The organism is Streptomyces sp. NPDC028305 (assembly GCF_055569495.1).
Window position 1 is genome coordinate 803,731 of the sequence record NZ_JBVHTN010000002.1, and the last position, 230,686, is coordinate 1,034,416.

Annotated in this window: 122 protein-coding genes and 4 pseudogenes (2 of these 126 running past the window's edge); 66 read left to right on the plus strand and 60 right to left on the minus strand. The window is 73.4% G+C overall.

All coding sequences use genetic code 11. The features are described from left to right. From ACZ4WQ_RS10045 to ACZ4WQ_RS10055, 3 genes are all read right to left on the minus strand, one after another. On the minus strand, positions 1 to 2,593 hold the 5' portion of the coding sequence (locus ACZ4WQ_RS10045) for an amino acid adenylation domain-containing protein (RefSeq protein ID WP_468022139.1). The gene continues 3,779 nt to the left of window position 1, outside the view; the window shows 2,593 of its 6,372 coding nt (coding positions 1-2,593); its start codon is at positions 2,591 to 2,593; its stop codon lies beyond the left edge, outside the window. Between the two features lie 239 nt (positions 2,594 to 2,832). After that, positions 2,833 to 3,792, minus strand: a complete 960-nt coding sequence (locus ACZ4WQ_RS10050) for a TauD/TfdA family dioxygenase (RefSeq protein WP_398375292.1) — start codon at positions 3,790 to 3,792, stop codon at positions 2,833 to 2,835. 65 nt (positions 3,793 to 3,857) lie between these two features. After that, positions 3,858 to 4,646: a thioesterase II family protein gene (locus ACZ4WQ_RS10055; RefSeq protein ID WP_398375294.1), complete on the minus strand. Its 789-nt coding sequence runs from the start codon at positions 4,644 to 4,646 to the stop codon at positions 3,858 to 3,860. Positions 4,647 to 4,850: 204 nt separating this feature from the next. Here ACZ4WQ_RS10055 and ACZ4WQ_RS10060 point away from each other — a divergent pair, with 204 nt between their 5' ends. Then, complete coding sequence (locus tag ACZ4WQ_RS10060) at positions 4,851 to 5,867, plus strand: ferritin-like domain-containing protein (RefSeq protein WP_311723192.1); 1,017 nt, start codon at positions 4,851 to 4,853, stop codon at positions 5,865 to 5,867. Between the two features lie 70 nt (positions 5,868 to 5,937). Here ACZ4WQ_RS10060 and ACZ4WQ_RS10065 read toward each other — a convergent pair whose 3' ends face one another. Continuing rightward, the gene (locus ACZ4WQ_RS10065) at positions 5,938 to 7,578 is read right to left on the minus strand and encodes an AMP-binding protein (protein ID WP_398375295.1); all 1,641 of its coding nucleotides are present in this window, start codon (positions 7,576 to 7,578) and stop codon (positions 5,938 to 5,940) included. Positions 7,579 to 7,855: 277 nt separating this feature from the next. Between ACZ4WQ_RS10065 and ACZ4WQ_RS10070 the strand changes: the two genes are divergently transcribed. The 6 genes from ACZ4WQ_RS10070 to ACZ4WQ_RS10095 all read left to right on the plus strand — a co-directional run bounded on the left by ACZ4WQ_RS10070 (position 7,856) and on the right by ACZ4WQ_RS10095 (position 23,210). Beyond that, positions 7,856 to 11,119: an amino acid adenylation domain-containing protein gene (locus tag ACZ4WQ_RS10070; protein WP_398375297.1), complete on the plus strand. Its 3,264-nt coding sequence runs from the start codon at positions 7,856 to 7,858 to the stop codon at positions 11,117 to 11,119. Then, entirely contained in the window at positions 11,116 to 17,646 is a 6,531-nt protein-coding gene (locus tag ACZ4WQ_RS10075) for an amino acid adenylation domain-containing protein (RefSeq protein ID WP_398375298.1), read from the plus strand. Before ACZ4WQ_RS10070 ends, ACZ4WQ_RS10075 begins: the two co-directional genes overlap by 4 nt. Before the next feature lie 200 nt (positions 17,647 to 17,846). Further along, positions 17,847 to 18,926: a guanitoxin biosynthesis L-enduracididine beta-hydroxylase GntD gene (gene gntD, locus ACZ4WQ_RS10080; RefSeq protein WP_385345020.1), complete on the plus strand. Its 1,080-nt coding sequence runs from the start codon at positions 17,847 to 17,849 to the stop codon at positions 18,924 to 18,926. Positions 18,927 to 18,977: 51 nt separating this feature from the next. Then, entirely contained in the window at positions 18,978 to 19,748 is a 771-nt protein-coding gene (locus ACZ4WQ_RS10085) for an SDR family NAD(P)-dependent oxidoreductase (RefSeq protein WP_385345023.1), read from the plus strand. 76 nt (positions 19,749 to 19,824) lie between these two features. Further along, on the plus strand, positions 19,825 to 21,465 hold the full coding sequence (locus ACZ4WQ_RS10090; RefSeq protein WP_398375301.1) for a cytochrome P450: 1,641 nt from the start codon (positions 19,825 to 19,827) through the stop codon (positions 21,463 to 21,465). Next, positions 21,462 to 23,210: an acyl-CoA dehydrogenase family protein gene (locus tag ACZ4WQ_RS10095; RefSeq protein ID WP_398375302.1), complete on the plus strand. Its 1,749-nt coding sequence runs from the start codon at positions 21,462 to 21,464 to the stop codon at positions 23,208 to 23,210. Before ACZ4WQ_RS10090 ends, ACZ4WQ_RS10095 begins: the two co-directional genes overlap by 4 nt. Before the next feature lie 20 nt (positions 23,211 to 23,230). Here ACZ4WQ_RS10095 and ACZ4WQ_RS10100 read toward each other — a convergent pair whose 3' ends face one another. Then, entirely contained in the window at positions 23,231 to 24,631 is a 1,401-nt protein-coding gene (locus tag ACZ4WQ_RS10100) for a helix-turn-helix domain-containing protein (RefSeq protein ID WP_398375304.1), read from the minus strand. A 544-nt stretch (positions 24,632 to 25,175) separates the two neighbouring features. Between ACZ4WQ_RS10100 and ACZ4WQ_RS10105 the strand changes: the two genes are divergently transcribed. From ACZ4WQ_RS10105 to ACZ4WQ_RS10120, 4 genes are read left to right on the plus strand one after another with little or no spacing between them, the layout of a single operon-like run. Continuing rightward, the gene (locus tag ACZ4WQ_RS10105) at positions 25,176 to 26,552 is read left to right on the plus strand and encodes an MFS transporter (RefSeq protein ID WP_311723182.1); all 1,377 of its coding nucleotides are present in this window, start codon (positions 25,176 to 25,178) and stop codon (positions 26,550 to 26,552) included. Positions 26,553 to 26,583: 31 nt separating this feature from the next. Then, positions 26,584 to 27,612, plus strand: coding sequence for a 3-oxoacyl-ACP synthase III family protein (locus ACZ4WQ_RS10110; RefSeq protein ID WP_398375305.1), 1,029 nt, complete (start codon positions 26,584 to 26,586; stop codon positions 27,610 to 27,612). Positions 27,613 to 27,643: 31 nt separating this feature from the next. Beyond that, on the plus strand, positions 27,644 to 27,946 hold the full coding sequence (locus tag ACZ4WQ_RS10115; protein WP_311723180.1) for a phosphopantetheine-binding protein: 303 nt from the start codon (positions 27,644 to 27,646) through the stop codon (positions 27,944 to 27,946). Beyond that, positions 27,943 to 29,439: an AMP-binding protein gene (locus ACZ4WQ_RS10120; RefSeq protein ID WP_385345037.1), complete on the plus strand. Its 1,497-nt coding sequence runs from the start codon at positions 27,943 to 27,945 to the stop codon at positions 29,437 to 29,439. Before ACZ4WQ_RS10115 ends, ACZ4WQ_RS10120 begins: the two co-directional genes overlap by 4 nt. A 7-nt stretch (positions 29,440 to 29,446) precedes the next feature. On the opposite strand, the gene ACZ4WQ_RS10125 is transcribed toward ACZ4WQ_RS10120, so the two are convergent. From ACZ4WQ_RS10125 to ACZ4WQ_RS10135, 3 genes are read right to left on the minus strand one after another with little or no spacing between them, the layout of a single operon-like run. Continuing rightward, the gene (locus tag ACZ4WQ_RS10125) at positions 29,447 to 30,397 is read right to left on the minus strand and encodes an HAAS signaling domain-containing protein (protein ID WP_398375307.1); all 951 of its coding nucleotides are present in this window, start codon (positions 30,395 to 30,397) and stop codon (positions 29,447 to 29,449) included. Next, the gene (locus tag ACZ4WQ_RS10130) at positions 30,394 to 30,732 is read right to left on the minus strand and encodes a PadR family transcriptional regulator (RefSeq protein WP_311723177.1); all 339 of its coding nucleotides are present in this window, start codon (positions 30,730 to 30,732) and stop codon (positions 30,394 to 30,396) included. The genes ACZ4WQ_RS10125 and ACZ4WQ_RS10130 overlap by 4 nt, the downstream gene beginning before the upstream one ends. A 33-nt stretch (positions 30,733 to 30,765) precedes the next feature. Continuing rightward, positions 30,766 to 33,048 carry a sensor histidine kinase gene (locus tag ACZ4WQ_RS10135; RefSeq protein ID WP_398375310.1) on the minus strand — a complete coding sequence of 761 codons (2,283 nt, stop codon included), beginning with the start codon at positions 33,046 to 33,048 and terminating at the stop codon, positions 30,766 to 30,768. 303 nt (positions 33,049 to 33,351) lie between these two features. On the opposite strand from ACZ4WQ_RS10135, the gene kdpF reads away from it, so the two are divergent. Genes kdpF through kdpC form a run of 4 tightly spaced genes read left to right on the plus strand, consistent with a single transcriptional unit; the run spans position 33,352 to position 37,844 of the window. Next, entirely contained in the window at positions 33,352 to 33,444 is a 93-nt protein-coding gene (gene kdpF / locus ACZ4WQ_RS10140) for a K(+)-transporting ATPase subunit F (protein ID WP_398375313.1), read from the plus strand. Continuing rightward, entirely contained in the window at positions 33,441 to 35,105 is a 1,665-nt protein-coding gene (gene kdpA / locus ACZ4WQ_RS10145; RefSeq protein WP_398375314.1) for a potassium-transporting ATPase subunit KdpA, read from the plus strand. Before kdpF ends, kdpA begins: the two co-directional genes overlap by 4 nt. Next, positions 35,105 to 37,192, plus strand: a complete 2,088-nt coding sequence (gene kdpB, locus ACZ4WQ_RS10150; protein ID WP_311723173.1) for a potassium-transporting ATPase subunit KdpB — start codon at positions 35,105 to 35,107, stop codon at positions 37,190 to 37,192. Before kdpA ends, kdpB begins: the two co-directional genes overlap by 1 nt. Positions 37,193 to 37,241: 49 nt before the next feature. Continuing rightward, positions 37,242 to 37,844, plus strand: a complete 603-nt coding sequence (gene kdpC, locus ACZ4WQ_RS10155; protein WP_358844986.1) for a potassium-transporting ATPase subunit KdpC — start codon at positions 37,242 to 37,244, stop codon at positions 37,842 to 37,844. Between the two features lie 8 nt (positions 37,845 to 37,852). On the opposite strand, the gene ACZ4WQ_RS10160 is transcribed toward kdpC, so the two are convergent. The 11 genes from ACZ4WQ_RS10160 to ACZ4WQ_RS10210 all read right to left on the minus strand — a co-directional run bounded on the left by ACZ4WQ_RS10160 (position 37,853) and on the right by ACZ4WQ_RS10210 (position 55,683). After that, entirely contained in the window at positions 37,853 to 39,823 is a 1,971-nt protein-coding gene (locus ACZ4WQ_RS10160) for an amino acid transporter (RefSeq protein ID WP_398375316.1), read from the minus strand. Between the two features lie 154 nt (positions 39,824 to 39,977). Beyond that, positions 39,978 to 44,486: a Tat pathway signal protein gene (locus tag ACZ4WQ_RS10165; protein ID WP_398375318.1), complete on the minus strand. Its 4,509-nt coding sequence runs from the start codon at positions 44,484 to 44,486 to the stop codon at positions 39,978 to 39,980. 92 nt (positions 44,487 to 44,578) lie between these two features. Next, the gene (locus tag ACZ4WQ_RS10170; protein WP_311723169.1) at positions 44,579 to 45,496 is read right to left on the minus strand and encodes a carbohydrate ABC transporter permease; all 918 of its coding nucleotides are present in this window, start codon (positions 45,494 to 45,496) and stop codon (positions 44,579 to 44,581) included. Next, positions 45,493 to 46,464, minus strand: coding sequence for a carbohydrate ABC transporter permease (locus ACZ4WQ_RS10175; protein ID WP_311723168.1), 972 nt, complete (start codon positions 46,462 to 46,464; stop codon positions 45,493 to 45,495). Before ACZ4WQ_RS10175 ends, ACZ4WQ_RS10170 begins: the two co-directional genes overlap by 4 nt. After that, the gene (locus ACZ4WQ_RS10180) at positions 46,457 to 47,794 is read right to left on the minus strand and encodes an ABC transporter substrate-binding protein (RefSeq protein ID WP_311723167.1); all 1,338 of its coding nucleotides are present in this window, start codon (positions 47,792 to 47,794) and stop codon (positions 46,457 to 46,459) included. Before ACZ4WQ_RS10180 ends, ACZ4WQ_RS10175 begins: the two co-directional genes overlap by 8 nt. A 224-nt stretch (positions 47,795 to 48,018) precedes the next feature. After that, positions 48,019 to 49,026 carry a hydroxyacid dehydrogenase gene (locus ACZ4WQ_RS10185; protein WP_398375320.1) on the minus strand — a complete coding sequence of 336 codons (1,008 nt, stop codon included), beginning with the start codon at positions 49,024 to 49,026 and terminating at the stop codon, positions 48,019 to 48,021. 239 nt (positions 49,027 to 49,265) lie between these two features. After that, the gene (locus ACZ4WQ_RS10190; protein ID WP_361190911.1) at positions 49,266 to 50,816 is read right to left on the minus strand and encodes a Rieske 2Fe-2S domain-containing protein; all 1,551 of its coding nucleotides are present in this window, start codon (positions 50,814 to 50,816) and stop codon (positions 49,266 to 49,268) included. A gap of 218 nt (positions 50,817 to 51,034) precedes the next feature. Beyond that, on the minus strand, positions 51,035 to 52,288 hold the full coding sequence (locus tag ACZ4WQ_RS10195; protein WP_385345066.1) for a glycosyltransferase: 1,254 nt from the start codon (positions 52,286 to 52,288) through the stop codon (positions 51,035 to 51,037). A 48-nt stretch (positions 52,289 to 52,336) separates the two neighbouring features. Next, complete coding sequence (locus ACZ4WQ_RS10200) at positions 52,337 to 53,074, minus strand: NAD-dependent epimerase/dehydratase family protein (RefSeq protein ID WP_398375323.1); 738 nt, start codon at positions 53,072 to 53,074, stop codon at positions 52,337 to 52,339. Further along, positions 53,074 to 54,099: a Gfo/Idh/MocA family protein gene (locus ACZ4WQ_RS10205; protein ID WP_358844978.1), complete on the minus strand. Its 1,026-nt coding sequence runs from the start codon at positions 54,097 to 54,099 to the stop codon at positions 53,074 to 53,076. Before ACZ4WQ_RS10205 ends, ACZ4WQ_RS10200 begins: the two co-directional genes overlap by 1 nt. Before the next feature lie 3 nt (positions 54,100 to 54,102). Further along, positions 54,103 to 55,683 carry an NDP-hexose 2,3-dehydratase family protein gene (locus ACZ4WQ_RS10210; RefSeq protein ID WP_398375326.1) on the minus strand — a complete coding sequence of 527 codons (1,581 nt, stop codon included), beginning with the start codon at positions 55,681 to 55,683 and terminating at the stop codon, positions 54,103 to 54,105. 410 nt (positions 55,684 to 56,093) lie between these two features. Here ACZ4WQ_RS10210 and ACZ4WQ_RS10215 point away from each other — a divergent pair, with 410 nt between their 5' ends. From ACZ4WQ_RS10215 to ACZ4WQ_RS10255, 9 genes and pseudogenes are all read left to right on the plus strand, one after another. After that, the gene (locus ACZ4WQ_RS10215) at positions 56,094 to 66,995 is read left to right on the plus strand and encodes a type I polyketide synthase (RefSeq protein WP_468022140.1); all 10,902 of its coding nucleotides are present in this window, start codon (positions 56,094 to 56,096) and stop codon (positions 66,993 to 66,995) included. Between the two features lie 71 nt (positions 66,996 to 67,066). Then, positions 67,067 to 78,229 (plus strand): type I polyketide synthase, encoded by an 11,163-nt coding sequence (locus ACZ4WQ_RS10220; protein ID WP_398375330.1) that lies wholly within the window; start codon positions 67,067 to 67,069, stop codon positions 78,227 to 78,229. Positions 78,230 to 78,289: 60 nt separating this feature from the next. After that, positions 78,290 to 94,705, plus strand: coding sequence for a type I polyketide synthase (locus tag ACZ4WQ_RS10225; RefSeq protein ID WP_398375332.1), 16,416 nt, complete (start codon positions 78,290 to 78,292; stop codon positions 94,703 to 94,705). 58 nt (positions 94,706 to 94,763) lie between these two features. After that, complete coding sequence (locus ACZ4WQ_RS10230) at positions 94,764 to 101,285, plus strand: SDR family NAD(P)-dependent oxidoreductase (RefSeq protein WP_468022141.1); 6,522 nt, start codon at positions 94,764 to 94,766, stop codon at positions 101,283 to 101,285. Positions 101,286 to 101,439: 154 nt separating this feature from the next. After that, positions 101,440 to 112,125: a type I polyketide synthase gene (locus ACZ4WQ_RS10235; protein ID WP_468022179.1), complete on the plus strand. Its 10,686-nt coding sequence runs from the start codon at positions 101,440 to 101,442 to the stop codon at positions 112,123 to 112,125. Positions 112,126 to 112,233: 108 nt separating this feature from the next. Continuing rightward, positions 112,234 to 122,163 (plus strand): annotated as a pseudogene (locus ACZ4WQ_RS10240) (SDR family NAD(P)-dependent oxidoreductase); the annotation flags it as partial. A 112-nt stretch (positions 122,164 to 122,275) separates the two neighbouring features. Then, the gene (locus ACZ4WQ_RS10245; protein ID WP_385351417.1) at positions 122,276 to 124,069 is read left to right on the plus strand and encodes a carbamoyltransferase family protein; all 1,794 of its coding nucleotides are present in this window, start codon (positions 122,276 to 122,278) and stop codon (positions 124,067 to 124,069) included. Between the two features lie 39 nt (positions 124,070 to 124,108). Next, positions 124,109 to 125,821 carry a hypothetical protein gene (locus ACZ4WQ_RS10250; protein ID WP_398375336.1) on the plus strand — a complete coding sequence of 571 codons (1,713 nt, stop codon included), beginning with the start codon at positions 124,109 to 124,111 and terminating at the stop codon, positions 125,819 to 125,821. Then, positions 125,818 to 127,281, plus strand: coding sequence for a hypothetical protein (locus ACZ4WQ_RS10255; RefSeq protein WP_398375338.1), 1,464 nt, complete (start codon positions 125,818 to 125,820; stop codon positions 127,279 to 127,281). Before ACZ4WQ_RS10250 ends, ACZ4WQ_RS10255 begins: the two co-directional genes overlap by 4 nt. 97 nt (positions 127,282 to 127,378) lie before the next feature. Here ACZ4WQ_RS10255 and rfbB read toward each other — a convergent pair whose 3' ends face one another. Both rfbB and rfbA read right to left on the minus strand, forming a co-directional pair. Beyond that, positions 127,379 to 128,356 (minus strand): dTDP-glucose 4,6-dehydratase, encoded by a 978-nt coding sequence (gene rfbB / locus ACZ4WQ_RS10260; protein ID WP_398375340.1) that lies wholly within the window; start codon positions 128,354 to 128,356, stop codon positions 127,379 to 127,381. Between the two features lie 10 nt (positions 128,357 to 128,366). Beyond that, entirely contained in the window at positions 128,367 to 129,236 is an 870-nt protein-coding gene (rfbA, locus tag ACZ4WQ_RS10265; RefSeq protein WP_398375342.1) for a glucose-1-phosphate thymidylyltransferase RfbA, read from the minus strand. Positions 129,237 to 129,688: 452 nt separating this feature from the next. On the opposite strand from rfbA, the gene ACZ4WQ_RS10270 reads away from it, so the two are divergent. Both ACZ4WQ_RS10270 and ACZ4WQ_RS10275 read left to right on the plus strand, forming a co-directional pair. Beyond that, a complete protein-coding gene (locus ACZ4WQ_RS10270; protein WP_398375344.1) occupies positions 129,689 to 130,990 on the plus strand; it encodes a sensor histidine kinase in 1,302 nt (433 codons plus the stop codon). A gap of 23 nt (positions 130,991 to 131,013) precedes the next feature. Beyond that, positions 131,014 to 131,679, plus strand: coding sequence for a response regulator transcription factor (locus ACZ4WQ_RS10275; protein ID WP_311723357.1), 666 nt, complete (start codon positions 131,014 to 131,016; stop codon positions 131,677 to 131,679). A gap of 28 nt (positions 131,680 to 131,707) precedes the next feature. Here ACZ4WQ_RS10275 and ACZ4WQ_RS10280 read toward each other — a convergent pair whose 3' ends face one another. The 4 genes from ACZ4WQ_RS10280 to ACZ4WQ_RS10295 all read right to left on the minus strand — a co-directional run bounded on the left by ACZ4WQ_RS10280 (position 131,708) and on the right by ACZ4WQ_RS10295 (position 135,102). Continuing rightward, positions 131,708 to 132,649, minus strand: coding sequence for a DUF2797 domain-containing protein (locus ACZ4WQ_RS10280; RefSeq protein ID WP_398375347.1), 942 nt, complete (start codon positions 132,647 to 132,649; stop codon positions 131,708 to 131,710). Positions 132,650 to 132,676: 27 nt separating this feature from the next. Beyond that, positions 132,677 to 132,922, minus strand: a complete 246-nt coding sequence (locus tag ACZ4WQ_RS10285; RefSeq protein WP_361188893.1) for a DUF6332 family protein — start codon at positions 132,920 to 132,922, stop codon at positions 132,677 to 132,679. Positions 132,923 to 133,070: 148 nt separating this feature from the next. Continuing rightward, positions 133,071 to 133,808: a maleylpyruvate isomerase family mycothiol-dependent enzyme gene (locus tag ACZ4WQ_RS10290; RefSeq protein WP_385351434.1), complete on the minus strand. Its 738-nt coding sequence runs from the start codon at positions 133,806 to 133,808 to the stop codon at positions 133,071 to 133,073. A 55-nt stretch (positions 133,809 to 133,863) separates the two neighbouring features. Beyond that, positions 133,864 to 135,102, minus strand: a complete 1,239-nt coding sequence (locus ACZ4WQ_RS10295) for an MFS transporter (protein WP_311723145.1) — start codon at positions 135,100 to 135,102, stop codon at positions 133,864 to 133,866. A 41-nt stretch (positions 135,103 to 135,143) separates the two neighbouring features. Between ACZ4WQ_RS10295 and ACZ4WQ_RS10300 the strand changes: the two genes are divergently transcribed. Beyond that, positions 135,144 to 136,370, plus strand: coding sequence for an ROK family protein (locus ACZ4WQ_RS10300; RefSeq protein WP_358843574.1), 1,227 nt, complete (start codon positions 135,144 to 135,146; stop codon positions 136,368 to 136,370). 364 nt (positions 136,371 to 136,734) lie between these two features. Here ACZ4WQ_RS10300 and ACZ4WQ_RS10305 read toward each other — a convergent pair whose 3' ends face one another. The 5 genes from ACZ4WQ_RS10305 to ACZ4WQ_RS10325 all read right to left on the minus strand — a co-directional run bounded on the left by ACZ4WQ_RS10305 (position 136,735) and on the right by ACZ4WQ_RS10325 (position 140,134). Continuing rightward, positions 136,735 to 137,673 carry a phosphotriesterase gene (locus tag ACZ4WQ_RS10305; protein WP_398375351.1) on the minus strand — a complete coding sequence of 313 codons (939 nt, stop codon included), beginning with the start codon at positions 137,671 to 137,673 and terminating at the stop codon, positions 136,735 to 136,737. Then, positions 137,670 to 138,272 carry a DUF4865 family protein gene (locus ACZ4WQ_RS10310; protein WP_398375353.1) on the minus strand — a complete coding sequence of 201 codons (603 nt, stop codon included), beginning with the start codon at positions 138,270 to 138,272 and terminating at the stop codon, positions 137,670 to 137,672. The genes ACZ4WQ_RS10305 and ACZ4WQ_RS10310 overlap by 4 nt, the downstream gene beginning before the upstream one ends. 79 nt (positions 138,273 to 138,351) lie before the next feature. Beyond that, positions 138,352 to 138,936, minus strand: a complete 585-nt coding sequence (locus tag ACZ4WQ_RS10315; RefSeq protein WP_311723141.1) for a TetR/AcrR family transcriptional regulator — start codon at positions 138,934 to 138,936, stop codon at positions 138,352 to 138,354. A gap of 101 nt (positions 138,937 to 139,037) precedes the next feature. Beyond that, complete coding sequence (locus tag ACZ4WQ_RS10320) at positions 139,038 to 139,580, minus strand: ATP-binding protein (RefSeq protein WP_398375357.1); 543 nt, start codon at positions 139,578 to 139,580, stop codon at positions 139,038 to 139,040. A gap of 224 nt (positions 139,581 to 139,804) precedes the next feature. Further along, positions 139,805 to 140,134, minus strand: coding sequence for a hypothetical protein (locus ACZ4WQ_RS10325; RefSeq protein WP_311723356.1), 330 nt, complete (start codon positions 140,132 to 140,134; stop codon positions 139,805 to 139,807). A gap of 235 nt (positions 140,135 to 140,369) precedes the next feature. Between ACZ4WQ_RS10325 and cds1 the strand changes: the two genes are divergently transcribed. Continuing rightward, positions 140,370 to 141,515, plus strand: coding sequence for an L-cysteine desulfhydrase Cds1 (cds1, locus tag ACZ4WQ_RS10330; protein WP_385343616.1), 1,146 nt, complete (start codon positions 140,370 to 140,372; stop codon positions 141,513 to 141,515). A 21-nt stretch (positions 141,516 to 141,536) separates the two neighbouring features. Here cds1 and ACZ4WQ_RS10335 read toward each other — a convergent pair whose 3' ends face one another. Both ACZ4WQ_RS10335 and ACZ4WQ_RS10340 read right to left on the minus strand, forming a co-directional pair. Beyond that, complete coding sequence (locus tag ACZ4WQ_RS10335; RefSeq protein WP_311723139.1) at positions 141,537 to 142,022, minus strand: SRPBCC family protein; 486 nt, start codon at positions 142,020 to 142,022, stop codon at positions 141,537 to 141,539. A 201-nt stretch (positions 142,023 to 142,223) separates the two neighbouring features. Beyond that, the gene (locus ACZ4WQ_RS10340; protein WP_311723138.1) at positions 142,224 to 143,060 is read right to left on the minus strand and encodes a DeoR/GlpR family DNA-binding transcription regulator; all 837 of its coding nucleotides are present in this window, start codon (positions 143,058 to 143,060) and stop codon (positions 142,224 to 142,226) included. Positions 143,061 to 143,259: 199 nt separating this feature from the next. Here ACZ4WQ_RS10340 and ACZ4WQ_RS10345 point away from each other — a divergent pair, with 199 nt between their 5' ends. Further along, positions 143,260 to 145,608, plus strand: a complete 2,349-nt coding sequence (locus tag ACZ4WQ_RS10345) for a hypothetical protein (RefSeq protein WP_398375358.1) — start codon at positions 143,260 to 143,262, stop codon at positions 145,606 to 145,608. Here the strand turns inward: ACZ4WQ_RS10345 and ACZ4WQ_RS10350 are convergent. The 6 genes from ACZ4WQ_RS10350 to ACZ4WQ_RS10375 form a co-directional block, all read right to left on the minus strand. After that, positions 145,578 to 148,019 (minus strand): right-handed parallel beta-helix repeat-containing protein, encoded by a 2,442-nt coding sequence (locus tag ACZ4WQ_RS10350; protein ID WP_385343432.1) that lies wholly within the window; start codon positions 148,017 to 148,019, stop codon positions 145,578 to 145,580. The genes ACZ4WQ_RS10345 and ACZ4WQ_RS10350 overlap by 31 nt on opposite strands. A 173-nt stretch (positions 148,020 to 148,192) precedes the next feature. Further along, positions 148,193 to 148,795 carry an Rv1733c family protein gene (locus ACZ4WQ_RS10355; RefSeq protein ID WP_311723136.1) on the minus strand — a complete coding sequence of 201 codons (603 nt, stop codon included), beginning with the start codon at positions 148,793 to 148,795 and terminating at the stop codon, positions 148,193 to 148,195. Between the two features lie 109 nt (positions 148,796 to 148,904). Continuing rightward, positions 148,905 to 150,623 carry a GAF domain-containing sensor histidine kinase gene (locus ACZ4WQ_RS10360; protein ID WP_385343436.1) on the minus strand — a complete coding sequence of 573 codons (1,719 nt, stop codon included), beginning with the start codon at positions 150,621 to 150,623 and terminating at the stop codon, positions 148,905 to 148,907. Between the two features lie 81 nt (positions 150,624 to 150,704). Further along, complete coding sequence (locus tag ACZ4WQ_RS10365; protein ID WP_385343439.1) at positions 150,705 to 151,601, minus strand: universal stress protein; 897 nt, start codon at positions 151,599 to 151,601, stop codon at positions 150,705 to 150,707. Between the two features lie 130 nt (positions 151,602 to 151,731). Next, positions 151,732 to 152,118, minus strand: a complete 387-nt coding sequence (locus ACZ4WQ_RS10370) for an ATP-binding protein (protein WP_311723353.1) — start codon at positions 152,116 to 152,118, stop codon at positions 151,732 to 151,734. 212 nt (positions 152,119 to 152,330) lie between these two features. Continuing rightward, complete coding sequence (locus ACZ4WQ_RS10375) at positions 152,331 to 154,712, minus strand: phosphoketolase (RefSeq protein ID WP_398375361.1); 2,382 nt, start codon at positions 154,710 to 154,712, stop codon at positions 152,331 to 152,333. A 171-nt stretch (positions 154,713 to 154,883) separates the two neighbouring features. Here ACZ4WQ_RS10375 and ACZ4WQ_RS10380 point away from each other — a divergent pair, with 171 nt between their 5' ends. The 3 genes from ACZ4WQ_RS10380 (at position 154,884) to ACZ4WQ_RS10390 (ending at position 156,823) form a co-directional block, all read left to right on the plus strand. After that, positions 154,884 to 155,333, plus strand: coding sequence for a Crp/Fnr family transcriptional regulator (locus ACZ4WQ_RS10380; protein WP_311723132.1), 450 nt, complete (start codon positions 154,884 to 154,886; stop codon positions 155,331 to 155,333). Positions 155,334 to 155,387: 54 nt separating this feature from the next. Further along, positions 155,388 to 155,984: a TlpA family protein disulfide reductase gene (locus tag ACZ4WQ_RS10385; RefSeq protein WP_468022142.1), complete on the plus strand. Its 597-nt coding sequence runs from the start codon at positions 155,388 to 155,390 to the stop codon at positions 155,982 to 155,984. Between the two features lie 137 nt (positions 155,985 to 156,121). After that, positions 156,122 to 156,823 carry a response regulator transcription factor gene (locus tag ACZ4WQ_RS10390; RefSeq protein WP_311723130.1) on the plus strand — a complete coding sequence of 234 codons (702 nt, stop codon included), beginning with the start codon at positions 156,122 to 156,124 and terminating at the stop codon, positions 156,821 to 156,823. 219 nt (positions 156,824 to 157,042) lie between these two features. On the opposite strand, the gene ACZ4WQ_RS10395 is transcribed toward ACZ4WQ_RS10390, so the two are convergent. Continuing rightward, positions 157,043 to 157,924 carry an MOSC domain-containing protein gene (locus ACZ4WQ_RS10395; protein ID WP_468022143.1) on the minus strand — a complete coding sequence of 294 codons (882 nt, stop codon included), beginning with the start codon at positions 157,922 to 157,924 and terminating at the stop codon, positions 157,043 to 157,045. 99 nt (positions 157,925 to 158,023) lie between these two features. Beyond that, positions 158,024 to 158,524 (minus strand): DUF6643 family protein, encoded by a 501-nt coding sequence (locus tag ACZ4WQ_RS10400; protein ID WP_358843584.1) that lies wholly within the window; start codon positions 158,522 to 158,524, stop codon positions 158,024 to 158,026. Between the two features lie 255 nt (positions 158,525 to 158,779). On the opposite strand from ACZ4WQ_RS10400, the gene ACZ4WQ_RS10405 reads away from it, so the two are divergent. Then, a complete protein-coding gene (locus ACZ4WQ_RS10405; protein ID WP_358843677.1) occupies positions 158,780 to 160,099 on the plus strand; it encodes a TerD family protein in 1,320 nt (439 codons plus the stop codon). Positions 160,100 to 160,116: 17 nt separating this feature from the next. Here the strand turns inward: ACZ4WQ_RS10405 and ACZ4WQ_RS10410 are convergent, their stop codons facing one another. Next, positions 160,117 to 161,319 carry a glycosyltransferase gene (locus ACZ4WQ_RS10410; RefSeq protein ID WP_394816723.1) on the minus strand — a complete coding sequence of 401 codons (1,203 nt, stop codon included), beginning with the start codon at positions 161,317 to 161,319 and terminating at the stop codon, positions 160,117 to 160,119. A 76-nt stretch (positions 161,320 to 161,395) separates the two neighbouring features. Between ACZ4WQ_RS10410 and ACZ4WQ_RS10415 the strand changes: the two genes are divergently transcribed. Continuing rightward, complete coding sequence (locus ACZ4WQ_RS10415; protein WP_468022144.1) at positions 161,396 to 162,202, plus strand: glutamate racemase; 807 nt, start codon at positions 161,396 to 161,398, stop codon at positions 162,200 to 162,202. Between the two features lie 89 nt (positions 162,203 to 162,291). After that, positions 162,292 to 162,861, plus strand: a complete 570-nt coding sequence (locus ACZ4WQ_RS10420; protein ID WP_311723124.1) for an NfeD family protein — start codon at positions 162,292 to 162,294, stop codon at positions 162,859 to 162,861. A 136-nt stretch (positions 162,862 to 162,997) separates the two neighbouring features. On the opposite strand, the gene ACZ4WQ_RS10425 is transcribed toward ACZ4WQ_RS10420, so the two are convergent. Then, on the minus strand, positions 162,998 to 164,050 hold the full coding sequence (locus ACZ4WQ_RS10425; RefSeq protein WP_398375371.1) for an O-antigen ligase family protein: 1,053 nt from the start codon (positions 164,048 to 164,050) through the stop codon (positions 162,998 to 163,000). A gap of 252 nt (positions 164,051 to 164,302) precedes the next feature. Between ACZ4WQ_RS10425 and ACZ4WQ_RS10430 the strand changes: the two genes are divergently transcribed. The 3 genes from ACZ4WQ_RS10430 to ACZ4WQ_RS10440 all read left to right on the plus strand — a co-directional run bounded on the left by ACZ4WQ_RS10430 (position 164,303) and on the right by ACZ4WQ_RS10440 (position 167,707). Continuing rightward, positions 164,303 to 164,782: an NUDIX hydrolase gene (locus ACZ4WQ_RS10430; protein ID WP_311723122.1), complete on the plus strand. Its 480-nt coding sequence runs from the start codon at positions 164,303 to 164,305 to the stop codon at positions 164,780 to 164,782. A gap of 55 nt (positions 164,783 to 164,837) precedes the next feature. Continuing rightward, positions 164,838 to 165,659 (plus strand): 3-hydroxybutyrate dehydrogenase, encoded by an 822-nt coding sequence (locus ACZ4WQ_RS10435; RefSeq protein WP_311723121.1) that lies wholly within the window; start codon positions 164,838 to 164,840, stop codon positions 165,657 to 165,659. A 143-nt stretch (positions 165,660 to 165,802) separates the two neighbouring features. Beyond that, a complete protein-coding gene (locus ACZ4WQ_RS10440; RefSeq protein WP_311723120.1) occupies positions 165,803 to 167,707 on the plus strand; it encodes a helix-turn-helix domain-containing protein in 1,905 nt (634 codons plus the stop codon). A gap of 86 nt (positions 167,708 to 167,793) precedes the next feature. Here the strand turns inward: ACZ4WQ_RS10440 and ACZ4WQ_RS10445 are convergent, their stop codons facing one another. The 10 genes from ACZ4WQ_RS10445 to dhaK form a co-directional block, all read right to left on the minus strand. Further along, positions 167,794 to 169,224 carry an MFS transporter gene (locus ACZ4WQ_RS10445; protein WP_311723119.1) on the minus strand — a complete coding sequence of 477 codons (1,431 nt, stop codon included), beginning with the start codon at positions 169,222 to 169,224 and terminating at the stop codon, positions 167,794 to 167,796. A gap of 201 nt (positions 169,225 to 169,425) precedes the next feature. Next, positions 169,426 to 170,406, minus strand: coding sequence for a 2,3-diaminopropionate biosynthesis protein SbnA (gene sbnA / locus ACZ4WQ_RS10450; RefSeq protein WP_398375378.1), 981 nt, complete (start codon positions 170,404 to 170,406; stop codon positions 169,426 to 169,428). 37 nt (positions 170,407 to 170,443) lie between these two features. Next, positions 170,444 to 171,502, minus strand: a complete 1,059-nt coding sequence (gene sbnB / locus ACZ4WQ_RS10455) for a 2,3-diaminopropionate biosynthesis protein SbnB (protein WP_385343471.1) — start codon at positions 171,500 to 171,502, stop codon at positions 170,444 to 170,446. Beyond that, entirely contained in the window at positions 171,499 to 172,503 is a 1,005-nt protein-coding gene (locus tag ACZ4WQ_RS10460; RefSeq protein ID WP_468022145.1) for a TauD/TfdA family dioxygenase, read from the minus strand. The genes sbnB and ACZ4WQ_RS10460 overlap by 4 nt, the downstream gene beginning before the upstream one ends. Before the next feature lie 44 nt (positions 172,504 to 172,547). Further along, positions 172,548 to 175,832 carry a non-ribosomal peptide synthetase gene (locus ACZ4WQ_RS10465; RefSeq protein WP_468022146.1) on the minus strand — a complete coding sequence of 1,095 codons (3,285 nt, stop codon included), beginning with the start codon at positions 175,830 to 175,832 and terminating at the stop codon, positions 172,548 to 172,550. Positions 175,833 to 175,847: 15 nt separating this feature from the next. Further along, positions 175,848 to 178,451 carry a Pls/PosA family non-ribosomal peptide synthetase gene (locus ACZ4WQ_RS10470; protein ID WP_468022147.1) on the minus strand — a complete coding sequence of 868 codons (2,604 nt, stop codon included), beginning with the start codon at positions 178,449 to 178,451 and terminating at the stop codon, positions 175,848 to 175,850. Between the two features lie 181 nt (positions 178,452 to 178,632). After that, positions 178,633 to 181,191, minus strand: a complete 2,559-nt coding sequence (locus tag ACZ4WQ_RS10475) for a polysaccharide lyase family 8 super-sandwich domain-containing protein (RefSeq protein WP_468022148.1) — start codon at positions 181,189 to 181,191, stop codon at positions 178,633 to 178,635. Between the two features lie 96 nt (positions 181,192 to 181,287). Beyond that, on the minus strand, positions 181,288 to 181,707 hold the full coding sequence (locus ACZ4WQ_RS10480; protein ID WP_468022149.1) for a PTS-dependent dihydroxyacetone kinase phosphotransferase subunit DhaM: 420 nt from the start codon (positions 181,705 to 181,707) through the stop codon (positions 181,288 to 181,290). Between the two features lie 235 nt (positions 181,708 to 181,942). Next, a complete protein-coding gene (gene dhaL / locus ACZ4WQ_RS10485) occupies positions 181,943 to 182,590 on the minus strand; it encodes a dihydroxyacetone kinase subunit DhaL (protein WP_468022150.1) in 648 nt (215 codons plus the stop codon). A 63-nt stretch (positions 182,591 to 182,653) separates the two neighbouring features. Then, positions 182,654 to 183,646 carry a dihydroxyacetone kinase subunit DhaK gene (gene dhaK / locus ACZ4WQ_RS10490; RefSeq protein WP_468022151.1) on the minus strand — a complete coding sequence of 331 codons (993 nt, stop codon included), beginning with the start codon at positions 183,644 to 183,646 and terminating at the stop codon, positions 182,654 to 182,656. A 143-nt stretch (positions 183,647 to 183,789) separates the two neighbouring features. Between dhaK and ACZ4WQ_RS10495 the strand changes: the two genes are divergently transcribed. The 13 genes and pseudogenes from ACZ4WQ_RS10495 to aroQ all read left to right on the plus strand — a co-directional run bounded on the left by ACZ4WQ_RS10495 (position 183,790) and on the right by aroQ (position 200,092). Further along, entirely contained in the window at positions 183,790 to 185,889 is a 2,100-nt protein-coding gene (locus tag ACZ4WQ_RS10495) for a pyridoxamine 5'-phosphate oxidase family protein (protein ID WP_468022152.1), read from the plus strand. 231 nt (positions 185,890 to 186,120) lie between these two features. Beyond that, the gene (locus tag ACZ4WQ_RS10500; RefSeq protein ID WP_311723108.1) at positions 186,121 to 187,035 is read left to right on the plus strand and encodes a carbohydrate ABC transporter permease; all 915 of its coding nucleotides are present in this window, start codon (positions 186,121 to 186,123) and stop codon (positions 187,033 to 187,035) included. Then, the gene (locus ACZ4WQ_RS10505; RefSeq protein ID WP_468022153.1) at positions 187,032 to 187,889 is read left to right on the plus strand and encodes a carbohydrate ABC transporter permease; all 858 of its coding nucleotides are present in this window, start codon (positions 187,032 to 187,034) and stop codon (positions 187,887 to 187,889) included. Before ACZ4WQ_RS10500 ends, ACZ4WQ_RS10505 begins: the two co-directional genes overlap by 4 nt. Further along, positions 187,886 to 189,232 (plus strand): ABC transporter substrate-binding protein, encoded by a 1,347-nt coding sequence (locus ACZ4WQ_RS10510; RefSeq protein WP_468022154.1) that lies wholly within the window; start codon positions 187,886 to 187,888, stop codon positions 189,230 to 189,232. Before ACZ4WQ_RS10505 ends, ACZ4WQ_RS10510 begins: the two co-directional genes overlap by 4 nt. Next, positions 189,229 to 189,939, plus strand: coding sequence for a glycerophosphodiester phosphodiesterase (locus tag ACZ4WQ_RS10515; protein ID WP_311723105.1), 711 nt, complete (start codon positions 189,229 to 189,231; stop codon positions 189,937 to 189,939). The genes ACZ4WQ_RS10510 and ACZ4WQ_RS10515 overlap by 4 nt, the downstream gene beginning before the upstream one ends. A 327-nt stretch (positions 189,940 to 190,266) precedes the next feature. Continuing rightward, positions 190,267 to 191,457, plus strand: coding sequence for an acyl-CoA dehydrogenase family protein (locus ACZ4WQ_RS10520; RefSeq protein WP_311723104.1), 1,191 nt, complete (start codon positions 190,267 to 190,269; stop codon positions 191,455 to 191,457). 210 nt (positions 191,458 to 191,667) lie between these two features. Then, positions 191,668 to 192,026: pseudogene (locus ACZ4WQ_RS10525) on the plus strand (hypothetical protein); the annotation flags it as partial. Continuing rightward, the gene (locus ACZ4WQ_RS10530; RefSeq protein WP_468022155.1) at positions 192,008 to 194,299 is read left to right on the plus strand and encodes a serine/threonine-protein kinase; all 2,292 of its coding nucleotides are present in this window, start codon (positions 192,008 to 192,010) and stop codon (positions 194,297 to 194,299) included. The pseudogene ACZ4WQ_RS10525 and the gene ACZ4WQ_RS10530, both read left to right, overlap by 19 nt. A 53-nt stretch (positions 194,300 to 194,352) precedes the next feature. After that, the gene (locus ACZ4WQ_RS10535; RefSeq protein ID WP_311723102.1) at positions 194,353 to 195,906 is read left to right on the plus strand and encodes a phytoene desaturase family protein; all 1,554 of its coding nucleotides are present in this window, start codon (positions 194,353 to 194,355) and stop codon (positions 195,904 to 195,906) included. Between the two features lie 94 nt (positions 195,907 to 196,000). Continuing rightward, positions 196,001 to 197,104 carry an NAD(P)H-dependent flavin oxidoreductase gene (locus ACZ4WQ_RS10540; RefSeq protein WP_358843603.1) on the plus strand — a complete coding sequence of 368 codons (1,104 nt, stop codon included), beginning with the start codon at positions 196,001 to 196,003 and terminating at the stop codon, positions 197,102 to 197,104. A gap of 60 nt (positions 197,105 to 197,164) precedes the next feature. Further along, a complete protein-coding gene (locus ACZ4WQ_RS10545) occupies positions 197,165 to 198,724 on the plus strand; it encodes an acyl-CoA synthetase (RefSeq protein WP_311723100.1) in 1,560 nt (519 codons plus the stop codon). Between the two features lie 19 nt (positions 198,725 to 198,743). Then, entirely contained in the window at positions 198,744 to 199,439 is a 696-nt protein-coding gene (locus ACZ4WQ_RS10550; RefSeq protein ID WP_468022156.1) for an alpha/beta fold hydrolase, read from the plus strand. Next, complete coding sequence (gene aroQ, locus ACZ4WQ_RS10555; protein ID WP_398375396.1) at positions 199,436 to 200,092, plus strand: gamma subclass chorismate mutase AroQ; 657 nt, start codon at positions 199,436 to 199,438, stop codon at positions 200,090 to 200,092. The genes ACZ4WQ_RS10550 and aroQ overlap by 4 nt, the downstream gene beginning before the upstream one ends. 130 nt (positions 200,093 to 200,222) lie before the next feature. Here aroQ and ACZ4WQ_RS10560 read toward each other — a convergent pair whose 3' ends face one another. After that, on the minus strand, positions 200,223 to 201,866 hold the full coding sequence (locus tag ACZ4WQ_RS10560; RefSeq protein ID WP_468022157.1) for an acyl-CoA synthetase: 1,644 nt from the start codon (positions 201,864 to 201,866) through the stop codon (positions 200,223 to 200,225). Between the two features lie 162 nt (positions 201,867 to 202,028). On the opposite strand from ACZ4WQ_RS10560, the gene ACZ4WQ_RS10565 reads away from it, so the two are divergent. The 5 genes from ACZ4WQ_RS10565 to ACZ4WQ_RS10585 all read left to right on the plus strand — a co-directional run bounded on the left by ACZ4WQ_RS10565 (position 202,029) and on the right by ACZ4WQ_RS10585 (position 206,586). Then, entirely contained in the window at positions 202,029 to 202,835 is an 807-nt protein-coding gene (locus tag ACZ4WQ_RS10565; RefSeq protein WP_468022158.1) for a crotonase/enoyl-CoA hydratase family protein, read from the plus strand. A 174-nt stretch (positions 202,836 to 203,009) separates the two neighbouring features. Continuing rightward, a complete protein-coding gene (locus ACZ4WQ_RS10570; protein WP_468022180.1) occupies positions 203,010 to 203,954 on the plus strand; it encodes a Zn-ribbon domain-containing OB-fold protein in 945 nt (314 codons plus the stop codon). Continuing rightward, positions 203,951 to 205,054, plus strand: a complete 1,104-nt coding sequence (locus ACZ4WQ_RS10575) for a thiolase domain-containing protein (protein WP_385343507.1) — start codon at positions 203,951 to 203,953, stop codon at positions 205,052 to 205,054. Before ACZ4WQ_RS10570 ends, ACZ4WQ_RS10575 begins: the two co-directional genes overlap by 4 nt. Beyond that, positions 205,051 to 206,217 (plus strand): thiolase domain-containing protein, encoded by a 1,167-nt coding sequence (locus tag ACZ4WQ_RS10580; RefSeq protein ID WP_311723094.1) that lies wholly within the window; start codon positions 205,051 to 205,053, stop codon positions 206,215 to 206,217. Before ACZ4WQ_RS10575 ends, ACZ4WQ_RS10580 begins: the two co-directional genes overlap by 4 nt. A gap of 126 nt (positions 206,218 to 206,343) precedes the next feature. After that, a complete protein-coding gene (locus ACZ4WQ_RS10585; protein WP_468022159.1) occupies positions 206,344 to 206,586 on the plus strand; it encodes a DUF397 domain-containing protein in 243 nt (80 codons plus the stop codon). A 3-nt stretch (positions 206,587 to 206,589) separates the two neighbouring features. On the opposite strand, the gene ACZ4WQ_RS10590 is transcribed toward ACZ4WQ_RS10585, so the two are convergent. After that, complete coding sequence (locus ACZ4WQ_RS10590) at positions 206,590 to 209,343, minus strand: ABC transporter substrate-binding protein (RefSeq protein WP_398375404.1); 2,754 nt, start codon at positions 209,341 to 209,343, stop codon at positions 206,590 to 206,592. 148 nt (positions 209,344 to 209,491) lie between these two features. Next, a complete protein-coding gene (locus ACZ4WQ_RS10595; protein ID WP_398375406.1) occupies positions 209,492 to 210,220 on the minus strand; it encodes a leucine-rich repeat domain-containing protein in 729 nt (242 codons plus the stop codon). Positions 210,221 to 210,439: 219 nt separating this feature from the next. On the opposite strand from ACZ4WQ_RS10595, the pseudogene ACZ4WQ_RS10600 reads away from it, so the two are divergent. Further along, positions 210,440 to 210,493, plus strand: a pseudogene (locus tag ACZ4WQ_RS10600) (hypothetical protein); the annotation flags it as partial. A gap of 47 nt (positions 210,494 to 210,540) precedes the next feature. Here the strand turns inward: ACZ4WQ_RS10600 and ACZ4WQ_RS10605 are convergent. Beyond that, entirely contained in the window at positions 210,541 to 210,810 is a 270-nt protein-coding gene (locus ACZ4WQ_RS10605) for a hypothetical protein (RefSeq protein ID WP_398375408.1), read from the minus strand. 44 nt (positions 210,811 to 210,854) lie between these two features. Between ACZ4WQ_RS10605 and ACZ4WQ_RS10610 the strand changes: the two genes are divergently transcribed. Both ACZ4WQ_RS10610 and ACZ4WQ_RS10615 read left to right on the plus strand, forming a co-directional pair. After that, a complete protein-coding gene (locus tag ACZ4WQ_RS10610; protein WP_398375410.1) occupies positions 210,855 to 211,718 on the plus strand; it encodes an RNA-guided endonuclease InsQ/TnpB family protein in 864 nt (287 codons plus the stop codon). Between the two features lie 3 nt (positions 211,719 to 211,721). Then, positions 211,722 to 211,817: pseudogene (locus tag ACZ4WQ_RS10615) on the plus strand (CGNR zinc finger domain-containing protein); the annotation flags it as partial. A gap of 43 nt (positions 211,818 to 211,860) precedes the next feature. Here ACZ4WQ_RS10615 and ACZ4WQ_RS10620 read toward each other — a convergent pair. Beyond that, positions 211,861 to 212,931 carry an isoafricanol synthase gene (locus ACZ4WQ_RS10620; RefSeq protein ID WP_398375412.1) on the minus strand — a complete coding sequence of 357 codons (1,071 nt, stop codon included), beginning with the start codon at positions 212,929 to 212,931 and terminating at the stop codon, positions 211,861 to 211,863. A 247-nt stretch (positions 212,932 to 213,178) separates the two neighbouring features. On the opposite strand from ACZ4WQ_RS10620, the gene ACZ4WQ_RS10625 reads away from it, so the two are divergent. From ACZ4WQ_RS10625 to ACZ4WQ_RS10635, 3 genes are all read left to right on the plus strand, one after another. Continuing rightward, a complete protein-coding gene (locus ACZ4WQ_RS10625; protein WP_398375426.1) occupies positions 213,179 to 216,127 on the plus strand; it encodes an ATP-binding protein in 2,949 nt (982 codons plus the stop codon). A 97-nt stretch (positions 216,128 to 216,224) separates the two neighbouring features. Continuing rightward, the gene (locus tag ACZ4WQ_RS10630; protein ID WP_311723086.1) at positions 216,225 to 216,725 is read left to right on the plus strand and encodes a hypothetical protein; all 501 of its coding nucleotides are present in this window, start codon (positions 216,225 to 216,227) and stop codon (positions 216,723 to 216,725) included. Between the two features lie 103 nt (positions 216,726 to 216,828). After that, on the plus strand, positions 216,829 to 219,156 hold the full coding sequence (locus tag ACZ4WQ_RS10635) for a glycoside hydrolase family 95 protein (protein ID WP_398375415.1): 2,328 nt from the start codon (positions 216,829 to 216,831) through the stop codon (positions 219,154 to 219,156). Positions 219,157 to 219,175: 19 nt separating this feature from the next. Here the strand turns inward: ACZ4WQ_RS10635 and ACZ4WQ_RS10640 are convergent, their stop codons facing one another. Continuing rightward, positions 219,176 to 221,185, minus strand: a complete 2,010-nt coding sequence (locus tag ACZ4WQ_RS10640; RefSeq protein WP_311723084.1) for an N-acetylmuramoyl-L-alanine amidase — start codon at positions 221,183 to 221,185, stop codon at positions 219,176 to 219,178. Between the two features lie 244 nt (positions 221,186 to 221,429). Beyond that, positions 221,430 to 222,521, minus strand: coding sequence for an aminoglycoside phosphotransferase family protein (locus ACZ4WQ_RS10645; protein WP_311723083.1), 1,092 nt, complete (start codon positions 222,519 to 222,521; stop codon positions 221,430 to 221,432). A gap of 392 nt (positions 222,522 to 222,913) precedes the next feature. Between ACZ4WQ_RS10645 and ACZ4WQ_RS10650 the strand changes: the two genes are divergently transcribed. Continuing rightward, on the plus strand, positions 222,914 to 224,434 hold the full coding sequence (locus ACZ4WQ_RS10650) for a DNA-binding protein NsdB (protein WP_311723082.1): 1,521 nt from the start codon (positions 222,914 to 222,916) through the stop codon (positions 224,432 to 224,434). Between the two features lie 49 nt (positions 224,435 to 224,483). Here ACZ4WQ_RS10650 and ACZ4WQ_RS10655 read toward each other — a convergent pair whose 3' ends face one another. Then, positions 224,484 to 226,052: a PP2C family protein-serine/threonine phosphatase gene (locus ACZ4WQ_RS10655; RefSeq protein ID WP_398375418.1), complete on the minus strand. Its 1,569-nt coding sequence runs from the start codon at positions 226,050 to 226,052 to the stop codon at positions 224,484 to 224,486. 331 nt (positions 226,053 to 226,383) lie between these two features. On the opposite strand from ACZ4WQ_RS10655, the gene ACZ4WQ_RS10660 reads away from it, so the two are divergent. The 3 genes from ACZ4WQ_RS10660 to ACZ4WQ_RS10670 form a co-directional block, all read left to right on the plus strand. Further along, on the plus strand, positions 226,384 to 227,805 hold the full coding sequence (locus ACZ4WQ_RS10660) for a HEAT repeat domain-containing protein (protein WP_358843614.1): 1,422 nt from the start codon (positions 226,384 to 226,386) through the stop codon (positions 227,803 to 227,805). 621 nt (positions 227,806 to 228,426) lie between these two features. Next, positions 228,427 to 229,557, plus strand: a complete 1,131-nt coding sequence (locus tag ACZ4WQ_RS10665) for a glycosyltransferase family 4 protein (protein WP_311723078.1) — start codon at positions 228,427 to 228,429, stop codon at positions 229,555 to 229,557. Between the two features lie 286 nt (positions 229,558 to 229,843). Then, positions 229,844 to 230,686 carry the 5' portion of a glycosyltransferase gene (locus ACZ4WQ_RS10670; RefSeq protein WP_358843681.1) on the plus strand. The gene runs 432 nt beyond the window's last position, so only the first 843 of its 1,275 coding nucleotides appear in the window; the start codon lies at positions 229,844 to 229,846; its stop codon lies beyond the right edge, outside the window.

The window sequence follows — 230,686 nt, forward strand, 5'->3', positions numbered from 1 at the left end:
GCCCCGGCCGCCCGACGTAGCCGCGGGCGAGCACCTCCCCGCCGATGTACAGCTCGCCGGGGACGCCCGCCGGGACCGGGCGCAGAGACGGGTCCAGGACATAGATCCGGGCACCGGGGACGGGCCGGCCGATCGGCACCGCGCCTTGCGGCAGCGGATCCCCGGGCTCCAGGCGGTGTTCCACACAGCCCACGGTCGCCTCGGTGGGGCCGTACTCGTTCACGACCGTCACTCCGGGGTGGCGGGCCCGCCACGCGGCCAGCGCCTCCCCGGTCAACTGCTCGCCACCCAGGACGAGTTCGCCCGTCGGCGAGTACTGCCCGTCGGAGGCGACCAGCAGCGGCAGATGGCTGGGCGTGGCCTTGACGAACGCGGGCGCCACGCCCGCGGGCCCCGGTGGCGCGTCGAAGTCGTCCAGGTCGACGACGCGCACCAGTCCGCCCGAGGTCAGCGGGCCGAAGATGCCGGTGACGGTGAGGTCGAAGGAGGGCGGCGAGTGCACCAGCGCCTGCTCGGCCAGGCCCGGGTAGGCCGCGCGGGCGAACGCCAGGTAGTTGTCGACCGTGCGGTGTTCCACCGCCACGCCCTTGGGGCGGCCGGTCGACCCCGAGGTGTAGATGACATAGGCGCGGTCGGCGGGGCGGATCGGGGCGCCGCGCTCGGCGTCGTCCACCCCGTGCCTGGGGAGCGCCGCCAGCTCCGCCCGCACCGCGGGGTCGCCGAGCGGCACCGCCGACGGGTGTGCGGCGAGAGCGGGGTGGCCGGTGTCCGCGCAGACGACGGCGGACGGGGCGGCGTCGGCGAGCAGATACGTGACGCGCTCCGGCGGATATCCGGGGTCGACCGGCACATACCCGGCCCCCGCCTTCAGCGCGCCCAACAGCGCCACGATCAGATCGGTGCCGCGCGGCAGCGCCACCGCGACCAGGTCTCCCGGCCGCACGCCCCGCTTCAGCAGCAGCCGGGCCATCCGGTTGGCGGCCTCGTCGAGCCGGCGGTAGGTGAGCGTCCCCGCCGCGTCGGCCACGGCCGGGGCCTCGGGGGTGCGGCGCGCCTGGGCCTCGAAGCGCTGGGGGAGCGTCGCCCGGGTGCGCTCGTACGCCTCGGCCGGGCGCGCCCCGGGGCGGTGGGCCCACTCGCCCAGCACCCGCGCGCGCTCCTCGCCGGTGAGCCAGGGGAGGCGCGCGACGGGGGTGGCGGGGGAGTGGACGAAGGTGTCGAGCAGCAGCCGCAGCCGGGTGCGGATCAGCTCCAGACGGGTGGCGTCGAACAGGCCCCGGCGGTAGCTGATGTGCAGGCTCAGCTGAGCGCCGGGCACGGCGACCACGCTGAGCGGGTAGTGGGTGGCGCCGGTGATCTCCTGCTGACCGTTCGCCTGCCCGTCCGCGCCGTCCGCGCCGTCCGCGCCGTCCGCGCCGTCCGCATCGTCCGCGGTGTCTTCGGCGAGTGGGGTGATCCGCAGGCCCGGCACGCTGTCCCGCACCGAGGCCCAGTCGAAGGGCACGTCGCCGAAGCCGGTCGAGGTGTCGTAGAGCGTGTCAAGACCGGACAGCCGCCGCACCTCGGTCAGTCCGAGGTGGTGGTGCGGGGCCAGCGCGAGCTGCTCGTCCTGGATCCGCGCGAACAGGGCGGCCATCGGCTCCGCGGGGTCGATCCGCACCCGGACCGGGACGGCGTTCATGAGCAGGCCCACCACCGAGTCGACGCCCGGCAACTGCGGCGGCCGGCCGTGCACGGTCTGGCCGAACACCACGTCGTCACGCCCGGTCAGCAACGACAGCAGCAGCGACCAGACGCCCTGCACCACCGTGTTGAGGGTCAGCCCGTGGCCGCGTGCGGTCGCCGACAGCGCCTCGGTGGCGTCCCGGGGAAGCGTGATGTGCAGCAGCCCCGGCATCTCCCCGTCACCCGCCGCCGGGGCCCCGGCGGCGACGAGCGTCGGCTCGGAGAGGCCCTCGAGGGCCGACCGCCACGCCTCCTGGGCGGCGGCGCGGTCCTGCCGGGACAGCCACCGCAGGAAGTCGGAGAACGGCGTCACCGGGGGCAGCCCGCCGTCGCCCGCACCGGGGCCGTCCCCCTCGGCCTTCTGGTGGTAGAGCGTGAACAGGTCCGCCAGCACCTGCGGCAGGGACCAGCCGTCGAGCAGGATGTGGTGGTACGTCATGACGAACGCGTACTGGCGCTCGGCGAGGCGGACCAGCGCGAACCGCATCAGCGGCGGAGCCGTCATGTCGAAGCGGCGCGACCGCTCCTCCTCGAGGAAGGACAGCAGCTTCTTCCGGCGTACGGACTCGGGATCCGCGGAGAGGTCGAGCTCGGTCCACGGCGTCCGCACGGTCCGCCGGATCAGCTGCACCGCCTGCCCGTTGCCCCGCTGGCGGAAGCCGGCCCGCAGCACGGTGTGGCGGGCGAGCGTGGCGGCGCAGGCCGCGCGCAGCGCTTTCGGCGAGACGTCTCCGAGCAGCTCGAACGGGGCCTGGATGGTGTAGACGTCCGCAGCCTCGGAGTCGTACAGAGCGTGGAAGAGCATGCCCTCCTGGAGCGGCGTGAGGGGCAGCACGGACTCGATCGGCGACTGGGACACTTCGTTCACTGTCGGTTCCCCGGAAGCGGTCGGCGGCGCGCGCCGAAGCGAGCGGCAGGTCATAGGAAGGGGCAAGAGGTAAGCCGGGCAAGGGCTAGTGACCGATTTCGGCCATCTGCCACGATGATTTCGCGCGGCCGTGGCGCGGGCCAGGCAGCCGACCGGCAGCTTCCCTGCCCGCCGACGTCCCTGCGGGCGGGCGGCGTTGCCGGTGCGCGCGGTCCAACACCGTGTTCAACCGTGCAGGTTCAGCCGCGCAGGGCGGGCTCCGGCCGGTCGGCCCTCGTGATCAGGTCCGACATGGAGACCAGCACCCGGCGCTCCCCGGTGAACGCCTCCCGGCCGTGCGACCAGCGCATGTTGTCGATCACCAGCAGGTCGTGGCGCCGCCAGCCGAAGCGCCGCGCACGGCGCTCGAAGGCCGCGCGGACCGCGGCGACCATCTCGTCCGGGATCCGGCCCCCGTCGCCGAACAGCACGTCATTGGGCAGCCCGTCCTCCCCGAACAGCGCCACCAGGTCGGCCCGCAACCCCTCCGGCAGCGAGGACTGATGGAACAGCACCAGGTGGTTGAACCACACCCGGTGCCCGGTGCGGGGGTGTACGAGGGTCGCCGGGGCCCGGCGCACCGTGCGCAACCGGTCCTCCTCCGGCCACTCCCACTCCAGCCCGCCCGCCGAGCAGAACCGGGCCACCTCGTCGCGGCTGTCGGTCTGGAACGCCTCGCGCCAGTCGAGGCCCACGCCGCTGCCGTAGTTCCGGACATAGCGCAGCCCCCGCGCCTCCAGGGTGCGCAGCGCCTCGGCGGGGATGTCCTCCAGCACCCGCGCGACATCCGTGATCGGGGTGGCGCCGCCGGTGGCCGCCGGGGTGGCGCAGTAGAAGGCCAGTCGGCCCGGCCAGGCACCGGCGTACGACGACTCGCAGTGCTGCGGGATCACCTCGCGCGCCGGGTACTCGGTGGAGGTGAACACCCCGTCGCCCACCTCGCTGCGCGGCGTGGAGCGCTCCGTGTACTCCAGCGGCCGGAACCCGAGCCCGTTCAGGGCCTGCTGGAAGTCCCCGACGCCCTCGGCGTCCGCCCCTCGGATCAGCGCCACGCCGGTCTCGGCGACGGCCCGGTCGATCGCCGGGAGATGCCGGCGCACAAAGGGCCCCAGCCGCTCGCCGTCGGCCCGCAACACGGTGATGCCGGTCAGCTCGTCCACTCGTCACAACTCCCTGGAGAAGGGGCCCGGTGCCGGTGCCCCGGAATCGGTGAGAACGCCACCGGTCAGCCGAGCACCGCGGCGACGGCGCCGAGCACGGCCGGAGCGTCGGTGAAGAGGTAGTCGTGCCCGCCGGGCAGCAGTTGGAGCGTGAACCCGCCCGAGGCACACGCGCGCCAGCGCTCCAACTGGGCCCGGCCCACCAACGGGTCCTCGGCACCGCCGAGGACATGCAGCGGACAGCCCACCGGCACCGGCCCGACGCTCCGGTACGCCTCGGTGAGGGCCAGGTCGCGGCGGACCGTACGCAGCGCGTAGCTCAGATACGACGGGTACTCCCGAAGGCCGGGAGGGAAGCCGCCGAACCCCTCCAGCCAGGCCAGCAGCCCCTGGTCGTCCCGGTCCGAGATCCGCTTGGGCACCGCGGCGTGCGGCGCCCGGCACGCGGAGACCAGCAGCGCGCGGGGCGCGCGCAGGCCGCGCCGGGCGGCACGGACGGTGAGTTCGTAGCCGAGGAGCGCGCCGAAGCTGTGGCCGAAGAGCGCGTACGGCAGGTCGAGCTCGTCCGAGATGCCGTCGAGCACGGCGTCGGCCAGCTCCTCCAGGGTGCCCGGCACCGGCTCCGCGCTGCGCACCCCGCGGCCGGGCAGCTCCACCGTCGCCAGCTCGATGCCGTCGGGCGGGGTGAGCCGCCAGGGGGCGAACGACCCGGCGCTGCCGCCCGCCTGGGGCAGACAGAACAGCCGCAGCCGGGGACTGGGCGCGGTCACCCGGCCGACGATCCACGGAGTGTCCGCCCCGTGCGCCGGTGTGCTCGCGGGGTGGGAGGCTCGTTCGGCGGCATGGGTTCGCATCCCGCTCCTTTCGTCGCCCGGCACTCACTCGGGGCGGTGGCCCCGGCGGGCCATCCTGGGGCGCCGGGGGCGGCCTGGCCAGGCACGGGGACCGGCAACCGGTCTGCCGCCCAATTGCCCCGAGCCTGCCTGGCCGGTGGGCCTCCCGCGCGATGAGGATCGTGCCGACCATCCCGCCCTTGTGCCCGAGGGGATCGCACTTCCATGACCGCTGTTCCTGACGAGGCAGCCGACTCGCCGCTCTTTGTCCTGGACGCCGTGAAGGCGGACCTGATGAAGGTCGAGTCCCTCACCCAGGCGTGTCTGAACTGGGACTACGGGAAGCGTGACAGCCGTGTCTGGAGCCTCTACGAGAAGAACAAGGCCGCTCAGTGGAACGCCTCGACCGACATCGACTGGGACTACGACGTCCAGTTCGGTGCCGAGCTGACGGAGGAGAACGGCGCCCGGCTGGCCGGCTTCGTCGTCGGCGAGGGCAGCCCGGTGCCGCGCGAGCTGCTCACCCGGTTCCGCTGGGAGTACCAGGCGTGGATGTGCAGCCAGTTCCTCCACGGCGAGCAGGGCGCGCTGGTGACCACCGCCCGGCTGGTGGAGACCGTGCCCGACATGGACGCCAAGACCTACGCCGCCTCCCAGGTCGCCGACGAGGCGCGCCACGTCGAGGCCTTCGCGCGCTACATGGACGAGAAGCTGGGCACCGTCTACCCGGTCAACCCCGGGCTCGGGACGCTGCTCCACGATGTGCTGTCGGAGTCCCGGTGGGACATCGTCTACCTCGGCATGCAGGTGGTCATGGAGGGCCTGGCGATCACCGGGCTCAGGCTCGCCAGCAGCGGCTTCGGCGATCCGCTGATCCGGCAGATCACCAAGATGGTCGCGAGCGACGAGGCCCGGCACATCGCCTTCGGCGTCACCTCGCTCACCGGCATGTACGAGCAGGCGACCACGGCGGAGATCCGTGAGCGCGAGGACTTCCTGCTGGAGTCCATCCGGCTGATGTCCCGCCGCTTCATGCTCCGTGAGGTGTGGGAGCGCATGGACCTCGACGTGGACAAGGGGCTGCGCTTCGCACGGACCAACCCGATGATGGCCACCTATCGGCAGCTGCTGTTCCAGCAGGTGATCCATGTGCTCCGGCAGCTGGGCCTGCTGTCGGAGCGGGTGAAGGAACTGCTGCTCGCGGAGAATCTGGTCCGCCCCGAGGTGATGACGAGCCGCTGACCCGGGCCGTCGACAACGCCCCGCTGCCCGGCGCACACCGTGCGCCGGGCAGCGGGGCGTTCGCGCGGGGTCAGTCCGCGGTCAGCGGCCGGGTCTGCGCGCCGTGCGCGCCGGCGCACAGCGCCTGCCAGATGACGCGGCGCCGCGGCTTTCCGCTGGAGGTGACCGCGATGCCGCCCTGGGGCACCTCGACGGACAGCAGCTCCGCGTCGCCGAGCCACGCGGACAGCACCTCGTGGGCGATCCGCCGCCACTCGGGCCGGACCCCCGCGAACACGGCCGCCCCCGTGGGCGTGCCGTCGCGGACCCCGAGAAGGACGGCGACCCGGCGCTCGGGCACACCCCGCTGGTGCAGCAGGGTCTCCAGGCTCTCCGCGAAGACCATCTTCCCGCTGACCTTGAGCCCGTCGCCCAGCCGGCCGATCACGAACAGCTGTCCGTCGCGCAGGAACCCCGCATCGCCGGTCCGCAGCCCCTGGCCGCCGAGGCTGGTGCCGGAGGCGGAACCGGCGTCGCCGAGATAGCCGTCGGCGATCGACACCCCGCTGACGACGATCTCGCCGACCTGCCCGTCCGGGAGTTCGGCGCCGTCCTCGGACACGATGGTCACCGTCCTGTCCGGCAGCGGACGCCCGCAGCCGACCACCGCCGTCCCGGCCAGGGACGCGGCGTCGCCGTCGTCAGCGCTGCCGGGGTGTCCCGTCGTCCAGCCCTCGCCCGGGGGCAGACCGGTCACCGCCAGGGTCGCCTCCGCGCTCCCGTACGCGGGGACCAGCGCCCCGCGGTCGAGGCCGTACGGCCCCAGCAGCGCGTGGAAGTCGCCCAGCACCCGCGGGTCGACCCGCTCCGCGCCGATGATCACGGCCCGCAGGGCGTCGAACCGCAGCCCCTCCAGATCGGCGGGGCGCACCCGGCGCAGGATGTACGACAGGCCGAAGTTGGGCATGGCCGTCAGGACGATGCGCCGGTCGCTGAGGCAGCGCAGATACCGCAGCGGCGAGCGGATGAAGTCGTCCGGCTGGAGCATCCACCCGTCGAAGCCGGTGACGACGACGTTCAGCAGAAAGCCGACGAGGCCCATGTCGTGGTGGACCGGCAGCCAGCTGGCCGCGGGGTACTGCGGGGCGCAGCCCAGCCAGACGCCCATCCCGCCGATGTTGGTCCGCAGGGCCTCGGCGGAGATCCGCACCCCGCGCGAGAAGCCGCTCGACCCCGAGGTGAACTGGAGCAGAGCCGTCTTCGGGAGCGGCAGCGGCCGCTCCAGCGGCTCGGCGTCCGTGACGAGCCGGTCGAAGACCACCGGCTCGCCGAGGCCCACTTCGGCGGCGACCTTGCGGATGCGCTCCAGCGACTCGTCGTCGCAGACGACGGCGGCGGGCCGCACGGTCTCCAGCAGCTGGGCGGCGTGCCTCTCGTACTCGTCGGCCCGCTGATAGGCGAACGGCGGGGCGAGGGAGCACGGTGTCGCGCCGGCGGCCAGGGCGCCGAAGAACGTGGCGACGAAGCCCGGGCTGGAGCGCTGCACCAGCGCCACCACATCGCCCGGCCGGACGCCGTCCGCCCGCAGCGCGGCGGCCGTGGTGAGCACCAGCCGGCCCAGGTCGCGATAGGACCAGAAGTCCCAGCCGTCCTCGTGGTTCGCGTAGTACAGGCCACGCTCGGCGGACGCCTCGTCCAGCCAGTCGAGCAGGCCTCGGTCCGGGTTTCCCAACGTCCCCGTCCTTTCCAAGTGGCCACGCCGGGTGCGTCCCGGGGCCGCTTGGACCCCGTGCCCGGCTGCCGCACAGCTTCGCCACGGGGCCCCGCGGTCACCAGGCAAGGGGCCGGTAACTCGCCCGCGGCCGGGCGGCATTTCGACCAGCAACCGCGATTGCCGGTCGATTGCCTGGTGAGTGGCCGCGCGGCCGGTGCAGCATTCGACCGAGATTCGAGCCCTTGGTCCGTCGGAGCGGTCCGTCGGAGCGCAGGAGAGAGCGGTTACGAACCTGATGACTTCACGCGACACCGAGCCCGGCCTGCTTCCGCTCACGGCCGCCCAGCGGGGCGTGTTCCACGCGCAGCGCCTCCAGCCCGACAACCCGGCCTACAACACGGTCGCCGTCATGGAGCTTCGGGGACCGGTGGACGGGGAGCTCCTGCGACGGGCGATCCGCCGCGCGGAGGGGGAGAGCGGCAGCTGGGACGTCGAGCTGGTGGAGCGGCCGGACGGCCTGTACCAGCGGCCGACCGCGCCCGGCCGCTCGACATGGCGGGAGCTCGACCTCGGCGGGGAGCCGGATCCCCTCGCGACGGCCCGGGCGCTGGTCGACCGCGACCGCGCCACCCCGCGCGACCTGTTCGAGGACGCGCTGTCCGGGCATGTGCTCATGCGGATCGGCGCCGACCACCATCTGTGGTACCAGCGCAGCCACCACATCCTGTCCGACGCCTTCGGCTCGGTGCTGCACTCGCGCAGGATCGCCGCCGTCTACGAGGCCCTGGCCGCCGGGACGGAGCCGGCCGGCGAGCCGCTGGGCCGGCTGCGGGACCTCCTGGCCGAGGAGGCGGAGTACGGCGCGTCCCAGGACCACGCCACGGATCGGGAGTACTGGACGGGGACCTTCGCCGACCGGCCCGAGACCGTCTCGCTCGCCCCGGGGGTGCCGACGGGCGCCGCCGGGCGCGCGCTCTCGGCGACCACGACCCTGTCCCCGGACGAGCTGCGGGCACTGCGGGACGCCGGGCGGGACGCCCGCGCCCCGTGGACGGTGCCGATGCTGGCGGCGGTCGCCGGCTATCTCCAGGGCATGACGGGGGCCGAGGACCTCACCATCGGCGTCCCGGTCACCGCGCGCGCCGGCGCCCGGTCGCGGAACGTGCCCGGCATGCTGTCCAACACCCTTCCGCTGCGGCTCGCCGTCAGCCCGGCGGAGGGCCGGGCGGCGCTGGTCCGGCAGGTCGCGCGGCGGCTCGGCGACCTCCTCACGCACCAGCGCTACCCGTACGACGAACTCCGCCGCGACCTGCGCCTCCTCGGTACCGACGAGCAGCTCTTCGGCGTGCTGGTGAACATCGTTCCGGCGGGCTCCGAGACCGCGTTCACCGGACTGGAGGCGCGCCTGACCGCGCTGTCCGGTGGCCCGGTCACCGATCTCAACATCACCTGCCACCCCGGACCCGACGGCCAGGGCGCGCGCGTGGAGTTCGAGGCGAACCCCGACCGCTACACCGCCGCCGAACTGACCGCGCACCAGGCCAGGTTCGGCGAGTTCCTGCCCCGGTTCCTGGCCGCCCCGCCGGACCTCCCGCTCGCCCGGGTGGACGTCCTGACGGCGGCCGAACGCGGCCGGGCGCTCGCCGTCGGCCGACCCCCGGGGCCGGCGCTCCACATCGCGCCGCGGACCTTCCCGGACCTGTTCGAAGAGCAGGTCCGCCGCACCCCGCACGCCCCCGCGGTCATCTCCGCCGCGGGTTCGCTCGACTACGCCGGCCTGAACTCCCGCGCCAACCGTGTCGCCAAGGCCCTGGTCGAGCGGGGCGCCGGACCCGAGCGCCTGGTGGCCGTCGCCCTGCCGCGCGGGATCGCCGCGCTGACGGCCGTGATCGCCGTCATGAAGGCGGGCGCCGCGTATCTCCCGGTCGACCTCGACTATCCGCGGGCGCGGGTGGCCGCCATGCTCGACGACACCGAGCCGCTGCTCCTGCTGACCACCCGCGCGGCCGACGACGGTACGCGGGCCCCGGGCGTGCCCCGGCTGTATCTGGATCCGGATCCGGACGACGCCGACGCGCCCACCGACACCGTCGCCGACGCCGACCTCGGTGACCGCGACCGCCGGGCGCCGCTGCGGCCGGAACACCCGGCGTATGTCATCTACACCTCCGGCTCGACCGGCCGCCCCAAGGGCGTCGTCGTCACCCACACGGGCCTGGCCGCCCTGCTGCGACACCAGAAGGACCTGCTCCGGCTGACCCCGGACACCCGGGTGCTCCAGTTCGCGTCGCCGAGCTTCGACGCCTCGGTGTGGGAGCTGTGCGTGGCGCTGCTCACCGGCGCCGCCGCGGTGGTCGCCCCGTCCGAACGGCTGGTGCCCGGGCCACCGCTGGCCGGCCTCGTGGCCGAACTGGGGGTCGACTGCCTGCTGCTCGCCCCCTCCGCGCTCTCCGCCATGCCACCCGACAGCCTGCCCCAGGGCGTCAATCTGGTCGTCGGCGCCGAGGCGTGCCCGCCCGAACTCGTCGCCCGCTGGTCCCCGGGGCGGCACATGGTCAACGCCTACGGCCCCACCGAGGCCACGGTCATCGCCACCCAGACCGGGCCGCTGTCCGGCCGGACCGTCCCGCCCATGGGCCACTCGGTCCCCGGCGGCCGGCTCCGGGTGCTCGACTCCGCGCTGCGGCCGGTGCCGCCCGGGGTGGCGGGCGAGGTGTATCTGAGCGGCGACGGGCTCGCCCGCGGCTACCTCGGCCGCCCCCGGGTCACCGCGGAGCGGTTCGTCGCCGACCCGTTCGGCGCGCCCGGCGCCCGGATGTACCGGACGGGCGACCTGGCCCGGTGGACGGCGGACGGCGGGCTGACGTATCTGGGCCGCGCCGACGGCCAGGTCAAACTGCGCGGCCACCGCATCGAACTGGGCGAGGTCGAGGCCGTCCTCGGCCAGGCGCCCGGTGTCGGCGGGGCCGTCGCGGCCGTCCGCGAGGACCGGCCGGGGATCAGACACCTGGTCGGCTACGCGGTCGCCGCGGCGGACACCGACCCGGCCGCGCCCACCCGGCTCGACGCGGCCGCGCTGCGCGAGTTCATGGCGGGGCGGCTGCCCGCGTACATGGTCCCGGCGGTGGTCGTGGTGGTGGACGCGGTGCCGCTCACACCGAGCGGCAAGGTGGACCGGGCGGCGCTGCCCGCGCCGAGTTTCGAGGCCGCGAACGAGTACCGGGCGCCCTCCTCCGGGCGGGAGCGGGTCCTCCAGGAGGTGTTCTGCGAGGTGCTCGGCCGTCCCCGGATCGGCGTGGACGACAGCTTCTTCGACCTCGGCGGCGACTCGGTCGTCGCCATGCGGCTCGCGGCCCGCGCCCACGCGGCGGGCCTCGCCGTCACCAGCAACGACATCTTCCGCCACAAGACCATCGCCCAGCTCGCCGAAGTGGCCCAGGACACCTGGCCGGAGGCCGCGACACCCGGGAACGCCGAGAGTTTGGTGCGCATCGACGCCGAGGAACTCGACGCGGAGGAACTCGACGAGCTCGAAGCCCAGTGGGAGACAACACGGTGAAACAGACATCCCTGGAAACGGTGCTGCCGCTCTCGCCGTTGCAGCAGGGCATCCTCTTCCACGCCCTCTTCGACGAGGGGGAAACCGAAGGCGGCGGCCCCAGCGGTCCCGGCGGCCCTGTCGATTTCTACACCGTGCAGACCCCCCTGGAGCTGACCGGCCCGCTCGACACCGAGGTGCTGCGCCGCTCCTGCCTCACCCTGCCGGCCCGCCACGCGAGCCTGCGCGCCGGGTTTCTGCGGCGCCGCTCGGGCGAGGCCGTCCAGGCCGTCGCCCGCGCGGTCGAGCCGCCGTGGGAGGAGGCCGACCTCTCCGGCTGCGACCCCGACGAGGTCCGGGCGCGGCTCGCCCGGCTGCTGGCCGAAGACCGCTCCCGGCGCTTCGAGATGACCAGGCCGCCACTGCTGCGGTTCACCCTGGTGCGGCTGGCGCCCGAGCGGCACGTCCTCGTGCTCACCAACCACCACATCCTGCTGGACGGCTGGTCGCTGCCCCTGGTCCTCGCCGACCTGTTCCGCATCTACCGGGACGGCGGCACCGCCGAACGGCTGGAGCCCGCCCCCTCGTTCGGCGAATACCTCGGCTGGCTCTCCGCACAGGACCACGCCGAGGCCGAGCGCGCCTGGCGGAGCGCGCTGGCCGGGCTCGACGGCGCGACGCTGGTGGCGGGCGGGTCGGGCACCGGCACCTCCGACCGCGGCCAGCAGCGCGTCGTCGCCGAGCTGACCGAGGCCGAGACGGCACGGCTCACCGCCGCCGCCCGGTCGCGGGAGCTCACCACCAACACCGTGGTCCAGGGCGCCTGGGCGCTGCTGCTGACGCTGCTCACCGGACGGCGGGACGTCGTCTACGGCAACACCGTCGCCGGGCGCCCGCCCCAGCTCCCGGGCAGCGAGCGCATGGTGGGGCTGATGATGAACACGGTGCCCGCCCGGGTCCGGGTGGACCCGGCCGAGCCCGTGGCGGACCTGCTGGCCCGCATCCAGCGCGAGCAGGCGGCCCTGACCGCGCACGAGTATCTGGGCCTCGCCGACATTCACCGAGCCGTCGGCGCCACCGAACTCTTCGACACCACCGTCGCCTTCGAGAACGTCCCCGTCGAACAGGCCGTCCAGGGCTCCTCGGTCGAGGGGCTCGCGGTGACCCTGCTGCGCGACGCCGTCGAGGACGCGTTCGAGGGCACCCACTACCCGCTGAGCCTGGCCGTCCACCCCGGCGCCCGGCTCCGCTTCGAACTCAACTACCGCGACGACGTCTGCACCGGCGAGGCGGCGGCCGAGGTGCTGCGCCGACTGTGCGCCCTGATGCGGGACATCGCCGACCGGCCCGAGCTGCCCGCCGGGCGGCTGCCGCTGTGCTCCGACGCCGAGCGGTGGACCGTCCTGCGGGCGTCGAGCGGCCGGAGCGTGGCGCACCCGGACCGGACCCTGCCCGAGCTGTTCGAGGAGCAGGCGCGCGCGACACCCGACGCGGTGGCCGTCACCGACGGCGCCACCACCCTGACCTTCGAGCGGCTCAACGCCGACGCCGACCGGCTGGCCCGGCTGCTGGTCGCCCACGGCGCGGGCCCGGACCGGCTCGTCGGCGTCGCCCTGCCCCGTACCGCGGCCGCGGTGACGGCGATCTGGGCGGTCTGGAAGTCGGGCGCCGGCTATCTGCCCCTCGACACCGAGCACCCGCTGGAGCGGATCGCGGCCATCTGCGCGGAGGCCGCACCGGCCCTCGTCCTGGCCACCGCCGCCACCGCGCACACGGTGCCCGAAGGGGTGCCCGTGCTCCGGGTCGACGAGGCGGAACCGCTCGACGAGGCCACGGACCCGGGCGCCGGAGAACGCCCCGACGCGCCGCTGCCCGGCCACCTGGCGTATGTGATCTACACCTCCGGCTCCACCGGCCGCCCCAAGGGGGTCGCGGTCGAGCACCGCAACCTGGCCAACATGTTCCACAGCCACCGGGCGAACTTCTTCGCACCGGAGCGCGCCCGGGCGGGCGGCCGGCCGCTGCGGGCGGCGCTCACCAACTCGCTGGGTTTCGACGCCTCGTTCAGCCAGTTGCTGTGGATGGTCGCCGGGAACGCGCTGCACATCGTCGACGACACCGTGCGCAGGGACGCCCTGGCCCTGGTCGACCACGCGATGGCGGCGGCGGTCGACGTGCTCGACACCACGCCGTCCGTCGCCCGCCAGATGCTGGCCGCGGGCATGTTCGAGGCGTCGGGGGAGCGGCATCGGATCGGTGTGCTGGCGCTCGGCGGCGAGGAGGTCGGCGACGACCTGTGGACCGAACTGCGGGGCGTGCCCGGCCTGTCGGTGTACAACCTCTACGGCCCCGCCGAGTGCACGGTCGACGCGATGCTGTGGCACGGCGACGGCGACGGCGATTGCGGGCCCGCCATCGGCCGGCCCGCCGACAACGCCCGGGTCTATGTGCTGGACGGGTTTCTGCGGCCGGTGCCGGACGGGGTGGTCGGCGAGCTGTACATCGCGGGCGACGGGGTCGCCCGCGGCTACCTGGGCCGCCCGGACCTGACGGCCGAGCGTTTCGTGGCCGATGTGTTCGGCCCGGCGGGCGCCCGCATGTATCGCACCGGAGACCTCGGACGCCGCCGTCCGGACGGGGTCGTGGAGTACCGCGGGCGCGCGGACTCCCAGGTCAAGATACGCGGCCACCGCATCGAACCGGGCGAGATCGAGGCCGCGCTGGCGGCGGCGCCCTCGGTGGCGCAGGCGGTGGCGGCGGTGTCCGCCGACCCGTCGGGCGCGCGGCGCGTCGTGGGGTACGTACGCCCCGCGCCCGGCGCCCGCCCCGACCCGGCCGCGCTGCGCGAGTTCACGGCGCGCCGACTGCCCGCGTACATGGTCCCGGCGGTCGTCATGGTCGTCGACGCGGTGCCGCTCACACCGAACGGCAAGGTGGACCGGGCGGCGCTGCCCACCCCCGGTTTCGAGGCCGCGAACGAGTACCGGGCGCCCTCCTCCGAGCGGGAGCGGGTGCTGCACGAGGTGTTCTGCGAGGTGCTCGGCCGTCCCCAAATCGGGGTGGACGACAGCTTCTTCGACCTCGGCGGCGACTCGATCGTCGCCATGCAGCTCGCGGCCCGCGCCCACCGGGCCCAACTGGCCGTCAGCACCAAGGACATCTTCCTCCACCCGACCATCGCCGGGCTCGCCGAGGTGGCCCGGGACACCGGCCCGCGCGGCGAGGCGCGGGGCCGGGACACCGCACCCGCGGCGCCGCTGGTCCCGCTCAGCGACGCCGAGCGGGCGGAGCTGGCCGAGGACGGCCGGCGGATCGCCGATGTGCTGCCGCTGACCCCCCTCCAGCAGGGCATGCACTTCCACGCCCTGCTGGCCGCCGACGGCGTCGACGTCTACACCGCCCAGGCGCCCGTACGGCTCGAGGGCCCGCTCTCGCCCGCCGCGCTGCGCGAGGCCGTCGGGGCGCTGGCCGCCCGCCACGGCGCCCTGCGGGTCTCCTTCACCCTCCTGAGCTCGGGCCGTCTGGTCCAGGCGGTGCACGAGGAGGTGAGCGTGGGGTGGCGGGAGGCCGACCTCTCGGACCTCGGCGAGGACGAGCGCCACCGCCGCCTCGCCGAGCTGATCGACGAGGACCGGCTCCGGCGCTTCGACCTCGCGAAGCCGCCGCTGCTGCGGGTCACCCTGGTCCGGCTCGCCGCCGACGACCATCTGCTGCTGGTGTCCTACCACCACGGGCTGCTGGACGGCTGGTCGCTGCCGCTGTTCTTCCGCGACCTGTTCGCCCTCTACGCGAGCGGTGGCGAGGCCGGTGGCCCGGTGCCGGTGCAGTTCGCCGACTATCTGCGCTGGCTCGACGGCCAGGACGGGGAACGGGCGGCGCGGGCCTGGACCGAGGCGCTGGCCGGACTGGACGAGCCCACGCTCGTCGCTCCCGACGCCGAGGCCGCCGCCGCGACCGTGCCCCACCTGGCGACCGAACTCCTCGACCCCGAGCGGACCACCGCGCTGACCACCGCGGCACGCGCCGCCGGCCTGACTCTCAACACCGTGATCCAGGGCGCCTGGGCGGTGGCGCTGGGCCAGCTGCTGGGCCGCGACGACATCGTGTTCGGCGCCACCTGCGCCGGACGCCCGCCGGAGCTGCCGGGCTCCGAGGACATCGTCGGCCTGCTGATGAACACCGTGGCGGTGCGGGTGCGGCTCGACCCGGCGCGCCCGCTCGTCCGGATCCTGGCCGACCTCCAGCGCCAACAGGCCGAGCTGGGCCCGTACCAGCACCTGGGCCTCGCCGACCTCCAGCGGGCCCTGGGCCTCGGCGAACTCTTCGACACCGTCGTCGGGTTCGAGAACACCCCCGTTGATGGTGAAGCTGTGCAGAAGCACGTCCCCGGCCTGCGGATCTCCGTGGACGACCGGCCCGTGCCCGGCGCCACCCACTATCCGCTCAGCCTGGTCGTGGTGCCGGGCGAGCGGCTGAGTCTCGAACTCAGCTACCGCGCCGACCTCTTCACCGCCGAGGCGAGCCAGGCCCTCCTCACCCGGGTGAGCAAGGTCCTCGACGGCTTCGTCGCCGACCCGGCCGCGCCGCTGGGCCGGATCGACCTGCTCACGGCGCAGGAGCACAAGCTGTTCCGCGCCACGGCCGACGGCCCCTCGCACACCGCCGCCCCGGCCACCTTCCCCGAGCTCTTCGAGGAGCGGGTACGGGCGCTGCCCGAGGCCGTCGCGGTGTACGACGGGCCGCTGGCCATCGGCTACGCCGACCTCAACGCGCGGGCCAACCGGCTGGCCCGGGCGCTGGTGGCCCGCGGTGTCGGCCCCGAGGACGTCGTGGCGGTCGCGATCCCCAAGTCGGCCCGCTCGCTCCTCGCCGTCCTGGCCGTCCTCAAGGCCGGCGCCGCCTATCTGCCGCTGGACCTCGGATACCCGCTGGAGCGGCTGCGCCAGGTCGTCGAAGACGCCGCGCCCGCCCTCGTGCTGACCACCGCCGACGCGGTCGGCCTGGTGGCCGAGGCGGGCGCCGGCCGGACCCTGTGCCTGGACGGGCCCGACGATCCGGCCGACCCGCGGGCCGTCGAGCGGGCCGACGCGCTGACCGACGGCTTGTCGGAGGCGAACCTGACCGACGCCGACCGGGTGGCGCCGCTGCGGCCCGACAACACCGCGTACCTCATCTACACCTCCGGGTCCACCGGCCGCCCCAAGGGCGTGCTGGTGCCCCACCGCGGCATCGCCGCCCTGGTCGCCCAGCAGCGCACGGGCCTGGCGCTGCGCACGGACGAGCGGGTGCTGCTGTTCGCCTCGCCGAGCTTCGACGCCTCCGTATGGGAGCTCGCCACCGCCCTGCTGACCGGGGCGAGCGCGGTCGTCGCGCCCGCCGACGCACTGCTGCCGGGGCAGGCCCTGGCGGCCACCGTGGCCCGGCACGGCGTGACCGCGCTGCTGCTGCCGCCGTCCTCGCTGGCCGTGCTGCCCGAGGGCGCCCTGCCGCCCGGGGTCACCCTGGTCGTGGGCGGTGAGGCGTGCCCGCCCGAGCTGGTCGAACGCTGGTCGTCCGGCCGCCGCATGGTCAACGCCTACGGCCCGACCGAGGCAACCGTCATGGCGACGATGAGCCGCCCTCTGACGGGCCGGACCAGACCGCCGCTCGGCGACCCGGTCACGGGCGCGCGCGTCCATCTGCTGGACGGCGCGCTGCGGCCGGTGCCAGTGGGCGCGCCCGGTGAGCTGTATCTGGCGGGCGAGGGGCTGGCGCGCGGCTATCTGCGCCGGGCCCCGCTCACCGCGGAGCGCTTCGTGGCCGATCCGTTCGGCCCCGCCGGGTCGCGGATGTACCGCACCGGCGACCTGGCGCGCCGCACGCCGGACGGCGCGCTGGAGTATCTGGGCCGGGCGGACCAGCAGGTCAAGGTGCGCGGCTTCAGGATCGAGCCCGGCGAGATCGAGACGGTGCTGGCCGACGACCCGTCGGTCGCCCAGGCGGCCGTGGTCGTCCACGAGGACCCCGCCGGCCGGCGCCTGGTGGCGTACGCCGCCCCGGCTGCCGGCGCCCGGCCGGACCCCGCGGCCCTGCGTCGGCGGGTCGCGGCCGCCCTGCCCGACCACATGGTGCCCGCGGCCGTGGTCGTCCTCGACCGGCTGCCGGTCACGCCCAGCGGCAAGCTCGACCGGGGCGCCCTGCCCGCCCCCGACTTCTCCGGCACCCCCGCCGGCCGGGCCCCCCGCACCGCCCGTGAGGAGCGGCTGTGCGCGCTGTTCGCACAGGCCCTCCGGGTGGAGCGGGTCGGCATCGACGACAGCTTCTTCGACCTCGGCGGCGACTCGATCAGCTCCGTCAAGCTCGTCACCCTGGCCCACGCCGACGGCCTGGACATGGCGCCGCGCGATGTGTTCACCCACAAGACCGTGGCGGCGCTCGCCGAGGCGGTGAAGGAACTCGCCCCGGAAGCGGACATGGCCACGGACGCGGCCGACCCGGACGAGCCGCTGGTCACCCTGGACCAGCACGAACTCGACGCCTTCGCCGAGGACTGGCAGGAGCCCGTCTGAGCCACCGGCCACCGCCGGGGGAGCCCCCTTTCGGCGGTGGCCGGACACCACGATCGCACGACCACTGGGCCAACACGGCCGGGACCCTGCTCGGTCGGCCCCGTGAGGCACCACCACGCGGCCCGGCAGCGGTGCGCGGGCCGCACAGGACCGAACGACGGACGACCCGAGCGGTCACGACCCGGTGGAGGACCATCGACATGACAAGCACCTATTCAGCCGTTGCCGCCCTCCGCCAGGCGGCGGCCGACCCGGTCCCCGACAGCCCGGACACCCCGCTCGAATATCACCTCGACGCCGAGGAAGCGGCCCAGCTGCGGGCCGCCGCGGCTCGGCTCGCGGACACCCACGGGGCGCCGGACCGGCCGGAGTTCTACGACGGCGGCCACGCGGCCGAGGAGCTGCTGCCCGCGGGGCTGCGCGGCTTCCTGCTCTCCTACCGCCGCACCGAGAGCACGGCCGCGTGCCTGGTGCACGGCTTCCCGGTGGACGACGCCCGCATCGGCCCCACCCCCGGCCACTGGGGCGAGGCCATCGAAGGCGAGGCGGCCAGGGAGCAGGAGCTGTGGCTGGCGATGTGCGGGCTGGCGCTGGGCGACCCGTTCGGCTGGGCGACCCTCCAGGAGGGCCGCATCATCCAGAACATCCTGCCCATCCGCGGCGACGAGCGGCGCCAGAGCGGCTACGGCAGCGAGAGCCTGCTGGAGTTCCACACCGAGGACGGCTTCCACCCCAACCGCTGCGACTATCTGCTGCTGCTGGGCCTGCGCAACCCGGACCTGGTGCCGACCGTCGTGGCGTCCGTCCGCGATGTCCGGCTGAGCGAACACGACCGCACGGTGCTCGCCGAGGAGCGCTTCCACATCCTGCCGGACACCGAACACATCCGGCAGCTGGAGGACTCCGCGCCCCGCCACCCCGCGCTGGCCAGGCTGCGTGAGATGACGGACCGGCCCGTGCCCACCGCCGTGCTGTTCGGTGACCGGCTCGACCCGTATCTGCGCATCGACCGGCCCTTCATGCGCGTGGCCTCCGAGGACTCCGAGGCCGCGGCCGCCCTCGACCGGCTCATGGACGAACTGCGGCGGGTGCAGCGGGAGATCGCGGTGGGCCCCGGCTCGCTGCTGGTCGTGGACAACTACCGCGCCGTGCACGGCCGCCGCCCCTTCACTCCGCGGTACGACGGGACCGACCGCTGGCTCAAGAAGCTCACCGTCAGCCGCAATCTGCGGCGCAACCTCAGCGGATACGCCCTGGAACACCCCCGTGTCATCGTCTGAAACCGGTCCCGGCACCGCCCCGCGGCCCCCACGGAAAGGCAGCCACACCCCATGCGCACCGTCATCGTGTCCGGCGCGTCCAGCGGCATCGGCCACGCCACCGCCGAGCGGTTCGCCCGCTCCGGCGACTATGTGGTCAACCTCGACCTCCAGCCGCCCGCCCCGGGCACGGCGGACGGCCCCCGCGACGGCGGCGGCCAAGTCCGCTGGATCGAGCTGGACGTCGCCGACTGGTCGGGCGTCCGCGCCGCCGTCGACCAGGTGCACGCCGAGCGCGGCGCCGTCGACGTCGTCATCGCCAACGCGGGCATCAGTGTCCGGCACGGCATCCTCGACCTCACCGAGGACGACGCCCGGCGCACCCTGGACGTCAACCTGATGGGCGTCCTCGCCCTGTGGCGCCACGCCGTCCCGCACATGCTGCGCCGCGGCGAGGGCGTGCTGCTCGCGACGGCTTCGGTCAACGGCTCCCGCGGCTATCCGCTCTACGCGGACTACAACGCCAGCAAGGCGGGGGTGGCCTCGCTGTGCCAGACCTTCGCCGTCGAGCTGGCCCCGCTGATCAGGACCGCCTGTGTGGCGCCCGGCGCGGTGCTGACACCCATGCAGCGCGCCGAGTACACCGACGCCATGCTCGACGAGGTCAACGAGCGCATCCCGGCCCGCCGCCACGCCCTCCCCGAGGAGATCGCGGACGTGTTCCACTTCCTGGCCTCCCCGCAGGCGTCGTTCGTCTCGGGTCAGCAGTTCGTGGTGGACGGTGCCGAGACCGCCGGGGCGACCACCGCGTTCTTCCCCGGCCCGACCAAGCCGCTGGGCTGAGCGCGCCCCCACCCCGTACCCCCGCGCCCCGCCGCCCCAGCCTTCCGCCTCCCGCCGCCGAGCCGAGGACATCGCCATGGACACCCGCCGGGCTCCCGCCCCACAACCGCCCGACCAGCTGGATCTCGCCGACCCCCTGCTGCACGCCCACCACGACCTGGGGCCGCTGTGGCGCCGGCTGCGTACCGAGGCCCCCGTCCACTGGCAGCCCGAGACCGCGCGCGGCCCGGGGTTCTGGGTGGTGAGCCGCTACGCCGATGTCGTCTCGGTGCTCAACGACAGCGAGACCTTCACCTCCGAGCGCGGCAATGTGCTCGACACCCTGCTGGCGGGCGGCGACTCGGCGGCCGGGAAGATGCTCGCCGTCACCGACGGCAGGCCGCACCAGGCGCTCCGCAGCGCCCTGCTGAAGCCGTTCTCGCCGCGCTCCCTGGAGGTGGTGGTCGACAGCGTCCGGCGTGGCACCCACGCGCTGGTCGAGGAGGCGGTGGAGCGGGGCGAGGTGGACTTCGCCGCCGAGGTGGCCGCGCACATCCCGCTCGCCGCCATCTGCGACCTGCTCGGCGTCCCGGCCTCCGAACGGCGGCACATCATCGACCTCACCTCCGGCGCGCTGTCGTCCGCGGACGGCGCGCCCACCGAGGAGGCGACCTGGGCGTCCCGGAACGGCCTGCTGCTCTACTTCTCGGAACTGGCCGCGCAGCGCCGCGCCAAACCGTACGACGACGTGGTCAGCCTCCTGGTGACCCGGGAGATCGACGGCAGGCCGCTGACGCACGAGGAGATCGTCTTCAACTGCTACAGCATCATCATGGGCGGACACGAGACGACCCGCTTCGCGATGGTCGGCGGGCTGCACGCGCTGATGGAGCGCGAGGACCAGTGGCGGGCGCTGTCCGACGGCCGGGCCGAGATCGCCCCGGCCGTCGAGGAGGTGCTGCGCTGGACCACCCCGGCGCTGCACAGCGGCCGGACCGCGACCCGGGACGTCCTCCTGGACGACCGGTTCGTCGAGGAGGGCGACATCGTGGTCACCTGGTTGGCCTCCGCCAACCGCGACGAGCGGGTCTTCGACCGGCCGGACGACTTCGACCTGTCCCGCACCCCCAACAAACACCTGTCGTTCGCCCATGGCTCGCACTTCTGCCTCGGCGCGTTCCTGGCCCGCGCCGAGCTGACGGCCCTGCTGGAGAGTCTGCGGCAACTCGTCGCCAAGGCCGAGCCGGCGGGCCCGCCCCGGTATGTGTACTCCAACTTCCTGAGCGGCATGTCGGCTCTGCCGGTCGCCCTCACGCCGAGTTGCCGAGTGCTTGCCGGGCCCGTTGCCTGGGAGGCGTCCTCGGCCGCGCTTACCGTCGGAAACATGACTCACACTCCTGCCGCCGTCGGCGCCGAAGCGGTCTCCCCCGTGGTGTGCGGCATGGTCCGCCTGGTCGCCCCGCGCAAGCTCGACCAGGTCGAGCTCGACCACCGGCTCGTCGGCGACCTCGGTTTCCACTCCCTCGTGCTCGCGGAACTCGGCTACAACCTGGAGGACCTGTACGGCCTCCGGACGCTGACCCCCGAGGAGACCATGAAACTGGAGCGCGTCCGGGACGTGATCGAGTTCGTCTCCACCGAGGTGGCCGGCGGCCGGGCCCAACTGCCCCCCGACGACGAGGTCGCCGCCCTCTTCGCCCGCTACGGCGCCGACGCCCCCGCGGCCCCCACGGCATGACCGGCGAGGCGTCCGACCGCCCCTCCTACGCGCTGGCCGCGGACTTCGAGCGGGTGCTCGGCGACCCGGCGGCGCCCGGCGGTCCGTTCAGCCACGCGGAGACGGTGGCGCACGAGGAGCTGGGCGAGCTGCCCCCGGGGGCGGTGGAGCTGGTCCGGTCCTGGGGGTTCAGCGGCTTTCTGGTGCCCGAGGAGTTCGGCGGCCGGCTGCGCAACCTGGAACAGCTGGTCCTGCTGACCCGTTCGCTCGCCCGCCGCAATCTGACGGTCTCGGTGATGTTCGGCTCGGCGCTCCTGGGCGTCAACCCGGTGTGGCTGTGGGGCGAGGAGGAGCAACGGGCCCGGGTGGCGCGGGGCCTCCTCGACGGGGACCTCGCCTGTTTCGCGGTGTCCGAGCCGGACCACGGCAGCGACCTGGGCACCAATGAGACCACGGCGGCGCCGGACGGCGACGGGTATGTCCTCACCGGGGAGAAGTGGCCCGTCGGCAACGCCACCCGGGGCCGTTTCCTCACCGTCTACGCGGCCGTCGAAGGCGTCGGCCCGTCCCTGCTGCTGGTCGACAAGAGGCGGCTGGCGGCCGGGAGCTGGGACAACCACCCCTTCGTACGGACCGTGGGCCTGCGCGGCCACGACCTCAGCGGGATCACCTTCCGCCGGACCGCGGTGCCCGCCGGCGCGTTGCTCGGCCGCCCCGGCGGGGGCCTGGCCCAGATCCTTCAGGTGCTCCAGATCACCCGCACGGCGATCGGTGCGCTGTCGCTCGGCACCATGGACTCGGTGCTGCGGATCGCGCTGCGCCACGCGCGGGAGCGGGTGCTGTACGGGCGGGAGATCTACGGCATCCCCGTCATCCGGCGGCACCTGGTGCGCTCACACCTCGATCTGCTGATCGCCGAGTGCGTGACGCTGCCGGTGGCCCGCTCGCTGTCGGTCGCCCCGTCCCGGCTCAGCCTGTGGTCCTCCGTGGTCAAGTACCTGGTGCCCACGCTGGGCGAGGAGGTCCTGCAGGAGGCCGCCCGGGTCCTGGGGGCACGCGGCTATCTGCGCGAAGGGGTCGCCTCGGGCGCCTTCCAGAAGCTCCAGCGCGACCACGCGATCGCGAGCGTCTTCGAGGGCACCACACACGTCAACCTCCATGGCATCGCCTCGCAGCTGCCCGCCGTGGCCCGGGTGGCCGACCGTCCCGCCCCCGGCCAGGAGGCCGTGCTGCGCCCGCTCTTCGACTGGTCCGAGGAGGCCCCGGTGTGGCACCCCTCGGGCCGGGCGCTGCGGCTGACCAACGCCACCGAGGACGAGATCACCCGGGGGTGGGGCCCGGCAGCGGCCGAGGCCCGGCTGATCGCGGAGCGCGAGCTCTCGCCGCCCGAGGCCGACGCGCTCGTCAAGGTTCTTGACGCGCTGTCGGCGCGCCGCGCGGCCTTCTACACGCGGATCGCCGCAGAGTCGCTCGACGCGACGACGACGGACGGTCAGGACCGGGCCGCCGAGCACTGCGTCCACCACGCGGCCGCCTCGTGCCTGTACACCTGGCTCTACTCCTTCGCGGAGGAGCGGACCCGGGCCGGGGGCACCGGATGGCTGGTCCTCGTACTGCAACGGCTGCTGTGGCGGCTCGACCCCACGGCCGAGCCGGACGAGGCGCTGCTGCCGTGGCTGGAGGAGCTGATGTTCGCTTGCCTCGACGGCCCGGAGTACTTCTCCCTCCGGGCCGTCAAGGCGGCCGCCGGAACGGCGGCAGGCTGAGCGGGATGGCCGGCCCCCGGTCAGGCGGCGGGCCGGCCGGCGCGGCCCAGGGGCAGCGGCTCGGCCGACCGGGCGGTGCCGGAGTCGGCGGACGCGGCGGTGTTCTGGGGGTGTTGCCGTTCCAGCTGTGTCACCACATGCCGCACCAGCGCGTGCACGCGGTAGGTGTACTGCCGCTCCCGGTGGGTCTGCACCAGCGAGGCGTCGACGAGCTCGGCCAGCAGATGCGCCACCCGCACCAGGTCCGGGCGGCGGCTCGGCTGCGCGGTCAGCACATCGTCCAGCGTGAAGCCGTCCGGCAGGGCCACCAGGTCGCGCAGCAGTTGCCGGTGCGGGGCGGGGAGCAGGTCGTAGCTCCACCGCACACTGTCGGACAGCGTGCGATGGGCGCTCAGGCCCCCCGTGTCGGCCTGGCCGAGCAGATGGAAGAGCGTGTCCTCCTGGAGGAGCGAGGTCAGCGGCAGCGATCTGAGCCGCTGGGCGGCGATCTCGATGGCCAGCGGCACGCCGTCGAGGAGCCGGCACAACCTGGTGACCATCGGGAGGTGATGGGCGAGATCCAGGGTCGGCAGCCCGGCCTGCACCCGGCGCAGAAGAAGCTCCACCGCGCTCGGCACCGGCATGTCGCGGCCCTTGGGCCCGTCCACGCGCAGCGGCTCGACCTCCCAGGTCTCGGCCGCGCCGGCGGCCGGCGCGCGGCGCGAGGTGACCAGCAGATGGAGCCCGGGATGTTCGTCGAGCAACTGCCGTGCGAGACGGGCGGTCTGCTGCGCGACGTGTTCGGCGCCGTCCAGGATGAGCAGTCTTCGCCCGCTGTGCACCCTTCGGGCCAAGTACCCCGATTCGCTGGTGAATTCCCGTGTGATGCGCGTCAACTCGGCTCCTGCGTAAGCGGGGTCGAGGTGTTCGGGCGGGCAGTCGCGCAACTCGACCACCGCGACCCCGTCGCGGAACAGCGGGCGCAGCCGGGACGCCGCCGCGAGGGCCAGCCGCGTCTTGCCCACACCGCCGGGCCCGGTGACCACGACCAGTCGGCTGCGCTGCGCGGAAGCCAGGATATGGCGCATATCGGTCTGTCTGCCCACTAACGGATCGCCCAGGGGCCGGGGGCCGTGCCACGGCGAGAGCTCGGCCGTGCGGTGCGACTGCGCGTCCTGGTGCTGGTCGGGCACCACCGTCATGTCGTCACCGCCCCAGGAAGCCGCCTCAGGGAGCGGGGCGGGCCCCGCGCCCAGGGCGCTGAGCAGCAGTGCGACCGACGTTCTGCGCGGGTTGGTATTGGAGCCCGTCTCCAGATTGCGGATCGTCCGCACGCTGACACCGGAGCGCTCGGAGAGCTCCTCCTGCGTCCAGCCGGAGATCCTGCGCTGACTGAGGAGAAAGTCCCGCAGCTGATGAATGTCGGTCCTGTCGAACGACATGAAGTCATTCGGAATTACCATTGAGTTAATCCCCCTTAGCGATGACACATGCGCTGCCCTTGCGCATCTCGTACCGTGCGCCGCCTGATGAGCCGGGGCCCGGGGGCCGGGCCCCGGCGGAATCGACCCTCATCAAATCCCCGTGACATCGAATCGTCCCAATTGGCGCGACTTCCAGGGTGTTCCGGTGTGGCAAGAAAGGGACCCTACTCGACAACTCGCCCGAGTGGGAGTGGTAGCCTTGACAGGAAGGCGCCACTTGTCCACTAGTTGACAAATCTGCCGATGCGGCTGTATCGAGACATCCCGCCGCCCCGACATCTCGGCATTCCGGCATTCCGCGCTCCCAAAACATTCGTTCGCCATCGCAGAGTCGCATTCCCCGGCGCTCCCTTCGTTGCCCCCTCGACGAGCGGCAATTTCCCCCGTGAGTTGCCGGTGTACTGCCTGGCCCGCGTCGTGACGCATCGACCAGCATGCTGCGCGAGATCCACTGCGCAGGCCCGGACGGGCGACACGGTGAACGGACAGGGGGGCGGAGACGATGGCGCGGTCACGTCCCGAGGGGCCCGAGAAGGCCGAGGAGACACAGAGCGCTCAGGGGAGCCCGCCGTCGCTGTGGCGCGACCGCGACTATCTGTACTGGTGGTCCGGGAACGGCCTGTCCACGCTGGGCACCAGCGTCTCCACGCTCGCCTTCCCCCTGCTCATGCTCTACACCACCGGGTCGGCGACGCAGGCGGGCACCATCACCGTCCTGCACATGCTCGGCAAACTCGCCACCCTGGCGGTGGGCGGGGCGCTGGCGGACCGGGTGTCGCGCCGCGCCATCCTGTGTCTGGTCCCCCTGGCCGAGGCGGCCTCGATGGCCGCCGTCGCCCTGCTGGTGTACCGGGGCGATCCATCGGTCCTGGCGCTCGACGCGCTGGCGCTGGTCGGCGGGTTGGCCGCCGGGCTGAAGATCGGCGTCTCGACGCCGGTGCTGCGCCGGATCGTTCCCAAGGAGCAGATCGCCGACGCGACCGCGCAGAGCATGGGCCGCGACATGGTGGTCCAGCTCGTGGGCGCCCCCCTCGGCGGGCTGCTGTACTCCATGGCCCGCTGGATCCCGTTCCTCTTCGACGCCGTCTCCTTCGTGTTCATCACTCTGAGCTCGCTCCTCATCCGCCGCCCCCTCGGCCCGGACCGGCGTGCCGACGGCGAGCGGCGGACCGGTCTGGCCGCGGACATGAGGGACGGCCTGCGCCTGATCAGACGCAGCGACTACCTGGTGTTCACCCTCGCGTGGGGGGCTCTGCTCAACACCGTGGCGCAGGGGCTCACCCTCCTGTTCATCGTGCTGGTGCGGCACCGCGGCGGCGGGCCGACGGCGGTCGGTGTCGCGACCTCGCTGGCGGTCGCCGGCGGTGTCATCGGGGCCGTCGCGGGACCGTGGCTGATGCGGAGGCTGGGCGCGCGGCGGGTTCTGCTGCTGTCCGCCTGGGTCTTCGTGGCGTCCTTCGCCGTCGTGGCGCTGGTGCCCCAGCCATGGCAGATCGGCCTGGTGCTGATGTTCGGCATGACCAGCATGGTGCCGATGAACGTCGTGATCGAGTCGTACGAGGTGCGGCTGGTCCCGGACGCGTATCTGGGCCGGGTCGCCGCGACCGGCCAGTTCTTCTTCCAGGCGATGCAGTGGATCGGCCCGCTGGCGGCCGGGGTCCTCGCCGACGCCCTGGGGGTGGAGGCGGCCGTGCTGATCCTGGCCGTGGCCATGGCCCTGCTGGCGATCGCGCTGCACACCGCCCGGCGCCAACTGAGCGTCCTGGACATCCCGCTGGCCGAGGTGGCCGAACTTCCGGCCCCGCCCCCGGCGGCCGGCCGTCCGTCCGAACCCGAACCCGATCACCCGCACGCCGGGGGCTCGACCCTGAAGCGGTGAACACCCACCTGTGGGAGCGAAGGGACAACACGTGGCCACTTCAGTGGAGATGGGCATCGTCGCGACGGGCACGGCCTTCGGCGAACGCCGTGGGGTGGCCGGGACGGCGGCCGAGTACGTACCCGATCCCGAGGTCGTCGGCACCCTCGGGTACGAGACCTACCACCGGGTGGCCGGCGGTGTCACCGCGACCGACCTCGCCGCCGAGGCCGCCAGGTCGGCCCTGGCCGAGGCGGAACTCGACATCGTCGACATCGACCTGATCGTCGTCGGCCACTCCGACATCCCCGAGTACCTGGGCTGGGACTCCTCGGCGGCCGTGGCCAGGGCGCTGGGCGCCTACGGCACCCCCACCGTGCTGCTGACCCAGGTGTGCGCCGCCTGGTCGGTGGCGCTCGACCACGCGGCGGGCGCGATGGCCCTCTCGGCCGACACCGACACCGTGCTGGTGGCCCTGGTCAATGTGGCCAGCGAGGCGCACACCAACCGGATGGACTTCAACGGCGCGATCGCCAGCGACGGCGCCGTGGCGGCCGTGCTGCGGCGTGGCCATCCACGCCTGCGGCGGCTCTCCTCGGCCCACTTCACCAATCCCGAGTACGCGGACTTCTTCCGCGTCGAGTTCGGCGGCTCCGCCGCTCCGCTGCCGCCCGCGGGCCGGGCCGATCTGCACGCGGACCCGATGGCCGGGATCTTCCGCCACTTCGGCCGCGACCCCGAGCGCTTCCAGGTGTTCATGAAGGAGATCAGCGGGCGGATCGCGGACGTGGTCGACCAGGCCCTCACCCGCGCGGGAAAGGGCCGCACTCAGCTCTCCCGCCTCATCTACCTCAACGACAACCAGCAGACGATCCGCGAGGCCGCCGAGGCGGTCGGCCTCCCCATCGAGCGCACCAACGCCGCACTCGCCCGCGAACTGGGCCACATGGGCGCCGCCGACCAGCTGATCTGTCTGCGGCGGCATCTCGAGGCCGGAGAGGTGTCGCCGGGGGATCTGGTGGCCCTCGTGGGTGTGGCAGCGCCGGGCATGCACTGGTTCTGCACGCTCATCGAGGCGTGAGGGAAGTCAGCGACCAGTGGAGGGAAACCCCATGCCCGCACAGCCCCACGCCGCCGCTCCGGCGACCGCGCCCGCCGTCTCCGAGGACGACATCGCCGCCTTCGTCGTCGAGCGGTTTCTGCCCGGCGTCGACCCGGCCGAGCTCGACGCGGACTACGACCTGCTGGCCACCGCCGTGATCGACAGCCTCGGTGTGCTGCGGATCGCCGAATGGCTGGCCGACCGCCATGGCGTCGCCGTCCCCGACGAGGCGCTGACCACCCGGGGCTTCCGCTCGGTGCGCGCCATCCGCATCACGGCCGAGCGCGCGGCGGCCGGGGAGGGGAGGGCATGACCCGCACATTCGTGACGGAGTTCGCGCGCCACGCGGCCGCCAGGCCCACCGCCCCCGCGCTCATCTGGGAGGGCCGCGCGGTCGGTTACGGCGAGCTGTACGCCATGGCCTGCCGGGCGCGTACGCAGGTGGTGACCGCCGCCCCGGACGCCGCCCGGCCGGTGGGTCTGCGGATGCGCAAGTCCCCCGGGGCGGTGGCCCTGGTGCTGGGCGCTCTGATGGCCGGCCGCCGCCTTCTGCTGCCGTCCCACGAACTGCCCGAGACACCGGCCAAGGAGCTGTACCAGCAGGCGGGCTGCCAGGCCGTGCTCGGCCTGGCCGAAGGCCCGCTGATCGACGGGGTGGTGGACCCGGACGCGGTGTCCGGGGGCGCCGGGGAACACCTGCCGCCCGCTCCGGTCGACGACGACGCCATCGGCTTCATGCTCACCACCTCCGGCTCGACCGGCCTCCCTAAGATCGTGCCCCTGTCGTTCGGCGCGGTCACCCGGTTCACCGCGTGGGGGGCCGAGACCTTCGGGATCGCCGAGGGCACCACCGTCCTCAACTACGCGCCACTCAACTTCGACCTGTGCCTGCTGGATGTGTGGACCACCCTGACGTACGGCGGCACCGTCGTGCTGGCCGACCCCGACCGGGGCGCCTCGGCCGGGTATCTGCGCGATCTGGTGGCGGACCACCGCGTCTCGCTGATCCAGGGCGTGCCGTTGCTCTTCCAACTGCTCATGGAGGCGTCGGCCGGTGAGGAGCCGCTGGAGGTGGCCCGGCATCTCGTCTTCGCCGGTGACAGCATGCCCGCGCGGGTGCTGTCCGGGCTCTCCGCGGTCTTCCCGTACGCCCGCTGGTACAACAACTACGGCTGCACCGAGACCAACAACAGCTTCCTCCACGAGGTGGACCGCGACCGGGCCGTCCGCGTCCCGCTGCCGATCGGCCGCCCGCTGCCCGGTGTGAGCTGGCTGATCGTCGGCGCGGACGGGCGCGCCCTGACCGGCCCCGGACAGGGCGAGCTGTTCGTCAACACCCCGTTCCAGACCGCGGGTTATGCGAATGTGCCGAACGACGCGAAGTTCGGCCCGCACCCGGACGGCGTCCCCGGCCTCGTCTACTACCGCAGCGGCGACATCGCCACCCGGCACGAGGACGGTTCCCTCAGCGTGCTCGGACGCACCGATTTCATGGTGAAGGTACGGGGGTTCCAGGTGAGCACCCAGCAGGTCGAGTCCATCCTGCTGGAGCACCCGGCGGTGGCCGAGGCCGCCGTCGTCGCGCTCCCCGACCCGGTGGCCGGACACCGTCTGCACGCGCGGCTGCGCCTCGCCGAGCCGGGCTCCGTGGGGGTGCTGGCCCTGCGGCAGTACTGCGCGGAGCGCACGGTTCGGGCGGCGATCCCGGGCGTGATCGAGACGGTGACCGACCCGCTGCCCAGGACCTCCACCGGCAAGGTCGACCGGAACCGGATCAGGGAGTCCCTGCTCGCCGCCGAAGCTTAACTGAACGTCACCGCGCCGCGCGGAAGCTCTTGAACACTCCGCTCACGCCCACGGCGAGCACGATCAGCGCCGTCCCGGCATAGGCCTGGTCCGAGGACGACCACAGGGTCTCGGCGTCCTTGAGGAAGTCCGGGTTGAAGAAGTCCCGCTGGTAGAGGACCCAGGCCAGGGGCAGCGTGAACAGCGCCTGGGCCACGGCGTTTCCGGTGGCCAGCGGGATCGTCCAGCCGCGCGCCGCCACCCGGGCCAGCTGGACCACGGCGAGCCCGGCGAGCCCGGCGAGCATCGGCCAGATCCAGCCCGACCACAGCCCCGGGGCGAGCACCTCGATGTGCTTGCCGTCCCCGCCCGCGCCGTCCATCCGGTAGGGCTCGGCGGTGTGCTGCCAGATGATCAGCCCGAACAGCAGCGTCACCCACACCGCCGCGGCGCAGGCCGCGACGCCGCCCTTGTCCGGCTCCCGCACCTCGGGCAGATCGTCGGGTGTCCAGGTGGCGGCGTCGACCACGCCCTTGCGGTGACGGACCCGCTCCAGCACGCCGAACACCACGGTGAGCACGGCGATGATCTGACAGCCGAGCGTGAACAACGTGCTGATGCCGCCGCCTATCGCCGCGCCCAGGTCGTCGTCGTCCAGCACATCCAGCACGACGACCCCGAACGTGATCGCCGGCAGGACGGTGCACAACAGCGTGACCAGCAGCCGGATATAGGTGGAGTAGAGGTCGGGCCCGATCAGGGCGAGCGGGCGCTCCGAGTAACGGGCGGCGTACCGCACCGGGTCGCCGAGCTCTCTGAGCACCTCGCGCTCCGCCACGCGCGGGTCGGCCGGACCGCGCCCCTCGACGGTGTCGGCGATGGTGGTGCGCAACTCCTCGGCGATGTCCTCCCGCTGGTCGGCCGGGAGCCGCCGGACGACCTCGTGCACATAGCGTTCGGTGAGCACACTCGTACTCATCCACTCTCCTCCGTAAGTCGTGAAATCGAGGCGACGAGGTCCTGCCACTCGCGCACCAGGCCGCTGCGGACCCGGGACCCATCGGGGCTGACCTGGTAGAACTTCCGCGGCCTTGACTCGTCGGTGTTCCATTCGCTGGTGAGCAGGCCCTGCTTCTCCAGTCGGCGCAGCAAGGGGTACAAGGTGTTGCCGTCGACGGTAACCCCCGCGTCGTTGAGCGTTTCCAGGAGCGCGTAGCCGTAACTCGGCTTCCGGAGCAGCGCCAGGCAGGCCAGCACGACCGTCCCGCGGCGAAGCTCCTGAGCCTGGGCAAGGGTCAGATCTTCTACGGACACACGTCACACGATACTGTGCGGCACACACTAATGTCACCCCTGCGGGCCGGGGCGTGGCGCCGAGGTCGGGAGGGTGATCGTCACCGAGGGGGCGCCGTCGGCGGTGTGCTCCACGGTGCCGCCCATGGCCTCGACGAGATCCCGGGACAGCCGCAGCGCGGAGCCCTCACCCTCGCGCCCCGCCGGCGCGCCGGCCATGTCGTCGGCGGTCGGCCTCGAGATCCGGACCGTCACCCGGTCCGGTTCCACCTCGGCGGTGAGGGCCGGCGGGGCGTCGGGCGGACTGTTGCGCAGGGCGTCGGCCACCAGCGTGGCCAGCACCCGGGCGAGGAGGGCGGCGTCGGCGATGACGTCGGGCAGCTGTTCCGGCAGCCGCAGCAGGATGGAGTGGCCGCCGGGGCCGAGGTCGTCGAGGGCCGCGGTCAGCACCTCGTCCAGGTCGACCGGGCGCAGATAGAGGGCTCCGGCGCGCGGCCGACCCGGCTCCTCGGGCTCCGCCCCCGCGGCGCCCCGGGCGAGCCCGCCCCGGGTGTGCGCGATGCCGAGTTGCGTGGCACACGCGGCGAGGATGCGGCGGTCGTCGCCGCTGAGGCCGGGGCCGCGGGCGGCCAGGGTGAGCCGGTCGTCGACGCGCGCCTCCACATCCGCGTCGTACGGGCGCTCCGGCGGCCGTGCCCCGGCGCTGGCGACGACGTACCAGCGGGGCTCGGGGCCGTGCTCCGGATCGCGTTCGAGCAGGCTGACCGCGGCGAGGGAGAAGTTCTCCCGCACCTGCTCCAGCAGCGTCGGCAGGGCTTCCCCGCGCATCATGGCCGCCGCCATCCGGCTCAGCGCCCGCGCCTCCGACGTCGCGCGCATGGCCTGGTGCGTACGGCGGGCGGCCACCCCCGCCGCGGTGCCCACCAGCCACGCGGCGGCGAAGAACACCACCAGCGCGACGATGTCCACGGCGCGCTCGACCTTCAGGGAGTGCAGTGGCGGGGTGAAGTAGTAGTCGGTGAGCAGGGCCGCCGCGAGCGCGGTGAGCAGCGCGGGCAGGCGCCCGCCGACCAGAGCGGTCAGCACGACGGCGAGCATGTAGAGCACCAGGGCACCGGGCAGCCCGAGGGTGCCGCGCAGCGCGGTGAGGACGAGGGTCAGCAGCGGCAGCAGCAGCGCGGCCCCGGCGATCGCGGACCAGTACCGCACCGGTCCGGTGCCCCGGATCGGCCGGGGCGGCCGGGGCACGGAGGCGCCCGCCGCCGCCTCGTGGGTGACGATGTGGACATCGATGGGGCCCGAGCGGTGGATGGTGCGCTGCCCCACGCCGGCCCGCAGCAGCAGCGAGAACCTGCCGCGCCGGCTGGCGCCGAGCACGATCTGGGTGATGTTCTCGGCCTTCGCGAACTGGAGCAGCGCCTCGGGGATGTCCTCGCCGGTGGTCTGGTGATAGCCGCCGCCCAGCGACTCCACGAGGGTGCGCTGATGGGACAGCGCGGCCGGGTCGCTCCGCACGAGCCCGTCGCCCGGCACGACATGGAGGGCCAGCAGCTCGCTGCCGGGGGTGCGCGCGGTGATCCGGGCGGCGCGGCGGATCAGGGTCTCGCCCTCCGGGCCGCCGGTCAGGCCGACCAGAATGCGCTCCCGGGTCTCCCACGGGGCGGTGATGCCGTGTTCGGCACGATAGCGCTGGAGGCCCTCCTCCACCCGGTCGGCCAGCCACAGCAGGGCCAGCTCGCGCAGCGCGGTCAGGTTGCCCACCCGGAAGTAGTGGGTGAGGGCCGTCTCGATCCGGTCCGGGGGATAGACATCGCCGTGCACCAGACGCCGGCGCAGCGTCTCGGGCAGCAGATCGACGAGCTCGATCTGGTCGGCGCGGCGCGCCACCTCGTCGGGCAGCGTCTCGTGCTGGGTGACCCCGGTGATCTGCCGCACGACGTCGTTCAGCGACTCCAGGTGCTGGACATTGAGCGTGGTGACGACATCGATGCCCGCGTCGAGGAGCTCCTCGACGTCCTGCCACCGCTTGGCGTTGCGCGACCCCGGCACATCGGTGTGGGCCAGCTCGTCGACCAGGGCGACCTGGGGGCGCCTGGCCAGGACCGCGTCGAGGTCCATCTCGGTCAGGGACACCCCGCGATGGACCACGGTGCGCCGGGGCACTGTCTCCAGCCCCTCGGCCAGCGCCGCCGTCGGACGCCGCCCGTGCGGCTCGACCAGTCCGACGACCACGTCGGTCCCCAGGGACCGCAGCCGCTGGCCCTCGTGGAGCATGGTGTACGTCTTGCCGACCCCGGGGGCCGCCCCGAGATAGATCCGCAACCGTCCACGGGCCATCGGCGGACTCCTGTCGGCTCTGCTCTCGGCTCTGCGACATGGCGCGATCACGCGCCCCGCACCTCCATGGTGCGCTCGCGGCGACACCCTGGCGTCCGAGGGGCGCGGCGCGCTCACTCCATCGGCCGGATTTACGGCGAGGCACCGTCGAGGTCCTGGGGCCGGGCGTCGGGGGCGCGCTAACAAGGGGCGTCGGCTCACGACTGGTCGGAGTGGTGCCCCTATGCCGGACCTGCTGTTCATCGCGGTCACCGTCGCGGTGTTCGCCGTCATCGGACTGGTGGCGAGGGGGGTCGAGCGGCTGTGAGCGTCGAGAACGTCATCGGGCTCGTCGTGGCCGTGGCCCTCCTCGTCTACCTCGTGGTGGCGCTGCTCTTCCCGGAGAAGTTCTCGTGAACGGCACCCTCGCGGGGTGGCTTCAGATCCTTGCGCTGGTGGCCGCGCTGGCCCTGTCGTACCGGCCGCTGGGCGACTACCTCGCCCATGTCCTGACCGCCCCCGGGCATCTGCGTGCCGAGCGGCTGGTCTACCGGCTCGGCGGCGTGGACGGCGACGCCGACCAGCGGTGGCCGGCCTATCTGCGCGGCGTGCTCGCGTTCTCCGCGGTGTCCGTCCTCTTTCTGTACGCGTTCCTGCGGCTCCAGAACCATCTGCTGCTGTCACTGGGCAGAGAGCCGATGCCCGCGGCCCAGGCCTTCAACACCGCGGCGTCCTTCGTCACCAACACCAACTGGCAGTCGTACTCGGGCGAGGTGGCGCTCGGCCATCTGGTGCAGATGGCCGGGCTCGCGGTGCAGAACTTCGCCTCCGCGGCCGTCGGCATCGCCGTCGTCGCCGCCCTGATCCGCGGCTTCACCCGCGAGAAGACCGACCGGGTCGGCAACTTCTGGGTGGACCTGACCCGGATCGTGCTGCGGGTGCTGCTGCCCCTCGCGTTCGTCTTCGCGATCGTGCTGGTCGCGGGCGGGACGATCCAGAACCTCCACGGCGTCGAGTCGATCCCGACCCTCGCCGGGGACCACCAGAGCCTCACCGGCGGCCCGGTCGCCTCACAGGAGGTCATCAAGGAGCTGGGCACCAACGGCGGAGGCTTCTACAACGCCAACTCCGCCCACCCCTTCGAGAACCCCAACCCCTTCATCAACTGGCTGGAGATCTACCTGCTGCTGGTGATCTCGTTCTCCCTGCCGCGCACCTTCGGCCGGATGGTCGGGGACGACCGCCAGGGATACGTGATCGTCGCGGTCATGGCCCTGATCTGGGCGGCCTCGGTCGCGATCGTGACCGTCAATGAGCTGCACAGCGTCAGCAGCCAGGCGGGCCACGCGGCGGGCGGCATGACGGAGGGCAAGGAGCAGCGCATCGGCGTCTGGGCCTCGGCCCTTTTCGCCGCGTCCACCACGCTCACCTCCTGCGGAGCCGTCAATTCCTTCCACGACTCCTACTCGCCGTTCGGCGGCGGTATGACGATCTTCAACATGATGCTGGGCGAGATCGCGCCCGGCGGCACCGGCTCCGGCCTCTACGGCATCCTCGTCCTGGCGGTCGTCGCGGTCTTCGTGGCCGGGCTGATGGTGGGCCGCACCCCCGAGTACCTGGGCAAGAAGCTCGGCGGCCGGGAGATGAAGTTCGCGTCCCTGTACATCCTGACCACCCCGGCGGTGGTGCTGGTGGGCGCCGGGGTGGCCATGGCGCTGCCCGGCGAGCGGGCCGCCATGCGGGGCCACGGGCCGCACGGCTTCTCCGAGGTGCTGTACGGCTTCACCTCGGTCGCCAACAACAACGGCTCCGCCTTCGCCGGGCTCGGCGCGAACACCCAGTGGTACAACACCGTGCTCGGCCTGGCCATGCTCCTCGGCCGCTTTCTGCCCATGGTGTTCGTCCTGGCGCTGGCCGGGTCGCTGGCACGGCAGCAGCCGGTGCCGGTCACCGCGGGCACCCTGCCCACCCACCGGCCGCAGTTCGTGGGGCTGCTGACCGGCGTGGTCCTCATTGTTGTCGGCCTCACCTACTTTCCCGCGCTCTCCCTGGGGCCGCTCGCGGAAGGGCTGCACTGATGTCCCCGACCACTGCCGGACCCCCGGTGCAGACACAGCGCGTCACGGGCGGTCTGCTCGATCCCCGGCAGCTGCTCACCTCCCTTCCCGACGCGGTCCGCAAGCTCCACCCCGGGGCCATGGTCAAGAACCCGGTCATGTTCGTGGTGGAGGTCGGGGCGCTCCTCACCACCCTCTCGGCCGTCAAGACCCCCAGTGTCTTCGCCTGGGTCATCACCGTCTGGCTCTGGCTCACCGCGGTCTTCGCCAACCTGTCCGAGGCCGTCGCCGAGGGCCGCGGAAAGGCCCAGGCGGAGACACTGCGCCGGACCAAGACCGCCACGGTCGCCCGTCGGCTCGTCGACTGGCGGCCGGGCGCCGGGACCACAGCCGAGGAGGAGGTGGCGGCCGCTCAGCTCCGGCTGGGCGACCATGTGGTCGTCGAGGCGGGGCAGATCATCCCGGGCGACGGTGATGTCGTCGAGGGCGTGGCGTCGGTCGACGAGTCCGCGATCACCGGAGAGTCGGCCCCGGTCATCCGGGAGTCGGGGGGCGACCGGTCCGCGGTGACCGGCGGCACCAAGGTGCTGTCCGACCGGATCGTCGTGAAGATCACCTCCAGGCCGGGGGAGACCTTCATCGACCGGATGATCGCCCTGGTGGAAGGGGCCGCCCGGCAGAAGACGCCGAACGAGATCGCGCTGAACATCCTGCTCGCCTCGCTCACCATCATCTTTCTGCTCGCGGTCGTCACCCTCCAGCCGTTCGCCATCTACGCACACGCCGAGCAGACCATCGTCGTCCTGATCGCCCTCGTGGTCGCGCTCATCCCGACGACCATCGGCGCGCTGCTGTCCGCGATCGGCATCGCCGGCATGGACCGGCTCGTCCAGCGCAATGTGCTCGCCATGTCCGGCCGCGCCGTCGAGGCCGCGGGCGACGTCAACACCCTGCTGCTGGACAAGACCGGCACCATCACCTTCGGCAACCGCCAGGCCGCCGAGTTCCTGCCGGTCGGCGGGGTGGACGTGGACGAGCTCGCGGACGCCGCCCAGCTCTCCTCGCTCGCCGACGAGACTCCTGAAGGCCGCTCGGTGGTCGTCCTCGCGAAGGAGCGGCACGGACTGCGCGCCCGGGACGAGGGCGAGCTGGGCCGCGCCGAGTTCGTGCCCTTCACCGCCCAGACCCGGATGAGCGGCGTGAACATCCAGCGCCGACAGGTCCGCAAGGGCGCCGCCGCGGCAGTCACCGCCTGGGTGACCACACAGGGCGGACACCCCGGCGACGAGGTCCAGGGCGTCGTGGAACGGGTCTCCGGGGCGGGCGGCACCCCGCTCGTCGTCGCCGAGCGCACTGACGGCGCCGCCCGGGTGCTGGGCGTCATCCACCTCAAGGACGTCGTCAAGCACGGCATGCGCGAGCGGTTCGAGGAGCTGCGCCGCATGGGCATCCGCACCGTCATGATCACCGGCGACAATCCGCTGACCGCCCGGGCGATCGCCGACGAGGCGGGGGTGGACGACTTCCTGGCCGAGGCCGCGCCCGAGGACAAGATGGCGCTCATCCGGCGCGAGCAGGCGGGCGGCAAGCTGGTCGCGATGACCGGCGACGGGACCAACGACGCCCCCGCGCTCGCCCAGGCGGACGTCGGGGTGGCCATGAACACCGGCACCTCGGCCGCCAAGGAGGCCGGGAACATGGTGGACCTGGACTCCAACCCGACCAAGCTGATCGAGATCGTCGAGATCGGCAAACAGCTGCTGATCACGCGTGGCGCGCTGACCACCTTCTCGATCGCCAACGACGTCGCCAAGTACTTCGCGATCATCCCGGCGATGTTCGCGGCGGTCTACCCGGGTCTTGACCGGCTCAACGTCATGCGGCTGCACAGCCCGACCTCGGCCATCGCCTCGGCGATCATCTTCAACGCGCTGATCATCGTCGCGCTGATCCCGCTCGCGCTGCGCGGGGTGCGCTACCGGCCGTCCTCGGCGGCCGCCCTGCTCAGCCGCAACATCCGGGTCTACGGCCTGGGCGGGCTCGTCCTGCCCTTCCTCGGCATCAAACTCATCGACCTGATCGTCCAGTTCATCCCCGGACTCCGCTGACGACACGGAACGACGGACGACACGGAACACGACAGAGGAAGGCGATCCCATGCCCGGCCCCCTCCCACTCGCGGTCCGCCACCACCTGTCCGCCCTGCGGATGCTGCTCGTGTTCACCGTGGTGACCGGCGTCCTCTACCCCCTCGCCGTCACCGGCCTGGCCCAGGCGGCGTTCCCGGGCCAGGCGAACGGCTCGCGCATCGAACGCCACGGCAGGACCGTCGGCTCCAGCCTGCTCGGCCAGAACTTCGGCATCCCCGGGAAGCGCCCCGACCCACGGTGGTTCCAGCCCCGCCCCTCCGCGGGCGGGTACGACCCGCTGGCCTCCGGCGCCTCCAACCTGGGGCCGAACAACCCGGACCTGGTCAAGGCGGTCGAGCGGCGGCGCGCCGCGATCGCCGCGTTCGACGGGGTCGCCCCCGAGGACGTACCGCCCGACGCCCTCACCGCCTCCGGCTCCGGCCTCGACCCGCATATCTCGAAGGCCTACGCCTACCAGCAGGCCGCCCGCGTCGCCAAGGCCCGCGGGCTGCGGCCGGCGGAGGTGCGGAAGCTCGTCTCCGGCCATGTCCAGGGACGGGTCCTGGGCTTTCTGGGCGAGGAGCGGGTGAACGTCGTCGAACTCAACGCCGCGCTGGCCGACGTCGGATGAGCGCCGGCTCAGCCGACGTGCACATGGGGACGGCGGGCCCGGTCGGGTTCGGCCGCGCGGAGCACCTCACGGGTGACCGGGGCGACCTCGCCCTGGCCGAACAGGAAGAACCGCAGGAACTGGGCGAAGGGGCTGCCCTCCGTCCACTCGAAGTAGATGTGCGGCTGTCGCCCGGTCAGGTCCCGGGCGTGCAGCAGCAGCGCGGCCAGCGAGTTGGGGATGCTGGAGCCGTCGAGGGTGAGCACGCGGTAGCGGCCGTGCAGCACCTCGCCGTGGACGCGCAGCGCGGACTCGAAGTCGGAGGGGTCGCGCACGGTGACCTCGACGAAGACGAAGTCCTCCTCGGCGGGGATGTCGTTGTCCGCCCGGATCTGGTGGATCTTGTCGCGGTACTCGGCCGCGTCGCGGCTGTCGGGTTCATTGGCGATGAACCGGATGCGGCGGGTGGCGGCGTCGCGGACGAACCGCTCGGCCATGGCGTCCAGCTCCACGTCGGTGACGCGCAGCTCGAAGGCGCGGGCCAGCCGGGACAGCAGCGAGACGGCGATGATGCCCGCGATGAAGCAGGCGCCGATCTTCACACCGTCGGGCCGCTCCACGACGTTGACCGTGGTGGTGTACCCGAAGACGGCGGAGATGACGGCGAAGGCGATGGTCCAGCCGCGCTGCCCGGCGCGCCGGGCAGCGATGGTGACGGCGATCGCCGCGGAGGTCATCAGGACCAGCACGCCGGTGGCGTAGGCGCCGCCCTGGGCGTCGACGTCGGCGTCGAAGATCCAGGTGACCAGGAAGGCGATGAGGATGAAGACGATGACCATGGGGCGCACGGCGCGGGCCCAGTGGGGCGCCATGCCGTACCGGGGCAGATAGCGCGGCATCAGGTTGAGCAGCCCGGCCATGGCCGAGGCTCCGGCGAACCACAGGATGCCGACCGTCGCGGCGTCGTAGACGCTCCCGAACACGGACCCCAGGTATTCGTGCGCCAGGTAGGCCAGCGCCCGGCCGTTGGCCCGGCCGCCGGCCTCGAACTCGTCCTGGGGGATGAGCAGGGTGGTGATGAAGCTGCTGGCGATCAGGAAGACACTCATGATCACCGCGGCGGTGGTGAGCAGCTTCTTGGTGTCCCGGATCCGCCCGGCGAGCCGCTCCTCGGTGTCGCCGGGGCCGCCGTCGACATGCGGCATGACGGCCACGCCGGTCTCGAACCCGGACAGGCCGAGCGCCAGCTTGGGGAACATCACCAGGGCCAGTCCGATCATGACCAGCGGGTTGCCGTGCTCGGCGGTGAGCGCCCGGGACCAGTCGGTGACCACGTGGGGAGCGGTGAGCACATGCCACAGCCCGACCAGCACGACGACCGCGTTGAGCGCCAGATAGCCGCCGACCAGCACCACCGCCACCCCGATGGCCTCGGTGAAGCCCTTGAGGAAGACGCCGCCGAGCAGCGCGACCAGGCCGAGGGTGATGACCACCTCGTGGCCGTGTAGAACGCTCGTGAAGTGCGGGTTCTCCACGAGGTGGGTGGAGGCGTCGGCCGCGGAGAGGGTGATGGTGATCAGAAAGTCGGTGGCGGCGAACCCGAGCAGCGTCAGGACGAACAGCTTCCCCTTCCAGAAGGTCAGCAGCCGCTCCAGCATGGCGATGGACCCCTCGCCGTGCGGGCTCTCCTGGGCGACGCGCCGGTAGACCGGCAGCGCGCCGGCCAGGGTGACGGCCACCAGCACCAGGGTGGCGAGGGGGGACAGCAGCCCGGCGGCGAGGGCGGCGATGCCCGGCTGATAGCCGAGGGTGGAGAAGTAGTCGACGCCGGTCAGGCACATCACCCGCCACCAGCGCTGCCCCCGGTGGCCCTCGGCGGCCTCGGCGTTCGGCCCCGGCCGCTGCTTGGCCGTCTCGGGAAGACCCTGGAGCAGCCAGGCGCGGAAACGATTCTCCCCCGGCCCCTCCGGAGGGGATTCCACATCCGTGGAGGTGGCCATCGTCGTACTCCTGTCGCTTCCCGAACCGAACACACCGCCGCGACGGCGGCCAGAACAGGGTAGACATGCCCCATTCCGGCGCCTCACGGCGGTGTGGCCGGGCCCGGCGCGCCGCCCCCGGCGTGCCGCGGACGGTACGCCGGGAGCGGCCCCCTCACTCGGTGTCGGGCAGCAGGTACCAGAACTCGATCTCGGCGAGGTTGCAGCGCCCGTTGTGGCCGTCGTAGACGCGGATCAGCGGGTAGGAGGCGCGCTCGGCGAGCTTCACCTCGTACTGCTGGGCGGCGGAGATCCCGCTGAGGGTGTGCAGATCGGTCCAGGTCTGCCCGCCGTCGGCCGAGCCTCGGAAGACGGTTCCGTTCGAGCGGAGGATCTTGTCCGCGGCGTCCGAGCGCGGGCGCACCCGGATCCGGTCGACGGTGATCGGCCCCTTGTCACCGGCGTCGATGTCGATCCAGCTCTCGGCGGCCAGGGTGTCGGTGTACGTGGCCGGGTCGCCGTCGAACGCCCTCCAGCCGTTGGACGCCTTGGTGCCCTTCCCCGGCCACTCGATGGTGGACGCCTGGACCATGCCCTCGGTGATCTCGAACTCGCGGAGCAGCGTGTCCACGGACACCAGCAGCTCATACGCCGCGTACGCGTCGTCGATCAGGGCGTCCTGGTCGGCCCCGGACTGGTCGGCCGCCTTCTCGATCCGGTCGAGCTCGGTGGTGAACGCGGCGTAGCTCTTCTTCGTCCAGTCCGCCGGAGCGGTCTTCCGGGCGCGGGCCAGCACCTGGGCGAGGGTCTCGGCGACGGCCACGGCGGGGTCGGCCGTGGTCCGGGTGCCACCCTCGACGAGGGCGGCCGTCACCTTGTAGTAGCGCTTGCCGTGGCGGAAGTCGTCCTCCTTGTGGGCCAGGGCACGGGTGTCCTCGACCACGTTCTCCCAGGTCTCGCCGTTCGTGGAGCGGGCCAGGGTGAAGCCGATGGCGTCGTCGGGCTTGTTCCAGCGGACGGTGACGGTGGCAGTGTCCCCTGCGTCCTGCTCCACCGAGACCAGCTGTGCCTGCGCCGCCAGGTTCTTGTGCGCCACCCGGGTGAAGGTGGCGTCCCCGGTGGCCGTCAGGCCCGCGTGGACGGCGTACGGCAGCGGTGTGAACAGCGTGCCGACCGTCAGCCATGTCTCGCCGTCGGCGGAGGTCTGGGCCTGCACCCGGTGGGTCGCGAAGTCCCGGACGAGCCGCAGATACGGGGTGGCGGCCAGGGTGTGGCCGTCGAGCCGGTCGACGATCGGCGAGCGCTTGTCGTCCTGCCAGTCGTGGCGGCTGTCGCGGGTGCGGTTGCGCAGCACGAGGTTGCCGTCCCGGTCGGCGCCGAAGAACAGATAGCGGGTGTTGGCGGCGAGCTTGTCGCGCAGCATCAGACCGGTGAGCGAGGAGCGCGCCGCCTCCACACGGGCGGTCAGCGTCCAGCTGCCGGCCGCGGGGCGGCTGGCGTAGTGCAGCGCGTCCTCGATGTCCCGCTTCAGCACGTCGTAGTCGTCGCCCTCGCCCAGCCCGTCGCCGTGCGCGCCCAGGATGCGCACCGTGGCGCCGCGCACGGTGGTGCTGCCGGGGTGCGCGCCGCCGAGCGCGTCGTCGCGCCACCCGGTCCGCAGCAGCGCGGGCGAGGCGGGGGCCGGCAGCTCGGCGCGTATGGTGTGCGACGGCAGGCCGGAGCCCTGTGCGTTCACGCCGGTGACGGTGTAGTGGTAGGTGACGCCCGGCCTGGCGGTGCGGTCCAGGTGGTAGCGGCCGGTGACCTTCGGCGCGAGCAGCGTGTACGGCCCGCTCTCGCGGGTCGCCCGGCGCACCTCGTAGTGGGTGGCGCCCGCGGTGGTCTGCCAGGTGACCGCGATGGCGCCGTCGCCCGGCAGGGTGTGCACGAAGTCCACATGGGCGGGCGGCGCGGCCGCCGCGGTGTCGGAGGACAGCCTCAGCACCAGACCGCTCTTCGGACCGATCCGCACCGCGCCCTTGACGATGGGCAGCTCCCGGCCGGAGACCAGGTCGGTCACGGTGGAGCCGGTGTGGTCGGCGGGCAGGTCGACGGTGAAGGAGCGCTCGTTGCCGTACACCCCGCGCGTGGTGTTGAAGACGAAGAAGTAGCGGCCGTAGCGCGCGGTGAGCAGATCGGGGTAGCCGGAGTAGGCGTGGTCGGCCTCGAAGTTCTCGCGGTGGACCGTGCCGACGCCCGGCTGGTAGGTGACCGGGGCGATCTCGCCCGCGAGGGCCTGCGGCGCGGCCGAGTCGCCGGTCTGCTGGTCCTCCATGAAGTCGACGTCGATGTTGTCCATCCGGGCCCAGTAGTCCCGGTACCGGAACACCGCGTCGGTGTTGAGCTGCACCAGCCGGTCGTGGTCGGGGCGGCGCACATGCAGCCTACCGTTGCGGGCGAAGCCGCGCTGACGCTCGTTGAGCTGGCCGAACAGATGGGTGTCGCCGTCCCGCAGGGTCACGAACATGCAGTCCACGTCCACCCACGCGAAGCGCTCGTAGTCGCCGCGGCGCACCGCGAGCGCGGACAGCTCGGCGGAGGTGTAGGAGGCGAAGTCGGTGTGCGGGTGGACGATGCCGGTGGGCTTCTGGTCCTTCAGATAGCCGTAGGTCTCGCCGAGCCGCAGATCGTACTTGTTCTGGCCGGTGACCGACGAGAAGGTGTTGAAGTACTGGTGGTCGGCCAGCTGCTGCTGCGCGAAGCCGACCGCCTCGCGGGCGTATTTCCGGGTGTCCGCCCAGGCGGAGCCCGCGTACCGCTCGGGGTGCTCCTCGATGTGGTGGGCGAGCGACACATAGAGCATGATCTTGCCCTCGGACTGGCGCAGCACATAGCCGGGGAAGCCCGGGTAGTTGGCGTTGCGCTCGTCGATGACCATCTCCATGCGCATGAACCGCTTGAGGTCGTTGTCCAGATCGGTGTGGCGGGCATAGGAGCGCGCGTGCAGATTGCGCAGCGACAGCTCCAGGATCCGGTCGTTCAGCTCCTCGTCGCCCTTGTGGCCCCAGGTGCGATGGAACCACTGCGGGAGATAGTTGGTCGCCTCGCCGTAGTTGGCGACATAGCCGTTCTCGCGGGTGTGGCCGCGCTCGGTCATGGTGGTGTAGTGCCTGCCCAGCGGCAGCCGGCGCACCACGTTTCCGTCCTTGTCGAGCTTCGACGTGGCCAGGCCCTTGATGACGTAGCGGATGTAGTCCTCGGTCCAGCGGGCCGTGGTGTCGTGGTAGAAGAGCGAGTGGAACAGATCCAGGTCCTGTCCGTCCGGCCCGACCAGGACCTCCTCGCCGAGGAAGGGGTCGAAGCCGAGGCACTCGCCGGCGATGCGGTGGCTGCGCGCCCTGCCCTCGTAGAACTTCGAGCCGATGACCCGCAGCCCCTCGTGGGCCTCCCAGGCGCCCTCGTAGCAGTACAACACCTGGTTGTAGATGTACGACAGACGGGAGCGGGCGTAGTCGAAGTTGGCCTTGAGGACCCGGCCCCAGGCGGCCCGCCGGGTGAGCCTGCCGCCGTCGAAGTCCACGTCCTTCAGGGAGGTCTCGCCCTCCCGGGTGCCGGTGGTGAACTCCTCGTCGAGGAAGGCCGCGAAGGCGTCCCGGCCGTAGACATCGTTGTCGTCGATCAGATTCTCGACGATGTACAGGGCCTGGCCGAGCGCCCCGTAGTAGCCGCCCCAGTCGCCCTGGTGGCCGCCGCGCGCCAGCAGCTTGGTGTTGCCGTAGTAGTCCTTGGTGTGGTTGTCGACGCACTTGAAGATCCGCAGCAGCGCGGCCTTCTTCTCGGCGGCCGACTTCGCGGGACACCAGGCGGCGGTGGCCAGCGCGCCGCTGTAGAAGAGGAGTTCGTCCTCGTAGCGGACGATGGACAGCCTGCCGTCGGCGGAGGCGTCGACCTTCGCGGAGTGGCCGTCGAACAGCTTCACCTGACCCGCGACATAGCCGTCGATCAGCGCCTGCTTCTCGCTCTCGGCGAGGTCGGCCACGGTGTCGGTGGGCGGGGTGAACTCGGGCCGCGGGTCGTCGTCGAGGGCCAACCGCGCGCCGGTGTGGGTGTAGGCGCGGTAGTAGCCGCGCGAGTCCGCGGTGACCTTGGCGCTGAAGGCGCCGTCGTAGGTGCGCAGGGTGATCTCGGCCTTGTCGCGGCCGTGGGTGTGCTCGAGCGGCAGCATGACGGTGGCGTAGAAGAACCGGCCGGGCAGGGGGCGCACGGTGCCGATGTTCAGCGCCTCGTAGTCACCGGAGCGGCGGTAGCCGATCTGCTCGCCGTTGATGTACGCGATGGTCTTGTACGGCGAGGTGTCGCCGCCCCAGAACTTCACGGTGAGGTAGTTCTGCCGCACCGGGTCCACCGCCATGGTGAACCGCAGCTCACCGCCCTTGATGTCCGGCGGGTCCAGCGGCCCCGCGACCCGGGCCCGATCCCCGGCGTGGCCGCCCGCGACCGAGGTGTCCGCCGCGGCGAGGCCGTGTGCCTGCTCGGAGTCCGTGTCGCCGAAGTCGAGCAGATCGAGGCGGCGGTCGCCCGCGGCCCCGGCCGACCCCTCGGCGGCCTCGGCGGCGGGCGCGGCGGTCCAGAGAAGGGCGCCGGCGGTCGCGGCCGAGGTGCCGGCGGCCGCGGTGCGCAGCACGGTTCTTCTGCTGATGGGCATGGCGCAGTCGTCTCCTTGCGAATCCTTGCGAAGGGCGAAGTGAAGAGGGTGTTCGGGGTGGGGGGTTCAGCGTGGCGAGCGGGCGCGGGGCGTCACTTGAGGCTGCCGAGGGTGATGCCGGAGCGCCAGAAGCGCTGCAAGGAGATCATCAGGACCACCATCGGCAACAGCGAGACGATCGAGCCGACGACGACCATGCCCGTCAGATCGGTGGAGGTGTCCATCTTGACCTTGAGCCAGGAGTACAGGCCCAGCATCACGGTCCACTTCTCCTGGCTGCGCAGGAAGATCAGCGGCCCGAAGAAGTTGTTCCAGCTGGCGACGAAGCCGAGCAGGAAGATGGTGGCGGCCCCGGTCGACATCAGCCGGACACCGATCTGGAAGAAGATGCGGTACTCGCCCGCCCCGTCGATCCGGGCGGCCTCCAGCAACTCGGGCGGGATGGCCCCCTCCGCGTACACCTTCGCCAGGTAGACGGAGAAGGCGTTGAAGAAGCCGGGCAGGATGATCGCGTAGGGCGTGTCGACCAGCTGGAGGTCGCTGTAGAGGAGGAACGAGGGGATGGTGAGCAGGGCGCTGGGCACCAGGAACGAGCCGATGATGCAGCCCATCAGCACGCCCCGGCCGCGGAACTCGTACATGGCGAGCCCATAGCCGCAGGCCACGCAGATCAGCGTCATGCCGGCGGTGCCCACGACCCCGTAGTAGACGGTGTTCCACATCCACCGGAGGAAGATGCCGTCCTGATAGGTGAACAGCTGCCGCAGGTTCTCGCCCAGGTGGATGCGGGAGAACCACAGGCCGTCGGAGGTGTACAGATCGTTCTGGCTCTTGGTGGCGGCCACCAGCAGCCACCACACCGGGGCCAGGGAGTAGATGACGAAGAACGCCAGACCGGTGATGACCAGGACCTTGGTGCGCTTGCCGTGCCGGACCGCGCCGGGCGCGGTGCGGCGTCGTACGGCGCGCGGCTTGGCGGGCGCGGGTGCGGGCTGGAGTGTCGCTGTCATACGGGGGCCTTGTTGGTGAGCTTGTAGAAGACGGCGGACGCGGCACCGACCACCAGGGCGAGGATGATGGACAGGGCAGCGGCGTAGTTGAACTCGCCCTGCTGGAACGCCCAGTCGTAGATCGCCATGATCGGGGTGAAGTCGCGGGTCACGGTCTCCGGGGTCATGGTCCTGAACAGCATCGGATCGCTGAAGATCTGAAGGGTGCCGATGATGCTGAGCACGGTGATCAGCACCAGGGACCGGCGCACCAGCGGCACCTTGATCGACCAGGCGATGCGCCACTCGGAGGCGCCGTCCACGCGGGCGCTGTCGAAGATCTCGCGCGGCACGGCCTGAAGCGCCGAGTAGACGATGAGCATGTTGAAGCCGACGCCGCTCCAGGCCAGCAGATTGCCGATGGAGATCCAGATCATCTCGCCGCTGTAGAAGTTCGCGTCGATCCCGAAGAGCCCGAGGAACGGCGTCAGCGGGCCCACGACCGGGCTGTAGATATAGATCCAGATCAGGATGGCGACGATGCCCGGGATCATGTACGGGATCAGCAGCGGCACCCGGAAGCGGGCGGCCAGACGGTGGGTCAGCGCGTCGAGCAGCAGCGCCATCATCAGGCTGAGCAGCATGATGGTGGGGATGGCGACCGCGGCGAAGAGCGCCACCCGCAGCATCGCGGCCCAGAAGTGGGCGTCCTCCAGGCCCCGCGCGAAGTTGTCGAAGCCGGTGAACTCGACGGTCTTCTCACCGAAGCCGAGCCCGGAGCTCTGCTTGGAGTAGAGGCTCTCGCGCAGCGCGAGCGCCACGGGGGCCAGGGTGAACACGGCGAACCCGATGAAGAAGGGGGCGGTGAAGGACGCCCCCTTCAGCGCCATGGCCCGCCGCCACGGCAGCCGCGGCGGGCCCGGCGGCGCCGCGCCCGGCCCGGACCGGGCACTCCTGGCCGTGGTCTCGGCCCTCAGGGTCTCAGCCATCGACGTTGATGTTCTTCCGCTTGAGGTCGGCGACCGTCCAGGTCTGCATGTGCTCCAGCGCCGCCTTCATGGTGGTCTTCTTCGCGGTGACCTTCGCCCACTGGTCCTGGAGCTCGGCGAACATGCCCGTGTAGTTGGGGCCCGCCACCCAGTTGTCCCGGCCCGCCTTGACGGACTTGAGGATCACGTCCCGCGCCTTGGACTTGCGGGGCCCGAACAGCTTCTCCGGCACCGCCGAGTCGACCCAGGGGGAGGGGTCGGTGACCGCGCCCGGCCAGGTGTACTGCCCGGTGTCCTTCTGGTACGAGGCGTCGGTCGACTCCTTCGAGGTGTTCAGCCACACCGCGGCCTCGACCGCCTCCTTCGCGTGGTCACAGCCCTTGGGCACGATCAGACCGCTGGTCGGCGAGTGCATCGGGGTGACGAACTCGGTGGCGTCCGCGTACTGCGGCCGGTCCACCGGCTCCCAGTCACCGAGGGACTTCTTGTACTCGCGCTCGTAGTTCTGCAACTGCCAGGTGGAGGTGGGCAGGGACACCATCTTCCCGGAGTCGAAGTAGTTGATGAGCGCGGGCCGGTCCGTGTACGTCTGATGGGCCACGAGGTCGTTGTCGACCAGCTGCTGGATGACATGGGCGGCCTTGAGCGACTCGGGGGACAGGAAGTCAATCTTCCACTTGTCCCCGTCGATCTTGTACCAGGAGCCCCCGGCCTGCTGCACCAGCTCGATGAGGGTGCTCGGGTCTTCGCCGGCGAGATTCATGACGAAGATGCCGTGCTTCTTGAACTCCTTGCCCGCGGCGATCACATCGTCCCAGGTCTTGGGCGCCTTGACGCCGTACTTGTCGTACACCTTGCGGTTGATCATCATGAACGGGGGCGTGGCGCCGCCCGGGACCGCGTAGTACTTGTCCACCGCCCGCGCGGAGGGTAGCGCCGACTCGGCGAACAGGCCCTTCTTCAGATACGGCGTCAGGTCCTCCGTCACGTCCTGGGCCAGCCCTTCGGAGGCCAGGGAGGGGGCCTCGCCGAAGTTCTGGACCAGGCACGGGACATGCTTCTGGGCGGCGACCGCGTTGCGCAGGTTCTGCTGGGTGCCGGGGTTGTCGGCCTGCTTCACGAACTTGAGCTTGATGTCCTTGTGCGTCGCGTTGAACTTGGCGACCACCGGATCGATGTTCTTGGCCTCCTGCCAGTTCCAGTACTCGATGGTGACCGGGCCCTCGGCCTTGTCCGCCGTTCCGTCGCCGTCACCGCCGCCGCAGCCGGTCAGGACGACGGAGAGCACCACCGCTGCGCAGGCGGCCACTCTGACCCGCTTGCTGTTCATGGGAATCCTCCTGGGAGATCTGGAGCTCGCGACCATAGAAATCGGTCTCTGTGGAAGCTAGAGGTGGGCCTACCGTTGGACAAGATGTCGTGCGTGGAAATCTTTGATTACGGGCGACTTCGCTGGTCGTGATCGACATTACGAACCGGTAGCGCGTGCTTTGCGGTGCTGGAGGTATAGACAACGTTTGCCGGATGAGCGCGATGGCAGGCCCGTTTCACGGCTTACGCCGCATGCTCGAGACCCGCGGGATCCACCTGGTGGGACAGCGGCACCCCGGCCAGCAGCCGCTCCAGCTCGCCCACGGCCGACAGCCCGAGCCGACGCACCTCGTTGCCCTGAGACCCCGCCAGATGCGGGGTGATGAAGGCGCCCGACAGCTCGAAGAGCGGGGAGTCGGCGGGCAGCGGCTCCGGCTCCGTCACATCGAGGACGGCGCTGACGCGGGCCCCGCGCACCTCCTCGACCAGCGCGTCATGGTCGACGAGGCTGCCGCGCGCGGTGTTGATCAGCACCGCCCCGTCCGGCATCAGCGCGAGCTCACGGCGGCCGATCATATGGTGGGTCTCGGCGGTCGCGGGGGCGTGGATCGAGACGATGTCGCTGCGCCGGAGCAGCGCGTCCAGCGGCAGCAGACGGACGCCGAGCGCGGCCGCCTCGTCCTCGCCGACGTACGGATCGGCGAGGAACACCTCGAAGTCCAGGGGGCGCAGCAGCTCGATGACGCGCCGCCCGATCCTGGACGCGCCGACGATGCCGACGCGGCGCCCGAAGTTGCCGATACCGGGGAGGATCTCGGCGAGCGGGAAGGTGCGCAGCGAGCGGTAGCGCTCACGGGCGGCGAAGAGGTCCTTGCCGGCCAGGATGATCATGCCGAGGGTGTACTCGGCGACCGGCAGCGCGTTGGCGTCCGCTGCGGACGAGACGACCAGTCCGCGCTCCCACCAGCCGGGGGCCATGATGCCCTTCACCGAGCCCGCGGCGTGCAGCACGGCGCGCAGCCTGGGCGCGGCGTCGAGCACCGCCGCGTCGACCGGCGGGCAGCCCCAGCCGGTCAGCAGGATCTCGGCCCGGCCGAGGACGCTCCGCACCCGGGGATCCCGGAAGTCCTCGGCGATCAGGGAAGGGTCGACCTCCACGGAGGTCTGGAGCCGGTCCAGCACGTCGGGGGGATAGACGCTGGGCAGGGTCTTCGTACTCATGGCGAACAACGCCAGCGGGCGCTCGGGCAAGGCAGTGGCCTCCGGATCGGGGGACGTCAGCGGGATGGCGACCGGTAGCAACCGGTCTCATAGCAACCGGTCTCTAAGCTATGGCCGCACTGTCCAGAGGGTCAATGGAGCGTACGGAAGGATCGCGGAGGGCGACCGGTTGCCATGCGATGCCGGCAGACGCGTCCCGGGACATGGAAAAGGGCCCGGTGTCGGCGGTGTGCCGACACCGGGCCCCTGCGAGGGACTCCTGGGTGTTGTCAGCCGTCGGCCGGCGCGGTCCGCTCCGCGCGGATGTCATGGCCGTCCGCGGTCAGACAGCGGCCGGTGGTCAGGTTGTAGCGCCAGCCGTGCAGGGTGCAGGTGAGCTGATCGCCGTCGATCTGTCCGAACCGGCCGAGGTCCGCGCGTAGATGGGGACAGCGCCGCTGGACACGCCAGCCGTCGAGCTCGATGTGCTGGCCGTCGTCGTGGCCGGAGTCGTAGTAGTTCTCCACGTACTCGATGCGCTCAGTGGACAGGCACTTGAAGAACACGTACAGGAATTCGTTGTACGGGCCGATCCGGCTGGCGCTGAACCGCAGCGAGAGCAGCAGGCTGTTGGACCAGTCGACCTCGCGCCGCGCGATGTTGGTGGCCACCAGGTCGCCCGTGGTGGACAGCGTGTAGCGGCAGCGCTCACCGTCCCAGCGGCGGACCTCACGGGCCGGGAAGTCGATCACGATCGGGGTGTCGCCCACATTCAGCCGGGCCGGCCCGCCGACTCCGTCGCAGATCCGGTCCGCGCGCGCCAGCAGCGGTTCCCACCACTGCTTCAGCTCGGCCAGCAGACGGTCGGGCGGCAGCGCCGGGGCGCGGGAGGCGCGCTCGGCGGCCAGCGCGGGCTGCTGTCTGCGGGCGAACTCACGCAGGTAGTCCCGCTTGTGCTCGAAGATGTGGTCGATCTCCTTCGCGGTGTGGCGATGGGTGAGCTTGCAGGCGGTGTTCTGCGGTTCCGCGACGGTGCCCGGCAGCAGCAGATGCGCCGAGACGTCCGGCCGGGCCTCGGCCAGCTCCGCCAGAAACTCCCGCTGGTCGACGAAGATGCTCGTCCCGTCGCGGCCGGTGCCGTTGAACTCGAACAGGTCCTCGTCGAGGAAGCAGGGCGGGCCCGCGTTGGGGAACACATGCGTGGCCTCGACGGCGTCGATGTAGCGCATCGCCCGCTCGGACTGGCCCTCGCGCTTGCGGGCGGCGAACTCCCGCTTCGCGCTGTCCGGCAGTTGGTAGACCATCGGCCACCAAATCGCCCCGGAGAACTGGAGGAAGTGGACATCGACCTCACCGAACGCCCGGATCGAGGGGATGTCCAGCGGATGCGCGTCGTTCTGGTTGAGCAACACCGTCTCGCCGTCGTCCAGCGACAGCGCGGAGTCGCCGATGGGGCCGTCGCCGGGGCCGGTCAGGGCGGTGATCATGATGCGCAGGCCGTCGCGTTCGACCGGGACACCGCTGCTGGTGCGCAGGAATTCGGAGAACCCCAGCGCACGCAGCTCGCACTCCAACTCATCGGTGGCGAAGGCGGGGAGCAGCACGGTGATGTCCTTGCGCACATTGCGGCGCAGGTTCTCCGCGTCGAAGTGGTCACGGTGCAGATGCGATATGTACAGGTAGTCCGAGGCCCGTCCGTAGTGGGCCCAGTCCAGGTCCGTGTTGTCGGGGAACGGGAACCACGAGCCGAAGAAGGCCGGGTTGACCCAGGGATCGCAGAGCACCGATCCGGCGGCGGTCTCGATGAACAGTCCAGCATGCCCAAGTCCGGTCACACGCATACCACAGCACCTCAGCCCGGCTCCGTAGGTCACCCGCCCCGACCGTCAGGGAAGGGGCTGGTGCGTCACGGTTTTCACTGTGTGCGGATTTGCGTGCGTGTGCACCCGCAGCGCGGGTGTCCCCGGACACCGGGAAACGCGGATGGGCAGGCCAGAGCCGGTGGCCGGGGTCTTGTTTCGCCCGGTCGACCGTCGCCCGGTTGCCGTAGCCGGGCGTGTCAGGCAGCGGATTCGGCGGCCCGCTGTTCGCGCCAGCGCCGCACCCACTCCTCCATGATCTCGACCGCCTTGCCGGTGCCGTCCTCGGCGCGCACGCTCTCCCCGACACTCGCCGCCTTGGCGCGGAGCTTCTCGTCGTCCAGGGCCGTGCCCAGTGCCGTGTCCAGGGCCTCGGCGGTGAACTTCGCGTACGGAACGGGCTTGGGCGCCACCCCCAGGGCGTGCACCTGGGCCGCCCAGAACGGGGCGTCGCCGAAGGTCGGCACCACGACCTGGGCCGTGCCGGAGCGCAGCGCCTCACCCGTGGTGTTGCAGCCGCCGTGGTGGATGACCACCGAGGAGCGCGGAAACAGCCACGGGTAGTGCACATCGTCGACGCGGAACACATCGTCCGGCACGGTGTCCGGGCCACCGCCCACCAGAACGAGCCGGCGGTCGTGGGAGCGGACCACGTCCAGCACCTTCTCCAGGGTCTTGGCCGGCGGATGCACCGGCCAGATGGAGCCGAAGGACAGGGTCACCGGGGGAGTGCCGTCCGCCATGAACTTCTCCAGCTCGGGGGACGGGCTCCACTCGCGGTCCCAGAACCAGTAGCCGGTGATGTGCGACAGCTCCGGCCAGTCGGAGGGCTCGGTGAACAGCGCCCGGCTCACCGGGCAGATCAGCGGGACCTCCCGGCCCAGGTTGCCGTACGGCTTGCCGAACGGGAGCTTGGACAGCCCCGCGTCCTTGCGGTAGCCGCCCATGGTGACCGAGTCCAGCATCCCCGCCAGGCGGTGGGTCAGCCGGTTGTACGCCCCTCCGAGCTTGGCCCGGGGCGCCATCATCGCGGGCCACTCGGCGGTCGGGTTCAGCGGCCACCAGCTCAGCGAACACCACGGGGCGGTGCCGTCGTCCTCGAACATGATCCGGCTCAGGATGCTGTTCACGACCAGATCGGCGCCCGAGCACACCTCCGCGATCCTGGCGGCGAGCCGGCGGTTGTGCTCGGGGCTCTGCCGCGGGACCTTGCGGGCGGCGCGGAACAGCGAGGCCCCCTGCTGAAGGGCCTCCGCGAGGGCCGGGTGGGCCAGGAAGTCGCGCGGGCTGCCCGGCAGGGCCGCGAAGTCAAGACCGGCCTCCCCGACGAGCCCCTCGAAGTCCTCGTGGGTGGCCAGGGTCACCGTGTGCCCCCGGGCCTCGAGGGCTCTGCCCAGCGCGATGAACGGCTGGACGTCTCCGCGTGACCCCGTGACGACGAGCGAGACCTGCATGAATCCTCCGTACGAGTGTGACTGGTGGGACGGCTCGGGCCGGGCGGCTCAGTAGTACGCGACGTACCGGTCGAGGACCCGGTCGAGATAGCCGGGCTCGGTGACCGACCGCATGGGTGGCAGCAGCTTGCACAGCTTGTCGACGGAGACCCTGGTCAGCGTGGGTGCCACATCGACCACGTCGTACCTCGGGCGGGCCGCCATACGGCGCTCGATGCCGCGCACGATCGACTCGACCGGCCAGGGAACCCCCGAAGCGACGTTCACCACCTCGTCCTGAACCCCCTGGGCGAGCAGCCCGTCGATCGCCCGGACCACGTCGCTCACATCCACCACATCGCGGTGTGCGTTGCGGTACAGGGTCACGCTGCCGCCGCGGATCTGGCCGACGAACGACGGCAGCAGCTGGTGGGACCGCTGCCATCGGCCGATCGCATGGCTCAGGCGCAGCGTCAGCCACCCCGGCCCGGCCTCGGCGACGGCGCCCTCCAGCATGAGCTTCTGTCTGCCGTACGGCGACGGAGGGTCCACGGGCGCGTCCTCGGCCACCGCGATCTCGGTGGATCCGTACATGGCGTGCGAGGCGCTGGACAGATAGACGAGGACGCGGCCCTCGCGCCGGCAGCGCCGGGCGACGTCGCGCACCAGCTCCGCCTCGCGGGCGAAGTCGCCCGGGGTGCCCGCGCTGGTGCTGGACACCCCCGCCGCCATGACGGTGGCGTGCGGGTGCCGGTCCGCGACGGCGGCCAGATTGCGTGCGATGAAGCCGTTGCCGATGATTTCCATCAGGGCCGCTTCCCGGAGGTGACACGGGTGGCGGACCCGGCGATCCGGTCCAGCAGCTCGGCGGTGCGCAGCGTGGTGGCGGCCCAGGCGGCGTGGCCGGGGTCGGCCCCGGTGTCCTGGGCCCGGCGCACCGCCTCGGCGAAGGAGGCCACCGAGCTCGCGAACTGGTGCTCGGCGGGGAGCACGATTTCCTCCGCGTGATCCTGCTCGTCGATGCGTAACAGCGGGGACAGGGTGGCGGGCGGGGTGAACGCCCGGTCCACGGTGAGCCGCCCGGTGCTGCCCCACAGGGTGTACCTCGCCCCGTAGCCGTGTTCGAAGCCGAAGGTCAGCGTCACGGTTTCGCCGGCCGCCGCCACCAGCAGGGCGCTGCCCGCCACATCCACCCCCGTCTCGGGGTCGTCGCGGAGCACCGCGCCGGCCACGGAGAGGTCGTCGCCGAGGAAGTACTGGGCCAGCCGTACGGGGTAGATCCCCGCGTCGAGCAGGGCGCCGCCGCCGAGTTCGGGCCGGTAGCGCACATCGGAGGCGGGCAGCGGCGGGAAGCAGAACGAGGCGTCGATGTGCCGGAGCCGGCCGATGCGGCCGGCCGCCAGCAGCTCGGCCACCCGACGGTGCATCCCATGGTGGACGAACGTGATGTTCTCGCGCAGCACCAGCCCGCGCTCCGCCGCGAGGCGCGCCAGCTCCGCGGTGTCCGCCGCCCTGGTGGTCAGCGGTTTCTCGGCCAGCACGTGTGTGCCGCACTCGAGGAAGCGGCGCGCCCACAGATGGTGCAGGGCGTTGGGGACCGAGACATAGACGGCGTCGATGTCGTCCCGGTCCAGCAGTCGCTCGTAGCCGTGGACGGGGGCGCAGTCGAAGTCGTCGGCAAACTGTTCCGCCTTCTGCGGATCGCGGCTGGCGATGGCGACGATGGTGACCTCGGGGAGGTCCCGCATCGCGGGGAGCGTCCGCCGCCGGGCTATCGAGGACGCGCCGAGGACGCCGACGCGCACGGGAGTGGGCTCGGAGGGGTTGTCCATCACTCAGTCACTCAGTTCCGTTTCGGACATCAGGCTGTGCAGACAGGCGATGAGGCTTCTGGCCTGGACGTTCACATAGTGGCTATGGCGCAGGAAGCGGGCCAGTTGGCGCATGGTCACCCAGCGGAAGTCGTCGGGGACCGCCAGATCGCGGTCCGCGTCGACCTCGACGACGAGATAGCGGCTGCGGGTGTGGAAGAACCGGCCGCCCTCCTCGGAGAGCGTGGTGTCGAAGCGGATGGTGTCCACGGGGGCGCCCAGCACCTCGTCCAGGAACGGGGGGTACGCCTCGGCCGGCAGGACCTTGTAGTTCTGCGGGGTGCACTGCACCGTCGGGGCCAGCTCGACCACATCCACGAAGCCCGGCTCCGCCTTGAGATGGACCAGGGCGTGCAGTTCCCCTGTCGCCGCGTCGTGCTTGACCAGGAAGGCCACGATCCCGGTGTCCCGGCACTCGATCATCGGCTGCGCCCAGCCGCCGACCTCACGGCTGCCGGTGCGCACATCCACCGCCATGACGTCGAAGAAGAGGCCGGATTCATGCGCTATCCGGTCCGCGGACCGGTGCCAGCCCTGGACCTCGCCGAGGCCGGTGAGAGTGGCGTCGAGGTCCGAGCGGACCCGCGCGTCGTTGATCCAGCTGCGGAGGTGACCGGTGGTGTGTGGCGCTTTCCTGTCGCCGTTCTCGTCGTCCCCGCCCGGGTCGCCCGCGAACGGGAGGCAGGACAGCACGGTGCGCGAGTCCATGTTCACCAGGTCGTCCTCGGCCAGCAGGGCGTGCAACTGGCCGATGGTGAGCCAGTGGAAGCCGTCCAGCGGCTCCACGTCCTCGGTTACCTCGACAATCATGTTTCGATTGCGTTTCCGGTGGAACCAGGAACCCTGTTCCGAATGCAGGACGTCGGCCAGTACCTGTCTGGACGACGGATCCCGGAAGTACTCCAGATAAGGTACGGGACGTCCGCCGTGCACCCCGGTGTAGTTGCTCCTGGTCGCCTGCACGGTGGGGGAGAGCTGTATACCGTTGCGGTTTCCGGGTTCCATCTTGGCCTGCATCAGACAATGCAGTACGCCATTGAACTCCTTGACCAGGATTCCTAATATGCCGACTTCTCGCTGGACGATGATCGGCTGCGCCCAATCACGAACGGGCCCCTGGTCGTTCCTTATCCGCAAACCTTGTATGGAAAAGAATCGGCCGGTCTCATGGACGAGATTCCCCGTCCTATCCTCGAATCGCCAGCCTGTCAAATCGTCCCACGGGATGCGGCGCACCCGCGACGAATCGCTCGCACTGTACTCCCCGAACCACTGGTGAAATTCCCAGAGGTTGCGGCCCGCGCCGTCGACGGCCTGCGCGGACCGCGCGATCCGCGCGGGTAAGCAGGCGTCCGGCCCGCCTGACGACGTGGGACGGCCTGGAGAGTTGCAGGTCACCGGTCCACTCCTCGTTCCCCTGCTACCGCGCAGAGCTGTGTGGTCGCTTGTGGGTTGGCTTGAATTCGACCGCCACCTGCGGGCGGTGTGACAACCGGAATCCGGCAATCCGATCCGGTGCCGACCGACGTCGCTGTCGTGTCTCACGGAGTCTGTTGACCGGATGGTTTCCGGCCAGATTGATGGGGGTCGCCGTGTTGTCCGGTGATGCCTTGTGTGATCACAGCCAAACGCGATGCGCCCCGGGCTGTCAAGCGGCCACCGCGTTCATGTTCCGGCCGTGTGTCGCGGGAGGTTGTGAGGTCGTCGGGCGGTTCCACAAGTCTGTAACATGTGATCAGCGTCACTTTTGACTTGTGGTCCGAACAGGCAGCTATAGAGTGATTGCGGAGATCACGTTGACGCCGGAGTTCATCCCGACGGTTGTCTGAAGTTGCAACAGATGTTCGGAAGAATTTATTCGAACGGTTGTCAGGTCGTCGGCCGCTGGCCTTTAAGTGATCATCTCTAATATGCTGAGCATGGGAACCGAAGCGCGACGGGGGATGTAATTGTCCATGTCAGTGGATTCGTTACGGCATGCTCACGTCGACAGGGCGATCGCAGTAGTCGGGATATCCGCCCGCTTACCCGAAGCGAATTCACCGGCTGACTTCTGGCGCCTGCTCCACGACGGCGCCGACGCGGTGACCCCGGTGCCGCCCGGCCGGTGGGCCCGCCACCCCGACGAGGCGGCACAGGCTCCGGGACACGGCGCCTTCCTCGATCAAGTGGACTGCTTCGACGCCGACTTCTTCGGCATCTCGCCGCGCGAGGCGGCGGCCATGGACCCCCAGCAGCGACTCGCCCTCGAACTCGGCTGGGAGGCCCTCGAGGACGCGGGGCTCGCCCCGGACCGGGTCTCGGGGCGCAGGGCGGGTGTCTTCATCGGAGCCATCAGCGACGACTACGCCACGCTGACCCGGCGGCGGGACACCACGGCGGTCACCCATCACACGCTGCCCGGCCTGCACCGCAGCATGATCGCCAATCGGCTCTCCTATCTGCTCGGCATCCGCGGACCGAGCCTGGTCGTCGACTCCGGCCAGTCCTCCTCCCTCGTCGCCGTGCACATGGCCTGCCAGAGCCTGCGCAGCGGAGAGTGTGAACTCGCCCTCGCCGGCGGGGTCAACCTCAACCTCACCTTCGACGGCACCCTCAGCGTCTCCCGGTTCGGCGGACTCTCACCGGACGGCCGCTGCTTCACCTTCGACGCCCGCGCCAACGGCTATGTCCGGGGCGAGGGCGGTGGTTTCGTCCTCCTCAAGCCCCTCGCGCGGGCGCTCGCCGACGGCGATCGGATCCACGGTGTGCTGCGCGGCAGCGCGGTCAACAACGACGGAGGCGGCGACAGCCTCACCACCCCCAGCCAGACCGCCCAGGAGGACGTGCTGCGCCGGGCCTGCGCCGACGCCGGGATCGGCCCCGACGAGGTGCAGTACGTGGAACTGCACGGCACCGGCACCGCGGTCGGCGACCCCATCGAGGCGGCCGCCCTGGCGTCCGTGTTCGGCGCGTCGCGGCAGCCGCACTCCCCGCTGCTGGTCGGCTCGGCCAAGACCAACGTGGGACACCTGGAGGGCGCCGCCGGCATCACCGGCCTGATCAAGGTGCTGCTCGCCCTGAAGGCCGGCCGGCTCCCCGCCAGCCTCAACTTCGAGACGCCCAACCCCCGTATCCCGCTGGCCGAGTGGAACCTGCGGGTGCAGACCGGGCTGACCCCGTGGCCGCGGCCCGACGCACCGCTGCTGGCCGGCGTGTCCGCGTTCGGGATGGGCGGCACCAACGCGCATGTGGTGGTCGAGCGGGCGCCCGCCGTCGACGAGCCGGCCCCCGCGGACCCGGCGATCCCGGTCCTGGACCTCGGCCCCGTGCTGCCCTGGCCGGTGTCCGGCCGCAGCGCGCGCGGACTGCGTGGACAGGCGGCACGGCTCCGGGAGTTCGCCGCCGACCAGACTGCCGACGCAACCGCTGCCGCGACCGGCGCCGCAACCGCCGACCCGGCGGACATCGCATGGTCGCTGGCGTCGTCGCGGGCCGCGCTGGAACACCGCGCCGTGGTGCTGACCGGAAACCGCGAGGAGTTCCTCGGCGGGCTGGCCGCGATCGCCTCCGCCGACCCCGCGGAACACGTCGTAGAAGGCACCGCCACGGGCGAGGCCGCCGACGTGGTGTTCGTCTTCCCGGGACAGGGGTCGCAGTGGGTCGGCATGGCGACCGAACTCCTCGACTCCTCACCGGTGTTCGCCGACTCCGTCGAGAAGTGCGCGGCGGCGCTGGCGCCGCACATCCAATGGAACCTGCTGGACGTCCTGCGGAACACCTCGGGCGACAACCCGCTCGAGCGCGTGGACGTGGTACAGCCGGTGCTGTGGGCCGTGATGGTCTCGCTCGCCCAGGTGTGGCGCGCGGCGGGCATCTCCCCGACCGCGGTGGTCGGACACTCCCAGGGTGAGATCGCGGCCGCCTGTGTGTCCGGCGCCCTGTCGCTGGACGACGGCGCCCGGCTGGTGGCGCTGCGCAGCCGCGCCATCGCCGAGGAGCTGGCGGGCCTCGGCGGCATGGTCTCGATCGCGGCCCCCGTCGCATGGGTGCGGGAGCTGCTGGCGGACCGGGACGGCGTCTGGGTGGCGGTCGTCAACGGCCCCGCCGCCACGGTCGTCGCGGGCGGCCCCGAAGCCCTCGCCGAGACCGTCGCCGCCTGTGAGCGGGCCGGTGTGCGGACCCGGACCATCGCGGTGGACTACGCCTCGCACACGCCGCACGTCGAGCGGGTGCGCGAGCGGCTGCTGGAACTGGCCGCCCCCATCGCCCCGCGCACCGGCGAGGTGCCGCTGTACTCGACCGTCACCGGCGCGCCCGTCGACGGCGCGGAGCTGGACGCCGGGTACTGGTACCGGAATCTGCGGGAGCCGGTGCTCTTCCAGGACACCCTCGGTGCCCTGCTGGAGTCGGGGAAGACGGTGTTCCTCGAAGTCAGCCCGCATCCGGTGCTCACCACCGCGGTGGCCGAGGCCGGTCAGGCGGCCGGCGCCGACGTATTCGCCGGCGGGACGCTGCGCCGCGACCAGGGCGGCGCCAGGCGGTTCCTGACCTCCATAGCCGAGCTGTGGGCCCACGGCGCCGCTCCCGACTGGGCCCGGCTGTTCGCGGGCACCGGCGCCCGCCGTACCGACCTGCCCACCTACGCCTTCCAGCGCGACCGCCACTGGCTCGACGCCTCCGGAGCCGACGCGCCCGCCGTCGACACCCCCGCCGACACGCCGTCCGCCGCCGTCGCGGAGCCGGAGCCCCCGGCCACGGACGGGCCGGACGACGTGATGCGCGTGGTGCGGGGCAACACCGCCGCCGTGCTGGGGCAGCCGTCGTCGGCGGAGCTCGACGTACGACGGACGTTCAAGGACCTCGGGTTCGACTCCGTCATGCTCGGCGAACTCTGCGGCCGGGTGAACACCGCCCTCGGCGTACGGCTGACCACCGCCACCCTCTTCGACCACCCCACCCCGGCCGGGCTGGCCGGCCACCTCGAGACCGCGCGGACCGGCCACCGGCCCGCGGCGGCCGCCGCGCCGTCCGCCCGCGCCGCCACCCCGGCCGACCCCGACGAGCCCATCGCCATCATCGGGATGAGCTGCCGCTTCCCCGGCGGGGTGGCCTCCCCCGAGGATCTGTGGCGGCTGGTCGCCACCGACGGGGACGCGATCTCGGGGTTCCCCGAGGACCGCGGCTGGGATCTGGAGCGGCTGCGCCAGGCCGACGCCACCGGCGGCAGCTTCGCCGAGGGAGGCGGATTCCTCGACCGGGTCACCGACTTCGACGCGCGCTTCTTCGGGATATCGCCGCGCGAGGCGCTGGCGATGGACCCGCAGCAGCGGCTGCTGCTGGAGACCTCCTGGGAGCTGCTGGAGCGGGCGGGCATCGCCCCGGACACCCTGCGGGACAGCAGGACCGGTGTCTTCGTCGGCACCATGGACCAGGAGTACGGGCCGCGGCTGCACGACGCCCCCGAGGCCCTCGACGGCTATCTGCTCACCGGCAAGACCACCAGCATCGCCTCCGGCCGCATCGCCTATCTGCTCGGGCTGACCGGCCCCGCCATCACCGTCGACACGGCCTGCTCATCGTCGCTGGTGGCCCTGCATCTGGCGGTGCGGTCCCTGCGCCAGCGGGAGTCCTCGCTGGCGCTGGTCGGCGGGGTGACGGTGCTGTCCACCCCGGGCATCTTCACCGAGTTCAGCCGCCAGCAGGGCCTCGCGCGGGACGGCCGCTGCAAGGCGTTCGCGGCCGCGGCCGACGGCACCGGCTTCGCCGAGGGCGCCGGGATGCTGCTGGTCGAGCGGCTGTCGGACGCGCGGCGCAACGGACACCGGGTGCTGGCCGTGGTGCGCGGCTCGGCGGTCAACCAGGACGGCGCGTCCAACGGTCTGACGGCGCCCAGCGGGCTGTCCCAGCAGCGGGTCATCCGCGACGCCTGGGCCGACGCGGGCCTGGCCTCCTCCGACGTGGACGTGGTGGAGGCCCACGGCACCGGAACCGCGCTGGGCGACCCGATCGAGGCCCAGGCGCTGCTGGCCACCTACGGCCAGGAGCGCCCCGGCGACCATCCCCTGCTGCTGGGTTCGGTGAAGTCCAACATCGGTCACACCCAGGCGGCCGCGGGCATCGCCGGAGTCATCAAGACCGTGATGGCCATCCGGCACGGGTTGGTCCCCGCCACCTTGCACGTGGACGCGCCGACGTCACAGGTCGACTGGGCCACCGGCGCGGTCGCGCTGGTGACCCGGGGCATGCCCTGGCCCGAGCGCGACCGGGCCCGGCGCGCGGCCGTGTCGTCCTTCGGGATCAGCGGGACCAACGCGCATGTGATCATCGAGCAGGAGCCCCTCGCAGCCGAGCCCGCACCAGCCGGCGAGTCCGCGCCCGTGCCCGCGATGCGCGGCCGTGGCGCGCTGCCCTGGGTGGTGTCGGCCCGTACCGCCGGCGGCCTGCGGGCCCAGGCCGAGCGGCTGCACGCGTTCGCCGCCGCCGGTGACGCCACGCCCGAGGACCTGGGCCGGTCGCTCGCGACGACGCGCGGCGCGCTGGAACACCGCGCCGTGGTGGTCGCCGAGGACCGGGACGCCTTCCTGGCCGGTCTCGGCGCCCTCGCGGCCGGGGAGCCGGCCGCGGGCGTGGTGAGCGGGACCGCCCCGGCCCAGCCGGGCGGAGTGGTGTTCGTCTTCCCCGGCCAGGGCGGCCAGTGGGCCGGCATGGCCACCGAACTGCTGGCGTCCTCCCCGGCGTTCGCCGCCTCGATGGACGCGTGCGCCCAGGCGCTGGCGGCCGAGGTCGACTGGGATCTGTTCGCGGCCGTACGCGACGCGGACGCACTGCGGCGCGTGGAGATCGTGCAGCCGGTGCTGTGGGCCGTGATGGTGTCCCTGGCACAGATGTGGCAAGCGGCGGGCATATCCCCGGCCGCTGTGATCGGACACTCCCAGGGAGAGCTCGCGGCCGCCTGTGTGTCCGGCGCGCTGTCGCTCGCCGACGGGGCGCGGCTGGTGGTCCTCCGCAGCCGCCTGGCCGCGGCCGAACTGGCCGGCGGCGGCCGGATGCTGTCGATCGCCGCCTCGGCCGACCGCGTCACGGAGCTGCTCGCGGACCGCGCCGACGTCTGGATCTCGGTGGTCAACGGCCCGTCCGCCACGGTGGTCGGCGGCACGCCCGAGGCCGTCGCCGAGGTGATGGCCGAGGCCGAGAGCGCCGGGCTGCGGCCGAAGATGATCGCGGTCGACTACGCCTCGCACACCCCCCATGTCGAGCGCATCCGGGAGCCGTTGCTGGCCGGTGCCGCCTCGGTGGCGCCGCGGCCCGGAGCCGTCCCGATGTATTCGACCGTCACCGGCGCACCGGTCGAGGGCCGGGCGCTCGACGCCGAGTACTGGTACCGCAATCTGCGGGAGCCGGTGCGGTTCCAGGACACCGTGCGGGCCGTGCGCGACGCAGGACACACGGTCTTCGTCGAGGTCAGCCCGCACCCGGTGCTCACCGCGGTGCTCCAGACCGAAGGCGGCGGCGAGGCCGAGGGCCCCGATGTCCTCGCGGTCGGCACCCTGCGGCGCGACCAGGGCGGGATCGACCAGGTCCTCACCTCCCTGGCCGCGCTCTGGATCCGTGGCCCGGCCCCCGACTGGTCGCGGGTGTTCACCCCCGGCGGCGACCCTGTCGAGCTGCCCACCTACGCCTTCCAGCGCGACCGCTACTGGCTCGCCCCCACGTCCTCCGGCGCCGAGGCCCGCGTCGACCTGCCGTCCTCGCCCGTGCCCGAGGCGCTCGAGGGCTTCCCCCGGAGGGTGGCCGAGGCGACCTCCGCCGCGCACCGGACGCGCGTGGTGCTGGACGAGGTATGCGCCCACGCGGCCGCCGTGCTGGGCTGGTCCGCACCCGGCGACGTCGAGGTCGGGCGGGCGTTCCGCGAGGCGGGCTTCGACTCGCTGACGGCCGTGGAGCTGCGGAACCGGCTCGCGGCCGCGACCGGGGTGAACCTCTCGCCCACCGTCGTGTTCGACTACCCCACGCCGCTCGCGCTCGCCGAGCACCTGCGGGACCGGCTCCTCGGCGAGGACGGCACGGTGACGGCGGACGACGCCCCCGTGGCCGCCGACGACCCCATCGCGATCGTGTCGACCGGCTGCCGCTTCCCCGGCGATGTGCGCTCCCCGGAGGACCTGTGGCAGCTTCTGCTGTCCGACCGGGATGTGATCTCGGGCTTCCCGGTCGACCGCGGCTGGCCCCTGGAGGACCTGTCCCACCCGGACCCCGGCCGGCCCGGCACCAGCTCCGTCCAGCAGGGCGGTTTCCTTCACGACGCTGCCGAGTTCGACGCGGAGTTCTTCGGGATATCGCCGCGCGAGGCGCTGGCGATGGACCCGCAGCAGCGGCTGCTGCTGGAGACCTCCTGGGAGGCCCTGGAGCGGGCCGGTCTCGACCCGGCGGCGCTGCGTGGCAGCCGGACCGGCGTGTTCGTCGGCGCCGTCCCGCACGGCTACGGCAGCGGCTCCGTCGATCCGCAGGGCACCGAGGGCTATCTGTTCACCGGCGCCGCGGGCAGTGTGGCCTCGGGCCGCGTCGCGTACACCTTCGGCCTGGAGGGCCCGGCCATCACGGTGGACACCGCGTGCTCCTCGTCGCTGGTGGCCTTCCACCTGGCGGTGCAGTCGCTGCGGCAGGGCGAGTGCTCCCTGGCGCTGGTCGGCGGGGTGACGGTCATGTCGACTCCGACGGTCTTCACCGAGTTCAGCCACCAGCGCGCGCTCGCCGCCGACGGCCGGTGCAAGCCCTTCGCCGCCGGCGCGGACGGCACCGCGTGGGGCGAGGGCGTCGGGGTGGTGCTCCTGGAGCGGCTGTCGGACGCGGTGCGCAACGGCCACCAGGTGCTGGCCGTGGTGCGGGGCAGCGCGGTCAACCAGGATGGCGCGTCCAACGGGCTCACCGCACCGAACGGGCCCTCGCAGCAGCGGGTGGTCCGCCAGGCCCTGGCCAACGCCCGGCTGTCGGCCGCGGATGTGGACGTGGTCGAGGCCCATGGCACGGGTACGTCGCTGGGCGACCCGATCGAGGCGCAGGCGCTGCTGGCCACCTACGGCCAGGACCGGCCCGCCGACCGCCCGCTGCTGCTCGGCTCGCTCAAGTCCAACATCGGCCACACCTCCGCGGCCGCCGGCGTGGCCGGGGTCATCAAGATGGTGATGGCGCTGCGCCACGGGATCGTGCCCGCGACGCTGCACGTGGACGCGGTGTCCCCGCATGTGGACTGGGAGTCCGGTGCGGTCGAGCTGGTGACGGAGAATCTGGCCTGGCCCGAACTCGACCGGGTGCGGCGGGCTGCCGTCTCCTCGTTCGGGGTGAGCGGCACCAACGCGCATGTGATCCTCGAACAGGCCCCGGCCGCCGCAGACCTCTCCGCCGACGAGCGGCCGGCGCACACGGGGGCGCTGCCCTGGGTGGTGTCGAGCCGCTCGGCGGACGGTCTGCGCCGCCAGGCGGCCCGGCTGCGGGAGTTCGCCGCCGCCTCGGAGGCCGACACCGCCGACATCGGCTGGTCGCTGGCGTCGACCCGGGCGGGGCTCGAGCACCGCGCGGTGGTCGTGGCGGACGACCGGGAGGGCTTTCTGCGGGCGCTCGACGCCCTCGGGGCCGGGGAGCCCGCCGCCCATGTGGTGAGCGGCGAGGTGTCCGGCGGGTCCCGGGGCGCGGTGTTCGTCTTCCCCGGGCAGGGGTCGCAGTGGGTCGGCATGGCGACCGAACTCCTCGAAGCGTCCACGGCGTTCGCCGACTCCATCGAGCGGTGTGCGGGGGCGTTGGCGCCGCATATCGAGTGGGATCTGTTGGAGGTGTTGCGCGAGGAGGGTCCGCTGGAGCGGGTGGATGTGGTGCAGCCGGTGTTGTGGGCGGTGATGGTGTCGCTGGCTCAGGTGTGGCGTTCGGTGGGTGTGGAGCCGTCGGCGGTGATCGGCCATTCGCAGGGTGAGATCGCGGCGGCGTGTGTGTCGGGGGCGTTGTCGTTGGAGGACGGTGCGCGGCTGGTGGCGCTGCGCAGCCGCGCCATCGCCGAGGACCTGGCCGGCCTCGGTGGAATGGTGTCCGTGGCCGCTTCCGTCGAGCGCGTCGAGGAGCTCCTCGAAGGACGCGACGGAGTGTGGGTGGCCACGGTGAACGGCCCGGACAGCGTCGTCGTCGCGGGCGATCTGGCCTCCCTCGACGAGACGGTGGCGGCGGCTGAGGCGGTGGGGGTGCGGGCGCGTCGGGTGGCGGTGGATTACGCGTCGCATACGCCGCATGTGGAGCGGATCCGGGGGCGGTTGCTGGAGTTGGCGGCGCCGATTGTGCCGCGTGTGGGTGATGTGCCGATGTATTCGACGGTGACCGGGGCGCCGGTGACGGGTGTGGAGCTGGACGCGGAGTACTGGTATCGCAATCTGCGGGAGCGGGTGGCGTTCCATGACACCGTGCGGGTTCTGCTCGACCAGGGTGACCGGGTGTTCCTGGAGGTCAGCCCGCACCCCGTGCTGGCGGGCGCCATCCAGGAGGCCGGCCGCGTCCGGTCGGTGGACACCGCGGTGACCGGCACCCTCAGGCGCGGCGAAGGAGGCTCCCGGCGGTTCCTGGCCTCGCTCGCCGAGCTGTGGGTACGGGGCACGGGCCCCGACTGGGCCCGGGTGTTCGCGGGCACCGGAGGCCGCCGCGTCGACCTGCCCACGTACGCGTTCCAGCCCAAGCGCTACTGGCTCGACTCCGCCGCCTCGCGCCCCTCGGCGGCCGCCGACGAGAACGCCGCTTTCTGGGAGGTCGTGGAGCGCGAGGACCTGGAAGGACTCGCGCGAACCCTGCGGCTGGACGACGCGGGCCCCGAGCTGACGGCCGTGCTGCCCGCCCTGACGGCGTGGCACCGGCGCCACAAGGCGGCCTCCGCGATGGAGTCCTGGCGGTACCGGGCCGACTGGAAGCCGCTGACCGGCCACGCGTCGGCCACCCTCTCCGGCACCTGGCTGGTGGCCGGCACCCGCGAGCAGCTCGACGGCGAGCTGTACGAGGCGGTCGCCGGGGCCCTGCGCGAACACGGAGCGGCCGTCCAACCGCTGGCGGCCCCCGAGGACGGGCAGCGGTGGGCCGATGTGCTCGCCGCGCACACCGAGGCGGCCGGAGTGCTGTCCCTGCTCGCCGACGACGAGTCGCCCCTCGACGGCACGCCCGCCGTGCCGGCCGGCTTCGGCCGGACGCTGCTGCTCATCCAGGGGCTGGAGAAGTCGGGCGCGGCCGCCCCGCTGTGGTGCCTCACCCGGGGCGCGGTGTCCGTCGGCGGCCAGGACCCGCTCACCGGACCGGCCCAGGCGCTGGTCTGGGGGCTGGGCCGGGTCGTGGCGCAGGAGCTGCCCGCACGCTGGGGCGGCCTGGTGGATCTGCCCCTCGCCCCGGACGCCAAGGACCTCGGCCGGCTGTGCGCGGTGCTGGCCGACCGGAGTGGCGAGGACCAGGTCGCGGTCCGTCCGTTCGGAACGTTCGGCCGCCGGATCGTCCGGGCGCCGCTCGGCGACGCGGCGGGCGACGGCTGGACCCCGGGCGAGGGAACGGTGCTCATCACCGGCGGCACAGGGGCCCTCGGCGGGCAGGTCGCCCGCAGGCTGGCCGCCCAGGGCGCCCGGCACCTGCTGCTCGTCAGCCGCCAGGGGCAGGCCGCCCCCGGCGCGGCCGACCTGGTGGCCGAGCTGGCCGCCGCGGGCGCCGAGGTGACGGTGGCCGCCTGTGACATCGCGGACACCGGCGCGCTGCGCGACCTGCTGGCCTCGATCCCCGACGCGTACCCGCTGACCGCGGTGTTCCACACCGCCGCCGTACTGGACGACGGGGCCGTGACCGCCCTGACGCTCGACCAGGTCGACAGCGTGCTGCGGGTCAAGGCCGACGCGGCCTGGCGGCTGCACGAGCTGACCGCGCGACTGGGCTCGGACCTGTCCGCGTTCGTGCTGTTCTCCTCGCTGGCGGGCACCGTCGGCATGGCGGGCCAGGGCAACTACGCCCCCGGCAACGCCTACCTGGACGCGCTGGCCGCCTACCGGCGCTCGCGCGGGCTGGTGGCCACCTCGGTGGCCTGGGGATCCTGGGCGCAGGGCGGCATGGCCGAACGGGACGCGGTGACCGATGTCCGGGTCCGGCACGGCGTACCGCTGCTGCCCCCGGAGTCCGCCGTCCTGGCGCTGGAGGCCGCGCTCGCCCACGGCGACACGGCCGTCGTCATCGCCGACATCGACTGGGACCGGTTCGCCCACGCCTACACCGCGACACGCCCCAGCCGTCTGCTCGACGAGCTGCCCGAGACCCGGCAGGCCCTGGGCACGGGCGAGGCCACCGGCACGGACACCACCCACGCGCTGCACGACCGGCTCGCCGGCCTCGGCGCGCAGGAGCGCGAGCGGCAGCTGTTCGACGCTGTACGAACCCAGGCGGCGGCCGTGCTCGGCCACGACTCCGCCGATGCGGTGGACCCCCGGCGGCAGTTCCTCGAACTGGGCCTGGACTCGGTCACCGCGGTGGAGCTGCGCAACCGGCTGGGCCTCGCGACCGGTCTGCGGCTGCCCGCCACCGTGGTCTTCGACCGTCCGACCGTGGCCGACCTCGCCCGCTATCTCGACGCCGAGATGTTCGGCGGGTCCCAGGAGCCCGAGAACGCCGGCGCCGCGGAACTCGACCGGCTCGAGGTCCTGCTGAAGGAGCTGCCGGACGGGGATCCGGCGAGAGCGGCCATCGCCGGGCGGCTGCGGCATCTGCTGTGGTCGTCCACCGGCGACGGGCCGGCCGAGGACACCGTGGACTCCGCGGAGCTCGAGGACGCGTCGAATGACGAGATCTTCGACTTCATCGAGAAGGAATTCGGGATCTCCTGACCCGTCGCGCGCCATCGGCAACGACATCACGCACGCACGCCCACAACTGACCCACGATCGAGGGCAAGAACATGGATGACGTCAAGAAGCTTCGCCACTTCCTGACCCGGGTCACCGCGGAACTTCAGGAGACGCGGTCGCGGCTGCGGGCCGTGGAGACTGCGGACAGCGAGCCGGTGGCGATCGTCGGGATGAGCTGCCGCTATCCCGGCGCGGTCGCGTCGCCCGAGGACCTGTGGCGGCTGGTGTCCGGCGGCGGGGACGCCATAACCGGCTTCCCGGCCGACCGCGGCTGGGACCTGGCCGGCCTGGTCGACCCCGCGGGCGACCGGCCGGGCACCTCGTATGTGGACCGGGGCGGATTCCTGCACGACGCGGGCGAGTTCGACGCCTCCTTCTTCGGCATATCACCGCGCGAGGCGCTGGCGATGGACCCGCAGCAGCGGCTGCTGCTGGAGACCTCCTGGGAGCTGTTCGAGCGCTCAGGTCTCGACCCGGCGGCGCTGCGCGGCAGCCGGACGGGCGTGTTCATCGGCTCCAGCTTCCGCGACTACGGCAGCAGGCTGCCCGCGGTCCCCGAAGAGGTCGAGGGCCACGCCATGACGGGCGTGGCGGGCAGCGTGGCGTCGGGCCGGATCGCGTACACCTTCGGCCTGGAGGGCCCGGCCCTCACCGTGGACACGGCCTGCTCGTCGTCGCTGGTGGCGCTGCACCTGGCGGTCCGTTCGCTGCGGCAGGGCGAGTGCTCCCTGGCGCTGGCCGGCGGTGTCGCCGTGATGTCGACCCCGGACCTGTTCACCGAGTTCAGCAAGCAGCAGGGCCTGTCGCGGGACGGCCGGTGCAAGGCGTTCGCGGCCACCGCGGACGGCATGGGGGCGGCCGAGGGCGTCGGCCTGCTGCTGGTGGAGCGGCTGTCGGACGCGGTGCGCAACGGCCACCAGGTGCTGGCCGTGGTGCGGGGCAGCGCGGTGAACCAGGACGGCGCGTCGAGCGGCCTGACGGCGCCGAACGGTCCTGCGCAGCAGCGGGTGATCCGTCAGGCGCTGGCCGACGCCGGGGTGTCCGCCGCCGCCGTGGACGCCGTGGAGGCTCATGGCACGGGTACGTCGCTGGGCGACCCGATCGAGGCGCAGGCGCTGCTGGCGACGTACGGCCAGGACCGGCCAGGGGACCGGCCGCTGCTGCTCGGCTCGGTCAAGTCGAATATCGGCCACACCCAGGCCGCGGCGGGCGTGGCCGGTGTCATCAAGATGGTGATGGCGCTGCGCCACGGCGTCGTACCGCGCACCCTGCACGTGGACGAACCGACCCCGCATGTGGACTGGGAGTCCGGCGCGGTCGAGCTGGCCACGGACAATCTGGCCTGGCCCGAGAGCGACCGGATGCGGCGGGCCGCGGTGTCCTCGTTCGGAGTGAGCGGAACGAACGCGCATGTGATCCTCGAACAGGCCCCGGCGGACGAGCGCGAGCCCGCCGACGCCCCCGCCCCGGCCGCGCTCACCGGCGCCCTCCCGTGGCCGGTGTCGGCCCGGTCCGCCGCCGCCCTGAAGGCCCAGGCAGGACGGGTGCGCTCCGTCGCCGCCGAACACGGGGACCCGGCCGGCATCGGCTGGTCGCTGGCGTCGACCCGGTCGGGCCTTGAGCACCGTGCCGTGGTCGTGGGCGACGCCCCGGACACCTTCCTGAGCGGCCTCGACGCCCTCGCGGCCGGGGAGCCTGCGGCCCACGTGGTGAGCGGCGAGACCACCGGCGCGCCCACGGGCGTGGTGTTCGTCTTCCCGGGCCAGGGGTCGCAGTGGGTCGGTATGGCCTCCGGACTCCTCGGCACCTCCCCGGCGTTCGCCGACTCGATCAAGAAGTGTGCGGGGGCGTTGGCGCCGCATATCGAGTGGGATCTGTTGGAGGTGTTGCGCGAGGAGGGTCCGCTGGAGCGGGTGGATGTGGTGCAGCCGGTGTTGTGGGCGGTGATGGTGTCGCTGGCTCAGGTGTGGCGTTCGGCGGGTGTGGAGCCGTCGGCGGTGATCGGCCATTCGCAGGGTGAGATCGCGGCGGCGTGTGTGTCGGGGGCGTTGTCGTTGGAGGACGGTGCGCGGCTGGTGGCGCTGCGCAGCCGTGCCATCGCGGGAGAGCTGGCGGGCCTCGGCGGGATGGTGTCCGTCGCGGCCTCCGTCGAGCGCGTCGAGGAGCTCCTCGAAGGACATGACGGCGTGTGGATCGCGACCGTCAACGGCCCGGCCGCCACCGTCGTGGCCGGATCCCCGGAGGCGCTGGACGCGGTGCTGGCGGCGGCTGAGGCGGTGGGGGTGCGGGCGCGTCGGGTGGCGGTGGATTACGCGTCGCATACGCCGCATGTGGAGCGGATCCGGGGGCGGTTGCTGGAGTTGGCGGGGCCGATTGTGCCGCGTGTGGGTGATGTGCCGATGTATTCGACGGTGACCGGGGCGCCGGTGACGGGTGTGGAGCTGGACGCGGAGTACTGGTATCGCAATCTGCGGGAGCGGGTGGCGTTCCATGACACCGTGCGGGTTCTGCTCGACCAGGGTGACCGGGTGTTCCTGGAGGTCAGCCCGCACCCCGTGCTGGCGGGCGCCATCCAGGAGGCCGGGCACGCCGTCGACACCGACGTCCTCGCCGTGGGCACCCTGCGGCACGACGAGGGCGGCCCGCGCCGCGTGCTGACCTCGCTGGCCGAGCTGTGGGTGCGGGGAGTCGAGCCCGACTGGAAGGCGGTCTTCGGCGGCGCCGCCGCGCCCGTGGACCTGCCCACCTACGCGTTCCAGCGCGACCACTACTGGCTGCGCGGCACCGCCGGCGTCGGCGATGTCGCCGGGGCCGGGCTGTCCGTCGTGGGCCATCCGCTGCTGGCGGCCGCCGTCACGCTGGCGGACGGCGACGGCTGCGTCTTCACCGGCCGTCTGTCCACGGCCGCCCAGCCGTGGCTCGCCGACCACGCCGTGCTGAACCGGGTCCTGCTGCCGGGCGCGGCCGTCATGGAACTCGCGCTGCGCGCGGGCGAGTCGGTCGGCAGCGACCACTTGGACGAGCTCGTGCTGCACGCGCCCCTGGTCCTGCCCGCCGACGGCACCCCCCTCGACATCCAGGTCGGCGTCGACGCCGCCGACGAACTGGGCCGCCGCGCCGTCCGGGTGCACTCCCGGCCGCACCGCCCGGGCCGGACCGATGACGAGGAGGAGTGGACCGGCCACGCCACCGGAACGCTCATCACCGCGCCCGCCGGCGAGCCCGCGGCCGAGGACACCGCCTGGCCGCCCGCCGACGCGGTCGCCGTGGACATCGACGGCTTCTACGAGCGCCTCGCGGAGGCCGGTTACGCCTACGGACCGGTGTTCCGGGGCGTGCGCGCGGTATGGCGGCGCGGCGCCGAGATGTTCGCCGAGGTCGCGCTGGACGAGGCCGCCGCGGGCGAGGCGGAGCGGTTCGGCGTACACCCCGCGCTGGTCGACGCGGCGCTTCAGACACGGCTGGTGACGGTGGCGGAGGGCGAGGCGGAGCGGATGATGCCGTTCTCCTTCTCCGGCGCCCGGATCCACGCCATGGGCGCCACCTCGGCGCGGGTCCGGATGGCCCCGGCCGGATCCGACGCGATCTCGGTGCGGATGACCGACCAGGCCGGGCTGCCGATCCTCACGGTCGACCAGATCGTCTCGCGCCCGCTGTCCGCCGACGCGATGTCCGGCACAGCGGTCAACTCGATGTACGAGGTGACCTGGGCGTCTCTGGCCACGGCCGACGCGCCGGAGCAGGGGCTCGCGATCCTCGGCGACGCCCTGCCCGGCCTCGACGCGCCGCGCTACCCGGACGCCGCCGCCGTGGCCGAGGCCGTCCGCGCGGGCGAGCCGGTGCCCCCGGTGGTGCTGCTTCCCTGCCCGCGCGGGGATGGCGGCGACATGCCCGCCGCGAGCCGGGAGGTGCTGGCCGCGGTGCTCGGCCCGGTGCGCGAGTGGCTCGCGCACGACGAGCTGGAGGCCGTACGGCTGGTTCCGGTGACCCGGGGCGCGATCGCCGTGGCCCCGGGCGACCGGATCGACATGGCGCAGGCCGCCGTGCGCGGACTGCTGCGCTCGGCCGCGTCGGAGCACCCGCACCGGATTCTCCAGGTGGACATCGACGGTGCCACCGACCCGGAGACCGACCCGGGGGTGATGGCGGCGCTGTCCGCGGTGGCGGCCGCCGCGGTGGCCGCGGGCGAGTCGGAAGCCGTCGTCCGCTCCGGCGCGGCGTCCGTACCGCGGCTGGCCCGCGTGCCCTCGGCGGACCCGGGAACGCTGCCGCTGCCCGGCACGGCCGGAGCCTGGGGGCTCGACCTGGACACCGCGGGCACCCTGGAGGGGCTGGCCCTGACCGCGTCCCCGAGGGCCGAGGCGCCCCTGGCGGCGGGCCAGGTGCGGGTCGCGGTGCGCGCGACCGGCGTCAACTTCCGGGATGTCCTGGTCGCGCTGGGCGTGGTTCCCAACACCGAATCGCTCTTCGGGTGCGAGGGCGCCGGTGTGGTGGTCGAGGTCGGCCGGGAGGTCACCGGTCTCGCGGTGGGCGATCGGGTGATGGGGCTGCTGTCGGGCGCGTACGCGGGTCCGCTGGCGGTGGCGGACGCGCGGATGGTCGTGCGTGTGCCGGGTGGCTGGTCGTTCGCCGAGGCGGCTTCGGTGCCCGCCGTGTTCCTGACCGCCTACTACGCGCTGGTGGACCTCGCCGATCTGCGGGCCGGCGAGTCGCTGGCGGTGCACGCCGCCGCGGGTGGGGTGGGCATGGCGGCCGTCCAGTTGGCCCGCTACCTGGGCGCCGAGGTGTACGCGACGGCGAGCGAGCCGAAGTGGCCGGTGGTGCGCGGCATGGGTGTTCCGGCCGAGCGGCTGGCGTCCTCGCGCACCCTGGAGTTCGCCGACCGGTTCCTCGAGGCGACCGGCGGCCGGGGTGTCGATGTCGTACTGAACTGCCTGGCCAGGGAGTTCGTGGACGCCTCGCTCGGGCTGCTGCCGAGCGGCGGGCGGTTCGTCGAGATGGGCAAGACCGACATCCGTGACGCCGACGAGGTCGCCGCGGCCCGGCCCGGGGTGCGCTACCGCGCGTTCGACCTCGGCGAGGCCGGTGCCGACCGGCTCGGGGAGATGCTCACCCACCTCGCGGACCTCTTCGGGCAGGGGGTGCTCAGCGCGCTGCCGGTGACCGCCTGGGACACCAGGCAGGCCCCGCAGGCCTTCCGCCACCTCAGCCAGGCCCGTCACACCGGCAAGGTGGTGCTGACCACCCCGCCGTCCGGCCCGCTCGACGGGACCGTGCTGATCACGGGGGGTACGGGGGTCATCGGTTCGGCCCTGGCCCGTCATCTGGCTACCGAACATCGCGTCACCGACCTGGTGTTGACCAGCCGTCGTGGCATGGAGGCGCCGGGTGCGGCGGAGCTTGTCGCGGACCTCGCGGAGCTGGGGGCCACGGCGCGGGTGGTGGCGTGTGATGTGGCGGATCGTGGGGCGTTGGCGGGGCTGTTGGGTGAGTTGCCCGGGCTGCGCGGTGTGGTGCATGCGGCGGGTGCGCTGGATGACGGGGTGGTGTCGGCGCTGACGCCGGAGCGTCTCGACACGGTGTTGCGGCCGAAGGTGGACGCGGCGTGGCATCTGCATGAGCTGACCCGGGACCGCGATCTGTCGCTGTTCGCGCTGTTCTCCTCCGCCGCAGGCGTCCTGGGCGCCGCCGGACAAGGCAGCTACGCGGCCGCCAACGCCTTCCTGGACGCCCTCGCCTGGCACCGCCGCGCCCAGGGGCTGCCCGCGCACTCCCTGGCCTGGGGCCTGTGGGCCGACCGCAGCTCCATGACCGGCGCGCTCGGCGCCGCCGACCTGGAGCGGATGCGCCGCAGCGGGGTCCAGGCGCTCACCACCGACGAGGGCCTCGCGCTGTTCGACGCCGCCGTCCGGATGCCGCGTCCGCACACGGTCCCGGTCAGGCTCGACGTGTCCGCGGTGGGCAGGCACAAGGACCCCGCCCCGCTCTTCCGCGCCCTGGTGCGCACCCCGGCCAAGCGGGTGGCGGCGAACGCGCCCGCCGATGGCGGCGGTCTGCGCGAGCGTCTCGCCACGCTCTCGCCGGCCGAGCGGGATCGGGTGTTGACGGAGTTGGTGCGGGCGCAGGCGGCGGTGGTGTTGGGGCATGGTGGTGCCGAGGCGGTGGGTGCGGATCGGGCGTTCAAGGATGTGGGGTTCGACTCGCTGACGGCGGTGGAGCTGCGGAACCGGCTGGGTGCGGCGACGGGGTTGCGGCTTCCGGTGACGGCGGTGTTCGACCATCCGACGCCGGTGGCGCTGGCGGCGGAGCTGGCGTTGCGGCTGGGGGCGGATGGCGAGGGCGTGTCCGTGCCTGCGGTTCCGGTTGCTGCGGCGGTGGCTGTGGTGGCGGATGAGCCGATCGCGATCGTGGGCATGAGCTGCCGGTTCCCCGGCGGGGTGGGCTCACCGGAGGACCTGTGGCAGCTGCTCATCGACGAGCGGGACGCCACCGGCGCCTACCCCACCGACCGCGGCTGGCAGGTCGACGACCTGGGCGACCCCCACTTCCCGGACGACTCCTACGCGCGGGTCGGCGGATTCCTGCACGACATGGCCGACTTCGACCCCGAGTTCTTCGGCATCTCGCCCCGCGAGGCCCTGGCCACCGACCCGCAGCAGCGGCTGCTGCTGGAGACCACCTGGGAGGCGTTCGAGCGCGCGGGCATCGACCCCACCACGCTCCGCGCCACCTCGACCGGCGTCTTCACCGGACTGATCTACAACGACTACGCCTCGCGGTTCCCCAGGCTGCTCAGCGGCTTCGAGGGATACCTGGGCAACGGCAGCGCCAACAGCGTGGCCTCCGGCCGGATCGCCTACACCCTGGGCCTGGAGGGCCCGGCGATCACGGTGGACACCGCCTGCTCGTCGTCCATGGTGGCCCTGCACCTGGCCGCCCAGTCGCTCCGGCAGGGCGAGTGCACCCTGGCCGTCGCGGGCGGGGTGACCGTCATGTCCACCCCGCGGCCGCTGATCGAGTTCAGCCGGATCGGCGGGCTCGCGCTCGACGGCCGCTGCAAGGCGTTCGGCGCCGACGCCGACGGCATGGGATTCGCCGAGGGCATCGGCATGCTGGTCGTCGAGCGGCTCTCCGACGCCCGGCGCAACGGACACCGGGTGCTGGCGGTGCTCCGCGGCTCCGCGCTCAACCAGGACGGCGCGTCCAACGGCCTGACCGCGCCCAGCGGCCCCGCCCAGCAGCGGGTGATCCGCCAGGCTCTGGCCAACGCGGGTCTGAGCGCCGCCGATGTGGACGTCGTGGAGGCACACGGCACCGGCACCTCCCTCGGCGACCCGATCGAGGCGCAGGCCCTCCAGGCCACGTACGGCCAGGACCGGGCCGAGGACCGGCCGCTGCTGCTCGGCTCGGTGAAGTCCAACCTCGGCCACACGCAGGCCGCGGCGGGTGTCGCCGGTGTCATCAAGACCGTGCTGGCCCTGCGCCACGGCGTCGTCCCGCGCACCCTCCACGTCGAGCGGCCCACCTCGCACGTCGACTGGGCGGCCGGGGGGCTGCGGCTCGCCGACGGAAGTGTGCCGTGGCCCGAGACCGGGCGGGCGCGGCGGGCCGCCGTGTCGTCCTTCGGCATCAGCGGCACCAACGCGCATGTGATCCTGGAGCACATCCCCGAGCAGGTGCCCGAGCCCGAGGCGCCCGCGGCCCCGGTCGCCGACGCGCCGGTCCCGTGGGTCGTCTCGGCCAAGAGCGCCGAGAGCCTCCGCGACCAGGCCCGCCGGCTGCACGAGCGGGTGACCGCCGCCCCGGACCTGGCCCCCGCCGACATCGCCCGGTCCCTGCTGACCACCCGGGCCGTCTTCGACCACCGCGCGGTGGTCGTCGGCCGGGACCGGGAGGAGCTGCTGCACCGCCTCGCCGCGCTGGCCGGCGGCGAACCGGCCGCCGGTGTGGTCCAAGGTGTCGCGGCCGCGCGCGCGAAGACCGTGTTCGTCTTCCCCGGACAGGGCTCGCAGTGGGCCGGCATGGCCACGGAACTCCTCGACATCTCCCCGGCCTTCGCCGAACGCCTCGAAAGCTGTGCCGCGGCTCTCGCGCCGCATATCGACTGGTCCCCGCTCGACGTGCTGCGCGGCCGCCCCGGCGCGCCGTCGCTTGACCGGGTCGACGTGGTGCAGCCGGTGCTGTGGGCGGTGATGGTGTCCCTCGCCCAGGTGTGGCGGACCCACGGGGTCGAGCCGTCCGCCGTGGTGGGCCACTCCCAGGGGGAGCTGGCGGCGGCGGCCGTGTCGGGTGTGCTGTCGCTCGACGACGCCGCCCGGATCGTGGCCCTGCGCAGCAGGCTCATCGCGCGGGAGCTGGCGGGGCAGGGCGGCATGGTCTCGCTCGCCAGGCCCATGGGCGCGGCCCTGGAGCTGCTGAAGCCGTGGGGCGAGCGCATCAGCGTCGCCACCGTGAACGGGCCCGGCTCCACCGTCGTCGCCGGTGAACCGGAGGCGCTGGAGGAGCTGATGGCCGCCTGTGAGCGCGAGGGGGTGCGGGCACGCCGTATCCCGGTGGACTACGCCTCCCACTCCCCGCAGGTGGCGCGGTTGCGCGAGGCGCTGCTGGACCTGGCCGCGCCGGTCGTGTCCCGGACGCCGGAGCTGCCCATGTACTCCGCCGTCACCGGCGAACTCCTCGCCACGGGCGCGGCGGACGCCGAGTACTGGTACCGCAACCTGCGCCAGACCGTGCTCTTCGAGCAGGCCACGCGCGCCCTGGCGGGTGCGGGACACGATGTGTTCGTCGAGGTCAGCCCGCACCCGGTGCTGACCACCGGCATGGCGGAGACGCTCGAGGACCACCCCGGCGACATCGCGATCGGCGGCACCCTGCGGCGCGACGAGGGCGGCCGGGACCGGCTGCTGACCGCGCTGGCCGAGGTGTTCGTGACCGGGGTGGCCGTGGACTGGGCGACCACCTTCGAGGGCGGGCGGACCGTGGAGCTGCCCACCTACGCCTTCCACCGGCAGCGCTACTGGCTGGACGCGCCGTCGGAGCCCGAGGCGGCCCGGGGCAACACCGCAGTGGACGAGGCATTCTGGGCCGCGGTGGACCAGCTCGACCCGGACGGGCTGGCGTCGACCCTCGGCGTCGAGGACGTGTCCGTACGGTCCTCGCTGAACGCGGTGCTGCCCGCGCTCTCGGACTGGCACCGGCAGCGGAGCGAGCGCGCCACCGTGGACACCTGGCGCTACGGCATCGCCTGGGCGCAGGTCCCCGAGACCGCGCCGGCCCCCCTGTCCGGCACCTGGCTGCTGGCCGTCTCCGCCGGATTCGAGGCGGACCCCCGGGTGGCCGCGCTGGTGGCGGGCATCGAGCGCCGCGGCGCCAGGGCCCTGCCGGTGGTGATCTCCTCCGACCGCCCCGCCGACATCGCCGCGCAGCTGCGGACGGCCTGCGAGCCGACCGAGCCGGGCGAGTCGGCTCAGCCGGCCGGAGTGCTGTCGGTGAGCGCCTGGGACGAGCGGCCGCACCCCTCCTACCCGGCGGTGCCGGGCGGCTTCGCCCATGTCCTGGCGCTGTGCCAGGCGCTGGAGGCCGCCGGTGTCACGGCGCCCCTGTGGTGTGTGACCAGCGGCGCGGTGACCAACGGAGCCGACGACGCCCCCGTCAGCCCGGCGCAGGCGCTGGTGTGGGGGCTGGGCCGGGTGGCCGCCCAGGAACACCCCGGCCGCTGGGGCGGGCTGATCGACCTTCCGGCCGAGCCGGACGAGCAGGACGTGAACCGGCTGTGCGGGCTGCTGTCCGGCGGATCCGGGGAGGACCAGCTCGCCGTACGGACCGGCGGTATCCTCGCCCGCAGGCTGGCCCGCACCCCGGCGCCCGCCGCCCCCGCCCGCGAGTGGACCCCCACCGGAACCGTACTGATCACCGGGGGCACCGGCGCCATCGGCGGCCATGTCGCCCGCTGGCTGGCCGCCCGCGGCGCCGAACACCTGCTGCTGCTCAGCCGGAGCGGACCGGACGCCGCGGGGGCCGCGGAGCTGCGGGCCGGCCTGGAGGCGGACGGCGCCCGGGTGACCCTCCTCGCCTGCGACGCCGGAGACCGTGAGGCGCTGGCGGCCGTGCTCGCCGACATCCCGGACGAGCTGCCGCTCACCGCCGTCTTCCACACCGCCGCGGTGCTGGACGACGGCCCGCTGGACGCGCTGACCGCCGACCGGGCGGACGCCGTGCTGCGGGCGAAGACCGGCGCCGCCCGGAACCTGCACGAGCTGACCGCGGATCTGGACCTGTCGGCGTTCGTCCTGTTCTCCTCCACCGCCGGCACCTTCGGCGCCGCCGGACAGGCCAACTACGCGCCCGGCAACGCCTACCTCGACGCGCTGGCGTGGCACCGACGCGCCCACGGCCAGGTGGCCACCTCCATCGGCTGGGGTGCCTGGGCCCAGGGCGGGATGGCCGAGAAGGAGGCCGTCGCCGATCTGCGGCGCCGGCACGGCGTCCCGGTGATGTCCCCCGAGCGGGCGGTCCTGGCGCTGCGCCAGGCGCTCGACGGCGACGACACCTTCCTGGTCGTCGCGGACATCGACTGGGACCGGTTCTACCTCGCGTACACCGCCGCCCGGCCCAGCCCGCTGCTGCACGATCTGGAAGAGGTGCGCCGCATCCGGGAGTCGGCCACCGGCGGGGCCGCCCCCGATCAGACGGGGCCGTCGCTCGAGGAGCGGCTGGCCGGCCTCGGCCGGACCGAGCAGGAGCGGGTGCTGCGCGACCTGGTGCGTACCCACGCCGCGGCCGTCCTCGGCCACGACGGGCCCGAGTCGGTGCCCACCGGCCGCCCGTTCTGGGAGCTCGGCCTGGACTCGGTCACCGCCGTCGAGATGCGCAACCGGCTGGGCGGCGCCGTCCAGCGCAAGCTCCCCGCCGGGCTCATCTTCGACTACCCGACCGTCACCGGCCTGGTCGGCTACCTCCGGGACGAGCTGTGCCGGGACGAGACCGAAGTCAGCCCGGTGATGTCCGACCTGGACCGGCTGGACATCGCGCTGGCCACCATGCCCGACGACGACCCGGCCCGGAACGAGGTGGCCGAGCGGCTGGAGAAGCTGCTGCGCCGGGTGAGCCCGGCCTCGGTCGTGACGCGGGCACCCGCGACGGACTGGGGCCTGGACTCGGCTTCCCAGGACGAGGTGTTCGCGCTCATCGACGAAGAACTGGGAGAGCTGTGACCCGGCTCCCGGCACACGCCTTCCCGACCGCTAGGGATCACAAGGATGGACCAGTCACCCATGGCGAATGAAGAAAAGCTCTTCGAGTACCTCAAGCGTGTCACCGCGGAGCTGAAGGAGACGCGGGCACGGTTGCGGGACGCGGAGGCGGCGGTTGGTGAGCCGGTGGCGATCGTCGGCATGAGCTGCCGCTACCCCGGCGGGGTGACCTCGCCCGAGGAGCTGTGGCGCCTGGTGGCCGACGGCACGGACGCCATCTCCGAGGTGCCGGCGGACCGCGGCTGGGACCTGGCGGGGCTGTTCGACGTGGCCGGGGAACGGCCCGGGACCTCGTATGTGAACCGGGGCGGTTTCCTGTACGACGCCGCCGACTTCGACGCGGGTTTCTTCGGCATCTCGCCGCGTGAGGCGCTGGGCATGGACCCGCAGCAGCGGCTCCTGCTGGAGACGTCCTGGGAGCTGTTCGAGCGGGCCGGCATCGACCCGGCGTCGCTGGGCGGCAGCCGCACCGGCGTGTTCATGGGGTCCAGCTTCCACGGCTACGGCGGCGAGCTGACCGACGCCCCCGAGGAGGTCCAGGGCTATCTGCTCACCGGCCGCGCGGACAGCGTGATCTCGGGCCGGATCGCCTACACCCTGGGTCTTGAGGGCCCGGCGATCACGGTGGACACCGCCTGCTCGTCGTCGCTGGTGGCGCTGCACCTGGCGGTGAACGCGCTCCAGCGGGGCGACTGTTCGATGGCCGTGGCCGGCGGGGTGATGGTGATGGCCACCCCCGAGGTGTTCGTCGAGTTCAGCCGCCAGCAGGGCCTGTCGCGCGACGGCCGGTGCCGGGCCTTCGCGGGCGGCGCCGACGGCACCGGTCTCGCCGAGGGCGTCGGTGTCCTGCTGGTGGAGCGGCTGTCCGACGCGGTGCGCAACGGCCACCAGGTGCTGGCCGTGGTGCGCGGCTCGGCGGTCAACCAGGACGGCGCGTCCAACGGGCTCACCGCGCCCAACGGGCCCTCGCAGCAGCGGGTCATCCGGCAGGCCCTGGCCGACGCCGAACTGTCCCCGGTGCAGGTCGACGTCGTGGAGGCGCACGGCACGGGCACCACGCTTGGCGACCCGATCGAGGCGGACGCGCTGCTGGCGACGTACGGTCAGGACCGGCCCGCCGACCGCCCGCTGCTGCTCGGCTCGCTCAAGTCGAACCTCGGCCACACCCAGGCCGCGGCGGGCGTGGGCGGAATCATCAAGATGGTGATGGCGATGCGGCACGGCACCGTGCCCGCGACGCTGCACATCGACGAGCCGACCCCGCATGTGGACTGGGAGTCCGGCGCGGTGCGGCTGGTGACCGAGAACACCGACTGGCCCTCGACCGGGCAGCCGCGGCGCGCCGCCGTGTCCTCGTTCGGGGTGAGCGGCACCAACGCGCATGTGATCATCGAGCAGCCGCCGGCCGTCACGGCACCCGAGGCCGAGGAGGTCTCCGACGCGCCCGCCCCCTTCGCCCCCGCGGCGGCGGACGGTGCGCTGCCGTGGGCGGTGTCGGGCCGTTCCGCCGAGGGACTGCGCGCACAGGCCGCCCGGCTGCGCACCTTCGCCGCCGACTCCGGCGAGGCGGACCGGCGCCTGGGGTGGTCGCTGGCGTCGTCGCGCGCCGCGCTGGAGCACCGCGCGGTGGTGGTCGCCGGGGACCGGGACGCCTTCCTGACCGGTCTCGACGCCGTCGCCGCCGGGGAGCCCGCCGCCCACGTGGTGAGCGGTGCCGTCGGGGCACAGGCCCCCGACGGCGTGGTGTTCGTCTTCCCGGGCCAGGGCTCGCAGTGGGTGGGCATGGCCACCGAACTGCTCGAGTCCTCGCCCGCGTTCGCCGAGTCGGTCCAGCGGTGTGCCGAGGCCCTCGCGCCGCACATCGACTGGGATCTGCTCGAGGTGCTGCGGGGCGGCGGCTCGCTGGAGCGGGTGGACGTGGTGCAGCCCGTGCTGTGGGCGGTCATGGTGTCACTGGCCGCGCTGTGGCGTTCGATGGGCGTGGTGCCGTCGGCGGTGGTCGGACACTCCCAGGGCGAGATCGCGGCGGCGTGCGCGGCCGGGGTCCTCTCGCTGGAGGACGGGGCCCGGCTGGTGGCGCTGCGCAGCCGGGTGATCGCCGAGGACCTGGCCGGCCAGGGCGGGATGGTGTCCGTCGCCGCCTCCGCCGAGCGGGTGACGGAGCTGCTGGCCGACCGCGACGGGGTGTGGATCGCGGCCGTGAACGGCCCCGCCGCCACGGTGCTCGGCGGCACCCCGGACGTACTGGCCGAGGTGATGGCGGCGGCCGAGGCCGAGGGGCTGCGGGCGCGGTCGATCGCGGTGGACTACGCCTCGCACACACCGCATGTCGAACAGGTCCGCGACGCCCTGCTGGAGCTGGCCGCCCCGATCACCCCACGGGCCGGGGACATCCCCATGTACTCCACCGTCACGGCCGCGCTCGCCGACGGCGAGGCGCTGGACGCGGAGTACTGGTACCGGAATCTGCGCGGACAGGTCCGCTTCCACGAGACCGTACGGACCCTCATCGGCGATGACAGCACGGTGTTCCTCGAGGTCAGCCCCCATCCGGTGCTGGCGGGCGCGATCGAGGAGGCCGGGCATGCCGCGGACACCGATGTGACGGCGGTGGCGACGCTGCGGCGCGGCGAGGGCGGTCCGGGGCGCGTGCTGACCTCCCTGGCAGAGCTGTGGGTGCGTGGCGTCGGGCCCGACTGGCGGGCCGTGTTCGGCGGCGACACCGAGCGGGTGGACCTGCCCACGTACGCGTTCGAGCACCGCCGCTACTGGCTGTCGGGGACCGGCTCCGGAGTGGGCGACCTGGCGGGCGCCGGTCTCTCGCCGCTGGGCCATCCGCTGCTGGCGGCCGGGATCGGCGTGGCCGAGGGCGGCGGGGCCCTGTTCACCGGCCGGCTGTCCACCGGCTCGCACCCCTGGCTCGCCGACCACACGGTGGCGGGCCGGGCCCTGGTGCCGGGCGCGGCCGTGCTGGAGCTGGTGCTGCGCGCCGGGGAGTACGCCGGCTGCGACCGGCTGGAGGAACTGGTCCTGCGGGCCCCGCTGCTGGTGCCGGACGACAGCACCGCGGTCGAGGTGCAGGTCGGCGTCGACCCGGCCGACGAGCAGGGGCGGCGCGCGGTACGGCTGCACTCCCGGCCGCACCGCCCCGGGCCGGACGAGGACGGCGCGGAGTGGGTCTGCCACGCGACGGGCACGGTGGCCGCCGGTGGCGCAGAGCAGCCCGCGGCGGCCCCGGAGACGGTGTGGCCGCCCGAGGGCGCGGCGCCGGTGCCGACCGAGGGGGTCTACGAGCGCCTCGCGGAGGCGGGCTACGCCTACGGGCCGGTGTTCCAGGGGCTGCGCGCGGTGTGGCGGCGCGGCGAGGAGGTGTTCGCCGAGGTCGCGCTGGACGAGCCCGCAGCGGGCGAGGCCGGGCGGTTCGGGGTGCATCCGGCCCTGGTGGACGCGGGGTTGCAGAGCAGCCTGGTGGTGCTGTTGGAGGACGGCGGGGAGCGCAAGCTGCCGTTCTCCTTCTCCGGCGCCCGGATCCACGCCACGGGCGCCACCTCGGCGCGGGTCCGGGTGGCCCCGGCCGGCCCCGACGCGGTCTCGGTGCTGATGACCGACCACGCCGGGCTCCCGGTCCTCACCGTCGACGCGCTCACCTCCCGACCGCTCACCGCGGCCGCGGTGGCGGGCCCGGCGGTGGACTCGATGTACGAGGTGGTCTGGGCGCCGCTGCCGGTGGCCTCCGACGAGGCGGCGGAGCGGGTCGCGGTCCTGGGCGAGGATGCCGTACCGGGCCTTGACGCCCCGTCGTACCCCGATGTCGCCTCGGTGGCCGCGGCGGCGCGCGGTGACGAGTCGCTGCCCGTGACGGTGCTGCTGCCCTGCCCCGCCGCAGCCCCGGGCGCGGACGCCCCGGCCGCGAGCCGGGCGCTCCTGGCCCAGGTGCTCGGCGTGGTACGGGAGTGGCTCGGCCACCCCGAACTGGAGGACACCCGGCTGGTCCTGGTGACCCGTGGGGGCATCGCGGCGGAGCCGGGCGAGCGGGTCGATGTCGTCCAGGCCGCCGTGCGGGGCCTGGTGCGCTCGGCGAGCTCCGAGCACCCCGGCCGGATTCTCCAGGTGGACATCGACGGTGCCGCGGAGTCGGCGGCGGCGCTGGCCGCCGTGGTGGCGGCCGCGGCCGCGGCCGGCGAGTCGGAGGCCGTGCTGCGCTCGGGCGTGGCCTCGGTGCCACGGCTCGGCCGGGTCTCCCCGACGGACGCGGGAGCCCTGGCGGTGCCCGACGGCGCGGAGGCGTGGAGCCTGGATCTGGACACCGGCGGCACCCTGGACGGGCTGCGCCTGGTGCCGTGCCCGGAGGCCGAGGCGCCGCTGGGCGCGGGCCGGGTGCGGGTGGCGGTGCGCGCGACCGGCGTCAACTTCCGGGACGTCCTGGTCGCGCTGGGCGTCGTTCCGCTGTCCGGCGCGGTGTTCGGGTGCGAGGGCGCCGGTGTGGTGGTCGAGGTCGGCCCGGAGGTGACCGGTCTCGCGGTGGGGGACCGGGTGATGGGGCTGCTGTCGGGCGCGTACGCGGGTCCGCTGGCGGTGGCGGACGCGCGGATGGTCGTGCGTATGCCGGGTGGCTGGTCGTTCGCCGAGGCGGCTTCGGTGCCCGCCGTGTTCCTGACCGCCTACTACGCGCTGGGGGACCTGGCCGGGGTGCGGGCGGGCGAGTCGCTGCTGGTGCACGCCGCCGCGGGTGGGGTGGGCATGGCGGCCGTCCAGTTGGCCCGCCACCTCGGTGTCGAGGTGTACGCGACGGCGAGCGAGCCGAAGTGGCCGGTGGTGCGCGGCATGGGTGTTCCGGCCGAGCGGCTGGCGTCCTCGCGCACCCTGGAGTTCGCCGACCGGTTCCGCGCCGTGGACGTGGTGCTGAACTCGCTGGCCCGGGAGTTCGTGGACGCTTCGCTCGGCCTGCTGGGGCCGGGGGGCCGGTTCCTCGAGATGGGCAAGACCGATATCCGTGACGCCGACGAGGTCGGCGCCGCGCGGCCCGGCGTGTCGTACCGGGCGTTCGACCTGGGGGAGGCCGGCCCCGACCGCGTGCAGGAGATGCTGGCGCACCTGGTGGAGCTGTTCGAGCAGGGGGTGCTCTCGCCGCTGCCGGTGACCGCGTGGGACACCCGGCAGGCGCCGGACGCCTTCCGCTACGTCAGCCAGGCCCGTCACACCGGCAAGGTGGTGCTGACCACCCCGCCGTCCGGCCCGCTCGACGGGACCGTGCTGATCACGGGGGGTACGGGGGTCATCGGGTCGGCCGTGGCCCGCCACCTGGCCACCGAACATCGCCTCACTGACCTGGTGTTGACCAGCCGTCGTGGTGCGGAGGCGCCGGGTGCCGCGGAGCTTGTCGCGGACCTCGCGGAGCTGGGGGCCATGGCGCGGGTGGTGGCGTGTGACGTCGCGGATCGTGAGGCGTTGGCGGGGCTGTTGGGTGAGTTGCCCGGGTTGTGTGGTGTGGTGCATGCGGCCGGGGCGCTGGACGACGGGGTGGTGTCGGCGCTGACCCCGGAGCGGTTGGATGTGGTGTTGCGGCCGAAGGTGGACGCGGCGTGGCATCTGCACGAGCTGACCCGGGACCGCGATCTGTCGCTGTTCGCGCTGTTCTCCTCCGCCGCGGGCGTGTTCGGCGCGCCCGGGCAGGGCAACTACGCGGCGGCCAACGCCTTCCTGGACGCGCTGGCGCAGGCCCGCCGCCGGGCCGGGCTCCCGGGGCAGTCGCTGGCCTGGGGCCTGTGGGCCGACCGCAGCGCGATGACGGGGCAGCTGGACCAGGTCGACCTGGACCGGATGGGCCGCACGGGTGTTCAGGCGCTCGCCACCGACGAGGGGCTCGCGCTGTTCGACGCGGCCGCCCGGATGCCGCGCCCGCAGGTGGTGCCGATCCGGCTCGACCTCTCCGCGCTGCGCAAGCAGGAGGCCGTGGCTCCGCTGTTCCGCGGTCTGGTCCGCGCCTCGGCGAAGCGCGTGGCCGCGAACGCCGCTGCCGGGCAGGGCGGTCTGCGCGAGCGTCTGGCCCTGTTGCCGGTGGCCGAGCGGGATCGGGTGTTGACGGAGTTGGTGCGGGCGCAGGCGGCGGTGGTGTTGGGGCATGGTGGTGCCGAGGCGGTGGGTGCGGATCGGGCGTTCAAGGATGTGGGGTTCGACTCGCTGACGGCGGTGGAGCTGCGGAACCGGCTGGGTGCGGCGACGGGGCTGCGGCTTCCGGTGACGGCGGTGTTCGACTACCCGACCCCCGTGGCGCTGGCGGCGGAGCTGGCGTTGCGGCTGGGGGCGGATGGCGAGGGCGTGTCCGCGCCTGCGGTTCCGGCTGCCGCGGCGGTGGCTGTGGTGGCTGACGAGCCGATCGCGATCGTGGGCATGAGCTGCCGGTTCCCCGGCGGGGTGCGCTCACCGGAGGACCTGTGGCAGCTGGTGGCCGAGGAGCGGGACGCCATGTCGCCGTTCCCCACGGACCGCGGCTGGGACCTCGACGCGCTGTTCGACCCGGACCCCGACCGGCCGGGCACCTCGCACACCCGCGTGGGCGGGTTCCTGCACGACATGGCCGACTTCGACCCCGAGTTCTTCGGCATCTCGCCCCGTGAGGCGCTGGCCATGGACCCGCAGCAGCGGCTGCTGCTGGAGACCACCTGGGAGGCGTTCGAGCGCGCGGGCATCGACCCGGGCGGCCTGCACGGCTCCCCGACCGGTGTCTTCCTCGGCGGCTCGGTGTCCGGCTACGGGGTGAATCTGTTCACCGCCTCCGACGGCCTGGACGGACACCTGCTGACCGGCAACGCGAGCAGCGTGGCGTCCGGCCGGGTGGCTTACACCTTCGGCCTGGAGGGCCCGGCGATCACGGTGGACACCGCCTGCTCGTCGTCGCTCGTGGCCCTGCACCTGGCCGTCCAGGCGCTGCGGCAGGGCGAGTGCACCCTGGCCGTCGCCGGTGGCGTCACGGTCATGCCGAGCCCGGCGCTGATGGTGTCGTTCAGCAGGCAGCGCGGGCTGGCGCCGGACGGCCGCTGCAAGGCGTTCGCGGCGGACGCGGACGGCACCGGATTCGCCGAGGGCGTCGGCGTCCTGCTGGTCGAGCGGCTGTCGGACGCGGTGCGCAACGGCCATGACGTCCTGGCGGTCGTGCGGGGCTCGGCGGTGAACCAGGACGGTGCGTCGAACGGGCTGACGGCGCCGAACGGCCCGTCGCAGCAGCGGGTGATCCGTCAGGCGCTGGCCAACTCCGGGGTGTCCGCCGCCGCGGTGGACATGGTGGAGGCGCACGGCACCGGCACGGCCCTGGGCGACCCCATCGAGGCGCAGGCGCTGCTGGCCACCTACGGCCAGGACCGGCCGGAGGACCGGCCGCTGCTCCTCGGTTCGGTCAAGTCCAACCTCGGTCACACCCAGGCCGCGGCGGGCGTCGCCGGGGTCATCAAGGCCGTCATGGCCATCCGTCATGGCGTGGTGCCGCGTACGTTGCACGTGGATGAGCCGACCCCGCATGTGGACTGGTCGGCGGGTGCGGTGGAGCTGGTGACCGAGGGCCGTTCATGGCCCCAGGACGAGCGGCCGCGCCGCGCGGCGGTGTCCTCGTTCGGCATCAGCGGCACCAACGCCCATGTCGTACTGGAGCAGGCGCCCATGGCCGACGCGCCTCCCGCGCCGGAGCGGCAGGCGGCGCCCGCGGCAGGCGCGGCCGTCCCGTGGCTGGTGTCGGGCCGCACGGCGGCCGGGCTGCGCGGCCAGGCCGCCCAGCTGCGCGCGTTCGTGGCCGACCGAGCCCCTGAGACCGCGGACGTGGCCTGGTCGCTGGCGAGTTCGCGGGCCGCACTGGAGCACCGCGCCGTGGTGGTCGCGGCGGACCGCGAGGAGTTTCTGGCGGGGCTGGATGCGGTGGCCGCGGGGGAGTCCGCGAGCGGAGTGGCCAGCGGTGCCGTTCAGGACGGCCGGCGGGTGGCGTTCCTGTTCTCGGGTCAGGGTTCGCAGCGGCCGGGTATGGGGCGTGGTTTGTCGGCGCTGCCGGTGTTCGCCGAGGCGCTGGAGGAGGCGTGCCGGGCGTTCGACGGGCTGTTGGGTGTGCCGTTGGGCCGGGTGTTGTCCGCCGAGGCTGGTTCGGCGGAGGCGGAGTTGGTGGATCGGACGGATTACACGCAGGCGGGGCTGTTCGCGTTCGAGGTGGCGCTGTTCCGGATGCTTGAGGCGTGTGGGGTGGGTGCTGATTTCCTGATCGGGCATTCGGTGGGGGAGTTGGCGGCGGCTCATGTGTCGGGTGTGTGGTCGTTGGGGGATGCGGCGCGGGTGGTGGCGGCGCGGGGCCGGTTGATGGCGGGGCTGCCTTCGGGTGGCGCGATGGCTGCCGTGGAGGCTACGGAGGTTGAGGTCGTCGGGTGGATCGGCGGGGAGGCGGAGCGGTTGGCGGTGGCCGCGGTGAACGGTCCGCGGTCGGTCGTGGTGTCCGGCGCCGAGGACGCGGTGGAGCGGGTGGTCGGTCTCGCGCGTGAGGAGGGTCGGCGGACGCGGCGGTTGCGGGTGGAGCGGGCGTTCCATTCGCCGTTGGTGGAGCCGATGCTGGCGGAGTTCGCCGAGGTGCTGGGCGGTGTCGCGTGGGGTGAGCCGCGTATTCCGATCGTGTCCAATGTGACCGGTGAGGTGGTCACGGCCGAGGAGATCGGCAGTGTGGAGTACTGGCTGCGCCATGCCCGGCAGGCGGTGCGGTTCGCCGACGGTCTGAAGTGGCTGGGCGAGCAGGGTGTGACGGACTTCGTCGAGATCGGCCCCGACACCACGCTGAGCAGTCTGGCCGCCGACCAGGCTGCGGCAGACATGGCCGTCGCGGTGCCGACCACCCGGCCGGACCACGACGAGATCACCACGTTCACCCAGGCCCTGGCCAGGCTGCACACCCGGGGCACGGCCGTCGACTGGCCCACGCTGACCCCGGGCGCGCGGCTCGACCTGCCCACCTACGCCTTCCAGCGGCAGCGCTACTGGCCCGAGCGGACCGCTCCGGTGGGCGTGGACGCAGCCGTCGGCTCCGTCGGGCTCGAGGCCACCGACCATCCGCTGCTCGGCGCGCGCGTCGGCCTGGCCGACGGCGACGGCGTACTGCTCACGGGCAGGCTCTCGCTGGCCGAACAGCCCTGGCTGGCCGACCACGCGGTGCTGGACACCGTTCTGTTCCCCGGTGCCGCCTTCGTCGACATGGCGCTGCGCGCGGGCGACGAAGTGGGCTGCGACGTGGTCGAGGAACTGACCCTGCACGCACCCCTGATCCTGTCCGAGGACGCCACCGTGCGGGTCCAGCTGACCGTGGGCGGCGCCGACGACAGCGGCCGCCGGACCCTCGCGGTGTACGCGCGGCGCCAGGACACCGAGGAGTGGACCACCCACGCCACGGGTGTGCTCTCCGACGGTGCGCCGACGGGCCACGCCGAGCCCGGCGTATGGCCGCCCGAGGGCGCCGCGCCCGTCGCGCTCGACGGCGTCTACGACCGGCTGAACGACGGTGGGCTCGGCTACGGACCTGCGTTCCAGGGGCTCACCGCGGCCTGGCGGCGCGGCGCCGAGGTGTTCGCCGAGGTCCGCCTGCCCGAGGCGGCGGCCGCTGACGCCGACCGCTACTGCCTGCACCCGGCGGTGCTCGACGCGGCGCTGCACGGCATCTCCCTGCTGACCGCGACGGACGGCACCGACGCCCCGAGCGGTCTGCCCTTCTCCTGGCAGGGCGTGCGGCTGTACGCCACCGGGGCCACGGCGCTGCGCGTCCGTCTCTCCCCGACCAGCGCCGCCGGGATCGCGGTGACGGTGGCCGACGGCGAGGGGCTGCCGGTGGCGTCGATCGACGCGCTCGCGCTGCGTCCGGTCACCGGCGATCAGCTCCAGGCGGCGCGTGGCCACGGCGATTCGCTCTTCCGACCCGGCTGGGCCGAGGTGGCCCCGGTGGCCGGGCAGGACGGCACGGCCGCCCTCCGGTGGGCCGCCCTCGGGGCCGACGCGGACGCGCTGATCGGCGCGGCGGGGATCGACGCCGAGCGGTACGAGGACCTGGCCGCGCCGGCCGCCGTCGACCGCGAGGACACCCCCGCCCCGGACGCGGTGCTCGCGGTGTGCCCGGACTTCCCCGGGGACACGCCGGACGCGACCAGGGCGGCCACCGGCTGGGCACTGGAGACCGTACGCGCCTGGCTCGGCGACGACCGGCCCGACGGGGCCCGGCTGGTGTTGGTCACCCGTCACGCGGCCTCCGTCGACGGACGGGCCCCCGACCTGCCGCAGGCCGCGGTGCGGGGTCTGGTGCGCTCCGCCCAGTCGGAGCACCCGGACCGCATCGTGCAGCTCGACCTCGATGCCGAAGACCACCCCGACACCGAAGGCAATCCCGACGCGGCGGCGGCCGGGCTGATCCGCGCCGTACTGACCGCGCGGGCCGCGGACGAACCCGAACTGGCGCTCCGCGACGGCGTTCTGTACGCACCCCGGCTGACCCGGGCGGCGGCGCCCGGCGATGCTGCGGCGCCCGTCTGGGATCCGAGCGGCACCGTCCTGATCACCGGCGGCACTGGCACGCTGGGTGGCGCCGTGGCCCGCCACCTGGCCGCCGTCCACGGCGTGGCCCACCTGCTGCTGGTCGGCCGGCAGGGCGCCCGGGCCGCGGGCGCCGGGGAACTCGTGGCCGAACTGGCCGAGCTGGGCGCCGAGGCCACCGTGGTGGCCTGCGACGCCGCGGACCGCGACAGCCTGGCCGGCGCGCTGGCCGCCATCCCGGCCGACCGGCCGCTGCGCGGCGTGGTCCACGCCGCCGGTGTGGTCGACGACGGAATCGTGTCCTCCCTGACCCCCGAGCGGCTCCACGCCGTGCTGCGCCCCAAGGCGGACGCGGCCTGGAACCTGCACGAGCTCACCGCCGGAATGGACCTGACGGCTTTTGTGCTGTTCTCGTCGGCGGCGGGTGTGACGGGGGCCGCCGGCCAGGCCAACTACGCCGCGGCCAACACGTTCCTGGACGCGCTGGCGAGCCACCGCCACGCCCGGGGCCTGGCCGCCCGGTCGCTGGCCTGGGGCCTGTGGGAGCAGCGCTCCACCATGTCCGGCGCCATGAGCGAGCGCGACCTGGCGCGGGTGTCCCGCGGCGGGATCTCGGCCCTGTCGGTCGAGGACGGGCTCGCGCTGTTCGACGCCGCCCTCGCCGCCGACGAGCCGGTGCTCGTGCCGATGGCGCTCGACCTCGCCGCCGTACGCGGTGCTGGCTCGGCCGTCCCCGCGGCCCTGCGGGCGCTGGTGCGCACCCCGGCCCGGCGTGCCGCGCGGGTCGGCGCGAACACGGGGCTGCGGGAGCGGCTGCACACGATGTCCGAGGCCGAGCGCGACAAGGCCCTGCTCGAGCTGGTGCTGCGGCACGTCGGCGCCGTCCTGGGCCACGCGCCGGGCAGCGCTGTCGCGGACGACCGGCCGTTCTCCGAGCTCGGCTTCGACTCGCTGACCGCCGTGGAGCTGCGCAACCAGCTCGCCACCGCGACGGGCGTGCGGCTTCCGGCCACCTTGGTGTTCGACTACCCGACCCCCGCGGCGCTGGCCGCCCACCTGCGGTCCCAGCTGGTGACCGGCGAGACCGTCGCCGACGAGGCGCGCACGGTGGCCGCGGCCGACGAGCCGATAGCGATCATCGGGATGAGCTGCCGCTACCCGGGCGGGGTGCGGTCGCCCGAGGATCTGTGGCAGCTGGTCATGGACGGCCGGGACGCGATCTCCGGGTTCCCCGACGACCGCGGCTGGGACGTCGCGGAGCTGCACGGACCCGACGGCCCGGTGGGCGCGGGCGGCTTCCTCTACGACGCAGCCGAGTTCGACCCCTCCTTCTTCGGCATCTCGCCGCGCGAGGCCGTGGCCATGGACCCGCAGCAGCGGCTGCTGCTGGAGACGTCCTGGGAGGCGTTCGAGGACGCGGGCATCGACCCGGGCGCCGTACGGGGCAGCCGGGTCGGGGTGTTCGCCGGGCTGATGCACCACGACTACGCCACCCGGCTGCGGACCGTCCCGGAGGATGTCGCGGGCTTCCTCGGCAACGGCAACACCGGCAGCATCGCCACCGGCCGTCTGGCCTACACCTTCGGCTTCGAGGGCCCCGCCGTCACGGTGGACACCGCCTGCTCGTCCTCGCTGGTCGCCCTGCACCTGGCGGCGCAGGCGCTGCGTCAGGGCGAGTGCTCGCTCGCCCTGGCCGGCGGCGTGGCCGTGATGTCGACCCCGGCCGCCTTCGTGGAGTTCAGCAGGCAGCAGGGGCTGGCGCCGGACGGCCGCTGCAAGTCCTTCGCGGCCGGCGCGGACGGCACCACCTGGTCGGAGGGCGTGGGCCTGCTGCTGGTCGAGCGGCTGTCGGACGCCCGGCGCAACGGACACCGGATCCTCGGTGTGGTGCGGGGCACGGCGGTGAACCAGGACGGCGCGTCGAACGGGCTGACGGCGCCGAACGGCCCGTCGCAGCAGCGGGTCATCCGTCAGGCGCTCGCCAGTTCCGGGGTGTCCGCCGCCGAGGTGGACGTGGTCGAGGCGCACGGCACCGGCACCCCGCTCGGCGACCCCATCGAGGCACAGGCGGTGATCGCGACCTACGGACAGGAGCGGGCGGACGACCACCCGGTGCTGCTCGGCTCGCTGAAGTCGAACCTCGGCCACACCCAGGCCGCGGCGGGCGTCGCCGGGGTCATCAAGATGGTGCTGGCGATGCGCCATGGGCTGGTGCCGCGTACGTTGCACGTGGATGAGCCGACCCCGCATGTGGACTGGTCGGCGGGTGCGGTGGAGCTGGTGACCGAGGGCCGGCCGTGGCCCCAGGACGAGCGGCCGCGCCGTGCGGCGGTGTCCTCCTTCGGCATCAGCGGCACCAATGCACATGTGGTCATCGAGCAGGCGCCCGACGACCGGAACGAGGGTCGGAACGACGGCGGGGCGCCCATCGACGCGGCTCCGGTTTCCGGTCCCGTGCCGTGGGTGGTGTCGGGCCGCTCGGCGGCCGGACTGCGCGGCCAGGCCGCGCGGCTGCGCGAGTTCGCCATCGCGAGTGAGGCGGACTCCGCGCGGATCGGCTGGTCGCTGGAGGCCTCGCGCGCGGCGCTGGAACACCGCGCCGTGGTGATCGCCGGGAACCGCGAGGACCATCTGCGCGGCCTGGCCGCGGTGGTGTCAGGGGAGACCACGGAGCACGTGGTGTCGGGAGTGGCGACATCCGGCCGCTCGACCGCCTTCCTGTTCTCGGGTCAGGGTTCACAGCGGCCGGGGATGGGCCGTGGTCTGTCGGCGCTGCCGGTGTTCGCCGAGGCGCTCGAAGAGGTCTGCAAGGCGTTCGACGGACTGCTCGGCCTGCCGCTGGACCAGGTTCTCTCCGCCGAGGCCGGTTCGGCGGAGGCGGAGTTGGTGGATCGAACGGACTGCACGCAGGCGGGGCTGTTCGCGTTCGAGGTGGCGCTGTTCCGGATGCTTGAGGCGTGTGGGGTGGGTGCTGATTTCCTGATCGGGCATTCGGTGGGGGAGTTGGCGGCGGCTCATGTGTCGGGTGTGTGGTCGTTGGGGGATGCGGCGCGGGTGGTGGCCGCGCGGGGCCGGTTGATGGCGGGGCTGCCTTCGGGTGGCGCGATGGCTGCCGTGGAGGCCACGGAGGTTGAGGTCGTCGGGTGGATCGGCGGGGAGGCGGAGCGGTTGGCGGTGGCCGCCGTGAACGGCCCGCGGTCGGTCGTGGTGTCCGGCGCCGAGGACGCGGTGGAGCGGGTGGTGGGGTTGGCCCGGGAAGAGGGCCGGCGCACGCGCCGACTGCGGGTGGAGCGGGCGTTCCACTCGCCGTTGGTGGAGCCGATGCTGGCGGAGTTCGCCGAGGTGCTGGGCGGTGTCGCGTGGGGTGAGCCGCGTGTCCCGATCGTGTCCAACGTGACGGGAGAGGTGCTCGCGGCCGAGGAGATCGGCAGTGTCGACTACTGGCTGCGCCATGCCCGGCAGGCGGTGCGGTTCGCCGACGGTCTGAAGTGGCTGGGCGAGCAGAGTGTCACGGACTTCGTCGAGATCGGCCCCGACACCACGCTGACCGCTCTCGCCGCCGACCACCTCGCCTCGATCACCACGGAGATCCCCTCCCTCGCGGTGCCGACCACCCGGCCGGACCACGACGAGATCACCACGTTCACCCAGGCCCTGGCCCGGCTGCACACCCGTGGCACGGCCGTCGACTGGCCCACGCTGACCCCGGCCGCGCGGCTCGACCTGCCCACCTACGCCTTCCAACGCGAGCGCTACTGGCTGGACGCGCCCGCGCTCACCGCCGACGGCGGCCCCGCCACGGCGGCCGACCAGGCGTTCTGGTCCGCCGTGGAGAGCGGGGACGCGGACGCGCTGGCGCGCACGCTGGGCGTGGACGGAGAGGAGAAGGGACACTCTCCGCTGCGGGAGATGCTGCCCGTGCTGTCGGACTGGCGCCGCCGCTCCCAGGAGCGCTCGGCGCTCCAGGACCTGCGTTACGGCGTGACCTGGCGGCCGATCGCCGAACCGGCCGCCACGCTCACCGGCACCTGGCTGGTCGTCACCGCTGGCGGAGCGGCCGCCGACGAGTACCTCGAAGCCCTGGCCCGCCAGGGGGTCGATGTCGTCCGCGCCGACCTCACCGGCCACGCGCCCGAGGCCATCGCCGAGCGGCTGCGCGCCGCCCGGCCCGACGCGCCCGTGCGGGGGGTCCTGTCCCTGCTGGCGCTCTCCGGCACCGCGGACCCGTCGTGGACCCTGGGCTCGGGCTTCGCCCTCGTACGGGCGCTGGGCGAGCTCGAGATCGCGGCGCCCCTGTGGTGGGTGACGCGTGGCGCGGTGGCGGTCGCGGGCGACCAGGACGTCGACCCCGACCAGGCCCAGCTGTGGGGCCTCGGCCGGGTGGCCGCCCTCGAACACCCCGATCGCTGGGGCGGGCTGGTCGATCTGCCCGTCAACGCGGATCCGCGCGCCGCCGCCCGGCTGTGCGCCGTCCTGGCGGGCGCCACGGGCGAGGACCAGGTGGCCGTGCGGTCCGGCGGGCTGATGGCCCGGCGGCTGACGAGGGCGCCGCTGACCGCCCCGGACGCCGGACCCCGCTGGACGCCGCGCGGAGCCGTGCTGATCACCGGAGGCACCGGGGCGCTGGGCGCCCATGTGGCCCGTCGGCTGGCCCGCGCCGGAGCCGAACACCTGGTGCTCACCAGCCGCCGGGGCCCGGCCGCGCCCGAGGCCGCGGAGCTGGAGGCCGAACTCATCGAGCTGGGTGCCCGGGTGACGGTGGCCGCCTGCGATGTCGCTGACCGGGAGGCGCTGGCCGCCCTCCTCAGCGAACTCACGGCCGACGGCGTCAAGGTCGGTGCGGTGATGCACACCGCGGGCATCGCGTCGCCCACCGGTATCGCGGACACCGGCCCGGCGGAGCTGGCGGCCGTCTGCGGCGGCAAGGTCGACGGCGCGCGCAACCTCGACGAGCTGTTCGCCGACACCGACCTGGACGCCTTCGTGCTGTTCGCGTCGACCGCAGGGGTCTGGGGCGGCGCCGGCCAGGGCGCGTACGGCGCGGCCAACGCGTATCTCGACGCCCTGGCCCAGCGGCGCCGGGCCCGTGGCCGCACCGCCACCTCGATCGCCTGGGGACCCTGGGGCGGGGGCGGCATGGCCGCGCGGGACGACGCCGAGGCGCATCTGCGGCGGCGCGGCGTCCGCCCGCTCGCACCACAGGCGGCGCTCGATGTGCTCCAGCAGGCCATCGACCACGACGAGCCGCTGCTGACCGTGGCGGACGTCGACTGGGAGCGGTTCGCGGTGTCGTTCACCGCGGCGCGGCCGAGCACCCTGCTCGACGAGATCCCCGAGGCCCGGCGGGCCCAGGCCCCCGCCGAGCCCGCGCCGGACACCGCGGCGCGGCTGGACCAGCGGCTCGCCGGACTCTCCGGCCCCGAGCGGCAGCAGGCGCTGGTCGAGCTGATCCGCACCCAGGCGGCCCAGGTGCTCGGACACGCCACCATCGACGGGATCGAGCCGGGCAAACCCTTCCGGGACCTCGGCTTCGACTCCCTGGCGGCGGTCGAGTTCCGCAACCGGCTGAGCGAGGCCACCGGGCTGACCCTGCCCGCCACCTCGATCTTCGACTATCCGACACCCCGTGAACTCGCCGGACATCTGCGGGCCGCGCTGGGCGGGGACGAGGTCACCGAGGCCTCGGTGCTCGCGGAGATCGACCGGCTGGAGAGCAGCCTCGCGACGGTCGCGGCGGGCACGGGCTCCCACCCGGACATCGTGGCCCGGCTGGAGGCGCTGCTGGCGCGCTGGGGCGGTGACGCGGACGAGGCGGCCACGGAGACCACCACGGCCGAACACATCCGCTCCGCGACGCGGGACGAGGTCTTCGACTTCATCGACAACGAACTCGGCATCTGAGCGTGAGCGGCGAGCAGGAAACGTGAGCGGCGAGCAGGAAAAGGGGCGCAGGACACGGATGGGATCCACGATGGGTGACGACGACAAGACTCTCGACTACCTCAAGCGGGTGACCGCCGACCTGCACAAGGTCCGCGGGCGGCTGCGCGAGGTCGAGCAAGCCGAGCGGGAGCCGATCGCCATCGTCGGGATGAGCTGCCGGTTCCCCGGCGGCGTCGGCTCCCCGGAGGACCTGTGGCGGCTGCTGGCGGACGGCACCGACGCCATCGCGGAGTTTCCCGCCGACCGCGGCTGGGACCTGGGCGGGCTGTTCGGCGCCGACCAGGGCCAGGGCGGCACCTCGGCCACCCGGGCGGGCGGATTCCTCTACGAGGCCGCCGAGTTCGACGCCGAGTTCTTCGGGATCTCGCCCCGCGAGGCGCTGGCGATGGACCCGCAGCAGCGGCTGCTGCTGGAGACGTCCTGGGAGGTGCTCGAGCGGGCCCATATCGACCCGGGGTCGCTGCGCTCCAGCCGGACCGGTGTCTTCGTCGGCACCAACGGCCAGGACTACGCCACCCTGTTGCTCGGCGGGTCCCAGCAGGACGTGGCGGGCCACGTGGGCATCGGCAACGCGGCCAGCGTCGCCTCCGGCCGGATCTCCTACACCCTCGGCCTGGAGGGCCCGGCCCTCACCGTGGACACGGCCTGCTCGTCGTCGCTGGTGGCGCTGCACCTGGCCGCGCACTCGCTGCGCACCGGGGAGTGCACGATGGCGCTGGTCGGCGGGGTGACGGTGATGTCGACCCCCAGCATGTTCACCGAGTTCAGCAAGCAGCAGGGCCTGGCGCCCGACGGCCGGGTCAAGGCCTTCGCCGCCGGGGCGGACGGCACCGCGTGGGGCGAGGGCGTCGGCGTCCTGCTGGTGGAGCGGCTGTCCGACGCGCGCCGCAACGGCCACCAGGTGCTGGCCGTGATGCGCGGCAGCGCCGTCAACCAGGACGGCGCGTCCAACGGGCTGACCGCCCCCAACGGCCCGTCCCAGCAGCGGGTGATCCGCCAGGCGCTGGCCGGCGCCCGGCTGTCCGCGTCCGAGGTGGACGTGGTCGAGGCCCACGGCACGGGCACCTCGCTGGGCGACCCGATCGAGGCGCAGGCGCTGCTGGCCACCTACGGCCAGGACCGGCCGCAGGGCCGGCCGCTGCTGCTGGGCTCGGTGAAGTCCAACATCGGCCACACCGCGGCCGCCGCGGGCGTGGCGAGCATCATCAAGACCGTGATGGCGCTGCGCCACGGCGTCGTACCGCCCACCCTGCACGTGGACGAGCCCACCCCGCACGTCGACTGGAGCGCGGGCGCGGTGCGGCTGGTGACCGCCGCCACCGAGTGGCCCGACACCGGGCAGCCCCGCCGGGCCGGGGTCTCCTCGTTCGGCGTCAGCGGCACGAACGCGCACCTCATCCTGGAGCAGGCACCCGCGGACGACGAGCCGGCCCCGGAGACCGACCGGAGCACCCCGCTCGCCGAGGCGGGCGCGGCGCTGCCGTGGGTGGTGTCCGGGCACACCCCGGACGCGCTGCGCGCCCAGGCGGCGCGGCTGCGCGAATCCGCCGCCACCGCCGACCCGGTCGGCGTCGGCCGGTCCCTGGCGCTGACCCGGGCCGGTCTGCGGCACCGTGCCGTCGTGCTGTCCGGGGACCGGGACGGGCTCCTCGGCGGGCTGGACGCGGTCGTCGGCGACGAGCCGTCCGCACACGTGGTGACCGGCTCGGCCGCGGCCGACGCCTCCGGCGTGGTGTTCGTCTTCCCCGGCCAGGGCTCCCAGTGGGCCGGCATGGCCACCGAACTGCTCGACGCCGCCCCGGTGTTCGCCGACTCGATGGACAAGTGCGCCCAGGCGCTGGCGCCGCACCTCGACTGGGACCCGATCCAGGTGCTGCGGAACGGGGAGCCGCTGGAGCGGGACGACGTGGTCCAGCCCGTGCTGTGGGCGGTGATGGTGTCGCTGGCCGCGCTGTGGCGCTCCCTCGGCGTGGTCCCGTCCGCGGTGGTCGGCCACTCCCAGGGCGAGATCGCCGCAGCCTGCGCGGCCGGCGCGCTGTCGCTGGAGGACGGGGCGCGGCTGGTGGCGCTGCGCAGCCGGGTGTTCGCGGAGCATCTGTCCGGCAAGGGCGCGATGGTGTCCGTCGCGGCGTCGCCCGAGCGGGCCGGCGAGCTGATCGAGGGCCGGGACGGGGTGTGGATCGCGGCCGTCAACGGGCCGGAGTCCACCGTCGTCGCGGGCGACCTCGACGCGCTGGCCGAGGTGCGCGCCGCGGCGGAGGCCGCCGGGCTGCGGCCGCGCAAGGTCGGCATCGAGTACGCGTCGCACACGCCGCACACCGAGCGGGTGCGTGACCAACTGCTGGAGCTGGCCGCGCCCGTGACCCCCCGGGCCGGCGATGTGGCCATGTACTCGACCGTCACCGCCGCGCCGGTGCGGGGCGAGACGCTGGACGCCGAGTACTGGTATCGCAATCTGCGCGAGCCGATCCGCTTCCAGGACACCCTCGACGCCCTGCTCGCCGAGGGCAACACCGTCTTCGTGGAGGTCAGCCCGCACCCGGTGCTGCTGCCGCCGGTGCAGGACACCGCGCAGGCGAGCGGCCGGGACGCGGTCGTCACCGGGACCCTGCGGCGCGACGACGGCGGGGTCCGGCGGATGCTGACCTCGCTGGCGCAGCTGTGGGTGCACGGCGTGGACGTCGACTGGCGCGCGGTGTTCGGCGACGGCACACCGGTGGACCTGCCGACGTACGCCTTCGAGCGGCGGCGCTACTGGCTGGCCGGGCCGGGCCACGCGGTGGGCGATGTGTCCGGGGCCGGTCTCTCGCTCGTGGGACATCCGCTGCTGGCCGCCGGTGTGGAGGTGGCCGAGGACGACCGGTTCGTGTTCACGGGCCGGCTGTCCCGGGACACCCACCCGTGGCTGGCCGACCACGCGGTGCTCGGCCGGGTGCTGGTGCCGGGCACCGCGCTGGTGGAACTCGCCCTGCGCGCCGGGAGTTACGTCGGCTGCGAGCAGGTGGCGGAACTGGTGCTCCAGAGCCCGCTGGTGCTGCCCGCCGAGGGGGCCGTGGACGTCCAGGTGACCGTGGGCGGGCTCGACGAGCACGCACAGCGCCCGGTGCGCGTGTTCTCCCGCGCCACCGCCGGGGACGACGGCGTACCGGCCGAGTGGACCGGTCACGCCACCGGCACCCTGACAGTTGAACCGGCGGCCATGCCCCCGGAGGCCGGGGCGGGCACCTGGCCGCCGGACGGGGCCCAGCCGGTGAGCACCGACGGGCTGTACGAGCGCCTGCGGGAGTGGGGATACGCGTACGGCCCGGTGTTCCAGGGGCTGCGCGCCCTGTGGCGGCGCGGCGAGGAGCTGTTCGCGGAGGTCGCGCTGGGCGAGCCCGGCGCGGCGGAGGCCGGACGGTTCGGGGTGCACCCGGCGCTGGCGGACGCGGCCCTGCACAGCCAGGTGGCCTCGGCCCTCGACGGCGCCACCGAGGTGGAGCCCCGGCTGCCGTTCTCCTTCGGGGGGGTCCGCCTCCACGCCACCGGCGCCACCACCGCACGCGTTCGGCTGGCGCCGAACGGCGCCGACTCGGTGTCGGTGACCATGACCGACACCGCCGGGCTGCCCGTCCTGACCGTCGACGCCCTCGCCATGCGGCCCGTGTCGGCCGCCGGCCTGGAGGCGGGGCCCCGGCTGGACGCGCTGTACCAGCTGGACTGGACCGCCCTGCCCGCGGCCTCGGCCGACGAGCCGCGTCTGGCCCTGCTCGGCGGCGGTGACGGCCCGGCGATCGAGGGCGCAGAGTCCTTCGCCGACCTGGCCGCCCTGCGGGACGCCGTGCGGTCCGGCGACCCGGTGCCGGACGTGGTCGTCCTGCCCGTGCCGGACACCGGCCCGCGCGAGGTCCCCGACGCGGCCCGGTCCGCCGCGGGCACGGTGCTCGCCGCCGTCCAGGACTGGCTCACCACCGAGGAGACCATGTCGGCCTGCCTGATGGTGGTGACCCGCGGCGCGGTGTCCGCCGCGCCGGGCGACACGGTCGATGTCGCCCAGGCCGCTGTACGAGGCCTGGTGCGCTCGGCGTGTTCGGAGAACCCCGGCCGGATCGCGCAGCTGGACGTGGACGGCGACCCCCGGTCGGCCACCGCGCTGGCCGGCGTGGTGGCCGCCCAGATGGCGGCGGGCGAGCCCGAGGCCGCGGTGCGCTCGGGGGAGGCGCTGGTGCCGCGGCTGGGCCGGGTCGCGCGGCAGCCCGCGCTGACCGTGCCCGAGGGCGGGGCGTGGAGCCTGGACGTGGACGGCAGCGGCTCCCTGGAGGGTCTGGGCCTGGTGCCCTGCCCACAGTCCGAGGCGCCGCTCGCCGAGGGACAGGTGCGCCTCGCGGTGCGCGCCACCGGGGTGAACTTCCGGGATGTGCTGCTCGCCCTGGGCGTGGTCAAGATGGCCGAGTCCTTCATGGACGTGGCCTTCGGCTGCGAGGGCGCCGGCGTGGTGGTCGAGGTCGGCCCCGGCGTCACCCGCTTCGCTGTGGGCGACCGGGTGATGGGCCTGCTGTCGGGCTCGTACGCCGGGCCGCTGTCGGTGACCGACAGCCGGACGCTGGCGCCCATGCCGCGCGGCTGGTCGTTCGCTCAGGCGGCGGCCGTGCCCACGGTGTTCATGACCGCCTACTACGGGCTCCAGGACCTGGCCCGGATCCGCGAGGGCGAGTCGCTGCTGGTGCACGCGGCGGCCGGCGGCGTGGGCATGGCGGCCGTACAGCTGGCCCGCCACTGGGGCATCGAGGTGTACGCGACGGCCAGCGAGCCCAAGTGGCCGGTGGTCCGGGGGACCGGGGTGCCGTCCGAGCGGCTGGCCTCCTCCCGCACCCTGGAGTTCGGCGAGCGGTTCCGCACCGCGACCCAGGGCCGCGGCGTGGACGTCGTACTGAACTGCCTGGCCCGGGAGTTCACCGACGCCTCGCTCGACCTGCTGGCGCCGGGCGGCCGGTTCATCGAGATGGGCAAGACCGACATCCGGGAGGCGGACGCCGTCACCGCCGCGTGGCCCAACGCTGTGCTCTACCGCTCCTTCGACCTCGGCGACGCCGGCCCGGACCGGATCAACGAGATGCTGACGCACCTGGTGGAGCTGTTCGACCAGGGCGCGCTCTCGCCGCTGCCGGTGACCGCCTGGGAGACCCGGCAGGCCCCGGAGGCCTTCCGCTACTTCAGCCAGGCCCGCCACATCGGCAAGGTCGCGCTCACCACGCCGCCCGGCCCGCTCGACGGCACCGTGCTGATCACCGGAGGCACGGGCGTCATCGGCTCCTCGGTGGCCCGCCACCTCGCCACCGCCCACGGCGTACGGGACCTGGTGCTCACCAGCCGCCGGGGAGCGGACGCGCCCGGCGCGGCCGACCTGGTGGCCGAGCTCGCCGGACTCGGCGCCACCGCGCGGGTGGTGGCCTGCGACGCCGCCGACCGCGAGGCGCTGGCCGGGCTGCTGGCAGGGCTCCCCGAGCTGCGCGGGGTGGTGCACGCCGCGGGCGTCATCGACGACGGCGTGGTGTCCGCGCTGACCCCGGAGCGCCTCGACACCGTGATGCGGCCCAAGGTGGACGCCGCGTGGCATCTGCATGAGCTGACCCGCGACCGCGATCTGTCGCTGTTCGGGCTGTTCTCCTCCGCCGCGGGCGTGTTCGGCGCGCCCGGGCAGGGCAACTACGCGGCGGCCAACGCCTTCCTGGACGCGCTCGCGCAGGCCCGGCGCCGAGCCGGGCTCCCGGGGCAGTCGCTGGCCTGGGGCCTGTGGGCCGACCGCAGCGAGCTGACCGGGGACCTGGACCAAGCGGACCTGGACCGGATGGGCCGCACCGGTGTGCAACCGCTGTCCACCGAGACGGGGCTCGCCCTGCTCGACGCCGTCGTGGGGTTCAACCAGACCCACACCGTGCCGGTGCGGCTGGACGTCTCCCGGTTCACCGGGGCCGTCCCGCCGCTGCTGCGCGCACTGGTGCGCGGCACCGCCAAGCGGGCCGTGGCCGACACCCCGGCGGCGTCCGCGGCCGGCGGCGGGCTGGCCGAGCGCCTGGCGGGCCTGGCGCCCCTGGAGAGCGAGCAGCTGCTCACCGACGTGGTGCGCACCCAGGCCGCGGTGGTGCTGGGCCACGACGACCCGGGCGCCGTGGGCGCGGAGCGGCCGTTCAAGACGATGGGCTTCGACTCGCTGACCACCGTGGAGCTGCGCAACCGCCTCAACTCCGCCACCGGGCTGCGGTTGCCGGTCACGGTGGTGTTCGACCACCCGACGCCCGCCGCGCTGGCCGCCCATCTGCGGCAGCAACTGGTGCCCGAGATCGACCCGGTGGAGCTGGCCACCACCGAGATCGAGCGGCTGGAGGCCATCCTCGCCGAGGTCACGGGCGATGACCCCGGCCGGGCCGGCCTCACCACCCGGCTGCGCGCCCTGGTGACCAAGTGGACCGACGGCGAGGCCCGGGAGGAAGGCCCCGACCTCGACTCGGCCACGGACGCGGAGCTGTTCGACCTCATGGACAACAGGCCGTGGACCTGAACCGGCAGGCGGGCCGCCCCGCCCCCACCCGACGTGACCCGTTGATCGCCACAGATCGTTGAAGAAGGCCTGGATGTCGAACGAGCAGAAGCTCCGCGAATACCTCAAGCAGGCGATCACAGACGCCCGCGACGCCCACACCCGGCTGCGCGCGGTGGAGGACGCCGCCCGCGAGCCCATCGCCATCGTCGGGATGAGCTGCCGGTTTCCGGGCGGCGTGAGCTCGCCCGAGGAGCTGTGGGAGCTGGTCGCGGGCGGGCGTGTGGGCATCGCGGACTTCCCGGCGGACCGCGGCTGGGACCTGGGCGCCCTGTACGACCCCGAGGGCGCCCGCCCGCGCAGCTCCTACATTCACAAGGGCGGGTTCATCGACGGCGCCGCCGATTTCGACGCCGACTTCTTCGAGATCTCGCCCCGCGAGGCGCTGGCGATGGACCCGCAGCAGCGGGTGCTGCTCGAGACGTCCTGGGAGGCGTTCGAACGGGCCGGCATCGACCCCGGCGATCTGAGCGGCGAGAAGGCGGGCGTCTTCATCGGCGGTGTGCTGTCCGGATACGGGGCCGGCGGCGCGGGCGGCCAACAGGACAGCGAGGGCTATCTGCTGACCGGCAGCGCCTCGAGCATCCTGTCCGGGCGCATCTCCTACACCTACGGCTTCGAAGGGCCTGCGGTCACCGTCGACACCGCGTGTTCCTCGTCGCTGTCCGCCCTCCATCTGGCGATGCGCTCACTGCGCGCAGGCGAGAGCTCGCTCGCCCTGGCCGGCGGGGTCATGGTGATGGCCACCCCGGACGCGTTCACCGAGTTCAGCAAGCAGCGCGGGCTCGCCAAGGACGGCCACTGCAAGGCGTTCGCGGCGGCCGCGGACGGCACCGCATGGGGCGAGGGGGCCGGGCTGCTGGTGCTCCAGCGGCTGTCCGACGCCCGGCGCGAGGGCCGCCGGATCCTGGCCGTCGTCCGGGGCTCGGCGCTCAACCAGGACGGCGCCTCCAACGGGCTGACCGCCCCCAGCGGCCCCGCCCAGCAGCGGGTGATCCGTCAGGCGCTGGCCGGCGCCGGAGTGTCCGCGTCCGAGATCGACGTGGTGGAGGCGCACGGCACCGGCACCACTCTGGGCGACCCCATCGAGGCCCAGGCCCTGCTCGCCACCTACGGCCAGGACCGGCCCGAGGAGCGGCCGCTGCTGCTCGGCTCGGTGAAGTCCAACATCGGCCACACCCAGGCCGCGGCGGGCGTGGCCGGGGTCATCAAGATGGTGATGGCGCTGCACCACGGCGTCGTACCGCCGACCCTGCACGTGGACGAGCCCACCCCGCACGTCGAGTGGAGCACCGGCGCCGTCGAGTTGGCCACCGAGCGCGTCCCCTGGCCCGAGACCGGCAGGCCCCGGCGGGCCGCGGTGTCCTCGTTCGGGATCAGCGGCACCAACGCCCACGTCATCCTGGAGCAGGCGCCGGAACAGGACGAGGCCGACGGGACCGCCGAGGCCCCCCAACCGCTGATCAGCGGCGGCCCGCTGCCCTGGACGCTGTCCGCCAAGAGCGCCCCCGCGCTGCGCGGCCAGGCCGCCGCGCTCCGCGCCCATCTCGGCGGTGGCGGCGCGGACACCCTGCCGGACCCGGCCTTCGCCGCCGCGCTGGCCGGCACCCGGGCCGCCTTCGACCACCGCGCCGTCGTCCTCGCCGCCGACCGTGGCGCGTGTCTGTCCGAACTGGACGCGCTGGCCGGGGGCGCCGAGGAACTGCCGGACACGGTGCGCGGGCTGGCCCGGCCCGGGGCCAGGACGGCGCTCGTCTTCCCCGGCCAGGGGTCGCAGTGGGTCGGCATGGCCACCGGGCTGCTGGAGTCGTCCCCGGTGTTCGCCGAGTCCTTCCGGGCCTGCGCCGAGGCGCTCGCCCCCCATGTGGACTGGGATCTGCACCAGGTGGTGCGGGACGAGGCGGCGCTCACCCGCGTCGATGTGGTGCAGCCTGCGCTGTGGGCGGTGATGGTGTCCCTGGCCGCGCTGTGGCGCTCGCTCGGCGTGGTCCCCGCCGCGGTGGTCGGCCACTCCCAGGGAGAGATCGCCGCCGCGTGCGCCGCCGGTGTGCTGTCGCTGGCCGACGGGGCCCGGCTGAGCGCCCTGCGCAGCCGGGTCATCGCCGAGGACCTGGCCGGCCAGGGCGGGATGGTCTCGGTGGCCGCGTCCGTGGAGCGGACCACCGAACTCATCGCGGGGCGCGACGGCGTGTGGGTGGCCGTGGTCAACGGCTCGGCTGCCACCGTGATCGCCGGCGCCCCGGACGCGCTCGCCGAGGTGGTCGCCACCGCCGAGAGCGAGGGGGTGCGGACCCGCACCATCCCCGTGGACTACGCCTCCCACACCCCGCACGTCGAGCGGTTGCGCGAGCGGCTGCTGGAGCTGGCCGCCCCGATCACCCCGCGCGCCGGGACCGTCCCGATGTACTCCTCGGTGACAGCCGGACCGGCCGACCCCACGGCCTGCGACGCGCGGTACTGGTACCGCAACCTGCGGCAGCCGGTGCGGTTCGCCGAGACGGTGACCGCGCTGCTGGACGCGGGCGTGGACACCTTCGTCGAGGTCAGCCCGCACCCCGTGCTGACCGCCGCGATCGAGGACCTGGCCGCGGCCGGGGGCCGGCGCGATGTGGTGGTCGCCGGATCGCTCCGCCGCGACCAGGACGAGCGCGCCGCGCTGACCCGGTCGGCGGCCACGCTGTGGACCCGCGGGGTCGACGTCGACTGGCCGGCGCTCGTCCCGCCCGCCACGGCGCCGGTCGACCTGCCCACCTACGCGTTCCAGCGGCAGCGGTTCTGGTCGGCGGCCCCCGTGTTCTCCGGCGACGCCACAGGCCTGGGCCTCGACCCGGCCGACCACCCCCTGCTGACCGCCGCCACCCGGCCCGCCGACGCCGACTCGGCCGTCCTCACCGGCCGGCTGTCCCCGGCCACCCAGCCGTGGCTGGCCGACCACGCGGTGCTCGGCCAGGTGCTGCTGCCCGGCACCGCCTTCGTGGAGCTGGCCCTGGCGGCGGGCCGGGAGTTCGGCTGCGAACACCTCGTCGAGCTGACCCTTCAGACCCCACTGCCCCTGGACGGCACCGCCGGCACCCGAGGCGTCACCCTCCAGGTCCAGATCGCCGGGGCCGCCGAGTCCGGCGCGCGGACCGTGACCGTCCACTCCCGCCCCGACGCCACCGAAGGCGATGACCCGGCGGAGTGGACCCGGCACGCCACGGCCACCCTCACCCCCGACCCCGCACCGGCCCCCGCCGAGCCCGGCCCCCTGGCCGGAGCCTGGCCGCCGCCGGGAGCCTCGGCCGTCGAGGTGGGGGACTTCTACGACACGCTCTTCGAGCGCGGTTACGAGTACGGCCCGGCCTTCCAGGGGCTGCGGGCGGTGTGGCGGCGCGGCGACGAAGTGTTCGCCGAGGTGGCGCTGGCCGACGACACGGAGGTGGCGGGCTTCGTCGTCCACCCCGCGCTGCTGGACGCGGCGTTGCACGCGACCGGACTCGGCGGGCTCTTCGGGGACGAGGGAGCAGTGCGCCTGCCGTTCGCCTGGTCCGGCGTCCGGGCCTGGGCGACCGAGGCCCGGACGGCGCGCGTGTGGCTGACGGCTGCGGGCGAGGACGCCGTACGCCTGAGGGCCGCCGACGCGACCGGCGCCCCCGTCGCGGCCGTGGACGAGCTGGTGCTGCGGCCCATGGCGGCCGAGCAAGGGAGCGCGGCCTCGGCCCGGTCGCTGTATCTGCCCCGCTGGGACCGGTGGCAGCTACAGGCCCCCGCCGCGGTCGCGCGCGTGGCCGAGTGGGCCGACGGGATGTCCGTCGAGGACGTCCTGGCCGAGGGCCCGGACGTGGTGCTGCTCGACTGCGCCGCCGTGGCCGTGCCCGCCGACGACGTCCCCGGCGCGGTACGGGCCCTGAACCGTACGGTGCTTGAGCGGATCCAGGCGTGGCTGGCGTACGAGGGCGCCACGGCCGCGCGGCTGGCGGTGCTGACCCGCGACGCGGTGCCGGCCGAGGCCGACGACCGCGTGGACCCGGTCCACGCCTCGGTGCACGGGCTGGTGCGGTCCGCGCAGTCCGAACACCCGGACCGGTTGCTGCTGATCGACGGCAACGGCGACGGCGACGGCGACGGTGGCCGGATCCCGGCCGAGGCGCTGGGCGCGCTGGTGGCGGCGGGCGAGCCGGAGGCCGCCGTCCGCGCGGACCGGCTGTTCGTCCCCCTGCTGACCCGGCCCGGCCCGGCGGCCGCCGAGGCCACACCCCCGTGGTCCGGCGAGGGCGCCGTGCTGATCACCGGCGGCAGCGGAGTCGTCGGCTCGGCGGTGGCCCGGCACCTGGTGGCCGCACACGGCGTCACCGAACTGGTCCTCGTCAGCCGCCGGGGAGCCGACGCCCCCGGCGCGGCGCGGCTCGCCGCCGAACTGACCGAGGCGGGCGCCCAGGTGCGGCTGGCGGCCTGCGACGTGGCCGACCGCGCCGCCCTCGCGGCCCTGCTGGACGGCATCCCGAAGCTGCGGGGCGTCATCCACGCGGCCGGCGCCCTGGACGACGGCGTGGTCACCGACCTGACGCCCCAGCGGCTCGACACCGTGCTGCGGCCGAAGGCCGACGCCGCCTGGCACCTCCACGAACTCACCCGCGACGTCGCCACCTTCGTGCTGTTCTCCTCGGCCGCCGGCACGTTCGGCACCCCCGGACAGGCCAACTACGCCGCGGCCAACGCCTTCCTGGACGCGCTCGTGGTCCGCCGCCGGGCCGAGGGCCTGCCCGCCCACTCCCTGGCCTGGGGCCTGTGGGAGGAGACCAGCGAGCTGACGGCCGGTCTCGACGAGATGGACCGGCGCCGGCTGAGCCGGGCCGGGCTGCGCCCCCTCACCACCGGGGAAGGGCTCGCCCTCCTGGACCACGCCCTCGCCCTCGGCCACGCCCACACCCTGCCCGTCCGGCTGGACCTGCCGCGCGGCCAGGACGGCGGACGGGAGGCACCGCGGCTGCTGCGCGCCCTGGTGCGCACCCCCGCCCGCCGCGCGTCCGGCCCCGCCCCGGCGGGCGGCTGGCGGGAGCGGTACGACGCGACACCGGACGACGAGCGCGAGGCCCTGCTGGTCGCCCTGGTCCGCACGCAGGCCGCCACCGTGCTCGGCCACAGCACCGCCGACGCGATCGCCACGGACCGCGGCTTCAAGGACCTCGGCTTCGACTCGCTGACCGCCGTGGAGCTGCGCAACCGCCTGGACGAGACCACCGGTGTCCGGCTGCCCGCCACCTTGGTGTTCGACTACCCCAACGCGGCCGCGCTGGGCGCCTATCTGCACTCGCTGCTGGCCGGCCGGACCCCCGGGCACGACGAGGCGGTGCGCGTGGTCGCGCCGGAGGAGCCCATCGCCATCGTCGGGATGAGCTGCCGGTTCCCCGGCGGGGTGGACTCCCCGGAGGACCTGTGGGACCTGCTGGTCCAGGGCGGCGAGGGGCTGGGCGGATTCCCCGCCGACCGCGGCTGGGACCTGGAGACGCTGTACGACCCGACCGGCGAACGCCCCGGCAGCTCCATGGTGGACCGGGGCGGCTTCCTCGACGGCGTCGCCGACTTCGACGCCGCGTTCTTCGGCGTGGCGCCCCGCGAGGCGGTGGCCATGGACCCGCAGCACCGGGTGCTGCTCGAGCTGGCGTGGGAGGCGATCGAGCGGGCCGGTCTCGACCCGACGGGCCTGCGGGGCAGCCGTACGGGCGTGTTCTCGGGCCTGATGTACCACGACTACGCGGCGCGGCTGCGGTCCGTGCCCGAGGACGTCGCCGGCTTCCTGACCGGCGGGAACGCGGGCAGCGTGGCGACGGGCCGGGTGGCCTACACCTTCGGCTTCGAGGGCCCGGCCGTCACGGTGGACACCGCCTGCTCCTCGTCGCTGGTGGCGCTCGACATGGCGGTCAGCGCGCTCCAGCGCGGCGAGTGCGACCTCGCCCTCGCGGGCGGGGTGACCGTCCTGGCCACCCCCGTGGTGTTCGCCGAGTTCACCCGGCAGCGCGGACTGGCCCGGGACGGCCGCTCCAAGGCGTTCTCGACCGACGCCGACGGCATGGGGGTCGCCGAGGGCGCCGGCCTGGTGCTGGTGGAGCGGCTCTCGGACGCGCGGCGCAACGGACACCGCGTCCTGGCCGTCGTCCGGGGCTCCGCGGTCAACCAGGACGGGGCGTCCAACGGACTCACCGCGCCCAACGGCCCCTCGCAGCAGCGGGTCATCCGCCAGGCGCTGGCCAAGGCCGAGGTCACCGCGGCCGAGGTGGACGTGGTGGAGGCCCACGGCACCGGCACCTCGCTGGGCGACCCGATCGAGGCCCAGGCGCTGCTGGCCACCTACGGGCAGGACCGGCCGCAGGGCCGTCCGGTGCTGCTGGGCTCCGTGAAGTCGAACATCGGGCACACCCAGGCGGCCGCCGGGATCGCCGGGGTCATGAAGATGGTGCTGGCGATGCGCCACGGCACCGTGCCCGCCACCCTGCACGTGGCCGAGCCGAGCCGGCACGTCGACTGGACGGCGGGCGACGTCCAACTGGCCACCGAGCACATCCCCTGGCCCGAGACGGGCGGTCCGCGCCGCGCCGCGGTGTCCTCGTTCGGCATCAGCGGCACCAACGCCCACGTCGTCCTCGAACAGGCACCCGAGGCCGAGATGGCCGCCGAGCCCGCGCCCCCCGCCGTCGACACGCCGGCCGGCGCGGTGCTGCCCTGGACGCTCTCGGCCAAGTCGGTTGCGGCCCTCCGCGGCCAGGCCGGGCGGCTGCGCGATGCCGCCGCCGAGGGCATCGGCCTCGCGGCGGCCGCGGTCGCCCTGGCCGGCACCCGCGCGGTGCTCGACCACCGCGCGGTGGTCCTCGCCGCCGACCACGCCGGGTTCACCGGCGCCCTGGACACCCTGGCCGGCGGGGAGCCGGACGAGGAGCGGGTGGTGACCGGCACGGTACGCCCCGGCACCACCGTGGCGTTCGTCTTCCCCGGACAGGGCGCCCAGTGGACCGGCATGGCGCTCGGGCTGCTCGACTCCTCGCCCGTGTTCGCCCAGTGGCTGGAGCGCTGCGGCGAGGCGCTGTCCGCCCACGCCGACTGGAGTCTGATCGATGTGCTGCGCGGCGCGGACGGCGCCCCGTCGCTGGAGCGGGTCGATGTGGTGCAACCCGCGCTGTGGGCCGTGATGGTGTCGCTGGCGCAGCTGTGGCGCGCCGTCGGCGTGACCCCCTCGGTGGTCGTCGGCCACTCGCAGGGCGAGATCGCCGCGGCCTGTGTGGCGGGCGCGCTGTCGCTGTCCGAGGCGGCCCGGATCGTGGTCACCCGCAGCGCCGTCATCGCCGGTCAGCTGGCGGGCCGCGGCGGCATGGCGTCGCTGGCGGTGTCCGCCGACCGGGCGCGTGAACTCGTCGAGCGATACGCGGGCGATGTCGGCGCCGTCTCGGTGGCCGCCGTCAACGGCCCCGCCGCGGTCGTCGTCGCGGGCGACGAGGAGCCGCTGCGGCGGGTGCTCGACGGCTGCGCGGCGGACGGCGTCCGCGCCCGCCGGATCCCGGTGGACTACCCCTCCCACGCCCCGCAGGTCGAGCTGGTCCGGGACCGGCTGCTGGCGGAGCTGAGCGACATCACCGCGGGCCCCGCCGACATCCGATGGCACTCCACCGTGACCGGAGAGCCCATGGACGGCCCGGCGGCCGACGCCGAGTACTGGTTCCGCAACCTGCGCGAGCCCGTGCGGTTCGCCGATGTGGTGGCCACCCTGGTCGACCAGGGCGTGGACACCTTCGTCGAGGTCAGCCCGCACACCGTGGTCACCGCGGCCATCGAGGACATCGCTCTCGGGGCCGAGGGCCGCGAGGTGGTCGTGGCCGGCACGCTGCGGCGCGAGACGGACGAGCGCGCCGAACTGCTGCGCTCCGCGGCCACGCTGTGGACGCGCGGCGTCCCGGTGGACTGGCCCGCGCTGCTCCCGACCGCCAACGCCCCCGTGGACCTGCCGACGTACGCCTTCCAGCGCGAGCGGTTCTGGCTGGAGGCGCCGCAGGAGTCCGGCGACGCGAGCGGCGTCGGGCAGCGGCCCACCGGCCACCCCGTGCTGACCGCCGCGGTCACCCCGGCAGGCACCGACACGGTCCTGTTCACCGGGCGGCTCTCGGTCGCCGGACAGCCCTGGCTGGCCGAGCACACGGTCCAGGACACCGTGGTGGTGCCGGGCGGTGTGCTGCTCGACTGGGCACTCCACGCCGCACACCACCTCGGCGGGAGCGCTGTCGCACGCCTCGAACAGGACACGCCGCTGGTCCTGGAGGCCACGGGCGCCGTACGCGTCCAGCTGATGGCCGGAACGCCGGACGACGCGGGCCGCCGCGAGCTGACCGTCCACGCGCAGCCGGAAGAGCGGGGCGAGGAGCAGGGGGACGACCGGTGGACCCGCCACGCCACCGGAGCGCTGGAGCCGGGCGACCACACCGCGGACACCGGGTTCGCGGAACTGGCCGGCGTATGGCCGCCGTCGAAGGCCACGCCGCTGGACGTGACCGACCGCTACGACGAGCTGTTCCGGCGCGGCCACGGCTACGGCCCGGCTTACCAGGGGCTGCGCGCCGCCTGGCGGCGCGGCGACGAGGTGTTCGCCGAGGTGGTCCTCCCCGACGAGGCGGCGGGCGGCGCCGGAGCGCGGGCCGTGCTCCTCGACGCCGTGTGCCACGCCTGGCTGCCGGGCGACGCCGACCCGGCCGGGGCCGCTGGACCGCTGCTGCCCGCCGCCTGGTCCGGGGTGCGGCTGTGGGCGGACGGCGCCCGGTCGGTGCGGGTGGCGCTGTCACCCGCGGGCGAGGACGCCGTACACATCCGCGCCGTCGACGACCTCGGCGCGCCCGTCCTGAGCATGGACCGGATGACGCTGCGCCCGGTGGCTGCCGAGCGGCTGCGCCCGGCCGGGGCGGCCGCCGCGCGGTCGCTGTACACGGTGAACTGGCAGCCGTGGGACCCGGCGCGGGCCACCGGGCCCACGGTGCCCGCGGACGAGGTGCGCCCGAGGCTCTGGGCGGGCGGCGCGTCCATCGAGGAGATCGCGACCGCCGTCGCGGAGGGCGCGAACCCAGTGCTCTGGGACTGCTCGGACCTCCCGGCGGGCGACGGCGAGGTGCCCGGCCGGGTCCGCGATCTGCTGACCGCCGTACTGGAGCGGGTGCACGAGTGGCTGGCCAACGAAAAGCTCGCCGACACCCGGCTGGTCGTCGTGACCCGCGGCGGGGTCGAGGTGTCCGGCGCGGACACCGTGGACCTGGCGCAGGCCGCGGTGCACGGGCTGATGCGCTCGGCACAGACCGAACACCCCGACCGGTTCTGGCTGGTCGACAGCGACACCGGCGCCGAGGACATCCCCCTTGAGGTGCTGGCGGCCGCGACGGCCGGGCAGGAGCCGGAGATCGCGATCCGGCGCGGCGCGGTGTTCGTGCCCCGGCTGGCCCTGGCGGACGCGGACACCGAGGCCCGGAACACCGGCGCCCGGCCGCCCCGGGAGGGCACGGTGCTGATCACCGGCGGCACCGGGCTCATCGGCGCGGCCGTGGCTCGCCACCTGGTCTCCGTCCACGGCGTCACCGACCTGGTGCTGGTGGGCCGGCGCGGCATGGACGCCCCCGGCGCGGCCGAACTCGCCGGCGAACTGATGGAGTCGGGCGCCCGGGTGCGCATCGCGGCCTGCGATGTCGCGGACCGCGCCGCCGCCGCGCGACTGCTCGCGGACATCCCCGCGCTGCGCGGCGTCGTCCACGCGGCCGGTGTCCTGGACGACGGCGTGGTGACGGCGCTGACCCCGGAACGGCTGGCCACGGTCCTGCGGCCGAAGGTCGACGCGGCCTGGCATCTGCACGAGCTGACCGGAGACGACCTCGAGATGTTCGTGGTGTTCTCCTCCGCCGCCGGTGTGCTGGGCGCGCCGGGGCAGGCCAACTACGCGGCGGCCAACGTCTTCCTGGACGCCCTGGCGCTTCGGCGCCGGGCCGCGGGCCTGCCCGCGGCCTCGATGTCCTGGGGCCTGTGGGGCGAGGCAAGCGGGCTGACCGGCGCGCTCGACGAGACCGACCTGAGGCGCATGAGCGGCGGCGGCCTGTCCCCGATGACCACCGAGGAAGGGCTCGCGCTGTTCGACCACGCCCTCGCCTCCGGCCGTGCGCACACCGCGCCGATCCGGTTCGACCCCGCGCGCCTGCGCACCGAAGAGGCCCTGGTGCCGGCCCTGATGCGCGGGCTGGTGCGCACCCCGCTGCGCCGCGCCACCACCCTGGACGCCCAGGCGCTGCGCCGGCGGCTGGCCGAACTCGACCCCGGCGAGCGGCTGGAGACCCTGCTGAACCTGGTCCGCGAGCATGTCGCCGCGGTGCTGCGGTACGCGGAGCCGACCGGGATCGCCCCCGCCCAGTCCTTCACCACCCTGGGGTTCGACTCGCTCACCGCCGTGGAACTGCGCAACCGGCTCGCCCGGGTGGCCGGCACCCGGCTGCCCACCACGCTGGTCTTCGACTACCCCACCCCCGAGCTGCTCAGCGGCCATCTGCTCGGGCTGCTGCTGCCTGAGACGGACACCGGCGAGTGGGGCACCGAGACCTTCGAGCGCCTCGAGGCGATGCTCGCCGAGGAGCGGGACGAGACCGAGGTCAGGAAGGTGACGGCCCGGCTGGAGACGCTTCTCGCGCGCTGGCGGGAGCGCTCCGGCCCCCGGGACGCCACCGGGGAGCCCGACAGCGGTGTGGACGAGCTCGGCGCGGCGAGCGAGGACGACCTGCTGCGCTACATCGACGACGAACTCGGGCTGAGCTGATGCGCGCGATCGAGCGGGCGCGCGCCACGCCCACGCACGAGTGCCGTTCTATGAGGGGTTTGGAACATGGCTGAGAAAGAGCAGGTCGTCGAGTACCTGAAGCGGGTGACGGCCGATCTCAAGCGGACCCGGCAGCGGGTCCGGGATCTGGAGGAGGCCAACCGGGAGCCGATCGCCATCGTCGGGATGAGCTGCCGGTTCCCCGGGCACTCGAACACGCCCGAGGAGTTCTGGGAGTTCGTCCGGGACGGCGGCGACGCGATGGGCGGCTACCCGGACGACCGGGGCTGGCGGCCCGGCGGCGGGGACGGCGACCCCGACGGGCCGCCCGGCCGGGGCGGGTTCATCGACGCGGCCACCGACTTCGACGCGGGCTTCTTCGGCATCTCCCCGCGCGAGGCGTTGGAGATGGACCCCCAGCAGCGGGTGCTGCTCGAAGCGTCCTGGGAGGCGCTCGAGCGCGCGGGCATCGACCCGGCCACCCTCCAGGGCAGCCGGACCGGCGTGTTCATCGGCGTCAACGGCGCGGACTACCCTGGCCTGCTGAACCACGCCGGTCACGAGTCGCTCGGCTATCTGCTCACCGGTACCGCCTCCAGCGTCGTCTCCGGCCGCATCGCGTTCACCTACGGCTTCGAGGGTCCCGCCGTCACGGTGGACACGGCCTGCTCGGCGTCGCTGGTGGCCCTGCACCTGGCGGCCCAGGCCCTGCGCTCGGGCGACTGCCCGCTCGCGCTGGTGGGCGGGGTGACCGTGATGTCCACGCCCGGGGTCTTCGCGGAGTTCGGGAAGCAGCGCGGGCTGGCGGCGGACGGGCGGTGCAAGGCGTTCGCGGCGTCGGCCGACGGTACGGCGTGGGGCGAGGGCGTCGGTGTGCTGCTGGTGGAGCGGCTGAGCGACGCGCGGCGGCTGGGGCACCGGGTGTTGGCGGTGGTGCGGGGGTCGGCGGTCAACCAGGACGGCGCGTCGAATGGTCTGACGGCACCGAATGGTCCGTCGCAGCAGCGGGTGATTCGGGATGCGTTGGCGGGTGCGGGTGTGGTGGCGTCGGATGTGGATGTGGTGGAGGCGCATGGCACCGGCACCTCGCTGGGGGATCCGATCGAGGCTCAGGCGTTGTTGGCGACGTATGGGCGGGGGCGGTCGGGTGGTGGGTCGGTGTTGTTGGGGTCGGTGAAGTCGAATATCGGTCATACGCAGGCGGCGGCGGGTGTGGCCGGTGTGATCAAGATGGTGATGGCGATGCGGCATGGGGTGGTGCCGCCGACGTTGCATGTGGACGAGCCGACGCCCCACGTCGACTGGTCGTCGGGCGCGGTGGAGCTGGCCACCGAGCGCGTTGCCTGGCCCGAGACCGGCAGGCCCCGGCGGGCGGCGGTGTCCTCGTTCGGGATCAGCGGCACCAACGCCCATGTGATCCTGGAACAGAGTCCCCCGGACACCAACACGGACACCGCCACCGCCACCGACGCCCCGGCCGACTCGCGAGCGGACCACGGGGTGCTGCCCTGGGTGCTCTCGGCCAAGTCGGAGACCGCGCTGCGCGGGCAGGCCACCCGGCTGCGTGACTTCGCGAACGCCGCCGAGCCGGACGTCGCCGGGGCGGCCGTCGCGCTCGCGACCGCCCGTACGGCCTTCGAGCACCGGGCCGTCGTCCTCGCCGAGGACGCCGCCGGATTCGCGGAGGTGCTGGACACCCTCGCCGGGAAGGCCGCCACCGGCCGTCACCATGTGCGCGGCGCCGTGCGCCCCGGCGCCAGGGCCGCCTTCGTCTTCACGGGGCAGGGCGCGCAGTGGGCGGGCATGGGACGGGAGTGGTACGACGCCGTCCCACCCTTCGCCGAGGCGTTCGACGCCGTGTGCGCGGTGGCCGATCCGCAACTCGACATGCCACTCGCGGACATTGTCTTCGCCGCGCCGTCCTCCCCGCGGGCGGACCTGGTCCACCGGACCGAGTACACCCAGATCGCCATGTTCGCGATCGAGGTCGGGCTGTTCCGCACCCTGCGGGCCTGGGGGGTGACCCCCGACGCCGTGCTCGGACACTCGATCGGCGAGATCGCGGCGGCCCATGTGGCCGGGGTGCTCTCGCTGTCCGACGCGGCGACCCTGACCGTGGCCCGCGGCCGGCTCATGCAGCGGCTCCCCGACGGTGGCGCCATGCTCGCCGTCGACGCCGAAGAGGCCGAGGTCGCGCGGTGGCTGGCGGACGAGCCCGCGGACCGGGTGGCGATCGCCGCGGTCAACGGCCCGTCCGCCGTCGTGGTCTCCGGCGCCGAGGACGCGGTGCGGCGCGTCGCCGACACCGCCGAGGCGGCCGGGCGGCGCACCCGCGGGCTGCGGGTCAGCCACGCGTTCCACTCGCCGCTGATGGAGCCGATGCTCGAGGAGTTCCGTTCCGTTCTCACCCGGCTGACCTGGTCGCCGCCGACGCTCCGGATGGTGTCCACCGTCACGGGGGCCCAGGTCGCGGCCGAAGAGGTCATGTCGCCCGAGTACTGGATCCGCAACGCGCGCGACTCGGTCCGGTTCCAGGACGCCGTACGGGCCCTGGAGGGACAGGTCGACGTCTTCCTCGAGATCGGCCCGCACACCGCGCTGACCAGGCCGATCGAGGACAGCCTGCGGGACGGGGCGGCGGCCGTGACCGCGGTCGCCCACCGGGAGCGGCCGCAGCTGGCCGGCCTGCTGCGGGCCGTCGGCACGCTGTGGACCCACGGCGTCGAGGTGGACTGGCGCGCGGTGCTGCCCTCCGCGCCGGGCCGCGCGGACCTGCCCACCTACGCCTTCGACCGGCGCCGCTTCTGGCCCCGGATGTCCTCGCGCGGGTCGGCGGCCGATGTCGCGTCGGCCGGGCTGACCGGCGTCGACCACCCGTTGCTGGGGGCGGTGGTCAGCGTGGCGGACGGCGACACTGCCGTGCTCACCGGCCGGCTGTCCCTGGCCACCCACCCCTGGCTGGCCGACCACGCCGTGCTGGGCGCGGTGCTGCTGCCCGGCACGGCCTTCGTCGAACTGGCCCTGCGCGCCGGGCAGGACCTGGGGTGCGGCCAGGTGCGGGACCTGACCCTGGAGACCCCGCTGGTGCTCGACGCCGCAGGCGCGGCGCAGGTCCAGGTCGTGGTGGGCCGGGCCGACGCCGACGGACAGCGCTCGGTGTCCGTCCACTCGCGCCCCGAACCGGCCGACGAGGGCGCGGCACAGGGGCAGGGGCAGCCGGAGTGGACCTGCCACGCCCAGGCCGTGCTCGCGCCACTGCACGAGAGCCCCAACATCACCGACTTCGGGGCGCTGACCGGCCGGTCCTGGCCGCCCCGCGACGCCACCCCCGTCGACACCGGGGACTTCTACCCGGCGCTGGCCCGCCAGGGCTATGCGTACGGCCCCACCTTCCAGGGGCTGCGCGCGGCCTGGCGGCGCGGCGAGGACTTCTTCGCCGAGGTGGTCCTGCCCGACGACGCCACCGAGGAGGCCGAGGGGTTCGGAGTCCACCCCGCGCTGCTGGACGCCGCGCTGCACGGCATCGGGCTCGGCGTGTTCGCCGATGATACGGACGGTGCCGAGAGCACATCGCGGCTGCCCTTCGCCTGGTCCGGAGTGCGGCTGTGGGCGGGCGGCGCCCGGACGGTCCGGGTGTGGCTGCGGACCGTGGGCGCGGCCGCGGTACGGGTCCGGATCGCCGACGCCACCGGCGCCCCTGTCCTGGGGATCGACGAGCTGGTGCTGCGCCCGGTCACCCCCGCCCAGGTGCGTTCGGCGCGCTCGGCGGTGGCCGGGTCCCTGTTCGCCCACCGCTGGGAGCCCTGGGAGCCGCAGGCGGTGGCCACCGGCGGGCGCCCGCCGCTGTGGTGGGCCGAGGGAACGCCCGTCGGAGAACTCGCGGCCGCGGTGGCCGACGGGGCCGACACCGTACTGCTGGACGGCACGATCCCGGCCGCCGGCCCCGGCGCCGTCCCGGAGCGGGTACGGGACTCGGTGGCGCGCGTCCTGGAGCGGGTACGGGAGTGGCTGGCCCACGACGGACTCGGCGGCGCCCGGCTGGTGGTGACGGTGCGCCGTGGGGTCGAGGTGAACGCGGGGGACGGCATCGACCTCGCCGGGGCGGCCGTCCACGGCCTGGTGCGCTCGGCCCGCTCGGAACACCCGGACCGCTTCGCGCTCCTGGACACCGACACCGACACCGACACCGACGCCGACGTGCCTGTGGACCTGGTCCGCGCGGCGATCGCCGCGGGCGAGACCGAGATCGCCGTCCGCGGCGCCCGGTTGTTCGTGCCCCGCCTGACCCGTACGGCCGCCCCCGCCGCCGACGCGCCGCTGCCCTGGTCCGGCAGCCGGGGCACCGTGCTGATCACGGGAGGCACCGGGGTCATCGGCGCGGCCGTCGCCCGGCACCTGGTCACCGCACACCAGGTCACCGACCTGGTGCTGGCCGGCAGGAGCGGCCCAACCGCCCCCGGCGCCGCCGAGCTGGCGGACCGGCTGCGCGGCCTCGGCGCCACGGTACGGCTGGCGGCCTGTGACGTCGCGGACCGGGACGCCGTCGCCGAATTGCTCGCCTCCCTCCCCGAACTGCGCGGGGTGGTGCACGCGGCCGGTGTCCTCGACGACGGCATGGTAGCGGCGCAGACCCCGGAACGGCTCGCGGCGGTCTTCCGGCCGAAGGTGGACGCCGCGTGGCATCTGCACGAGCTGACCGGGGATCTGGACCTGGACTTCTTCGTGCTGTTCTCCTCCGCCGCCGGGATCTTCGGCTCCCCGGGGCAGGCCAACTACGCCGCGGCCAACACCTTCCTCGATGCCCTGGCCCGGCACCGGCACGCCGCGGGCCTGCCCGCGCAGTCGCTGGGCTGGGGGCTGTGGGCCGAACTGTCCACGATGACCGGGGCGTTGAGCGACACCGACGTCAAGCGGCTGAACCGCGGCGGCCTGCGGGCGCTCTCCGAGGAGGAGGGGTTGGCGCTCTTCGACGCCGCCGCGCGGCTGCCCGAGCCGGTGCTCGTCCCGATCCACCTGGACCTGCGCGGCCGCGGTGACGCGCCCCCGCTGCTGCGCGGGCTGGTCGCGGCCCCCCGGTGGCGGGCCGCCGCCGCGCACTCGGCCGCGGACTCGGGCTGGCGCGACCGGCTGCGGGGGCTGTCGGCGGGGGAGCGGTCGGCGCTTCTGGTCGACCTGGTGCGGGAGCATGTCGCCACCGTGCTGGGACACGCCGCGCCCGACGACATCGAGCCCGGGCAGTCCTTCGCCACCCTGGGCTTCGACTCGCTCACCGCGGTCGAGCTGCGCAACCGGCTGGCTGAGGACACCGGGGTGCGGCTGCCCACGACGCTGGTGTTCGACTACCCGAGCCCCGAGGCGCTCGCCGCGTTCCTCGGCTCGGCGCTGGTCGGCACGGCCGACGAGGGCGACCGGCCGCGGGCCACGCTCGCCGTGGCCGACGACCCGATCGCGATCGTCGGCATGAGCTGCCGCTATCCCGGTGAGGTGCGCTCCCCCGAGGACCTGTGGGACATGGTCCTGCACGGCCGCGAGGGCATCGGCGGCTTCCCCGACGACCGCGGCTGGGACCTGGACGCGCTGTACGACCCGGAGGGCGCGGGCGCGAACACGACATACGTGCGGGAGAGTGGCTTCCTCTACGACGCCGCCGACTTCGACGCCGCCTTCTTCGGCGTGGCGCCGCACGAGGCGGTGGCCATGGACCCGCAGCACCGGCTGCTGCTGGAGCTGTCGTGGGAGGCCGTCGAGCGGGCCGGTATCGACCCGGTCCGGCTGCGGGGCAGCCGAACCGGTGTGTTCACCGGGCTGATGCACCACGACTATGTGGCGCGGCTCCAGGAGGTGCCCGAGGAGATCGCGGGCTATCTGAGCAACGGGACCGCGGGCAGTGTGGCATCGGGCCGGATCGCGTACACCTTCGGCTTCGAGGGTCCCGCCGTCACGCTGGACACGGCCTGCTCGTCCTCGCTGGTGGCGCTGGACATGGCGGTCAGCGCGCTGCGGCGCGGAGCGTGCGACCTCGCCCTGGCGGGCGGTGTCGCGGTCGTTTCGACCCCCGCCGCGTTCACCGAGTTCGGCAAGCAGCGCGGGCTGGCGGCGGACGGGCGGTGCAAGGCGTTCGCGGCGTCGGCCGACGGCACGGCGTGGGGCGAGGGCATCGGTGTGCTGCTGGTGGAGCGGCTGAGCGACGCGCGGCGCAACGGACATCGCGTCCTCGCCCTCGTCCGGGGCTCCGCGGTCAACCAGGACGGCGCGTCCAACGGCATGACCGCTCCGAATGGTCCGTCGCAGCAGCGGGTGATTCGGGATGCGTTGGCGGGTGCGGGTGTGGTGGCGTCGGATGTGGATGTGGTGGAGGCGCATGGCACCGGGACGCCGCTGGGGGATCCGATCGAGGCTCAGGCGTTGTTGGCGACGTATGGGCGGGGGCGGTCGGGTGGTGGGTCGGTGTTGTTGGGGTCGGTGAAGTCGAATATCGGTCATACGCAGGCGGCGGCGGGTGTGGCCGGTGTGATCAAGATGGTGATGGCGATGCGGCATGGGGTGGTGCCGCCGACGTTGCATGTGGACGAGCCGACGCCGCATGTCGACTGGTCGTCCGGCGCGGTGGAGCTGGTGACGGAGGCGGTGGCCTGGCCCGAGACGGATCAGCCCCGGCGTGCGGCGGTGTCCTCGTTCGGGATCAGTGGCACCAACGCCCATGTGATCCTGGAACAGGCGCCCGACGACGCCGCGACGGAAACCACCGCCGAACCCACTGCCGACACCGCCGAGCGGCCCTCGGTGGTCGTCGAGCCCTCCCCGGCGGCGCCCCGGCCGTGGGTGCTGTCGGCCAGGTCGGCCGCCGCTCTGCGCGGCCAGGCCGAGCGGCTCAGGGAGTTTGCCACCGCTCCGGCGGGCGCCGGGGTGCCTGCTGGAGCGGTGGCCGCCGCGCTGGTCGAGTCCCGGACCGTCTTCGGCCACCGCGCGGTCGTACTCGCCGCCGACGGCGCCGGGTTCACTGCGGGCCTGGACGCCCTGGCGGGCCAGGGCACCGAGGAGGCGGACGTGGTACGCGGTGTGGCCCGCCACCGCACCAAGGCCGCCTTCGTGTTCCCGGGCGAGGCATCCGCCTGGGCGGGCATGGCGGCCGGACTGCTCGACTCCTCCCCGGTGTTCGCCAAGGCGATGGGGGAGTGTGCCGAGGCGCTGGCCCCGCACACCGGCTGGGATCTGCTCGAGGAGCTCCGGGGCGAGCCGGGCGCGCCGATGCGCCATGACGTCGCCGTTCCCGCGCTGTGGGCCGTGACGGTCTCGCTGGCCGAGCTGTGGCGCTCGGTCGGTGTCACGCCCGCCGCGGTGGTCGGCCGGGCGCACGGCGAGATCGCCGCCGCCTGCGTGGCCGGTGTGATGTCCCTGGCCGACGGGGCCGCGCTGGCGGCGTGGCAGGGCCGGGCGCCGGCGGCCGAGCCGTCGGAGGCGGCCCCGCCGGTCATCGTACGGAGCGGGCGCGTGCCGCTGTACTCGTCGGCCACGGGGCGGCCGTTCGACCCGGAGAGCGCGGACGCGGACCACTGGCACCGACGCCCCGGCGCGCCCGGCGGGTCCGACGGGTTCTCCGACGCGGTCGGGCTGCTGTTGCGGGACGGGGTGGACACCTTCGTCGAGCTGAGCCCCCATCCGGTGGCGACGGACACCGTGGCCGGCCTGGCGGCCGCCGCCGGACACGACGTGGTCGTCGTCGGGTCCCTGAAGCGCGAACACGACGACCGCGCCGCGCTGACCCGGTCGGCGGCGACGCTGTGGGTCCACGGCGACGGGGTGGACTGGTCCACCCTGGTGCCGCGCGCGACGCGCCAGGTCGACCTGCCGACCTACGCCTTCCAGCGGCAGCGGTTCTGGCTCGAGGCGCCCGCGCGTGCCGGGGACGCGAGTGGAGTGGGCCTCGACGCGGCCGACCACCCTCTGCTGGCCGGCGCGGTCATCCCCGCCGAGGGGGACACGGCCCTGTTCACCGGCAGGCTCTCGCAGGCGGCCCAGCCGTGGCTCGCCGATCACGCGGTGTCGGGCACGGCCCTGCTGCCCGCCGGTGTGCTCGTCGACTGGGCGCTGTACGCCGGACACCGGCTGGACTGCCCCGAGCTGCGTGAACTCACCCAGGAGGCGCCGCTCGTCCTCGGCCACGACACCGCCGCGCACATTCAGGTGCAGGTGGGCCCGGCCGACGAGGACGGCCACCGCGCCCTGACCGTCCACTCCCGCCCGGAGTCCCCCGGCGAGGGCGGGGCCGCGGACTGGACGTGCCACGCCCGCGCGGTCCTGGCCCCCCGGTCCGAGGGACCGGAGACCACGGAAGGCCAGGACGCGTCGGAGGACTTCGAGGAACTCGCGGGCGCCTGGCCGCCGCCCGGCGCGGTGGCGGCCGACGTGGCCGGCCTCTATGACGCGCTGGCCGGGCAGGGCTTCACCTACGGCCCCGCGTTCCAGAGCCTGCGCGCCGTGTGGCGGCGCGGCGCGGAGGTGTTCGCCGAGGTGGCCCTGGCGGAGGGGACCCCCGTCGGCGGCTTCCGCCTCCATCCGGCGCTGCTCGACGCCGCCCTGCACACCACGGGCCTGGGCGGGTTCCTCGCCCTCGACGACGCGCAGGTCACGATGGCGCGAGCGTGGTCCGGGGTACGGCTGCACACCGCGACCGCCGCCACCACCGCCGCCGTCGTCCGGATCCGGCTCTCCGGCGCGGGTGAGGGCGCGGTCGACGTCCGCCTCGCCGACGCCGCGGGCCGTCCGGTCGCCGGAGTCGACCGTCTGACGCTGCGCGCCGTGCCCACGGCCGAGTTCCAGCCCGCCCCCGGGTCGGCCGCCACGCGGCCCGCCCGGACGGGACGGCCGCCGCGGAAGCCGGGGGAGCAGCGGGAGAACACCCTGGCCCGGGTGCGGGAGGCCGCGCCGGACAAGCGTCGCCGACTGCTGGAGGACATCATCCGCGGCGAGCTGGCCGAAGTCCTGCGCCACGGCGTGGGCGTGGACATCGACCCTGCTGTGGAGTTCCTTGACCTCGGGGTGGACTCGCTGGCGGGCATCACTCTGCGCGACCGGCTCGGCGCGCTGCTCGAGCTCGAACTCCCGGCCACCACGATGTTCGAGTACTCCACCACGGCCCGGCTCGCCGGCCACCTGGCGGAACTCGTCACCGCCGGCACCGCGCCCGGCCGCCGGGCCGCGGACCGCGCGTCCTCGCCTTCTTCTCCGTTCGACAGCATCGAAGCGCTCTACCGCGAGTCGTACGCGCTCGGGCAGACGGGCACGGCGGGCATGGACCTCATCCAGGCCGCCGCGCGGCTCAGGCCGTCCTTCACCGTCGAGACCGCGGCGGACCACGTCCCGCGGGCCGTCCGGCTCGCCCGGGGCGACGGCGGCCGGGCGGCGGTGGTCTGTGTGCCCGCCATCACCGCCACCGCGGGTCCGGTGCAGTACGCGCGGCTCTCACAGCTCCTTCAGGGCGAGCGGGATGTGCTGTCCCTGGTCAACCCCGGTTTCGCCGAGGGGGAGTTGCTGCCCGACTCGTTCGGGACCTTCCTGGAGTCGCAGCTGGCCGCGTTGCGTTCGTCCGTCGCGGGTGGCTCGTATGTGCTCCTCGGACACTCGGCGGGCGGGCTGATCGCCTACGCTCTGGCGATGCGGGCCGAGCGGGCCGGGCTCGGGCCCGCCGCGGTCGTCCTCATCGACACCTTCCAGGCCGACAGCACGTTCTCGGCCGAGACGCTGGGCGCGATGAACGACGGCCTGTTCGCCCGCGAACACATCCTCGGTCCCGACGCGCTCAGCGGTGTGCGGCTGACCGCCATGGGCCGCTACCACACGCTGATGCACGAGTGCGAAGTGGCGCCCATCGAGCGCCCGACGCTCTTCCTCGGTGCCGAATCCCCGCTGCCCCACCAGGACAGCGGATTCGACGGCGACGACTGGCGGCCGTCCTGGCCGTTCCCGCACACGGCCGCCACCACGCCCGGCGACCACTTCACGGTCATGGAGGACAACATCGCCCTCACCACCGAGGCGATCGAGCGCTGGCTCACCGAACAGGGACTGTGACCCGGGCGCGCCACCGTCCCCTTACCCAAGCACGAGCCGCGGCCAAGGACGACCGCGGTCCGGAAAGGAAAAGACAGAAATGATCATTCTGGGATACAACGGCTTCTCGCAGATAGCGGAGCTGTTCGGCCGGCTGTACGGCTACACCGCCGACAGCGTCGACCGCCACAGCTTCCTCGGCCATGACGCCGCTGCCGCCCTCTTCGTCGACGGCGAGCTGGTGGCCGCCGTCGAGGAGGAGCGGATGAACCGGCAGAAGAAGACCACCGCCTTCCCCGCGAACGCCATGCGGTGGTGTCTGGAGCAGGCCGGTATCTCCTACGAGGACGTGGACTACTACGCCTTCGGCTGGAACTTCACCGCGGAGTTCGCCGACGCCGCCATCACGGGCCTCGCGAGCGCCCCGATCCCGCCCGAGTACAAGTTCCAGGCGATCGGCTCCTTCGGTGAACTGTGGAACGGGGCGCTGGGCAGGACCGCGCTGATCGAGGACTTCACCCGCCACACCGGCTACGCCCTGCCGGACGAGAAGCTGATCACCGTCCCGCACCACCGGGCCCACCTGGCCTGCGGCCGCACCTTCTCCGGCCTCGGCGACGCCGCCTTCCTCATCAACGACGGTCAGGCCGAGGCGGACAGCGCCATCATGGGCGAGGTGCGCGACGGCAAGGTCGAGGTCTTCGAGCGGTTCACCATCGACGCGAAGAACTCGCTCGCGCAGCTGTTCGCCAACATCACCCGCTACCTGGGCTTCACCCCGAACAACGACGAGTACAAGGTCATGGGCCTGGCCGGGTTCGGAAAGGCCCCGGACGAGCAGGACAACCCCCTGCTGACGAAGGTCGTCACCCTCGAGGAGGGCGGCCGGTACTCGCTGGCCCTGGCGAACGACCCGCGCGGCCCGCGCGCCTATGACCCCCTGTTCGACGAGCTGTTCGACGGCAACGACGACAACCGCCAGGAGTTCGACTTCCGGGTCCGCGTCGCCTGCGCTGCCCAGCAGGTGATCGAGGCGGTGACCGCGCACCAGCTGCGCGCCCTGGCCGAGGCGACCGAGCTGCGCGATCTGATCTTCGAGGGCGGCCTCGCCCTGAACTGCGTCAACAACACCAAGCTGCTGGAGGAGCTGCCCTTCACCCGGGTCGAGGTCAGCTTCGGGGCGAGCGACCCCGGCGTCTCCATCGGCGCCGCCGCCCATGTCGCGCGGGAGAAGTCGGTCGCGCTGACGCCGACCGAGTCGCCGTACCTCGGCCCGGAGTTCGGCGAGGACGAGATCCGCGCCACGCTCGAGGAGTACACCTCCTCGGTCACCTGGGAGCAGCTGCCCAGCGACGAGGTGGTGGGGAAGACCGCCGAGCTGCTGACCGGGAAGACCGTCATCGGCTGGTTCCAGGGCCGCACCGAGTACGGGCCGAGGGCGCTGGGCAACCGCAGCATCCTGGCCAACCCGTCCTACGCCGACATGAAGGACGTCATCAACAACCGCGTCAAGCACCGCGAGCCCTTCCGCCCGTTCGCGCCGATCGTGCTGGAGGAGAACGCGGCGCGGGTGTTCGAGATGGGCAGGAAGGAGCGCTCCCCGTATATGACCTTCGTCTTCCCGGTGCGCCCCGAGTACACCGAGAAGATCGCGGCGGCCACCCATGTCGACGCCACCTCGCGCATCCAGACCGTCACCGACGACAGCAACCCGCGACTCGCCGCGCTGCTGCGCGAGTTCACCTCCCGCACCGAGGTGCCGTGCCTGGTGAACACCTCCTTCAACGTGGCGGGCGAGCCCATCGTCTGCTCCCCGAAGGACGCGGTCGAGTGCTTCCTGGGCACCGACATCGACCACCTGGTCATCGGCGACTTCCTGGTCTCCAAGCGATGAGGGGCCCAAGAGCGGCGGTCGACACCTGGGGGACCGCACATGGCTGACCGACAGACCCCGGCCGCCACGGCGGCCGGGGGTGTCCAGTGGCGGGCCCGGGTGGCCTCACTCCTGGAGATCGCCGGTGCGGTGGCCACCGTCGGCTCGATGATCCTCGTCGTCGAGATCTGCCGGGAACTGCTCACCGCCGACCCCGACACGGGCCGCCTCGACGGGCTCGTCCTCACCACCGTCGCCACCGCGGTGCTCGCACTCGCCCTCCAGATCGCCGGACGGACGCTGAGCCGCCAGGCGGCCCAGCTCACCCAGGAGCTGTTCCACGCCGGGGTGGCCGCCAGGCTGCGCGCCCGCCCCGCCGCCCGGTCGCTCCACGCGGCGTGGCGGGCCCAGAGCACCACCCTGGGCGGCGACATCGCCTCGGCCGGGGTGATGGTCGGCCGCGCGGGCTCGGAACTCGTCTCCGCGGTGCTGGTGTTCGTCCTCTCGATCGGCTACCTGTTCTGGGTCGACTGGCTGATGGCCCTGGTGACGCTGGCGCCGATCCTCCTCGGGTTCGTCACCTTCGGCGTGATCTCCGCGCGCTTCTTCAAGGAGATGAAGGACGAGTACGTGGCGTCCATCGGCGCCGTCGACGCGGTGCGCCCCACCATCGGCCTGGACGCCCGGATCAACCGCGCCGGCGCGCGGGCGCGCACCGCGGCGGTGGCGCGCACCTCGGCCCGCCGGCTGACCGAGGCCACCGACGGGTTCAGCGACTTCTTCCAGGTCCGCATCGGCGCCCTGCTGGGCGGCAGGGCCATCGCCGAGATCGCCTTCTCGCCGCTGACCGTCCTGGTGTTCGTGCTGTGCGGGGGCGCGCTCATGGTCCGGGCCGACTCGCTGGCCCCGGGCGACCTCGTGCCGTTCCTGGTCGTGGGCGCCGGGCTGGCGGCCCCGCTGCTGGCCAGCACCTACTACATGGAGGAGGTCGGCGAGGGCAAGAAGGCCACGGCGCGGCTGACCGCGTTCGCCGCGGGCGCCCCGGCGCCCGCCGAGGGCGAAAAGGCCGCGCCCGCCGAGGACGACCAACAGGCCACCGACCTCGCCGAACAGAACGCGCCCGCCGACGACTTCGGGCTCGAACTGCCCGAGCGCGGGGTGCTGACCGTCATCGAGCCCACGCCCGAAGGCGCCGACCGGGTGGCCGACTGGATCAAGGCCGACACGCCCGCCGAGCGGTTCGCCGCGGTGGAGGCCGAGCCGGCCGTCGTGCTCGGGCCCGTCGGCGCGTACATCACCGCCGACCGGCCCGGCGGGACCGAGCGGGACGCCGAGCGGGCGGCGCGCACCGCCGGGGTCCACGACACCGTCACGGCGTTCCCCCGCGGATACGACTCGGTCGTGGGCACCGAGGTGTCCCTCTCTTATCCGGAGCTTCAGCGGCTCGCCCTGGCCAGGGTGGTCGCGGCGGAGGAACACGGGGTCGTCCTGCTCGACCAGCGGGCGTTCGGCGGCGACACCGGCGTGCTGCGGGCCGCGGTGGACGAGCTGCGGGAGCGGGCGGCCGTGGTCGTCCTCAGCCCCGGTCCTTCGACCGTCACCGACGGGCGGCTCGCGGTCATGGAGGCCGGGCGGGTCGTCGAGTCCGGCACACACGAGGAGTTGCTCCGCGAGGGCGGCCGGTACGCGGCCCTCCTCGGCGGACACCCGGACACCCCGCAGGCCCTCCCGGCCGCTTCCCGAACCGCTACGTCCCAGGAGGGCAGCCGATGAGGGCCGTTCTCGCCCGCTACCTCCAGGTGTCCGGCACCAAGGCGTTGGTGTCGCTGCTGATGTTCCTGGTTCTCGGCGCGATCACACAGGGCATCGCCTTCACCCTGGTGGTCCCGATCACCGACGACCTCCTCACGCCGGACACTCCGGTGCCGTGGTCGTGGATCGCCGTCCTGGTGGCGATCACGGTGGTGCACTCCGTACTGCACTACCGGAGCGTTCCGATGGGCAACCGCATCGGCGCCGACCTGGTCACCACCCTGCACCGGGCCGTGGCCGACCGCGCGTCGGCCCTGCCCACCAGGTCCCTCGGCCCGGTGCACGCCGACCGGCTCGCCTCGCTGGACGGCAGCGCGGTCGTGGTCCTGATGGGCCTGCCCGCGCATGTGCTGCGCCCGCTGGTGGCCGCGGTCGTCACCCCGCTGACCGTGATCGTGATCAGCCTGTTCGTGGAGCCGCTGCTGGCGGCCACGCTGGCGGGCGGCCTGCTGGTCGTGGTGGCGGCGTCCTTCGCCGCGGCCCGGCTGCTCACCCGGGACGAGGAGCCGGACGGGCCCGAGTGGCTGCGCCGGGCGTACGAGAGCCCCTCCGGGGCCTTCCCGCACGGTGGCCGGCCGGGCGTGCTGCTGCCCGCCGTGGGCCAGGTGCTGCTGTGGCGGGTCGTCGAACTCGCGGTGTGCGGTGCCGTGGCGGTGTGCGCGGTGCTGTCCACCGGGGACGACGTATCGGCCGCCCAGGGCGTCGCGCTCATCGTGCTCTCGGCGCTCACCTTCCGGCCGGTCATGGAGGCCGCCCTGCTGACCAGCACGGTCGTCAACTCGCGCGCGACGCTGAGCACGGTCGGCCGGCTGATCGGCGCCGGTGACCCGGAGCCGCCCACCGACACGTGGCCCGCGGCGTGTGACGTCGAGTTCGAGGACGTCGGTGTCGCGGTCGGCGGGGCGACGGTGCTGACCGGGGTGTCCTTCCGGCTTGCGGCGGGCACCACCGCGGCGCTCACGGGCACACCGGACGGGGTGCGCCTGACACTGGCGGATCTGCTGACGGGCGATCTCCGGCCCACGTCGGGGCGGGTGCTGATCGGCGGGGTGGACGTCGCGGCCATCGCCGCGTCCGAGGCCGAACGGCGGGTGTGCCGGGTTTCGCCGGTGGAGGGCGCGGGCTCAGCGGGTTCCGACGGCTCCGACGGGGTGGCGGGTTCCTCGCCCTCCCTGGCCGACCGCTGGCGGCTTGCCCTGGAAGGGGCGATCGCGGCCGATCCCGCCCTGGTGGTCGTGGACGCGACCGCCGGCGCGGAGGCGTTCGCCACCGCCCCGGACCTGGCCGAGCTGCTGTCCACGCTCGTGCGGGACCGCACCTGCCTGGTGATCCCGGGCGCCGGGCTCCCTCTGCCGCACTGCGACGAGGAGTTGGTGGTCGAGGGCGCTCGCGTGGCCGTCCGGGCGACCGAGGTGAGATGAGGCGGGCGGCCGCAGGCCAGGGCCGCCGCAACGGAGAACGCCGGGCCGGAGCCGTTTCCACGGCATCCGGCCCGGCGTCCCGGACCACAGGGGAGGCTCAGCCCTTGATCGGCTCCCACCAGTCGCGACGTTCGGTGTACCACTGGACGGTGGCGGCCATGCCCTCGTCCCATGATGTCGCGGGCCGGTAGCCCAGCTGGTCGGTGATCTTCGCGCAGTCCATGGCGTAGCGGCGGTCGTGCCCCTTGCGGTCGGCCACGTGCTCCACCATCGACCGGTCCATGCCGAGCCTTCCCAGCAGTCCGTCGGTGACCTCGCGGTTGGTCAGTTCCGTGCCGCCGCCGACGTTGTAGATCTCGCCCGGCTTTCCGCCCTCGGCCACCAGCGCTATGCCCTGGCAGTGGTCGTCCACATGCAGCCAATCCCGAACATTCTCGCCGTCGCCATAAAGCGGCACTTTTCTGCCGTCGAGCAGATTGGTGACGAAGAGGGGTATGAGCTTCTCGGGATATTGGTGCGGGCCGTAGGTGTTGGAGCCCCGGGTGACACAGACCGGCAATCCATGCGTGCGGTGCACGGCCAGGGCCAGAAGGTCGGACGACGCCTTGGAAGCGGAATACGGAGAATTGGGCCGGAGCGGCTCCTCCTCCGTCCAGGGAGCAGCTCCGTTCTCCAGCGACCCGTATACCTCGTCGGTGGAGACATGTACGAATTTCCGCACACCGGTCTCGGTCGCCGCATGGAGCAGGGTGTGGGTTCCCACGACATTGGTCCGCACGAATTCATCGGCCCCCGCGATGGACCGGTCGACATGCGACTCGGCCGCGAAATGCACCACGAGGTCCGTTCCCCGCAGCAATTCTCCGACCAGTCGGACGTCGCAGATGTCGCCCTCGACGAATCGCAGTCGGGGGCTGTCCGCGACGCTTGCGAGATTCGCCTTGTTTCCCGCGTAGGTGAGCTTGTCGAGTACCACTATGTCGGCCTCCGTGAAGGCCTCGTAGTGACCCTGCACCGCCTGCCGGACAAAGTGCGAGCCGATGAAACCCGCACCTCCGGTTACCACTATGCGCACTGGCTGCCCTTCAGTCCTTGCCGGCGATTTCCATCAGGTACCTGCCGTAGTCCGTCCGCGCTAACTGCCGGCCCAGTTCGTAGCATGCGGCGGCGTCGATAAATCCCTTGCGAAAGGCGATCTCCTCGAGACAGGCGATGCGTACGCCCTGGCGTTGTTCGAGCACCTGCACATACTGCGATGCCTGGAGCAGCGAGTCGTAGGTGCCGGTGTCCAGCCAGGCGAAGCCGCGCCCCAGGTTGATCAGCCTGGCCCTGCCCCGCTCCAGGTAGACGCGGTTGACGTCGGTGATCTCCAGCTCGCCCCGGGCGGACGGGCGGACGTTCTTCGCGATGTCCACCACATCGTTGTCGTACAGATAGAGGCCGGTGAGCGCCAGATTCGACCTGGGCCGGGACGGCTTCTCCTCCAGGGAAACGAGATTCCCCTGCTCGTCCACCTCGCCGATTCCATAGCGCTCCGGATCGCCGACCGGATAACCGAAGAGCACGCAGCCCTCCACATCGGCCATCTCCTTCTCCAGCAGCCGACCGAATCCCGGACCATGGAAGACATTGTCACCCAGGACCAGGGCCACCGAGTCGTCGCCGATGTAGTCGGCACCGATGAGGAAAGCCTCGGCGATTCCGTTGGCGCAGGGCTGCTCGGCGTACTCGATGTTCAGGCCGAGCCGGCCGCCGTCTCCCAGCAGATCCCGGAACATGCTGATATGGGAGGGCGTGGAAATAATCAGGATGTCCCGTATGCCGCCGATCATGAGCACGGAAAGTGGATAGTAGATCATCGGCTTGTTGTAAACGGGAAGCATCTGCTTCGAGACCGCGTGAGTCAGCGGATGCAGGCGCGTGCCGCTGCCTCCGGCCAGGATTATGCCCTTCATATGACCAACTCTCCATAACTGGCAAGGATTAGCGCGGACATCTCCAGTTGGGTGGCCCGTGACATATCTAATTCGCTTGCGAGAGCAGGGGGTGTCGGCCTGAGGCGAGGCACTATCAACGGGCGCTCTGCGGACGGGAAATCCGACCAGGGTGACGTCGAGACCTGGCGCTACGGGACTGATGCTTTGGTTCGGAGTCGACCGTACGGCTATCTGATCAGTTCTGTCAAATGTGACGGTGGATTCGTCCAGGGTAAAGCCTGGTTATCTTGCGGCTGTTGTGCCGCCCTTACCCGTTTCCGCCTCTCGATAACTCCCCGAGTCGGGTCGGCGAGGCCGTCCGAAAACATGCGCGGCCACCGCGCGCCCGCGCCATGTACTCCGCCGGGAGTACGCCCGGCCACCGCCACGGGGCGACGCCGTCGCGGCCCGAGCCGGTCTAGCGTTGCCGTATGCGTGAATTCCTCCGGGGACGGGACTCCAGGTCCGGGCGGGCGGCCGCCCGGACCTGGAGTCCGCCGTGGTGGGGCGCGGGCCCCGAGGCCCGTCCCGCCGCCCGCCTGCCGTGGCGCTCCTCGCTGGCCGTGGCGCTCATCCAGCTGCTCGGGACGCAGTTCGCCGCGCACACCCAGCCCGAGCGGGCCGGCCTCGGCCTCCTCGGCCGGGCCCTGCTGCTGGCCGGGCCCGCGCTGCTGGTGCTGCGCCACCGCCACCCGCGGCTCGCCGTCCTCGGCACCGCGGCCGTCACCGCGCTCTACCTCGGCGCCGGATACCCCTACGGCCCCGTCTTCCTCAGCGTGGTCGTCGCCTGCGTCGCCGCCGTGGCCGCCGGGCGGCGGGTGGCGGCCTGGAGCGCGCTGGGGGCGCTGTGGGCCGCCCATCTGCTCATCGCCCACTGGCTCTGCCGCTGGCTGCCGCCCCCGGGCGACGGCCCCGCCCCCTGGGGTCAGGAGGCGGTCGTGGCGGCCTGGGCGGTGGCGGTCGTCGCCGGGTCCGAACTCGTGCGCGTACGGCGGGAGCAGTGGGCCCGCGAGCGGGCCGAGCGGGCGGCGGTGGAGCGGCGCCGGGCCGACGAGGAGCGGCTGCGCATCGCCCGCGAGCTGCACGACGTCCTCGCACACAGCATCTCGGTCATCAATGTCCAGGCGGGCGTCGGCCTCGCCCTCCTCGACCAGGACCCCGAGCAGGCCCGCACCGCCCTGACCACCATCAAGGCGGCCAGCAAGGAGGCGCTGGGCGAGGTCCGCCAGGTCCTGGACACGCTCAGGACCCCCGGGGACGCGCCCCGCTCGCCCGCCCCCGGCCTCGACCGGCTGGACGAGCTGACCGAACAGGCCCGTGGAGTGGGCCTCGCGGTGAGCGTCGAGGTGGACGGCGTACGGACCGCGCTGCCGCCCGGGGCCGACCTCGCCGCCTTCCGTATCGTCCAGGAGGCCCTGACCAACGTCGTCCGCCACTCCGGCTCCCGCACCGCCCGCGTCCTGCTGCGCTACGGCCCGGCCGAGCTGGAGCTGCGGATTGACGACGACGGCCCGGCCGCCACCGACGGCATGGCCAGTGGCGTGAGCGGAGGCGGCAACGGCCTGGTCGGCATGCGCGAGCGCGCCGCCGCGCTCGGCGGCACGGTGGCGGCCGGGCCGCGCCCGGACGGCGGCTTCCGGGTCCGGGCCCGGCTCCCGCTGACCGCCGCTACGGTGTCCCCGACACCGCGGCGGGAGACCTCTACGGGAGAACCGACGATGGAGGCCCCTTGAACCCGCCCCGCCCCTTGAGCCCCTTGATTCGAGTAGTGCTCGCCGACGACCAGATGCTGGTCCGCGCCGGGTTCCGCGCCCTGCTGGACGCCCAGCCGGACATCGAGGTGGTCGGCGAGGCAGCCGACGGCGAGCGGGCCGTGGCCCAGGTCCGCGAACTGCGCCCGGACGTCGTCCTGATGGACATCCGCATGCCGGTGCTCGACGGCCTCGCCGCCACCCGCCGGATCACCGAGGACCCCACCCTCGGCGAGGTGAAGGTGGTCATGCTGACCACCTTCGAGCTGGACGAGTACGTCTTCGAGGCGATCCGCGCGGGCGCCTCCGGCTTCCTGGTCAAGGACACCGAGCCCGAGGAACTGCTGCGCGCCGTGCGGGCGGTCGTGGCGGGCGACGCGCTGCTCTCGCCCGGCGTCACGCGCCGGCTCATCGCCGAGTTCGCGGCCCGGTCCAAGGAGCCCGCGCCCGCCGCCGCGCTCGTGGAGCTGACCGAGCGCGAGCGGGAGGTCATGGCGCTCGTGGGCATCGGGCTGTCCAACGAGGAGATCGCCCGGCGGCTGGTCGTCAGCCCGCTCACCGCCAAGACCCACGTCAGCCGCACGATGATCAAACTGGGCGCGCGCGACCGCGCCCAACTCGTCGTTCTCGCCTACGAGTCGGGCCTGGTCCGCCCGGGCTGGCTCGGCTGATTCTCCGGGACGGATTTCAGAACACGGGTCAGAACAGCCCCTCGGGCTCCGCCGCCTCCCGCGCCGGCGCGGCCACCTCCGCCGTGGTGGCGGCGTCCGCGGGGGCCGCGGCCAGCGGCCAGCCCGCCAGCTGCCGGGTGTCGAGCAGCAGGGCGCGGCCGGCCGTGTCGGTCAGATGGACGTCCGGCCCGGCCACGGCGTCCACTTGTCCCGCCACCGTGCGGCCGGGGGCGAGCCGGACGACGCCGTCGAGCGGGCGCACCCGGTCCAGGTGGAAGACGGCGTCATGGTGGACGGGCGCACACGGACAGAGGGCGAGGAAGTCCGGGAGGCCGTTCAGCGCCCGGGCCCGGGCATGGAGCGCGGCCAGCTGGGCCGCGCGCTCCCGCTGGGGCGGCGGATTCTCGCGCGCGGCGCGCTTGGCGGCGTACGGAAAGCGGTCCGGGACGCCGAGCGCGGCGCCCAGCACGGCCTCCGCCCGGCGGGTGGCCATCAGGGGGCCGCGTCCGAGCAGGGTGTAGGAGAGCGCGGCCTGTTCGAGCAGCCGCGCGCCCTCGCGCTCGGTCGCGGTGATCCCCACCTTGATCAGATCCGGGCCGAACCAGGCGAGATAGACGTCGTACGGGCGCGGGTCGTCGGTGCGGGTGTCGGCGGCGACGGAGTACGAGCGGTCCAGCCGTGCGCAGTCCGGGCACTGGGCGGAGACGGCGGTCGCGGACACCTCGGCGCCCACCGGGCACGGCGTGTGCCGGGCGCCTCGGCGCACGCCGACGCAGACGCGGGCAGACGCAGGCGCGGGCATCGCCACCGTCCGCGGCCCGGCGGCCGCGTGCGCTTCGCCCACGATGGTGAAGGCCAGCGGCCGGCCGGGCGACAGCGGGGAGACGCGGTCGCCGTGGACGGGGTGGTGCCAGGCCAGCGCGGGACCCGAGCGGTCCCAGCGCAGCCCCGCGCACTGCCACTGGCTCATCCGGTCCCCTTCCCGCACCCGGGGGCGTCAGCCGCGCCGCTTGCGCGGCAGCCACCACAGGACCTGGAGGACCCGGGCGGCGAACCCGGCCGTGGCCGTGGTGGCGGCGGTCGTCAGCCAGGCCTTCTCAGCCGCCCCGCCCAGGTCGGAGACGAGTGCCGGGCTGGCACAGACGAAGAACAGCAGGGCCGCCAGCAGGGCGCCGGTGACGACCGCGAACATGATCTCCACGGTGGCGGCGTCGCGCTCGGCCTGGGTACGGGGTCCGGTCATGGGGTGGGTGCCTCTCCTGCCGTCGGCCTATGGCCTCCAGCGTATGGCCTCGCCGACCGTCAACACGCCTGCGGCGCATGTGCGGTGGCGGCGCGGTGAAGAGCGCGCGGGGCGCACGCCGGTGGCCCCGCTGTCCGCCCCGGTCGTCTCAGATGGCCGAGCGCTCCCGCCACAGCTCGGCCAGCGAAGCGTCGCCCGTGGTCCGCAGCTCGGTGATCGGCAGGCGGTTCCACAGCGCCAGATAGAGCTCCTCGGCCGATCCGGACAGCTCGCAGTCGGCGTCTCCGGCGTCGCCGGACTCGACGCGCGGGACGTCGTCGGACAGCCGCACCGTCCAGACGGCCTCGGCGTCCGTGGCCCGCAGCCGCAGGGTGCGCGGTGCCTCCGTCCGCACCCGGCTCCGCTCGAGGGTGTGGAATCCGGTCAGCAGCTCGTCGAGGCCGTCGGCTGCGAAGGCCGGGGTGACGGGGGAGAGGCCCTTGCCGCGTGCCGACTCCGCGTCGACCCGGTGGATCGCCGTCTCGTGCGCCTGCCGCCGCGCCCAGAACGCGAGCGGTGTGCGGGAGGTGGGCAGGATGGTGAAGTACCGCCCCTCGGGGTCGGCCTCGGTGACCGCCTTGACCAGCGCGCCGTGGCCCTCGCGGAACCAGGGCGTCAGATCCGCGTCCCCGGGCTCCTGGCCGGGCTGGGGCCGCGCCGGTTCGGTCATCCCCTCGGTGAGCGTGCGGGTCACCCAGCGGTGCACCATTCCGGTGTGCGCAAGCAGGTCCCGTACGCGCCACTCGGGGCACGTCGGCACCTGGGCGTCCGGCCCGGTCTGCTCCGCGGCGTCGGCCATCAGCCGGCCTTCCCGGTCCAGAGCGTCGATCAACTCGGCAGTGTCCATGGCGGAATTCTGCCACTCGTGATCGACATCCCGGGCCCGGTCGGGGGAGAGGGGCTCAGACCGGCTCGTCGGCCGGCCGCCCGGCCCGGCGCGTGCCGTACGCGACGGCCGCCGCCACCGCCGCCAGCAGGGCTACGGTGGTCAGGGCGATCGGCAGGGAGAGCCCGTCGGCCAGGAAGCCGATGGCCGGCGGGCCGAGCAGCATCCCGCCGTAGCCGATGGTGGAGGCCGCGGCGACCCCGCTCGGCCCGGTCAGGGCGCCCGCCCGCGCGATCGCGACCGGGAAGAGGTTGGCCAGGCCGAGACCGGTGACGGCGAAGCCGAGGAGGGCGAGCCAGACGGAGGGGGCGAGCGAGCCCAGCAGCATGCCGGCCGCGGCCGTGGTGCCGCCCGCGACCAGCGTGCGGGTCTGGCCGAGCCGCTCCAGGAGCGTGGTGCCGCTCAGCCTGCCGACGGCCATCATCAGGGCGAAGACCGAGTAGCCCGCCGCGGCGACCCCCGGGGACGCGTCCAGGTCCTGGTCCAGATGGAGCGCGGCCCAGTCGGCCATCGCCCCCTCGCCGTACGCCGTGCACAGCGCGATCAGCCCGAACACGGCGACGAGCCGGCGCGCCGCGCTCCGGGAGCCGGCCGCCGACGTCCGCCCGTCCGGTGCGGCGTGCGCCGCCGGTGCCGTGCTCTCCTCGGGCGGCGCCGGTACGGGGACCGGCAGGCGGACCAGCGCCCGGCCCGCGACCGCGGCGAGCAGCAGCCCGACCGCGGCGAGCAGCGAGAGATGGGCGGTGGGGCTCAGCCGCCCCGCGATCAGCCCGCCGAGAGCGGCCCCGGCCATCCCGCCCAGGCTGAACGCGGCGTGGAAGCCGGGCATGACGGGGCGGCGCAGCGCGGCGATCAGATCGACGGCCGCGCTGTTCACGGCGACGTTGAGCCCGCCGAATCCGGCCCCGAAGACCAGCAGGACCAGCCCGAGGGCGAGCGCGGAGCCGGTCAGTGGCGGCAGCGCGACGCTGAGTGAGAGCAGGACTGCCGCGGCCACCGCCGTGGGGTGGCTGCCGAAGCGGCGGCAGAGCCGGCCGGTGACCATCATGGTGGCGACCGCGCCCGCCGACACGCCGAGCAGAGCGAGCCCGAGATCGCCCTCCGAGGCGCCGGTCCGCTCCTTGATCGCGGGGATCCGGGTCACCCATCCGGCGAACACGAATCCGTCGAGAGCGAAGAACGCGGTGATGGCGGTACGCAGTTGGGAGAGCGAACCGTCGGCGGGTACGGAGCGCCGCCGCCCCGAAATGACCATCCATGTTTTGTTTCGTGTCGGCACAAAGTGAGAATAGGGGCGTGACCCAGACACGGACAAGGCTCGAGCGGGGCCGAAGCGCTCTCGGCCCGGCGCTGGAGCTCGTACATACCGGCCGGGCGCCCACGCGAGCGGTGCTCACGGCCGAACTCGGCGTGACCCGCGCGACAGCGGGGGCCGTCGCCGCAGAACTCGAAGCGCTCGGCCTGATCCAGGTCGATTCCCGCCCGCCCGGGGCCGCCGGGGCGCAGGGCCGCCCCTCGCACCGCCTCTCGGTCGCCCCCGGTGGCCCGGTGGCCCTGGCCGCCCAGGTGCACGCCGACGGCTTCCGCGCGGCGCTGGTCGGGCTCGGCGGCCGGATCGTCGCCACCGACCCCGGCTGCATGACCGTGCCCGCCGATCCGGCGCATGTCATCGACGCCGTCGTCGAGGCCGGGGCCCGGCTGCTGCGGGCGAGCGGCCGCCGCTGCGTGGGCGCCGGGCTCGCGGTGCCCTCGGCGGTCGCCGAACCGGAGGGCACCGCCCTCAACCCGCTGCACATCGCCTGGCCCGCGGGCGCGCCCGTCGGCGAGCTGTTCACCCGGAGCCTCGCGGCGGCGGGCGTCCACGGCCCCTCGGGGGCGCCCCTCACCGGCCTTCCCGGCAACGACGTCAACCTCGCGGCGCTGGCCGAGCACCGCCACGGCGCGGGCCGCGGTGCCCAGCACCTGCTCTGCGTGGCCACCGGCCACCGAGGGGTGGGCGGGGCGCTGGTCCTCGACGGGCGGCTGCACACCGGCAGCGCGGGCCTGGCCCTCGAGGTCGGCCATCTCACCGTCAACCCCGAGGGGCCGCCCTGCCACTGCGGCAGCCGCGGCTGTCTGGACATCGAGGCCGACCCGCTGGCCTTCCTCCTTGCGGCCGGGCGCGAACCGGGACCCGAGGTGTCCCTGCTCCAGCAGGCGCGCGACCTGCTGCGCGAGGAGTACGCCGAGTCGTCCGTGCGGGCCGCCGCCGACCTGCTCATCGACCGGCTCGGCCTCGGCCTCGCCGGGCTCGTCAACATCCTCAACCCCGACCGCATCATCCTCGGCGGGCTGCACCGCGAGCTCCTGGAGGCCGACCCGGAGCGGCTGCGGGCGGTCGTGGCCGAGCGCAGCCTGTGGGGGCGCAGCGGGGGCGTGCCCGTCCTGCCCTGCACGCTGGACCACAACAGCCTGGTGGGCGCGGCGGAGTTGGCCTGGCAGGCGGTGCTCGACGACCCGCTCGAGGTGCTCGGCGCGGCCTGACCCGCCCGGGGCGGTCCTTGGCCGGTCGTCCGGCCTCCGCCCCCCTGGTCGACCAGGGGGTGTCCGGCGGATCTTGACGTCTGCGGCGGGCCCTTCCCTCCCCTCCCCGCCCGTTCCCGGCCCCTGTCGATGTGCGGCTCCGCCGCGTGGGGGGCTTTGCCCCTGGACTCCTGGGGGTCTGGGGCGGAGCCCCAGTTTCGGGAAGGGGCGGGGTGGGGGGCAGCATCGATGTGCGGCTCCGCCGCGTGGCCACCGGACACGGCCCAGACGCTGCCGCAGCGCGGCTTCGCGCCCCGCGGCCCTCAGGCGCACGGCCGCGGTGGCGCGGCCGCGAGCGGTACCACCCGCCGCCCCGGGCCCGGCCTCAGCCCGCCCGCCAGGCAGCAGCCAGGGCGCGGGCCGGGTTGGTGGTGAGCATGTGGCTCACCACCTCGGCCTCCAGGGACAGTTCGAGCCGGGGACGCAGCCGGCGGAGCAGATACGGCATGCCGGGGCCGCCGTTCGCCGACCGGGCCGCGGCCGTGGTCGTGTCACCGCCCAGCAGCAGCTGACCGGCGTACCCGGCGTCCACGAGCGCGGCCAGCACCTCGGGCAGCCGCCAGTCCGTGGCGTGGTTGGCGCGGGACGGCCCGTCGAAGGCGAGGAACGCCCCGGCCCGGGCCGCCTGCCGGTGCACGACCGGGTCCGGCGAGCGATTCAGATGGCCGAGGATCACGCTCCGCGGTGCCACCTCGTGCTCGCCGCACAGCAGCTCCAGTACGTCCAGGGCGCCCGTCCCCAGCTCCAGATGGACGGCGATGGGCGCGCCGGTGCGGTGATGGGCTCGGGCGGCCGCGGCCATGGTGCTGCGGGCGTGGGCGTCGAGGCCGTGGAAGCCGCCGGCGACCTTGATCAGCCCGGCGCGCGGGCCGGTGCCTCCGATGCCGCGCGTCAGCTCGTCGACGAAGAGCTCGGCGAGCCCCTCGAGCACCGCCTCGACAGTGCCCGGTGCGTAGTGCTGTGCCTGGTGCAGGCCCGTCGCGGCCACCAGATGGACGCCGGTGGCCCGGGAGAGCCCGGCCAGCTCGTCCGCCGCCCGCCCCAGGCCGTAGGGCGTCCACTGCACCACCGCGCTTCCGCCGAGCCGGCGGAAGGCCCGCAGCTCGGCGTCTGCCGCGGCCACGTCGGCCAGCTCCTGCCCGGGCAGGAGCCGGCTTTGGAGGAACAGGTGGTCGTGCGCGTCACAGATGCCCAGGGCCTCACCGGGCACATCGCCGAGCACGGTCCGTACGGCGGCTTGCTCCGTCCGCTCGGCCGCGCTCACCACTGGCGTCCGCGCGGCAGCCGCGCCAGGTCCGGCGTGGACAGATGGAGCACCTGGTAGCGGTCACCGGGGGCGTCGGGCGGGGCGGCGTCCTCCCAGAGGGTGAAGTGCAGCAGCTCCCAGCCGCGCGGGTCGATCACGAGGGCCGTCGAGTGCACGCCGTCCGCGCGGGCCGTCCGCCGCACCTCCTCCAGCGCGCCCTCGACCGCGCCCGCGGGACCGCCACCTGACGGGTCGGCGCCCGCCGGGACGGCCGTGGCGTGGCGGGTGGCGGTGCGCGGTACCGTGCCCTGCGCCGGGCCGGGCTCGAAGGCCAGACCCTGCCAGGTCTCGACCGAGGGGCGGCCGAAGTCCCGGACGATGCCCTGGAATCCGGGGCCCCACAGGAAGCGGTTCATGGCCTCCGGGTCGGCCCACAGGTAGAACGGCGCGTACTGGTTGACCGGGGAGCCGTCGACCCCGCGCTCGCGGATGCCGTAGGCCTTCAGCCCGAGCCCCGGGAAGTCGTCCAGCAGTGGGCCCTTCGACTCCACCCGATGCCGGATGATCTTCATGTCGTATTCGGCGGGCAGGGTGATCCGGTACTGCATGGCGTGCACGGGGAACTCCTGTCGTATCGGCGCGGAAGCGCGCGTGACGCACTGAGGGGCATCAAGGCCCAAGAGGCCCCAAGATCCCCTACGAGGCCGACCGCCGGGGCCGCGGCGCGCGGGCGGCGAGCAGGTCCAGCAGGCCCTGGACGGCGCTGTCGAAAGGCGCCGGCGAACCCGCGGCGCGGGCCAGCACATAGCCGCCCTGGACGGTCGCGACGACCGAGGCGGCGATCCGCTCCGGGTCGAGCCCCGCGTCGAACTCCCCGCGCTCCACCCCCTCGGAGACGACCCCGGCCAGCCGCGCGCGCAGCCAGTCGAGCGTCTCCTCCACCGGCTCGCGCAGCGCGGCGTCGCCGATGACGTCCGGATCCATCGTCAGCCGACCGATCGGGCAGCCGCGCAACACCTCCCGCTCCCGCAGCAGATACGCCCGCACGCGGTCATACGCGGTGCCGGGGCCGGAGAGGCACGCCTCGGCGGTGGCGCGCAGCTGCTCCGCGCTGCGGCGGATGGCGGCGAGCGCGAGGTCGGGCTTGCCGCTGAAGTGGTGGTACATGCTGCCCTGGCCCGCGCCCGCGCGCTGCTGGATGGCCTTGGGGCTGGTGCCCACGTAGCCGCGCTCCCACAGCAGGTCCTGAGTGCTCTCGATCAACCGGTCCGCAGTGCTCATGAACCCACTGTACATACTAGTAAGTACAGATGGGGGCGGCTCCACCCGGCTCCACCGGCCGCCGCCGGGCGGTGCCCCCGGCCCGACCGGGGGCGCGCGGCTCAGTGGGGCACTGCGGAACGGGCGGCGGGGGCCCGCTCCCGGACCCCGGCCGGCGGTGCGGGGCGGGAGAGATCGGTGCGGTCGGGCGGGGCGGTGCGGGCCGCGCCGTGCGCCGCGAAGGGGGACTTGGCGGGGGTGGCGGGCTGCGGCACGGCCAGGGAGAACCAGACGACCTTCCCGCTGCCGTCGTCCCGGGCGTGCATGCCCCAGCTCTGGCTGACCGCCGCGACCAGGGCGAGCCCCCGGCCATGGGTGGCCATCAGGTCGCACTCGGGGACATGGGGCAGCCGCGGATCGTGGTCGCGGACCGAGACCGTCAAGCGGTCCAGCATGAGAACGATCTCCACCGTGCACTGCTTGTCCGGCTGGGCGTGCCGGTGGACGTTGGCGAGCAGCTCGGTGACGGCGAGCGCGGCGGGATCGATGAGCGGATCCAGGTGCCAGTAGCGCAATTGCGCGGACACGATTCTGCGGACCTGCCCGATCCGCGACGGCAGGGCCTGAAGCTCCACCGTGCAATGTCTGCTTGGACGACTGATCACGGCTGCGACTCCCTGAAGAAGTTGGGGCTAGCCTGATTCAGATGCGGGCGTCGAACGCGCGCAGCGGCCACCGTCACCAGTGGTGGCTGCCGGGCGCGACCGGGAGAGGCCGGTTCTCAGCGTCACCGCCCGTTGACCCTCAGTGATACTGGTGTGCGTCCAGGGTCGACCCCCGCGCCCATGTGCGCAACTCAGGGGGTACGTCCCGGCGATGGCCGGGGGCGTCAGCCCTTGGAGGTGTGGCCTCGCGCGCTGCGGATCACGTCGAGGAAGCGGCTGGCGGCGCCGGGCGCGGCGGCCTTGGCCGCGGCGTCCCGCTCGCCCAGGGTGAGGCGATAGCGGGTGCCGTTGACCGTCGCGAGGGCCTGGTCGCCGTCCGCGAACCACGGCTTGCTCGCCTGGACCGACTGCACGGGGGCGCTGTCGATCTCCCGGCCGTAGCTGGTCAGCAAGTGCAGCCTGCCGTCCTTGATCAGGACCTGTCCGGCATGCGTGACCGAGCGCAGAAACCGCTCGATCCGCACCCCGCGGGCGTTGAACTCCGTATCGGCCATGGTGACCGCCTCCCCGGTGACTCTCGCCGGCATGTGCGCCGCTCTCCCAGCCATCTTTCACATTCTCCCTGCTGCGCAGTGTGCCCGGGACTGGCCCGGGATGCCAGGGCGCACAGGTGCCCACTTATGATCCGAAAAGGCCCGAGTGCGCTACTGGGGCCTCAGGATAGGCAAGGAGCGGCGCGTGGAGAGCACAGCGCGAGCGGGCGGCCGGACCGTCAACACCGACACCGACATCCGTCAAAACGTCGACACCTTCGAGACCGTCGATGCGGCCGGGACCGTCGATACCGCCGATGTCGACCGCAGTGACCAAGGCTACCGGGACTGGCTCAAGGAGGCCGTCCGCAAGGTCCAGGCCGACGCCAACCGCTCCGCGGACACCCACCTGCTGCGCTTCCCGCTGCCGGAGCGGTGGGGGATCGACCTGTACCTCAAGGACGAGTCCACCCACCCCACCGGCAGCCTCAAGCACCGGCTCGCCCGCTCGCTGTTCCTCTACGGGCTGTGCAACGGCTGGATCCGCCCGGACAGGCCCGTCATCGAGGCGTCCAGCGGCTCCACCGCCGTCTCCGAGGCGTACTTCGCGCGGCTGATCGGCGTGCCCTTCATCGCGGTGATGCCGCGCACGACCAGCCCGGAGAAGTGCCGCCTGATCGAATTCCACGGCGGCCGGTGCCATTTCGTGGACGACCCGCGGACGATGTACGAGGAGGCTGTCGCGCTCGCCGCCAAGTCCGGCGGCCACTACATGGACCAGTTCACCTACGCCGAACGGGCCACCGACTGGCGCGGCAACAACAACATCGCCGAGTCCATCTACCAGCAGCTGCGCCTGGAGCGCTATCCCGAGCCGGCCTGGGTGGTGGCCACCGCGGGCACCGGCGGCACCTCCGCGACCATCGCCCGCTACATCCACTACATGCAGTACGACACCCGGGTGTGCGTCGCCGATCCGGAGAACTCCTGCTTCTTCGACGGCTGGGTCCACGAGGACGCGGCGGCCTCCAGCGAGCACGGCTCGCGCATCGAGGGCATCGGCCGGCCCCGGATGGAACCCAGCTTCGTGCCCGGCGCGATCGACCGGATGATGAAGATCCCGGACGCGGCGAGCGTCGCGGCCGTACGCGCCCTGGAGCGGGCCATCGGGCGCAAGGCGGGCGGCTCCACGGGCACCGGACTGTGGAGCGCGCTGAAGATCGTCGCGGAAATGGTCGCCGGGGGGCGCACGGGGAGCGTGGTCACGCTTCTGTGCGACCCCGGCGACCGTTATCTCGACAAGTACTACTCGGACGCCTGGCTCGGGGAGCAGGGGCTGGACATCGCGCCCTACGCCGAGACGATCGACGCCTTCCTCACGACAGGCCGCTGGCCGCGATAGCCGCTTCGAACGACCGACCCCTCAGGAGGGCGCCGCGGCGGCCAGTTGGCGGTCCAGCGCGCGCACCGCGTCGCGGAAGGCGCGCCGCAGGCCCGGGCGCAGCAGTCGCAGGGCGCCCCGCAGCGGCGCCACCCCGTCCACCGCGAAGGTGTACCGCACCAGGGAGCCGGTGCCGTAGGGGGAGGGCACCAGCCGCCACTCCTCCAGCAGGGCGCGCAGCCCCGGGATATTGGTCCGGTCCACGCGGTAGGCATAGCGCTCCGCGGGGTCCGCCGCCATGACCGTCTCGGTGAAGCGGGTGCCGCCCTTCAGCCGGATCTCGCGGCCCCTGCCGTCGTCGGTGGAGCGGGCCGCGGCGACCTGGCGGTACCACCGAGGCCAGCCCTCGACGTCGGCCAGCGCCGTGAACACCGCCTCGGGCGGGGCGGCGGCCTCGGCGACGAAGACCAGCCGCAGCGGGGCCGTGCGGACATAGCCGAGACCCACGGGACGCAGACGATGTCTCATGCCGCCCACGGTAACTGGCGCCCCGTCAGATGTCTGCGGCGCCCGACGGCTCGACGGCCCCTCCGCCCGCGCCCCGAGACACGCGCTCCTTTTCCCGCTCAGTCTCGGGGCGCTTCTACGCGCGGGCTTCCCTCGTCGCTGCTCGCTCCTCCGTCGCTGCGCGGCTCCTCAGTCCAGCCCGCACAGCGCCCCGAGACACGCTCACATGGCGGGCTCGCCCGCCACCACCAGCTCCCCGGGCAGATGCTCCAGTATCTCCGCCCGGGCCTTCTCGGGCAGCCCCGGGTCCGTCACCAGCGCGTCCACCTCGTCCAGTGACGCGAAGGAACTCAGGCCCACCGTGCCCCACTTGGTGTGGTCCGCGACCACCACCACCCGCCGCGCCGACCGGACGAAGTGCCGGTTGGTCTCCGCCTCGGCCAGGTTCGGGGTGGACAGACCGGCCTCCACCGATATCCCGTGCACCCCCAGGAACAGCACGTCGAAGTGGAGCGAGCGGACCGCGGCGTCCGCGACCGGACCCACCAGCGTGTCCGAGGGGGTGCGGACCCCGCCCGTGAGTACCACCGTCGCCGCCCCCGGACGCGGCCCCGCCCCGCCGCCCGCGGCCGACCGCTGGGCGTTGTAGAAGACGTCCGCCACCCGCACCGAATTCGTCACCACGGTCAGGTCGGGGACGTCCAGCAGCTGCTGCGCCAGCGCGAAGGCCGTGGTCCCGCCGGCCAGCGCGATCGCCGTGCCGGGCGCCGCCATCGCCGCCGCGGCCTTCGCGATGTCTTCCTTGGCGCTCAGTTCGAGACCCGACTTGGCCTCGAACCCCGGCTCGTAGGTGCTCGCCTCGGCGACCGGTACCGCGCCGCCGTGCACCTTCTCCACCATGCCCAGCCGGGCCAGGGCGTCCAGATCGCGACGGACCGTCATGTCCGACACGTTCAGCTTGCGGGTCAGCTCGTTGACCCGTACCCCGCCGCGCCGTCTCACCTCGTCGAGGATCAGGGCACGCCGCTGCTCCGCGAGGAGATTCTGGTTGTCGCTCACGCGGCCCGTCCCTTCGCGTTCCCATCGGCTTTCATCTGTCTTCATCCGTCCGCGGCTCATCTTCGCATGCCGCGGGGCCACACGATCTCTCCCGAACCCCGGGATCACGATTTCGCCACGCCCGGCGCTGCGGCGTCGGGCCCGCGCCCCGGGGGCACGATCCTGGACGGGACGACCACACCGGGATCGGGGGGACGCGGTGGCAGCGGCGACGCATACGAGTACCGACGCGGCGGCGGAGAACGACGACCGGCCGCCGCCCGACCTGGAGCTGCTGGTCCACGGTGTTGGCGGGGCCACCTCGCAGGAGATGCTCACCGACCCGCGGACCGTGCTGGTCACCGGCGACGAGACCGCGGGGATCTACCGGCGCATCGAGGACACCGACGCCGAGAACCGCCCCCAGGACTACCGCGAGTCACCGGTCCGCGAGGCCTACTGCTGGTCCAACCTCACCTCCGGCAACGGCGCCCGCGCGCTGTGGCTGCTCCTGCTGCCCTTCATGGTCGCCAACCTCGCCCACTGGATGCGGCCCGCCGCCGACCGGCGCGAGCGCACCGTGCGCGCCTACGGCCTCCTGGTGCGGCTGATCGCGCTGAGCCTCACCGTCCTGCTGATCGCCGGGGCCTGTGAGGTGGCGCTTGACCTGGTGGCGTGGCAGTGCGCGGGCTCGCAGCCCTGCGCGGACGACAGGTCCTGGCTGGGCTTCATGTCGCCGCGGGACCACGGCTGGTGGAGCCAGCCCGGCCGCCGCCTCGCCCTGGCCTCGCTCGTGCCCACCGCGCTCGGCGGGCTGTTGTGGTACCTGTCCAACCGCACCTGGAGCGCGTACGAGTCACAGCCCCCGCTGCGCCGGCCGGTGGACGAGTCGGACCCCGCGTCCGGGAACCGCGCCGCGCTGTGCCTGCCCGGCTTCTGGTACGGCCGCCGGATAGTGGCCCGGCTGCGCGCCGCGCACACCGCGGCGAGCTTTCTGACCATCGCCGCCGGCCTCACCGCGGCCACCGCCTCCTACGACCGCGAGCCGGGCGGCAGCGCCCTCCTCGACGCCCTCGGGTGGCTGCTGCTCGCCCTGCTCACCGCGGGCGCCCTGCTCGTGGTGTACGTGGTGTGCCGCCGGGGCCGCAGCGAGACCAGGCTCGACGACGAGCTGGACCGGATCACCACCACCGCCCTGCCCGGCGCCGCGCTCGGCGTGCTCGCCCTGGCCATGCTGTACGCCGGCTGGTCCCGGCCCGGCTGGACCTCCCGGGGGCGGCTGCCGGGCGACGCCGCCTTCGGCGTCCTCGCGCTCGCCCAAGGCACCCTCGTCGTCGCCCTGGCCCTGTGCGCACTGGCGCTGTACCGGGCGGCGCCCGCCGGACGAACCCCGCTGCGCGGCCTCGCCGGGCCGGCCGTGGCGATGCTGGCCTGCGGTCTCGGCGCGGTGCTCTGCGGCGGCGTCGCCCAGCGCGTGGCCGACTGGCTGGACGGCGACGCCACGCCCGGCATGGCCGGGGGCCCCATCGCCGGCCCTCCGGCCCTGCTGTCCTGGCAGGCGGCGGTCGTCCCCGCCGTGCTGTTCGTGGTGCTGCTGGTGGCCCTGTTATTCGCCGTGCGGGTGTGGCGGGTGCGGCGGCGGCTCGTACGCACCGTGCCCGACGGCTACCCCGGGGAGCAGCCCGACGCGGTGCGCACCCGAAAGATCGCCGGGGTGATCGCCCGCGCCGGACTGACCGACTCCGCCCCGGCCATCATCGGCCCCGTCGCCCTGTTCACCCTGCTCCTCGGCGCGGCCGCGGTCACCGGGGCCTGGGCCACCCACCAGGTGCCCGGACGGGCCGCCGAGGGCGGCCCCGCGGCCGTCGAGGCCACGGCCCGGACCGCGCAGGCGCTCGGCTCCTGGCTGATGGGCCTGGCCTTCCTGCTGCTCGTCACCTGGGCCCGCCGCGCCTACCGCAGCCCCTCCGCCCGCCGCACCATCGGCATCCTGTGGGACGTCGGCACCTTCTGGCCGCGTGCCGCCCACCCCTTCGCGCCCCCCTGCTACGCGGAGCGGGCCGTCCCCGACCTGACCTGGCGGATGGAGACCTGGACCCGGCGCCACGGCGGCCGGCTGGTGATCTCCGGCCACTCCCAGGGCAGCGTGCTGGCCGCCGCCGCGGTCTGGCAGGTCGACCGGCGCACCCGCGGCCGGGTCGCGCTGCTGACCTACGGCTCACCGCTGGAGCGGCTCTACGGGCGCTGGTTCCCCGCCTACTTCGGCATGGCCGAGCTGTGCTCCCTGCACGACGAGGTCCGCTGCTGGCGCAATCTGTGGCGGTACACCGACCCGATTGGCGGCCCCATCAGGCTGCCCGACGGCACCGGTCCTGAGGTGGACCACGAGGGGCTCAAGGACCCGCTCGCCTACGGCCGCACCGCCGATCACCCGCTGCCCGCCCCGATCCTCGGCCACTCCGACTACCAGGCCGACCCGGCCTTCGACCAGGAGCGGGCCGGGCTGCTGGCCCGCCTCCCGGGCCAGTCCCCACCGCGTCACAAGAGCTCCGGCAGATCCTCCGGGTAGAGCAGCGTCAGGTCGTCCGTGCTCGGATCGGTCAGCTGTGCCACCCGGCCCGCGTGCCGCTCCACCATGGCCTCGAAGGTCTGCCGGGCGGTGCGGCCGTTGCCGAACGCCGGGCCCTTGGGGATCGCCGTGAAGTACTTCAGCAGCGCCTCTGCCGCGCCCTCGCCGATCCGGTACTCGTGCTCCTCCGCCTGCTGCTCCACGATCCGCAGCAGCTCCTCCGGGGCGTAGTCGCCGAAGGTGATGGTGCGCGAGAAGCGGGACGCCACGCCCGGGTTGACGGTCAGGAAGCGCTGCATCTCCGCGGTGTAGCCGGCCACGATGACCACCACCGCCTCCCGGTGGTCCTCCATCAGCTTCACCAGCGTGTCGATCGCCTCGCGGCCGAAGTCCCGGCCCGAGTCCTCCGGCGACAGCGCGTACGCCTCGTCGATGAACAGCACACCGCCGCGCGCCCGGTCGAAGGCCTCCTGGGTGCGGATCGCCGTCGAGCCGATGTGCTCGCCGACCAGGTCCACCCGGGAGACCTCCACCAGATGGCCGCGCTCCAGCACCCCGAGCGAGGCCAGGATCTCCCCGTACAGCCGGGCCACCGTGGTCTTGCCGGTGCCGGGGGAGCCGGTGAAGACCAGATGGCGGCGCACCGACGCGGCCTTGAGGCCGGCCTGCTGCCGACGCCGGCCCACCTCGATCATGTCGGTGAGGGCACGCACCTCGCGCTTGACGCTCTCCAGGCCCACCAGCGTGTCCAGTTCGCCCAGCACGGCCTCGGACGCGCGCACCTCCACCGGGGCGGCCGGCGCGGCCGCGGCGGCGGGGGCGGCGCCGTCGGAGGTGCGCTGCGCCGGAATGCTGCCCAGCAGCCCGCCCGTCGACGTGGCCGTCTCCACCGCGGGCTTCCCGGCCGCCGCCGCGACCGACCGCGCGGCGGGCGTGGCCGCGCTCTCGTCGCTCGTGCAGTCCTCCACGATCGGACCGGTCTCGGAGAACTCGTAACCGCCGCGCGCGCACCGCTCCGTACGGCACCGGGTCAGGGTGGACCGGCAGCCGTCGATGATGTGGAAGCCGTAGCCCCCGCTGCCGGACACCCGGCAGTTGTCGAAGGTGCCCCGGCCCTCGGCGGACACATAGAAACCGGCCTCGGTGGGGGAGGTGACCGTGGTGCGCTCGACCTTGGGGTCGGCGCCCTTGGTGACGATCACACCCGTCGCCGTCCCGTCGATGGTGCAGCCCGCCAGCGTGCCGCCGCTGCCGTGGTCACGGAACCAGGCGCCGGTGGCCGCCTCCCGGATCCGGCAGTCGTCCAGCTGCGCGGTCGCCCCGTCGCTCACCGACACCGCGGTGTTGCGCACCTGCGACAGATCGCTGTCGACGACGTCCACCCGCGAGCCCCGGTCCAGCACGAACAGCGCGTCGGGCACATCGTGTACCCGGCACGAGTCGAGGACGGCCGTCGCGCCGTCGCTCACCCACACCGCGGGGTAGTCGCCCGTACTCTCGTGCAGCTCACACTGGTTGGCGTCCACGCGGGTGCCCGGGTCCCACACCGACAGGCCGTTGCGCCCGAACCGGCGCACCTTGGAGCGGGTGAGCGTGAGCACCGAACGGGACCGCAGGTCGATCGCGTTCTCCGGGATGTCGTGGATGTCGCAGTCCGCGAGCGTGAGCACCGCGTCCGTGTCGAGGTTGACCCCGTCGGCGGTCGTGCGGTGCACCCGGCAGTCGGTCAGATGCCCCGTGGCGCGCGCCGAGACCTGCACGCCGGCGCCCCTGATCTCGTACACCTCACAGCCGACCGCCTCCAGCGCGCTGCCCTCGCCGGTCAGCGACAGCCCCGCGCCCGAGGCGTGGTGGACGCGGCAGCGCTCGAGCCGCGGATGCCCGCCGCCGCGCACATCGACGCCCGACTGGCCCGCCGCCACCACCTCGCAGTCCTCGAACACCCCGCCCGCCCCGTCCAGCACGCTGAACCCCACGCCCGCCGGATTGTCCACGGTGCAGCGCCGCACGGTGGGCCGGGCGCCGCCGCGCACCTCGATCCCCACCGCCGAGCGGGTCGCCACCCGCACATCCGCGAGCTCCGGGGTGCCGTCCTCGACGAGCAGCGCGGGCGAGGCCGAGTCCTGGCCCTCGATATGCAGATCCTGGATCACCGCGGACGCGCGTATGGTCAGGGCGACGCCGTCGGCCGGGGCGATCCGTACCGAGCCGCGCCCCGAGCCCTCGGGGCCGCGCAGGGTGACGGCCCGGCCCACCACCAGATTCTCGCGATAGGTGCCGGGCGAGATGGAGAGCACATCACCGTCCCCCGCGGCCTCCAGGGCCGCCGAGAGGGAGCCGTACTCACCTGTGCGGCGCCGCCACCGCGACGTTCCGCTGTGCGTCACCTGGACGACCGAGCCCTGTGCCATGGTGCTGTTGTGCCCCCACCTCGTGCGTATGCCGGCTGCGTGCGACTGTGCCGCTGTGCTGTGAAAGCCCCACCGTAGCGTGCGCGGAGGGCGGTGCGTTGACGCGGCCGTGGCCGGAACGCTCGGCTCCGCTCCGCCGTTTCAGCGCGGTGCCACGCCGTGGCACACGGCCGTCAGCTTCCGGCCCCCGCCCGGCCCCAGTCCTGGCCGGCCCGTTCCCAGGCGATGTCCCACTCGGCGTACCGACGGCGCATCAGCCGCCATACGACCAGCCGCCGGGTGCCCTCGAACAGCCCCGCCACTCCCGCCCCCGCGGCCGTCCCGGCCAGCACGGCGTGGGTGGCTGCGGTCGCCTCGTCCAGCGGGCGGCTCGCCGGCCGGCCCTGGCCGTCCGTCCAGAGCCGGAACTGTTCGCCGGGGTCGGCGCCCGGGTGGGTGCCCAGCGCCCCGGAGTGCTTGCTGCCGTCCGGCCCGGTCCAGCGGGCGAACACCCGGCGGTGCGCGTCACGCGACGAGGCGGTCTCCGGATCGGAGTCGATACGAGGGTGCGGCAGGACCTTCACCACGGTCGCCGTGACCAACTGCCGCTGCTCCCGCTGCTCCCGCACCGTCTCGCGCAGCGCCCCGTGCGTGAGCGAGCCCGTCACCCAGCCGACCGCAGGGGCCACGAGGACGATGAGCACCACGGCAAGCAGCGCCGCCCAGGCCTCGGCGAGGTCCGTCCCGCGGCGCAGCGGGTTGCGCCGCCAGCGCCACAGTCCACGGATCGTCCGCATGCTCACGCACCCCCTTCCCCATTCGTGGATACCGCATGACGGGCCGGAAATACGTGGATTCGTCGAAGAGAGAGCAATATCACGAGGTCGGGCCCTCCGTCGCGTAAGCTCAGCCGGTTGCCAGGGGTACCCGCCACACCAGCCGCGTACCTCCCGCCTCGGGCGCCTCGATGTCCAGCGTGCCGTCGTGGAGCCCGGCCCTGGAGCGCATGTTGACCAGGCCGCCGCTGGGCGCGCTGCCGCCCATGCCCACGCCGTCGTCGGCGACCACCAGGGTGAGCCCCACCCCGACGCTCAGCCGTACGTCCACCCGCCGCGCCCGCGCGTGCCGGGCGGTGTTGCTGAGCGCCTCGGCGAGCACCGCCAGCACCTGGTCGGCCACTTCGTCCGGCACATCGGTGTCGACCGGGCCCTCCACCACCAGCGCCGGGGTGAAGCCGAGCACATCGGACGCCGACCGGATGGCCTTGGCCAGGCGCCGCCGCAGACCGCCGGCCTCCGCGTCGCCGTCCCCGACCACCCGAAGCGCGAAGATCGTGGAACGGATGATCTTGATGGTCTCGTCCAGGTCGTCCACCGCCCGCCCCACCCGCTCCACCGCCTCGGGGTGCTCGATCAGCCGCCCCGCGCTCTGGAGCGTCAGCCCCGTCGCGAACAGCCGCTGGATCGCCAGGTCGTGCAGATCGCGGGCGATCCGGTCACGGTCGTGACGCAGCGCCAGCCGCTCGGACTCGGCCCGGTGCCGGGCCAGTTCCAGGGCCAGCGCCGCCTGCGCCGCGAAGCCGGAGAGCAGTTCCACCTCGTGGTGGTCGAACGGCGGGCGCCCGGCGAGCCGGCACAGCCGCAGCGCCCCCGAACTCCGCTCGCCCGCGACCAGCGGAACGGCCACCAGCGGGCCGAACTCCCCCTCCCGGGCCGGGATCGGCCAGGCCCGCGGATCGCCCCGTACGTCGCCGCTGGCAGCCGGCCGGCCCGTGCGCGCGGCCAGCCCGGCCAGCGACCCCTCCGACGGCACCACCTGCCCGCCGAGCCGCTCCGCGTCATGGCCCTCGGCCACCTCCACCAGCAGGCTGCCGGTCCCCTCGACCGGCAGCAGCACCGCCGCCGAGTCGGCCAGGGACACCTGGAGGGCGAGGCGGGCGATCAGGCTCAGCGCCTCGCCCGAGGGGGTCCCGGCCAGCAGCGTCCGGGTGATCACACCCGACGCCTCCAGCCACTGCTCGCGGCGCCTGCTCTCGTGGTACAGCCGCGCGTTGTCGATGGCCACGCCCGCCGCCACCGACAAGGTGGTCAGCACCGCCTCGTCCTCGGGGTCGAAATCGGCGCCGCCGCGCTTCTCGGTCAGATACAGGATCCCGAAGACCTCGTCGCGGACCCGGATCGGCACCCCCAGGAACGAGTGCATGGGCGGATGGTGCTCCGGGAAGCCCCGGCTGGACGGATGGGCCGCCAGATCGGTCAGCCGCAGCGGCTGCGGACGGCGGATCAACTCGCCGAGCAGACCGTGGCCACCGGGCAGCGGCCCTATCCGCCGCGCCAGCTCCTCGGATATCCCCACCGGCAGAAACTCCGACAGCCGGTGCTGGTCGACCACGCCCAGCGCGCCGTACTCGGCGTCGGCCAGCACCACCGCGGCCTCCACGATCCGCCGCAGCACCTGCTCCAGATCCAGCTCGCGGCCGACGTTGAGCACCGCCTCGAGGAGGTTGTGCGTACGGCCCTGCGTGGCGCGCGCCGCGTCGAGCCGCGCCTGAAGCTCGTCGATGAGCTGGTCCAGACGCAGTTGGGGCAGTGCCGGATGGCGCCCCTGATCCCCAGTGCCCGACACCTGGCCTCCGTCGTGCCCGTCAGCCGCTTCAGGGCAGCCTAGCGCCTGCCGTCGAAGGGGGCGCAGGGTCGCCGGGGCCGGTCAGGTCTGCGGGACCACCGCCACCGGGCAGTGCGCATGGTGCAGCACCGCGTGGTTGACCAGGCCCAACTGCATGCCGAAGTGGCCATGGCGCCGCCGCGCCCCCACCACCAGCAGGTCGGAGTGCGCCGACGCGTCCAGCAGCGCCTTGCGCGGCGAGGCCTCGACCACGCGGTGCGCCACCGGCACGGGCGGCAGCGCCGCCGCCGAAAAGCCGCCCAGCGCCTCGTCGAGCAGCTCACCGGCGCGCCGCGCCCGCTCCTCGGGGTTCCCGGGCTCCCCGGCCGCCTCGGCGGCCGCGTAGCGCCAGGCGTGCACCGCCTCCAGCTCACAGCCGCGCAGCCGCGCCTCGCGGAGCGCGAAGGCGTTCGCCGCCGCGCCCGAGGCGTACTCGGGCCCGCCGGGGCGCTCGCGCTCGGCGATGCCCACCGTCACCCGGTTCAGCCGACCCTGCACATTCTCCGGGCGGCCGCGGACCACCACCACCGGGCAGTGCGCACGGGCCGCGATCCCCAGCCCCACCGAGCCCAGCAGCAGCGACGCGAACTCCCCGCGCCCCCGCGAACCCACGACCACCGCGTCCGCGCTCTGCGCGGCGCGCAGCAGGGCCGTCACCGCGTCGTCGGCCGCCACATCCGTCATCACCTTGAGCGTCGAGGAGCGCCGCCCCGCCCGCTCGGCGGCCATGGCCAGCACGGTCTCGCTGCGGATGCGCTCGGCCGGGCGGTCCGGCGAGCCGGCGGGGATGTACCCCTCGTAGCGCTCCCACAGGGACGCGTGCACGATGCGCAGCGGCACTTGGCGCCGCGCGGCCATGTCGGCCGCCCAGTCCAGCGCGTCGAAGGCGGCGTCCGAACCGTCCACCCCCACCACGACGGGAAGCTCCACCGCGCCCACCGCCTCTCATGTCAGCACATGGATACGTTCCTTCCCATTGTCCCGCTGGAAGCCGGTCGGGCGAGGCGGGGCAGGCCGGCGTGCGTGGCGGGAGGTGGCGGGGGTGCCGCGGGAGACAGCGGGGGAGTGCTCAGCGCAGCCGCATCGCGAGCGTCACCACGGCCCCGACGGCGCCCGCGCTGACCGCGAGCCGGTCGGTGACCAGGCGGGTCAGCCACAGCCCGCGTCCGCTGGTCGCCCCGTCCAGGCCCGGCAGGATCCGGGGGATGACGTCTTCGGAGAAGCCGGGGCCCGAGTCGCTGATCCGGCACTCCAGCTCGTCACCGACCCGCCGCAGCAGCAGGCTTCCCTCCCCGCCGGCGTGCTCCACCGCGTTGGTGGCGATCGCGTCCACGGCCAGGACGAAGTCGCCCCGGCGCGCCTCGGCCAGCCCGGCCCAGGCGGCGCACTCCTCGATCTGCACGCGCAGCAGCGGCAACTCGCGTGCGGTGAAACGGCGCTGGAGCAGACGTTCCATGGCTCGATCGGCGGACCACAGGCGGGTTTGCGCCGGCACCGGTGCCTCCTGTTGACGAGTGCGAGTGACAGCAGGGTCGATGAAGCAGCCGAGGGTACGGGCCTTGGGCCGCCCGCGCACGCCGAGACCGAGATTGACGATTCGGGCATCGAACACTTACCGGAAGTGGACGATCGGTGCCCGCAATCTGCTCACCCGCATTCTGCTTGGGGTCAGCCGGGCCAGCTCCATTCCGCCACCTCCGGCATGTCCTCACCGTGCTGCCGGATCCAGGCGTGGTGCCGGTGGCGCATGTCCTCCATGGACTGGCGCAGCCCCGCGGCACGGACCGCGAGCCCCGGCACCCGGTCCAACACGTCCATGACCAGCCGGTAGCGGTCGAGGTCATTGCGCACGACCATGTCGAACGGCGTGGTCGTGGTGCCCATCTCCCGGTAGCCGCGCACATGGATCCGCGGATGGACGGCCCGCCGGTAGGTGAGCCGGTGGATCAGCCACGGATAGCCGTGGTACGCGAAGATCACCGGCCGGTCGCGGGTGAACACCGCGTCGAACTCGTGGTCCGTCAGACCGTGCGGATGCTCCTGACGCGGCAGCAGCTTGGCCATGTCGACGATGTTGACGACCCGGACCGCCAGCTCCGGCAGACGGGTGCGCAGCACGGACGCCGCCGCCAGCGCCTCCTGGGTGGGCACGTCCCCCGCGCAGGCCAGCACCACCTCCGGCTCGCCGTCCGGTCGCTCCGTCCCCGCCCACTCCCAGATGCCGAGGCCTCGCGCGCAGTGGTCGCGGGCCTGCTCCAGGCCGAGCCAGTCGAAGCAGGGCTGCTTGCCCGCCACGACCACATTGACGGCGTCCCGGGTGCGCAGCACATGGTCGGCGACGCACAGCAGGGTGTTGGCGTCGGGCGGGAGGTAGACGCGCACCGTCTGCGGGTCCTTGTTGAGGATGTGGTCGACGAACCCGGGGTTCTGGTGCGAGAAGCCGTTGTGGTCCTGCCGCCACACATGCGAGGTCAGCAGGTAGTTCAGGGCGGCGATCGGCGCCCGCCAGGGGACGGTACGGGCGGTCTGGACCCACTTGACGTGCTGGGACGCCATGCTGGCGACGATGTCGGCGAACGCCTCGTACGAGGAGAACAGGCCGTGCCGCCCGGTCAGCAGATAGCCCTCGAGCCAGCCCTGGCACAGATGCTCGGACAGCACCTCCATGACGCGGCCGTGCGGCCCCAGATGCTCGTCCGTCTCCACCGTCTCGGCCTGCCAGGCCTTGTCCGTCACGGCGTACACGTCCTGAAGCCGGTTGGACGCCGTCTCGTCCGGCCCGACCAGGCGGAAGTCGCGGCGCTCGGCCGTGTCGGCCATCACCTGGCGCAGCATCCCGCCGAGCACTCGCGTCGGCTCGTGCAACCGGGTGCCCGGCTTGTCCACGGCGACGGCGAGGCCGGCCAGGTCGGGCAGCGGCAGCTCGCGCAGCAGCCGGCCGCCGTTGGCGTGCGGATTGGCGCCGAGCCTGCGGTCGCCCGCCGGCACACAGGCCAGCACCTCGGGGCGCGGGCGGCCGTCGGCGCCGAAGAGCTCGTCCGGGCGGTACGAGCGCAGCCACCGCTCCAGCTGTCGCAGCCGCCCGGGATCCTCCCTGACCCTCGCGAGCGGCACCTGATGGGCCCGCCAGGTGCCCTCCACGGGCACCCCGGCCACCTCGGCCGGGCCGGTCCAGCCCTTGGGCGTGCGCAGCACGAGCAACGGCCAGTGCGGCCGCCGCCGCGCCCCGCCGCCCTCCCGCGCGGCCTGCTGGAAGGCCGCGATCCGGTCCAGCGCGACGTCCAGCGCCGCCGCCATGTCGTGGTGCGTCCGCTCCGGGTCCTCGCCGGCGGCTGCGGTGACGTACAGCGGCTCGTGGCCGTAGCCGCGCAGCAGCTCGTCCAGCTCGCCCTCGGGCAGCCTGGCCAGGACGGCCGGATTGGCGATCTTGTAGCCGTTGAGGTGCAGCACCGGCAGGACGGCGCCGTCGTACACCGGATCCAGGAACTTGTCGGCGTGCCAGGACGCGGCGAGGGCCCCCGTCTCGGCCTCCCCGTCGCCGACCACGCAGACGACCACCAGACCGGGATTGTCCAGCGCCGCGCCATAGGCGTGCGCGAGGGAGTAGCCGAGCTCCCCGCCCTCGTGGAACGAGCCGGGCAGCTGCGGCGCGGCGTGGCTCGGCACCCCGCCGGGCGTGGAGAACTGGCGGAAGAGACGGGCCATCCCGGCCAGGTCCCGCCCCACGTCGGGATACAGCTCCCCGTACGTGCCCTCGAGCCAGGCCCCGGCGAACACGGCCGGCCCGCCGTGGCCCGGGCCCCAGACGCACACCGCGTCCAGGTCGCGCGCCGAGATCACCCGGTTCAGATGCGTGTAGACGAGGTTCAGACCGGGACAGGTGCCCCAGTGGCCCAGCAGCCGCGGCTTGATGTGCTCCGGGCGCAGCGGCTCCGCCAGCAGCGGATTGGCGGTCAGATAGATCTGGCCCGCCGCCAGGTAGTTCAGCGCGCGCCAGTGGGCGTCCAGGCTGTGCAGCTCGCGGTCGGTGAGCGTGGCTTGCGGTCCCATGCGTGCCTCCGCGTGGTACCCGGCCCGGGCCGTTCGCGCGGCACCGGACCTCAAGGACCCACCTACGACGATGCCACAAGCGGCGCCCGGCCGCCCTTCGGCCCGTCCGCGCGGTCCGCGCCGAAGGGCGGCCGAGGGGCGCCGAGCAGCGGGAGACGGCACAGTGAGGTCATGATGGGACTTCTCAGCCCGCTGAAGACGGAGCACCGCGACCGGCTGATGGCGCTCGCCCGCGAGGTGTCCTTCCCCTCGGGCGGCCGCATCTTCGAGGAGGGCCGCACGGCCGACCGCTTCTGGATCATCCGCACCGGAGCGGTCACCCTCGACCTGCACGTCCCCGGGCGGCGCGCCGCCGTGATCGAGACCCTCGGCCCCGGCGAGCTGATCGGCTGGTCCTGGCTCTTCCCGCCGGACACCTGGCACCTCGGCGCGGAGGCCCTCAGCCCGGTGCGCGCATACGAATTCGACGCGGAGGCGGTGCGCAGGCTGTGCGACGAGGACACCGAGCTCGGTTACGCGCTCGCCCTCGCCTGCGCCCAGGTGATCGGGCGCCGGCTGCAGTCCGCCCGCACCCGGCTGCTGGACCTGTACGGACCGTATGCCGGCGGCATGTCGCCCTGAACGGACCGGGGACCCGCGCGCCGAGGCGCACCCGCGACCTGCGAAGCTGACCACATGAACACCCGTCATCTCGCCTCCCGTTCGGCCGCCGCACTGGCCGCCGCCCTCTTCCTGTCGGCCTGCGGGACAGGAACGGGCTCCTCCGGGGACGACACCTCGAAGTCGGGTGGCGGCAACGAGGTGATCAGCAGCTACGCGCCGGGCGAGCGCGAGCAGGTGCACGGGATCTCCGGCAAGACGCTCGACGGCAAGCCGCTGGACCTCGCGGACTACAAGGGCCACGTCGTCGTGGTCAACCTCTGGGGATCCAATTGCGGGCCGTGCCGGGGCGAGGCGCCCAATCTGGTGAAGGTGGCCAAGGAGACCGAGGCCGAGGGCGTACGGTTCGTCGGCATCAACACCCGGGACCCGAGCCGGGAGGCGGCCATCAGGTTCGAGGAGGAGTACGGCGTCCCGTACCCCAGCCTCTACGACCAGATGGGCAGGATCGTGCTCAAGCTCCCCAGGGGCAGCGTCAACCCGCAGGCGATCCCCTCGACCATCGTCCTCGACCCCGACGGACGGCTCGCCGCCCGCGCGCTGGCGCCGCTCAGCGAGCGGGATCTGCGCAGGGTGCTGCGGCCGCTGATCGCGGAGAACAAGCGGGCCTGAAGCGGCCCGCGAGCGGGCGTTCGCGGCGGCCGGAGGGCCGAACGGCCCTTACCCCGCGCGGCGTCGGGGCATAAAGCTGGGCGGCGGATCACGGCCGGCGCGCCCCGCGCGCCACTGAGGGAACGGAAGGAGAAGCGGTGGCTTCGACAGCCGACCCCGTGGGGCCCGCCGAGCGCATCGGGGTCTTCCTGCTCGACGACCACGAAGTGGTGCGCCGCGGGCTGCGCGACCTGCTCGACTCGGAGCCCGACCTGTGCGTGGTGGGGGAGGCGGCCAATGCGCGCGAGGCCATCGCCCGCGCCCCCGCCGTCCGGCCCCGGGTCGCGGTGCTCGACGTACGGCTCGGCTCCTCGGCCGACGGAGGCGACCACGAGGGGATCGAGGTGTGCCGCGAGCTGCGGGCCCGGCTGCCCGGACTGGCCTGTCTGATGCTCACCTCCTTCGACGACGACGAGGCGCTCTTCGACGCGATCATGGCGGGCGCGGCGGGCTATGTGCTCAAGCAGATCAACGGCTCCGACCTGGTGTCCGCCGTCCGCACCGTGGCGGGCGGCCGGTCCATGCTCGACCCGGGCGCGACCGCGCGGGTGATGGCCCGGCTGCGCGGGCCACAGCCCAGCGTGCCGGTCGAGCTGGAGCGGCTGTCGCCGCGCGAGCGGGAGATCCTGGAACTCATCGGCGAGGGGCTGACCAACCGCCAGATCGCCGAGCGGCTGTTCCTCGCCGAGAAGACGGTCAAGAACCGCATCTCGGCGATTCTGTCGAAGCTCGGCGTGGGACGGCGCATCCAGGCCGCGGTCATCGCCGAGCGCATCAGGGACCGCCGCGCCGCCGAATGACGTCGCGTGGGGCGCGAGGCCGACTCCCCTTCCGGCTCCGCGCCCCACGCCGCACGGGGCCGCGCCCGTCCGGGTGGCTCCTCACCGCAGTGGAGTGAGAGCCGGCGCGGCCCCCGTGGCGAAGGTGGTTCCCAGGCGCTGGTGATGAGCATCGGCGAGCGGTGTGCACACCAGGAAGGGGCCGAACGGCCCTGATGGCCGGGCCGGACGGGGCCATCGCTACTCGAGGATCTCCACCGCGTCGCCCACCCGCAGCGTTCCGATGCCGCGACCCTCCCCCAAGAGCGCGGCCCGGCCGGGGAGTTCGGGGAGCTCCGGGACCAGATTCTGACCGAAGAAGAGCTCATCACCGAAGCGCCGGTGGCGGGCCAGCGTACGCAGCGGCTCCTTGCCGCGCTGGGCGGTCTCCTGGTCGGTGGTGGTGATCACACACCGGGCACAGGGCTTGGGGACCCGGAAGACAACCTCGCCGATCCGTATCCGCCGCCACGTGTCCTCGGCCCACGGCGCGGTGCCCTCGACGACCACGTTCGGCCGGAAGCGGTTCATCGGCAGCGGACCCTCGTCAGGGTGATCCCCCTGGGCGATGAGCGAGTTGAGCGCGTCCAGCGACGCGGTGGTGGTGAGCAGCAGGGGAAACTCGTCGGCCAGGCTCACGGTCTCGCCCCCGCGCGCGAACTCCGGCGTGAGCGGCCGGCGGCGCGACGGATCGTCCAGATGGACCAGGCGGACCGGGGTGCCCAGAAAGCCGCTCAGCCACTCATCGGCCGCCGCGCCCGCCGGGACCACGTCGACCGCCTCCTTGTGCAGCCACACGGTCGACACCGCCCCCGTGGCGCCCCCGGGCCCGGGCACGGCGACGGTCAGCGGCTCATGCGCGGGCGCGCCGAGCCGGATCCCGCCACCCGGCAGCGGTTCGGCCGAAACCAGTGCCATCCTCGCCTGCTGACGCTGAGTCACATACTTGCCGCCGGGCTCGACGACCATCCACCGCCGGTCTCCGGCGAGCCCCCACGGCTCGACGACCGCCTCATGAGGAGCCGTCCCCGCGACCGACTTGACGGGGTACACATGGACGGCGCTCAGCACTGGGTTGACCATGAGGACATCTTGCCAGCGAGGTCCGACAGCGCCCAGCCCGAGCCACGACACGGACCCGGCCGCCGTGCCCGGGCCCCGCCGCGTCGGGCGCTCAGTGGCTCAGTAGCCGGGCCCCGGCTGCTGCGGCCGCCCCGGGTACTGCTGGCGGCCGTAGGGGTCCTCGTACGGCGAGGGGGCGGGAGCCGCCGGCCGGGGTGCCGCGGGGCGCGGCATGGCCGGGCGCATCGCCTCGTAGCCCGAGGGCGCCGCCGGACGCTGCTGCTGCGGAGGCTGCTGCTGCCCTCCCGGGTAGCCGCGCGGCCCCCCCGCCTGCGGCGGGATGTACGGCGAGGGCGCCTGCTGGAGCCCGGCGGGCTGCGGCTGACCGCCACCCCCCTGGTACCCCTGCGAGGGGTTGTACTGGGAGGGCGCGGCCGGCAGTGCCGGCAGCGCGGAGGGGAGCGCCGGGAGGTGGCTGCCGGTGTCGTACGGCGGGGCCACCCGGATGGGCGCGATCTGCGGTGTCCCCCGCTCGGCGACGAGGCTGTCGTAGATCGGGGTGTCCGGGAAGGACGACGAGGAGTAGTAGCCGCTGCCGTAGCTACCGCGGGGGGAGGTCATAGCCCATAAGTTAAGCCCACGATGTGCCGATTGGGGAGTCCGGTAAGAAGGTTGTTTTACCCGCTGGGAGCGGCTTGGGTTCCCCAACCCGAGCGAACCAGGGAAAAACGGTCGCAGGGTACGTTGAGATCCTGTAAAGAGCGCGTTTTCGGCGGGTTACCGGCCGCGGTCCGCCGATCGGGTGGACCTCGGGCCCGGTGGCCCGGCCGGGGGCCCTGATGAACGAATGAAGAAAGGCAGGGGGACAGCATGGCGATGCGCAAAGGCAGCAATGTTCCGGTTCCGGCGTCGGCGGTGCGGGTCGAACTGGGCTGGCGCACCGGCCCGGGGGTGCCGGATGTCGACGCCTCGGCGCTGCTGCTGGCATCCGGAAAGGTCCGCTCCGACGCGGACTTCGTCTTCTACAACCAGCCGGCACACTCCTCGGGCGCCGTGCGCCACGAGGGCAAGCGGACCGCCGGTGACACCGTGACCGACACGCTCGCGGTGGACCTCGACCGGGTCGAGCCCGCCATTGAGACCGTGGTGCTCGCCGCGTCTTCGGACGGCGGACACTTCGGCCGGGTCCCGGGCCTGTTCATCCGGGTGCTGAACGCCTCGGGTGGCGCGGAGATCGCGCGTTTCGACAGCGAGGACGCCACCGTCGAGACCGCCTTCGTGTTCGGCGAGCTCTACCGCCGGCAGGGCGCGTGGAAGTTCCGGGCCGTCGGCCAGGGTTACAGCAGTGGACTCGAGGGCCTGGCCACGGACTTCGGCATCAGCGTCGACGAGCCACAGCACACCCCCGCCGCCCCGGCCGCGGCCCCCGCGCCCGTACCGCAGTCCGCGCCACTTCCGCCCATGCCGCCCGCGCCGCCCGTCGGGGCCGCCGTGCCGCTTCCGCCGCCGACGGCGCCCGCCTACCCGGCCGCCGCGCCCCCGGCCCCCGCCGCCCCGGTGAGCCTGTCCAAGATCACCCTGACCAAGGAGGCCCCCTCCGTCTCGCTCACCAAGCAGGGGGGCACCTCCGGTGCCATGCGGGTGAACCTCAACTGGCAGGTGCGCAAACAGTTCAAGGGCTGGGGCCAGAAACTCGGCAAGGCCATCGCCATGCACGGGGACCTCGACCTCGACCTGGGCGCGCTGTTCGAGCTCGCCGACGGCAGCAAGGGCGTGGTGCAGTCGCTCGGAAACTCCTTCGGCTCGCTGCACCAGCCACCGTTCATCCACCTCGACGGCGACGACCGCACCGGCGCCCAGGCGTCCGGCGAGAACCTCACCATCAACCTCGACCACAAGAACGCGTTCCGCCGCATCCTCGTCTTCGTCACGATCTACGAGGGCGCCCGCAGCTTCGCCAATCTCAATGCCACGGTCACCCTCCAGCCGCAGCACGGCGCGCCCATCGACTTCTCGCTCGACGAGTGCACCGTCCCCTCCCCGGTCTGCGCCCTCGCGCTGATCACCAACACCGGTGGAGACCTCGTGGTCCAGCGCGAGGCCCGCTACCTGGTGCCCGAACGTGGCGTCAGCCCCCAGCGCACCCTCGACTACGCCTACGGCTGGGGCATGAACTGGACACCCGGCCGCAAGTGAGCGAGTGAGACGTGCCGTCAGGGCGCGGCGCCGGGGCGGGCGTAGGTCCGCCCCTTCCACGCCGCGCCGCGCCCCTGATAGTGCCGCACCGCCGAATCCAGGGTCATCAGCAGGTACAGCAGCGCCGTCACCGGCAGCAGCGGGGCCAGCCACAGCGTCTGCCGGTAGTAGCGCAGCATGGGGACGTATGTCGCCGCCATCAGCGCCCACGCGGCGGCCCCCGCCGCCCACAGCGCCGGCCGGTCCGCCACCAGCCCCGCGCACAGCGCCACCGGGGGCACCAGGTACACCAGCGCGAGCCCGGCCACCGTGGCCACCAGCAGCGGCGGGCTGTGCCGCAGCTGTGCGTAGGCGCTGCGCGAGACCATCCGCCACAGCTCGGCGAGCCGCGGATAGGGCCGCACACTGTCCACCCGGTCCGCGAGCCCCAGCCAGATCCTTCCGCCACCGCGCTTCACCGCCCGGGCCAGCGCCACGTCGTCGATGACCGCGTGCCGGACCGCCTCCGGGACCCGGGCGCGCTCGGCCGCCTCCCGCCGCAGCAGCACACACCCGCCCGCGGCCGCCGCCGTCCGCGCCCCCGCCCGGTTGACCCACCGGAACGGATACAGCTGCGCGAAGAAGTACACGAACGCCGGGACGATCAGCCGCTCCCAGACCGTCGCCACGCGCAGCCGCGCCATCTGCGACACCAGGTCGAGCCCGGAGCCACGGGCCGCCCGCACCAACTCGCGCAGGGAGTCCGGCTCATGCGCGATGTCCGCGTCGGTCAGCAGCAGATACTCGGTGTCCGGGCGGGCCCCGGCGAGCGTCATGCCGTGGCGCACCGCCCACAGCTTGCCCGTCCAGCCCGGCGGCGGCTCGCCCGGCGAGTCCACGGTCAGCGGCAGCCCGCCGTGTTCATCGGCGAGTTCACGGGCCAGCTTGCCCGTGTCGTCCGTACTGCCGTCGTCGACGAGGAAGATCTCCACCGGCCCCGGATAGTCCTGCGCCAGCAACGACGGCAGGCTCACGGGGAGGACGGCGGCCTCGTCCCGGGCGGGGACGACGACGGCCACCGCCGGCCAGCACTCCTCGTCGTCGAGGTTCGCCCCCGGTTCGCCACCGGGGTCCGCCGGTTGGCCGCCGCTGGGCAGCCGGATGTCCGTACGCCAGAAGAAGCCCTGGCCCAGCAGCAGCCAGACCCAGACGACAAGTGACCCGACGGCGATCCACGTCAGCGCGTTCACCGTGGCAGTCTGCCCGACCGGGTGCCCGGCCGCCGGGCGCTCCGGGGCGATCCATTAAGGTGACCGGGTGAAGATCGCGCTCATGGACTCCGGAATCGGCCTGCTCCCGGCAGCGGCCGCGGTGCATCGGCTCAGGCCGGACGCCGATCTCGTCGTCTCCTCGGACCCCGACGGCATGCCCTGGGGACCCCGTACCCCCGAGGACGTCACCCAGCGCGCGCTGGCCTGCGTCCGCGCCGCGGCCGCGCACCGCCCCGACGCGGTGATCATCGCCTGCAACACCGCCTCCGTGCACGCCCTGCCCGCGCTGCGGGCCGAGCTGGAGCCCGCGCTGCCGGTCATCGGGACCGTACCCGCGATCAAGCCCGCGGCGGCGGGCGGCGGACCCGTCGCGATCTGGGCCACCCCCGCTACCACGGGCAGCCCCTACCAGCGCGGGCTCATCCGTGACTTCGCGGACGGGGTCTCCGTGACGGAGGTGGCCTGCCCGGGGCTCGCCGAGGCCGTACAGCACGCCGACTCCGCGGCGATCGACGCGGCGGTGGCCGACGCCGCGGCCCGCACCCCGCGCGACATCCGGTCCCTCGTCCTGGGCTGCACGCACTACGAGCTGGTCGCCGACCGCATCCGGGCCGCCGTCCAGCCGGCCGACGCACCGCCGATCGCCCTGCACGGGTCCGCCGGGGCCGTCGTCGCCCAGGCCCTGCGCCGGATCGGCGCCGCTGCCGCGCCCGCGGCGGGGGAGGCCCCGTCGGCCCTCTCCCGGGGACGGCTCACCGTCATCCTCAGCGGCCGCGAGGCCGCCCTGCCGGACGTCGCCCTGGCCTACACCGAGGGCCGTCTGCTGGCGCCCGAACCGCTGGCCCGGGGCTGACACCGGCCCGATCGTTCCGAGGCTGTCCTTCCCGGCGTCCTTGCGGCCATCCTCTGCCGGGGTAGCGGAACGTGAGTACCCTGCCAGCTATGGGGCACCACGGCGAGGGCGACGAGCGCGACGAGCGGGCGGCGACCGGGCAGCCGCCCGAGGTCTGGACGGGACGTGCGCACAACCGCGCCCAATGGGTGCTGGCCGCCGGCGGCGCCGCCTGTGTGGCGCTCGGTATCGACCTGGCCGTCGACTCTCCCTGGACCTCGGGTCTTGCCCCCCTCCTGATGTCCGTGATCGGCTGCCTCGCGGCCGGGCTGTTGATGCTCTTCGGCACCCTGGCCTTCGTCCATGTGGCCGTACGGGTCGACGAGGAGGCCCTGGAGGTGCGCTGCGGCCACATCGGGCTGCCGCGCCGCCGCATCCCGCTCAACGACGTGGTCCACGCGGACTTCGCCCCCCGGGTCACCCCGTGCCAGTGGGGCGGCTGGGGCTACCGCTGGCGCCCCGAGAAGGGCACCGCCGTGGTCGTGCGCCGCGGTGAGGGCCTGGTGCTCAGGCTCGGCGACGGCCGGATCTTCACCGTCACCGTGGACGACGCCGAGGCCGCGGTGCGCGTGATCCGCCACCGTCTGCGCGGCATCGCGGCCGGGGCCTCGCGGGCCTAGGCCCCGTCCGGCGGATCTTGACGCCTGTGGCGGGCCCACGCGGCCGAGCCGCACATGGGCAGGGGCTCGACACTGCGGGAAGGGGCGGGGTGGGGGAAGAATCGCCTGTCGCCAAAGGGGACGCCCACCCGCGTGCTCAGCGCGTCGCCGGGAGCGGGTCCAGGGGCGGGGGTACGCCCGCGAAAGGGCCCGGGTCCGCGTCCGGGAGCCGCGCCGTGGCCAGCCCCGCGATCAGGCCGGCCCCGGCGGTCACCTCCGGGAAGCTGAGCGCGTTGCCGAGCACCGACTCGACGGCCAGGGCCGTCAGCGTGGCGGCCGCGGTGAGGACGGCCGGTGTCCGGCGGGGCGAGCGCCACAGCGCGTACAGCAGCCAGCCGAAGGCCGCGCCCAGCAGGGCCGCCCCCGGCAGCCCCTGCCCGGCGGCCTGCTGGAGCGGGGCCGAGGACGGGGTGTCGTCCGAGGCGGTGACCGAGCGCTGGACGGTGGGGCTCAGCTCGCCGAACCGGTCGGGCCCCGCTCCGCGCAGCGGGCCGTGTCCGGCGATCCGTACGGCGTCCTGCCACAGCCGTACGCGGTGCTCGCCCAGCCGGTCGCGCAACGGCGCCGAGAGCCTGTCCGGGAGGGTGTCCTCGGCGATGGCCCAGCAGCCGCCGACGGCCACCGCCGCGACCAGCGCCAGCCCGGCCAGCCCCGGCAGCCGGCGCCGGGCCCGGGCGGCGGCGAGCGAGCACAGCAGCACCAGCGCCCCGGCCGCACAGCCGGCCGGCGACCCGGCCACCAGGGCCGTGGCCGCGATCGCCACGGCCAGCAGGCGCAGGGCCAGCCGGAGCACGGCCGACCGGGCGGCCCAGGCGGCGCCGCAGGCCGCCCCGACGGCGAGCGTGAACAGCGCCGCGTGGGCCGCCCCGTCGTGGCCGCCCGCCCCGTCCGGGACGGTGCAGGCCAGGCCCAGGCCCGCGAGCGCCGCGGCCGTGGCCGAGGCCACCGGCAGCAGCGATCCGGCGATCCGCCCGCACGCGTACCCGGCGGCCACGGCCAGCACGGCGAGCAGTACGCCTTCGGGACGGGCGGTGCGGCCCGCGGCGCACACCAGGGCCCAGGCGGCGCAGCAGCCGAGGACCGCGGAGCCCACGATGTCGGGCGCGCTGCTGTGTTTCCGTACGACAGGCCGTGCCGCTGAAGACGCCATCCCGTTCGACCCCCCGAGTCGTGACGGGCACCGCGTGTCGGACCGGCCGTGCGGCGGCGGGCCCGGGAGGACCCGCCGGAGGCGGCCAAAGGCCGCATGCGGGCCAGGACGGATACCGTAGCGACTGTGGCCGGATATGTGTATATGGTGCGCAGAAATGATGCGGTAGATGTGTGGCAGGTGTGCGGAAGGCATCCGGCTGTGACGGAAATGGCATCCGGTGCCGCTCACCCGGACCGATAGCCTCAGCGCATGCCTACTCCCGACTTCATCCTCGAGCTGCGGGCGACCGCGGGCCACCAACTGCTGTTCCTGCCGGGTGCCAGCGCCGTCGTCCTCGACGACGAGGACAGAGTGCTGCTCGGGCGCCGAGCGGACAACGGCCGCTGGGCGCTCCCCTCCGGCATCCCCGAACCCGGCGAGCAGCCCGCGATGGCGGTGGTGCGGGAGGTGTACGAGGAGACGGCGGTGCGCTGTGTCCCCGAGCGCATCGTGCTCGTCCACACCGCGGAGCCGGTGACCTATCCCAATAACGACGTATGCCAGTTCGTCGACATCTGCTTCCGCTGCCGCGCGGTGGGCGGCGAGGCGCGGGTGAACGACGAGGAGTCCCTGGAAGTGGGCTGGTTCCCGCTCGACTCGCTGCCGGAGCTGGACGAGTACGCGCTGACCCGGATCAAGCGGGCTCTCGAGGACGGCCCGACGTGGTTCGATCCCACTGTCCCGGAGTGAAGTATGTGCCGGGCGCACATCGGTCGGGCCCCGGCCGCCGCCTAGCCTGCCCCTCATGAGCGAGTCCACCACACCGGGCCCCGCCGCCGGGGCCGACCCCGGCCTCGGCGGCCGTACCGCACTCGTCACCGGGGCCGCCGGCGGCATCGGCCGGGCCTGCACCCTCCGGCTGGCCGCCGCCGGGGCCACGGTCCTGGCGGTGGACCAGGACGAGAAGGGGCTCGCGGGGCTCGCCGCGCTGGCGGCCCGGACCGACGGGCGGGGGTCCGGGCCGCCCGGGAGAGTGGAGCCGCGCGCGCTCGACCTGACCGACCTCGACGCCGCCGAGCGGGCCGCCGAGGGCGTCGACATCCTGGTCAACAACGCCGGGCTGCAACTCGTCCGGCCCATCGAGGACTTCCCGCCCGAGGTCTTCTCCCGGGTGCTCACCGTGATGCTGGAGGCCCCCTTCCGGCTGGTGCGGGGGGCGCTGCCGCACATGTACGCCCAGGGCTGGGGCCGGATCGTCAACATCTCCTCCGTCCACGGCCTGCGCGCCTCGGCCTACAAGTCGGCGTACGTCGCGGCCAAACACGGGCTGGAAGGGCTGTCCAAGGTCGCGGCCCTGGAGGGCGCCCCCCACGGGGTCACCTCCAACTGCGTCAACCCCGGCTATGTGCGCACCCCGCTGGTCGAGCGGCAGATCGCCGACCAGGCAGCCGCCCACGGCATCTCCCCGGAGCGGGTCGTCTCCGAGGTCATGCTGGCCGACTCCGCGGTCAAGCGGCTCATAGAGCCGGAGGAGGTCGCCGAGGCCGTCGCCTATCTCTGCGGCCCGCACGCCTCGTTCGTGACCGGCGCCTCGCTCGCCATGGACGGCGGATGGACCGCTCACTGAGCGACCGGCCCTCGGACCGGCTGCCCGGCCGCCCGGCGACCTCCCGACCGGCACGGCCCACGGCGGAGCGGGCGCCGGATCGGGAGCCGGGGTTCGGCCCGGCCACTGGCGAGTTCGAGCCCGGCGGGAGTATCCCTGTGACCATGTCCCATGATCAACCGGAGACCCCGTACCTGGAACTGCTCGCGCGCGGCGCGCCCGCCGAGGCCTACGAGCGGCCGGTGCTGCGCGCCCGCGCCGAGGGGGCGCCGGCCGCCCGGCTCGCGGCCCTGGAGCGCGCCAAGCTGCTGGCCCTGCGCGTCCGCGGCGAGCTGGAGGGGCGCAGACGGCGCGAGGCCGAGCTGTCCGCGCTCTTCGAGACCGCGCACGACCTCGCGGGGCTGCGCGACCTGGACGCGGTGCTCCAGGCCATCGTGCAGCGCGCCCGCTCGCTGCTCGGCACCGAGATCGCGTATCTCACGCTCAACGACCCCCAGGCCGGCGACACCTATATGAGGGTCACCGACGGTTCGGTCTCGGCTCGCTTCCAGCAGCTGCGGCTGGGCATGGGGGAGGGGCTCGGCGGGCTGGTCGCCCAGAGCGCCCGCCCGTATGTGACCGAGAGCTACTTCGACGACGAGCGGTTCCAGCACACCCGGACCATCGACGCGGGCGTCCACGACGAGGGTCTCGTGGCCATCCTCGGCGTGCCGCTGATGCTGGGCAGCGGGGTCATCGGCGTGCTGTTCGCCGCGGACCGCCGCGCCCGTGTCTTCGAGCGCGAACAGATAGCCCTGCTCGGCTCCTTCGCCGCCCACGCGGCCGTCGCGATCGACACGGCCAACCTGCTGGCCGAGACGCGCTCGGCACTCGCCGAGCTGGAGGCCGCCAACGAGATCATCGGGGATCGCAGCGAGGTCATCGAGCGCGCCTCGGAGGTCCACGACCGGCTGACCGAGCTGGTGCTGCGCGGCGGCGGGGTGCACGATGTGGCGGCCGCCGTGGCCGAGGTGCTGAGCGGAACGGTGGAGTTCGCCGAGGCACACAGGGCCCCGGCCACGGCCGTGGACCGCTCCCGGGCCGACGGCCACGCGGTACGGCACGGCGAGGACTGGATCGCCGCGGTCTCCGCGAGCGGCGAGCTGTTCGGCGCGCTCGTGCTGCGCGGCCACCCCCGCCTGGACCCCATGGACCAGCGCACCCTCGAACGGGCCGCCCTGGTGACCTCGCTGCTCCAGCTGGCCCGGCGCACGGCCGACGAGGCGGAACAGCGCGTACGGGGCGAGCTGCTGGACGACCTCCTCGACGCCCCCGACCGCGAGCCGCGGCTGCTGCGCGAGCGCGCCGCCCGGCTGCGCGCGGACCTGGACGCGCCCCATGTCGTCCTCGCCGCCGGAATCGACGCGCCGGACGAGGCGGCCGGGCGGCAGCGCCTGTGGTCCGCGGCCTCCCATCTTGCGGCCACCCGCCACGGCCTGGCCGCCGCCCGCGACGGCGGCACCGTCCTGCTGCTGCCCCTGGCCGAGGGCGAGGGCGGCGCCGATGCCCTGGCCCGCCGCACCGCCCGGGAGCTCGGCACCGCCGTGCACGCGGCGGTCACCGTCGGCGCCTCCGCGCCGGTGGCCGCGCCCGCCGCCGGCCCCGGCGAGGTGGCCTCGGCGTACGCGGAGGCGCAGCGCTGTCTGGAGGCGTTGCGGGTGCTGGGGCGCGGCGGTGAGGGCGCCGCGGCCGAGGACTTCGGCTTCCTCGGCCTGCTGCTGGCCGGCGCCGGCGACGGTGCGGGGGACGCCGCCCGCGTGGCGGGGTTCGTCGCGCGCACCATCGGCGCGGTGGTCGACTACGACACACGGCGCGGTACGGATCTGGTGCGCACCCTCGACGCGTACTTCGCGAGCGGCATGAGCCCGGCCCGCACCAAGGACGAACTGCACGTCCACGTCAACACGGTGGCGCAGCGGCTGGAGCGGGTGGGGCGGCTGCTCGGCCCCGACTGGCAGTCGCCGTCCCGCGCCCTGGAGGTGCAGCTCGCGCTGCGGCTGCACCGCCTGGCCACGGCCGTCGCCCGCTGAACACCGAGGCCCGCCTCGAAGCTTGCCGAAGCGTGTTGAGGGCGGCGGGGGAGGGGCAAGGGCTGCGGAGCCCCTCCCACCGGCCCTCAGGCCGAGCCCGACCGCGACGCCGTGCTCGGCTCGCCCGCGTCCCGCACCGCCCCGGTCGGCGCCGGAGCCGACGTGGGCTCGATCCCGGCCAGGTCGCGGTCCCGGGTCTCCTTGGCGACGCCGACCGCCACCAGGGTGAGCAGCGCCGCCGCGATGACGTACAGCGAGATCGGCGTGGAGCTGTCGTAGTCGGCCAGCAGCGCCGTGGCGATCAGCGGCGCGGGCGCGCCGGCCGCGACCGACGCGAACTGGGCGCCGATCGAGGCGCCCGAGTAGCGCATCCGGGTCGCGAACATCTCGGAGAAGAAGGCGGCCTGAGGGGCGTACATCGCGCCGTGGAAGACGAGTCCGACCGTGACCGCGAGCAGCAGCGCCCCGAAGTCCCCGGTGTCGATGAGGGCGAAGAAGGGGAACGCCCACGCGCCCACCCCGGCGGCCCCCAGCAGATACACCGGGCGGCGTCCGATACGGTCGGACAGCGCGCCCCAGGCGGGGATCACCGCGAAGTGCACCGCGGAGGCGATCAGCACGGCGTTGAGCGCGGTCTGCTTGCCGAGGCCCGCGTGGTCGGAGGTCGCGTAGACCAGGACGAAGGCCGTGATGACGTAGTAGCTGATGTTCTCCGCCATCCGGGCGCCCATCGCGACCAGCACATCCCGCCAGTGGTGGCGCAGGACGGCCACCAGCGGCAGCTTCTCGGCCAGGTCGCCCGTCCGGTCCGCCTCCGCCTTGCGGGTCTCGGCCCGCGCCAGGGCCTCCTTGAAGACGGGCGATTCATCGACAGAGAGACGAATCCACAGGCCGACCAGCACCAGCACGCCCGAGAGCAGGAACGGCACGCGCCAGCCCCAGGACTCGAAGGCGTCCTCGGACAGCAGGGCGGTCAGCGCCGAGAGCACACCGGTGGCCAGCAGCTGTCCGGCCGGTGCGCCGGTCTGCGGCCACGATGCCCAGAAGCCGCGCCGCCGCGCGTCCCCGTGCTCGGACACCAGCAGCACCGCTCCGCCCCACTCGCCGCCGAGCGCGAAGCCCTGGACCAGGCGCAGCGTGGTCAGCAGCACGGGCGCCAGGGAGCCGACCGTGGCGTGGGTCGGCAGCAGGCCGATCGCACAGGTCGCGCCACCCATCAGCAGCAGGCTCAGGACCAGCAGCTTCTTCCGGCCGAGCCGGTCGCCGTAGTGCCCGAAGACCAGGGCGCCGATGGGGCGGGCGGCGAAGCCCACCGCGTAGGTCAGGAAGGACAGCAGCGTGCCGACCAGCGGATCGGAGTCGGGGAAGAAGAGCTTGTTGAAGACGAGCGCGGCGGCGGAGCCGTACAGGAAGAAGTCGTACCACTCGATGGTGGTGCCGATGAGGCTCGCGGCGACGATGCGGGGGAGCTTCGCGGGTGCTGCGGTCGTCGGGGGAGCGGATCCTGCGGAGGCCATGTGCACCACTTCCAGGTGTTCGGTGGGGACGTGTTCGTGTCCGCACAAGGTAGGAACACACAGGTGAGTGGCACATGTGGCGGGACACCATACTTCGGCGGCGGAGTGTGCGTGCCGCCGCCGGTCCCCGCGCGTACGGGCGGGCCGACGGGCCGTTCCGGGGGTCACCCGCCGGCCCGCCGTACGCGGTATGACCTCGGCTCACAGGGAGTCGGCGGTCACCTCGTCGGAGTCGAGTATGTGATCTCCGTACAGATCCTGTAGCCAGGCGGTCTGGTAGATGGTGTCGAGATAGCGCTCGCCGAGGTCCGGGGCGATGGCCACCGCGGTGAGGCCGGGCGTTCGATGCCGGTCCAGCCAGTCCATCGCGCCGCTGACCACCGTCCCGGTGGAGCCGCCGAACAGGAACCCGCGTCTGGCCAGACGGTGGCAGGCGCGGATGGTGTCCGCCTCCTCGACCCGGATCACCTCGTCCACGTAGGACTCGTCGAGCAGCGGTGGGCGGATGCTCATGCCCAGGCCGGGAATCATCCGGCGGCCCGGCTTGCCACCGAAGGTCACCGAGCCGGCGCTGTCCACCGCGACGATCCGCACCGACCGGTGCCACTCCCGGAAGTAGCGCGCGCAGCCCATCAGGGTTCCGGTGGTGCCCGCGCCGATGAACAGCACGTCCAGGCGGGGGAACTGACGGGCGATCTCCGGGCCGGTCCTGCGGTAGTGCGCCCGCCAGTTGCCCGGGTTGGTGTACTGGCTGAGCCACACGTACCGGTCGTCGGAGTCGCACAGCGCGCGTACGTAGTCGATCCGGGCGCCGAGGAAGCCGCGGGTGGGGTCCAGATCGGAGATGATGTGCACCTGGCTGCCCAGCGCCTCCATCAGCAGTCTGGCCGACAGGTTGCAGCGGGAGTCCGTCACACACAGAAACCGGTAACCCTTGCTGGCGGCGATCATGCTGAGCGCCACGCCCAGGTTTCCGGACGAGGACTCGACCAGGATCGAATCCGGCGTCAGGACACCGCGCCGCTCGGCGGTCTCCACCATTTCGATCGCGGCCTTCAGCTTGATCGAGCCGGCGAAGTTGAATCCCTCGCACTTCAGATAGAGGGAGCGCCCGAAGATCGACCGGAGGTCGACATAGAGCCGGCTCTCGTTGAAGGCATGGGGTGTGGAGATGACGGGCACGCTGGCCTCCTGATGCCAGAGCTGGGAGAGGGGACTCTCAGCCGTACCGGCGCAGGTCGTGGAAGAAGTCGTCGATGAGGTGCAGGTGTCCGGCCCGGGCCACTTCGTCGTAGACGTGCTTGCCGACGGCGAGGTCGAGGACGCCGAGCCCGAAGGGCGAGAAGATCACTGGCCGGTCGGCCGGCGGGGTCGCCCGTCCGGTCATGACGTCGTCGAGGGTGCCGTCCAGGAAGTCGCGGTTGCCGGTGAGCTGTTCGGCCAGGTGAGGGGAGGTGTCGGCCTTCAGGCAGTGTTCGATGTCGTCGACGACGTTGGCCGAGGCGAGCAGGATCTCGGGGGCGAGGTCGCGCAGGGACACATGCAGGACGAGCGGGTTGTGGCCGAACCAGCCCGGGTCGGTGAGGTGCGGCCGGCCGGCGATGGTGGCGAAGACCACCAGGTCGCTGGAGCGCACCAGTTCCTCGGCGCTGTCGTGGACGGTGATCTGTCCGGATGCGTCGGCCCGGCGCAGACAGCCACGGAAGCCCTCGGCGCTGTCGGCGGACACGTCGTGCACGCCGATGGCGTCGAACGTCCAGCCGGTGCCGGTCAGGAAGGTGTGGATGTAGCGGGCGATCAGGCCCGTGCCGAAGAAGCCGATACGGGTGGGGCGGGGCCTGGTGCGGCTGAGCCAGTCGGCCGCCAGCGCGGCGGACGCCGCCGTTCTGGTGGCGCTGATGATCGAGCTCTCCAGACAGGCGAAGGGGTAGCCGGTGTCGGGGTCGTTGAGGATGAGGACCGCCGAGGCCCGGGGCAGGCCGGATGCCACATTGTCCGGGAAACTGGAGATCCATTTCAGCCCGTCCACATGGACCGGGCCGCCGACGGAGGCCGGCAGCGCGATGATCCGGGCCGTGGGGCGGTCGGGGAAGCGCAGGAAGTACGACGGGGGGTTGACCGAGTCCCCGGCGCCGTGCAGCCGGTAGGTGGCCTCGACCAGCTCCACGATCTGTTTCTCGCGCCCTTCGAGCGCCTGCTGTACCTGCCCGCCGGAGATCACCGCGAAGGACGGCGCCGGGACCTGACGGGAGGTGGCGGGGGACGGCGAAGGGTTCATGACCGGCTCACCTTCCCGGCCGGGCAGTGGTCGGCCAGGCGCCGGGGCTCGGCCATGGCGACCAGCACCCGGCGCTCTCCGGTGAACGGCTCTCTGCTGTGCGCCGTGCGGATGTTGTCGACCAGCATCAGGTCGCCGTCCTGCCAGGGTTCGCGTCCGGTGTGGTCCTCGTAGGTGGAGTTGAGCAGCTGGATGACGTCCTCGCCGATCGGGGAGCCGTCGGCGAAGCGGGTGTTGAACGGCAGTCCGTCCGCCCCGTAGACATCCACCAGGTACTCGCGCACCTCGGGGGCCAGCGTCCACTCGTTGAGGAAGGCGATCTGGTTGAACCAGCAGCGCCGGCCGGTGAGCGGGTGCCGTACCACGGCGGCGCGGAGCTGCCGGGTGTGCAGCGAACCGTCGGGCCGCCAGTCGAAGTCGATGGCGTGAGCGCGGCAGTAGCGCTCGATCGCGGCGCGGTCGTCGGTGCCGAACGACTCCTCCACCGACGCCCCGATCTCGTCGTTATAGCTGCGGGTGAGCAGCCAGCCCTCCCGCTCGAACCGCTCGCTCAGCGCGGCGGGCAGCGCCTGGAGCACACGTTCGGCGTCGGCCACCGCGGTCGCCCCGCCCTCGGCGGGCGCCTGGAGACACGCGAACAGCATCAGGCCGGGGCACTCCGCCGCGTAGCTCAGCTCATGGTGCATACACATCGGCTGGTTGGCCGGCCAGGCGGTGGAGGAGTACAGCCCCGGGCCGTGGCTCTCCCGGGGAGCGAAGGCCTCCCTCTCCGCCATCAGACCATCGGCCAGTCCCGCGAAGACGGCACCGACCTGATCCACCTCCCGCAGCCCCAGGCCGCGGACGAGAAGCACACCGTGCTCGGCGACCTGCTCGCGCAGCGCGGCGCGGTGCTCGGCCGCCCAACTCGGCGCGTCATCCGGGGACTCGACGTGCAGGATGGGGGGTCTGCCCGGGTGCGGGGTCACCGCGGACAGCGGTTGCAGGGATGTGGACGACATCTCGTTTTCCTTTCAATCGCCACTCGGAAGCTCGGGGATGAGCCTCAGGAGGGGGCCAGAGAATCCGCGGAGGCCGACGATTCGGCGGCAGCCAGGACGGCCTGTGCCGTCGCGGCCGGGCGGGTGCGCGTGAAGTAGTGGCCGCCCTCGGCGAGTTCGTGCAGGTCCACCCGCTCGGCCAGGAGCAGCCAGTCGCGGTACCGGTCGCGATACCCCGCCGTGCTCGGGTCGTCGGCGGCGACGACCACGGTGACCGGCGCGGACAGCTTCGCCTCCGGCGGGGTTTCCAGGGCGTCGGCGAAGTAGCGGTGCGCGGCCAGGCAGTCGTGACGGTAGGCGGCGCCGACGTGCTCGGCGTGTCGCGCGTTCAGCTCGCCGAGCTCGGTGTACCCGCCGTGCGCGCTCAGTTTCGCCGCGATCTCGGCGTCGGTGCGCCCCGTCAGCTCGGTGATGGCGGCGATACGACCGGCGGCGGTGCCGAGCAGCTGCGCGCCGAGGAACACGCGGGGGACGTCCACCCCGCGCTCCCGCAGCCTCCTCGCCGTCTCCACGGCCGGCGCGGCGCCCGAGGAGTGGCCCCACAGCATGACCCTGCGCAGGCCATGCCCGGTGAGTTCCCCGATGACCTGGTCCACCACCCGTGCCATCGGCGCGAACGGCTCGCCCTGGGCGGTCGTCAGGTCGTGCCCTGGCAGGTCGACGGCGTAGACCGCGGGCCCGCCGCCCGCCAGGGCATCGGCCATCGGCCTGAAGTTCACCGCGTTGCCGCCCGCGTGGGGGAAGCACACCAGGGCGCACTCCGGCGCGCCGTCCGAGGGTGACAGTGCCCGGCCCGACAGCGGCTGGAGCAGCCCTGGGCGCCGCTGGGCCGTGCCGTCGAGGAGCGCGGCGAGGTCGGCGAGTACCGGGTGGCGCGTGATGTCCTTGAGGGACACCGCCCGGTTCAGGGCGATGGTGAGTTTCACGGCCGACAGCGAGGTGCCGCCGGAGTCGAAGAAGTGGTCCTGCCGGCCGATGTGGTGACGGGGAACGCCCAGCACCTCGGCCCAGGCGGCCGCCAGCTTCCGCTCGGTCGGGGTGCCCGGGGCGCCGTGCTCCCCGGAGGCGGCCTCGCCGTCCCCGGCCGGTGCGAGCCGTTCGGCGGGCGGGGTCTGCTCGGCCAGCGCGGTCAGGGCCTTCCGGTCGATCTTGCCGTTGGCCGTCAGCGGCAGGCCGTGCTGCCAGTGAAAGGCCGAGGGGACCATATAGGCGGGCAGCGCGGCGCCCAGCGCCTCGCGCAGCACGTCCGTCTCCTGGCGCCGGCCGCTGTAGAAGGCGATCAGGTGCGTGCTGTGGCCGGGCCGCTCGGCGACGACCACCGCGCCGTCCCGCACCCCGGGCACCCGCAGCAGAGTGTTCTCGATCTCGCCGATCTCGATGCGGAAACCACGGATCTTGACCTGGCTGTCCCGGCGGCCGAGGAACTCCAGCTTGCCGCCGGGCTGCCAGCGCCCCCAGTCACCCCCCAGATAAAGCCGCTCACCCGGCCGGTACGGATCGTCCCGATAGGCCTCACGGGTCCGCTGGGGGTCGTTGACGTACCCCCGCCCCACGCACACCCCGGAGAACGCGATCAGCCCCGGGGCGCCCATCGGCACCAGCGACAGACGCTCGTCGACGACATAGACCCGCACATTGTTGACCGCACGGCCCAGCAGCACCCGCTCCGGCACCCCGTCCATGACCTCGTGGTTGGTGTCGTCCGAGGTCTCGGTCAGGCCATAGGCGTTGACCAGCTTGATCCTCGGCTGGACGGCGAACCAGCGCTGGACCAGCTCCCGCTTCAACGCCTCGCCGGTCACCGACACACACCTCAGGTCGGGCAGATCGCGGGGGTAGCGCTCCAGGTACGACACCACCACCTCCAGATAGGAGGGCACGAGCTGCACCACGGTGGCCCGGCCGCGGACCAGCGTGTCGACGAACCGCTCCGCGTCGACGATCACCTCCTGGCCGATCAGCAGTGTCCGCCCGCCCACGACCAACGCGGCCAGCAACTGCCACAGCGAGATGTCGAAACACTGCGGGGCCGTCTGCGCCACCACCCGCCCCTGGCCGATCCCCAGGTCATCGATCTTGGCGTAGAGATGGTTGAGCATGCCCGCGTGCTCACACATCGCCCCCTTCGGCTCGCCCGTGGAGCCGGAGGTGAAGTAGATGTAGGCCAGCTGACCGGCCGAGACCGCCACCCCGACGTCGGTGTCCGCGTGCTGCTCCGCATACGCCGCCTCGACCAGCACCTTCTTCACTTCCGGCAGCGTGGTCAGGGCCTGGTCGAGGGCGTCGGCGCTGCCGGATTCGGTCAGCACCACCCGGCACTCGGCGCGCGACAGCATCGCCGCGATCCGGCCGGCGGGGAAGTGCGGCTCGACCGGCAGATACACGCCCCCGGCCTTGAACACCGCCAACACCGCGGCCAGCCAGTCGAGGCCGCGTTCGGTGACGACCGCCACCACCCCTTCCCGGCCGAGACCCCGCGCCAGCAGCGCCCGCGCCAGCCGGTTCGCGCGCGCGTTCAGCTCCCCGTACGTCCACCGGCGGTCGCCGTGCACCGCCGCCACCGCCTCCGGATGCGCCCGCGCCCGCCGCTCGAACAGCTCGTGCACACGCCCGCGCGGCAGCATCCGGCGCGGCCCGGCCAGCCCCTCGAGCTGGTGGCGCGCCTCCTCGGTCGACAGCAGACTCTGCCGCGCGTGCCCGGCGTCCACATCCGCCGCCATCAAACGCAGCGCGGCCAGGTGGTAGCCGCCGATCCGGGCCGCGCACCCGGCATCCATCACCTCGGTGCGATACCGCAGCCGCGCCGTCAGGCCGCCGTTTTGAGCACACCAGCCCACGCTCAGCACCACGCCGTCGCCCAGCCCGCCCCCGGCGCCCGCCGGGTCGAACACGACCTCGTACGAACGCCCGGCCGCCTCCGGCTCCCGGTGCGCCGGCAACTCCGCCTCGACGCGATGAGCGCTCGACACCAGCGCGCGCCACGACTCGGGTGCGACGGTCAGCCGGCAGGGCAGGGGAGTGTCCGTAGCGCCGGTGGCATACCCCGTCGCCACCTCCTGCTCACCCGACAGCGCGGACACCACCTTGGCGTGCGCGGCCAGCAGCACCGCGCTGAGCGGCACCCCCAGCTCGTCCGCCAGTCCGCGGACCCCCTTCACCACGTCGCCCGGCACCGCCGTCTCGCACTCGGCCACACCCGCCACCGGCTCCCGTGCCCACCGCGGGATGACGGGGAATCCACCAGCGGTCGGCACGGCACACTCCAGGTCCGCTTCCACGCGTGCTCCCATCGAATGGCCCCTTCCTCAACTCGCCGTCGATCCGGCGTGGTTCGCCGAAGCCGTTGCCGTTGCCGCCGCCGGGCCGGCGCGGCCGGGCAGGGCAGGGGTATCCGGCAGCTCCGTGGCCGGGTTTCCTCCCCATTGCGCGTTCGGGGGGACCTCCTCGCCCTTCATGAGGAAGGAGTCGGGCGCCATCACGGCACCGTCGCCCATCGTCACGCCGTAGTGCACATGGGTGCCGACACCGAGGGTGCAGCGGTCGCCGAGCGTGGTGCGGTCCGATTTGAAGGTGCCGTCCTCCTGCGAGTGGCACTGGATCTTGCTTCCGGCGTTGAGGGTGCAGTCGTCCCCGACGGTGGTGAGCGTCCGCTCGGTCATATAGCAGCCGTCGTCGAACACCCTGCTGCCGATGCGCACCCCCAGCAGCCGCCAGATCACGTTCTTGAAGGGGGTTCCGTTGAAAACGTCCAGGTATTCGTCCGGCACCTTCCAGAGCCGCTCGTGCCACCAGAAGTACGGATCGTAGATGGAGCACAGCCGGGGGCGCAGTGCGCGGAACGACGCGACACAGCGCTCCACCAGGACGAAATAGAGGGCGGTGAACCCGAGCGTGAGAGCCAGATACGCGGCGATCACGGCATGCCCGAGCAGACCGTACAGACCGATCGAGGCGAGACCGAGCGTCGTGAGCACAAAGGCGTGCAGCCACCGCACGAGCAGGAAGAAAACCATGGAGCGGAGGTTGTAGCGGTTTTTCGCGGCGAGGCTGCGGCGCAGCTCGTCCCCGGTCCTGAGGTGGTCGAACCGGGAGTCGCGCTCCACCGACCGGGGAATCTCGAAACAGGGCGAGCCGAGCAGACCCACTCCCTCGCGGATCTCACCGTCGAGGGGAATCATCACCTTCGTCGCGAGCAGGCAGTTGTCGCCCGTCCTGGCCCCGGCGGGATAGGCGATGTTGTTGCCGAGGAAGTTCTGGGTCCCGATCGAGGCCCGGGACACCCGGAAGGACGTGCTCGAGAAGTCCGCGTTGACGATGGAAAGGCCGTCGGCCACCATCGTGCCCCTGCCCACGGTCACCAGATACGGGTTCTCGTGCCGCACCTCCGTGCCGAAGTTGGACCCCGTCTGCTCGACCCGGGACAAGTCGTATCCGAGGCCGCGGAGATAGTGGACGATGTAGGAGCTGTCGCCGAAAAGCCAGGTGAAGAACTTCAGATTCGTCATGCCTGCTATCGCCCGGTGCACCGCGTAGTGGAAGCCGTAGAGCGGATACACCTCGTCGGGCTTGACGGCCAGGCTCAGCAGGCGTGGAACGGTGCACACCACGGCGAGGCCCACGACGACGAAGCCGAAGAACAGCACGGCGGACACCAGCAGCGCGTCGGTGAGGAGAGCCGACGAGGTGAGTCCGGCCGTGCCCGCATCGGATCGCTCGCCGAGCGCCGGAACCTCGCGGAACAGCATGTACATACCGCCGACGGTCAGCGGCAGGTACAGGAGGAACAGCTGGAGCAGGGTGGCGAGGCCGAAGCGGAACCGGCGCGATGTGTCGCACCGGGCGGGCCCGACCCGCACATAGTCGATCTCCGTCGGCTGTGCCGGCGACCCGTGCCGGCGCTCGCCATCCGGGACCACCTGGCCGCGGTACAGCGCGGACGCGTGGCCGAGCTGCGCTCCGTCGCCCATCGAGGTGTCGATGTCGAGCACGGTCTTCTCGCCGATGAACACGTTCCGGCCGAGGGTGATCCGGCCGGTCTGGATGCGCCCGGCGTGGGCCCGGTAGCAGAGGAGGAACGAGTCCTTGCGGATCACCGTGCCGGCCCCGATCGTGAGCAGATCGGTGCAGACGGGGATGGAGTGGGAGAGGATCGTGACTCCCTTGCCGATCCGCGCACCGAGCGCCCGCAGATACAGCACATACAGCGGATTGCCGTTGAAGAAGCGCACCGGATTGGCGTGGAGCAGCGCCTTGACGATCCAGAAGCGCACATACGTCAGGCTCCACACCGGGAACTCGCGGGGCTTCCAGCGGCCGATGAGGATCCATTTGGCCGCGATCGGGAAGGCGCACACGACGACAAAGCCGATGCCGCCGAACAGGACCGACCGCAGATAGATGTCGGCCAGGTCCGTTCCGGTGGCGACCCATTCGTAGCCTCGGGCGGCGACGAGCCCGGTGACGAACGAATAGGCCAGGAAAACCAGGAGCTGAAGTGTTCCGCACAGGACGTAATCCCGTGTGCGCGACGATGCCTTCCGCGTCGGCGACGCCACCCGCGTCGGTTCCTGCGCGGGGGGCGGTGAATCGACGGCGGGGGGAGCGGTGTCCGCGAGCGCCGCCGCCAGGCTCTGGATCGTGGGGTGCCGATAGATGTCCTTCATCGACACGGACGGCAGATCCGGCCGCTTTCTGACCCGCGCGCAGAACTGGGCCATGACCAGGGAGTTCGCGCCGAGATCGGTGAAGAAGTGGCTGGTGGCCGAGACGCCTTCTGCCGGTACCACCTCGGCCAGTACCTCGGCGAGTCTCCTCTCGATGTCGGTCGCCGCCGGGGCGGTGCCGCCGCGCCCGGCCATCGCGGGTTCGTCCGGCTCGGAAATCAAGACTTCGGCGGACTTGTCAACCATTCGAGCTCCTTGAGGAAAGTTCGGTGACCACCGGTCACTGGTTACCGCTCGGACTCGATCGCGATGACACGACAGTAATGTTCGACGAGCCGGTGTTCCTCGATTTCCTGCACCGTCCGGGTGAGCGGGAGGTCACCCACGGCGAGAAAGGCTTGGAGCCCTTGGCCTCCGGGGCCGCCCGTTACCCCTCGGCCCGGTGGTGCCCGGCCAGCGTGGCCGTGAAGCTCCGTCCGTAGGCGTGGCGGGTGTTGACGCGGATCCGGGTGCCACCCCGCACCCGGTCGACGCGCACGCCGTCGTCCGCCGTGACGGCCCGCAGGGCGCGGCCCCCGATGACGACCGAGACCGTGTCGCGCTCGGTGGTCGGGTCGGCCACCGCCACCGACACGGTGCCGCGGCGCCCCTCACGGAGGATCACCGACGCCGGGCCGTCGATCGACAGCGGTCCGGCCCGGTGGGAGCCGTGGACGAAGGCGTTGGCGGCGACCAGGCCGAGCCCCCTGTGCCGCACCGCCTGCACACGGGCGGTGTTGACCAGGACGGACACCGGCCCGCGGGCGTACGACATCAGCTGCCGCTCGGACGCGTTCGGGACGAGGGCGTAGGCCATCGCGGCGGGCGGCGCGCCGGCCGGCTGCTCGAAGGACACGGAGAAGACCTGTTTGGTCACCATGGTGTCGGGGTTCGACAGGCGGACGGCGCGGCGGCTGCGGGTGACCACATCGAGTGCCACGGTGGGTCGCCGCCCCTCCAGGAACACATATCCGACGGCGGTGCCCTGGCCCGCGTCGGCGTAGCGCAGCCAGGCCAGCGGGGCGGTACCGGTGCCGGACCAGGGGGTGCCGTCGCGCAGCCGCCCCGTGAGGGCGATGGCGTCCGACGGCAGGGCGACGCGGGTGTCGACGGTCGTTGTCACCGCGCGTCCGGCCGGATCGCCCACCCCCGCGGCGAGGACGACGATCTCGTCGTCGAGCATGAACCACGACTTGGTGGCGCGGGCGTTGCGGTAGGCGACGAAGTCGTCCGGGAGGGTTCCGGCCTGCTGGGCGGCGTACGCGACATCGTCGGCCTGGACGAGGCCGGCCGCGCCGTACGCGCCGAGGCAGGCGCCGCCGGAGAGCCCGCCCGCGCCGCGCGGGAAGTAGACATAGGTGTTCTGCGACTCGGAGGAGGAGGTGAATCCGCGCTCCGGGTTGTCGTACCACAGCCCGCCGTAGAGCTCGGGGACGGTGCGGCGGGTCTCCACGGGCGTGGTGACGCCGGCCAGCCGGTAGGGCGAGACGGTGGTGAAGTAGTCGACACCGTAGGCCTGGGTCTGGTCCTGGCCGGAGAGATAGAGGTAGTGGGCGCCGTCGCCCTGGAACCACGGCATGAGGTTCTCGCCGTTCATGTACTCGTACTTGCTGATCCGCGGCGAGCTCCTGGCCAGCGCGAACGCATAGCCGGGGCGCCGGTGGACGGTCTTGTCCATCGCGTTGAACGCGACGTTCCGCTCCGCCGGGTTGAGGTCCTTCGCCGCGATCCCCGGGTCGGCGAGGATGTCGGCGTAGCGGGCGACGCTGACCGGGGAGACGAAGCGCGCCGGGTCGAGGGCGGCCCTGGAGGCCTGCCGGACGTACTTGACGTAGCCCTTGAGGGCGGTGGCGTCGGGTTCGGCCGCGTAGGCGGAGAGGTCGACGACGGCCTCGACGACCTCCGCGACATCGGTGTAGCCCGTGGTGGTCCGGGACACCCCGCGGCCCTTGACGATCTCCATCATCCAGCCCTCGAAGACGAGCGGCGCGAAGCCGCGCACCACCCAGTCGCGCACGGTGCCGACGAGGTCCTCGCCCTCGGCGTAGCCGGTGCCCTCGAGGATCTTGATGGTCTGGACGACTCGGGTGAGCAGGCCCTTGCCGTAGGAGCCGGTGTAGGCGACGGAGGCGTGCTGGAGGAACGACCCGTCGGCGTAGAAGCCGTCGGTGACGTCGTGCCTGAGCTGGTAGGGGTCGATGGTGGCCAGGACCGTCAGCTGGTCGGCCACGGCCTTCTCGATACGGGCGTCGTCGCCGAGCACGGCGCCCTGGAGGATCCGGTTCGTGGTGATGTCGGCGAGGTTGGCTCCGGTGTGGAAGCGGGAGTCGAGGTCGACGTCGCCGCCCTTGCCGTTGCGGAGGTAGGCGTCCATCGAGGCGACGCAGGTGGCGGTCAGATCGGGGCGGTACGCGGCGAGCTCGTCCCTGAGCAGCACGAGGGTCCGGGTCAGCTGGGAGGAGATGCCGATCTCCCAGTTGAACCAGTTGCCGTAGTAGCCCTTCGACTGGTCACCGTAGTAGTCGTCGTGGAGCCGGGCCAGGCCGTCGATGACCCGCCGCTGGACCGCGGTGTCGTCACCCGGGCCCGGGGCCTCGCCGCCGGGGACGCGGGTGGCGAGGGCGATCTCGTACAGGTACTGGAACGACGTCGTCAGATTTGTGTCGCTGGTCCCGAGGGGGAGGCCGCGGAACAGTTCGCCCGGACCCGCGCCGTCCAGGGCGGTCAGCCGGGCGCGGGCGGTCGAGCCGATGGCCGCGAGCTTGGCGGCGACCTCGGGCCGGGCGTTGGAGTCGGCGGTGCCGGCGAGGACGGCGACGGCGTTGTCCAGCACCTCTGCGTGGCCCGCGGCCCGGGCGTGCCGGGGCCGCGCCACCGCCGAGGGCGCCACCGCCGACAGGGTCGCGGCCGGGACCAGCGACAGCAGGGCACGACGCGAGATCTGCACAGGGACGCTCCAGGGGTCGGCCGGAAAGCGCTCGGCGCATTCAACCAACCGGGACCGCCCCTGTCACTACGCCGGACAAGGCCCGCAGGGACGGCCTCAGACCTTGCGGTAGTCGTACGCCTCCTCCGCCGCCCGCGTGACCGCGTCCACGTTCGCCCCGGCCGAGGCGGCGACGACCGCCGCCACCGCGCCCTCCACCAGCGGCGCGTCCACCAGCCGGGAGTCCTTGGGCAGTTCGTCGCCCTCGGCCAGCAGCGCCTTCACGGTCAGCACCGCGCTGCCCAGGTCGACGAGGATCGCCACCCCCGCGCCCTGGTCGACCGCGTGCGCGGCCTCGGTGACCAGCTCCGGGCTGGTGCCGAGGCCGCCGTCGGGGTTGCCGCCCGCGGCGATGACCGGGGCGGTGCCGCCGCCCCCGGCCAGCCCGATGGCCAGGTGGGCAACGGACTCGGCCACCGCGGCGCTGTGCGACACCAGCACCACCCCGACCAGCTTCTCCGCACCCGAGCCGCTCATGCCCCTCCCTCCCGCTCAGTCTCGGCGCGCTTCAACGCGCGGGCTTCCCTCGTCACTGCTCGCTCCTCCGTCGCTGCGCGGCTCCTCAGTCCAGCCCGCGCAGCGCGCCAAGACACGCGCCCCTCCTCCCGCTCAGTCTCGGCGCGCTCCGACGCGCGGGCTTCCTTCGTCACTGCTCGCTCCTTCGTCGCTGCGCGGCTCCTCAGTCCAGCCCGCGCAGCGCGCCAAGACACGCTCATCGGGCCACCTCCTCGAAGGCCGCGAACAGCAGTGCCGAGGACGTGGCGCCGGGGTCCTGATGGCCGATGCTGCGCTCACCCAGATAGCTGGCCCGGCCCTTGCGCGCGAGCATCGGTACGGTCGCCAGCGCGCCCTTGTCCGCGGCCTCGCTCGCCGCCTCGAAGGATCCGCCGTCCGTGGCCAGCGCCTCCACCGCGGGGACGAGCGCGTCCAGCATCGTCTTGTCGCCGGGCGCGGAGCCGCCGAGCTGGGCCACCGCCTCCACGCCGGTCCGCAGCGCGCCGGCCAGCTCCTGAAGGGTGACCTGCTCCGCGTCGCCGAGCGCCTTGCCCGCCCGCCGCAGCAGCGTCCCGTACAGCGGGCCCGAGGCGCCGCCCACCTTGGAGATCAGCTGACGTCCGGCCAGGATGAGCGCCGCGCCCGGAGAGTCCGGCGGCTCCTTCTCCAGCGCGGCGGTCACGGCCGTGAAGCCGCGCTGCATGTTGCTGCCGTGGTCGGCGTCGCCGATGGCCGAGTCAAGGTCGGTCAGTCTGGCGGCCTCGCGGCTTATGGCGGCGGCGGCCGCGGTGAGCCAGCGGTGGACGAAGCCGGTGTCGAGCACCGGTTCGCCGGCGGTTTCCCTGTCGGACACGGAGTTGGGCACAGACGCCTCCTCAGTCGATGGGCCCGGCGCCAGCGTACGGATCGATGGCGGGGCCGGTCCCGGTCAGCAGCCCCAGCGCAGCCCGGCGGTCCGTACCGGTGCGTCCCACAGCCGCAGCAGTTCCTCGTCGACCTGGCACAGGGTCACCGAAGCGCCCGCCATGTCGAGCGAGGTGACGTAGTTGCCGACGAGCGTACGTGCCACCGCCACCTGGCGCTCGCCGAGCACCCGGTGCACCTCGGCGGCGAATCCGTACAGCTCCAGCAGCGGTGTCGCCCCCATGCCGTTGACGAGGACGAGGACCGGGCTGTCGGGTCGCAGGTCCTCCAGCACCGCGTCCACCGCGAAGTCGGCGATCTCGCGCGAGGTCATCATGGCCCGCCGCTCGCGCCCGGGCTCGCCGTGGATGCCCACGCCCAACTCCAGCTCCCCGGCGGGGAGGTCGAAGGTCGGGCTGCCCTTGGCGGGGGTGGTGCAGGCGCTGAGGGCGACGCCGAAGCTCCGCGACGACTCGTTGACCTGCCGGGCGAGGGCGGCCACCCGGTCCAGCGGGGCGCCCTCCTCGGCCGCCGCGCCGGCGATCTTCTCGACGAACAGCGTGGCCCCGGTGCCGCGCCGCCCGGCGGTGTAGAGGCTGTCGGTTACCGCCACGTCATCGTTGACCAGGACCTTGGCGATCTGGACGCCCTCGTCCTCGGCGAGCTCGGCCGCCATGTCGAAGTTGAGCACGTCGCCGGTGTAGTTCTTGACGATGAACAGGACGCCGTTGCCGCTGTCCACGGCGGCCGCCGCCCGCACCATCTGATCGGGCACGGGGGAGGTGAAGACCTCGCCGGGGCAGGCCGCGTCCAGCATCCCGGGCCCGACGAACCCCCCGTGCAGCGGCTCGTGCCCCGATCCGCCGCCGGAGACGAGCCCCACCTTGCGCTCGACGGGGGCGTCCCGCCGGACGATCACCCGGTTCTCGATGTCCACCGTCAACTCGGGGTGAGCGGCCGCCAGTCCGCGCAGGGCATCGGTGACCACGGTCTCGGCGACGTTGATCAGCATCTTCATATGCGTGTCCGTTCTCCGCCGGAGTGGAGCTGTCTGCGGGATGAAAATCCTACGGATCTCAGGCGCGCATGGCACCCCCGTGTGTGCTGAGCTGAATGGATCAATGCGGAGAAAAAGGTACAAAATCATCATATGGTTCGCGCATGGAGAACACTGCCGCACCGGCGGCCGCCACCCCGCGCCCGCGCCCGCAGCCCTTCGAGCCGGCGCGCCGTCGGCGCTCCGCGCCCTGGCTCGCGCTGGTGGCCGCCGGTTACGCCCTCGTCCAGCTCCTCGTGGTCGTCCCGCACATCGGGCACGCGCTGGGCTGGGACGAGTCCGTGTATGTCTCCCAGGTCGACCCGCGCAACCCCGCCGCGTACTTCAGCGCCCCGCGCTCCCGCGGCATCAGCATGCTGGTCGCCCCGGTCGTCGCGGTGACGTCCTCCATTCCGGTGTTGCGAGTACTCCTCGCGGTGTTGTCCGCCGTCGCCCTGTACGCCGCCTTCCGGGTGTGGCGCCGGTTGCTCGGCCCGGGCACGGTCGCCCTGGCCGCACTCCTGTTCGCCGGGCTGTGGATCACCCAGATCAGCGGACCGGCGGTGATGCCGAACCTGTGGGTGGCGCTCGGCGCCGTGGCCGCGGTCGGCTGGTTTCTGCGCCTCCCCGCAGAGCGGAACGCGCGCTGGTGGCTGGCCGCTGTCATCGCGGGCGTCACCCTCGTACGGACCCCCGACGGAGGCTGGCTGGCGCTGCCGCTGCTGGGCGCGGCCGTGGTCGTCAGGGCCTGGCGGCCGGCGCTGCCCGCGCTGCTCGGCGGGCTCGCGCTGGGCGCCATGCAGTGGGTGGGCGAGGCGTACGCCCGCTTCGGCGGCATCATGGACCGGCTGAAGGTCTCCAGCGACGTCGAAGGCGGCATGGGGCTCCACTTCAACGTGGGGGCCGCGCTGCGCAGCCTCAACGGGCCGCAGCTGTGCCGCCCGTGCGAGGTCCCGTTGCGCCACCCGGAGCTGACCGCGTGGTGGCTGGCGCTGCCGCTGCTGACCGCCGCCGCGATCGTCATGGCCGTGCGGGACCGCCGCGACCGCCGGGAGCGCGTTTCCCGCCCGGGCGCCCCGCACCTCGGCCATTCGCTCGCGCTGAGCATCCTGCCGATCGTCTGCGCCACCGCGCTCGCCCTTCCCTATCTGCTGCTGATCGGCTACTTCGCCCCGCGCTTCCTGATGCCCTCCTACGCGCTGCTCGCGCTCCCCATCGCCGAGCTGGCGCTGCGCACCGTCAAGGCCGCGCGCTCCCCGCAGCCGGTGGCGGTCGCGGTGGGCGTGGTCATCACCCTCCAACTGGCTTCCCAGTACGTGGTGCTCGGCCGCTCGGCGGCGCAGTCCGAGAGGGTCAACGGCAGCTACCGTACGGCCGCGGCCGCGCTGCACCGGCTGGGGCTGCGGCCGCCGTGCCTGGTCGCCGGCGACCGCGCGCTGCCCATCGCGTACCACGCGGGCTGCGCCTCCGCCCAGACCAGCGGGAACAACCGGTCCATCGCCCCGGCGGCGCTGGTGCTGCGGTCCGCCCGGGAACCCACCGCCCTGCTCACCCACCGCTCCCGGCCGCGCCCCCCGGCCTACGCCCAGACCTGGGTGGCCTACCCGCTGCCGGGGACGGGCTGGATCGCCCATCTGCCCCCGGACCAGGCGCGCGAGGTGCGATCACGACAGAAGGAGTCCGGCAATCCCGGGAGCATGGGCCCCATGATGACTGCGACGACGACCAGTTGGGGCGGGTTCGAGGCGGCGGAGCCCGAGTTCTCCGCCGTGGTGCGGGAGCGTTTCCAGCGCTACCGCCACCATGTCCTGGCCACCCTGCGCCAGGACGGCAGCCCGCGGGTGACCGGCCTGGAGGCGGACTTCCGCTTCGGTGAGATGTGGCTCGGCATGATGCCGGACTCGCGCAAGGCCCTGGACCTGCGGCGCGACGCGCGCTTCGCGATCCACGCCAACCCCGGGCCGGACACCGGGATGGACGGCGGCGATGTGCGGGTCAGCGGGCGCGCCGTGGAGGTGACCGACCCGGAGATGCTCGCCCGCTTCGCCGAGGAGGTCCACCCACCGGAGCCCTTCCACCTCTTCCGTGTGGAGGTGACCGAGGTGGTGCGCACCGCCGTGGAGGGCTCCGATCCGGTGCTCCAGACCTGGCGCCCCGGCGAGCCCGTACGGACCACCCGGCGCGGCGCGGACGACAGCGCGCCGCAAGGGGAGGGCGGGAGTTGAGGCCCGGGCTCCGGACTTGAGGCCCGGACTCCTGACGGCCTGTTCACGGGAGAAGTGAGAAATATCAAGCCGGGCATGTGAAGTAGGCCAAGTTGTAACACGACAAGGTGTTTCCTTCTCGTCAACTCTGTTGGTATCCCTTGGGGCTGTTACCAGCACGTTCCCTCGGGGGTACCTCCCAGCGGTAGCTGGGGGCCCCTCGGGGCGCAGTTCGGAAGGATCAACTCCCCCTTGTCTGCCATCGACGACGCCGGCCGCCGTCTGCGCGCCAGGCGCAGACGGCGCGACTATCTGCTCTTCGCCGCGTTCGCCGCCCCGAACTTCCTGTTCCTGCTTCTCTTCGCCTACTGGCCGGTGGTCTACAACGCCTATCTCAGCCTGACCGACTGGGACATGATCTCCCCGGCCAAGGACTTCGTCGGTCTCGGCAACTACGCCGACCTGCTGACCGACCCGGACTTCCGCGCCACCTTGTGGATCACCGTCCTCTTCGTCGTCGGCATCGTGGCCGGAGGCATCGTCCTGGGGCTGGCCACCGCGCTGCTCCTCAACCAGAAGCTGCGCGGCCGGAACGTGGTGCGGACGCTGACCTTCGCCCCGTATGTGCTCTCCGGGGCCGCCGTCGGCACCCTGTGGCTGTTCGTGTTCGACCCCAACTACGGGCTGATACGCCCGCTGATGGACCCGCTCGGGCTCACCGCCCCGGCGATGATGACCGACTCGAAGTGGGCGCTGACCGGCCTGATCCTGGTCTACCTCTGGAAGAACACCGGATTCGTCGCCGTGGTCTATCTCGCCGGGCTCCAGGGCCTGCCCAGGGAGGTGTACGAGGCGGCCGCCCTGGATGGCGCCGGGCCGTGGACACGGCTGCGCCGGATCACCCTCCCGCTGCTCTCACCCGTCACCTTCTTCCTCCTGGTGACCTGCACCATCAGCACCTTCCAGGCGTTCGACGTGCTGGCCATGATGACCAGCGGCGGACCGGGCACCTCCACCTCCACCCTCAGCTGGTTCATCTACGACCAGGGATTCCGCGCCTTCGACGCGGGGCGCGCCGCCGCCGGCGCGATGATCATGTTCGCGGTGCTGCTGCTGATCACCGCCGGGCAGGCCCGCTACCTCGAGCGAAAGGTGCACTACCAGTGACCGCCCTCGACCCGGCGGCGCCCTCCCGCCGCCCCGGCGGCCGGGCCCGGCGCCTGGGCCTGTACGCGCTCCTCGTCCTGGTCGCCTTCATCGCGGCCGGCCCGCTGTACTGGCTGGCCTCCTCGGCGCTGAAGACCAACCCCCAGATCTACGCCTATCCGCCCCACTGGGTCCCCACCGACCTGCGCTGGAGCAACTTCTCCGACGCCTGGAACGCCGCCCCCTTCGACCGGTTCTTCCTCAACTCCCTCGTGGTCTCGGTCGTCGGCACCGCCATCGAGCTGTGCTCCGCGCTGCTGTGCGCGTACGCCTTCGTCTTCCTGCCCTTCCCCGGCAAGAAGTGGCTGTTCCTCTTTCTGCTGGGCGCCATGATGGTCCCCGGCCATGTCACCCTGCTGCCGAACTTCCTGACCGTCGCCCAGCTGGGCTGGGTCAACACCTGGGCGGGCCTGATCGCCCCGGGCCTCGGGTCGGTCTTCGGCACCTTCCTGCTGCGCCAGCACATGCTGACGCTCCCCAAGGAGGTCGTGGACGCGGCCCGGATCGACGGTGCGGGCCATCTGCGCACGCTCTTCCGCGTCGTGCTGCCCATGTCACGGCCCATGGTGATCACCGTCGCGATCGTGGTCATGGTGACCAAGTGGAACGACTTCATCTGGCCGCTGATCGTGACCAGCAGCGCCGATATGCGCACCCTCCCCGTCGGCCTCCTCTTTCTGCGGGACCAGGAGACGTACGCCAACTGGGGCGCCATCCTGGCCGGCACGGTGATGGTGATCCTGCCGGTGCTCGTCGTCTTCTTCATCGCCCAGCGCTACATCATCGCCGGGCTGACCCAGGGAGCCGGGAAGTGAGCCAGAGCCTCCCCAGCCGCCGGCGCTTCCTCACCCTCGCGGCCGGGGCGCCCACGGCCGCCGCGCTGCTGAGCGCCTGCTCCACCACCACCGGGCCGGTGGACCAGCCGGGCGGATCGGTCCCCGACCGCTACTCCGGGCGCACCCGCGTCGTCCTGTGGTCCACCTTCGCGGACGTGCCCGGCCGCGCCCTCCAGGAGCTCGCCGACACGTTCAACCGCGACCAGCGCGACATCTATGTGGAGGTCCAGTTCCAGGGCACGTACGACGAGTGCGCCCAGAAGGCGGTCGTCGGGCTGCTCGCCGGCCAGGCGCCCGACCTGTGCGTGCTGTCCGATGTGAAGTGGTACCGCTTCTACTTCGGGGACGCGCTCGAGCCCTGGGACGACTACATCGACCCCGGCGAGCTGCGCGCCACCTACAACGCCAAGCTGCTGGGGGAGGGGCGCGTCAAGGGCCACCACTGGTGGCTTCCGCTGGCCCGCTCCACCCCGCTCTTCTATTTCAACCGCACCCTCTTCAAGAAGGCCGGGGTGCCCGACCGGGCGCCCGAGACCTGGGAGGAGATGTACGGCTGGGCCAAGGAGATCACCCAACTGAAGACCCAGGGCAAGCGGGTCGCCCTGGAGGCGTACCAGAAGATCGACGGGGACTGGCAGTTCCAGTGCACCGCCTGGCAGTACGGCGGCGCCTACTCCAACGGCCTGGACGTGGCCATCGACCAAGAGGCCACCGTCGCGGCGGGGGAGTGGCAGCGCAAGCTGGTCCACCGGGACCGCATCGCCTATATGTCCACCGACCCGGCGGGCGACATGGGCAACCAGCTGATCGCCACCCTGATCACCTCCACCGGCGGGCTGCGGAAGATCTCCGAGATGGCCAAGGCGGGCGGCTGGGAGCTGGGCACCGGATTCCTGCCTCGCCACAAGGAGTTCGGGGTGACCACGGGCGGCGGCGGGCTCGGCATGTTCAAGCGGGTGCCCAAGGAGCGCAAACAGGCGGCGGCGGAGTTCGTACGCTTCCTGGCGCGGCCTGAGAACGCGGCCCAGTGGACCGTCCAGACCGGCTATATGCCGGTGGTCCCGGCCGCCACCAAGTCCCCCGCGCTGGCCAAGCTGCTCACGGAGGACCCCAACTTCTCCACCGCGGTGAAGCAACTGCCCCACACCCGCAAGGGCGACCAGGTGCGGATGATGGTGCCCAACGCCAATGTCCAGATCTACACCGGGCTACAGAAGATCTGGACCGGTAACACCCCCGCGCACCAGGCGTTCTCCGATGTCGCCACGCGGCTGCGCAAGGGAGTGGACCGGCACCGTGAGTCCATCGAGGAGCACCTGTGACACCGTCCCAAGCCGCCACGCCACGCCCCTTGGTCTACGGACACCGGGGCGCCAGGGCCGATGAGCCGGAGAACACCCTGCGCTCCTTCCGCCACGCGCACCGGGTCGGCGCCGAGGGCGTCGAGCTGGATGTGCGGGTGTCCCGTGACGGCCACCTCGTGGTGATCCACGACGCCACGGTGGACCGCACCACCGACGGCACGGGCGAGGTCGCCGCGCTCTTCCTGGCCGAGCTGCGGGAGCTCGACGCCGGAGGGGGCGAGCGGATCCCCACGCTCGGCGAGGCCCTGGACGCCTTCCCCGGACTGGTGCAGGTGGAGATCAAGGCCCCCGAGGCGGTGGCCGCGCTGGCCGAGTCCGACCGGCGCGACCCCCTGCCCCCGCGTGTGGTGCTGACCTCCTTCCACGCCGAGATACTCGACCACGCCGCGCGGCTGCTGCCCCGGGTGGAACGGGGGCTGATCACCGCCCACCCCACGGAGGAACTGCCCGCGCGGGCCGCGGAGGTGAAGGCCACCTGGGTCTGCCCGGAGCTGCGGCCCGAGCTGACGGTCGGCCTGGTCGAGCGCTGCCACGCCCAGGGGCTGCGGGTCGACGCCTGGCCGGCCGCCGACCCGGAGCGGCTGGCGCGCTGCGTGGCCCTGGGCGCCGACGCGGTCACCACCGACCATCCCGCGCTGATCGACGATTGGCTACGGGCGGTCTGACCGCCCGCAGCCGTCGGCCGATTGGCCGGGATGCCAAGCGACCCCGGCGAAGTAGAGGCACGTCCCTGCGCCGCCTGGCACGGCACCTCGCTGCGTTGTCGGACTCGCCCGAGTAGGCCCACTACGAGGGCGATCCTCCGCCTTGCGATGCACCGCGCCAGACAACGCAGGAACCCACCCCTACTTCCCCGGGGCCGCTTAGGCCCGGACGCCGCCTCGGCGGATGCGGCGTCCGGGCCCACGGCCCTTCCGTATTGTTGGAACACGTTCTACCGTGCCCCTCGATTCCAGCGCCGTCGCGGCGGACGCGAGACTCCAGGAGGGGCCGTGCACCTCGACTACACCCCCGAGCAGCGGCAACTGCGCACCGAACTGCGCGCGTACTTCACCGAGCTGGTCCCGGACAACGCCTACGCCCGCTACGCCGACCCCGCCGGACAGAAGCGGTTCTACCGCGAGACCATCCGCCGCCTCGGCGCGGACGGCTGGCTGGGCGTGGGCTGGCCGCGGGAGTACGGCGGGCGCGGCCTGGGCCCTGTGGAGCAGTTCATCTTCTTCGACGAGGCCGCCCAGGCGGGCGTACCGCTGCCCCTCATGGCGCTCAACACCGTCGGGCCCACCCTGATGCGCCACGGCACCGGTGAGCAGAAAGAGTACTTCCTGCCGAAGATCCTCTCCGGTGAGATCGACTTCGCCATCGGCTACAGCGAGCCCGACGCGGGCACCGACCTCGCCTCGCTCAAGACCCGCGCGGTGCGCGAGGGCGATCCCCACACCGGCCACTACACGGTCAACGGCCAGAAGACCTGGACCACCAACGGCGACACCGCCGACTGGGTCTGGCTCGCGGTGCGCACCGACCCCGACGCCAAACCCCACAGCGGCATCAGCATCCTGCTCGTGCCGACCAGCGACCCCGGCTACTCCTGCACCGTCATCAACACCCTCGCCTCCCACGACACCACGGCCAGCTACTACGAGAACATCCGGGTGCCGGCCACCCGCCGGGTCGGCGCGGAGAACGAGGGCTGGCGGCTGATCACCACCCAGCTCAACTACGAGCGCGTCACCCTCGCCGCCCACGGCACGATGGCCATCCGCGCCCTGCGCGGCGTCCAGCAGTGGGCCGCCGACACCAAGCTCGCGGACGGCCGCCGCGTCATCGACCTGGGCTGGGTGCGCGGGCGGCTGGCCCGCACCCACGCCAGGCTGGACGCCATGAAGCTGCTCAACTGGCAGATGGTGGACGCCCTCCAGCGCGAGGCGCTCACCCCCCAGGACGCCTCCGCGGTCAAGGTGTACGGCTCCGAGGCGCGCCGCGACGCCTACGCCTGGCTGATGGAGGTCGTCGGCGCGGCAGGCCCGCTCAAGGAGGGCTCGACGGGCGCGGTGCTCCACGGTGAGCTGGAGCGCGGCTACCGCAGCAGCGTGGTGTTCACCTTCGGCGGCGGCAACAACGAGGTGCAGCGGGAGATCATCTCCTGGATCGGCCTGGGGATGCCGAGGGTGCGCCGTTAGCTCCTCATCCGTGTTCCCGGGCCCCTTCCGCCCGCGGCCCACCCGCACCGGAGCCCTGCTGCTCCGGCGGCAGCGCCGAGCGGGCCGGATCTGAACGGTGGGCCACCCGCGGAGGCGCTGCACCCGCTCGCGGTGCGCGGCGTCACCCGGAACTCCGACTTCCGTAAGGACGTCTGAGGCCGGCCGCTGCGCATCGCCCGCCTCATCGCCTTTCTGTGCAGACCTCCCGTTCACCCCCTGCTGGTGCCGGCGCGCGCGGTGCTGTGGGGGCGCGTCGCGGCGCTCGCCTGCGCGAGTCTGCCCCCGTACGCCCATGAGCTGTACGGCCGCCCGGCGCCCACGCCCGCCGGGCGGGCGCTGCGCCGCATTCCGCCCCCCTCCGGTGGCAGCTGCCGCCCCAGCACATCCTGCGGGCCGTCGAGCGTCGGTCTACAAGTTGCGCCAAAACGCCGCCATACTGGACAACGGGGATGCGCCGAGGGCTCGCTGACGAGCCGTCGGCTTTCACGGGGGCGGCGGGGGCGGCACTCCCGCCGGAGTCAGGGGGACCATGGCGGAAACCAGACTGATCCAGGGCCGGTACAGATTGCTCGATCTCATCGGGCGCGGGGGCATGGGCGAGGTGTGGCGGGCGCTCGACGAGTCGCTCGGGCGGCGCGTCGCCGTCAAGTGCCTCAAGCCGATGGGGCAGCAGCGGGACCCGTCCTTCATGGACGTGCTGCGTGAGCGGTTCCGCCGCGAGGCGCGGGTCGCGGCGTCGCTACAGCACCGCGGGGTGACCGTGGTGCACGACTTCGGGGAGCACGAGGGCGTTCTGTATCTGGTGATGGAGCTGCTGGAGGGGCGCAACCTCAGCCAGCTGCTGGAAGACAACGAGCGGCGACCGCTGCCCGTCCCTGATGTCCTGGACATGGCCGGCCAGCTCGCCGTCGCCCTCGCGTACACCCACGATCAGGGGATCGTCCACCGCGACCTGAAGCCCGCCAACATCATGCGGCTGGCCGACGGCTCGGTGAAGATCTGCGATTTCGGCATCGCCCGGCTCGGCCATGACATCGACTTCACGGCCCGGCTGACCGGGACGGGCATCGCCATGGGCACCCCGCACTACATGTCGCCCGAGCAGATCGCGGATGGGTCCGTCGACCACCGCAGTGATCTGTACTCCCTGGGCTGTGTGCTGTACGAACTGGCCACCGGCGCGCCGCCGTTCCATCTCGACGACGCCTGGGCGGTGCTCGTCGGCCACCGCGACACCCCGCCCGAGCCGCCGCGCCGGCACCGGCCCGAGATCCCTGAGCTCTTTGAGCGGGCGATCCTCGACCTGCTCGCCAAGGACCCCGAGGACCGCCCGCGCGACGCCTCCGACCTGGCCAAGCGGATCGCCCTGGCCCGCGCGACCTGGGGCGCCGGGCAGCCCCTCGTCCCGGAGTGGACCCTGCCAGGCCCCGGCGCGGGGCTCCCCGCGGAGCTCCCCGCGCGGCGGCCGCCGCAGCTGCCCGACTGGGCCCGGCACATGACCGCCGGCACCGCGGCGGACCCGGCCGGCCGGGCCGGGGCGCGGCCGGGCCCCCCGGGCGAGGCCGCCGCGCTCACCGGGGCGTGGACCGGCGGGGGAGCGGGGGCGGGCGGGCTCACCGGGGCGTGGGCCGGCGGCCCGGCGCCGCCGCCAGCCGCGCCGCGCGCGCCCGCCGGTGAGCCCCCGCCGCCGAGCCTGCTCGCCGCGCTCGCCGTCCGGCACACCGTCGGGATGAGCCTGGCCTTACAGGGCCGCTGGGAGGAGGCGGGCCGGACGCACCGGGAGGTCGCCGCCGAGCGGGAGCGCGTGCTCGGCCCCGACCACCCCGACACCCTGATCAGCCGTTACGAGGCGGCCTTCGCCCTCGGGCGGCTGGGCCGCCACGGCGACGCGCTGGGCGAGTACGGGCGGGTGGCGGCGGGCCGCGAGCGGGTGCTCGGGCCCGAGCACCCGGACACGCTGGCCGCCCGGCAGGAGACCGCGTTCGCGCTGAGCCGCCTCGGCCGTCACTTCGAGGCCCACCAGGTCTACGCCGCCGTGCTCGCGACCCGCGAGCGGACGATGGGCGCCGAGCACCCCGACACCCTGCGCTGCCGCCACAACCTGGCCTTCAACCTCGGCCGCCTGGGGCGGCTCGAGGACTGCCGCCGGGTGGCCCGCGAGGTGGCCGCCGCCCGCGCCCGGGTGCTGGGCCCCGACCACCCCGACACCCTGGTCACCCGCTACGAGGTCGCGTACGCCCTCGGCCGGCTGGGCCGCTGGAGCGAGGCGCTGCACATCTACCGGGAGGTGGCCGACGCCCGCGGCAGGACCCTCGGCCGCGAGCACCCGGACGCCCTCGCGGCCCGCTACGAGGTCGGTATCAGCCTGGGCCGGCTCGGCCGCAGCGCGGAGGCCCTGGCGCTCTACCGCGCCCTCGTCGACGACCGCACCCGCGCCCAGGGCCCCACCGACCCCGAGACCCTGCGCGCCCGGCACGGCCTCGGGGTCAATCTGGGCCGCCTCGGCCACTGGGAGGAGGCCCTGGCCGAGGCTCGCGACGTCTCCACCCTCCGGGAGCGGACGCTGGGTCCGGACCACCCCGACACCCTGGTCAGCTGCCGGGAGGTGGCGGTGGCCCTCGGCTGGCTCGGCAACTGGACCGACGCCCTGGAGCTCTACCGCCGGGTCGCCCGGGCCCGCGAGGACGTCCTGGGCGCGGATCACCCCGACGCCCTCGCCAGCCTGGGCGACGAGGCCCAGTGCCTGGAGCAGTTGGGGCGGCGCGAGGAGGCCGTCGAGCTGTACCGGCGGATGGCCTCGGTGCGGCGCCGTCAGGAGTGAGACCGCCTCGCCGCGTCCTGGCCCCGGCGATCACCGCGTGCTAGTCAGGACGTATGCCTCACAGCGACGCGTACGACGCCGTCATCGTCGGCGGCGGCCACAACGGGCTGGTCGCCGCCGCCTACCTCGCCCGCGCCGGCCGCAGGGTGCTGCTCATGGAGCGGCTCGACCACACCGGCGGAGCCGCCGTCTCCACGCGCCCCTTCGCCGGGGTCGACGCTCGGCTCTCCCGCTACTCGTACCTGGTGAGCCTGCTCCCGCGGCGGATCGTGGACGACCTGGGCCTGCGCTTCTCCGTCGCCGAGCGGACCGTGTCCTCGTACACCCCCACCGTCCGGGACGGGCGGCCCACCGGGCTGCTGGTGGGCGGCGACGAGGCCCGCACCCGCGCCTCGTTCGCCCGGCTGACCGGCTCGGACCGGGAGTACGAGTCCTGGCAGCGCTTTTACGGAATGACCCGGCACGTGGCCGAGCGGGTGTTCCCGACGCTCACCGAACCGCTGCCCACGCGCGAGGCGCTGCGCGCGCGGGTGGGCGACGAGACCGCCTGGCGGGCGCTGTTCGAGCGGCCGCTCGGCGAGGCGGTCGAGGAGGCGTTCGAGGACGACCTGGTGCGCGGCGTGGTCCTCACCGACGGCCTGATCGGCACCTTCACCCACGCCCATGACCCGTCGCTGCGTCAGAACCGCTGCTTCCTCTACCACGTGATCGGCGGCGGCACCGGCGACTGGAACGTCCCGGTGGGCGGGATGGGCGCGCTGACCGACGCGCTGGCGGACGCGGCGCTCGCGGCGGGCGCCCGGATCGCCACCGGATGCGAGGTGACGGCCATCGCCACCGACGGAAGGGACGCGGAGGTGATGTTCCGTGACGGGGAGGGCGAGGGCCTGGTGGGCGCCCGGCATGTGCTGGTCGGCGCCGCCCCGCAGGAGCTGGCCAGGCTGCTGGGCGACGAGTCGCCCGCCCCGCCCGTCGAGGGCGCGCAGCTCAAGGTGAACATGCTGCTGCGGCGGCTGCCCGCGCTGCGCGACCCCGGCGTCGACCCGCGCGATGCGTTCGCCGGGACGTTCCACATCGCCGAGGGCTATGGCGACCTGGAGGCCGCCTACCGCCAGGCCGCGGCGGGCGCCCTGCCCATGAGGCCCCCCTCGGAGATCTACTGCCACTCGCTGACCGACCCGTCGATCCTGGCCCCCGAGCTGGCCCGGCAGGGCTACCAGACCCTGACCCTGTTCGGGCTGCACGCCCCCGCGCGGCTCTTCGCCGCCGACCACGACGTGGCGCTCGCGGCGCTGCTGGAGGCCACCCTCGAACTGCTCGACGCCGAGATCGCCGAGCCGATCGCCGACTGTCTGGCGTACGACGCCGAGGGGATGCCCTGCATCGAGGCGAAGAGCCCGCTGGACCTGGAGCGCGAGCTGCGGCTGCCCGGCGGCAACATCTTCCACCGCGAGCTGGCGTTCCCGTACGCCCAGGAGGGCACCGGCCGCTGGGGCGTGGAGACGCGCCACGCCAATGTGCTGCTGTGCGGCGCGGGCGCGGTGCGCGGCGGCGGGGTCAGCGGGATCCCGGGGCACAACGCGGCCATGGCGGTCCTCGGCAGGTGACCGGGCCCGAAAAGAATCCGACGCAGCCAAAGAATCTGACGTAGCGTCAGAAAAACTCTTCCTTCGTCCGGCCCGCTGCGGCATCCTGCCGCCCATGGAGACGGAGTTGAGCAAAAGGCTGGGTGTCGAGCACGCCATCTTCGGCTTCACGCCGTTCCCGGCCGTGGCCGCCGCGATTACCCGGGCCGGCGGGTTCGGCGTGCTCGGCGCGGTCCGCTACGGCGCGGCGGACGAGCTGGCGCGCGACCTCGACTGGATGCAGGAGCACACCGACGGCAAGCCGTACGGCGTGGACGTCGTCATGCCCGCGAAGAAGGTCGAGGGGGTGACCGAGGCGGACATCGAGGCGATGATCCCCGAAGGACACCGCCGGTTCGTCCGGGAGACCCTCGCCAAACACGGCGTGCCCGAACTTTCCGAGGGCGAGGCCTCCGGCTGGCGGATCACCGGCTGGCTGGAGCACGTCGCCCGCAGCCAGCTGGACGTCGCCTTCGAATACCCCGTGAAGCTGCTGGCCAACGCCCTCGGCTCACCGCCCGCCGATGTCGTCGAGCGCGCCCACGGCAAGGGAATCCTCGTTGCCGCGCTCGCGGGCAGCGCCCGCCACGCGCTCCACCACAAGGACGCGGGGCTCGACATCGTGGTCGCACAGGGTTACGAGGCCGGCGGCCACACCGGCGAGATCGCCTCCATGGTCCTCACCCCCGAGGTGGTGCGGGCCGTGGACCCGCTGCCCGTGCTCGCGGCCGGCGGCATCGGCAGCGGCGAACAGATCGCCGCCGGGCTCGCCCTCGGTGCGCAGGGCGTCTGGCTCGGCTCCATCTGGCTCACCACCGACGAGGCCGCCCTCACCTCGCCCGCGCTCACCCGCAAGCTGCTGGCGGCGGGGTCCGGCGACACCGTCCGCTCCCGCGCCCTCACCGGCAAGCCCGCCCGGCAGCTGCGCACCGAGTGGACCGACGCCTGGGAGGACTCCGAGGGCCCGGACCCGCTGCCGATGCCGCTCCAGGGGCTGCTCGTGGCCGAGGCCGTCTCCCGCATCCAGAAGTACGAGGTGGAGCCGCTGCTCGGCACGCCGGTCGGGCAGATCGTCGGCCGAATGAACACCAAGCGCCCCGTGCAGGCCGTCTTCGACGATCTGACCCGCGGCTTCGAGCGCGCCATCGACCGCGTCAACCGCATCGCCGGGCGGGCCTGAGCCCGCCGTGACCCCTGTCGCCCCTGCCTGACACGCCGCCAGAAGGAGGACCGGACCCTCATGTCCCGTACACCCAACGGCTTCTGGGCCCAGGCCGCGCTCGAACCCGACCGCGCCGTACTCGTCGCCCCGGACGGCGAGGAGTGGACCGCCGCCCGGCTGCACGCCGCCTGCAACCGGCTCGTCGGCGGGCTGCGCGCCGCGGGGCTGCGGCGGGGCGACGCCTTCGCGGTGGTGCTGCCCAACGGCGTCGAGTTCTTCACGGCCGCGCTCGCCGCCACCCAGGCCGGGTTCTACCTGGTGCCCGTCAACCACCACCTGGTCGGCCCCGAGATCGCCTGGATCGTCTCGGACTCCGGTGCGAAGGTGCTCATCGCCCACGAGCGCTTCGGCGAACAGGCCACCCTGGCCGCCGACGAGGCCGGGCTGCCCGCCGACCAGCGCTACGCGGTCGGCGCCGTCGGCGGCTTCCGCCCGTACGCCGAGCTGCTGGAAGGAGAGGCCGAGGAGCCGCCCGCCGACCGCGAGCTGGGCTGGGTGATGAACTACACCTCCGGAACGACGGGCCGCCCGCGCGGCATCCGGCGCGCGCTGACCGGCGTCCCGCCCGAGGAGGCCAACCTCGGCGGCTTCCTGCGCATCTTCGGCATCAAACCCCGCGACGAGGAGCCCGACAACGTCCATCTGGTGTGCTCACCGCTCTACCACACCGCGGTGCTCCAGTTCGCCTCCTCCTCCCTGCACATCGGCCACCGGCTGGTCCTCATGGACAGGTGGACGCCCGAGGAGATGCTGCGCCTCATCGACACCCAGCGCTGCACCCACACCCATATGGTTCCCACCCAGTTCCACCGGCTGCTGGCGCTGCCCGAAGAGGTCAGGCGGCGCTACGACGTGTCCTCGATGCGCCACGCCATCCACGGGGCCGCGCCCTGCCCCGACCACATCAAGCGGGCGATGATCGACTGGTGGGGCGCTTGCGTCGAGGAGTACTACGCGGCCAGTGAGGGCGGCGGCGCCTTCGCCACCGCCGAGGACTGGCTCAAGAAGCCGGGGACGGTCGGCAAGCCCTGGCCCATCAGCGAACTGGCGATCTTCGACGACGAGGGCAACCGGCTCCCCGCCGGCGAACTCGGCACCGTCTACATGCGGATGAGCACCGGCGGCTTCGCGTACCACAAGGACGAGGCCAAGACGCGCAAGAACCGCATCGGCGACTTCTTCACCGTCGGCGACCTCGGCCTGCTCGACGAGGACGGCTATCTCTACCTCCGCGACCGCAAGATCGACCTGATCATCTCGGGCGGCGTCAACATCTACCCGGCCGAGATCGAGGCCGAGCTGCTCACCCACCCCGCCGTCGCGGACGCCGCCGCCTTCGGCATCCCGCACGAGGACTGGGGCGAGGAGGTCAAGGCGGTCGTGGAGCCCGCCCCTGGCCAGGAGCCGGGGCCCGCGCTGGAGCGGGCGCTGCTCGCCCACTGCGAGGCGCGGCTGGCGGGATACAAGCGCCCCAAGTCGGTGGACTTCGTGGCCGAGATGCCACGGGACCCCAACGGCAAGCTCTACAAGCGGCGGCTGCGCGAGCCGTACTGGAAGGGACGTGAGCGAGCGATGTGACGCGGGTAGTCTCGGCCGTATGCACACACTTGACACGGTCGAGGTGGCCGGGATCGAACTGGCCTACCGGGTCTGGGGGGAGCGTGCGGCTCCCCCCGTCCTGCTGCTGGCCGGCCTCGGCGGGGACGGCGCCGACTGGCTGGGAATCGCTCCCGAACTCGCGCGCACCCGGTGCGTCTACGCCCTCGATCTGCGCGGCCACGGGGCCAGCGACTGGCCCGGGGACTACGCCCTGGAGCGGGTGAGCGACGACGTCGCCGGCTTTCTCGGGGCCCTCGGCCTGACCCGGGCCTCGGTCGTCGGACACTCCTACGGCGGCGTGGTCGGCTACCTCCTCGCCCAGCGCCACCCCGCCCTCGTCGAGCGGCTGGTGATCGAGGACGCCCCGCCGCTGTGGCCCCAGGACCCGCCGCTGGAGGTGCCCGAGCGCCCGGAGGGGCGGCAGGCCTTCGACTGGGCGGTCAAGACCCAGTTCACCGAGCAGCGCAACGCGCCCGATCCGCGATGGATCGACGGGCTCTCGGCGATCACCGCCCCGACCCTGCTGATCGGCGGCGGCCCGGACAGCCACATCCCACAGGAGCTGCTGGCCGACATGGCCGAGCGGATACCCGACTGCCGCCTGGTCACCATCGACGCAGGACATCTCGTCCACGAGGCGCGCCCCGGGGAGTTCCTGGCCGAGGTGCGCCCCTTCCTGGAGGCAGGGGAGTGACGCTGAACGCGACCCTGCGCCACGCGCTGACCGCCGCCGCGGCCCTCGGGCTGCTGGCCACGGCGGCGCCCGGCGCGACCGCGGCTCCGGCCGTCTCCGCCGCCGCTCCGGCCTCGGTTTCCGCGCCGGCGCTTCCGTACGGGCGGCTGCTGCCGATCGCCGACCTGTCCGCCCAGCGACTGCTGACCGCCGATCAGGTGGCGCAGGCGAAGTATCGATATGCGGCTCCGCCGCGCGGGGGCACGGACAGCCCCATCGACGACCCCGAGCGGGAGCGGCAGGTGCTGGAGGCGGTGGCCGAGCAGGCCCGCGCGCTGGGCGCGGACCCGGAGGCCACGGTGCGGATCTTCCGCGACCAGATCGAGGCCAACAAGCTCGTCCAGCGCGGCCTGTACCGCCGTTGGGAGGCCGACCCCACCCAGGCGCCCACCGAGCGCCCCGACCTCTCCAAGGTCCGCCTGGAGATCAACCGGATCAACGGCGAGCTGGTGCGGGCCATCGCGGACTCGGCGCGAGCCAGGGCCGAGCCGTCCTGCGCGGGGTGGCTGACCGTGGCCGCGGTGCGGGTACGCCACGACAGGCGGCTGGACGCGCTGCACACGGTGGCGCTGGAGCGGGCGCTGCGGTCGGTGTGCGCGCCGAACGGAACCTGACCGCGGCGGCCTCCCGCGCGGATCCGGGGGCCGCACCTCGACCGCCTCGCCGCCGTACGCCTCCGGGCCGCGCACCTCGCCCCGGGCACGGGGAGTACGGTGTCGCGCCCGGCGGCCACCGCCGGCGCGGTCAGGAGTCGGCCGGGGCGTTCGCCGCGATGTCCCTCGCCCAGCGGTAGTCCGCCTTGCCACTGGGCGAGCGCTGGATGTGGTCGCTGAAGACGACCGTACGCGGGATCTTGTAGCCCGCGAGCCGGTCGCGGCAGTGCGCCCGTACGGCGTCGGCCGTGAGCCGGTCCGCCCCCTGGCGGGGCTGGACGACGGCCGCGACGCGGCTGCCCCAGCGCTCGTCCGGCACGCCCGCCACCAGCGCGTCGTACACATCCGGATGGGCCTTGAGCGCCTGCTCGACCTCCTCCGGATAGACCTTCTCGCCGCCGGTGTTGATGCACTGCGAGCCGCGCCCGAGCACCGTGATCACGCCGTCCTCGTCGACCGTGCCCATGTCGCCGAGCAGCACCCAGCGCGCGCCGTCCGCCTCGAAGAACGTCTCGGCGGTTTTCTTCGGGTCGTTGTAGTAGCCGAGCGGCACATGGCCGCGCTGGGCGATGCGGCCGGGTTCACCGGGCGCCACGGGCCGGTGGGTGGCCGGATCGATCACCGAGGTACGGGTGTTGACCCGCAGCCGGAACCCCTTCTCGGGGCCGGCGTCCTCGGTGGCGGTGCCGTTGAAACCGGACTCCGAGGAGCCGAAGTTGTTCAGCAGCATGGTGTGCGGCGCCAGCTCCGAGAACTGGTCCCGCACGGTGTCCGACAGGACCGCGCCGGAGCTGCTGACGCTGAACAGCGAGGAGCAGTCGGTGTCCTTGAGGGGGCCGGCCAGGGCGTCCACCAGCGGGCGCAGCATCGCGTCGCCGACCAGTGAGACGCTGGTGACCTTCTCCTTCTCGATCGTGCGCAGTACGTCTTCGGGCACGAACTTACGGTGGATGACCACCTTCTGGCCGAAGTTGAAGCCGATGAAGGCCGTGAGCGTGGAGGTGCCGTGCATCAGCGGCGGGGTGGGGAAGAACACCAGTCCCTCGCCGCCCGCCGCCACCCGCTCGGCCAGCTCCTCGGGCCTGCCGACCGGCTCGCCGGTGGGCGAGCCGCCGCCGAGCCCGGAGAAGAACAGGTCCTCCTGCCGCCACATCACGCCCTTGGGCATGCCCGTGGTGCCACCGGTGTAGATGATGAACCGGTCGTCGGCGGAGCGCGCCGGGAAGTCGCGCTCGGGCGAGCCCGAGGCCTCGGCCTCCTCGAAGGACACGGGCGCGGGGTCCGGGACGGGGCTGTCCCCGGCCGGGGCACTGGCCCGGCCGACCCGCACGAGATGGCGCAGGGTGTCGGTGCGGGGGAGCGCGGCGGCCACCCGGTCGCCGAACTCGGCGTCGTACACCAGTGCCGCCAGGTCGGCGTCCCGGTAGAGATAGACCAACTCGTCTTCCACGTAGCGGTAGTTGACGTTCACCGGCACGGCCCGGATCTTCAGACAGGCGAGTGAGGTCTGGAGGTATTCGACGCCGTTGTACAGATGCAGGCCGACGTGTTCGCCCGGCGCGATGCCGGCGGTGTCCCGCAGATGGTGGGCGAGCCGGTTGGCGGCCGCGTCCAGCTGGGCGTAGGTCAGCCGCCGCTCGGCCCCGGTGCCGGGGTGGTCGATGTACACCAGCGCCTCTCTGTCGGGCACCGTGTCGACGATCGACTCGAACAGGTCGGCAAGGTTGTACTCCACGGCTCCTCCTGACCTGACATCGGGCGGCATGGCGGTCATTGGAGCGCCGTCCGGAAGAGATGTGAAGGCACATGGCCAATAAATCTGACTGGGCATCAGATTTCTCTTGAAGTCGCCCCGCGGCTCCTGCAACCTGTTCTAGGTCGAGACGGGAGGACTGCCGTGACAAGCGGGACCGAACATCTGACGGTGGAGCGCGCCGGCGCGACGCTGGTGCTCACCCTGAACCGTCCGGAGGCCAAGAACGCGCTCTCGCTGCCGATGCTGGTCGGCCTCCACGACGGCTGGGCCCAGGCCGACGCGGACGACGACATCAGGTCGGTGGTGCTCACCGGGGCCGGCGGGTCCTTCTGCGCGGGCATGGACCTCAAAGCCCTCGCGGGCGGCGGCGGGATGGCCGGAGAGCACTACCGGGACCGCCTCAAGGCCGACCCCGACCTGCACTGGAAGGCCATGCTCCGGCACCACCGGCCGCGCAAGCCGGTGATCGCCGCCGTCGAGGGACACTGCGTGGCGGGCGGCACGGAGATCCTCCAGGGCACCGACATCCGCGTCGCCGGGCGCGGCGCCACCTTCGGGCTCTTCGAGGTCAGGCGCGGGCTGTTCCCCATCGGCGGCTCCACGGTCCGCCTCGCCCGCCAGGTGCCCCGCACCCACGCGCTGGAGATGCTGCTGACCGGCCGCCCGTACACCGCCGAGGAGGCCGAGCGGATCGGGCTGATCGGCCGGGTCGTGCCCGACGGCACCGCCCTTCGGACGGCCCTGGACATCGCCGAGCTGATCAACGCCAATGGCCCCCTCGCCGTCGAGGCCGTCAAGGCGTCCGTCTACGAGACGGCGGAGCTGACCGAAACCGACGGCCTGAAGTCCGAACTCGAACGCGGCTGGCCCATCTTCGCCACCGCCGACGCGAAGGAGGGCTCCAAGGCCTTCGCGGAGAAGCGACCGCCGGTCTACCGACGGGCCTGAGCACCCATGCCGCGCGGCGAGTGAGCCGAAGGGGCGCGCCGCTGTCGAAAGGGAGAGCGCGCGGAGGCCGCGAGGTACGAGCGGCTGAGCACGGTCGACCGTCGACAGGGGCTGTAGCGCCCCGGGCGAACGAGCCTGGAAACAGAGGAGAGGCACACCATGACACCGGCTCCCATGCCCGAGGTGCTTTCCGCCCCTCTGGTTGTCGAGTTCCCCTTCACCCGCTCCCTCGGCCCCGTCCAGAGCGCGTTTCTGACCGGACTGCGCGAACGCGCCGTGCTCGGCGTACGGACCGCCGACGGCCGGGTGCTGGTACCCCCCGTCGAGTACGACCCCGTCACCGCCGAGGAGATCCGCGACCTCGTCGAGGTCGCCGCCACCGGCACCGTCACCACCTGGGCCTGGAACCCCGCGCCGCGCCGCGGACAGCCCCTCACCACCCCCTTCGCCTGGGTGCTGGTGCGGCTCGACGGCGCCGACACCGCCCTCCTCCACGCCCTCGACGCACCCGGCCCCGAGGCCGTCCGCACCGGCCTGCGGGTGCGCGTCCGCTGGGCGCCGGAGCGCACCGGCGCCATCACCGACATCGCCTGCTTCGAGCCGTACGAGAGCGAGCCCGACCCGCGAACCACCCCGCACGGCGGCGAGTTCACCGACCCCGTCCAGGGGATCGTGGCGCCCGCCCGCCTGGACTACGTGTACTCGCCCGGCCGCGCCCAGTCCCGCTATATCGCCGCCCTCTCCGGCCGGCGGACCGTGGGGGAGCGCTGCCCAACCTGCCGCAAGGTGTATGTCCCGCCCCGCGGCGCCTGCCCCACCTGCGGCGTCGCGACCGACGAACAGGTCGAGGTCGGCCCGCGCGGCACCGTCACCACCTACTGCATCGTCAACATCAAGGCGAAGAACCTCGATATCGAGGTGCCGTACGTCTACGCGCACATCGCCCTGGACGGCGCCGACCTCGCCCTCCACGGCCGCATCGGCGGCATCCCCTACGACCAGGTCCGGATGGGGCTGCGCGTCGAGCCGGTGTGGACCGAGGGCGGGCGCTACCCCGACCACTACCGCCCCACCGGCGAGCCCGACGCGGACTACGACACCTACAAGGAGCTGCTGTGAACCCGAGGCCCGTCGCCATCGTGGCGTTCGCACAGACCCGCCACCGGCGCCGATCCGCCGAGCTGTCCGAGGTCGAGATGCTGATGCCGGTCCTGCACGAGGTGCTCGGCGCGGTCGGCCTGCGGGCCGGCGAGATCGGCTTCACCTGCTCCGGCTCCTCCGACTATCTCGCCGGCCGAGCCTTCTCCTTCACCATGGCACTGGACGGCGTCGGCGCCTCGCCGCCCATCTCCGAGTCGCATGTGGAGATGGACGGCGCCTGGGCGCTGTACGAGGCGTGGGTCAAGCTGCTGGCCGGAGAGGCCGAGACGGCGCTCGTCTACTCCTACGGCAAGTCCTCGCCCGGAGAGCTGCGCGACGTCCTGACCCGCCAGCTCGACCCCTACTACCTCGCCCCGCTGTGGCCGGACCCGGTGTCCCTGGCCGCCCTCCAGGCCCAGGCGCTCATCGACGAGGGAGCCACCGACGAGCGAGCCCTCGCCGGGGTCGCCGCGCGCAGCCGCGGCGCGGCCGAGCACAACCCGCACGCCCAACTGACCGGCTCCGCGGCCCCGGACGCGCTGCTGGCGGACCCCTACCTGGTGCGGCCGCTGCGCCGCCACGACTGCCCGCCCATCGGCGACGGCGCGGCCGCCGTCGTCCTCGCCGCCGGTGACACCGCGCGCCGGCTCTGCCGCCGCCCCGCGTGGATCCGCGGCATGGACCACCGCATCGAGGCGCACGCACTGGGCGTACGGGACCTCACCCGCTCTCCCTCGACCCGGCTCGCCGCGCGCAACGCCGGTCTGTTCGACGACGACGCCGCGCCCGTCGACACCGCGGAACTGCACGCGCCCTTCACCTCGCAGGAGGTGATCCTGCGCCGCGAGCTGGGGCTGGACGAGGGCGTACGCGTCAATCCGTCCGGCGGCGCGCTCGCCGCCAACCCCATGATGGCCGCCGGGCTGATCCGCCTCGGCGAGGCCGCGGCCCGCATCCACCGCGGCGAGTCCGACCGGGCCGTCGCACACGCCACCTCCGGGCCGTGTCTCCAGCAGAACCTGGTGGCGGTCCTGGAAGGAGAACGGGACGGGCAATCGGAAGGGGACCAGGCATCATGAGCAAGGAGCCCATCGCCGTCGTCGGGGTCGGCCAGACCAAGCACACCGCCGCCCGCCGGGATGTGTCGATCGCCGGGCTGGTCCGCGAGGCGGCCGTGCGCGCCCTCGAGGACGCCCAGCTGACCTGGGCGGACATCGACGCCGTGGTCATCGGCAAGGCGCCCGACTTCTTCGAGGGCGTGATGATGCCCGAGCTCTATCTCGCCGACGCGCTCGGCGCGGTCGGCAAGCCGATGCTGCGGGTGCACACCGCGGGCTCGGTCGGCGGCTCCACCGCGCTGGTCGCCGCGAACCTGGTGGCCGCCCGCGTCCACCGCACCGTCCTCACTCTCGCCTTCGAGAAGCAGTCCGAGTCCAACGCCATGTGGGGGCTCTCCCTGCCCGTCCCCTTCCAACAGCCGCTGCTGGCCGGGGCGGGCGGCTTCTTCGCCCCCCACGTCCGGGCCTATATGCGGCGGACCGGCGCCCCGGCCGCCATCGGATCGCTCGTCGCGTACAAGGACCGCCGCAACGCCCTGCGCAACCCCTACGCCCATCTCCATGAGAAGGATCTGACCCTGGAGAAGGTGCAGTCCTCACCGATGCTGTGGGACCCCATCCGCTACTCGGAGACCTGCCCGTCCTCCGACGGCGCCTGCGCCATGGTGCTCACCGACCGGGCCGGCGCGGCGCGGGCGCCCGCCCCGCCCGCCTGGGTGCACGGCGGCGCCATGCGCAGCGAGCCGACGCTCTTCGCGGGCAAGGACTGCGTCTCGCCTCGGGCCGGGCAGGACTGCGCGGCCGACGTCTACCGGCAGGCCGGGATCACCGACCCGCGCCGGGAGATCGACGCGGTGGAGATGTATGTGCCGTTCAGCTGGTACGAGCCGATGTGGCTGGAGAACCTGGGGTTCGCCGCCGAGGGCGAGGGCTGGAAGCTCACCGAGTCGGGGGTGACCGAGATCGACGGAGACCTGCCGGTCAACCCGTCGGGCGGGGTGCTGTCCACCAACCCCATCGGCGCCTCCGGGATGATCCGCTTCGCCGAGGCCGCGCTCCAGGTGCGCGGGCAGGCGGGCGAGCACCAGGTGGAGGGGGCGCGCAAGGCGCTCGGCCACGCCTACGGCGGAGGGTCGCAGTTCTTCTCGATGTGGCTGGTGGGGGCCGAGCCCCCGACCGGCTGACCGTGGCCCGGACCGCCCCCGCCGTACGCCCGCGTGTGCGGTGCCGTCCTTCTTTCGCGGCCTGTGCGGCACCGGCCGCGATCGCTAGGGTGGAGCCGGGACGACGACCTGGGAGGAGCCAACCACGTGGCCGACACCACCACCGAACAGCCCTGGGCAGCCACTGCCGAGAAGCCCGACCTCGACCTCACCGCCGCGCAGTGGAGGTCGAGCAGCCAGGGAGTGGGCGATGTCGAGATCGCCTTCGTCGAGGGCTATATCGCCATGCGCCACCGCCGTCGGCCGCAGGATCCGGCCCTGATCTTCTCTCCCGCCGAGTGGCGCGCCTTCGTCATCGGCGCGCGCGATGGCGAGTTCGACCTGACCTGACGCTCAGGGGGTGGGTTCCGGGCAGGCGTACTGCCCGCCCGGGCCCCACGTCCGCCGGATGTCGGTCGCGGTGACCGCCCCGCACAGCAGCGTGGTCTCTACGGTGCCCGAGGGCTTGCCGTGGAGGATGGCCACCAGCCTGTCCGCGGTCAGCCGCCCGCCGCCGTTCACCCCATGAGCGTCGATACGGCCCGTCGCGCCGCTGAAGCCGCCGCGCCCCAGGCCCTGGTAGAGCACGGCCTGGACCAGCGCCCGCTCGAGCCGGGCGTCCTGCTTGCCGGTGCCCACCCAGGCCTCGTCGACGGCTTGCGAGAGATAGCCCAGGGCGTCCCAGGCCAGCGGGGCGTGTCCGTCCAGCCGCATCGCCTCGCTCGGGGCGCCGGGCTTGTCGCCGAACTTCGCGTCGTAGGCCTCGAGAAAGGCCTGGGCGTTCTGTCCGCTCACCCGCGAGGGTTCGCCGAGCGAGACGTAGTACAGGTTCAGGTTGGGGAAGGCCGTCCACGGACCGCGGTTCTGGAGGAGCGTGTTGGTGACGTCGTCGTCGCCGAGCACGCTGAGTTTTGGACAACTGTCCGCCACCCGCCTGAACTCGGCCAGGAAGTTGCTGAACTGGCCGGCCCGGGCGGTCCACACCAGCGCCGTCCGCTGCTCGCCGCCGCCGACCGCCTCGCACACCCGCTCCGCCGCTTCCCCCACGGTGGCGACCGGCCGCCCGGCCAGGGCGCCGTGCTGGTTGCTCCCCCCGGACCCCAGGAGCAGCACCTCCAGAGGATCCTGCCGGTAGGCGGCGCGGAACGCCCGGGCCAGGCCGTCGCTGTACGGGTCGGAGGGGTCGGCGACCATGACGGCCCGCTCGGCCGGTACGGCCTTGCCGTCCGGCAGGGCCACCAGCGAGGCATGCTGCAAGAAGGCCACCATGACCTGCGCGCTGCGGGAGTCGACCGGCGCCATCTGGTAGTAGTGCGGGCCATAGGCCAGCAGCGCGTCAGCCGTGCCGGAGGTCCCGACCATAGGAATGCCGGCGTCGTTCAGCTTGCGGATCGCGGTGTAGGTGGCGCGCCGACTCTGCCCGAACCCGACCACACCGACGATCGACGGATCGCGCCGGGCCAGTTGGACGACGGAGTCCGCGACGGCCGGGGCGTCCTCGTACAGATGCCCGACGTTGGCCACCAGCACCCGCAGCGGCACGCGGTCATCCGCCTTCAGCGCCAGGTTGTTGATGTGCTCCTGGGCGAGCGCGACGCCCAGCAACTCGGGCAGCGTGCCGCCGCGGGCCGGGTCTTCGGCCCCCTCACCGCCGGAGAACGGACCGAGGTAGACCACGGTGCGGTAGTGGGGCCGCCCGGGCTCCAGGTGCCGCATCGCGGCGTCGACCACGCTGTTCTGCCGGTCGATCTGCTCCAGCACCGCGGTGACCTGTCCCTCACTGCCCTTCGCGAACTGCGCCTTGCCCTCGCGGACTCCCACGCACTGGCCGTCCTGTCCCAGGAAGGTCTGACCCGCACAGCTGTCCCGGCCCCCGCCCACCGGCCCGTGGAGCAGCCCGGCCACGGCCGCGAGCGCGGCCAGCACGGCCACCGCCACCCCCACGAGCTCGGCGCGCGGGCCCCACCGGCGTGAGGGCACGAACAGGGTGGGTCGGCGGCCGAGCCAGTACGAGGCGCGCTCGTCGTCCTCCGGTCCCTCGCTCACCGGGACGACGATGCCGGTGGGCTGCCCCGCCCGCATGCCCTGCTGTTCGACCAGCGTCAACTCGGCGCCCGCGTGGGCGAGATCGGCTGGCTCGATGTCAGGGATCCGCGAGGCCAGCGACCGCGTCCCGGCCGCGATCGCGATGACCGACGTACAGCGCAGATCCTCGACCGCCGACCGCAGCTCGCGCAGAAACCGCTGGACCCGGGAGTCGAGCTCCCCGGCCTCCTCGAACAGCAGCACGAAACGGGTGGTCCGGCGCATCCGCCAGGGGTTGAAGCGGCGCTTGCGCACCGCCCCGTCCAGATCGGCCAGCAACGCGTGCGTCAGCACCCGGTCGAGCCGCTCGGGATCACTGCCCTCCCCGCCGGGGACATGGTCGAGCGCCGAGCGGAAGAAGTCGGTCGGCGGCGTGCCGTGCTGCCGCCGTGCCCATTCCGCGTACCAGCGGCGGTGCCGGCCGCGGCCGAGCATCCGGCGTGAGGCGCGGACCCCGAACAGCCAGCGCGGCAGCTTCTGGAACAGCGGGCCGGCGACGAAATTCCACAGCAGCTCCAGGAGGGTGCCGCCGCTGGCCTGGTCCCGGCCGCCCACCGTCCACAGCGCACTGGCCGTCCGCGACCAGCGGCGGTGCTCTTCGTAGCAGTGGTCGCGCAGTTCCCGGTGGCGGTATTCGACCGGCCCGTCGATGGCAGGGGCCGTCACCACCGAGTGCAGCAGACGGTAGCCCGGCAGCCGCAGCCGGCCGGTGTCCGCGGGCATGAACTCGGCCAGTTGCAGCGCGATCTGCTCGAAGAGCTCCAGCGGCGGCGCATCGGTCCCGGCGGGTTGCCCGGGTATATACGCATGCGCTGCCAGTACTTCAGTGCGCCCCCGCAGCCGCGCGCGCAGCCCTCGTACGATCCGCTGCCCGGCCCGCCCGGTCCCGGCCTCGCTCAGCAGGACCACCGGCACTCTGCTGCGGCGGCGCCGTGGCTGGGTGACCAGCTTGTCGAACGCCTCGACGAAGCGCTCGACCCCCGGATACGCCGGTATTCGGCCATGAGGATCCCCCGTTGTCATCCCTCTGTCCCCCGCCCCCTGTCGCACCGGCCCGCCGTACGGGCCACTTGGAGCCATGGTTATCCCCCAGATGAGTCCGGGGCATGCGGTCTGGGTAGGCATGCGTCCGGACGGGACAGGGACGAGGGCGGGGGCGAGCGGCCTCTGGCTAGGTGAGCACGGCGCAGCCCCTTCTCCTGAGCGCCTGTAGTGGCCACAGCTCGTCTCCTCGCTCCTCGAAGCCGTTCCATCGCAGATCGAGCTTCTCCAGGGACGGCAGCTCCGCGATCCAGTCCGGAATCCCATGCAGCTGGTTGCTCCGCAGGTCGAGATGGCGCAGCAGCGGCAGTGCGCGCAGTGGCTCGGGCACCGACTCCAGCGCGTTGTCCCGCAGTTCGAGGTGGCGCAGCTGTGTGAGCGCGGAGAAGGCGGCGGGCAGGGACCCGATGCGATTGCCGCGCAGCCACAGCTCCCGCAGCCGCCCGAGCCGCCCGATCGACTCGGGCAGCCCGGCCAGCTCGTTGTGCTGCGCCCGCAGCTCCACCAGCCCGGCCATGTCGCCGATCTCCGGCGGCAGTTCGCCGATCCGGTTCTCGCCGACGTTGAGGTACGCCAGCTCGTCCAGCCGGCCGAGCTCGGGCGGCAGCCGGGTCAGCCGGTTGTCGTGCAGATACAGATACCGGGTCAGGCCCCGCAGTTCGCCGAGCTCTCCGGGTGCTTGGGCGAGTTGGTTGTGGCCCAGGTCGAGCGTGTGCAGCCGCTGGAGGCGGCCGATGTCCGGGGAGAGGCGGGTGAGCCCGTTGTCCGCGAGGATCAGCACTCGCAGCCCGGTGCGCTCCCACACGTCCTCGGGGACCTCGCCGAGGCCTGCCTTCCAGAGGTTGACTACATCCGTCATGAGGGCGAACTCTATGGGCTGCCCGGACATGGCCAGGGCCGTGTCCGCATCTCCTCCGTGTGCGCGTCGGATCCGCGCAGGTGAACACCTTGTGCGAGCACTTCGTCACGAAAACCACATGTGCGTGCAAGAGAAGGGACAATGTCCGCCCGTTCCGATCGATCCATATTCGGACATAAGCCAAACAGTACGGTGATCGGTATGAAGCTCCGGTACAACATGCGCGTGTACCCGAGCGCTTTTCAGCGCAGCAGTCTGGCGCGGGCGTTCGGGAGCGCTCGCGTCGTATGGAACGACGCCCTGCGCGTCCGGCGTGAGGCCTACGCCAAGGGCCTGCCGCGCTTGGCGGCGGCCGAGCTGTCGAAGCGGGTCATCACCGAGGCGAAGAAGACCCCGGAGCGGGCCTGGCTCGGCGAGGTGTCAGCCGTGGTGCTCCAGCAGTCCTTGCGCGACCTGGAGGCCGCGTACAGCAACTTCTTCGCTTCGAAAAACGGCGCCCGCAAGGGGCCGATGATGGGCCCGCCGAAGAAGAAGAGGAAGACTGCCCGGCAGGCGATCCGGTTCACCGCGAACGCCCGCTGGCGCAACACCGGAAGGCGGGAAGCTGCGGCTGCCGAAGATCGGCGACATCGAGGTGCGCTGGTCCCGCGAGTTGCCCTGCGAACCCTCCAGCGTGACGATCGTCAAGGACTCGTCCGACAGGTATTTTGCCAGCCTTGTCGTCGAGGTAGAGGACAAGCCCTGGCCCGAGCTGGATGTGGAAGAGACGGACACAGGGATCGACCTGGGCCTGTCCTCCTACGCTGTGCTGCGCGGCCGGAAGATCTCCTCTCCGAAGTTCTTCCGACGCCAGGAACGCAAACTCAGGCGGGCCCATCGGGCCCTGTCCCGCAAGCAGAAGGGATCGAACAACCGGCGCAAGATCAAGCGGGCCGTCGCCAGGATCCATGCCCGCATCGCCGACCGGCGGCGCGACTTCATCGAGCAGGAGACCACCCGCATCGTCCGCGAGAGCCAAGCGGTCTATGTGGAGGACCTGAATGTAAAGGGCATGGCCACCCGGCGCGGCAGACTCGGCAAGAGCGTCCACGATCATTCCCTCGGCACCTTCGCCCGCACCCTCGAAGCCAAGTGTGCACGGTACGGGCGGACCTTCGTCACGATCGATCGGTGGTTCCCTTCCACCCAGCTGTGCTCCCACCCCGGGTGCGGTCGCCTTAGCGGTCCCAAGGGCCGCGAAGACCTGAGCATCCGTGTGTGGACGTGCACAGGTTGCGGAACCCGGCACGACCGGGACGAGAACGCCGAGGTCAACATACGCGCCGCTGGACGGAAACGCGCCGCTGAAATGCGGCGCGAGGCGGAGCGTCAAAACGCCTGTGGAGAGCACGTCAGACCCCGCACGTCGGGGCAGCGCTCGCCGAAGCAGGAACCCACCCGAAGCCCCGCTGTTGTACGCGGCGGGGCAGGCGGGAATCACCCACGTCCACGTGGGTGAGGACGTCAATTCGTCAAGGACCATCCCCGGCAGGAATGGTGCAAGCCGTCCTGCGGCAACCGCGCCCGCGTCGCCCGCCACCACCGGACCGAGTCCTGACTGGGCTGGAGTGATCCCGCCTGGCGCCGAAACGATCCGGCCGTCAGGGCGCCGTTGTCGCATACGGGGCGAGGCCCGCCCATGGCCGCTGCCGCCCGCTGCTCACCGCCGCGATGCCACGCTCGTCGTACCGGGCGGTCTCGAACGACCAGGCGAGATTGCCCCGCATCACATGCCGCATGCCGTCCACATAGTGCGCGACATGCCGCAGGGTGTCCGCCCCGGCCCCCGCGAGCAGCGCGGGCAGCCGCGCTGCGGTGTCCTCGAACCACCGGTAGCGGGCGTCGGCGAGGCGGGCGATATGGCGTACCGCCTCCTCCAGGGTGCCGCCCGCGAGCTCCCGCTGGACCAGCACGCTGTTGTGGACGTCCCCGGCGGCCAACTCCTTGGCCAGGGAGACGATGTCATTGGTGAAGACCACCACGTCGTCGGTGGCCTTCCGCAGCTGCGCGAGCGGGAAACCGCCGTGCACCGCCTCCGGCAGGGCGTATCCGCCGAAGCGCTCGTTGAGGTCCAGACACGGCTGCACGCCGATCGAGTGGCGGCGCAGGGCGACCACCGCCTCCACCGAGCGCGGGCGGCTCCCGGTGCGGCCGAGCGCCTCGCGGTGGTAGGAGAGCAGATACTCCGTCCAGTGACGGCGGAAGCGGTCCCGCCACACCCGTGGCATTCCGTGGTGGATGCGCCGCCACAGGTCGCGGAAGCTCTCGACGAGAGGGCCGCCGGGGGTGTGCTCCGCAGCCGTCCCGGCTGGGTCCTCCGGCTCCTCCGTCACCCGGAAGACGGCGTCCACCAGCCGTGACACCTCCTGGGGCCGGCACCCCAGCTCCCCGTCGAACTGGTCGTCGAAGACGAAGTACCACCCGCACAGATCATTGCCCAGCGCGAGGTCGGAACCCGTCTCCCCGGGGTAGAAGTGCGCCGCCAGCAGATCGAACCGCAGGGCGTCGTATTCCGCCACCGACTCGTCCCCCTGGAACACGCCGTACCGCGACAGCCACCGGATGGTGTGCCGCCGCGCGGCCTCGGCGTCGGGGCTGATCCGGTCGGAGGCCGGGAAGCCGAAGAGCGCCGCCGGCCCGGTGGTCGCTGGTGGTGAACCTGCCTTGTCCATGGTCCGTATCCGCCCTCTCAGGACACACGGGACCGCGCCGGCGCCTGGGACCGGCCCCCTCCGCGCCACGGTCCTCGCTGCACCCGGACATGGTGGCGCGATCCTTGTGCCCTTCGATAGGGCGCCTGGCGAATTGGCGTGTGCCAATGGCAATGCCGTCAGAAAATTCCCCGCATACGGCGCTACGCAGCGTCCCGATCGGGCTACGCTCAGCAGTACCTGCCGAAGGGGTACGAGCGTGGCGGAGATGATGAGACGACAGGGCCCGGGACGCCGGACACTGCTGGAACGGGAGTCGGAACTCGGCGCGGTGGAAGCCGCGTTGACCGAGCTGTGCGGGGGTCCTGCGGCCGACCCGGCCGGGCCCTGCACCGGCGGGGTGATCGCCTTCGCGGGGCCGGGCGGCGCCGGGAAGACCGCGCTGCTCGCCGAGGCCCGGCGGCGGGCCGCGGCGCGTGGCTGCACAGTGATCTCGGCGCGCGCCGGCGAGCAGGAGCAGGGCGTCGCCTTCCACGTCGTCCGCCAGCTCTTCCAGCCCGTGCTCGCGGCGACCGGCGAGGACACCCACCGCAGAATCCTCGGCGGCTGGTACGACATCGTGGCGCCCGCCGTGGGCCTGGTGGTCTCGGCCGACGGCGGCGCGCCCGACCCACACGGTGTGCGTGACGGCCTGGACTGGCTGGTGACCGGCTTCGCCGTCCAGCGGGCGCCGGTCGTGATGATCCTGGACGACGCCCACTGGGCCGACACCGAATCCCTCGACTGGCTCACCCGGTTCGCGCCGCGCGTCGTGGACCTGCCCATGCTGCTCGCGGTCGGCTACCGCCCGGAGGAGCTGTCCGCCGACGCCTCGGCGGTGCGCGGACTCACGGAGCGCCAGGGCTCGCGGCCCCGGCTGCTGGCGCCCCTCACCCCGGGCGCGGTCGGCCGCATCGTGCGCGAGACGCTCGGCCCGGAGGCGGACGACGCGTTCTGCCGCGAGTGCTGGGCGGTCACCGGCGGCAACCCCTTCGAGGTCGTCGAGCTCACCGCCAAGGTCCGCGAGCGCGATCTGAAACCGCAGTCGGTGAACCTCGCCCACCTGCGCGAGCTGGTCTCCAGCGCCAAGGACAGCGGCCTCAACGACCGGCTGACCCGGCTCGGCACCTCCGCCGTCCGGCTCGCCTGGGCCGTCGCGGTCCTCGGCAGCGAGGCCACCCCGGCCCTGGCCGCGGATGTCGCGGGCCTGTCCAGCACCGAGACTGCCGATCTGGCCCTGCGGCTGGCCGACGCCCGGATCTTCGCCCAGCCGCGCCCGGCACCGGAGGAGCGGCCTCTCGAATTCCTCCACCCGCTGATCGCCACCGCCGTCTACCGGGCGATCCCCGGCGCGCTGCGCGTGGCCATGCACGGCAGCGCCGCCTCCACCGTCCTGACCGCGGGCCGCGGCTCCGGGGCCGCCGGCCGGCATCTGCTGGAGCTGCACCCCGAGGCCGACTCCTGGGTGGTGCGCCATCTGCGCGCGGCCGCCCGCGAATATCTGCGGGCCGGCGCGCCCGACGCCGCGCGCCGCTGTCTCGCCCGCGCGCTGCGCGAGCCGCCCTCCCTCCAGGAGCGGCCCGCTGTGCTGTACGAACTGGGCTGCGCCGCCCAGCTCAGCGAGCCCGCGGTCACGGTCAACCATCTGCGGGCCGCCCTGGAGGAGCCCGCCCTCGGCCCCGAGCTGCGCGACGCGGTCACCTTCCGGCTCGCGCAGGCGTACGGCCACAGCGGCCGCATGGAGGAGGCCGCGCAGGTCGTGGCCGCCGAGGCCGGGCGGGCCACCAGCGCCCGCACCCGGCTGCGGATGCAGACGGAACAGATCATGTGGAACATGTTCCGCTCCGACAGCCAGGACTCGCCCGCCCGCTCCCGCCGACTGGCCCGGCTCGCGGACCGCCTCTCCGGCCGCGGCACGGCCGAGCGCTATCTGCTGGGGCTGCGCGCCTTCGACGCGATGACGCGCGGCGAACCGGTCGCCACCGCCCTGCGCTACGCCGACGAGGCCCTGGGCGACGGCCTCAGCTGGACCGACGAGGAGTGGGGCTTCGAGGTGCCCATTCTGGTCGCCCTGACCTTCCTCCATTGCGACCAGCCGGGGCGCGCCGAGGAACTGTTCGCGGAGGGCGTCGCCGAATGCGAACGCAAGGGCTGGCGCGGCGCCCATCTGGCGTTCGGCCTCACCCTCCTCGGCCATGTCCGCTACCGCCGCGGGGCGCTCGCCGAGGCCGAGGAACTCGCCCGCGAGGGACTGCGCGTCGCCGACCTGGTCGGACCGGAGACACCCGCCCACTGGACGGCCGTCGGCACCCTCGTCGAAACCCTGCTCGCCCGCGGCCGGGTCGAGGAGGCCCACGAGTTCGCCGCCGAGCACACCTGCGGCGGAAACACGAACATCCCCCAGGCCCTGATGTGCCCGGACGCGCCGACCGTGCGCGGCGAACTGCTGCTGGCCCGCAATATGCACCGCGAGGCCCGGCAGCGGCTCGCCGAGATCGGCCACCGGATGGACCGGCGCGGCATGCGCAACCCCGCCTGGTGCCCCTGGCAGCTGTATCTGGCCCAGGCGCTGGCGCTCACCGAGCCACGGCAGGCCGCCGAGGTGGCACAGGACGCGGTGCGCCGCGCCCACCAGTTCGGCGCCCACTCCATGATCGGCCGGGCGCTGCACACCGCCGGTCTGGTGGCCCAGGGGCCGGAGCGGCTCAGGCTGCTCGCCGACGCCGTCGACCACCTCGAACGCTCGCCGTCCGCCTACGACCTGGCCCTCGCCCTGGTCGACCACGGCACCGCCCTGCGCCGGATCGGGCTGCCCCAGGAAGCCGGGGAGCGGCTCTACCGCGGGCTGGAAGGCGCGGTGCAGTGCGGGGCCGACACCCTCGCGGTGCGCGCCCGCGACGAGCTGTCCGCCACCGGGCTGCGCCCGCTACAGCTGCGCGCCGACCACGGCTCCCCGCTCACCTCGCAGGAACAGGCCGCCGCCGAGCGCGCCGCCCTCGGCTGGGGCGACGACCGGATCGGCGTCGAGCTGGGCCTGGAGGAGCGCGAGGTGGCCCAGGTGCTGTCCGGCGTCTACCGCAAGGTGGGCGCCGACCGCACCGGGCTGTCCAAGGTGCTGGGCGCCCCGGCCGGCCTCGCCTTCGGCGGCAGTGTCCCGCGCCCGGTGTCCGGCCGCTGACCCGGGCCCGCCCCGGACACCGCGCGCGCCCGCGCCGGACCGCCGCCCTGCCGCTCCCCGGGGCGGATTCCGGCGCCGGGCCACGTACCATGTCCGCATGTCGTTCCTCCGCCGCCGCAGCCCCGCCACGCCCACCGGTCCGGACTTCGATGTCCTGGCCATGGACCCGGGGGACTGGCCCGGCGATCTCGGAGCCGGGCTGCTCCCCGCTCCCGACGGCAGCTGCCAGGGTGTCTTCCTGCGCTACGACCTGTTCGGCGGGCGCGGCCCCGCGATGATCATCGGAAATCTGCCCGAGGGATCTCCGGCCCGTGAGCTGGCCGAGGGGCAGGTGCCGTTCGAGGTGACGCAGCTGCTGGCGGCGCTCGGTAACGACGAGCCGGTCCATGTGGTGGACACCGAGGACACCCCGGTCATGCACGACGACAACCTCCTCATCGTGCGCCGCATCAAGCTCTCCGAGGGCCGGATCTCCTGCGCCCAGTTCGACCGCAGCGACGGTGTCCTGGTCACCATCGCCAGCTGGGACCGCCCCATCACCGACGACCTCTACCGGCTGCTCAAGCCGCTGCCCGCGGAGATGTTCCAGCAGGGCTGAGGCCCGGCACACGGTCCGTCGCACCGAGGGGGTGGCGATGCGGCTCCATCCGTACGACACGTCTTCGTCGACTGGGTCTGCGTTTTCGTCATCCGCGTCCGACGTGCTCTGGTACGACAGGCCCGCCGAAGAATGGGAGAGCCAGGCGCTGCCCATCGGGAACGGCACCCTCGGCGCGACGGTCTTCGGCGGGCTCGCCCGCGAGCGGATCCAGTTCAACGAGAAGACCCTGTGGACCGGCGGCCCCGGCGTGCCGGGCTACGACTTCGGGGACTGGCGCGAGCCCAGGCCCGGCGCGCTGGAGGCGGTCCAGCGGCGGATCGACGACGACGGCGGCGCCGACCCCGCCGAGGTGGCGGCCCGGCTCGGCCAGGCCAGGACCGGCTACGGCGCCTACCAGACCTTCGGCGACCTGTGGCTGGAGTTCCCCGGCGCGCCCGGGACCGCCGACGGCTACCGCCGCGAACTCGACATCCGCAACGCCATGGCGACCGTGGTGTACACCACCCAAGGGACGCGTCATCAGCGGGAGTTCTTCGCCTCGTACCCCGATCGGGTGATTGCCGGGCGGCTCAGCGCCGACCGCCCCGGCGCGGTCGGCTTCACCCTGCGCTACACCTCACCGCGCGCCGACCACCGGGTGGCGGCCGAGGGCGCCCGGCTGACCGTACGCGGCGCACTGGCGGAGGGCGGGCTGCGGTTCGAGGCCGAGGTGCGCGTGGCGGCCCCGGGCGGCACCGTCACCGCCGGGGACGACGGCACGCTCACCGTCGCGGGCGCCGACAGCGCCTGGTTCGTCCTCGCGGCCGGGACGGACTACGCCGACACCCACCCCGGCTGCCGCGGCGCGGACCCCCACCGGGCGGTCACCGAGGCCGTGGACGCCGCCGCCCGCGAGCGCTACCCGTCGCTCGTGACGCGCCATGTCCGCGACCACCGGCGGCTGTTCGACCGGATGTCCCTCGACCTCGGCGGGCAGGCCCCGGCCGAGGAGCCCACCGACCGGCTGCTGGCCCGGTACACCGGTGGCGACAGCCCGGCCGACCGGGCGCTGGAGACGCTCTACGTCGCGTACGGCCGCTATCTCCTCATCGCCTCCTCCCGCCCCGGCTCCCCGCTCCCGGCGAACCTCCAGGGCCTGTGGAACCACACCACCGCCCCGCCGTGGTCCGGCGACTACCACACCAACATCAACCTCCAGATGAACTACTGGCCGGCCCACCCCCTGGCCCTCGCCGAGACCACCGAGCCCCTGCACCGCTTCATCACCGCCCTGCGCGCCCCCGGCCGCCGCTCGGCGCGGCGGATGTTCGGCGCGCGCGGCTGGGTGGTGCACAACGAGACCAATCCGTACGGCTTCACCGGTGTGCACGACTGGCCCACCGCCTTCTGGTTCCCCGAGGCCGCCGCCTGGCTGGCCCACCACCTCCACGAGCACTACCGCTTCACCCTCGACACCGGATTCCTGCGCGAGGTGGCCTACCCGGCGATGCGGGAGGCCGCCGAGTTCTGGCTCGACACCCTGCGCACCGACCCCAGGGACGGCACGCTCGTGGTGACGCCGAGCTACTCGCCCGAACACGGCGCCTTCACCGCGGGCGCCTCGATGTCCCAGCAGATCGTCCACGGCCTGTTCACCGCCACCCTGGAGGCGGCACGCGAACTCGGCGACGACCCCGCCTTTCGTGATCACCTCCAGCGCGCCCTGGACGCCCTCGACCCGGGGCTGCGCATCGGCTCCTGGGGGCAGTTGCGGGAGTGGAAGGACGACCTGGACGACCCGGACGACGACCACCGCCACGCCTCCCATCTCTTCGCCCTCCACCCCGGGCGGCAGATCGAGCCGGACACCCCGTGGGCGGACGCCGCCAGGGTGTCCCTGGACGCACGAGGCGACGGCGGCACCGGCTGGAGCAAGGCATGGAAGGTCAACTTCTGGGCCCGGCTGCGCGACGGCGACCGCGCACACCGGCTGCTCGCCGAGCAGTTGATGCACTCCACGCTGCCCAACCTCTGGGACACCCACCCGCCGTTCCAGATCGACGGCAACTTCGGCGCGGCCGCGGGAGTCGCGGAGATGCTGCTCCAGAGCCACCACGGCGTGGTCGACGTGCTGCCGGCCCTGCCGGGCCGCTGGCCGGACGGGGCGGCGCGGGGCCTGCGGGCGCGCGGGGATGTGACCGTCGACCTCGTCTGGCGCGGTGGCCGGGCGCGGGCCGTCGCCCTCACCGCCGGCCGGGACGGGGCCATACGGGTGCGCAGCGGCCTCTTCGACGCCCCGTACGCCGCGTACGAGACGTACGACACCACGGGCGCCGCGGCGGCCACAGGAGCCACAGAGGGCCGCGAGGCGGCCGTCCGGCACGAAGCCGGCACGGTCACCCTCGCGGCCCTCGGCGGCCACACCTACACCTTCACCACACGCGACTGAGGCGCGAAGCGGGCCGGACCTAGCGGTCGGAGGGTTCGATCCGCACATCGGCGGCCCGCACGAACGCCACCCGGTGCCCGAACTGGATCTGGTAGTACGTGTCCTGGCCGCGCACCACCTTGTGGCCCGCCGGGTCGAAGGTGGTCGCCCACAGATACTCGCCCCGGGTCTTCAGCCCCAGCGCGTATCGCTGCCCCGCGAGCAGCTTGTACGGCAGCGGCGAGACCGCCTGCACCGGCACGCCCTCCGGGTACGCCTCCTTCTCCGGGTAGGCGCGGCCGTACACCGGCACCTCGGCCGAGCCCTCCTTCGGGGTGACGACCAGGCCTTTTCCGTTCACCGCGGTCGGCCGGCGCTTGGGGTTCTCGAACCACGCCTTCTGCCCGAGATACCAGATGGCCGTCCAGTCGCCCTGGCGCTCCGCGACCGCGAACTGCTGACCGGTCGACGCGCGGGCGCCGGTGTCGTTGACGCCGGTCGTGGAGTCCGCCCCGTCGGGGCGCAGCCCGATGTCCTTCACCAGCGGGGCGTCCGCACCGGGCGCGGTGTGCAGCCGCACCGCACCCGAGCCGTGCGGGGCGCACGCCTGTCCGGCGCTCTCACAGTCGGTGTACACGGGCTGGTGGGTGTCGTAGTCGGGGCGGATGGTGACCAGCCCGCCCCCCGGGCCCGCGGTGGCGCGGAAGGGCGCGCCGAGGAGGGTGAAGTAGTGCGCCCAGTCCCAGTACGGGCCGGGGTCGGTGTGCATGCCCTTGATGTTCGGGGTGGTGGTGCCGGGCACGTTGTCATGGCCCAGGATGTGCTGGCGGTCCAGCGGGATGTCGTACTTCCGTGCCAGATAGCGCACCAGCCGGGCCGACGCGCGGTACATCGCCTCCGTGTACCAGGTGTCGGGGGCGGTGAGGAAGCCCTCGTGCTCCAGCCCGATCGACTTGGCGTTGATATACCAGTTGCCCGCGTGCCAGCCGACGTCCTTGAGTGCCAGGTGCTGCGCGATGTGCCCGTCGGCCGAGCGCAGGGTGTACTGCCAGGACACATACGTGGGGTCCTTGATCAGCTTGAGACAGACGTCCCAGGTGCCCTCGGTGTCATGGATGACGATGTGGTCGATCGACTGGGACTCGGGGCGGTTGCCCAGGTCGTGATTGCCGTAGTCGTTGTCGCCGAACTGCTCGTACGGCGCCGGGATCCACTCGCACGAGACGTCCTTGGGCGCGTCGATGTTCGGATCCCGCTCGACGGACGGCAGACCCAGCGCCCGCAACTGCCGGGTGTCGGGGGACACCTCAGGCGCGGCCGGGAGCGAGACCGCCTCGCCCGAGTCCGTGGTGCGCGCCGCGCCGCCGCGGATCACCTCGAAGACGTCGTCGGCGAACACGGCGGCCGCCGTGGCGTTGTCGGAGCCCGAGTAGGCCGCCACCGCCGCGTACCACTCGCTCGCGTCCTCGCTCAGCGGCAGCCCGAGCCGCTTCTGCTCGGCGGCCAGCAGCGCCGCGCCACCGCGCACATTGGCCGCCTCCTCGCCGCGCAGCGCCGCGCCGGACAGCCCGGTCAGCGCGGCGGCCCGCTCCAGGGTGCGCAGCCGCGCGGGCAGCTGCCGCGCCTGGGGCACCTCGGTGTCGGGCACCTCGAGGGGGCGTGCCAGATCGCCGCGCGCGTCCTCCGTGCCGTGGCTGTGGTGCGGGGTGCGGGTCAGGGCGGTGGTCGCGTCGGTGAGGTGCATGGGGCCGTAGCCGCCGGTGACGCTGGGCGCGCCGCCGTGGCCGTCCCAGCGCGACTGGAGATACGACACGCCCAGCAGCACGCTCAGCGGGACGCCGTACTCCTCGGCGGCCGCGGCGAAGGCCTGCTGGAGGGCGTCGCTCCCGGATCGCGGCTCGTCGGCCAGGGCGGCCGGGGCCTGCGAGGCGAGAGGGAGCAGGAAGGCGGCCGACGCGGCGACACCCGCGGTCCGCAGGGTGGTCCTCCGGCTGGGGCCGGGCGCCGGTCTGTTCGGGTCGTGCGCGCTGTCCTGTGCGGATCCTCGCATTGCAGCCTCCTCCAAGGCGGGCCGAACGTGCGCCCGGTGTGCGCTGGGTCGTGCGTGCGGGGCCGAGCCCACCTAGAGGTATCCGCTGCCGGGCGATCCGTCAATCATGTTCGACCGCCCGGGTGTTCGCACGTCAACGCCCGTGCCAAGGCGCCCCCAGCTACTGCTGGGAGGTGCCCCGCCCGGCACGGGCGCTCGGGCCTGCGGCGCGTCACTGGTCCAGACCGGTGGCGCGCCCCGCGGCTCAACGGGTTCCGACCGCGGCCCGCACGGCGCGCCGCGCGAGGGAGCAGTCGTCGTGCAGGCGGCGCAGCAGCAGACGCTGCTCCTCACCGGCCCCGACCGCGCCCGGAACCACGGGGGCGGGGTCGTGCATGGTGCGCTGCACGGCCGTTTCGTACTGGCGGATCTCCCGCGTCAGCACGAGCATCAGATTCACCAGGAAGGCGTCCCGCGCGTCGGGGCCCGCCGCCTGCGCCAGCTGGCTGATCTGGCGCCGCGGCCCCGGGGCGTCCCCGAGCGCGGTCCACAGCGTGGCCAGGTCGTATCCGGGCAGGTACCAACCCGCGTGGTCCCAGTCGATGAGCGCCGCCCCGGCGGGGGAGAGCAGGACGTTGTTCAGTAACGCGTCGCCGTGGCAGAACTGGCTCTGGCGGCCCACGGTGTGGGCCAACCCGCGCAGCAGCTTCCGCAGGTCGCCCATGTCACGGTCGGTGAGCAGCCCCAGCTCGTGGTAGCGCGCCAGCCGGGCCGCGTAGTCGATCGGCGCGTCGAACAGATCGGCGGGCGGGCGCCACAGATTGATCCGGCAGATGGCGCCGAGCGCGGCCCGCACATCGGCGCGCGGCGGCGGCTCGACGGGGTGGCGCTGGGAGGCCGCCACCCGCCCGGGCATCCGTTCGATGACCAGGGTGCAGTTGTCCGGGTCCGCCGCGATCAGCCGGGGCACCCGGACCGGCGGCCGGTGGCGTACGAACGCCCGGTACATCGCTATTTCCCGCCGGAACCGCTCGGCCCAGGACGGGGAGTGGTCCAGCAGGCACTTGGCGACCGCGGTGGTGCGGCCGGTGGTGCCGACCAGGAGCACGGACCGCCCGCTGCGCCGGAGCACCTGGACGGGGTTGAACTCCGGGCAGATGCGGTGGATCGACGCGATGGCCGTGCGCAGCTGTGCTCCTTGCGGGCCGGACATGTCGAGTCTCCCGCTCAGCGGGCCGGGGCCGGGGGCCCGCCTCGCTCGCCCGCCGGGGGCGGGGTCCAGGAACGGCCCGGCGCCGGGCGGCTGCCGACGGTACGGCCGGGGCGGGGCGGACACGGAGGACGATGCTGCGTACATGGACAATACAGATCCCTTCGCGTGCCGACGATTCGCGCGCCTCCCGGTCCCGGGGCGGGACCGCACCCTGGGGAATGCGGTCCGCTAGCCCGGTCGATCCGGCCGCTGGTCCGGCCGCTCGTTCGGCTTGTGGTCGGCTTTTGGTTCGACTGTCGGTTCGACTGTTCGGTTGGGCTGTTGGTTCGGCTGTCGGTTGGGCTGTCGGTTGGGCTGCTGGTTCGGCTGGATCACCTGGTTCGCTGATCGCCGCCGGGCCGGGTGGCGCGGTCCTACACCACACCCGCACGCGGGTGGCACACCATCTGGCGGACCCTGGCGAACCCTGGCGAATAGTCGCACGGGCCGTGACAGGGCGGTTACTGTCAAGTCAGCCGAGAACCTGGGGGCTTGACGTGACGAGGGAACCCAACACCCGTCTCGCGGACCTGTTCGGCCTCGCCGGCTGGTCCAAGGGGGAACTCGCGAGGCTCGTGAACCGGAAGGCGGCGGCCATGGGCCATCCGCAGCTGGCGACCGACACCTCGCGGGTGCGGCGTTGGATCGACACCGGCGAGATGCCGCGCGATCCCGTGCCCAAGGTTTTGGCCGCCCTGTTCACCGAGCGCCTCGGTCGAGTCGTGACCATCGAGGACCTCGGGTTCGCACGGCAGGGGCGCGCGGGGAAGGGGCAGTCCGCGGACGGGCTGCTCTGGGCGCCCGAGTCCACGGCCGCGGTCCTCACCGAATTCACGGGAATGGACCTTATGTTCAACCGACGCGGCTTGGTGGGTGCGGGCGCAGCGCTCGCCGCAGGATCAGCCATCACCGGTGCCATGCACGACTGGCTGCACAGTGACCCGACTCTGGCCACCGACGCCCCCCGTACGGACGATCCCCTGTCCGCGGACTTCGCCGGCTTCGACCGCTACGAGGCGGCCCCCGTGGGCTCCCAGGAGATCGACGCGCTGGAACACTCGGTCGACGTCTTCCGCGCCTGGGACGCCGCCCGCGGCGGGGGGCTTCAGCGCAAGGCCGTGGTGGGCCAGCTCAACGAGGTGGGCGGGATGCTCGCCTACCGCCACCCCGAGCATCTCCAGCGCCGCCTGTGGGGCGTCGCGGCCAATCTGGCGGTGCTCGCCGGCTGGATGTCCCACGACGTGGGCCTGGAGCCCACCGCCCAGAAGTACTTCGTCATCGCCGCGCACGCGGCCCGCGAGGGCGGCGACCGCCCCCGGGCGGGCGAGGCGCTCTCCCGCGCCGCCCGGCAGATGGTCCACCTGGGCCGTCCGGACGACGCACTCGATCTGATGAAACTCGCCAAGTCCGGTGCGGGCGAGGAGACGCTGCCCCGCACCCGCGCCATGTTCTGCACCATCGAGGCCTGGGCACAGGCGTCGATGGGCCATGGGCAGGCGGTGCGCCGCACCCTGGGCCAGGCGGAGGAGCTGTTCGTCTCGGACAAGGGGGATGTGCCGCCGCCGAGCTGGATGCAGCTGTTCAACGAGGCGGATCTGCACGGCATGGAGGGGCTGGTCTACCGCACCCTCGCGGAACACGAGCCCGGTGCCGCCGCGATCGCGCAGCGGCACGCCAAGGAGGGGCTGCGGATGAGAGAGGGCGGCCGCGACCGGTCGCAGATCTTCGACCACATCTCCATCGCCTCGGCGTGCTTCCTCGGCGACGACCCCGAGCAGGCGGACAAGTACGCGCGCCTGGCCCTGCTGACCATCGAACACAACTCCTCGCACCGCACCTGGGACCGGCTGCGCGAGATGTACCGGCTCACCGGCGGCTACTCCTCGCGCACCGACATCCAGAGGCTGCGTGAGGAGATCGAGCAGCGGGCGCCGAAAGGGCTGGGCCCCAAGGGGCCCGGTCCGAAGGTGCCGGGCGCCAGGACACCGGGCGGCGAGGGCAGGACGGCCGCGGTCTAGCGCCCCGCGGCGGGGAGGGCTCTCGTACGCGCTACGAGGCGGGCATGCGCTACGGGCCGATCCTCGCGATGAGCACGCACGCGTCGTCCTCGCGCCGCTCGTCGTCGAACGCCTCCACCACGGCCCGCAGGCATTCCTGTGCGCTGTGCGCGGCGGCGAACCGTGGTGCCAGCCCGAGCAGCCGCTCGACCCCCGTGTCACCGTCACCGTCGGCGTCGGCGTCCGCGCTGAACGGCCAGAGCCCTCCGGTGCGCAGCACCAGCAGATCGCCGGGCTCCAGCCGCTCACCGGCCTGCGCGTACGACGCGCCCGGCGTGGCGCCGAGCAGCACGCCGTCCGGTGGCTGGAGGGCGCGCCCCGTCCCGTCGCGGAAGAGCAGCGGGGCGGGGTGCGCGGCCTGCGCCCACACCAGGGTGCGGGTGGTGGGGTCGTAGCGGCCGCACACGGCGCTGCCCAGGGCGGGCTGCGCGGAGGAGGCGTCGAGCAACTGGTTGAGCCGGCTCAGCAGTGCGCCCGGCTCGACCCCGGCCACCGCCATCCCCCGCACCGCGCCGAGCAGCATCGCCACGCCGGACGTGGCGGCCACGCCATGGCCGGTGAGGTCGCCGACGCTGAGCAGCGTCCTGCCGTCGGGCAGCTCCAGCGCGTCGTACCAGTCGCCGCCGATCTGTGTGCTGGTCGAGGCGGGGAAGTAGTGGGCGGCCAGGTCCAGGGCGCGGTGGTCAAGGGCGGCGGCCCCGGCGGCCCCGCCTCGGGCGGCCCGTGACCGGGGGGCCCGGGGGGAGCCGCGCCACACGGGCAGCACGGACTCCTGGAGCTCGACCGCGACCCGGCGCTCGGCCCGCGCGATCTGCCGCTGGCGCTGAAGCGAGTCACGGGACTCGCGCACCGCCCGCTCGCTGCGCCGCAGCTCGCTGACGTCCCGCAGCACGGCCCACATGGACGCGGTGCTGCCGTCGTCGTCGAGCACCGGCTCGCCCGACATATGGACCGTGCGCACCACGCCGTCGGCGCGCACGATGCGGAACTCGCCGTCGATCGGCTTGCCGTCGACCAGGCAGTCGGTGACCAGCGCCGTCAGGGTCGGCTGGTCCTCGGAGAACACCCAGGAGGGCAGCTCGTCCAGGGGCAGCCCGCCGTCCTCAGGGGTCCGGCCGAAGATCTGGCAGAGCTCGTCCGACCAGGTCACCGCGTCGGTGAGGAGATTCCACTCGGCGCTGCCGACCCGGCTCAGCAGCGAGCCGCGCCCCTCGGGCCCGGCCTCCCGCGCGGGTGCGGCATAGGCGGAGCCCGGCGGCGGGGGCGGTTCGGCGGTGTCGCTGTCCTCTCCGTGCTCCGGGGGCGCCTCGGCCTCGGCGGGGTCGGCGGGCAGCCCCTCGCGCAGCTGGTCCAGGTGGCGGCCCAGGTCGTCCAGCTGATGGACCGCGAGATCGCACAGCGCGCGCTGCCAGCGCAGCTGGGGGTCGTCCGCACGGTCCATGTCCGCCGTGGTGTCGCGCCGGACGGCGTCGACTCCGCCGCGCAGCCGCCGGGTCTGGGAGATGAGCGCGTCGACCGTGTCCCTGGGGGGCTGGGGGGGCTGGGCTGCGGAATGGTCCGCGGAGCGGGGGGACGGCATGACGTTCTCCGATACGGGCACGGCGCGGCCGGGTCGTGAGGGAAGGACCGGTAACGACTCTTGCACAGCCTGCGACGTTGCGTAAGCGGTTTGGCAATACCCGATACGGTGGTGCTTTTGGCATATGCCAGTGGCCGTCCGGGGCATGTCGGGCGCGATTCGGGCGCGACTCGGCGGAACGGCCTCTTCCAGGTAGGCTGCGGCGCTCGGGATTCCGTGGTCCGGGGTGTTGATCCGTGTTCATCGCGCATACCGCGCCAGGACACCGGCAAGAATGCCGTTCGACGGAAATCCCGTTGCCAGCGAACCCCCCGCACCGGATGCTGACCTCATGTTCGATCCAGACATAGCGCCCAGCGGCACCCTGCTCGGCCTCCTCCAGCGAGGCCGCGGCGACGGGACCCTACACGCTCTCGCGGCCCCGCGGGCCGAGGCGCTCGCGGCGCTGCACCACTGTGTGCTGCACGACCCCCGGAGCGACTGGCAGGTGGAGAACCGCTCCTTGTACTACGCCCGGCTCTGTCTCGACCTCGACGCCGGGCTCGACGAGATCGAACAGCACCTCTTCGACCCCGACGACCTCATCGACACCGCCGAGGAGCGCACCGGCCTCGCCCTCGCCGTCCTCGGCCACCTCGCCTCGTACGGCCGTGAGGACGCCCTCCGGCTGCTCCGCCGCTACGCCGCGACCGGCGGCAACTGGCAGTGGGCGCTGGACGAGCTCGCCCTGCGCGACGAGGACACCGAGCTGCGCGCCCTCGCCGCGGCCGTCCTCGCCCGGTACCCCGAGACCCCCGAGGGTGACGCCGAACTGGCCGCCGCCGTGCGCGGCGCCTACGAGCCCCGGCCCTGGCGGCTGTGGGCCGACGACCCCCGCCACGGGGACCGCGTGCGCGCCGCCCAGGAACACGGCTCTTTCGACCGCTGGCAGCGCCAACTGAGCCCCTCGGGCCCGCGCCCCGGCTGGAGCGTCCACGACGTGCTCCTGTGGGCCCAGCGGGAGGACGATCTGCGGCCCGGCGCCCGCCGCCCCGAGGCCGCGGCCCGCTGCCTGGCCGCCGTCGCCGGACCCGAGGACCGGCCCGAACTGCTCGCCGCCGCCGCGGCCGCGCCCGACGCGGCCCGCGCGGCGGCGCTGCGGCATCTCGCGGAGACCGGCGATCCCGAGGTGCTCGACCTGATCGAGGCCGCCGTCACCGACCCCGCCGCCGAGCTGGTCTCGCAGGGAGCCCTCGCCGCCTTCGAGCGGATGCGCAGCATCGTCGCCCTCGACCGGGCCCGGATGTGGGCCCAGCGCCCCGACGCCCTCGGCGCCGCGGCCGCCGCCATGCTGGCCTGCCGGGGCGGCCAGTACGACGCGCCCCTCGTACTCTCCGCCCTGCGCGACACGGTCCGGGCCGAGGGCCCCGACGCACCGGCGCTGTGGGCCCTGGTCGACGGCGCCGGACGGCTGCGGATCGCCTGCGCGGCGCCCGTGCTCCGCCATATCTACCGAGAGACCGCCTCCTCCCACCTCCGCGGCCGCGCGGCGCGCGCCCTGGCCGCCACCGACCCCTCCTTCGGCGCGGGCTTCGCGGTCGAGTGCCTCTGGGACTGCGAGGAGAGCACCCGCGAACTGGCCGCCCGGCACGCCACCACCGCCGACGCCCGCGTCGTCGAACAGCTCCGCAGACTCGCCGCCGACCCGGTGGAGGAGGCGGAGGTCCAGACCGCGGTCCGCAGCCGCATCGACCCGGACCCAAGGGCGGTCTGAGCCCGCGGCCCGCCCCGCGCCCCGCTCACGCCGGCCCCAGAGCCTCGCCCGCGTCGTTCCGTCGGCGCCCGCCCGCTCGCGCCGGTCCCAGCGCCTCGCTCCGCTCGCGCCAGCCCGCCGGCGCAGGCGCCTGCCCGCGCTAGCCCGCCCACGTCGGCCCAAGCGCCTCGCCCGCGTCGTTCCGTCGGCGCCCGCCCGCTCGCGCCGGTCCCAGCGCCTCGCTCCGCTCGCGCCAGCCCGCCGGCGCCGGTCCCAGCGTCTCGCCTGGCCCACCCTGCCCGCGCCGGTCCGAGCGCGACGTTCCGCCCGCTCCAGCTCGCCCGCGTTGGGCAGAGCGCCCCGCTCGCCGCGCGTCGCCCGCGTCGGCCTGCTGCACCGGTCCGAGCGCCTCGCTCCGCTCGCGCCGCCTCGCCCACGCGGGCCTGCCCGCGCCAACCGCCACCCCGGCACGAGCGCCCGGTCCCCGGCGGCACGGATCGCGTAGCCGCTGAGCCACCCGCCGTGAACCGCGCCGGGCCGCGCGCCGCCCCGCCGACCCCGAAGGCGAACGCTCATGGGACGTTCCTCGTCCCGAAAGGTGCACGATGCCGGGGCCACCTCTCGTACGCCGACAACACCGGTATGCGTGTCGCCATCGTCACCGAATCCTTCCCGCCCGACGTCAACGGCGTCGCCCACTGCGCCCTACAGACCGCCCGGCACTTGCACCGGCGCGGCCACCATCCGCTCGTCATCGCGCCCGCCGTGCCGCACGAGGGCCCGGCGGACCCCGACGCCTCCCGCCCCTACCCCGTCCTCCGCATCCCGTCCCTGCCCCTGCCCGGCTACCCCCAGGTGCGCGTCGCCCTCCCCAGCCGACGCCTCGCCGCCGCCCTCACCGCCCACCGCACCGACGTCGTCCACCTCGCCAGCCCCTTCGTCCTCGGCGCCCGCGGTATGACCGCCGCGCTGCGGCTGCGCATCCCCGCCGTCGCCGTCTACCAGACCGACCTGGCCGGATACGCCCGTACGTACCTCGGCAAGGGCGAGAACGCGGCCTGGCGGCGGATCCGCGCCGTGCACACCGCGGCCGACCGGACCCTCGCGCCGTCCACCGCCTCCGCCCGCGACCTCGACGACCACGGCGTGCCGCGGGTCCGGCTGTGGGCGCGCGGGGTCGACACCGAACGCTTCACCCCCGGGCGCCGCGACACCGAGCTGCGCCGCACCCTTGCCCCCGGCGGCGAGCTGATCGTCGGCTATGTCGGCCGGCTCGCGCCCGAGAAGAACGTCGAGCTCCTGTCGTCCGTGTGCGCGCTCCCCGGCGTCCGGGTCGTCATCGTCGGGGACGGCCCCAGCGAGCCGGGGCTGCGCGCCGCGCTGCCCGGGGCCCGGTTTCTGGGGCGCCTCACCGGGGACGAACTCGCCCGCGTCTTCGCGTCCCTGGACGTCTTCGCGCACAGCGGCCCGCAGGAGACCTTCTGCCAGACGGTTCAGGAGGCCCAGGCCAGCGGCGTCCCCGTGATAGCCCCTGCGGCCGGCGGCCCGCTCGACCTGGTCGACCACGGCCGCACCGGCCTGCTGGTGCCGCCCGGTGACACGGCCGCGATCGCCGACGCCGTATCCCTCCTCGCCGCCGACCCGCGGCTGCGCTCCGCGCTCGGCGACGCGGGGCGCGAGGTGGTCCAGGGTCGCACCTGGGAGGCGGTCGGTGACCAGCTCATCGGGCACTACACCGAGGTGCTGGCGACCCGTACGGCGGTGGCCGTATGAGCGTGTCTTGGCGCGCTGCGCGGGCTGGACTGAGGAGCCGCGCAGCGACGGAGGAGCGAGCAGTGACGAGGGAAGCTCGTGCGTTGGAGCGCGCCGAGACTGAGCGGGTGGAGGGGTGCGTGTCTTGGCGCGCTGCGCGGGCTGGACTGAGGAGCCGCGCGGCGACGGAGGAGCGAGCGGTGACGAGGGAAGCCCGTGCGTTGGAGCGCGCCGGGACTGAGCGGGAGGGAGGGGCATGAGCGCGCCACAGCGGCGCGCGGGCGCTCCCGACCAGACCCCGGACGGCATGGGCGCCCCCCTGCGGATCGTCCGGCTCGCCAACTTCGTCACCCCCTCCTCCGGCGGGCTGCGTACCGCGCTGCGCGAACTGGGCGCGGGCTACCGGGCGGCCGGGCACGAGCCGGTCCTGGTGGTGCCGGGCGCGCACGCCTCCGACGAGCTCACCCCCCAGGGGCGGGTGATCACCGTCCCGGGGCCCCAGGTGCCCGGCACCGGCGGCTACCGGGTGCTGACCGACCGCCGACGGCTGTCCCGGCTGCTGGACGGGCTCGCGCCCGACCGGCTCGAGGTGTCCGACCGGACCACCTTGAGGTGGACGGGGGAGTGGGCCCGCCGGGCGCGCGTGCCCTCGGTGATGGTCTCCCACGAGAGCGCCGACGGCGTGCTGCGCACCTGGGGCGTCCCCGAGGCCGCCGCCCGCCGGGCCGCCGACCGGCTGAATGTGCGCACCGCGCGGGCGTATTCGCGGATCGTCTGCACCACGGAGTGGGCGGCGCGCGAGTTTGTACGGATCGGCGCGCGCAACGTCGTACGCGCCCCCTTGGGCGTCGATCTGGACCACTTCCGCCCGGCCCACCGCGACCCGGCGCTGCGCGACCGGCACCGGGGCGGCGCCGCGGTGCTCCTGGTGATGTGCTCGCGTCTGTCGCCGGAGAAGCGACCGGGTCGCGCGCTCGACGCGCTCGCCGAGCTGGGCCGGCGGGGCGTGCGCGCGGCGCTCGTGGTCGCGGGCGACGGCCCGCTGCGGCCGCGCCTTGAGGCCCGCGCTCGCGCGGAGGGGCTCCCGGCCGCGTTCCTGGGCCATGTGGCCGACCGGGGCACGCTCGCCGCGCTCCAGGCGAGCGCCGAC

Coding starts and splice junctions, on each gene's coding strand:
- ACZ4WQ_RS10055 (WP_398375294.1), bottom strand. CDS start 4,646: ATGCGAACCCATGCCGCCGAACGAGCCTCCCACCCCGCGAGCACACCG.
- ACZ4WQ_RS10060 (WP_311723192.1), top strand. CDS start 4,851: ATGACCGCTGTTCCTGACGAGGCAGCCGACTCGCCGCTCTTTGTCCTG.
- ACZ4WQ_RS10070 (WP_398375297.1), top strand. CDS start 7,856: ATGACTTCACGCGACACCGAGCCCGGCCTGCTTCCGCTCACGGCCGCC.
- gntD (WP_385345020.1), top strand. CDS start 17,847: ATGACAAGCACCTATTCAGCCGTTGCCGCCCTCCGCCAGGCGGCGGCC.
- ACZ4WQ_RS10085 (WP_385345023.1), top strand. CDS start 18,978: ATGCGCACCGTCATCGTGTCCGGCGCGTCCAGCGGCATCGGCCACGCC.
- ACZ4WQ_RS10090 (WP_398375301.1), top strand. CDS start 19,825: ATGGACACCCGCCGGGCTCCCGCCCCACAACCGCCCGACCAGCTGGAT.
- ACZ4WQ_RS10095 (WP_398375302.1), top strand. CDS start 21,462: ATGACCGGCGAGGCGTCCGACCGCCCCTCCTACGCGCTGGCCGCGGAC.
- ACZ4WQ_RS10100 (WP_398375304.1), bottom strand. CDS start 24,631: ATGTCGTTCGACAGGACCGACATTCATCAGCTGCGGGACTTTCTCCTC.
- ACZ4WQ_RS10105 (WP_311723182.1), top strand. CDS start 25,176: ATGGCGCGGTCACGTCCCGAGGGGCCCGAGAAGGCCGAGGAGACACAG.
- ACZ4WQ_RS10115 (WP_311723180.1), top strand. CDS start 27,644: ATGCCCGCACAGCCCCACGCCGCCGCTCCGGCGACCGCGCCCGCCGTC.
- ACZ4WQ_RS10120 (WP_385345037.1), top strand. CDS start 27,943: ATGACCCGCACATTCGTGACGGAGTTCGCGCGCCACGCGGCCGCCAGG.
- ACZ4WQ_RS10125 (WP_398375307.1), bottom strand. CDS start 30,397: ATGAGTACGAGTGTGCTCACCGAACGCTATGTGCACGAGGTCGTCCGG.
- ACZ4WQ_RS10135 (WP_398375310.1), bottom strand. CDS start 33,048: ATGGCCCGTGGACGGTTGCGGATCTATCTCGGGGCGGCCCCCGGGGTC.
- kdpB (WP_311723173.1), top strand. CDS start 35,105: ATGTCCCCGACCACTGCCGGACCCCCGGTGCAGACACAGCGCGTCACG.
- kdpC (WP_358844986.1), top strand. CDS start 37,242: ATGCCCGGCCCCCTCCCACTCGCGGTCCGCCACCACCTGTCCGCCCTG.
- ACZ4WQ_RS10160 (WP_398375316.1), bottom strand. CDS start 39,823: ATGGCCACCTCCACGGATGTGGAATCCCCTCCGGAGGGGCCGGGGGAG.
- ACZ4WQ_RS10165 (WP_398375318.1), bottom strand. CDS start 44,486: ATGCCCATCAGCAGAAGAACCGTGCTGCGCACCGCGGCCGCCGGCACC.
- ACZ4WQ_RS10170 (WP_311723169.1), bottom strand. CDS start 45,496: ATGACAGCGACACTCCAGCCCGCACCCGCGCCCGCCAAGCCGCGCGCC.
- ACZ4WQ_RS10175 (WP_311723168.1), bottom strand. CDS start 46,464: ATGGCTGAGACCCTGAGGGCCGAGACCACGGCCAGGAGTGCCCGGTCC.
- ACZ4WQ_RS10180 (WP_311723167.1), bottom strand. CDS start 47,794: ATGAACAGCAAGCGGGTCAGAGTGGCCGCCTGCGCAGCGGTGGTGCTC.
- ACZ4WQ_RS10190 (WP_361190911.1), bottom strand. CDS start 50,816: ATGCGTGTGACCGGACTTGGGCATGCTGGACTGTTCATCGAGACCGCC.
- ACZ4WQ_RS10195 (WP_385345066.1), bottom strand. CDS start 52,288: ATGCAGGTCTCGCTCGTCGTCACGGGGTCACGCGGAGACGTCCAGCCG.
- ACZ4WQ_RS10200 (WP_398375323.1), bottom strand. CDS start 53,074: ATGGAAATCATCGGCAACGGCTTCATCGCACGCAATCTGGCCGCCGTC.
- ACZ4WQ_RS10205 (WP_358844978.1), bottom strand. CDS start 54,099: ATGGACAACCCCTCCGAGCCCACTCCCGTGCGCGTCGGCGTCCTCGGC.
- ACZ4WQ_RS10215 (WP_468022140.1), top strand. CDS start 56,094: ATGTCAGTGGATTCGTTACGGCATGCTCACGTCGACAGGGCGATCGCA.
- ACZ4WQ_RS10220 (WP_398375330.1), top strand. CDS start 67,067: ATGGATGACGTCAAGAAGCTTCGCCACTTCCTGACCCGGGTCACCGCG.
- ACZ4WQ_RS10225 (WP_398375332.1), top strand. CDS start 78,290: ATGGCGAATGAAGAAAAGCTCTTCGAGTACCTCAAGCGTGTCACCGCG.
- ACZ4WQ_RS10230 (WP_468022141.1), top strand. CDS start 94,764: ATGGGATCCACGATGGGTGACGACGACAAGACTCTCGACTACCTCAAG.
- ACZ4WQ_RS10245 (WP_385351417.1), top strand. CDS start 122,276: ATGATCATTCTGGGATACAACGGCTTCTCGCAGATAGCGGAGCTGTTC.
- ACZ4WQ_RS10250 (WP_398375336.1), top strand. CDS start 124,109: ATGGCTGACCGACAGACCCCGGCCGCCACGGCGGCCGGGGGTGTCCAG.
- ACZ4WQ_RS10255 (WP_398375338.1), top strand. CDS start 125,818: ATGAGGGCCGTTCTCGCCCGCTACCTCCAGGTGTCCGGCACCAAGGCG.
- rfbA (WP_398375342.1), bottom strand. CDS start 129,236: ATGAAGGGCATAATCCTGGCCGGAGGCAGCGGCACGCGCCTGCATCCG.
- ACZ4WQ_RS10270 (WP_398375344.1), top strand. CDS start 129,689: ATGCGTGAATTCCTCCGGGGACGGGACTCCAGGTCCGGGCGGGCGGCC.
- ACZ4WQ_RS10280 (WP_398375347.1), bottom strand. CDS start 132,649: ATGAGCCAGTGGCAGTGCGCGGGGCTGCGCTGGGACCGCTCGGGTCCC.
- ACZ4WQ_RS10285 (WP_361188893.1), bottom strand. CDS start 132,922: ATGACCGGACCCCGTACCCAGGCCGAGCGCGACGCCGCCACCGTGGAG.
- ACZ4WQ_RS10290 (WP_385351434.1), bottom strand. CDS start 133,808: ATGGACACTGCCGAGTTGATCGACGCTCTGGACCGGGAAGGCCGGCTG.
- ACZ4WQ_RS10295 (WP_311723145.1), bottom strand. CDS start 135,102: ATGGTCATTTCGGGGCGGCGGCGCTCCGTACCCGCCGACGGTTCGCTC.
- ACZ4WQ_RS10315 (WP_311723141.1), bottom strand. CDS start 138,936: ATGAGCACTGCGGACCGGTTGATCGAGAGCACTCAGGACCTGCTGTGG.
- ACZ4WQ_RS10325 (WP_311723356.1), bottom strand. CDS start 140,134: ATGGCCGATACGGAGTTCAACGCCCGCGGGGTGCGGATCGAGCGGTTT.
- ACZ4WQ_RS10335 (WP_311723139.1), bottom strand. CDS start 142,022: ATGAGACATCGTCTGCGTCCCGTGGGTCTCGGCTATGTCCGCACGGCC.
- ACZ4WQ_RS10350 (WP_385343432.1), bottom strand. CDS start 148,019: ATGGCACAGGGCTCGGTCGTCCAGGTGACGCACAGCGGAACGTCGCGG.
- ACZ4WQ_RS10355 (WP_311723136.1), bottom strand. CDS start 148,795: ATGCGGACGATCCGTGGACTGTGGCGCTGGCGGCGCAACCCGCTGCGC.
- ACZ4WQ_RS10370 (WP_311723353.1), bottom strand. CDS start 152,118: ATGGAACGTCTGCTCCAGCGCCGTTTCACCGCACGCGAGTTGCCGCTG.
- ACZ4WQ_RS10375 (WP_398375361.1), bottom strand. CDS start 154,712: ATGGGACCGCAAGCCACGCTCACCGACCGCGAGCTGCACAGCCTGGAC.
- ACZ4WQ_RS10380 (WP_311723132.1), top strand. CDS start 154,884: ATGATGGGACTTCTCAGCCCGCTGAAGACGGAGCACCGCGACCGGCTG.
- ACZ4WQ_RS10385 (WP_468022142.1), top strand. CDS start 155,388: ATGAACACCCGTCATCTCGCCTCCCGTTCGGCCGCCGCACTGGCCGCC.
- ACZ4WQ_RS10395 (WP_468022143.1), bottom strand. CDS start 157,924: ATGGTCAACCCAGTGCTGAGCGCCGTCCATGTGTACCCCGTCAAGTCG.
- ACZ4WQ_RS10400 (WP_358843584.1), bottom strand. CDS start 158,524: ATGACCTCCCCCCGCGGTAGCTACGGCAGCGGCTACTACTCCTCGTCG.
- ACZ4WQ_RS10405 (WP_358843677.1), top strand. CDS start 158,780: ATGCGCAAAGGCAGCAATGTTCCGGTTCCGGCGTCGGCGGTGCGGGTC.
- ACZ4WQ_RS10420 (WP_311723124.1), top strand. CDS start 162,292: ATGGGGCACCACGGCGAGGGCGACGAGCGCGACGAGCGGGCGGCGACC.
- ACZ4WQ_RS10425 (WP_398375371.1), bottom strand. CDS start 164,050: ATGGCGTCTTCAGCGGCACGGCCTGTCGTACGGAAACACAGCAGCGCG.
- ACZ4WQ_RS10430 (WP_311723122.1), top strand. CDS start 164,303: ATGCCTACTCCCGACTTCATCCTCGAGCTGCGGGCGACCGCGGGCCAC.
- ACZ4WQ_RS10435 (WP_311723121.1), top strand. CDS start 164,838: ATGAGCGAGTCCACCACACCGGGCCCCGCCGCCGGGGCCGACCCCGGC.
- ACZ4WQ_RS10440 (WP_311723120.1), top strand. CDS start 165,803: ATGTCCCATGATCAACCGGAGACCCCGTACCTGGAACTGCTCGCGCGC.
- ACZ4WQ_RS10445 (WP_311723119.1), bottom strand. CDS start 169,224: ATGGCCTCCGCAGGATCCGCTCCCCCGACGACCGCAGCACCCGCGAAG.
- sbnB (WP_385343471.1), bottom strand. CDS start 171,502: ATGAACCCTTCGCCGTCCCCCGCCACCTCCCGTCAGGTCCCGGCGCCG.
- ACZ4WQ_RS10460 (WP_468022145.1), bottom strand. CDS start 172,503: ATGTCGTCCACATCCCTGCAACCGCTGTCCGCGGTGACCCCGCACCCG.
- ACZ4WQ_RS10465 (WP_468022146.1), bottom strand. CDS start 175,832: ATGGGAGCACGCGTGGAAGCGGACCTGGAGTGTGCCGTGCCGACCGCT.
- ACZ4WQ_RS10470 (WP_468022147.1), bottom strand. CDS start 178,451: ATGGTTGACAAGTCCGCCGAAGTCTTGATTTCCGAGCCGGACGAACCC.
- ACZ4WQ_RS10480 (WP_468022149.1), bottom strand. CDS start 181,707: ATGAGCGGCTCGGGTGCGGAGAAGCTGGTCGGGGTGGTGCTGGTGTCG.
- dhaK (WP_468022151.1), bottom strand. CDS start 183,646: ATGAAGATGCTGATCAACGTCGCCGAGACCGTGGTCACCGATGCCCTG.
- ACZ4WQ_RS10495 (WP_468022152.1), top strand. CDS start 183,790: ATGGAGAACACTGCCGCACCGGCGGCCGCCACCCCGCGCCCGCGCCCG.
- ACZ4WQ_RS10530 (WP_468022155.1), top strand. CDS start 192,008: ATGGCGGAAACCAGACTGATCCAGGGCCGGTACAGATTGCTCGATCTC.
- ACZ4WQ_RS10535 (WP_311723102.1), top strand. CDS start 194,353: ATGCCTCACAGCGACGCGTACGACGCCGTCATCGTCGGCGGCGGCCAC.
- ACZ4WQ_RS10540 (WP_358843603.1), top strand. CDS start 196,001: ATGGAGACGGAGTTGAGCAAAAGGCTGGGTGTCGAGCACGCCATCTTC.
- ACZ4WQ_RS10545 (WP_311723100.1), top strand. CDS start 197,165: ATGTCCCGTACACCCAACGGCTTCTGGGCCCAGGCCGCGCTCGAACCC.
- ACZ4WQ_RS10550 (WP_468022156.1), top strand. CDS start 198,744: ATGCACACACTTGACACGGTCGAGGTGGCCGGGATCGAACTGGCCTAC.
- ACZ4WQ_RS10570 (WP_468022180.1), top strand. CDS start 203,010: ATGCCCGAGGTGCTTTCCGCCCCTCTGGTTGTCGAGTTCCCCTTCACC.
- ACZ4WQ_RS10580 (WP_311723094.1), top strand. CDS start 205,051: ATGAGCAAGGAGCCCATCGCCGTCGTCGGGGTCGGCCAGACCAAGCAC.
- ACZ4WQ_RS10590 (WP_398375404.1), bottom strand. CDS start 209,343: ATGACAACGGGGGATCCTCATGGCCGAATACCGGCGTATCCGGGGGTC.
- ACZ4WQ_RS10595 (WP_398375406.1), bottom strand. CDS start 210,220: ATGACGGATGTAGTCAACCTCTGGAAGGCAGGCCTCGGCGAGGTCCCC.
- ACZ4WQ_RS10620 (WP_398375412.1), bottom strand. CDS start 212,931: ATGGACAAGGCAGGTTCACCACCAGCGACCACCGGGCCGGCGGCGCTC.
- ACZ4WQ_RS10625 (WP_398375426.1), top strand. CDS start 213,179: ATGATGAGACGACAGGGCCCGGGACGCCGGACACTGCTGGAACGGGAG.
- ACZ4WQ_RS10630 (WP_311723086.1), top strand. CDS start 216,225: ATGTCGTTCCTCCGCCGCCGCAGCCCCGCCACGCCCACCGGTCCGGAC.
- ACZ4WQ_RS10640 (WP_311723084.1), bottom strand. CDS start 221,185: ATGCGAGGATCCGCACAGGACAGCGCGCACGACCCGAACAGACCGGCG.
- ACZ4WQ_RS10645 (WP_311723083.1), bottom strand. CDS start 222,521: ATGTACGCAGCATCGTCCTCCGTGTCCGCCCCGCCCCGGCCGTACCGT.
- ACZ4WQ_RS10655 (WP_398375418.1), bottom strand. CDS start 226,052: ATGCCGTCCCCCCGCTCCGCGGACCATTCCGCAGCCCAGCCCCCCCAG.
- ACZ4WQ_RS10660 (WP_358843614.1), top strand. CDS start 226,384: ATGTTCGATCCAGACATAGCGCCCAGCGGCACCCTGCTCGGCCTCCTC.
- ACZ4WQ_RS10665 (WP_311723078.1), top strand. CDS start 228,427: ATGCGTGTCGCCATCGTCACCGAATCCTTCCCGCCCGACGTCAACGGC.